Genomic DNA, 220,090 nt, shown 5'->3' with positions numbered 1-220,090 from the left:
AAACCGTCGACCCGCTGCCCGTGGTCAAGCTCTACACCCTGGACGCCGGTGCGGCGTGGCTGCTCACTGAGCTTGACGCCGAGGGGGACAAGGCGTTCGGCCTGTGCGACGCCGGCACGGGCAGCCCAGAGCTGGGGCAAGTCAGCCTCTCGGCCCTCGAAGGCGTCCGCGGCCCGCGCGGCATGCGCATCGTGGCCGATCCGCACTTCAAGCCGCGTCAGCCGCTTTCGGGCTACCTGGCAGACGCCCAGCGAGACGGATCAATCAACGACTGACGCGATCGCCGGCCGGGTCGCCGTTTGCGCGATCCAGCGTCGCCTCGAAAGCGACCTCGCGCCTCATTCCCTGTGGCAGCGTTCCTCTTCCAAAGGAGGACTCTGTGACCAACCCTAATCTCGAAGATCTGCCCGGCGCGCCATGGGGCATCTCTGCCGCCTACCTCTACGTGCTCGACCTCGACAACCCAGCCCTCGCCTGGGAATACTTGCGCCGCAATCCAGGCTACCGCACGGATTGGACATGCCGCGAGCGCCTAGTGTCTTTCGCACGCTGGGGGTTGCGACAGCGCCGAAGATCCGGACATGGATGGTCGCAACGCACAGCCACTCTGGCTGTCGTCCTCTGACGGCTTGCTGCATGTGCGTGCTGCGCACGCCAACAATGCAGTAGCTCGCCGATTCGACCTGTGGCGCATCCCCGGCCGCAAGCGCCTAGCGCTTGATGGCCCCGACTTGGCGCTGACTGCCGACCTCAACGCCCAGCGCATGCGCTTGTCGCTGTCAGGGGCCCTCGCAGACGGCGCGGTGTACACGGGTGCCGCGCCGCTGACGCCGCGCCTGCGCGGCCAGCTCGATGCCTTCCATGCGCAGGCACAGGCCCTGGAAGGTCATGCACCCCGGGTCGATCCTGCGCGGGCGGTCACCCGCGCCGCGCTGCTGCATCTGCGCGCTCTGCAGGCGCTCGATGCCGCGCAGGCGGGCGCATCGCACCGGGACATCGCCCAAGCCTTGTTCGGCCTCGAAGCCGTCGTCCTGCGCTGGCACGAGGATGGCGAACTGCGCGCGCAGGTGCGCCACCTGCTGCGGCGTGCGCAGGGATACGTGACCGGCGGCTATTTAGCTCTCGCCGGCGTGCCGCACACCACAGCAGACCACCCCGGAGACGAGCCGGTGCGCTGAATCTCTCCCTGCCTTGTTCGGGCCTGATTCCCGAGACTGCCTCCATCGGGCCGCGAATGGTTTGCGGCCCATCGACAGCGATGGAGTCCGTCATGGCAGTTGGCAGTTCGTTTCCTCACCGCACGACCGCAGCGGCTGCGCCGCAGCCTGCTGCGGTTCCGGCTGCGCCGGCCAATCCCGAGTTCCTGACCACCGACGAAGCCGGCGCCTTCCTGCGGCTGTCGCCGCGGACGCTGGAGAAGCAGCGGGTGCTCGGCGGGGGTCCGCGCTTTCGCAAATTCGGGGCGCGCGTGGTCTACGCCGCCGCCGATCTGCGCGCTTGGGCTGACAGCCACACCTACGGCATGACCTCGGATCCGGGCTACGTGCAGCGCGACTCCGTCCGCTGACCTACCTTGGGCAACGCCGCATGTCCAAGCGCATGAGCGAACGCGAACAGCTCTCGCTGTTCCGCGCGCTGCCGCACGACGGCATGGCGCTGCGTGATGCGCAGGACCTGATGGCCTACCCCTTCTTCTCGCTGGCCAAGACGCCGCGCATCGTGCCGATCCGCTTCGAGGCCGGTGGCATCTCGCTCACCGTAGAGGGTGTGCCCGAGCACGGCATCGCCACCATCTGGGACGCCGACGTGCTGATCTGGGCTGCCAGCCAGATCATCCAGGCCAAGAAAGAAGGCATCCCGCCTTCGCGGCTGATGGTGGCTACGCCCTACGAGATCCTGCGCTTTGCGCAGCGGGGCACCGGGCGCAGCGACTACCTCGCGCTGCGCGCCGCGCTGGACCGCCTGCAGTCCACCACCGTCGCGACCACGCTGCGTCAGCGCGAGCGCCCGAACGGTGGCAAGCGGGTGCACCGCTTCTCATGGATCAACGAGTGGAAGGAGTACATCCGCCCGGATGGGCGCTCGGAGGGCATCGAGCTGATCCTGGCCGACTGGTTCTTCACCGGCGTGATGGAAGAAGCGCTCGTGCTCACGCTTGATCCCACGTATTTCCGGCTCTCAGGCGGCATCGAACGCTGGCTGTACCGGCTCGTGCGGAAGCACGGCGGGCGGCAGCCGAATGGCTGGCGCTTCGAGATGCGGCATCTGTACTTGAAGTCCGGCGCGCTCCAGCGCTCGCGCGACTTCGCCGCGCACGTGCGCGGTCTCGCACTGCGCCAGGCGCTTCCGGGCTACCGCTTGTCCGTCGAACGTACCGGCGGAATCGAGTGGTTCGCCTTTCACCCTTGCATCGACAACTGCCCGAAGACCGACTTATCCACTGCTCGTGTCGACCGGGACTTATCCACAGCTTCTGTTGAAGAACCTGTGGATTTCATGGGGGCGGGCTCGGTGGATCACCGGCGCGCGACTCGGGTGATCGCCGGCGCAAACATCGGTGGATCACCGGCGCAAAACCGCCCGCAACCCGCGCCCAGCAACGGTTTCGGGCCTCCCTAAACATCTAAAGGGATACATAAATGGAAGTCACGCGCGCGCGAACCGAAGCTGCCCAAAAAGAGGGCAGCGCCTCGTGGAAGGCAGTCCGAACATCCGAAGACCGCTTGCCAGGAAGACAAACCCGGCCCGGCAAGGTGATCGCATTGCTCAACCAAAAAGGCGGTGCGGGCAAGACGACGCTCGCCACGCACCTGGCCGGCGAACTGGCGATGTCAGGGAGCCGCGTGACGCTACTCGATGCCGATCCGCAGGGCTCGGCCCTTGACTGGGCGCAGCGGCGCCTTCAGAACGGCCAGGGAAGGCTCTACGGCGTGTTCGGGCTGGCGCGGGACTCCTTGCACCAGGAGGCGCCGCAGATCGCCCGGGAGGCGGATTACGTGGTGATCGATGGGCCGCCCCGCGTTGCGGCCCTTGCGCGCTCCGCGCTGCTGGCCGCCGACCTGGTGCTGATCCCGGTCCAGCCCAGCGCATACGACGTGTGGGCCAGCCACGAGATGGTGACGCTCATCGCCGAAGCCCGGGTGTTCAGGCCGCAGCTTCGCGCGGCCTTCGTGATCAACCGGCGTGTGGTCGGCACGGTGATCGGCCGCGAAGCGCGCGCCGCCCTGGCCGACCAACCGTTTGCCGCGCTGCAGACCGAAGTCTCGCAGCGCATCGTGTTCGCCGATAGCGTGGCCGCCGGCCGGCTCGCATGCGAGGCCGCGCCGAAGTGCGCCGCCGCGCGCGAGATCGCGGCACTGGCGCAGGCAGTGCAGGAGATGCTGCGATGACGGGTCCATCGTCATCCTCAACGCCGAAGCGGGCATCCATCGGCCGCAAACCTGCCGCTGACCCGGCATCGACCTGGGTGCGCCAGGCCGATGCACCGGAGAACGTCGCGAAGGCGTCGATCTTCACCGCGCGCCTCACCATCGACGTGACGCCGGCGCTGCGGGGCCGCATCAAGGTGATCGCCTTCGAACGAGGCGTCACTGCGGCCGAGATGCTGCGCGAGCTGCTGGAGTGCGAATACGGTGGAGGCCAGTCATGACGCAGCCGTCGCCCATTGGCGCGCAGACCTGGCCTCACGCAGCGCTGCCGCCACAGCCTACCCCTATGCGCGTCTCGCTCGCCTTCGTCGAGCATCGCGTGAACGTCTGGCTGCGCTTCGGCCAGCCGGTGCGCGAGACGGTGCTCGACCGATGGCGGCGCGTGGCAATCTTCGAGCCCAATGCGGTGTGCTGTCGCGTCAAATGGATCGGCAACGACTACGGCACGGCGCTCTGGCAGCTCACGGTCCTGCAAGCACCGATGCCGTTCGATGGTGCACAGCGCATCGCCGGCGTGGTGCCGGGCGCGCGCATCCTGCTGCGCGCCGATGGCGAACAGCAGGTCAAGTCAGTGCTCGAAAGGATCGACGCCGTCGAAGCGCTGGGCATCGAACCGGCTATGGTTGCCTCCACATACTGGCAGACCGTCGGCAACCGGCTGGCTGCGCGCCAGTCGTTGCCGGAGTACACCAGCGAGCGCCATGCGGCGCATGTTGCGCGCGGGGCGCTGCGATGAGCCGGCGGGTACTTCTTGCCGGCATGGGCATCGGCCTGGCTGCGCTGTGCGCGCCGGCCTTCATGCCGATGTCGGTGCAGGAACGTGTATTCCTGGTCTACAACCCGACGGACAGTGTGCCGCGCGGCTGGTACCAGGTCGGCAGCATCGACAGCGCAGCTGCGCTGCACGTCGGCAGCATCGTGCTCGCCCGGCTTCCTATCGACGTGGCGGCCTTCGCAGCACAACGCCGCTACCTGCCGAGCGGTGTTCCGATCCTCAAGCGTATCGGCGCCATTGCACCGCAGTCGGTGTGCGTTCGAGAACAGGTCGTGCTGATTGATGGCGCAGTGGCGACGACCGCACTCACCCATGACGGCGCGCGCCGGCCACTGCACTCTTGGCAGCATTGCCGCCCCCTCGCCAGCGGCGAACTGTTCCTGCTCAGCGACACTAACCCGGCGTCGTTCGACAGCCGCTACTTTGGCCCCATCTCCGTCTTCGCCGTGCTCGGCATCGCGCGGCCGCTGTGGACCTGGAACGCGCCATGAAGTCTGCCTTATCGCATCACGCAACATGCCACTGGAATGCAGCCGAGCATGCGCCCGCGCTTCATTCCATCGTGCAGGGAGCCCGCCGCCAGCGTGCAGCTCGCGCTGCATCGCTGCTGCCCCTCGAGCAGCGCTGCGCACCCGGTGCGCGGCTGGCGGCAGGTCGGAGCCGGGAGCGGATGCGGAAGGCGGAGACGGAGGGCCAGATAAAAGGGGTGGCACGTCGCGCCCCTCCAGGCCAGTCTGCACGTGGGTTTGCGGCGGCACCGCAAGGGGTCTTGCGCGTGCCGCGCAGAGACTGGAATCCGCATGGCAGTGGCGTCTGCCGCGTGCCGTTTCCGATGCGCTGCGCCACTGTGCGCTGAAGTCTTCATGGCTGGCAATGACGAGGATCGCTTTCGGGTCAAGCCCGCGGCACCGAAGTCGCGGGGCGGGCCGCGCTCGCAGCGCTTCGTTTCACAGGTTCTCAAGCAGATGTCGAAGACCGGCGCAAAGCCCTCCGGCAAGGGCCTTGGCAGATCCGCCAACACGTTCGGCCGAGGCCGCGTCGCGGCCTCCCTGGCCGGCCAGCGTCTGGGGCCGAATGCGCGGCGTGTGGTCATTAAGTCCCGCTTCGTCGTGCTGCGGCGTGCCAGCCCGAACTCTGTGGCCGTACACCTGCGCTACATCGAGCGCGACGGCGTTACACGCAATGGACAGAAGGGCCAGGCCTACGGCGCCGACGCCGATGCGGCCGACCTCAAGGCCTTTCAGGAACGCGGGCAGAGCGACCGCCACCAGTTCCGCTTCATCGTCTCGGCCGAGGACGGCCTAGAGCTGGAAGACCTGAAGGGCTTCACTCGTCAGCTCATGCGCCGCATGGAGATCGACCTCGAGACCCGACTTGACTGGGTGGCCGTGGACCATTGGGACACAGACAACCCGCACACGCACATCGTGCTGAACGGCCACACGGGCGGGCCTGCCAGCGGCCGGGAAGATCTTGTGATCGCCCCTGACTACATGGCGCACGGCATGCGCTTGCGCGCCAGCGAGATCGCGACCGAACGGCTGGGGCCGCGCACCGAGGCGGAAATCCGTCAGAGCCTGCTGCGGGAGGTCAACCAGCAGCGACTCACCAGCTTGGATCGGGCGCTGATCCGGCAAGCTGGCGTCGATGGCATCGACCTGACGGCTACCCCGCAAGACCAGCAGCGCCAGAGCGTACTCCGGGCACGGCTGCAGCGTCTCGAAGGCATGGGCCTGGTCGAGAGGATTGACGCGAACCACTGGAAGCTCCAGCCCGAGATGGCGGCCACACTTAACGCCATGGGCCAGCGCGAGGATGCGCTGGAGACGGTACGCCGTGCGCTCAAGGGCCAGCGGCGGGAATGTGTGATCGATGATCGTCCAACCTCCTCTGTCATCGGTCGGATCGCGGGCAAGGGGCTGGCCGACGAACTGCACGACCGCAGCTACTTGGTGGTCGATGGCATTGACGGACGGGCGCACTACCTGAAGCTGCCACCCGGTGCCGACCTCGCAGAACTGCCTATGAATGGCATCGTGGAGGCTAGAGTCCCCGATCAGGAGAAGCCGGTGGACCGCCACATCGCAACCATCGCCAGAGACGGCCTCTACAAGGCAGCCGACCACGTGGTGAAACTGAAGCAAGCTCGCGATTCCGACCCGCAGGCCACTGTCGATGCACACGTGCGCCGGCTCGAAGCGCTGCGCCGCGCCGGCATTGTTGAGCGCATCGCTGATGGCGTCTGGAAAGTGCCGCCGGACCTTCTGGAGAAAGCTCGAACGCATGACATACAGAAAAATAATGGGCTGGTGATCGAGCTGCGGTCGCATCTCTCCATTGAACAGCAAGTGCGCACCATGGGCGCCACCTGGCTGGATAGGCAGTTGTTGGGCGGCGACTCGGCCGTGGGCGGACAAGGCTTTGGGGTTAAAGCACGCGATGCAATGCGCGACCGTGTCGATTTCCTTGCGGAACGGGGCTTGGCCGAACGGCATGACCAGCGAGTAGTTTTCGCGCGAAACCTGCTGGCCACCTTGAAACATCGTGAGCTGGCTGCAGTTGGCAAGGCGCTCCACCAGCAAACCGGACTAGCTTACCGGCCGCTACGTGATGGCCATTCCGTGAGCGGCGTTTACAGTCGTTCGATTCAGTTGGCTAGCGGCCGCTTTGCCATATTGAATGAGGGGCTGGGCTTTAGCTTGGTGCCGTGGCGGCCGGTGGTCGAACAGCGGCTAGGTCAGACCGCGTCCGCTGTGATTCGAGGATCATCCGTCACCTGGCAGTTCAGTACACAGAGAGGCATCTCTATCTAATCCGCCGCCCGAACTTTCCAGCGCAACTTGCCTTTGACGAAACCGGCAGCTTACCTACCGCATGAGCTGCCGAGCAAATTCGACAGATGCGATTTGGCACACATTCGTGGGAAGAAGCACATCATCGCCCGCCGTCAAAATCCAAGATTGACCACGGTGATTGCCGCCTGGCCACTGGGTCCTCGCAGGCAATGACGGCCACCTTCAAGCGTGCACAGACGTTGCTCGAGGGTATCTGTCGTGGGTGTACCGTAAAGGCCATAGCTGTAGCCGTCGCGGTGGCCAAATGCACGGAGACGCTGGCGGACGTCCGCCACGCTTGGGGATAGCACGGTCGACCCCTTGGAAACCCCCGGGGGAACGGCCTCGTATCCACTGGGGACCTGGTAATCGTGATGAATTAATTTGGTGCTGATGTCTTTGGACATAGCGTCCCATGTTGGTCCGCCGGGTATGGCCGCTTTGATTTGGGCACTTCGACTTCTACCGTACGGAAGGTGTCCGCGAAAAGGGGGCAACTTCACGGATGAGCGCTAGGCGTTCGATGGAGTGAAGTCAGGCGGAGCCAGTACCTGCACGCTTCCGTGCGGAGATCACATTCAAAGCCGTTTCCCCAAGATCCCACCAGAGGCCCGCCATCAGCGCCAGCGATTCGCGGGCAACGGAGCCCAGGAAATGCTCATTGGGCGCGTGCTGCGAACACGCCGGGTAGGAATGTGGAACCCAAACCGTGGGAAGGCCGAGCGTGTTCGCGAAGATTTCGTTGGGCACGGTGCCGCCGAGGTTCGGCAGCAGTGCAGGCTTCTTGCCCGTGGTCTTACGAATCGAATCGAGCGTCCACTTGACCCAAGGGTCGTCAAGGTCCAAGCGGGTCGCCGTGACCGCAGGCTTGACAATGACATTCACATGCTTGATGCCGTTCCTGGCGAGGTGCTCATCGAGATAGTTCTGGGCGTTCTCCCAGTCGGTTCCCACCACAAAGCGCAACTGGCAATGCGCACGCGCTGTCGGAGGAATCGCGTTGACGGGCGCGTCAGGATTGCCCGATTTGAATGCCAGCACTTCCAGCGCGTTCCAGCCCAGCACTCTTTCAGCAGGTGTCAGGCCGGGCTCACCCCAGTCGATGTCCACTTCGGGAGCGCTACTGTCCCGGCCGAGTTCGATGTCCGACAACGCTTCACGGACAGCTGCAGAAATTGGAGGCGGCATGAGCCCCTTGACGAGGATGCGGCCGTTGACGTCCACCATGCTGGCAATCGCGTGCGATAGGACAACTGCGGGGTTGCGCAGCGCGCCGCCCCAGTTCCCGGAGTGGTGCCCACCACTTCGCAGATCAAGCTCCAGATCGAAATTCAGCTCGCCGCGCGACCCAAGAAAAACTGTGGGTCGCTCAGCCGACACTCGAGGTCCGTCCGAGGCCAGGAAGACGTCGCCACTTAGAAAGTCGCGTTCTGCTCCGCAGATTTGGTTTAGTCCGGGGGAGTCCACTTCTTCGCCGGTCTCCATGATGATCTTGAGGTTGAATCCGAGCTTGCCACCTCGCGCGTTCATAACAGCCTCGAGCGCGGCCAAATTCACGGAGTGCTGCCCCTTGTTGTCAGCAATGCCGCGGCCGTACCAGCGATCGCCATCGACCACGATCTTCCACGGCTCCAGGCCTTTGTGCCACTGGTCGTCGTAACCGCGGACCACATCGCCGTGCCCGTAGGTGACGACCGTCGGGAGGTTTATGTCCTCAATGCGACTGGCAAGGAGAACCGGCGCGTCGATGTCGCTCGGGTTGGGCACAAGCTTCGTCTCGAATCCCAGCCGATGGAGCAGTGGCGAAATTTCCTTTTCGAGATAAGCGTGAAGGTGTTTCGCCTGGGACGGTTCCTGGCTCTCGGTCCGATAGGCGACACGGCGGTCAAGGTCCGTCAGGAATCGGCCTGAGTCGTAGGTTTCGACGGCGCTGGCGATTGCGGCTTCACGTGTGGCGGTGCTGGTGTTCATGTTTACTTTTATGTTGAAACCGGTTACGCGTAATGGCTCGCTCTGCGATCGAGAAACTCTTTTTGCCGCGCCAGCACGCCCAAGCCGGATTCGCCCACCAGTTGCTCATAAACCGCCGGTGCGGTTGCACCTTCTGTGCTAATCAGCAGCACCGTGGACGAGTGGTCCAGTCCAGCTTGCCGTGCGAGCTTGGGATCGCGCATCAGCTGGATCAGGCCGGCCAGACCAGCGGCGCCAGATTCCCCGGAAACGATGGGGAGGTCACTTTCATTGCCCTTGGCCAGCACCTGCATGGCTTGAACCGCATCCTCATCCTTCACGGTCATGAAGTAGTCAACACTTGATACCAGGAAGCGCCAGGCCAGTGGCGAGGTTTCACCGCAAGCCAGGCCCGCCATCACGGAGTCCACGGAACCGGTGGCCTTTGCTGCAACACCGCTGAGGGCGCTCTGGAAAAGACAGTCCGCCTGCTCGGGTTCAACGATGATTGCCGTCGGACGGCGGGTGCCGTAGGTTTCCCAGAAATAGCTGACGATGCCGGCGGCGAGTCCGCCCACACCACCTTGCAGAAAGACATGGGTCACGGGCGATTTCGACCGTGCCGACCCTTCAACGATTTCGGCTGCGATGGTGCCGTATCCCTGCATCACATCACGCGGGATCTCTTCATAGCCGTCATATGACGTATCCGAGACGACATGCCAGGCATTCTCACGAGCCAGGCGCGCGGCCTCCTCCACCGACTCGTCGTAATTGCCCTGGATGCGAACGATATCTGCGCCATAGGCCGCGATAGCCGCTTCCCGCTCGGCGCTGACGTTGGCATGCAGCACGATCACGCAGCGGCAACCTGCACTCTGCGCTGCCGCAGCCAAGCCTTTGCCGTGATTCCCATCCGTCGCACTGATCACCGTGAAGTCGCTGAATTTTGTCTTGTAGGCGCCGGAAAGTAGCGCCTGCGGATCCAGGCCGTCGTTTGGCCACAGGCGGAGAATTAACCTAACCAATGCGATCGGCGCACCGAGTGCCTTGAAGCTGCCAAGTTCGGAACGAACCGATTCATCCTTCACGAGAATCTGTCCCACGCCCAGTGCAGTGGCAAGTCCGTCCAGCGCGTAGAGCGGTGTTGACCCTGGATAGATGCCACCCCATGTCGAGAGCCACTTCCTGCTTTGCTCAGCATTGTCGACAGACATGATTGAACGCAGATCATTGGGGTACGTTTCGCGCGTAGCACGCGTGTTGGTAATGAGCATTTGGTTGTTCCGTGTGTGATGCTGCAATCCTAAGATTTGAAGCTGTGTTGCTTGGCGCAATTTGAGGCTGGAAAACACAACATCTGCGCGATGTGCAGGACCACTGTGGCTGCACGTTGTGTTCGCACGATCGCAACGCTCAGGCCCCACGTGCAGCACGCTTTTATCCTTGAGGTAGCTAGGCGCCGGGTCGATCGACCAGTGCAAGCCTGACCCCAAAGACGATGAACATCGAGCCAGCAAGCTTGTCGAGCCAGTGCATTCCGCGTTGAACGACAGGTCTTCTGGCCATCCACGCAGCCGCGATCGCCCAGCCCGCGTTGACCGGGATGCTGTTCACATTGAAAAGTACACCAAGAGCAAGGAACGCACGGGTCTTTCCTGTCGTTTCCGGGCTGATGAACTGGGGCAGGAAAGCCAGGAAGAACAGCACGACCTTCGGATTGAGGACGTTGGTCCAGAAGCCGCCGAGAAAAATCTCTTTTGAACTGGGAAGAGGCCGCGAAAGAGCAACCGCTTGAAGGTCTGTTGTCGCCGGTGCTGCACGCGCAAGCAAGATCTTCCCGCCGATCCACAACAGGTACGCAGCGCCGATCCATTTCAAGACATTGAAGGCAGTCTCAGAGGCCGCCAGAAGTGCGCCCATTCCCAACGCAGCAGCAAAGATGTGCACAAAGCAGCCAGCTGTGATGCCAAGACCAGCGACAACGCCAGACTTCCAGCCGCCTCGTAGCGAGTTCGTGACGATGTACAGGACGTCAGGCCCTGGGGTGACGTTCAGCAGCCAGCCGGACAGCACGAATAGGAGGAGGTGATAAGCGTCTGGCATCGCAGCGTGATCGATTATTGATTGCGCAGGACTTGACCGAGGAAAGTCCGCAGGCGGTCCGACTTCGGGGTGCTGAACATTTCGTCAGGACTTCCGGACTCGACGATCTCGCCGCGGTCCATGAAGACTACGCGATCTGCGACTTCGCGAGCGAAGCCCATTTCGTGCGTTACGCAGATCATCGTCATGCCGTCCTTCGCGAGGGAAACCATCGTGTCGAGTACTTCCTTAACCATCTCGGGATCGAGCGCGGAGGTCGGCTCGTCGAAAAGCATGATCTTCGGTTTCATGCACAAGGCTCGTGCGATCGCAACACGCTGCTGTTGGCCACCGGAGAGCTGCCCCGGATATTTGCTGGCCTGGTCTGGAATCCGCACGCGCTCCAGGTATGACCTTGCCAGCGATTCAGCTTCCCGGCGGGGCACATGCCGGACCAGCATGGGCGCCAAAGTACAGTTCTCCAGCACCGTCAAGTGCGGGAAGAGGTTGAAGCTCTGGAAGACCATCCCTACTTCGCAGCGAACGGCATCAAGGTTCTTTGCGTCGCTGTCGAGGCTGATGCCGTCCACGACGATCTGGCCTTCGTGATGCTCTTCAAGCTGGTTGATGCACCGGATAAGGGTCGATTTCCCCGAACCGGACGGACCGCAAATTACGACGCGTTCGCCAGTCGCCACTTCAAGGTTGACGTCGCGCAGCACGTGCATCGCGCCGTACCATTTGTTGATCTTCTGCATCGAGACTGCGACGCCTTGCTGGCGAGCGGCCGGTGCTACTGTCGTTGCGATAGTCATAGGTTTAGCGCTTTCTATGCTGATTGAGGTGGACTTCAAGCTTCTGGCTGTACTTGGACATGGCAAAGCAGAACGCGAAGTAGATGAAGCCTACGAATATGTACGTTTCGACCGCAAAGCCCTGCCAAGCGGGCTCGCCGATCGCAGCGCGCGAGGCCGCGAGCAGGTCATAGAGACCGATGACGAGCACCAGCGACGTGTCCTTGAAGAAGCCAATGAAGTTGTTGACGAGCGGCGGAATGACGAGCTGCAACGCTTGTGGGAGGATGATCTTGCGGTTCGTCGACCAGTAGGAGAGACCCAACGCATGCGCCGCTTCGTACTGTCCCTTCGGCAGCGCCTGCAAGCCGCCGCGGATGACCTCGGCGAGATAGGCGCCAAAAAAGAGAATGATGGCAACCTGAGCGCGCAAGAGCTTGTCCAGGTTGACGCCTTCTGGCATCAGCAGCGGGAACATCACACTCGCCATGAACAGCAGCGTGATCAGTGGAACGCCGCGAATCATCTCGACATATGCGACGCAGATCCATCGGATAAACGGCAGCTTCGAACGGCGTCCCAGAGCCACCAGAATCGCCAGCGGGAAAGCCACTGCAACGCCAACCGTCGCCAGAATCAGAGTCAATGCCAAGCCGCCCCATTGCGTCTGCGGCACGAACTGCAGGCCGAAAACTCCGCCCCACATGAGTAAGCCAATGGCCACAAGCGCCAGTGTCCACACACCGGCCAAGGCGGGTCGCCAAAAGCGCTTCATTCCGGACACGACGTAGAGACCAATGAACAGCAAGACGACGATCAAGGCTCTCCACTGTTCCTCGAAGGGGTACATGCCGAAGAGCATGAAGCGATACTTGTCCGTGATGACGGCCCAGCATGCGCCGCTGCCTTGAACGGCCTTGCAGGCGTCGCTGTTAGGCCCCTGCGGACCTGTTGGGACACTCCAGATCGCGTTGACGACTCCCCACTGGAAAACGGATGCAGAGAACTTCGCCAACACAACCAGAAGGACGATCGTCGTCAGCGTCGATATCCACGAATAGAAGAGGTTTTGGCGCAGCCACGCAATCGGGCCGCTGCGTTCCTGCACCGGGGGTGTACGCATGACGGTGGTGCTGGAATGGACAGAGTGTTTCACGGATAGGATGGTCACGTTAGCGCTCCACTAGTGCAATACGGGCGTTGTAGTGGTTCATCAGCGCGCTGATCGAGAGACTGATCGTGAGGTAGACGCCCATGATGATTGCCACAAGTTCCACCGCTTGACCGTTCTGGTTCATCGCCGTGGTGGCAATGGAGACGATGTCCTGATAGCCAATGGCAACGGCCAGGGAGGATTGCTTGGCCAGGTTGAGGTACTGGCTCGTTAGCGGCGGAACGATCACTCGGAGTGCCTGCGGGAACACGATCCATTTCAACGTGTTTGATGATTTCAAGCCAAGGGCGCGGGATGCTTCTATCTGTCCATGACTAACCGACTGGATGCCGGAACGAACAATTTCGGCAATGAATGCCGCGTTGTAGATCACCAGACCAAACAACAGCGCAAAGAATTCTGGCGAGACGGTGACGCCGCCACGGATGTTGAAACTCTGTGGGCTAGGCATGTCCAAGGCGAACGGAGCGCCCAGCGTAATCACGACCGTGGCGGGCATAACCGCCATGAGCAGGACCGCGGTCGGCCAAGTGGCGCGTTGGCGCCCATCGTCCAGTGACTTGCGAGTGGCTCGCTTTGCGGAGATCACAGTGGCAATCAAACCAAGGATGAAAGCGAGGAGCGTCCAGCTGTGGGCCGTTTGCCAGTCGAGAACCGGGAAGCTCAAGCCGCGGTTGGACAGGTAGACGCCCGCGATGGGGTGGATCGCTTGGCGAACCGGCGGCAGACCCTGAAGAAGGGCGTACCAGAGGAACAGTTGCAACAGCAGGGGCAGATCGCGGAAGAACTCGACGTAAGCCGACATCAGCTTTGCGAGCAGCCAGTTCTTCGATAGGCGGGCAACTCCGATTACGGTGCCCAGGATTGTGGCGAGCACGATGCCCCAAAACGCAACCCAGAGCGTGTTGAGCATGCCCACGACCAGCGCACGCAAATAGCTATCTGCTGGGGTGTAAGGGATCAGGTGCTCCGCAATGGGAAGCCCTGCTTCGCGTTGCAGAAAGCCGAATCCCGAGGCAACATTACGTGCGCCGAGATTCGCCTGTGCATTACCGATCAGCCAGCTGAAAACGCCGATCACGATCAGCGCAGCGAGCACTTGCCATACGACCCGACGCATGGGGACCTTGGAGCGGGACAATCTGTTTGAGGACATTGGAGTTTCGCCATCCCGACCAGATGGCGGGCTTAAACATTGACTAGGGGAAAGGGATTCGCCGGCTCGATTTGAGCCGGCGACATCAGCGTGACTAGCGCATCGGAGCGGCGTACTGGATGCCGCCGTCCTTCAGTAGACGATTCAGGCCGCGCGGCAGGCCCAGGGGCGCGATGCTGCGCTCGTAGATCTCAGCATAGTTGCCAACGCCTTTCACGACGTTCACTGCCCATTGCGCGTCGAGGCCGAGCGCGGCGCCGAGGTCGCCGGTCTCACCCATGAAGCGCTGGATAGCCGGATTCGAGTTGTTTCTGAACTTGTCAATGTTGGCGGCTGTCATGCCGAATTCTTCGGCGTTCAGCATGGCCGCGTGGGTCCAGCGAACGATGTCAAAGAAGCGCTGGTCACCCTTGCGGATGAAAGCTCCCAGCGGCTCCTTGGAGATGATTTCGGGCAGGACCTGGTAGTCGTTACCAGCGCTACCGATGGATGCCTTGAAAGAAGCAAGTTGCGCGGTGTCGTTTGTATAGGCGTCGCAACGGCCGCTCACGATGGCGTCGCGCATTTGCTCCATCTTCTCGATGACGACCGGCTTCATCTCGAGCTTGTTTGCGCGGAAAAAGTCGGCGGCATTCACTTCGCCGGTGGAGCCGGGCTGGAAACACACTGAGGCGCCGCCGAGATCATGCGCGCTCTTGATGCCGTCCTTTTTCTTTACAAGAAAGCCCTGACCGTCATAGAAGTGGATTGCCGGCACTTCCAAGCCAAGCTGCGCTTCGCGGGTCAGCGTCCAGGTGGTGAAGCGAGCCACGATGTCGACTTCGCCGGACTGAAGCGACGGGAAGCGCGTCAGGCTGGTCAAAGAGACGAAGCGAACCTTGTCCGGATTGCCGAAGATCGCCGCCGCGATGGATCGACACACGTCTGCATCGAAGCCGCGCATCACGCCGCGTGCGTCGGGGAAGCCGAAGCCGGGGCGATCACCGCCGACGCCGCAAATGAGCTGGCCACGTGCCTTGATGGCGTTGAGCGTAGGCGAAGCCACCGATGGCGCCGCTACGGCCACAGGCGCCGAGGCCGGCCGCGGTTGTGCGATGGCAACACTGGCCACAAGCGTTGCCGCGCAGGCAACTGCGTTGAAGATGTTGCGGGGGCGATGACCGTTCGTGGACATGGAGTTTGTTCCTTCAGGTAGGTGGAGTGGTATAGGAAATCGTAAAAGTGACCCCTCGCACGAATGGTTGAATCTGGATAGCGAAAGCGCGCCGTTATTGCGTTCGTGAAACATTCAGCCGAGGGTTTCCCCTGATAGGGCGCGTGGCACGCACAAAATTGGGCGCTTTTCCTCGTTTTGAGCCCCTGGTGCAACAATGTTTCGGTTGCCAGCGCACATACGCGTCAAAAAACCGCTCCTTGCGGCCCAGAATTTAGCAAGCGCTGACGCATAACAACCATGCTTTTAGACAACTACGACATCAAGCTCCTCAGCCTCCTGCAGGCGGACAGCAAGATTTCCCAACGCCAGCTCTCGGAAGAGGTGAACCTGTCGCCGTCGGCAGTGAACCGGCGAATTGCTGCGCTTGAAGCGGCCGGCGTCATCATGACGACGGTAGCCGTCGTCGATCCAACGGCGGTGGGTCGCCCCATCACCATCCTGGTCGAGGTGAAGCTGGAGAGCGAGCGGCTGGATCTGCTCGATCAAGTCAAGAAGAGTTTCGCGAACTGTGTGCAGGTGCAGCAGGTCTACTACGTGACTGGTGATTTCGACTTCATGCTCGTGATCAACGTCAAGGACATGTCCGAATACGAAAAGCTCACGCGCGAGCTGTTTTTCTCGGCAGGAAACATCAAGACGTTCAAGACTTACGTTGCCATGCAGCGGATCAAGGTATCCCTCAACGTGCCGTTAACGATTTAGGAATTTCGATGCGAGATTTTGAAGCCCCAAGCCGGTCTGTCGCGGTCGGCAGCAGGGGAATGGTGGCGACCTCCAACCCGCAGGCAGCATTGGCTGGACTGGACGTCCTGCGGTCCGGTGGGAATGCCATCGATGCAGCAGTCGCTGCTGCGGCAATGCTGGCAGTCGTCGAACCGACCCAGACCGGAATCGGCGGCGACTGCTTCGTCATGCTTAGAAAACGTGGCCAGGCGCCGGTCGCGCTCAACGGATCGGGTTGGGCTGCCAAGGCGGCGAGCGCGGAAGAATTGCGCGGGCGCGGAATGACCTCCATCCCGGTCGATAGCGTCCATGCCCTGACCGTTCCAGGTGCGGTACGCGCATGGAATCGATTGGTCGAAGACTACGGGACGCGTTCGCTGCAAGAACTGCTCGAGCCCGCGATCGGTGCCGCCGAATTGGGTTATCTGGTCACGGAACGGCTTGCGCACGATTGGGCGCGACAGGCGGCAAAAATGATGGCGACGGCAGAAGCGAAAGCCCTGTTCTTTCCCGCAGGCAGAGCGCCTGCCTTAGGCGAACGCAGAAGCAATCCTCAGTTGGGCAAGACGCTGCGCGCCATCGCCAAGTCCGGCGCTGACTCGTTCTACGAAGGCTGGGTTGCCGAGAACATCGTGACCTCGTTGCGAAAGAAGGGAAGCCTGCTGAGCCTCGACGATTTCGCTGAATTCAAGCCGGAGTATGTGACGCCGATTTCGGCGAGCTACCGTGGCTATCGATTGTGGGAGTGCCCGCCTAACGGGCAAGGGGTCGTGGCGCTGCAGATTGCGGCGATGCTCGAGGCGTTTGATCTCAGTGCAATGGGGCCACTCAGTGCAGAAAGGTTCCATCTTCAGGCAGAGCTATCGCGCATCGCCTATGCACAACGTAACGCTTTCCTATGCGACCCGCGGTTCAACGCAGTAGATGTGAATGAGCTGCTTTCCGACGACACGATTGAACGCTTGACCCGAGGGATCGATCTAGACACGAAGTCCGATGGATGGACGCCTGTTGCGTTGCCCGAACACAAGGACACCGTCTACGTGTCAGTCGCCGACTCGGACGGCACGCTCGTCTCATTCATCAATTCGATATACGACGATTTTGGCAGCGGGATCGTGGCACCTGGCACAGGAGTCCTGATGCACAACCGAGGATCAGGCTTCGTACTTGAGGAAGGTCATCCCAACGAGTTGCAGGGACGCAAGCGGCCCATGCACACCATCATTCCCGCGTTGGTCACCAAGGATGCAGACACCGTCATGAGCTTTGGAGTTACTGGTGGCCACTTCCAGCCGGCGGGCCAGCTCCAAGTACTCTCGAATATCGTCGACTACGGCATGTCTGTGCAGCAAGCTATCGATCATGCGCGGATGTTCGCCAGAGGCGATGTGTTGGAGCTCGAGCGGACGGTTCCTGACGCGGTGTGGTCAGGCCTTCGCAAGCGAGGCCACGAGCCGGTGGCAGCGCCGAGCCCGCTCGGTACCTGCCATGCAATCTGGGTCGATCAGGGATCGGGTGTCTATATGGGTGGCTCTGACGGTCGACGGGACGGGCTCGCGATCGGCTTCTGATGAAGCCGTTGCGGGCATGGCGGTCAGCGCTGAATTCCGCTGCGGTTGGAAGAGAAGTAGTCCATCGCTGCCTGCACGCTGTTGCCAGCGAGCTTGACGCCCGCAATGCGCAGACCCATCTCGGCACCGGCGGAAGGTAGCTGGGCCCTGCCGCCTTAATCCCGTGCTTGACCTGCTGGGTGAGTTCATCGGCCTGCACCTCATCGACGCCCGATTTGATTCCGTCGAGCACGCGCCTGAAGATTTCCTCGGGACTGGACTTCGGGACATCGAACCCGCGCGTGAAGTCGGTGTCGACGTACGCCATGTGCAGCCCCAGCACTTGCGCCTTCTGCGCCGCCAGTTCATTGCGCAGGGCATTGGTGAGCGACCAGGCTGCGAACTCGCTTGCCGAATAGGCCGCCAGCTCGCCGTCGTTCACCCACGAGGCGACCGACAGGACGTTGAGCAGCGCGCCGCCACCGTTGGTCTTGAGAATTGGCGCGAAGGCATTGCTCATGCGCACGGCGAAGTAATTGGTCTCGAAGATGCTCCGTGCGAAGTCTTCGCTATCGGCTGCGAGAAAGCTCCCCGGCTGCGCAATGCCGGCGTTGTTGATCACCAGCGTCACATCGGACGCACGCAAGCGCTGCGGCGGCCGCCATGTCTTCCGGCTTGTTGACGTCCAGGTGCAGGGCCTCCACACCGGATTGGGTAATGGTCGCAGGGTCGCGTGCGCCGGCGTAGACCTTTGGGGCACCGCGGGCGAGCAGCTCGCGCGCGAAGGCCAGGCCGACACCGCGGTTGACCCGTGCGAGGGCAATAGCGTTTGCAATCTTGATGGGAGTTCCCAAAAGCTGGGGTGGAGAACTAGGCTCACTTGATCTTGATAACGACCTTGCCTTTTGCGCGACCTGCTTCGACATAGGCCAGGGCCTCGTTGGTCGACTCGAACGGGAAGACCCGATCCATCACGGGGCGGATGACGCCAGCATCGAAGAGACGGGTGATCTCGCGCAGCTGGCTCCCGTTCGGCTTCATGAAGAGGAACGAGAAGCCAACGCCACGGCTCTTTGCCCTCCGCCTGATTCCCGAGCTCAGTAGCCGCATGACCAGCTTCACGAAGCCGGGTGCCCCGATGTCCTTGCCGAATTCGGGATCGGGCGGTCCGGAGATGGAGATGAGCTTTCCGCCGCGCTTGAGCACGCGAAGGGATTTTTCGAGCGTCTTGTTGTCCTGGCTGTTCAGGACCACGTCGTAGTCCCGCAAGACATCCTCGAAGTCCTGCGTCTTGTAGTCGATGACGACGTCTGCGCCCAGACTCTTCACGAGCGCGACATTGGTCGTGCTCGTCGTCGTGGCCACGGTGGCGCCCAGATGCTTGGCCAGCTGAATGGCAAAGGTGCCCACGCCGCCGGAGCCAGCCTGGATGAAGACCTTCTGCCCCTTCTTCAGGCGCGCCCTCTCGATCAGTGCCTGCCAAGCCGTCAAAGCCACCAGAGGAATGGAGGCGGCTTCTTCCATCGTGAGGCCCTTGGGCTTGAGCGCCAGCGAGGCTTCCTTGACGGGGACGAATTCGGCGAACGTACCGATGCGGAAGTCGTCCGCCCGCGCATAGACCTCATCACCCAGCTTAAACTGGCGCACGCGTGGGCCGACTTTGACCACCACTCCGGCCACATCGTGACCGAGGATCAGAGGCAGACGGTAGGGCAGTATGAGCTTGAACTCTCCGTCCCTGATTTTGGAGTCCAGCAGGTTTACGCCAGCGGCGTGGACCTGCACCAGGACTTCGTCGTCGCGCAGTTCCGGTGTCGGCACGTCTGCCAAGGGCCATGCGAGCTTTTTCCCATATCGACCGAGAACAAAAGCTTGCATGTCTTTCCTTGGTATTTTTGCGCCGAGGTTTGCGGAGGGTCCAAGACGGTCACGCGGATAGCCGCCTAAGCTTCGAGTCGAAGGTCTTTTCGAACCCCTGCATCTAACACCCTGGCGGGCGCAAATCTACGCAGCAGCCGCATGCGGCTAGCAAGGCCCGGGGTGTAGTGGATCTTTGGATGCGCCACCGTTGCCGCCTTCAACACGATTTCGGCGACCACATCGGGCCTGTCCGCGCCCACTAGCGCTTCCTTGACGCGTTTCGCCACTCCCTCGCGAATCTCTCGATACACGTCGAGGGGCGCATCGGGTTGAATTAGGTTCGCGTCGAAAGGCGTATTGATGTAGGCAGGCTCGACCACCGAGACGCGAATGCCCTGCTTGCGCAGTTCATGGTCGAGCGATTCCGAATAGCCCGCGACCGCATGCTTGGTGGCGGAGTACAGCGCCATGTAAGGCATGGGCAGGAAACCCAGCACGGAGCCGATATTGATGATGCGCCCACCCTTTTGGCTGCGCATATGCGGCACAACGGCCCGGGTCATCCGCACCAGCCCGAAAAAGTTGGTATCAAAGATCGACTGAGCCTGCTCGATCGAACTTTCTTCAGCGCCGGCTGCTGCGACCCCGAAGCCTGCGTTGTTGACGAGAAGGTCGATGCGGCCTTCCAACTGCATCACCTTCTGGACCGCAGCTTCGACCGACTCGTCCTTGGTCACATCAAGGGGCAGCATTTCGAACGATCGTCGACCCGCCTGATCTCCACGTCTGCTGGTGCCGTAAACCTTGTAGCCAGCCTTCGCAAGCCGCTGCGCAGTCGCTTCACCGATGCCTGAAGAGGCCCCTGTAATGAGCGCAACCTTGTTTGCCATGTTCATCATGTTTCTCCTTGAACCGCGTATTGTGCTATTGAAATGATGTTCATCATATGTTCTGGCGAGCAGCTAGGCTGCATGTTTCAGTTGGCTCAGGTGGGGGGTAGATGCTTCAATGCGGCCGCGCACAGACTGTCCGACAGTGCAGGCTCGTCGACCGCACGGGCCAGCAGCAATGTGCCCACCATAGTGGCGACGGTCACGAGTGCCCGTTCGTGGGCACCGGGCTGCCCCCAGTCAGGCGACTGACGGGCGACAAGATCGATCATTTCCTTGACGTGCCGGGTGGTCACCCGGCGTACTTCGGGTGCCTGGCGAGGCGTCTCCGAGCCCAGTGCGGCCAGGGGACACCCCATTTCAACTTGTTCCAGGTGCTCGCGCGAGAGATAGACGCGAAGCATGGATGGCAAAGCCTGCTCGGAAGGCACGCTGGCGACAACCTCCGCCGCTACGGCAGCTGACTCAGCGCACGCCCGACTCGCTGCTTCGGTGAGCATAGCTTCGCGCGACGTGAAATGAGCATAGAAGGCGCCATGGGTCAGGCCGGCCTCCTTCATGATGTCGGCGACTCCGGTGCCGTCGTAGCCGCTACGACGGATCGCCCGCGCAGCTGCGGAAACGATGCGCTCGTGCGAGGCTTCCTTAGCCGCAGTTCTGACGTTGTGATTCGTATTTCGCATGACGATGATCATACATGATTCGCGAAACATGCGCTGTGACGTTCTTGGCGATGCCGTTAGGCGGCAACGCATCGCAATGAGACGAGCGAATACGGAAGCCGAATTAACGTCAAGACATGATCGAATACCAAAGGCTCACCCGAGAGTTGTGCTTCATTTCCGGAAACATCAATGCGATGTCGACTGGCGATGTCGACTGGCGATGTCGATGTCGATGTCGATGTCGATCATGGTGGCGACGGGACGTGGCGCGACGCAGGGTGCGTCGTTCCGCGACGCCGCCGCCATCGACAACCTGCGCCGCGTCGACATGCTCATCGTGAGCAAGACGGGCACGCTGACGAGCGCCGGCTGGCTGTCTGATCCGGTCAAGGCCGGCACGCCCGCAGCGTTGGCTGTGCTGCATGCGGCGGGCCTGCGAATCGTGACGGCGACAGGCGACCACGCCCTGGACCGTCGCCGCGCGGCTGGGCATTCGGTGGAAGTCTCGTTGTGCAGGACACAGACAGCTTTGCTTTTCTGAACTCCATCGCTCCATCTGCCCGCAAGCGTTCTTCGAACATGCCCGCTTCCACGCACCGCTGCGAATCGGGGTGGCCAACGGAAACGCGCAACCCAAACTTTCGGGGTGCTTGGTACGCTATCTGAGAAAGTCTGTACCGAGCAGATAGTCTACTGTTCGATTGAGGTGAGTGCCTAGTAGCTCGCACGCGAGCTGCGGCCTCCGTTCAACAACCGCTTTCGCTAACTCTTCATGCTCACTGTTGAGATCACGCTCACGGTTCGCATGCAGCAACGATAGCCATCGATATCTCTCACTGTGTGTGAAAAGAAGGTCGCGGGCCCGAAGTAGCCAGTCGCTGCCGCAAGCATCGATAAGCGCGCGATGAAATTCAGAATGCGCGTCAGTGACCGCCAGTACATCTTCTGCCTCGGCTGGCCCGAGAATCGACAAACGCTTAAGGCGGTGAAGCGCAGACATGATTCTGCTCTCCCACTCTACATTGCCCAATTCGATCGCCTTTCGCAGACAAATCCCTTCCAGTTCGACTCGCGCACCTGCGAGATCAATGAACTCGCTAGCAGATACGGGCGCGACGCGGAAGCCCCGCTGCGGCTCCGCGACAACTAGCCCCTCCGCGGATAGCCGCGACAAGGCCTCTCGGATGACCCCAGAGCTCACGGAGAGCGCATCACCAAGATCGGCGATCTTCAACTTAACGTCGGGTGCGTACCGACCTTTAAGCAAATCGGCGCGCAAGACCTGATAAATCGAATGAGTGATGCTGCTGTTGCTTGGTGAGATACCCATATCTTTGTCTGCGCTGAATTAGAAATTGTGCTGCCGTACCGATGCTGACCCACAGGAGAAAGCTCACGTCATTCTGGACGACTGGTCGTCTCGCGAGGCGCCCTCGCGAGAGGGCCTCAGATGGTGCTCAGGAAGGGGCTGTGGCCGTCATCGATGTCGTTCCTTATGGCATCCGCACTCCAAGCCAGCTTCAGGATGATCATGTGCGGCCAGCCGACATAGGCGCCCGGCTGCCAAAGTCAGATCCCGGGAGCGGGTGAGCGCGCAAAAGGCTCACCACCAAGACCCTGCATATCCTCACTCTTTTCAAGGAATATAGGATATTCTATGCGTTTGTCGACATTATATCACAATGTCGTACAAATGGCAGAGAAGTGCGGCAAGGTGGAACTTTTCGAGCTTCGGAGTGGCGCGCAGTATGGACCAGGCGCCTCAATGAGAGCCGAAGATTCGCGTTTCTCACAGGAGGACAGTTCAGGCTTTCCGAGCCGCCTCGGACCCAGTCGCCTCCACGGCTTGGGTAGCTCGGCACGCGAACTGTTTGCCTCGGGTCATGTGCGCTCCGAGTTCAAACGGCTGTTGCCGTCACCTTTCAGAAGGTGTGGCGAATTTGCATCGGGCTGAACTATCGTTTCTACCCGGGCGAGAGCGGGGGGCGAGAGCGGGTTTAGGGTTTTCGAGTGCCCATCGGCTTACTCACGCCTTGGTTTCCAAAGCGCCGGAGACGGCGTGGCCATCATTTGGTGCCGCTAATCCCGAGCAATTCGACGGAAAGGGCGACTTGGTTGCCATTTTGGGCGAAAGCCTGCGCCACTTCTCGGGTGACCCGCCTAGCGTTGGGCAATCAGCGGGAGCAGCTGCGGGTTGGCCGCGGTGGTTGCCGCCAGGCCCCGCGCAGTCCACTGCTCCCACAGTTGCCCCCTGTGCTTGAGGCTCAGGCTTCGCGACTCCTGCCCGTGTCAAGATAGTTGTCGCCTGAGTCATGCAGCCAAGCGCTGTTTACGTAAGCGGTCCACGTCGGCCGCGGCCACGCTGTCACGCTCCGGATTCAGTGTCACCGCGCCCGCTGGTGTTCAGTTGCGCGTGCTGCGCGCCCAGTGCGCCGGATGGCGCTCGCGCGCCTGGGTGTAGAGCGCGTGCGATCACCGCATCAAGGCCAGCATGGCGCTGTGCAGGCGTGACGTAGCGAATGCCGCTTTGAGATGCAGGCCTCACGTTAGCAGCCAGGTCACGCATCACTTGGCCAGGAAGGCCAGTGCCTTGGGCACGAAGTCCTCGTGGTACTGGAAGATGCCTCCGTGACCTGCATCGGGGTAGACGATCAGCTCGCTGTTGGGCAGGCGTTTGGCTAGGTCGTAGGTATTGCTGGTCGGCACCATCCGGTCGTCGTCGCCATTGGCCACGAGGGCCGGCTGCTTGATCACCGAAAGGTCAGCAGGCCGCTTCTGCCCCCATGCGCTGAGCGCCTGCAACTGCGCCAGATACGCCCCCGCGGCGATGTCCTTGTCGCGGTTCACGGTGCGCTCCTGCAGGCGCTTCAGGAAAGTCTTGCCGGCCTCGATCCCATTCGGCGTGCGGGTGAAGAAGAGGTACTGCTTCGGGTCTTGGCCGGTGAAGGTCGCGCGCAGCAGGTCGTAGTTCGCCACGCCCGCCACGGTGCTGATGCCTGGACCGCCCGCGGGGCCGGTGCCCGTCAGGATCAGCTTGCGCACGAGCTGCGGCTCTTTCAGCACGATCTCCTGGGCGATCATTCCGCCCATCGAGAAGCCGAAGAGGTCCACCTGCTTGAAGCCTTTGGCCTTGATGAAGGTGATGGCGTCGTCCGCCATTTGTTCGATGGTGTTAGCCGGCGAGCCGGTGGAGGCGCCGATGCCGCGGTTGTCGAACGCGACCACGTAGTGCTTAGCGGCGATGCCATCCACCACACGGGGGTCCCAGTTGTCCAGAACGGCGGCCAGATGGGTGAGCAAGATCACCGGCGTGCCGGCGTTCTTCTGGCCCAGCTCGCGGTACGCGAAGTCAACGCCGCCCGCAGAGAGGGCCTGCGTTGGCACGCTGTTCCATGTGAGGCCCTGCGTCGTGGCGACCTTGGCAGATGTGGCTGCGGCCACAGGCGGCTTGTCGGCCGTGGCGCAGGCCGACAGCAGCGTGGCAGAGAGAGCGAGCAGGCACAGGCCGACTCGGGACAGGTAAAGCATGGTGTCTCCGGTGGAAAGAGTGATGGGGTGATGAAGAACTGAGGGGGCAATCAGGCTTGCTGTCGATAGCGGTCGGCAGCGTGCGCCTGCCGGATGTCCGCCAAAAGTCCCTGACGCGCGCCGTCCAACGCAGTCCAGCGCTCGGCCACGTGCAGCGGCGGGATCGTGATCAGTTCGCGGCGGTCGAAACCGACCAGTGCCGCATCGACCAGTTCGTCGACGTCCATTACCTCGGTCAGCGTGTTGACGTCGATCCCGGCGCGCTCCCAGATTTCGGTGCGGGTGGCCGCTGGCAACACGGCTTGCACGTAGACCCCCTTGGGAGCCAGTTCCAAGCTCAGCCCCTGCGACAGGAACAGCACGAACGCCTTGGTGGCACCGTAGATCGACATGCCGAATTCGGGCGCGAAGCCGACCACGGAGCCGAGGTTGACGATCGAGCCAGCGCCTGCCTGCGCAAAGCGCGGCGCGGCTGCTGCCGCGAGCCGCGTGAGCGACGTGATGTTGAGCGCGATCAGACGGTCGATGCTCTCTGCCGTCTGCTGCTCGAAGCCGCCCGACTGGGCCATGCCGGCGTTGTTGATCAGGATGTCGATACGGGCGTCGTCACGCAGGCGGGCTTCGACGGTAGCCAGGTCGGCCTGATTCGTCAGGTCGGCCTGCAGCACGTCCACGGCAACCTGGCGTTCGTCGCGCAGGCGCTGCGCAAGCGCGTCCAGGCGTGCCTTGTCGCGCGCGACCAGCACGAGGTCGTGCCCTCGCTGCGCGAAGCGCTCGGCGTAGGTGGCGCCGATGCCGGTCGAAGCGCCGGTAATGAGGGCGGTGGATTGGGTGGTCATATGGACGTTCTCCGCAGATCAGAGGGCACCGGGCCGCAGCGTTGGGCCCGGCGCCTGTTTGCTTACCCGGCCTCGGCCAGCGTGGGGTAGTCGGTGTAGCCCGCGGCGCCTCCGCCGTAGAGCGTGGACGGGTTGAGCTGTGCCAGCGGCGCGCCGCTCTTCAATCGTTCGACAAGATCGGGGTTGCTGATGAACGGCCGACCGAAGGCAAACAGGTCCGCCTTGCCCGATTCGAGCTGAGCGGCAGCGAATTCCAGGTCGTAGCCGTTGTTGGCGAGGTAGGTCTGCTTGAAGCTGCTACGCAGCGCGGCGAAGTTAAATGGGGCCACGTCGCGCGGGCCGCCCGTCGCACCTTCGACCACGTGCAGGTAGACGATGCCCAGCGTGCCGAGCTGTTCGACGATGTAGCCGTACTGCGGCTGCGGGTCGCTGCTGGAGATGCCGTTGGCCGGCGATACGGGGGAGATGCGCACGCCGGTGCAATCGGCACCGATCTCCTTCGCCACCGCGGCGACGACCTCCAGCAGCAGGCGGGCGCGGTTCTCGACCGAGCCGCCGTAGGCGTCGGTGCGATGGTTGGCCCCGTCCTTGATGAACTGCTCCAGCAGGTAGCCATTGGCGCCGTGGACCTCCACGCCGTCGAAGCCGGCGGCGATGGCGTTGGCAGCGGCCTGGCGGAAGTCGTTCACGATGCCCGACAGCTCGCTCAATTCGAGGGCGCGGGGTTCGGACACGTCAGCAAAGCCGTTGTTGACGAAGGTCTTGGTCGCCGCGCGGATGGCCGAGGGCGCGACCGGCGCGGCACCGCCCGGCTGCACATCGACGTGCGACACGCGGCCCACATGCCAGAGCTGCACGAAGATGCGCCCGCCCTGGGCGTGCACCGCGTCCGTGACCTGGCGCCAGCCGGCGATCTGCTCGGGCGTGTACAGGCCGGGGGTGTCCTGATAGCCCTGGGCCTGGGCCGACACCTGGGTGGCCTCGGTGATGATCAGGCCGGCCGAAGCGCGCTGTGCGTAGTAGATCGCGGCCAGCTCGCTGGGCACCAGGCCGGCGCCGGCGCGGTTGCGGGTCAGCGGCGCCATGACGATGCGATTGGCGAGGGTCAGAGGTCCCAGCTTGTACGGCTCGAAGAGCGCTATCTTGCTCATGTTGGTAATCGTTCTCTTGAATGGATGGACACGCGGCCGATGCGCGGCATGCGGCCGCCGAGTGAAGTCAATGGCTGGTGGCGCAGTTACTCGTGCGCACCGTCACTCCGCCAGGAACTGGATGGCGTGCTTGAGGAAGCGTTCGGGGTACTGGAACTGCGCGCCGTGGCCGGCGTCCGGGTAGACCAGCAGCTGGGCGTTGGGGATGTTCTGCGCCAGGTGCCAGGAGTTGATCGTGGGGATCATCACGTCCTTGACCCCGTTGAGCACCAGCGTGGGCTGCTGGATGCCATTCAGGTAGGCGTAGGGGTTCTCGCCAGCCAGCGGCGGCAGGTAGGCGCCATGTGCTTCGGCCTGCGCCTGGGCCACCGCTGCGGAGCTGGGCGGGTCCTGGTCGACACGCTGGTGGCGGCGATCCCAGAAGGCCTGCCCAGCCTGCTTGGCGGCTTCGGAGCGTCCGAAGAACAGGTAGAGGAAGTCCTCCACCGTGGGCACCGGTCGGGGCGCGACTTCGAGCACCTTGGGCTCCATGTTCGGATCGCCGCCGCGCAGCCCGGTGCCCAGCAGCAGCAACTTGCGCACGAGCTGCGGATGGCGCAGCGTCACCTCCTGCACCTGGAAGCCACCGAGCGAGAAGCCCAGCAGGTCCACCTGCGACAGACCCAGCGCCTGGATTACCAGCGCAATATCGTCGGCCATGTCCTCGATGCGGTTGCGCGGAGTGCCGCTCGACGAGGCAATGCCACGGCCGTTGAAGAGGATGACCTCGCGGCCAGTGGCGAGACCATCGGTCAGCAGCGGGTCCCAGTGATCCATGCCACCGCGGAAGTGCTGCACGAAGAACAGCGGCGACTGCGAACTCGAGGCGTTGCCCCAGCGGCGGTAGGCGAACTTGTCGCCATCGACCTCGACGAACTGGGTGGGTGCGGTCAGGTGCGTGTTGCTCATGATCAGGGTCCTTTCAAGTGAGAGCCACCAATGATGATGATCATAATCTAACTTGTCAAGAGGTTTGATGATGAACGACATCAATGTATAGTGAGGCCTCCTCGCACAGCGAAAAATCAACTCAACTCCGATATGAAGGTCACCAAGGCACAAGCGCAGGCGAACCGGGCGCACATCGTCGAAACAGCGTCGGCGCTCTTCCGCGAGCGTGGCTACGACGGCGTGGGCGTTGCCGACCTGATGGCCGCTGCGGGCTTCACCCACGGCGGCTTCTACAAGCACTTCGGCTCCAAGGCCGATCTGATGGCGGAATCCGCAGCGTGCGGCATCGCGCAGACAGCGGCGCTGACCGCGGGAGTGGACACCCCGGATTTCGTGCGCGCCTACGTCTCGCGCGAGCATCGCGACGCCCGCGCCAGCGGTTGCACGATGGCTGCGCTGGGCGGGGACGCCGCCCGTCAGCCCGAAGCGGTCCGGTCGACGTTCGTGGCTGGCATCGAGAGCCTGCTGGCTGAGCTGAGCCGCGCGGGCACTGCATTGGATGGTGCAGATCCGGAACAGGCGCGAGCCCGGTCGCTCGGCATCCTGACCCACGTGGTGGGCGCTATCGTCCTGTCGCGCGCCTGCCCGGACGATTCGCCGCTGGCCGACGAGATCCTGACGGTGTGCCGCGATTCGATCCTCGCGTCGGTGGACCTGCCTGGGAGCCCGTCTGCGAAAACCCGCGCATCAGCGCGAGAGCGCAGCGCGAGTTGATTTTCGGGCCTTGAGCGGAGGGGCGGTCGCCGGCATGCGAGCGCCCATCCGCAGTGTTCAGTGATTGTTTCTCGGGACGAATGCGCCTCGTGGACCAACGAGGAAGTCCAGGTCGCAGCCTTCATCTGCTTGCGAGACGTGGTCGACATGCAGGCGCCAGTAGCCGCTCTCCAGCGGCGCTGTGGGCGCCTTACACTTGGCGAGACGTGCGGCCAGCTCTTCGGCGCTGACATGCAGGCGCAGCAGGCGCTGCGGCACGTTCAGCTCGATGAGGTCCCCATCACGAACGGCCGCGAGAGGGCCGCCGGCAGCGGCCTCGGGGGGCGAATGCAGTACCACGGTGCCGTAGGCCGTTCCGCTCATGCGTTCGCACACGGCGTCGAAGACCTCCAGAGGGGTGTTGCCCGCGCCCAGGCCGGCAACCGATCCGTCGATGCGCGTCGCGCCCGCGCGCACGGCGGCGACGGAGTTCGCGATGCCCATCCCCAGGTTGTGCTGCCCATGGAAGCCGATCTCAGTCGCGGGATCGAGCACGTCGCGCAGCGCCGACACGGCCGCGCCGACGTCCTCGGGAAGCAGATAGCCTGCGGAGTCCGTGATGTAGACCGTCTGCGCTCCATAGCTCTCCATTAGCTTTCCTTGCGCGGCCAGATTCTCCGGACTGTTGAGGTGCGCCATCATGAGGAACCCCGTCGTGTCCATTCCCAGCTTGCGAGCAAACGCAATGTGCTGCGACGAGGTATCCGCCTCCGTGCAATGGGTGGCGACTTGCACGCTGCGCGCGCCGCAGTCGTAAGCCGACCGAAGCTCGGCCATGGTTCCCTCCCGGGACAAAGCAGCACCGAAACCTTGGCCTGCTTCACCTGCGCGCACACGGCACTGATGTACTCGTCGTTGCTATGGGGGGCAAAGCCATGCTGCAGGGAGTTGCCACCCAGTCCGGCACCATGGGTGAACTGGATGTACGGCACGCCCGCATCATCGAGCGCCGTTGCCACCTTGACCATCTGCTCCAGGCTGATCTGCTCGCGCTTGGCGTGCATGCCATCGCGCAGGCACATGTCATGCAGGACGATTTTCTTGCCGCTCACGTCGGAGGCATTCATGCTGCAATCTCCTTTAGCGTGCGCTGCATGGTTCCCGCGAGCATCTCGCCCGCGAAGACTTCGGCCGTTCGGCTCGCCGCCGCAGTCATGATGTCCAGATTGCCGGCGTACTTGGGCAGGTAGTCACCCAAGCCTTCCACTTGCATGTACACCGCGACGCGGTGGCCCCTGGGTGTGTCGTCAAAGACCGGGCCATTCACGAGGCGATAGCCCAGCACATACTTCTCGACCTTGTCGATCATGGCGTGCGCCGTCTCACGACATCGTCGTACTGCGGAGCGCGCAGTTGCTCCATATCCCCCCGCGATTTATTCGAGCGCCTCATGAACGATGCGCGCTTTGCCCGCGCAATGGCAGTGCTGCAATCGGCGCGCACCCGCACGCTGTACAGTTTCGTCGAAGACGCGGCGCTACATACAACCCGCGTGCGCATCGCCCGGCGCCTGCTCAAGCTCACGCACGGCGACGCACCGATGGCGCCTCGCACGCGGCGAGTGGTTCCTGTGACCCAGGAGATGCATCTCCATGATGCTGGGCCTGACGCGCCAGACCCTCGCTCTCGAACTGAAGGCTCTCGCCGCCACAGGGGCGATATCTCTGCCCTATGGCCGTGTCGTCATCGAGTCGGAGCCGGCGTTGCTGGCCATGAGCCGCAGCTCCACAAAATCGTGACGTTGACATTCGCGAGGATGCCTCCGCGATGTCTGCTACCGCGAGCTGGGGTGGTCGCTTCCCTTACTGGGTTGTGATCGAACTCAGCGCTCGTAGATCGGTCAGATCAATGCGGCCATAGCTGATTTCGATGACGTGTTTCTCGCGCAGCTGCTGGAGAACCCGATTCACCGATTGTCGCGAAGCGCCAACCATCGCCGCCAGGTCTGACTGCGACATCTGTATTTGCGACTCATCCGAATCGTCTTGCTCTGCGGTGCGCAGTTGCATGGTTCTGGAAAGCAAGAGCTGCCTCGCCACCCGTACCGGAAGGCTGTCCAAACTGGCGCCTTCGTAGTTTTGCGCCATCGCCCGCAACTGTGCAGCCATCAGGCGCGAAATAGCCCGGTCGAATACCCGATAGCGGTCGCAGAGCCATCGGAAATCCATCTTCGACAGCACGTCCACCTCGACAGCATTACTGGCTTCTGTCGACTGCGGTCGAGGTTCACCATCCACCAGGCTCGTCTGCCCAAAGCAATCGCCGGATTCAAAGAGGCGATAAGTAATGTGCCGGCCATCTCCCCTCAGAACCGATATTTTCACGGTCCCTGAAATGAGACGGAACATCTCGTTGCCGGGGGCATCCTGCACATACACCGGTTGGCCAGCGGCATAGTGGCGACGGTACATGCGTGCAAGAAACTCCTCTTGCACGTCAGGCGTCAACCACTGCAGCAAATCGAATTTCGCAAGACGCATAGCTACCCAGCCTCCGAAGGACTCCCGGGGCCAGAACTCAGCTCGGCACCTCTGGGGGCATCGGAGAAACTGAGAACGATATGCATACTATCCACCATCGTGAATTCTCGCGGCGGCACGTTCGAATTGGTCGGCCAAATCGATTAGGCTCTCCGCCTGCCAATCCCATGCTTGCTGGGAAGACGCATCGGGAGCGGGCGCGCCGCCGTACTCCAGCGGACGATCTACATACGCCGTCTGCAAACCACAAGCCCTTGCCGCCGCCAGGTCGCTATGGTGGCAGGCCACCAGGCACAGCTCCTGGGGCGGGAGTCCGAGTGCAGCGGCGGTGGCGAGGTATGCCGTCGGCTCGGGCTTATAAGCCTTGGCGAGTTCTGCGCCGAGGATGGCATCCCACTGCAACCCATTAAAGCGGTTCATCGCCACCATGAGTGACACATTGGCATTCGACAGTGTGACCACGGGAAGGTGAGTTCGCAGTCGGCTCAAGCCAAGTGGAACGTCGGGCCACGGATCAAGCCGACGCCATGCGCTGGAAAGACCATGGAGCGTTGACGGCTCAAATCGGCTCGCGGGCAAGTTGTATTGCTCAAGCAGCTCCAGCAACATTTCATGGTGAAGCTCATCCAGTGGCACGAACGGCCTATCGCCACTGCGGCAGCGCTGCATCGCCGGTTGGTAGAGCATCCGCCACTCCAATGCAAACCGTTCAGCGCTGACGCCTGGTAAGTGGTTCGCAACGAACGAGCGGGCTTCGCGAGCAATGCTCTGATGCCAATCGACCACTGTGCCGAAGACATCGAACGCCAATGCTTTTGGCAGCTTCATGTCGTTTCTCCTTGATCCGTGTTATTGATAGGCCAGCGCCACACCATGCCGGAGATAGAAATGGGTTTGGCCCACCGTCGGTTGTCGATGCCAGGTCTTGCGACGTAGCTCGACTGATCATGCAGCCTGACCAGCCATTTGTCTTCGATGTGTGGCTCGCGTTCCGACTAGAAGAGCCATGGCGCCGATGAGAACAACCGCGGCCAAGAAATAGATGCCGTAGGTCATGCTCCCTGTTTCAGCCCGCAGTTTGCCGATGATGAATGGGCTGACGAAGCCTGCCAGATTGCCCAGGCTAGCGATCATCGCGATGCCCGCCGCTGCTTCTGCGCGCGACAGTGAGATGGTCGCAAATGTCCAAAACGGGGATAGCGAGGAGTACAGGCCAGCCGTGGCGACGGCCAGCAGTGCCAATGACATGCCGAGGCTATGGGATGCCTGAGGAAGCGCCATCAGTGCGAGGCCGCCCAACGCTGCAGGAGTTGCCACATGCCAACGACGTTCCGAGAAGAAGTCCGAACTTCTTGACAAAGCGATCATGGCGACACCTGCAGCGACATAGGGAATGGCTGAATATAGGCCAATCTGCACGAAGTTGCTCACGCCCAGTTCACGTATCGTCGTAGGCAGCCAGAATGCGATGATGTAGCCACCTGCCAGGATGGAGAAGTACACGAAGGAGAACAGGTACACCATCGGTTGTGTGAACGCGCTGCGCAGGCTGGGACGCGTGCCTTGCTCGCTTCGCACGTCCGGGCGTTCGGCTTCCAGTGCTTTGAGCACTACACGCTTTTCTGCGGGAGTCAGCCACTTGGCGTCTTCCGGCTTGTCGTCGAGATGGAGGTAGACCATCAGCCCCAAGATGCAGCTCGGCAGCCCTTCGATGACGAACATCCATTGCCAGCCGCGCAGTCCCCAGAACCCGTCCAGGTTCTGAAGGATCAGTCCGCAGACCGGCCCGGCGATCATGCCCGTGACCACGAGCGCGGACATGAAGAGCGCTATGACTCTCGCGCGGTAGGCGGCCGGAGCCCAGAACGTGAGGTACAGAATGATGCCCGGAAAGAATCCGGCCTCGAACAGTCCCAGAAGGAAGCGCACCACGTAGAAGTGGGTGGGCGTCTTCACGAACATCGTCGCGGCGGAAGCCAGTCCCCACAGCATCATGATGCGCAAGATCGTCTTTCTTGCACCGATCTTCTCCAACAGCATGTTGCTGGGCACTTCAAAGAAGAAGTAGCCAATGAAGAACAGTCCTGCGCCCAGCCCGTAGATCGCGTCCGAGAATGCGAGATCCTGCTTCATCTGCAGCTGCGCAAACCCGACATTGATCCGGTCGAGGAAGTTCAGTATGTAGCAGGCAAAGAGTACGGGGACGATGCGCCACATGATCTTGCGCATCGGGGCGGCAAGTTTGTCAGCGGCAATGCTTCCGGGGCTGGGCGTGGATGTCGTCATGGAAAGTCTCCGCGTGTTTTGGCTTTTTCACTTTGATTTGCTGTCTCTGGATCAAGAGATGGAAGATGGCCCATAGGCCTATGCACTGCGCCGCGCGACCCTTGCCGCGGCCGAGCAGGCTCGCTGACTCGTTCTTTGACTCACGCCTCGACGTCTCAAGGCCGGGAGAGCACTTCAACCAGAACGCGTGGATCGCACGTTTCGATGCTCACGCGGCTCCTCCCGAATGGGTCACTGCGCCTCGATGCGCAGATCCCACCAGGCGCACATACTTCTCGTCGATACCACTCAGGCGAGAACATCGCTGCGCGGGGCGCCATGAGGCGCGGCGGTGTTCGACCTCTGTCGGGTCGACCAGCCATTCAAGCGTCCCCGCCGTGGCATCGACACGGATGCGGTCCCCATTGCGAACCAGGCCGATAGGCCCGCCCTGAGACGCCTCGGGCGATACGTGACCGACGCACAGGCCGCGCGTTCCTCCCGAGAATCGGCCATCGGTTACCAGAGCCACGGTCTGTCCATGCCCTTGTCCCACGATGGCGGAAGTCACCGCGAGCATTTCACGCATGCCAGGCCCGCCGTGCGGACCTTCGTTGCGAATGACGATGACGTCGCCTTGTTGGTAGGCTTGTGCGCGGATGGCTACCACCGCGCTGGCCTCGCTCTCGAACACGCGAGCCGGCCCCTCCAGCACCAACGTATTCAAGCCTGCGATCTTGATCACCGCGCCATCGGGTGCCAGGCTGCCGCGCAGCACCACCAGTCCACCGGTGGCGCGGAACGGTTCGTTGTGAGGCCGCACGATGCTCCCATCGGGCGCGGCAGCCTCATGAAGTGCCTCGCTCAGTTGGCGCCCATCGAAGGTGGGCACGTCGCCATGAAGATAGCCGCCATCCAACAGTGCCTTCATCACCACCGGCACCCCACCAATGCGATGCAGTTCATAGGGCACGTAGGGGCCTCCCGGCATCAGACTGGCCAGCGTGGGTGTGCGCCGCAGAATCTCCTGCATGTCCGTCAGCGTGAAGGCGATTCCCGCCTCGTTGGCCAAGGCCGGCAGGTGCAAAGTGGCGTTGGTGGAGCCACCGGTCGCCGCAACGATCGCCACGGCGTTCTCCAGGCCCTTGCGGGTCAGTAGATCTCGCGGCAGAGGGCCGTCGCCTTCCAGCACGTTGCGCATCAGCTGCTGCCCGGCCTGACGCGCTACTGCTTGGCGCTGCGCGAACGCGGCCGGGATGCCACTCGAACCCAGTGGACTGAATCCCAGCACTTCGGCAATGCTGCCCGCGGTGCCCGATGAAAACTGCCCTGGGCACGCGCCCGCCGTGGTGACCAGATCCTTCCCCATCTGCTCCAGTTGTTGTTCACTCATTGCGCCGGAGTGCACTTTTCCGACGCCCTCGAACAAGTGCAGAGGATTGACCTGCTCACCCTTGTGCCATCCCACCAGCATCTGACCGCCATGCAGGAACAGGCTGGGAACGTTCAGCCGGACCATCGCCATGAGAAGACCCGGAATCGTCTTGTCGCAGGCGCCTATGCCGACGAGCGCGTCGTAACACTGCGCCCGCATCACCAACTCCACAGAGTCGGCAATCACCTCGCGCGACATGAGGCTGTACCGCATACCGTCATGCTGCTGCGACAGCACGTCGGAAACGGAGATGGTCGAGAACTCGCGTGCGGTACCGCCCCCTACCTCCACCCCGAGCTTGGCCGCTTGAATCTGAGGCAGCAGGGACTGGGAGCAAGGACTGACCTCGCCATAGGTGTGCGCCACGCCGATGAACGGCTGCTCGATGCTGACGTCATCGAGGCCGGTTGCACGCAACTGCCAGCGATGCGCGACTCGATCCACGCCTTGCGTGATTTCCTTGGACCGCCAAGCTTTGTTGTCGTGGGTCTGCCTGGACGTCGCGGACGCCCGTGTTTCATCGTGAGCCATGTCGATCCTGTTCTCAGTTGCTGCAGAGGCGTTGCCACAAGGGCAGCGGTCCCTATCTCCCTGCACGGCAGCGGGTCAACTCTGCTGAACTTGACTCTAGGATCGAGGTAGCGCTCAAGAATGTCAGGACTGAGACAATGTTCGGGGCCAAACCCCCCTCGTTTTCCCGAGTCCTTGGAGCCCGCTTTCGCTTAATTGCCTGACCTTACGTTGCCGAGGCAAGCTTTCGCTGCACTCCGGGCGTCAAGCGCTGCGCAGCGTGCTGACGTACCAGGTCCATCAGGATGCGCATTGCCGTGGTCGGCGTGCGATCGGCCATCCAGACCATGCCGAGGTCCACCTGCACTGGGTTCTGGTTCGGTGCATCCCAATGCTCGACCGTCAGTTGCGTCAGCAGCCCCGCCTGGATCTCGTGCTCGAACAAGGAGGCCGGCGCAATGATCGCGGCATCGGAGCGCATGACGAACTCCTTGAGCACGGCAATGCTCTCGCACTCGAAGACCACGGGGAGCAGCTCAACGTGGGAGAAACCGAGCGCCTCGGACAGCCGGCGCCGGATGGGATGCGGGATGTGAACACTGGCGAGTTCCAACCGAAGCAGCTGTTCAACGCTGATGGTCGGGTGACGCGCGATCGGGTGATCCGCACGGCATATCACCATGCTGCCGTAGCTGCCCAGTGGCTCGATTTCCCAAGGTCCGCTCGCAGGCAGTTCCTGCACGTCGGATAGGAACAGATGGATGTCGCCCGCCTCTAGTCGCTGCAGTAGCGCCGCGCTGTGATCGACCTCCAATCGGAACCGGACCTTGTGGAATGCTTGTCGGGCCTGCGTGATGACGGGCACCGTGAACAAGACAGCGGTGTAAGGCCCGGACCCTAGCGCGAGCGTTCCGACTTCCCCGCCGCGAAGCAGCCCGGCCTCTCGGCTCAAGTCTGCGGCCGACGCCAGCAGCCGGCGTGCCAACTGAAGGATGCGCTCCCCGTCTGCGGTGATGTAGACGTGGCGCGAATCTCTGTCAAACAGCCGAAGCCCCAACTGCGCCTCCAGCGCACCGACGCTGCGACTGAACGCGGACTGCGACAGGCACGCGCGTTGCGCCGCGCGCGCGAAGTGCCGCTCTTCCGCAAGAAAGACCAGGTGCTGTAGCTCACGGACGTTGGGGAGCATCTGAAGACGCCATTCAGGTTCAACAAAGGTTTCATTGCGTTTTTCGCAATGAACTCTGCTAATTATCTCATTGGACACATTGAAACCCGGTTCACAGAATCAGGGGGCACAGCAAAGTGCCAGGAGACAAAGATGGGAACGCTTCAACCGCGTCCGCAGACCACGCTGCAAGACAAATACGCTGCCCAGGACCAATGGGTCTACATGACGGGCATGCAGGCGTTGGTGCGCCTACCGTTGCAGCAGCGTGCCCGCGACCAGGCTCAAGGGTGGAATACCGCCGGCTACATTTCCGGGTACCGTGGCTCGCCCATGGGGCGCTACGACATGGATCTGTGGGCCGCCCAGCGAGAGCTTGACGAGGCCAACGTGGTGTTCCGTCCCGGCCTCAACGAAGACCTGGCGGCCACCGCCATCTGGGGTAGCCAACAGGTCGGGAACTTCGCTGGTGCAAAGGTCGACGGCGTGTTTGGCATCTGGTACGGCAAAGGCCCCGGAGTCGATCGATCCGGCGATGTGCTTCGCCACGCCAATCAGGCGGGCACCTCGCCCCGGGGCGGCGTCATCTGCTTGGCCGGGGACGACCATGGCGCGAAGAGTTCGACGGTCGCCAACTTCTCCGATCCGATCTTCATGGCGGTGGGCATCCCCGTGCTGTACCCGTCGAACACGCAGGAGCTGCTGAACTACGGCCTGCATGGCATCGCCATGAGCCGGTACAGCGGATGCTGGGTCGCGATCAAGGTGGTCACCGACGTGGTGGAAGGTGGGGGATCGGTGCGGGTCGGAGTGCACACCCCCGAAATCCGACTCCCTGAGGCGCCCGCCATGCCTGCCGATGCTCAAGGAAAAGGCGTGCACATTCGCGCCATTGACATGCCGCTTCCGCAAGAGGCCCGGCTCTACAACGTTAAGATCCGCGCCGCGCTGGACTATGCGCGCCTCAATGGCCTGAACCACATCAGCGTCGCTCCAGCGGTTGCTCATGCACTGATCGTGTCCTCGGGCAAGGCGTGGCAAGACCTTCAGCAGGCCCTGGCCCACCTCGGCTGGAACGAGCCGCGGCTGGAGCGTGCGGGCATTCGACTGCTGAAGATCGGCATGACCTGGCCTCTCGATCCAGACGTTGTGCGCACCGCTGCATCGGGCGTCGAGACCGTCATCGTGGTGGAGGAAAAGCGCCCGATTCTGGAGGACCAGATTCGCAGCATCCTGTACGGCCAAGCCAGTCCGCCGGAGGTGGTGGGGAAGCACATGCATGGCAGCGTGTTCGACCCTGAGCGGGGACCGGTGGCCTTTCCCGATCATGGGGAGATTTCTCCGCCGATGGTTGCCCAGGTACTCCAGAAAGTGCTGGGTCACCTTGTCATCGATGCTCTGGTCTCGCCTTCCACGGGTGTACCAAAACCTCACGCCACAACGCAAAGCACCCTGGAGACTAGCCCATGAGCAAGCCCAACCGCACCCCCAGCTTCTGTTCCGGCTGCCCGCACAATCGCTCGACGCGCGTGCCAACGGGCAGTCGCGCGCTTGCCGGCATCGGCTGTCACACCATGGCGATGTTGGCCGATCCGCTGACCACCACGACGGTATCCCACATGGGCGCGGAAGGCGTGATGTGGCTGGGGCAGCAGCCATTCACCGACGAGAAGCACGTCTTCGCGAACCTTGGCGATGGCACGTTTTCGCATTCGGGATTTCTGGCTGTACGCCAAGCCATCGCGGCCGGCGTGCCGATGACGTACAAAATCCTCTACAACGGATTTGTCTCGATGACCGGCGGCCAGGCCGTGGAGACCGGCCTGAGCCCCCAGCAGATCGTCGGCGCACTGGCGGCAGAAGGCGTGCGCAAGATGGCCATCGTGACGGACGAGCCGCAGAAATATGAAGGCATCGCATTGCCGGACGGCGTGGCGGTGCATCATCGGAGCGAACTCGACGCTGTTCAAAAAGAGTTTCGGGAATACGGGAACGTCTCTGTCATTCTCTATGACCAGCCCTGCGCTACCGAGCGGCGACGGTTGCGCAAGCGCGGCAAGTGGCACGACCCCGACAAACGCAGCTTCATCAACCCTGCCGTTTGTGAAGGCTGCGGTGACTGCGGCAAGGCCTCCAACTGCATGTCCATCGAGCCTCTGGAAACGGCACTCGGTCGCAAGCGCCGCATCAATCAAGGCACCTGCAACAAGGACTTCTCCTGCGTCGAGGGGTTTTGTCCCAGCTTCGTCACGGTCTCGGGCGGCCAGATCAAGAAGAACCTCCAGCCTGCATCGTCGCCACGTCGTCAATGGCAAGGAGAGTTGCCAACGCCGGCCATCGCGCCGATCGAGCAGCTCCACAGTGTGCTCATTGCCGGCATCGGAGGCACCGGTGTCGTCACCATCGGTCAGACCTTGGCCATGGCCGCCCACATCGAGGGGTACTTCAGTTCCAACCTGGATGTCACCGGCCTCGCGCAGAAATACGGTGCAGTTCATTCGCATGTGCGGTGGGCACCGCAGCCGGACTTCCTGCATGCGACCCGAATCGCCCAGGGTGAGGCGCAGGGATTGATTGGGTGCGACCTCATCGTGGCGGCGTCCGACGATTCGATGGCAAAGCTGCATGCCGTGGAGGGGGCGGCCGTCGTCTGCACCGACATCATTCCGACCGCCGAGTTCGCGCGAAATCCAGACTGGAGCGTGGACACCGACGCCCTGATCGGCCAGTTCCGCGAGCGACTGGGCCAGCGCGTGCTGTTGCTCGAAGGACAGCGGCTCGCAACGACGCTGATGGGCGACCCCATCGCCGCCAACATGTTCATGTTGGGTGCGGCCTGGCAGCTAGGTCACATCCCTTTGTCTCTGGAGTCGATTGACCGGGCGATCGAACTCAACGGCGTTGCAGTCCCCATGAACAAGGAATCCTTCACATGGGGCCGGCGTGCCGCCGTCGATCTGCCGCAGGTGGAAGCCATTGCCCAAGCCCGCACGCCATCGAATGTGATGCGGTTCGTCCCGCGCAAGAAGCCGGTTGTCGATGAGATCCTGGCGCATCGCAGCCAACATCTGAAGGAATACGGTGTCAATGCGCTGCTGTCGCGATACACAGCGCTGATCGACCGCGTGCGTCAAGCCGAGACTCGTCTCGGCAGCACCAGCGGGCTGACCGCGGCAGTTGCGCACAGCTACCACCGCCTCCTGGCGGTCAAGGACGAATGGGAGGTGGCCCGCCTGTATACCCACCCGGATTTTCAAGCGGCGCTGGCGGAGCAGTTCGAGGGGGACTACACCATCCGCTTTCATCTTGGCTCGGGGCCTTTCGCTCGCCGCAACAAGGCCACCGGCGCTTTGGAAAAAACAGAAGTCGGCCCATGGATGTTGCGCGTGTTTGGTGTGATGGCGAAGTTGCGCGGCTTGCGCGGTACTTGGTTCGATCCATTCCGCTGGAGTTCGGAACGAACTCTGGAACGCGAGCTGGTCCAGCAATACGAGCAGGACATAGAACGCCTGCTCACCGGGCTCCGGCCAGATTTGCTTTCTCTCGCCCAACAGATCGCACAGTGGCCCGACGGTGTGCGGGGCTATGGCCACGTCAAGGCAGGCAACGCCGAACAGGCCCAGCGCAAGCGCCGTGACCTATGGCAGCAATGGGATGACGCTCATGGCTTGAGGCCGATAGCTCGGAGCGCCTGAGACCGGTTTGTGGGGGTGTTCGTCAACCGACTGCTCACCGAAGGCGTGCACCTGGACAGAGGGACTGGGGGATGGCTACGGCTATCTGGCGCGAGGCTGCCCCCCGAACGCCAACAGCGACAACGCCAAGCTCGTCACCAGGACGATGCAAAAAGCCAGGTAGGCAGGAATCGGCAGCGCTGAGGCAATTCCGATGGCGAGGGCCGCACAGCCCATCTGCAGGAAGCCGAGCAAGGCCGACGCAGCCCCGGCCTGATGTCCGAAGGGCTGCAGCGTGATGGCAGTTCCCAGCGGGTTGATCATGCCCATGCCCAGCAGGAACACTGTCAGTGCCGTCGAGAAGTAGTAGACGTCATGCGGGCCGGCCAGCAAGGCGACGCTGCCCGCAAACGCGACGATGATCCCGGTCCGCGCCGCGTGCGTCGGTCCCCATCGGTGCGCCAGCCGCGGGGCCAGCATGCCGGCGCCGAAAACCACGAAGACAGTGGAAGCGAAGAACAGTGCCAGTCCAAGCGGCGAGAAGCCGAAACCCTCCATCAGAATGGCCGGCGCCATCGCGAAGAACATGTACAGGGAACCGATGACCAGACTCACTGACAGCGCGGGGGCGATGAAGCGGCGGTCGAACAGAAGTTGTCCATACGTCTTCGCCACGGCAGAAAGCGAAAGAGCCACGCGTCTATCGGCACGGTGCGTTTCTCCAAGGCGGAAGAGGTAATGAGTGCCCAGCAGAACGGCCAACACACCCACCATAACGAATGTCGCCCGCCAGCCCAACAAACTGTTCAATGCGCCTCCCAGCAGCGGAGAGAAACCTGGCGCGGCCGCCATGGCCACCATGATCAATGAGAGTGCGCGCGCGAGCACTTCGCCCTCGAACAGGTCACGCGCAATGGCGCGGGAAAGCACGGACGTTGCGCACACGCCAAGCGCCTGCACGATGCGACCGGCTATAAGCTGAGGAAGGTTGACCGCCAGTGCGCAAACGGCGCTGCCGACAACAAACGCTGCCAGTCCACACAGCACCAACTGCTTGCGGCCGAATCTGTCTGAGAGAGGCCCAACGAAGAGCTGGCCCACGGCGAAGGCCACGAAGAACGTGCCGAGCGTTGCACTCAGATCCTTCACTGAGGTTCCAAGCTCGGCGCCCATGCTCGGGAATGCGGGCAGGATGATGTTGGTGGCCAACGAGCCTAGGGCCCCCAGGCCGGCGAGCATCAGTAGCAATTCACCGGTCAGCGGCACCTGCGGTCTCAGGCTGCCGTCGCCTGTCGCTACGTGGGTTTGCTTGTGCATCACTCGGTCGTCTGTTGAACGGTCGGAGGCGGCGTGGATCGCGTCGTCCACTGGCGGGACGGTCACGACGACGCCTCATCCAGGTCGAGAATTTCACAGTCAGGGACTGATCGGGCGATGTTCGAACGAATATCGGCCGCATCGAGTCCCCAGCGTTCCTGCTCATCGAGCAGGCTGACTTGATGGTTGACCAGCACAACGCGGAACAGCGTCAGCCGCGCGAGGTTCCTCGTCGGCACTGCGCACAGTGTGGTGTGTGCCTCCGGGGCTGGTAGCACCAGGCAACTATCCCCGGCATTGATCACTCTCACGCGTGCGCCTTGCGGGAAGAGTCGGCCCTCCACTTGGGTGTCCTTGAGGAACTGCATCATCGACTCCAAGGCTATCTCCGGGATTGCCTGCTGCGATCACCGCTGTCAACTGATTCAGCGTTGTCTTCGGCGGAACTTTGGGGATCGTCATCGAGGCATTCGATGCAGGCGTCCAGCAGCTCGTGCAGCGCGGCGACGCGCGCGATTCCCAGACGCTCGTTGAGCGCCAGTTGCGCCGCCTTCCAGGCCCGCTGCCCTTCGGCCTGCTTGGCTCGACCCGCTTCTGTGGCCTCCACCAAGCGGCTGCGCGCATCGCTACCCGCACCGATCTGCAGCCACCCATGCGCCACCAGCGGCCGCATGTTGCGCGTCAACGTCGAAGCATCCATGTGCATGCGTTTGGCCAGTTCGCCCGGACGAATAGGCCCAAGTCTGACGACGTGTAACAGCAGCGCGTACTGCGTATTCTTCAGTCCCGTCTCGCTGACGTGGTAGTCGTAGTGACGCGTCACCATGCGAGTGAGCTGGCGGAGCTTCAGGTTCGTACACCCTTGCGGCTTGGCGGCGTTCTTCATGTGCTACATTGTATATGCAACCTTTGTATATGCAATCGCGTCGAGCGAAAGGAGTGACGGATGGAAGTCGACGACGTAGTAGCCCGCTGGGAAGCGGACGAAGCGCGCGTGCGCGCGCGCCAGAGTGCTCCGGGCGCAGAGCCCAAGGGAAAGGTCTTTGGCCGCTCGGGCATGGAGATGTTCGAGGCAATCTTCTCGGGCGAGCTGCCCCCTCCGCCGATCAACGACACGGTCAACATCCTGGCGATCCACATCGAACCCGGAGTCGCCGTCTTCCAGGGGCGACCGCAAAGGCGCCTCTACAACCCGCTCGGTACCGTGCATGGCGGCTGGTTCGCCACGCTGCTGGACTCTGCCGTGGGGTGTGCCGTGCATTCGACGCTACCCGCCGGCAAAGGCTTCACCACCCTGGAACTCAAGGTGAACATGCTTCGCGCGCTCAACGATCAAGTGCCGCTGGTGCGTGCGGAAGGCAAGTTGATCCACGCCGGACGGCAAGTTGCCGTGGCCGAAGGTCGGATCGTCGGCCCCGACGGAAAGATCTATGCGCATGCAACCACGACCTGCCTCATCTTCGACCAACCCGCTCTCACGACAAGGAGTTCCGATGAGCAAGCCTGAAATCGTTCTTTGTGCGCCGGTGCGCACGCCGATCGGCACCTTTGGTGGTGCGTTGAAAGACAGGCGACGAGTTGCACGTGGAAAGCGAGGTGCTGGAAGTTCGCCAGTCCAAGTCCAGGCCCGAGCAAGGGCTGGTCAAGGTGGGGACGAACAGCCTGAATCAGGACGGGGGCGTCGTGCAGATTTCCGTCGGCAATGTGGTGGTTCCGCGCCGGTCGGCATCGTCGGTTGAGCCGCAGCACGATATTTCTCAAAGGAGCGAAGCATGAAATACACCGTCTTTGGAAAAACCGGCCTGCGTGTGTCGCAAGTCGCATTGGGCACTGGCAACTTCGGCACGGGCTGGGGTTATGGTGCCGACCCCGATGCCGCAGAGGCCGTCTTCAACGCCTATGCCGAGGCCGGCGGCAACTTCATCGACACGGCAGACGTTTACCAGTTCGGTCAATCGGAAGAACTGCTCGGCACTCTGCTGCAGGGGCGGCGCGAGGACTTTGTGCTGGCCACCAAGTTCACCAACGGCGCCGTGCCGAACGCGAACCGGTTGGTCACCGGCAACAGCCGCAAAGCACTGGTGGCTTCCGTGGAGGCGAGCCTCAAGCGCCTCAAGACCGACAGGATCGACATCTACTGGGCGCACCATCCCGACGGCGTCACGCCCATCGAGGAGATCGTCCGCGGCTTCGAGGATCTGGCGCGTGCGGGCAAGATCCTCTATGCAGGCTTGTCGAACTTCCCCGCCTGGCGCCTGGCCCGTGCAGTCACCCTGGCTGAACTGACCCACGCGGTACCCATTGCGGCGGCCCAGTTCGAGCACAGCCTGGTGCGCCGTGAGCCCGAGGCCGACCTGTTCCCGGCCGCGCGCGCCCTGGACCTGGGCGTGGTGACCTGGTCACCGTTGGGAGGGGGCATGTTGACCGGCAAGTATCGGCAAGGAGAAAAGGGCCGGGCTGAAGGCTTTGGCGGCCGGGTCTTCCAGTCGGAGAACTCGGCGCAGCGCACGCAGGTTCTGGACACCGTGCTGGCTGTTGCAAGCGAGTTGGGCGTCAGCGCAGGCCAGGTTGCCATTGCCTGGGCCGGCACGCATGGGGCCGCGCCGATCATCGGACCGCGCTCGGTTGCCCAACTGATCGACAACCTCGGTGCGCTGACGGTCGACCTCTCGGCCGAACAACTCCATCGCCTTGATACCGCAAGCAGCCTCGTGCCATCGGCGCCGTCACGGTCGCCGGTTCCCTGGGCCGGAGAACTTACCGAAGTCGTCGCCTGAGCTGAGCCTGCCGCTGTAGATAGCAGCAATAGTCGGCGATCCATCCTGGAGGTCGCTGCCAACGAACGGCCACGTGCAATCGCGTGGCCGTTGGCTTTTGCAGAACTTGGTGCTCGCCTGGTATCGCCCAACCATCCGTCCGTCGAGCCGCTAGAGCCTCCTCGTTCGTGGCTTTGCTGCTGGGCGTGCTCGACGCAGACCTCTTGCACCGCTCCGACCAGCGTCGTCCAGAGCCTCTTGGCCCGTTGGTCCGTCATGAGTCTGGACCCGCCCAATCGACCATAGCAGTTGCGGCGGATGCGTGTGCTGGATCCCGACCCCGATCGGCGCCTAGCCCGACAATCAGATTGATGCACATGGGCAACTGCGCAGGGCTTCAACGGCGTGAAGCCGCTCTCTCGAAGCAGTTCACTGCGTCCCAGGAGGCGCACCGACCTTTGCTCGGGAAAACCCGCTCTTTGCGCGTCCAGTCAAGCACGACTTCCCTTTGAACGCAGTCCATCCCGGTCGCGCTGCGTATCGTTCTTCGGTTCATAAGTTCACGGCCCTGAGCCGAAAGGAGACAACGATGCCCCTGCATATTCAATCATCACCGCGGCGCGCATTCCATCAAGGCGCGCTGGTGCTTGCCGCAGCCCCGCTGGCTATCCTGTCCGGCGAGGCTGCCGCAGCCTATGCCTCTACCGAAACTGTGCTGAAACATCACCTTGGTGCGTTTGCCAAAGGCTTGGACGAAATCATGCAAGACTATTCCGACTCTTCGATCCTCCTCACGCATGACAAAAAGTATCACGGCAAGGAGGAGATCCGGGGCTTCTTCGACGGTTTCCTGAAGTCGGTCAAGCCAGGCTTCTGGGAAGCCTTCAAGATCAATGCGCAGGCGATCGACGGCGACGTGGCCTATCTTGTTTGGGACGCGAAGCCCTTCGTGAATATCGCGACTGACACCCTGGTGGTGCGCAAGGGCAAGATCGCGGCTCAGACGTTCACTGACGGCTAGGTCTTGCTCGAACTTTTGAAGGACTGAATCGATAGCGGTCTTTCCAGTGAAACAGCGTTGCATGCGCGCCGGGCGAGATTTCCATCTGCTGCTGCGGCGCCCATGTTGGACCTACTTGCGCCGGACGCGCGCACTCTGATGAGAGCGGGTTGTCGCTCAGCCTAGTAGAGAGCGAGGAGCTAGGTAGCCGTTAGTAGCGGTGGAACCGCGAGTTGCGTGCCAGCCGTGTCTTGAAAGGGGCCCGCACGAGCTATTGCGGAGCCGTCTCGCGAAACTCCCGAGGCCCGACGCCATACTGCAGCTTGAAGATCCTCGTGAAATGCGAAGGGTCCGCGAATCCCCAGGTATAAGCAATCTCCGCGACGCTGCAGTCCCGATAGGTCCGGCTGCGAAGGTCGTCCCTGCATCGCTCTAGTCGTTGCGTTCTGATCCACACTGAAGCGCTCACGCCGATCTGAGCAAAGAGCATGTGTACGTATCGCGGCGACATGTTGTTGGCTGCCGCGATACTGGTCGGCGACAGGTGGTCGTCCTGCAGGTGGGCGAGAATGTAGTCCTGCAGTTGCTTCAGGTAGCGCGATGACAGTCCGCGCTGTGGCGCCTCGACGCGATGGCACATCGCCGCGGTCAGCAACTCCAGCGTGGCACGCCGTACGCCGGCATTGTCGCCTTCGGTGAAGAGTTCCAGTTGATGTGCGAGGCTGTCGATGTGCGAATAGAGAACCGCACCGATTCCGACGCGGCTGTCGATCACCGTACCGGTGAATCCCGTGCCACGGGGAAGTCGCTCCTTGACCTCCGCCCAAGGCAGTACTAGCGACACCTTGTGCAGACGTTCCATCACCGTGAATTCGGCTGGCTGCGCGCTCGTCCAGATCACCAGGTCTCCCGCACCCAGGCTGATATCCTCTCCCGCGAAATGGAATCTCTCGCGCCCAGCCTTGGTAATCTGCACGCCGATGTAGGGGACGGGCTCACGGCCGACAAATTGCGGCAGCCGGCTTCCCGAGCAGGGGTCGCACACGCACTCGACCGCGCGCAGGCCGTTGATGTCGCGGCTCCGAATGCTCGCCGAGAAACCGTCGGCGACCGATTCGGTGACCTGCCAATGGCCGTAGTTCTGCGTGAGGGCGGCTTGCCACGCGTCAGTGGCCTCGGACCTGCGGATGCCGGCGGTCGACCAGTGCTGTACCGTCAAGGGGCTCTTCATGCTGGCGTTTGCTTGCATGTTGTCTCCGTTGTGCACGTGACCCCGATGGGTCGCGATGCAGAATATCCGGGAGCGGCGCGGGTGCCGAGGGGGTTTGCACTCAGTGGTAGTGACCGCGGCGCTCTAGCACTTCGATTTTGTACCCGTCCGGGTCCTGGATGAAGAAGAAGCGCGCAAGCAGTTCTTCCCCGCGCCTGAATTCCTTCACATCTCCGGGCTGATAACCCATGCCCAATAGGCGCGCCCTCTCGGCGTTCGCATCGTCGACCACGGCGGCGATGTGCCCGTAGCCGCTGCCGTGGGTGTAGGGCTCCTCCCTGCCCTTGTTCAGCGTCAACTCCAGTTCGAATTCGCACTCGCCGCTGCGCAAGTAAACCAGCGCGAAATCCGGAAAGTCCAGCCGATGGGACTCGGATAGATCCAACAGGTCGGCGTAGAAGCGTATTGAACGATCCAGGTCGGCTACCCGGATCATGGTGTGGATGATCTTGGACATGAGGGAAATCGGAGCCCGAGTTCAAGGCACTCGATCGTCTACCTATGCGCGTCGACGTGCGCCTGCCAGGCGCCCTGCGCCTCTTCCCAGCCGATGTTGGCAATCACGCTTGCATCGGGGTTGATGAACGCGAGCGGCCCGGAAAACGTCATGTAGAACGCGCTCGGGACGGGGAAGTAGGTCTTGTCGTGGCGCGCGCCGGAAGACTCGAAGCCGTAGCCCGGCGCCAGCGCCGTATCGCCTCCTTCGGCCTTGCCCCCGCGCACGTCCATGCGGCCCTTGTAGAGGAAATATTCGCCCGGCCCGGTGTGGAAGTGCGCATTGAAGGACGAGCCCTCCGGACACTCGAACACGGCCGTCCAACTGCTAGCCTCCGGCGAGACGTAAAGCAGCCTCCAGGTGATGCCCCCCTTTGAAAAGGCGTCGGGAAAAGGCGCCCACGGCATGTCGTCTATTTGGACGTACTCTTCCTCGGCTTTCATTTTGGCCATTTGTTCTGTCTCCTTGCTCGCAAGAGCTTCAAGTGATTGCACGGACATCGGCACCCCGCAACGACGAGCCGACGGAACGCGCGCCCTGGGACTGCGCGAAGGCATGTCTTGGAACACGCTCACACAAACGATAGGCGGTGCGGGCGCGAACGACTGGGGCTTGCAGGAAGTACTGCTTGACTGCGCGCGAACTCCACGGATTGAAGGTCTCCGGGTTAACGCGAATACCGGGGGGTACCCGGCAGTGAGTATTTGCGGCCGTCGTGGAAGACGTCGGCGCATGCGGCATTTGTGAGGCCAGGGCGACCGCGGTGTTCGGGAAGTGCTCTGTGCCGGAATTCGGGCCTAGCCGGGCGCGCGCAATCCGGGGCTTCGAGGGCTATGCGATGGTGCTCGTGTCTGCGGCCACGAGGTAAGCGCGCGGTGATCCCGTCTTGAGTTGCGGGCTTGTGTCCATGACGATGGTGTCCACCAAGAAATAAGTGGAGTAGTGAACACGATGCTCCTAGCCCTGGTAGCGGGGATCAAGATGGGTTGGCCGGACGTAGATGAACGCCCCCTATGCCAGTCTCTCAATTCATGGCGACGCGAAGGTGAAGATTGCTCCCGTACATTCGGACTGTGAGTGCAGCTTTTGGCCGCGGTCCCTGATGGGATCTGCTGGTTGACGCCTCGATCGCTTACACGCACTCTAGGTGCCTCGTCCGGCGCGGGCTTGGTCAACCACGGTCTTACCGTCTTGCCATCACTTCATGATCACCTGAGCAATCGGTGGTATTTCTCCCCGAAGTTGTTTTGCGACTTTCGCGACTGGCCTTCGATCACGCGACCTCGGCCGCCTTGCTATAACCCGTCTCGTAGAGCCGGTCATGAGCCAGCAGCGCCCAGACGATTCGAGCTTTCTTATTGGCCAACGCGACCGCCGCGACATTCTTGTTGCGTCGCTGCACCACTGCGTTAACCCAACTGCACGGATCCGCCTTCTGCCCCGCGCGATTGATGACCGACCGCGCACCATGTATCAGCAAGGTGCGAAGGTAGCCGTCGCCGCGGTTGCTCATGCCCAGTAGGTTGGACTTTCCTCCAGAGGAATGTTGCCTGGGCACCAGGCCCAACCACGCCGCCAGTTGCCGGCCGCCGTCGAAGTTCTTCGCATCCCCGATGGAGGCTACCAACGCGCTCGCTGTGATCGGACCGATGCCGGGCACCTGGGCGAGCTTGGTGTTGAGATCGCTACTTCGATGCCATGCTTTGGTCTGCGCCTCCAGCTCTTCGACCTGCCGCCCAAGTTCCTTGAGGTGGTCGAGCAGCCGCTGGATGAAGACGCGAAAGGAGCCAGGCAATTCGTTGTTGGCATCTTCGATCAGCTCCGGGACTCGAGAGGCGATGTAGCCGATGCCTTGGGGGACGATGAGACCGAACTCGCCGAGGAGGCCACGGATCTGATTGGCCTGCGTCGTGCGCGCCTTTGCGAATCCCTGGCGCCCGGTGCAACGCCAACACTATCTGAGAAAGTCTGTACCGAGCAGATAGTCTACTGTTCGATTGAGGTGAGTGCCTAGTAGCTCGCACGCGAGCTGCGGCCTCCGTTCAACAACCGCTTTCGCTAACTCTTCATGCTCACTGTTGAGATCACGCTGCACGGTTCGCGTGCAGCAACGATAGCCATCGATATCTCTCACTGTGACCCGCCTAGCGTTGGGCAATCAGCGGGAGCAGCTGCGGGTTGGCCGCGGTGGTTGCCGCCAGGCCCCGCGCAGTCCACTGCTCCCACAGTTGCCCCCTGTGCTTGAGGCTCAGGCTTCGCGACTCCTGCCCGTGTCAAGATAGTTGTCGCCTGAGTCATGCAGCCAAGCGCTGTTTACGTAAGCGGTCCACGTCGGCCGCGGCCACGCTGTCACGCTCCGGATTCAGTGTCACCGCGCCCGCTGGTGTTCAGTTGCGCGTGCTGCGCGCCCAGTGCGCCGGATGGCGCTCGCGCGCCTGGGTGTAGAGCGCGTGCGATCACCGCATCAAGGCCAGCATGGCGCTGTGCAGGCGTGACGTAGCGAATGCCGCTATGGCGATGTTCGACGCTGTACCAACGCACGAATGCACTGGCCCAGGCGGCGAGCAGCGTGCAGGTCGCCAAAGCCCTTGGCAGGAACTCAGGGCGGTACTTGGCGGTGCGAAACCGCGACTCGGCATAGGCGTTGTCATCGCTCACCCGCGGCCTGGAGTACGACGGCTTCACAACCAGCAGATCGGGCAGCGGGTGTTTGTCGTGCACGTTGGCTGCGCACACCCTCACACGTTTGACATGGCGAGCCGGCGACCTCGCAAAACAGAAGTTCACGGCCGCACCCACAAACCTGTTGAAAAAATAGATTTTTCTGTGTAATATCAACAAACGGCTGACGCAACCGAGCATTGTCCGACGCTGGATGAGTGGGAGGTAACCGTCAGTCGAGGCCCGGCAGCTTGGCCCTTTGGGTCAAGCCTCGCAATCCAATACGCCCAGGAGACAAAAGTGTTAATCCATCATCCCCTCACCTCGGTCAAGAAAATTTCTGCATGTTGGAAGGCGGTCATATTCAGTCTGATCGCAATGGCTTTCTCTCTGCCGCAATACAGCGCTAGTAGCGAGCAATATCCGTCAAAGCCAATAGTGATCAAGGTGGCGTTTCCGGCTGGAGGTGGAGTAGACGGAGTTGTCAGGCAAATTCTCGCATCGCTTCAAAGTTCGCTTGGTCAACCCGTCGTAGTTGAAAACCTTCCGGGCGTAGGTGGTGCTATTGGCGTCATGAACGTCGCGAGAGCGTCGTCGGACGGATATACGCTGCTCGCCCACGCGAACGATCTGATTCTCGCGCCACTTGTGTTGTCGTCCGCTCAATACAAGGCGACCGACTTTAGGCTGATCACCCCATTATCTCGCAGCGACTTCATTCTTGTAGCTCGGCCAGGGCTTGCAGGAAAAAAGCTCAAAGATTTAGTTGAGATGAGTAAAACAACGCAGGGAGGGCTATCCATCGCGCACCAGGGTCTTGGATCGCTATCGCATTTGGCCAGTGAAGACTTTGCCTCGTTCGCCGGAATGCAAATCACAGGAGTGCCCTATAAGGGAGGGGCGCCAATCATTCAGGATCTTCTCGGGAACCATGTCGACTTGGCCTTTTTGCCTATTGCAGCCAACAGCATTTCTATGATCAAAGAAGGCCGGATCATTCCAGTCGGCCTAGCTGCATCGCAGCGCAACGCTGAGATCCCCGACGTAGCAACTCTCGCGGAGGGGCGTGATCGCACGTTTGAATACGCCTCCTGGAGTGTGATTATGGTGAAGCGGGATGTGCCTGAGAGCGTTGCCGAAAGGCTAAACATCGCTATTCGCAAGGCGATTGAAACGCCGGAATTCCAGAGATTTGCCAAAGATAGTGCCGCCAAGCCATTCGGTATGTCGCTGAAAGAAGCTGATGTCTTTTACGCATCGGCTATCAAGCAGTACGCAGATATGGCGGTCAAGTTCAAATTGCAGCCGCAGTGATCTCTTGAAGCGCGGTCTTTGCCGAAAGAAATTTTTGCAACTCGGAGTGCACCACGGCGGGCTCCAAATGTTATGTGGCCCAAAGTATCTAACGTATGACAGAAAGAGGCGGAATTGTGAATGATTTGATTAAGCATAGTGTTGACGGCCCAGTTTCCATTTTGTCGATGGAAGCACGCCCGCACAATTTTATGAGTATTGCATTTTTGGACGCGGTACTGGATGGTCTGTCCGCAGCTGAGTCCGCAGGGTCACGAGCGGTAATTCTGCGCAGCGGTCTCAAGAATTTCTCTGCAGGCGCGGACGTCGACTATTTGAATGAAGTGCGAAACGCCGCTATCGCGGGTCGTGCACATCCGTATGACCTTCCCGGATTTCTCAGTCGATTCGAATCATGTCGATTGCCAGTAATCGCTAGCGTGCACGGCATCTGCGTGGGGGGGGGATTGGAATTGGCAATCGCTTGCGACTACATCATTGCATCCGAGTCGGCGAAGCTGGGATGTGTTGAAGTGGTTGTCGGCTTGCATCCTTTGATGGGTGCAGTCCAGCGGATTACCCAACGCGCCGGTGCATTGCGCGCAAGTGAGATGGCGATTCTTGGACGCAGATACGACGCCTCTACTCTGGAGCGATGGAACTTGCTTAACTTGGTGGTCCCAGACGACCGATTGCAGTCGGCCACGTTGAGCATTGCTAACGAAATCGCTGCCGGCCCCACTGTCGCTCACACCGCATCAAAGCAACTAATTCGCATTTCTGTGAGTCAGGGAGTGGCCGCCGCAGACGCGGCGATGACGCAGCTTCAGGCCTCGATCTGGGCTTCCAAGGACCTCGTGCTCGGGCTTGCTGCGTACAAAGCAGGCGATTTGGGCTCGACCAAATACGAGGGGGTTTAGCCATGAGCGGCCCACTAAGTGGAATCAGAGTCGTTGACTTTTCACGTGTGCTCGCCGGCCCATTGTGTGCCCGAACCTTGATGGATCTGGGTGCCGATGTGATCAAGGTCGAACCGCCACGGCAAGACCTTTCCCGGTTCGCCTACCCAAGGTCTTCGGGCATGTCGGGATACTACGCGCAGCAGAACGCTGGAAAGCGCAACGTCTGCATTGATCTCAACGTGCCGGGAGCACTCGACGTCATCCTCAAGCTATGTGACGAAGCAGATGTTGTCGTTGAGAATTTCCGCGCCGGAACGATGAAGTTTCTGGGATTGGATTATGAGACCTTGGCAGCGCGCAATTCGCGCTTGATCTATGTATCCATCTCCGGGTATGGCCAACTCGGACCTTGGGCCAGCAGGATGGCATACGCACCTGTAATTCAGGCAGAGTCCGGATTTACGCGTAATAGTCTGGACCATTACGGCGCAGCGTTAGAGCGGTCAATGACCGACAGTCTCTCGCACGCTGATGTGTATACCGGCTTGCAAGGCGCAATCGCCGCATTGGCGGCGTTGAACCGGCGGTCCTTGACCGGTGTTGGTCAGCACGTCGATGTTCCGATGGCCGCCACGATGCTCGCAACGAGTGAGCGTGCACATTTCGATCTGAATCCGGAGGAACTTAACGACGAACCACCCATTCTCGGAGCGGCGGATTGTCCTTTCTTTGAAGGACCGAACGGTGAGCAGATCGTGTTGAGTGCGAGCTTGGTTGGCTCTCTTACGTTTCCATTCTTTCTTAAAGCGATGCGTCGACCTGACCTAGCGTCTGACGTGCGCTTTGCAACGGCGACCGCTCGAAAACAGAATGTGGCCGACTTGCATCGGATAGTGCAGACATGGTTCTACACATTTCAAAGCCTTGCAGCTCTCGATTGCCAATTGGACGAAGCGAAAATCGCGATGGGTGTGATCCGTACGGCGCATGCCTTGACTACCTCAGTGTGGGCTGAACATTGGCGCGCAGTAGAGCGTGTGCCGAACCGCCGCGGCGGAGAGTACATATTGCCCGGTCGTCCGTGGCGGTTTTCCAAGGATGAACTAACGCCTCCTGGATCGCCTGCATTCCGAGGCGAGCACAACCGAGAGGTACTTTCGAGTATCGGAGTGTCAGAGGAGCATGTTAATTCGCTCTTTGATGCTGGCGCGCTACTCATCGACTCAGAAAACCTCTCACAAATAAATTGAGAATTTTTGAATTTCGCGGCCCAGCCGAGAGTGCTGACTACAAGCATCGACATCGTACATACCGCGTCACATAACCAGATAGCACTGTTAGATTTTTTACAGGATCCAGCATCATGACTGAAAAGCACGAAGTACTTGAATCTTTCTGGAGATCCGCTTGGGAACGAACGCCTACGCCTATGCAATGGGCTGGCCAACTTTCTGTTGATGAAGGCAGTCTTATTCAGATTCAAGTGGGAGATCGCTACGAAGCCCACGGGATTCGCCGATTTGGTTGGAAGGTTGCGGCAACCAACAAGGCTGTTCAGCAACAACTCGGAGTTTCCGAGCCTGGATTCGGATCGATTTATGAAAATAAAGTGCTTTGGTCTGGGGCTGCCTTAGCCTCGAGCCAGCTTATTCAACCGCACATTGAATGCGAACTGGCATTTCAGCTCAACAAAAATATCAAATCCGCCCGTACGCTTGACGACATGGCTGAGTCTGTTGATTTTGTATACCCAGCATTCGAATACATCGAGAAGCGTGTAACAGTTCTCGATATGGGCGTGGCTTTTGCTGACAATGCGGAACACACTGGAATCGTTCTAGGCCAGCCCGTCAGGCATCAAATCGATAGAGATTACAGGCAAGTCGTTTGTACGTTGTTCAAAAACACATCGCTGATTGACTCCGCTCCCGGTGAGGTTGTGTTGGGAAATCCGCTGAATTCGATTTTGTGGCTAAAGCAGCGGCTGGAGAAATACCAGCGACAGCTTACTGAAGGCATGGTCGTCATGACTGGTTCATTTCTGCGTCAGCTTCCTGTTTCATCGGGAGATCACATTCGAGCCGAGTTCTCCGGGCTCGGTGTTGTGGACGTTAATGTGGTTAATTAGATTGAATTTTTCCACGGGTGAATTGTTTTAAATACTTACGACACTGGAATTAATATGAAGATTGCACGCTTCTCAGAGCACGGCCGCGATGGCTTGGCTGTAGCCCTTGATGGAATGGACTTTAAAGGACTTTTCTTAGATAAATTGGGCATCGCTGGCGATCTGCAGACCGCGCTGGAAGGTGGCCCGAACGCCATCCGAAAACTGACGCGCGCTCTTTCGCTTGGCGAAGATGTGGATTTGGCGCAGGTTTCGCTTAGGCCGCCGCTGCTCTCGCCAGAAAAAATCATTTGTATTGGTCTGAATTATGTAGATCATTCGGCTGAAAGTGGATTTGTGCCGCCAGCTTATCCGACCGTGTTCTCTCGTTTCAATTCAAGTTTGATCGGCCATGGAGATGCGATTGAAAGGCCTCAGACGTCTGAGCAGCTTGACTACGAGGGTGAAATTGCATTTGTGATTGGAATTGGCGGGCGAAACATTTCAAAATCGGCAGCGCTCAAACATGTTTTTGGTTATTCATTGTTCAATGATGCGTCATTGCGCGACTATCAAACCCGGACGCCACAATGGACTATCGGTAAGAATTTCGACAAGACAGGTGCTTTTGGCCCATATCTCGTGACAGCCGACGAGCTGCCCGAAGGTGCAAAGGGACTGTCGCTGCAAACTCGCCTAAATGGCAATCTGGTGCAAGACGGAAACACGGACGATCTGATTTTCGATATTCCTACGCTGATCGCCGAATTGAGTGCGGTTATGACTTTGCGCCCAGGTGATGTTGTCGTCACAGGAACGCCAGCTGGCGTGGGCGCAGCACGCAAGCCGCCGCTGTGGATGGTCCCTGGCGATGTTTGCGAGATCAGTGCAAGCGGGCTAGGAACTCTTCGAAATCCGATTGTCGCTGCGGGTTGATCGAATGACGCTGACCGATAGGAGGCCGCTCCATCTAACGAGGGAAATACTCCTGCGAAGAGATCTACGCATCGCCCGGTAATCTCTACTTCCTTTTTGAAAATCAGACTTGAGGTTAACGCAATGATCAACAGATCTTTGAAAATCCGAAGCATTTCCGCCAGGCCAATCGTCATCAAGCTCAAACGACCCATTGTTACCCGAATGGGTTCGTTTGCTGATTGGCCCATTGTCTTGGTTGATTTGATGACGGAAGATGGCGTGATTGGTCGCAGCTATCTGCAGCCTTACATCATTAAATCTATGCGTTATTTGGTAGCTGCTCTTGAAGATGTTGGGGCGATGCTTAAAGGTCAAACTGTGTCGCCAGTTGACTTGTTCAATGCAGTCCGGAAATCGCTTCATTTAATTGGGTATGAAGGTTTCTCAATGATTGCTGCTTCAGGTGTCGACATGGCGGCATGGGATGCTCTTTCAAAGAGCGCGCAACTCCCGTTGTGTGCAATGCTTGGTGGCTCTGTCGGCCCAGTCAGATGCTACAACACAAACGGTCTTTGGCTTCAGGAACCGAGGGCCGCGGCCGAAGAAGCTAAGGAACTTATGAATGAAGGTGGATTCACCAGCTTGAAGATGAGATTGGGTCGAGAAAAGATAGCTGATGACCTTGCCACTCTCGATGCAGTTCGAGAGGCGGTTGGTGATGAAGTAGATTTAATGGTTGATTTTAATCAGGGTCTTAACCTCGCCGAGGCTCTACAGCGATGTCATTTGATTGACGATCATGGACTGATCTGGATCGAAGAACCGCTGCTTTATGACAACTTTGATGGATATGCGCGCCTAGCGGCAGATCTTAAAACTCCTCTGCAAATGGGCGAGAACATTTACGGATCGCGGGAGCTGTACAAATCAATCCAAAAGAAGGCATCTGATTTAGTCATGCTGGATCTAATGCGCATCGGCGGCGTAACTGGATGGACGCGAGCGGCTGCTATTGCGGGTGCCGCAGGGTTGCCCTTGTCGTCCCACGTTTATCCCGAGGTCTCAGCACATATGATGCGAGTGTCGGAAACCGCCCATTGGCTAGAGTGGAATGATTGGCACAACGTAGTATTGCAGACTCCGTATGAGGTCAAGGGCGGAAATCTCATAATTCCCGATGTCCCCGGCGTAGGATTGGAATGGGATGAAAAAGCTGTTCAGCATTATCTAATCTAGCAGCCCACCCGGAGCATTGCATGCCCATCATTTCACATCTTCCCCACTCGGGTTGCGGCTGCAACTTAAAGCGCTAATTGGACCTAATCCCGTGACGATTAGAGCCTGCAGCATATTATCCACGTTTCGTATTTAATTAATCATGACAAATAGCATAGATACTCCTTCGCGTTACAGAATGCCGACGGTGTTTGGACCCAGTCCCGGACCGCGCCAAGGACCGAATGGAGAAAGATTTGACCTTAGTGATACGCCGCGCACTATCGCTTCAATCAGCTTTTTAACGGATGAAGCTGAGCTTCGTAAATTGCTGCCGCCGAATTGCGAACTCGACGGTGAGCCCATCGTCACTGTGGAACATGTGACGTTGACAGAACTTGAGTGGCTCGCCGGGCGCGGTTATTCACTGCTTTCGGTTTCATATCCAGTTCGCTACCGCGGCGCTAGCGAATCAGTTCGCGGGTCATTCATGCCTGTCCTGTGGGAAAACCGATGTGAACCAATCCTGACTGGTCGTGAGGAACTAGGATTTTCGAAGCTGTACTGTGAGTTGCCAGAGCCCCGAATCCTACAAGGGACTCGACTCCACACGGCCGTTTGGGAAGGGCACGAATTTATCCGGATGGCATTCAGCGACTTGGTGGTCGGGGCGCCGCCGAATTCACCGGAAAGTGATGGAATTCTGCATCATCGGTACATCCCTAGCCTGCGCCAAGTAGGCGAATCCGCTGTTGACGAAATGGTGTTGTCTCCACAAGTCAGTTCAGCCAAGCCTCGATATACCTCTTTTGTTTCAGGCATTGGAGAAGTCAAATTTATCCGCTCTACTTGGGAGGAGCTTCCAACTATGTTTCACATAGTGAATGCACTTGAAAGTCTGCCGGTGCTTTCACCGCGTTTTAGCTATATCGCCGAAGTGCGAGGCGCTACCGATCTTTCTGAGCAGCGAGTACTGGGATGATCGATTTGGCATGTGCATTCTGAGTCCCATGCGATGTATCCAACGCGGCTTGAACTATTGGACAGGTTTGTTAGTCGGCCCGCTTCAAAGATCGCAATGCAGGTGCACACGCGGTTGCGTTGAACAACCTTTGGATTGCGCAGTGCAGTTTTATGGGAATGCAGGCAGATTGAACTCGCCAGGCGAACTGATACCAGGCGCCTGAGCATACGAATCGATGCGAATCAGGACATCGATACACCTTGAAGCAGCTTACGCAGACCATCTTTAATCGAACTCTCAATAGAACGGCATATCAGGGGATCCTGCTTGTTCTGGCATTCATAAAGTCAAAAATAGAGTTCACCTTCTAGAACGTCCACATCGGAAACGCTATGACACTCGCGCATGCTTATGCGGCCCAGTCCGCCACCACCCCACTCGCACCGTTCACTTTCCAGCGTAGATTTCTGACGGCGCGGGATGTTGCCATTGACATTTTGTACTGCGGCGTCTGCCACTCCGACCTGCACACCGCAAGGAGCGAATGGGGCCCGTCGGTATATCCCTGTGTGCCTGGCCATGAGATCGTCGGACGTGTGAGTGAAGTGGGAACGGACGTTTCAAAATTCAAAGTGGGTGACTTCGTCGGCGTGGGCTGCATGGTGGATAGTTGCCAGCACTGTCAACCTTGCGCTCAAGGTCTCGAACAGTACTGCGACAACGGCATGACCGGGACCTACAACAGCCAGGAACAAGTGTCGCGCGCCAATACGTTGGGCGGATACTCGGACCACATCGTGGTATCTGAAAAATTTGTGCTAAGAATCTCACACCACGAAAAGGCCCTAGCTGCTGTAGCGCCATTGTTGTGTGCGGGCATCACAACTTATTCGCCTCTGCGCTACTGGAAGGTTGGTCCGGGCCAGAAGGTGGGTATTGTTGGGCTGGGCGGGCTTGGGCACATGGGGATAAAGATCGCGACAGCGCTGGGTGCGCACGTCGTCCTATTTACCACTTCGCCTAGCAAGACCGAGGACGCGCTGCGGTTGGGAGCCAAGGAAGTCGTTGTTTCGGAGAATGCCGACGCATTGGCGATCCATCGCAACAGCTTTGACTTCATTCTCGATACGGTCGCGGTCGCTCACAACTTGGATCCGCTAGTGACACTGCTTAAGATGAACGGCACTTTGGTCTTGGTTGGGATACCGAGTTCGCCGAATCCTTCGCCCGGCGCATTTGGCCTCATCAGCAAACGACGCAGTATCTCCGGGTCGATGATCGGCGGCATTGCTGAGACTCAGGAGATGTTGGACTTTTGCGCGAAACACAACATCGTCTCTGACGTCGAGATCATCAAGATGCCGCAAATCAACGAGGCCTATGAGCGGATGCTCAAAAGTGATGTCAAGTACCGCTTCGTCATCGACATGGCAACGGTGCGTTAACTCGCGCTAGTCAATCTGGCTGTGTTAATTGAAGTGGAATCGGCGGGTGGACCAACCGTGTCAGAGCTTGCGAGCATATTGGCCGGTTCGATCGAACTTACCTGCGCCATGGGCTGCTGCCGATTCCGTGGACACCGACCCAAGCTTCTTGAACTCTATCGGACTGACCAGCCGAGCTTCAATTGACGACGAGTAGGGTTGTAGAACCGCTCGATGTAGTTGAACACGTCCGCGCGTGCCTGCTCTCGTGACCGGTACACCTTCTTGGCCGTGCGCTCGGCGCTCGGTCTTCAATGAACTGAAGAAGCTCTCCATCGCCGAGTTGTCCTTGTCTCCGCGGCTCATGCTGCCGGTGATACGTAAGCGCTCAATAAGCCACGCCCTACCGCATTGATCGAGAAGGCGATAAATGTTCGAGCTTCCCCCTGTGCCAAGATGACCTGCTGCACCTACCCCTGACAAATCAGTGAGCAACGAGGTAGGTATGTCCAAGACCCAACAACCCAAGGTATCCATGCAGGCAGTGTCCGCATCGCCTCTTGCCGGCGCCGACCCGCCCGATCAGTGCTGCTGGTAGCCGATACCGAAGCGGTGCCGCGTGCCCGGCGCCGGCGTTTCTCCAACGCCGACAAGCGCCGCATCCTGGCGGCGGCCGACCGTTGCACCCAGCCTGGCGAGATCGGCGCGCTGATGCGCTGATGCGCTGAGAGGGTGTGTATTCATCCTCCTCGAGCAACTGGAGGCGCCAGCGCGTGCAGGCCGAACTGACTGCACTGGCACCGCAAAAGCGTGGCCCCAAGGTCAACCCCGCGCGGCTCGATGCCGTGCAGATCGCCCAGCTCACGCGCGAGCGCGACAAGCTGCAGATCCCGCTGGACAAGGCCAGCCTGGTCATCGCAGTCCAAAAAAAGTTGCCGCCTTGCTGGCCCTGCTCGAACACGACGGCAAGCCCGAGAGCAACTGATGGCTGGCGTGCTGGAACTCACCCCCGCTCTGGGCACCAGAGCGGCGTGCCGCGCGCTGGGCCTGTGGCGGGGCGCACCGCAGCGCCAGCAGGCCAGTGTGCGCCGCAAGGCGTTCGTAGGCCCGCGGGTCCACCATCGCGCACGAGCGTGCGCGCCGTTGGCCCTGCTCGACTGGGTTCAAGCATCACGGCCGACACCGCGTCGCGCAATCCCGGCTGATAGGCAAGTGCGAAGTGGACGCCATTGTTGCCTATGATCGATTTGCACGACCATAGTGCTATTGGTGGCCTCCGTCCATCGTCCTCAGCGCAGGCATGCATCCTTCCACAGTGATCCGCCCCGCATCCGGATTTGAAGACCTAACAGCCAACAGCCTGCCCATCCCGCCGATGGTCGGAACCCGCGACATAGGCGATGTCATCGCCCGGCAGACGCTGCACCAACTGCGCGCTGCCGAACTCGAGCGAGTCGACGGGCATCACCTTCACGTCATGGCCCATCGCGCGCATCCCCTGCACGCATTCGGTTGGCATCAAGGCCTCAACGATAAGCTTTCCCTGGTCATCGATCCGCCAACGGGGAGCGTCTGAGCTTGCCTGTGGATTGAGTTCTTCCACGACAGAATGGATTACCATCTGCACGTGGCCTTGTGACTGCATGTTGGCACCCATGACCCCGAACGCCATGACAGGTTCATCATTCTTGAACAAGAAGCCCGGCAGGATTGTGTGCGATGGAAGCTTGCTGCCGGCGACTTCGTTCGCGTGTCCTGGCTGCAAACTGAAGCCGGCCCCGCGGTTCTGCAAAGCAATGCCTGTGCCTGGCACGACCAAGCCGGATCCGAATCCGCGATAGTTGGATTGGATGTAAGAAACCATCCGCCCGTCTTTGTCGGCGGTGCACAGATAGACAGTCCCCGAACTGCGAGGTGCGACTCTGGATTTGACCGAGGCTTGCGTCGCATTGATGGCGTTCGCAAGAGAGCGGAGGCGCTTCGTGTCGAGTAGGTCAGCCACCGGCACGCGCATCGTTGCGGGATCCGAATTGTGCGTGTAGAGGTCGGCGAACGCTAGGCGCATGGCTTCGATCTCCAAATGCATGCGCTGCGCCGAACCTGCGGCGTGTGCTTCGTAGTCGAGATGATCCAGGATACCGAGTGCCAGCAGGGCGGCAATGCCTTGGTTGTTGGGCGGCATTTCGCAGATGTGGTGCTCGCGGAATTCGTGGCGGACGGGATCCACCCATTGCGGCGCATGAGCATCCAGGTCGGAAGTACTCAACGCGCCACCGTGCTCCTGAACGAAGCCGGCGATTTGGGTGGCCAGTTCGCCGCGATAGAATGCCTCTCCCCTGGATTTCGCGATGAGTTCCAGGCTCGCCGCCTGCGCCGGATTTCGCCAGATTTCGCCAGGCTTCGGGGGCCGTCCCTGCACGAGGAACTCGGTGAATCCGGGAAACACCTTCAGGTTCGGAGTCTGATCCGTCCACTGGCGTGCGATGATCGGGCTGACAGGATAGCCATCGCAGGCGTGGCGAATCGCATCGTCGAACAGGTCTTCAAAGGGCAAAGCACCGAACCGCTCTGACAGTGCAACCCAACCTGAGACGAGTCCTGGAACGGTCACGCTATCAGGACCTCTTAACGGCATGGCGCTCTTACCTGCGAAACGGTCCTTCGTCCACACTTTCGGGGACCGACCGGAGGCATTCAACCCGTGCAGTTGCCCACCATCCCAGATCTGGGCGAAGGCGTCGCCGCCGATGCCGTTTTGGGTGGGTTCGACAACCGTCAAGGTAATGGCGGCAGCCAAAGCTGCATCGATCGCGTTGCCTCCCCGCCTGAACACCGCCAAACCCGCTTGGGCGGCCAAGGGTTGAGAGGTCGAGACGATGTTGCGCGCCATGATCGGTTGGCGGGCGGAGCGAAAGGGCAATGCGGTGTTGATCATCTGTTGATAGCTCGCGGGCCGGAGACGCGTCCGGCCGTGGGGTTGGTGCAATGGGCCGTTCAGTCGATCTTGACCTGAATCTGCTTGACGAGTTGAGCGTTCTGCAGCGCCTCATTGCGCATAAAACTATGGAAATCGGCTGTGTTCAGGGTGCTTGCTTCCAGTCCCGCGTTGGCGACGAAGGTCTTCACATTGGCCGTGCTCATCGCATTGGCTGCGGCCTCCCGGAGTTTGCCCAGGACAGGGTCAGGCGTGCCCTTGGGCGCGACCAGACCGGTCCATACGTAGGCGTTCTGTTCGGGATAGCCTAATTCCGCGAGCGTGGGAACGTCGGGCAGCGCGGACGAACGGGATCCGCTGGTGACGGCCAGCACCCTGAGCTTTCCGCTCTTGATGAGTGGGATCATGGCTGCCTGCCCAGGCATCATCATTGACACTTGGCCACCCATCAGGTCGGCGACAGCAGGAGCAGCCCCTTTGTAAGGCACGTGCACCATGTCGAGACGGGTAGACTGCAGCAGGCGTGCGGCGAAGAGATGCTGATTCGACCCGTTGCCGGAAGAACCGAAGTTCAGCATGCCGGGCCGGGCCTTGACGTATTCGACGAACTCCTTGAAGGTCTTGACTGGCAATTCGGGATTGACGACCACCACGCAAGGTTCCCGTGTGATGAGGGCCACGGGAACGAAAGCTTCCACGGGGTCGAAGCTGAGCTTGTAGAGTGATCCGCTGATGGTTTGAGGGTTTGACACCGCGAGCAAGGTGTAGCCATCTGGTGCGGCCTTGGCAGCGGCTTCCGCGCCGATCATCGCGCCCATGCCGGGTCGGTTGTCGATGACCATGCCTTGACCAAGCGCTTTGCCGATCTCGGCTGCGACGGTACGCACAGGCACATCGGTGGAGCCACCTGCCGAGTAAGGAACGATTACTCGAATGGGACGTGTTGGATAGTTATCTGCCATGACGGCGGCGGATGCCACGGCTGCGAAGAGTGCACAGACCGCGGCCCGGAGCAAGGAGAGGGTTGGCATGGCTCAGTCCTCCATGTAGCCGGAGGCGACGACGATAGGACGTAGCACATCGCGTTCGGCGGCTGTGGCGCGGCCGAAGTCCTGGCCGACCAGAAGGCTGGGAACAACGCCCAGTTCCAGCAAGCGCCGACCGATGTCCGGATCGCCGATCATCTTGCTCGCCGCCACCTCTAGTGGCTTGATCGCATTCGCAGGGGTGCCAGCCGGCGCCCAGATGCCGTACCAGAAGGACCTGAACGATTGCAGGCCCAACTCTTCGAACGTCGGTACATCTGGGGTTAACGGGAAACGTTGGGTCGTCGACACCGCCAGCATGCGAACTTTGCCGGCCTTGTGCATGGCTACCAGGCTCGCGTCCGAGGCGGCCGGGATGTGGCCGCCCAGCAAGTCCGACGTCATGGGCGCGCCGCCTTGGTAGGGGACGGCCTCGAAGCGAACGCCCAACTCCTTACTCAGACCGGCCAAAGCGATATGGGAGGCGCCACCGAGCGCCGCGACTCCCACCATGGGGCTGATCTTGGCCGCCTTGATAGCGGCCACGTACTCGCCGAGTGACTTGTAAGGTGAGTCGCTACGTACAGCAATCGCGTTGGGTACCACGGCAAGGCGTGCCACCGGAGCGAAATCCTTCTCGGGGTCGTAGGGCAGCTTGCGTTTGGTCAGGGCGAGCAGCGTCAGCGAGGTCGAGGGCGCGAACAGCAGGGTGGTGCCGTCCTGGCTCGCCCGCTTGACGTAAGCGGCGGCTAGGCTTGTCGAAGCGCCAGGCTTGTTCTCGACGATGAAGCTCGTGCCGAGGCTAGGCCCGAATCGTTCGGCGGTGAGGCGAGCGACCGCATCGGCGACGCCGCCGGGTGGAAAGCCTACGACGAGCCGAGAGACATTGCCTTGGGCCATAGCCCGCAGCGAGGCCATGCCGAGTCCCGTGCTTGCGGCGGCGGACAGAAAGAATCGACGCTTCATGAACACTCCTGTACTGGTACTACTTCATAGGCACACCGTGCCCAAGCCCCTCCTTAATGTCGATTGTCAACAATAGTATCGGGGAAAATAAAGCAAGCAGTCGAACCCCTGTGTAGAGCCAAACCTACTTGCCTCGATGAAGTAGCACAACGTGTGCCAGAAAACCTAAGGTGTGCGGCGCCGAAAATGCCCTCTATTGATTCAATACCCTAGCTTGGGATCGATGATGCCTGTGATTGGTGCACCTGTGGCGTGCGCTTTGATCTTGGACGCAATCTGCTGGGTTGCAATCGAGTCGATGGGTGTGGCCGACACGTGCGGCGTGATGCGCACTCTCGGGTGAGTCCAGAATGGGTGATCGGCACTGGCGGGCTCGGTGTTCAGTACGTCCACTGTTGCCCCGGCCAGTTGGCCGCAGTCGAGCGCAGGAATGAGTGCCTCTTCGTCAAGGTGACCACCGCGTGCGATATTGATCACGTAGGAGTTCCGCGGCATTTGGCTGAACAGTCGCGCATTCAGAATGTGCTGAGTTTCCTCCGTCAGCGGAACGAGACAAATCAGCACTCGGGTGGCTGCCGCAAATTCCCTGAGGCCTTCAGCGCCGACGAAGACCTGCACATTGCCACCGCGGGCACTTCGAGCCCAGGCGTGCACCGGAAACCCGAGCATCCTCACGCGCTCAGCGACGACCGATCCGAGGGTGCCGAAGCCTAGAATGCCAACGGGAAAATCGGACTTCTCGCGGGGTGGGAAAGGCAGCCACTTGCGCGCATTTTGCAAATCCTCGCAGTGATCGAATTCCCGGAAGTAGTGGAGCAACTCGTGCGTCACATAGTCAGCCATTTGCTCGCTCATGCCCGCATCCTCTAAGCGGACGATTGGTAGGGCGGCAGGGATGCGCAGCGCACGAATGCGGTCGACACCGGAACCGCCGTTGAAGATGGCGCGCAGATCAGGTTGGGAGTCGATGATCCGTTGATCTGGATTCCAGAGGACAAGGTAGTCACCCGCAGGAGCGTCGGGCTGCCAGTCGATGACCTCGAAATCCGGCAGCAGTGCTTCGAGCCGCTCTCGCCATACTTTGGCACGTGGGTCATGCGGCGCGAATGCGCAGATCACTCGCATGATGGACTCTCCAGTCGACGTTGCACCACGCGCAGCAGCACGCGAAGCCCGTGAATGAGGTCTTGGTCGTCGGTGTGTTCCCGCGGGTTGTGGCTGACGCCTCCGGCACTGGGCACGAAGATCATTGCGGCCGGCGCGATGCGGGCGATCATCTGCGCGTCATGACCAGCACCCGAGACCATACGCATGGCGGGCAAGCCAAGTTCTTGTGCGGTCTGCGCGACCAGGCTGACGATGGACTCGTCGAATTTGACCGGCTCGAAGCGGGCGAGCGACTCGGTGCTGAAATCGATGCCGTCCGTTTCGCGTAGCTGCTCGAGGAACGCCAGAAGCTTGTGTTCGGCCTCCTGAAGTTTCGTCTCGTCGGGGTCGCGGATATCCGCCGTGAAGACGGCCTTGCGCGGGATCACATTCACCAGATTGGGTTCGAAGGCGATGCTGCCGGTAGCTGCGATGGTGGTGCCGCCCGAGCCGTTGGCTACTTCCTCGCGCATGAAGGCAATGACCTTGGCCGCCGCCAGGCCTGCATCGCGTCGCAGCCGTGTCGGCGTCGTACCGGCATGATTCGCCGTTCCGTTGATGGTGATGCGTTGCCAGGAGATGCCCTGCACGCCGAAGACCGCTCCGATGGTCAGGCCCTCGGCTTCGAGCACCGGGCCTTGTTCGATGTGCAGCTCGATATACTCGGCCGGGACGATGGCGCCCACGGGCGCGGTGCCGTTGTAACCAATGCGCCGGAGTTCATCGCCGAGGACGGTACCATCGATGCCACGGCTCGCGAGTCCTTCCTCCAGCGACATCCCGCCAGCATATACCAGCGATCCCAGCATGTCGGGGTGGTACCGGACCCCTTCTTCCCCGGTGAAGGCGATCACGGTGAGGGGGCGCTCAGGCAATACGCCCGCGTCCCGGTAGGCTCGGCACACGGCCAAGCCGCCGAGAACGCCGTAGCAACCGTCGAGTGCGCCCGCATTGCGCACGGTGTCGATGTGCGAACCCATCATCAAGTGTGGTTTCGAATCGTTCTGGGAGGGGAGGGTGCCGATGAGATTGCCGATCCGGTCAACCTGCACGCGCAGGCCCAGGTCGATCATCAGACCCTTCACGAAATCGCGCCCTTGTTTTTCCGTATCCGTCAGGGCCAGCCGGGTTCGGCCACCCTTCTCGGTGTCGGCGCCGATGGCGCCCAGCGAGCGGAGGTCGGTGAGGAAGCGGTCTGCATTGAAGTGGAGCGCGGAACGCACGGTTGTCGACATGGAATGCCCCTGATTAAATATGATTGACGATTGCTGACAATAATAGGATGGGTAGCCATAGTTGCTCGCGCGGTCAGGCAGGTTTGCCACGAGCCCCTCGGCTAAGTTTCTTCGAACAATTTCAGGTGTATTGAACTATGAGCGTTGCGCAAGTCCGTCCGATCTTCAAGCTGTCTGCAGAGGCGCAAGTCGAGGCTAACCTGCGAGACTTCATCCTGTCCGGCGCGGTGAAACCGGGCTCGCGTGTGACGGAGATCGCGCTCTCGGAGCAGTTGGGTGTTGCGCGCGCGACGCTTCGCACGGGCCTGCACAAGCTGGCCAGTGAAGGCATCCTGGTGCAAATTCCTTACACCGGTTGGCAGATCGCCGAATTGTCGGCGCAGGACGTCTGGGAAGTCTGGACCTTGCGTGGAAGCCTGGAAGGGCTCGCTGCGCGCCTCGCAGCCCAATGCCGAAACGAAAAGCTGCGCACGAAAATCACCCAGGCGTACCTGCGACTGGACGCCGCTTGCAAGGCAGGCAGGATGGATGCGATCTCCAAATGCGATTTCGCGTTCCACCGCGCGATCATCGAAGCGGCACAGCATTCCCGCCTGGACCACCAGTACCGTTTGGTCGAGCAGCAGGTTCGCCTCTGCATCGATACAAGCAACAGGATCGAGGAGATTACGCCCGAAGCGATTCGCCTGCAGCACAAGCCGATCTACGAAGCCATCCAGGCGGGCAAGCCGGCACTGGCTGCGGAAGAGGCGATGGCGCACAACGAAAGTGAAGGTAAGCGACTCGAGGAATGGCTGAAGGCTGCGGCGGGGACCCGGTAGAGCGGGGCGCTGCGCCCGGCGGGGTTCGGCCGGCCAGCCGCAGCTGCCCATCATTTTGGCAAACGTCTGAAGACGTATTCCAGTTCGGTCAGAAAGCGGTCAACGTGCTGTTCACCGAACACCAGTGGCGGCCGAATCTTCAAGATGTTGGCGTGGTTGCCAGTGGCTGAGATCAACACGCGGCGCTGGCGCAGGCCGTTGACGACCGCGGTCGCCGCGGCGGCATTCGGGGTCTTCAGCGCGCGATCGCTGACCAGCTCGACGCCCGTGTAAAGGCCCGAACCGCGCACGTCGCCAATGATTTCGAATTGGGACGACAACTGCGCGATGCCCTCGCGCAGCAGGCGACCAATGCGGCCGGATTTCCTCACGAGATCCTCTTCCTGGATGACGTCGAGAGTGGCCTGGGCGGCGGCGATGGCGACGTTGTTGCCACCGAAGGTGTTGAAGTAGCGCATCGAACTGCCAAAGCCGGCGACCACCTCGGACCTGACGGCAATGGCCGCGACCGGGAAACCATTGCCCATGGGTTTGCCCATCGTCACAATGTCCGGATCGATGCCGTGGCGTTGAAAGCCCCAGAGTTTTTCGCCGGTGCGGCCGAAGCCGGACTGCACTTCGTCGGCGATGAACAGGCCTCCGGCCTTGCGCACGACTTCTGCAACCGGGGCCAGCAGCGATGTCGGATGACCGTAAACGCCATCGGAGGAGAACATGGAGTCGACGATGAAGGCCGCCAGCCCATCGCCATGACGTTGCAGGTCGTCGATTTGCACCTGTACGTCGGCCGCCATCTTGCGGCCCAGTTCTTCGGGTGAAAAGCGGTAAGAGTCCGGCGCCGGCACCTGCCGCACCCAGGTGCCCAGCGGTGAACTGATGCCCAGAGAGGGCGAGAACCCGGCCGTTAGATGGGAATTGCCGTGATACGCCTCCTCGGTCACGATGATGCCGCGCTTGCCGGTGTGGTGCAGGGCAATGCGCAAGGCCAGGTCGTTGGCTTCGCTGCCGGTACAGGTGAACATGACATGGCCGGCCACGCCCACGGCGCCGCCGAACGTCGCCAGCAGCTGCTCCGCATACTTGAGGATACCGGGTTGTAGGTAACGCGTGTGGGTGCATAAGGTCTGCATCTGCTCGTGAACCGCTGCCGCGACCCGAGGATGTGCATGACCGATGGAGACGACGTTGTTGTAGGCGTCCAGATACTCGTTGCCTTCGGCGTCCCACAGAAGCACGCCACTGCCCTTTACCACTTGCACGGGTGTTTGATAGAAGAGGCGATACGCGGGGCCGAGCAGGCGCATGCGCTTGTCGATCATCTGTCGTGTCTCATGGGCTAGGCCTTCGGCCGTAGCCGGGTTGAAGGCGTTGACCATCTTGCCGCCAGGGGCGGTGCGGGCGAGATCCTTGCTCATGTTCTTTCTTGGTTCAGTGGAGCGAAATTCGAGATCAGGCGGGATCGGCCACCAAGATGGCCACGGAAATCTCTTCGTGGCTGCGATTGAGAAACCACTGCAATTGGGCCCACCCCTGCAGCGTGTTGCGCAACAGATAGGCGGAGTTCTCGGGGAACTGCTTGGCCAGGCTGATACTTAGCAACGCGCGTGCGATGACACGCGCCATGACCAAGTGTGGAATCAGTTCGAGTTCTTCGGCATGGAGTTCCGCATTCGCAAGGTAGCCGTGCAGGACATCGCGCCCCGCGGCGAACATATCCTGGCTGGGCAGCGTTCCGCTATTGCGAGGAAGCTGGTTGAGCAGCGCGGTGGAGACGTCGATCGCGATGGCGGTGTGGACAGCGTCGCCGAAGTCGATGATGCCAGTGACGAACGCCGCCGTAGAAGGGTCGACGACGATGTTGGATTTGCTGAAGTCGTTGTGCAGTACCTGCTTGCGTAGCGCATGGATGCGCGGTAGCAGCGGGGCCAGTTTCTGCAAGCCCTTGACCAGCATCCCACGTTGGAAGCCGTCATCGATGTTGGCCACGAGGAACTCAAGACTCTCGATGTTCTTGACATCCCACGGGATGAAGCGGTGGCTCGCGGCATGAACAAACCCCTCAGTGGCCAGACGCAGGCGGGCGAGCATCGCACCGATGAGGCGGCGCTGATGGCCATTGGCGGACGACGCGTCCAGCGGCGTACCGTCCACGAAAGACATGAGCCGAACAAGCCGTGTCTGGCCGGCATGGTCCAAGATGCTGGCATGTGTTTTGCCGGTCAACGTCCGTACGATGCGCGGAATGGGCAAATCGGGTGAGACCTTGGCAATATGCTCCAGCAGTCGGACTTGAAAGTCCAGTTCATCCTGCGCGTCGGCAGGGTTGGCCAGCTTCAAAACATACGCGCCGCAGGGGCTGTCCAGTCGATACGTGTCGTCTTTCTCTGTGGCAAACCTTGTCAACCGGCCTTGCAGGCCGTAAATCCGACTCGCAATGCTCTGTGCTTCGCTCTCTGCGACTGGCACGAACGGAGTTGCCATGCGACTTAAGTCGAATTCGGGAATCTTTGGCATGCGAATTGGTGGCTGATAGAACTCGGATGAACTGAGTTGAAAACTCAATTTTTGATCGGCGCATGACTATAGCATTCAATTTGACGATTGTCGACAATGTGAGCAAAGGTCGTTGACGAGGGCTTTGAGTCGCCTTGCCTGGTCACGAAGTCTCGAGAGATTGCTCATCCGCCCCGGACCTGCAAGCAGCGGTTACCACGCCATCGCACCTTAGGACACGAAGACGGATGAACAGTCATTGGCATGCGTCGATTGACACGCGCAGGTCGAGCCCTGAACTTTGACTGTTCAGCTCCTGGAGGGCAGTTCAGACCGAGGTGGTTCATGCTGCGAGCGTAAGTGCGTAGTGAGCAGCAATGCTGATCAGAAAACTCCCATCCTTTACTGTCTCAGCGTCTCAACCTCCGCCGAATATATCCCCGGACTCGTTTCCACGTCGAACCCAGCCCGTAGTCCGGCTCTCAATCACATCAGCCAGCCAGTACATGCAGATGCCCAGCACGGCGACGACCAGCAGGGCGGCGAATACCAGTGGAACTCGGAAAGACGAGCTCGCGTTGAGCAGTAGGTAGCCGACGCCCGCATTGCTGGCCACCATCTCAGACACCACGGAGCCCACGAAGGCTAGCGTTATGGCAATCTTCAGAGAAGCGAACAGGTAAGGCAGGGCACGTGGGAGCGCCACCTTACGTAGGATGGACGCGCAGGAACGCCATGTGCTGCTAAACACGCTGAACAGCGAGCGCTTTGCCGACACCGCTCCAGCGGCCGTACATGCCACGCTGCTCGACGAAGGCGTCTATCTCGGCTCGGTGCGCACGATGTACCGGTTGCTGGCCGTCAACGGTGGCGTGCGCGAGCGGCGCCGCCAACTTGCGCACCCGATCTACATGAAGCCTGAGCTGCTGGCCATGGCACCCAACCAGGTCTGGTCGTGGGACATCACCAAGCTCAAGGGGCCAGCCAAGTGGACGTGCTTTCATCTGTATGTGATCCTGGATATCTTCAGCCGCCACGTCGTGGGCTGGCTGATCGCCGCGCGCGAAAGCGCAGAGTTGGCCGAGCAACTGATCGCTGACACCGTGGCGCGCCACGACATGCAGCCCGGCATGTTGACTCTGCACGCCGACCGTGGCGCCAGCATGCGCTCCAAGCCCGTGGCCGCACTCCTGCTCGACCTGGACATCGCCAAGAGCCACAGAAGGCCACACGTCTCTGACGACAACCCATTCTCCGAGTCGCAGTTCAAGACGATGAAGTACCGCGCGGACTTGCCCTCACGCTTCGGCTGCATCGAGGACGCACGCGCCCACTGCCAGACTTTCTTCGCTTGGTACAACACCGTGCATCGCCATTCGGGCACCGCACACATGACGCCGCACGGCGTTCATTGCGGGCATGCCGACACGGTATGCGCGATCCGTCAAGTCGCTCTTGATGCCGCGTTTGTGGATCACCCAGAACGCTTCAAAGGCAAACCGCCATCCACCCATGCCGTGCCTGCTGCGGTGTGGATCAACCCACCACCTAAGGATGGCGATCAACTCTGTTCAAACACCGCTGCTTTGCGTAGTAAATTTATGACGCCAGGTGCTGCAAAGTCATTGACACGTTCCGCTTCATCAACCATGAAGGAGTACGTATTGACCAGCATCCCCAAGATCGACCCGAAGCGTTGGCAGCCGCACCTGCAGCGGGCCAGACGCGAGGGCAAGAGCGTGGCTCGCATACGCGAGCGAGCAAAAATACCATTTGGTGACCTTCAACATCTCGCGAAGTGAAGCGACGCTGACGTGGATGCTTGTCAGGCGCTCATTTTCTTAGCGGATCCCCTGAACTCAGCGCGGTTGAAGAAGGATCTCTGTCTTCTCGTTCGAGCGCGCGCGAAACGAAGTCGTGGGGTCCGAGCGTGCGACCGTCCTGTGATTTCAACTCAAGTGGGCGGAGTTTTTCGTGCGCTTGTCGGTCCACCAGATCGTAGGAGAGTTGCCCGGGAGGGAAACAGAATTCTTCTCCCCATTGCCAAAGCGCGGCGACCACTAGGTAGAGCCGCTCACCTTTCTCGGTCAAGACATACTCTCTATAGGAGGACCCATCGGAGGCGGGTGCTGTGGTGAGAACGCCGCAGGCAACCAGCTTCCGCAGACGCGTGGTCAAGATGTTCTTCGCTAGTCCTAAGCTCCGCTGAAACTCCCCAAAACGCCGCGTTCCCGCCAAAGCGTCACGAACAATCAGCAGCGACCACCAGTCACCAATTGACTCGAGGGATCGCGCGATCGCGCAAGTGCTGGTTTCCAGCGTTGTGCGCTTGCCCTTCATCTCACTCCTTCATGCCAATGTGTGCATGCCAGTGGCTTGTTGCTATAGACGATCCACGTTCCGACAGCGCCGAAGTCACTGTGGTGTCGTGGCTTGCATCGATTCGTACTCAAGCCGTAAGTTGCAAAAATAAACCAGGCAGAGTACCATCTGGACGATGGTTGTAAAGTTAAACCGATCTGTTGAGGCATTTCGCGGTGGGCGCCCCGATGACGCCTGCGAGGAATGCTTGCCAGCTCGGGCAAATTGGAGCGAAGAGCACATGCGATTAGCGAGAGGGAGCCTGCCATGAACCCGGCGGCGGAGTTCGACATTATTGTCTATGGGGCGAGCGGCTACATCGGCCGACTCGTCGCGGAGCATTACGCGCGGCGCTATGGCGTGGGCGGTAAGGTGAAGTGGGCCATCGCCGGTCGCAGCCAAGCAAAATTGGCAGAGGTGCGCGATCAGCTCGGGGCGCCGAAGGACATGCCGCTGGTGGAGGCCAACGCGAACGACCCGGCCCAACTCGCCTCGATGATCGCGCGGACCAAGGCGATTGTCTCGACCGTTGGACCCTATCAGTTCTACGGCTCAAACTTGGTGGCCGCCTGCGCGGCTGCTGGGGTTGATTATTTGGACTTGTGTGGCGAACCCGCCTGGATTCGTCAGATGATCGATACGCACGAGGCGACGGCGAAGGCGTCTGGCGCACGGATCTTGTTCTCATGCGGGTTCGATTCGCTGGTGTTCGAGCTTGGAGTCTATTACGCCCAAGAGACGGCTAAGGCGACGCTGGGCGCCCCCGCGCCACACGTGAAAGCTCGGCTGCGGGCCATGCAAGGCGGCCCTTCGGGGGGCTCTGTCGCGAGTGTGATGGCCACAATGGCGGCGGTTCAAAACGATGCTGTGCAGCGCGCGGTCTTTATGAGCCCGTTTGGCTTAACGCCTGGCTTCGAGGGGCCAACCCAACCTCAAGGCGACGCGGTCAGAGATGACCCCGACGTGGGACCCGTTGGGCCGTTCATCATGGCGGCGCTCGATACCAAGAACGTCCACCGCTCGAACCTCTTGATGGGTCATCCTTATGGCAGGGATTTCCTTTACGACGAGATGGTGGTTGGCGGTGGCGAAATACCGAGCGTAGGGGATATGAGCCTCCTGCCCAAGCCCGGCGAGGGGCCGACCAAGGATGAGCGTGAGGCCGGCTTTTACGACATCCTGTTCATCGGAATCGGAGCGGACGGGCGGAAGGTGCGCACGTCAGTGAAGGGCGATATCGATCCCGGTTATGGCGCGTCATCAAAAATGCTCGCTGAAACGGCGATCGCTCTGATGGGTGCGCCGGATGTGCCAGGTGGCATCTGGACCCCTGGTGCTGCGCTGCGCGGCAGCCTGGTCGAGCGATTGAGGCGGCACGCCGGCGTGAGCTTTAGCGTTGAGGACTAGCTGTTCAAACCATCGTGGCCAGATAGGCGTGCCACTCTGATGTTCGTTTTTCGCCAATTCATCCCCAAACCACAGAAAAGGAAAAAACCATGCCACTCGTTCGCGTAACTATGCTGAAGGGTAAGCCTTCAGAATACATCAAGCAGCTATCACAGAGCATTTATGAAGCCCTCGTTGAGGCTTATCTCATGCCTGAGAACGACATGTTCCAGATCATCGAACAGTTGGAGCCCGGGACGCTTATATACGATCGACGATTTGGGATCGACGGCGAGCGAAGTGACGATTTCATCCTCATCAACATCGAGTCCGACGCAAGGCGGCGTGATGAGAAGAAGGCGTTTGTGGCCCGTCTCGTGGAGAAGCTTTCGGTATTACCAGGCCTGTCGCCGGACGATGTTTTCGTCCGCCTCTCGGCGAACACCGTAATGGAAGATTGGTCGTTCGGGGGCGGCAAGGTTGCCTCCGACATCGAATATCCGGCGGGATGAGATGCGCGGGCGGTTGGCGGCTCCTCAAGATGATCGAAAGATCGACCGCCAAGTTGCTCGAGAAGCGGCGAACCTTTCTCGATGTTCTTCCTGTGAATGTCGGGTCATTTCCCAGTGGAGCCTTTCAAAGTGTCCTCGACCCCAAATGACGTTCTGTTTCGCGCCTACCGCGTGGAGTCATTTGAACTTGGCTTGGCGAAAACGGCCTCAACCATCACCGGATGGGCGAAAAAGCCCTTGGGGGCGCCGACCATCAGCGTCGATGCTATTGGACATAACAACGAGTTCCTCAGCACACACAGGCGGAGAGCGCTCAGAAGCCGCAAGCCTCGACCAATTGGTCGATCGGACGGAGTGCGAGGAGTTCGATCTGATCGCTGTCGGACGAGTCCCAATGTGCGATATCCACTGGATAGAAAAGGTAGGCGCCAACCCTGGCTACGCTATGAAAGAGTTCGATCCCGCCGCAATTGGCGTACTCGTATAAGAGTGGCTTCGTGCGACACACCAATCGCTCAAGTCTCTGAACGACCAGCAATGTAACTACAAACAACTGAAAGGGCTAACTTCATGACAACAGCATCAACATCAACGGCCGACGCCAATAAGCGGCTCGTCCTCAAGGCGGCGCAAGAACTCTTCGGGAATCTGGATCTGACCGCAATTGATCGCTACTGGGGGGATTCATACATACAGCACAACCCGCTCTACCCGGACGGGAAGGAACAAATTCGCGCACTTATCCAAGGCGCAATTGACAGCGGCGTTCCGACCAAGGCAGAAGTGAAGCGAGTGGTCGCAGAGGGCGACCTCGTCTGGATTCACGCGAAGAGCTTCTTCTTCGGCAAGGAACTTGCGACGGTCGAAATATTCCGTGTCGAGAACGGAAAGATCGTCGAGCACTGGGATGTCATCCAGGAAGTGCCCGCGGAATCGGCCAACAGCAATACGATGTTCTAGTCCTTGCCCCGCAGGAGCCCCGGTTTTGCAGGGGAAGCAGTACGAGTTTTGCATATGCGTAGGTATAGAGCACGTATGTCCATCGAAGGAACTTCGAATCGTTATCCGCCAAGCAAACGGGATGGACGAGTCAATCCTCAAAGCGCTCAAGCTCGTTCCCGAAGCACAACCCGAGTTACCCAGATCGCCGATGGGTCGGTCGAGATGCGGTGCATGTCGCGCGACTGCTGGGCGATTTGCTCTTCGACCACCAATAAGTCTCCATGGAAGGGAAGTGGATGCTCAACTCTCGCGTCTCCCGCCCGCTTCGCCTTGTTGTGCTTGGTGTGTAGGCCCCACTCGCGCATGCAGACAAGTTGACTAGGTCCGACTGCGAAGACAACTGGATTGTGGGCTAGGCATCGACAGTGCCGAGTCTTCGGGGCCCCGCGGAAAGGGGGAGCAAGAGATACCAATCGAGCCATTTTTCAGCGCGGCGTGAACTGCATCGATGTCGACCTGGCGTGTTCGAGTCAGGGCACCTTGCCGAAAGGCAAGATCAAGGAGTGAAAAAAATGAATCACACTGATGTCACTAGCCTGACGCTTTCTCTCTATCGTCTTGCCACCTTCATCACCGTGCGTTTTCTAGCAGACACGGTGAGGTGGCAATGATCGAGCTGCGGCACCTACGCTACTTCATCGCAGTCGCTGAGGAACTTAGCTTTCGCCGTGCTGCAGAACGCGTGCACATCGATCAGACCCCGCTATCGCGGACCATCCGCGATCTCGAAGATCAGCTGGGCGTGCAGTTATTTGTCCGCACCCCGCGCAAGTTGCATTTGACGCCTGCCGGTCTGCGTTTGCTCAAGGAGGTACGGAAGCTTTTCATCCGCGTCGAACGCACTTATCGCGCCGTACGCGATACGGACGTCCGCTTCCGCGCACCGTTGCGAATCGGGGTGGCCGACGGAATCGCGCAACCCAAACTTTCCCAGTGCTTGGTACGCTGGCGCGAAGTGGCCCCGGAGGTGCCCCTGGAGCTGACCGAGATGCGTGCTTCGGAGTTGGCGGCAGCATTGCAGCGCGAACAGCTCGATGCAGGCTTTTCGTTCGGTCTACCGAATGACGACACCATCTCGCAGCAGCCCGCGTGGAGTTACCGCGCCATGGCACTGCTGCCGTTTGGGCATGAACTCGCATTGCAGCCTACGCTACCTATCACCGAGGTGCTGGCCTTTCCGCTCCTGTCCTGCCATGCCGATCGGCTGCCGGGCCTTCTGCATCAGATTCGGGCTATCGCGCAACGCCACTCGACGATTCCTACATTCGCAGGGGAAGCCTCCACGCTGAGCGGCTACTTCACGCGCATCGCTGCAGGCCTGGGAGTGGGCTTGGCAGACGCGGGTCACGTTGCCACGCTGTGCCGCTCGGATGTTGTGGCCGTACCACTGCACGAGGACGAGCGTATCACCACGTTCGTGCTGCACAAACACCAGCGCTTCGGTCTACCGCATTCGCTGCAACGATTTGTTGCGCACACCAAAACTTTGCATTAGTCGTTACAGCTATCGCTCCTACGACGCGCCGCATGGCGTGATCGGTCTTGGACAGTTCGCGCAGTTGCCTCGATGCTGCTACTCGCTGACGAGTTAAACGCATTAAAAGCGCAACTCTGTCGTACGGCCCCAGCTTCTTCCGCCAGCTTACGCCACAACCCGCCCCATCGCTCTTCCATGGGTGTGCGGTTTGGGGCCTCGATTCCAAACTCGGGCAAGCGGTGCCGCTGGAGCATGCACGCGCTGGAATCCAGACGCAAAGGAGGAGTAGCCCATGCCGACTCGGGGTGCGACCGGTATTTTGTTCGGACAGATTGTTGTGGTGCTGGGTATCGCCCTCGCCGGCCTATGGACTGGCACGCAGTGGACGGCGCATGCGCTTGGCAATCAGGCCAGGCTTGGACCACCTTGGTTCCGCGTTTCGCATTCGCCGGTTTACCAGCCGTGGAAGCTTTTCGAGTGGTGGTATTTCTATGGTGCCTATGCACCCGAGGTATTTGAGCGCGGCGGGGTCATCGCCGCGTCGAGCGGATTGCTGGCCACGGGCGCGGCCATTGGTATGGCGATCTGGCGCTCACGGGTGGCCAAGCACGTCACAACCTACGGTTCCGCTCGATGGGCCGAGAACGAGGAGATTGCCGAAACCGGCTTGACTCGGCCTGCCGGTGTGTTCCTTGGCAAGACCGCGCACAGGGACGCCGAATACCTGCGCCATGAGGGGCCAGAGCACGTGATGGCCTTTGCTCCGACGCGTTCCGGCAAGGGTGTGGGCCTGGTCGTACCGACTCTGCTGTCCTGGCCAGGCTCGGCAGTGATCCACGACATCAAGGGCGAAAACTGGAACCTCACTGCCGGCTGGCGCGCGCGGTCTTCGCATTGCCTGCTATTCAACCCGACTGACGCCAAGTCTGCAGCGTACAACCCGCTGCTCGAAGTACGGCGAGGCATGTACGAAGTCCGAGATGTGCAGAACATTGCCGACATTCTGGTCGATCCTGAAGGCGCGTTGGAGCGGCGCAACCACTGGGAGAAGACCAGCCATGCCCTGCTGGTCGGTGCCATCTTGCACGTGCTCTACGCCGGCGAGGACAAGACGCTGCGCGGTGTGGCCAACTTCCTGTCCGATCCGGCATGCCCATTCGAGATGACGCTGCACCGGATGATGACCACCGGGCATCTGGGTGAAGAGGTCCATCCCGTTGTCGCCTCGGCTGCACGTGAAGTGCTGAACAAGAGCGACAACGAGCGCTCGGGGGTGCTATCCACCGCGATGAGTTTTCTGGGCCTGTACCGTGACCCCACGGTCGCCGAAGTCACCTCGCGCTGCGACTGGCGGATCGCCGACCTCATCTCGGCTGCCCATCCGGTCTCGCTCTACCTGGTCGTGCCGCCCTCGGACATCAGCCGCACCAAGCCGCTGATTCGCTTGATCCTCAACCAGGTCGGCCGGCGATTGACGGAGTCGCTGGACGGCTCAGACGGCATTGCACGCAAGCACAAGCTGCTGCTGATGCTGGACGAGTTCCCTGCGCTTGGGCGGCTGGACTTCTTCGAATCCGCACTGGCTTTCATGGCGGGCTACGGCCTGCGTGCCTTCCTGATCGCGCAGTCGCTCAACCAGATCGACAAGGCCTACGGCCAGAACCACTCCATCCTGGACAACTGCCACGTGCGCATCGCGTTCGCGACGAACGATGAGCGCACGGCCAAGCGTATCTCCGAGGCGCTTGGCACAGCGACCGAGCTGCGCGCCCAGCGCAACTACGCCGGGCACCGGCTCGCGCCATGGCTCGGCCACCTCATGGTGTCGCGCCAGGAGACGGCCCGTCCTCTGCTCACGCCTGGCGAGGTGATGCAGTTGCCGCAGGACGACGCGGTCGTGATGGTCTCCGGCCATCCGCCGATCAAAGCGAAGAAGCTGCGGTACTACCAGGACCGGAACTTCACCACGCGCGTCCTGCCCGCGCCCGTGCTGGTTGCCGGCGCTTACGCGGACCGTCCCGCGACGCGCCCTGACGACTGGAGCGGATTGCCACCGCTGGCTGCACTGTCGACTTCTTCTGGCGGCGATGCGGGCGGTCTTGCCGACGAGGGTGGCCACCAGCTCAAACCCGAACTGGATCTCACCGCCGATGCGCCCTTGGTGCCTGACGGCGAGGGCCTGCTGGTGCTTGATGACGAAGACGACGTGCCGCTGCGGCCGCAAGACGTGGACCGGCAGTTGATGCGTACCGCGCGTTTGGTCGCACTGGACCCTGATGACGGGATCGCGCTATGACCCGCGCCCGGCTGAACATCTTCATCGAGCCGGAGCACGCGAAGCGTCTGGACCAGATCGCGGCGCACAAGGGCGTGTCGAAGTCCGCCGTGATCGCTGCGGCGCTGGCTTCGTTCCTCTCGCCCGATGGGGAGGACCAGCGTGAGGCCGCCATCGCCAAACGCCTGGACCGGCTTTCACGCCAGTTCGACCGCCTGGAGCGCGACCAGAACGTGCTGATCGAGACGGTGGCGCTCTACGTCCGCTACTTCTTGACGGTCTCGATCCCTGTTCCCGAGGGACAGCAGGAGGCCGCTCGCGCGCAGGGGCGCGCCCGCTACGTGCAGTTCATCGAACAGCTCGCGCGCCAGATCCAGCGCGGGCGCAGCCTGGTGCGCGAAGTCCATGAGGACATTGGACCCGCTGAAGCTGACCCGACGCAGGCGGATGCCCAGTCGGGGACCGATGCCGACGCCATGGAGGTTCCTCGTGAACCTGCCTGATCCGAACGGCATGGACGCCTCGTTGGAGCGGCGCATCCGCATGCTGCGCACAGCCATGGGGCCGGAGATTGCGGCCGCGTTGGAGGACCCCGAAGTCGTTGAAGTGCTGCTGAACCCGGACGGCTCGCTTTGGGTGGACCGGCTGGGCTCGGGCCGGGAGGCCACCGGCGCAGCAATTCCGCCTGCAGTGGCCGAACGGATCATCCGGCTGGTGGCCGCGCACGTGCGGACCGAGGTGCATCCGGGCGCACCGATCCTGTCGGCCGAGCTGCCTGAGACTGGTGAACGCTTCCTTGGGGTGCTGCCGCCCGTCGTGCGCGCGCCGTCGTTTGCGATCCGCAAGCGGGCGCTGCACATCATGACGCTGGCCCATTACGTGGCCGATGGCGTGATGACCGAGGAGCAGGCGGCGTTCCTGCGCCGCGCGGTGCGCGAGCGCCTGAACGTCGTCATCGCGGGCGGCACCAGCACCGGCAAGACCACGCTGGCCAATGCCTTGCTCGACGAGATCGCAGAGACGCGCGACCGTGTGCTGATCCTCGAAGACACGGTGGAGCTCCAGTGCCGCAGCGACGACCATGTGTGCATGCGCACCGAGCCGGGCGTGAGCACCATGGCCGACCTGGTGCGTGCCACCTTGCGGCTGCGACCGGACCGCATTGTCGTCGGCGAGGTGCGCGGCTCCGAAGCACTGGACCTACTCAAGGCCTGGGGCACTGGACACCCCGGCGGCATTGCCACCGTGCATGCCGGCTCGGCGCACGGCGCGCTCACGCGGCTGGAGCAACTGGTGCAAGAGGTCAGCGTGACCATCCCGCGCGCCCTGATTGCCGAGGCGGTCAACGTCATCGTCTTCATTGCCGGCCGTGGCCGCTCGCGCCGCGTGCGAGAGATCGCGCGCGTCGTCGGCCATGACAGCCACGGCTACCAGCTCGATACCGAGCTTTCTTTCTTCCCGTCGCTTCCTCCTTCCAACCCTTCTTCCACAGGAGATCCTTCATGACGACTTCACGCGTTTCCGCAAAACCGCTTCTCTACGTTACCGCCGCAGCGGCGCTGCTGCTCGCCGTGGCGCTGCCCGCGCATGCGGCCGGCTCGAACATGCCTTGGGAGGCACCGCTGCAATCGGTGCTCGAATCCATTCAGGGACCGGTGGCACGGATCATTGCAGTGATCGTCATCATTTCGACTGGCCTGGCCCTAGCCTTCGGCGACACCAGCGGCGGCTTCCGGAAATTGATCCAGATCGTGTTTGGTCTGTCGATCGCTTTCGCCGCGTCCAGTTTCTTCCTGACCTTCTTCAGCTTCACGGGCGGGGCGGTGCTGGCATGAACTCCACCATCGGAAGTCTGGCCGGCTTCGAGGTGCCGCTGCACCGGTCTTTGACCGAGCCGATCCTGCTGGGTGGGGCACCGCGCACCGTGGCGATCGCCAACGGCACGCTGGCCGCCGCAGTCGGCTTGGGCCTGCAGCTCTGGCTTCCCGGCTTCGGGCTATGGGTCATCGGACATTCGCTCGCCGTCTGGGGAGCTCGCCTGGACCCGCAATTCATGCAGGTCTTCGCGCGACACATCAAGCACCGGCAGTTGCTGGACGTGTGAGGTCACGATGTTGAATCTCACCGAATACCGCAAGCGCCCCGCGTTGCTGGCTGACTGGTTACCGTGGGCCGGAATGGTGGCGCCCGGCGTCGTGCTCAACAAGGATGGCTCGTTCCAGCGCACGGCACGGTTCCGGGGGCCGGACCTGGACAGCGCGACACAAGGAGAGTTGGTCGCCACGTCGGCGCGGCTCAACAACGCGCTACGGCGTCTCGGCTCCGGTTGGGCCTTGTTCGTCGACGCCGTGCGACGCGAAGCGGCTGACTATCCCGGTTCGAGCTTTCCCGAGCCGCTCTCGTGGCTGGTTGACGAAGAACGCCGTGCCGCTTTCGAGGAGGACGCCAGCCACTTCGAAAGCAGCTACCACGTGACGCTGCTGTACCTGCCGCCTGAGGAGTCGACGGCCCGCGCGGCCCGGATGCTCTATGAGAACCACCGGTCTGAAGGCGTGGATTGGCGTGAGCGGCTCGAAGCCTTCGTGTCCGAGACCGAACGCCTCTTCGGTCTGCTCGACGGCGTGATGCCGGAGATCTCATGGCTCGACGACGCGCAGACCTTGACCTACCTGCATGGCTGCGTGTCCACGCGCCGGCATGCGGTGGCCGTGCCCGAGGTAGCCATGCATCTGGACGCGCTGCTGGCCGACGAACCGTTAGTGGGCGGTCTGGCGCCGATGCTCGGAAATCAGCACCTGCGGGCGCTGTCGATCCGCGGGTTTCCGACCTCCACTTGGCCGGGCCTGCTCGACGATCTGAACCGCTTAGGCTTCGCCTACCGCTGGAGCACGCGATTTCTGTGCCTGGACAAGGCTGAGTCGGAGAAGGAACTGAGCCGCCTGCGCCGCCAGTGGTTCGCCAAGCGCAAGAATATCGTTGCGCTGCTGCGCGAAACCATCTTCCAGCAGGAGAGTCCGCTGGTGGATTCCGATGCCTCGAACAAGGCAACGGACGCCGACGCGGCACTGCAGGAGCTGGGCGGCGACCAGGTGGCCTTCGGCTACGTCACGGCCACGGTGACCGTACTCGACGCCGACGCCACTGCGGCCGACGAAAAGCTGCGTGCCGTCGAACGGGCCATCCAGAGTCGCGGCTTCGTCACCATACCCGAGACATTGAACGCGGTCGATGCTTGGCTGTCATCGGTGCCGGGCCACGCCTACGCGAACGTGCGCCAACCCATTGTTTCGACGTTGAACTTGGCGCACATGATGCCGGTGTCGGCCGTGTGGGCCGGGCCGGAGCGCAATGCGCACCTTGATGGCCCGCCGCTGATCGTCACCCGCACCGATGGAGCGACGCCGTTCCGTCTGGTCACGCACATCGGCGACGTTGGTCATACACTGATCGTGGGACCGACCGGCATGGGCAAGTCGGTTCTGCTCGCGACGCTGGCGATGCAGTTCCGTCGCTACCCTGGCTCGCGCATCTTCGCCTTCGACATGGGCCGCTCCATGCGAGCCACCATTCTCGGGCTCGGCGGCGAACACTACGACCTCGGCACCGAGGGCGCCATTGCGTTCCAGCCACTCGCCCGCATCGACCAGCACGGCTACCGCACCTGGGCGGCCGAGTGGATCGAGGGGCGCTTGATTCAAGAAGGCATCACCGTCGGCCCGCCCGAGAAGGATGCCGTCTGGTCGGCGCTCAAAAGTCTGGCCAGCGCTCCATTCGAGCAGCGAACCATGACCGGGCTGTCGGTGCTGCTGCAGTCCAACGCCCTGCGTCAGGCCCTGCAGCCCTACGTTCTGGGAGGCGCGCACGGCAAGCTGCTCGATGCCGAAAGGGACCGGCTCGGTACTGCATCTGTGCAGGGCTTCGAGATGGAAGAGCTGATGCACAGCAAGGCGGCAGTGCTGGCGGTGCTCGGCTACCTGTTTGCCCGCTTCGACGAGCGCTTCGATGGCGCGCCTACGTTGCTGATTCTGGATGAGGCCTGGCTGTTCCTCGATGACACGGTGTTCGCCTCGCGCATCCGTCAGTGGCTCAAGACGCTACGCAAGAAGAACGTCTCGGTGATCTTCGCCACGCAGTCGCTGGCGGACATCAAGGATTCGACGATTGCGCCGGCCATCGTGGAGAGCTGCGCAAGCCGCATTTTCCTGCCGAACCCGCAGGCGACCGAGCCGCAGATTCGGGTGATCTACGAGGGTTTCGGACTCAACGGGCGGCAGATCGAAATCGTCGCGACTGCGCAACCCAAACGCGACTACTACTACCAGTCGCGGCTGGGCAACCGGGTTTTCGACCTCGGGCTGGGGTCGGTGGCGCTGGCGTTTGCCGGAGCGTCCACACCCGAAGACCAACGGGCCATCGACGCCGTGTCCGCAGCCGCCACTTCCTCGGGCTTCGCAGCAGCTTGGCTGCGCCACCGCGACCTCGATTGGGCCGCTGACCTCATCCCATCGTTTCCATTCATTCCTTCGTCACCTCAGGAGAACTCACCATGAAGAAGCAGCTTCTCGCCGCCGCTGCGGCGTCGCTGATCGCCATTGCTCCCGCCGCGCATGCGCAGTGGGTCGTGATCGATCCCACCAATCTGGCGCAGAACATCATGACGGCCGCCAACACGCTTGAGCAGATCAACAACCAGATCAAACAGTTGCAGAACCAGGCGCAATCGCTGATGAATCAGGCACGCAATCTGACCAGCCTGGATTTCAGCGCGCTCAATGAGCTGCGCGCAGCCCTATCGGCGACGAACCAGTTGATCCAGCAGGGCCAGGGCCTGGCCTTCAACGTTGCGCAGATGGAGACGGATTTCCGTCGGCTGTACCCCGAGTCTTATTCGGCGGCGATCTCGGGCGCGCAGATGGCGACCGACGCGCGCACGCGCTGGACCAACTCCCTCGAAGCGCTGCGCACCGCGGCCAAGGTGCAGTCCCAGGCAGTGCAGAATTTCACGTCCGACGAGCGGACCCTGACCGACCTGGTGAACCGCAGCCAGTCGGCCGCCGGAGCCCTGCAGGCAATGCAAGCGACGAACCAGTTGCTGGCCCTGCAATCGCGCCAGGCGATGCAGGCGCAGCAGCTTCAGATCACGCAGGATCGTGCGACGGCGCTGGAGCAGGCGCGGCAGGTCGCAGTGCAGGAGCGCGCACGCGAGGTGCGCCGGCGCTTCCAGGGCGACGGCACGGCGTACACGCCCTTCACGGTAAATTTCTACGGCAACTGAGGGGCAGCCATGAGACAGCTTCCCATCATGATCCTGGCCGCTTTTGCAGCGGTGTTGGTTGCCGCCTGCAGCAAGCCCGTGCCCATCGAGTCCGTCGAGTTGCTGGTGGCCCATCCCGAGCGCCTGAAGGAGCTGCGCGCGCAATGCAAGGCCGACCACGCCAAGGTTGGCGATGCGCAGTGCAACGCGGTCGCAGAGGCGACCCGCCAGCGCTTCTTCAGCACCGACGGGCCGAAGTACACGCCGTCCCCTTCGCCCCCATCCTCGCCACCGACAGCGCTCTCACCGCCTGCGGCATCGGCGCCCGCAGCGACGTCTCCTGCGCCTCCATCGGCGCCCAAGGACTGACCGATGAATGACCTGTCGGTCATCGACCGCTTCCTGGACGTCTTCTCGCGCTACATCGACTCGGGCTTCGGCCTGCTGGGCGGCGAGGTGGGGTTCCTGACAGCCACGCTGGTCGCGATAGACATGACGCTGGCGGGCCTCTTCTGGGCGATGAGCAACGCCAGCGGCGGCAGTGGCGACGACGTGATCGGCAAGCTGATCAAGAAGGTGCTGTACGTCGGCGCCTTCGCCTTCATCCTGAATAACTTCAACAGCTTGTCGGGGATCGTGTTCCGGTCGTTCGCCGGACTGGGGCTGGTGGCGTCGGGCTCGTCGATGACCCAGGGCCAGTTGCTGCAGCCAGGCCGGCTGGCGCGCGTGGGCGTGGAGGCCGGCGCGCCGATCATGAAGCAGATCAGCGACCTGACGGGCTTTCCGGAGGTGTTCGCGAACCTCGATGTCATCACCGTGCTGTTCCTGGCCTGGCTGGTGCTGATCGTGAGCTTCTTCGTGCTCGCGGTGCAGCTGTTCGTGACGCTGATCGAGTTCAAGCTGACCACGCTCGCAGGCTTCGTGCTCGTGCCGTTCGCGCTCTGGAACAAGACGGCGTTCCTGGCCGAACGGGTGCTGGGCAACGTGGTGTCTTCGGGCATCAAGGTGCTGGTGCTGGCCGTGGTCGTGGGCATCGGCACAGGCCTGTTCGCCGAGTTCACAGTGCCGCCGAGCGCCGAGCCCTCCATCGACCATGCGCTGGTCATCATGCTGGCCGCGCTGGCGATGCTGGGTCTGGGGATCTTCGGGCCGGGCATTGCGACGGGTCTGGTGTCTGGCGCACCCCAGCTCGGAGCGGGTGCGGCGGCGGGGACGGCGCTGGGTGTCGCCGGCTTGGCCGTGGCCGGCGGTGCTGCTGTGGCAGGTGCGGGTTCTGCGGTGGCCGCTGGCGCTCGCATGGCGCCGGGTGCCGCGCGATCAGCCATCGGCGGCGGCGCAAGCGCCGCGCGCTCTGCAACGGCCGTGGCCAGCGGGGCGAAATCCGCCTACCAAGCCGGCGCTGCAGCATCGGGCGCCAGCGGCATACGCGCGGCCGGTGCAGGCCTTGCCAACGTCGCGCGCAGTGGTACCAGCGCCGTGGGCCAGCGCGTCGCGTCCGGCGCCAGAGCCGTCAAAGACGGGGTGGCGAGCTTCGTTGCCGATGCGGCTGCGCCTGCCGCTGCCAAGCCCGCGGCCGATGGGTCCGAAGCCCATGCGCCAACTGCTGAGCCCGCGTGGGCCAAGCAGATGCGCCGCAAACAGCAGATGACGCATGCGGCGACGACGGCTGCGCACACGTTGCGTTCGGGCGATGCCGGAGGAAGTGGCGCCAGCCCGAGCCTGCATGACAGCTCGAATACCTGACTCAAATTCATAGGAGATCCAGATGCGGTTCAAACGACCCCAGGTGCGGTACTCGGCGACGCCCGAACCCGTCACCCCCTACCAGGCCGCCGCGCAGGTCTGGGACCAGCGCATCGGCAGCGCGCGCGTTCAGGCGAAGAACTGGAGGCTGATGGCTTTCGGTTGCCTGTCCCTCGCGCTGCTGATGGCCGGCGGCCTCGTGTGGCGTTCGGCCCAGTCCATCGTGACGCCATTCGTCGTCGAGGTGGACAACGCCGGTCAGGTGCGTGCTGTGGGCGAGGCGGCCACGCCCTACAAGCCCAACGACGCGCAGATCGCGCACCACTTGGCGCGCTTCGTCACCGACGTGCGTTCGCTGTCTATCGACCCGATCGTGGTGCGGCAGAACTGGCTCGAGGCCTACGAGTACACGACGGACCGTGGAGCGGCCACCTTGAACGACTACGCGCGAGCGAACGATCCGTTCTCGCGCATTGGGCAAAGCTCGGTGGCCGTGGAGGTGACGAGCGTTGTGCGGGCCAGCGACACGTCTTTCCAGGTGCGCTGGATCGAGCGCAGCTTCGCGAACGGCTCACCCTCTGGCATGGAGCGCTGGACGGCCGTGCTGGCCGTCGTGCTGCAGCCGCCGCGCACCGAGCAGCGGCTGCGCAAGAACCCACTGGGCATCTATGTCAACGGGCTGTCCTGGAGCCGTGAACTCGAATCCACCGATGCAATGAAAGGAACAAAGCCGTGAACACGCATCTCCGTAAATCCGTACTGCCATTGATCTTGCTGGTCCTCGCTGGCTGCGCCACGCAGGGCAAGGCCCCGCCCACGATCTCGCTGGACGAGCCCGTTGCCGTTGCCGCGCAGCCGCTACCGGATCCACCGAAGCCCATCGATGTGGTTGAGATACCGAAGCCCTTGCCGCTGCCCGAGCAGATGAAAGCGCTGCCAAGCGAGTTCGACGCGAAGCTGACACCGGAACCCGCGGACGAAAAGCTCCGCGTTTCCCGTGCCAACCTGGAGGCCCGCATCGCACCGACGCGCGAGGGCTACGTCAATGCGATCCAGGTCTGGCCCTACGCTGATGGCGCGCTGTATCAGGTCTACACCAGTCCGGGACGCGTCACCGTCATTGCCCTGCAGCAGGGCGAGGAGCTGGTGACGGTTTCGGCCGGCGACACGGTGCGCTGGATCGTGGGGGATACAGCCAGCGGGTCAGGTGTGACGCTGCGCGTGAACATCCTGGTCAAGCCCACGCGCATTGGCTTGAAGACCAACCTGGTGGTGACGACGAACCGTCGCACCTACCTGCTCGAACTCTCCTCGACGCCGCAGGCCTGGATGGCCTCTGTGTCCTGGGACTACCCGAAGGACCGGATGCAGGCCCTGCAGAAGCAGGCGCAGCAAGCCCAGGCCAGCGCGCCGGTGGAAACCGGCATGACGCTCGAGCAGATCAGATTTCGCTACGCCGTCAGTGGCGACAGTCCGCCGTGGAAGCCGCTGCGCGCCTTCGACGATGGCGAGCGCGTCTACATCCAGTTCCCAGGCGGCATCACCCAAGGTGAGTTGCCGCCGCTATTCGTGATCGGGCCGCAAGGCGATGGGCAACTGGTGAACTACCGCTTCCGTTCGCCGTACTACGTGGTGGACCGCCTGTTCGGCGCGGCCGAACTGCGGCTGGGCGGCGACAAGGCGCAGGTGGTGCGCATCCAGCGCACCGATGGTGTCAGTGCGGACGCTGGAACAGGCGCAAACCGGAGGAACTGAGCATGGCGACGTCCGACATGCCCGATACGGCGCCGGCCGCAGCCCCGAAGGTCGAACCCGAATCCGTGGCCTTGCGCGCTTCGCCGCGCCCCGTCACGCGCCTGAACCGCCGCATGCTGGCCGTCGGTGCCGGCGTCCTGGCCGCTGCCGTGCTCGGCGGCACCCTGTGGTCGCTGCAGTCGAACAAGCGCGAGCGCAATCTGGCCACCGAGCTGTTCAACGTCGATCGCGTCTCTCGCGCCGAGAACCTGGACCGGCTGCCCAGGGACTATGCGGGAATACCGCCGGCATTGAAGCCGGCCCCCCCCGTGTTGGGCGAGCCGCTGCCGGGGGATCTAGGGCCTGCCATCGTCAAGGCGCAGCAGCCGATGGCAACTCGACCGCCGGGTGGTGGCGTGGATCCGGCGCAGGCCGAGCGTCTGGCGGCCGAAGAGGCGGCGCGGTCCTCGGTTTTTTTCCGTAGCGGTGGCAGCAACACTGGGCCGAGGCCGGGTGCCCTACAGGCCGTCGCTGACCCTTCGGCGCTCGCTTCAGGCAATCAGCCGTTCAACCCAATGGGGGCCACCGCCACCGCAGCGCAGCCCTCGGATCCGACGACTGCGCAGAACCGGCAGGATCAGAAGGAGGCGTTCGTCGCGAAGGCGGGCGACACATCCACGCGCAATCCCGGAAGCTTGCAGTTGCCGGCGTCGCCCTACCAGGTGATGGCAGGCACGATCATCCCGGCGGCGCTGGTGACCGGGATCAACTCCGACCTGCCGGGCCAGGTCATCGCCAACGTGTCCGAGGCGGTCTACGACACCGCCACGGGTCGCCATCTACTGATTCCGCAGGGCTCACGCCTGATCGGCCGCTACGACAGCCAGGTAGCCTTCGGCCAGCGGCGCGTGCTGCTGGTATGGACGCGGCTGATCCTGCCGGATACATCGTCGGTTGCGCTCGACCGTCTGCCTGGCATCGACCCTGCCGGCTACTCTGGGCTCGAGGATGGCGTCGATTGGCATTGGGACCGCATCCTGGCCGGCGCTGCGTTGTCCACCCTGCTAGGGATCGGCGCGGAGCTGGCGGCGCCGGAGAACCGCACCGATGGCAACCGAATCGTCGTTGCGGGACGTGAGAGCGCGCAGGACACGGTGAACCAAGTCGGGCAGGAGATCACGAAGCGCAACATGAGCATCCAGCCGACGCTGACGATCCGGCCGGGCTTCCCGATGCGGGTGATGGTGAGCAAGGACTTGGTGCTGCGGCCGTATCAGCCGCTGTTCTTCCAGCGGGGAGCGTCGCAATGAGCGGAGCAAAGCTCCGTCTAGGCCCATTGCCAAAGTCAACGACCGTGAAGGTCGTGGTGACATTGCCTGCCGATTTGAAGGACATGTTGGACCGGTATGCCGCCCAACATTCCCAGGCATATGGCGAGTCGGTAGATGCGGTCTCACTTATCCCGCACATGTTGATGCACTTTATGGCTCGCGATCGCGCTTTCAAGGGCCGCGTCCAGTTGGCACGGCCGTCTAGCCGCTCGTAGCGTTGGATTGAACCTCCGCATAGGCACGTCGCCGGTTCGCCCTCCTTTTTCAGGGAAAATTGCTGACTGAAGGTATGACACGCCATCGTGGCGTCCGCATGGGGTCGACGATGACAAAAAAGAATGTTGCTGTGATAGGTGGAGGTGCGAAGGCTGCCGCCTTGGCCGCAAAGGCATATGCACTCCGAAAGCAGGGCGTAGCCGATATCGGCGTGACGATCTTTGAGCAGGATGTGATCGGTGCCAACTGGAATGGCCGCGCGGGCTACACAGATGGTGCTCAGCGACTTTGTACGCCGGCAGAGCGGGACCTAGGCTTCCCCTACACAACGATCCTCGGTGAGCCGGTTGCTTCCTTCACGCTGAAGGAGTTCTCCTGGGCTACCTTTCTTGGCTCAAAGCGGCCTTCGTATCGGGACTGGGTGGATGGGGGCAGACGCCCGCCCACGCACGAGGACTTTGCCGCCTATCTTGACTGGAGTGTCAAGAAGTCTGACGCGAGCGTCGTAAAAGCGAGTGTTGGGCGGCTTTCGGAGAAGGGCGAACAATGGAGGATCTTGTCGAGAACTCCAGGCGGCGGTTGGTCCGCTGCTTCAGACACCCTGTTTGATGGTGTTGTCGTGACGGGGCCAGGTCCGGCGCGGGGGATCAGCAAATCCGGATCCAGTGGTCGAATCTTCAACGGCATCGACTTTTGGCAGCGGACCGGCGAGATACGAAAGCTTCTTCCCGCGTCTCGCAAAGATGGCCAGATAGCAATCATCGGAGCTGGCGGCACGGCGGCCGCAGTCCTCGCGTGGCTCTGCAAGAACGGGCATCGAGACCGGGAGATTTTCATCATCGCCGATCAAGGGGCGTTGTACACACGGGGCGACAGCGTATTCGAAAACAGGCTGTTCAGCGACGATGAAGCTTGGAATTCTCTTTCTCCGTCAAGCAAGAGAGAATTCTTTGATCGACTCAATCGGGGCGTGGTTTGGGGCACAGTGATGAACGAGGTTGCCACTGCTTCGCGCGTCCGCTTTCAAAACGGGCGTGCTACCCGGGTCACGCCGCAATCTACGCACGTTGAGGTCGCCGTACGTCGGGGGGACACGATTCCAGTCCTTCTGAGACCGGAACTGTTGATTGATGCGGCCGGTTTCGATTCTTGGTGGTTCCTGAACCTGCTCACGGGCGTCCCGCCTGCGATGAAGCGGTCCGACGTCTACAGGGATGCACTGCGCGATGGACTCAATGAGTCGCTGGAGTTCCAAGGAGCACCTTGGACATTTCCGCGGCTGCATGCCCCGATGCTCTCGAGCACCCAGGGACCAGGCTATGGGAACCTGATGGCTCTTGGCGCGATGTCCGACCTTATTCTCAGATCGTACCTGTGACTTGACTTTTTCGTGCCTATCGTGTACATATGTACATATGTACGCTTGGAGGTTGTAAATGGGTATTTCTAACATGGTGCTGCGCACCGTTTACATCAGTCCCACCATAGATGATGAGCTTCGCGATCAGGCATTCAAGCTGCACACTAGTAAAAATGATCTGATCCGCAAGTACATCGAACTGGGGATGGCTGCCAACAAGCAAAAAAAACCTTCAGTAGTAGGTGCGGCTGTCGGCCATAAGCCTGTAGCGGCCAAGAAGGCGAAGCTAAAGGCCGCGCCAAAGTAGATCCCAAAGGGTCGATGAGATTTGCGGAGAAAGTTCTATGCGTGTTGTCACTGAAATCGTTGCAGACGCTCTGAACACTCGATATGGCAGCCCAAGCGGGGCGGTCTTCGACATCGTTCAACAGCTTTCCGTGGACGGAAGGTTTGATGAGGTGGCGATGGTGCTCTCCAATTGGTTTGAGGGTGCCCCTCACGCCCGTCACTTCGTGCTTGCGAAGCTTCCGGCCATCATCGTCGAGCGGTACCTCCGAATACATGCGGGAATCTCATCTGATAGGTTTGTCCGGTGGCAGCTGCAGTCCTCGGCCGCGTCTGAGGCGATCAAGAATGCGGCTTGCTCCCGCGAGAGACTTCCGCTGGTTGTCTCCCAGGTGCTGGCGCAAATTCGCGCGTTTGAAGTCCATTGAATCGCCGACTCCGCTTCTAGTGCCTGGTCGGTCGGCAGCGGGCTATGGCGGGAATAGAATCGGGGTTCGAGGTCTGGTGTACCCCAAGGGGTGCCCCAAGAATCGAGGTAGTTCTGAAAGTGAGTGCTGGCGCGGGCTGCAGGTGTTTTTTCGATCCAGACCCAGGCCACCAAAATTCAAACGCCCGACTGATTTCAGTCGGGCGTTTTCGTTTGTGCTCGCTGCTTGCGTGCCGTGTCCGGGCCCGCGGCTTCAGGTCGCGCGTTCACGCCGGTCGGCGTGGCGTGCGCCGGCCAGACGGAGAAGCCCGCCACGCCTTGCAGCGTGCGGGCTTCGAACTTGTCGTGCGTGCGAAAGAAACTGGGCCGGGATGTTCCGATCTCGGCTGGACCTCCTGTCCTCCCCTCAGACCAGGCTCTCCTCCGCCGCCAGCACCCCCGCGGCGCGCAGCGCGGCCGGCAGCCACTTGGCGGCGGTGTCGCCGCGCTGGATCGCCGCTATGCGCGCGGCTTCGTCGGCCACCTTGCGCACCGCCAGTTCCATCATCGCGGGGGCCTTGGCGCGCTCGAGCACCACCACGCCGTCGGCATCGGCCACCACCAGGTCGCCCGGGTTCACCGTGACGCCGCCGGCCGAGATCGGGTGGTTGATGCGGCCGGGCACGTACTTGGTCGGGCCGGCCGGGTTGAAGCCGGCGCTGAACACCGGGAAGTCCAGTTCCAGCAGCTCGAGCCGGTCGCGGATCGCGCCGTCGACCACCACGCCGCCGAGCCGGCGCTGCTTGCAGGCGCTGAGCATCAGCGTGCCCATCAAGGCCGCGGTCTGGTCGCCCTTGCCGTCGACCACGAGAATGTCGCCCGGCTGCGCGAGCGCAATGGCCGCGTGGATCATCAGGTTGTCGCCGGGGCGCACCTCGACGGTGAAGGCCGGGCCGGCGAGCTTCATGCGTTCGTGCACCGGCGCGACGCGGCTGTGCATGCTGCCGCGGCGGCCCGCCACGTCGGCCAGGATGGCGGCCTGGAAGGTGGCGGCCCGGGCCACGACATCGGCGCCGACGCGCTCGATCTGGCGGATGACTTCGGGAAGGGGGTTCATGGTGTGTGCCTTGGAAGAAGGGAAAGGGACGCTCGACTCAGTCCGCCTTGACGCCGGCATCCTTGATGACCGTGCCCCATTTGGTCTTGTCGGCCGCCAGGAAGGCGCGGAACTGCTCGGGCGTGCTGCCGACCGGCTCCAGCCCCGCGGCGATGAACTTCTGCGAGATCTCGGGCGTGGCCAGCACCTTGGCCACTTCCTGCTGGACGCGCTGGATGGCGGCCGCCGGCGTGCCCTTGGACGCGCACAGCCCGGTCCAGGTGACCGGATCGAAATGGGGCACGCCCGACTCCGAGACCGTCGGGACATCCGGCAGACCCTTGAGCCGCTGCAGGCTCGCCACGCCCAGGATCCGCAGCTTGCCGGACTTGGCATACGGCATGGAGCTCACGGCCTGGTCGAAGATGATCGAGACCTGGCCGGCGAGCAGGTCGGTCATCGCCTGCCCGGTGCCCTTGTAGGGCACGTGGACGATGTCCACGCCGGCCTTGGACTTGAACATCTCGCCCGCCAGATGCCCGCCGGTGGCATTGCCCGAGGAGGCGAAGTTGAGCTGGCCCGGATGTCCCTTCGCATACGCGATCAGTTCCTTGACGTTGGTCGCGGGCACCGAGGCGTTCACCAGCAGCAGGTAGGGCGCATTGGCGATCAGCGTCACCGGCAGCAGGTCGGTCTCGGGGTTGAACGGTGCCTTGGTCAGGTGCGGCTGGATCGACACCGTGCCGGTCGTGCACATCATCAGCGTGTGGCCGTCGGGCGGGGCGCTGAGCAGCGTCTGCGCGGCGATGTTGCCGCCCGCGCCGGGCTTGTTCTCCACCAGCACCTGCTGGCCCAGGCCTTCGGCCAGCTTCGGCGCCAGCAGGCGCGCCACGATGTCGTTCGAGCCGCCGGGCGAGAAGCCGACCACGATGCGCACCGGCTTGGAGGGGAAGGGGTCGTTGGCCAGCGCCGCGGAGGCGGCGGCGAGCGTGGCGGCCACGGGAATCAGCGTGCGGAGCAGGGTGCGAATTTGCATGGTGGTTCTCTGAGGGTGGGAGGTGCAGGACACGAGGCGGATCAGTGGCTGAGTTCGGCGCGCGCCGCGGCGATGCGGCGGCAGGCCTCTTCCAGGTAGTCGGTGCCGGCCGCGAACGAGATGCGGAAGTGCGTGTCGATTCCATAGGCGCTGCCCTGCAGGGCCGCCAGGTTCTGCGCCTCGAGCAGATGCAGGATCCAGTCGTTGCTGTTGCGGATCGTCTGGCCCGCCGGCGTGCGGGCGCCGAACAGGGCTTCGCAGGACGCAAAGACGTAGAACGCGCCATCGGGCCGGTGGCAGCGGATGCCGGGGATGTCGTTCAGGGCGGCGACCACCACGTCGCGGCGCTGCTGGAAGACCTGCCGGCTGGTGGTGACGAAATCCTGCGGACCGGTCAGCGCCGCAAGCGCCGCCGCCTGGCTGATGGAGCAGGTGCCGGAGGTGCTCTGCGACTGCAGCTTGACCATGGCCTTGATCAGTTCCGCGGGGCCCGCGCCGAAGCCCACGCGCCAGCCGGTCATCGCATAGGCCTTGGAGACGCCGTTGATGGTGAGGGTCCGCTCCTTGAGTGCGGGCACCACCTGGGCCAGGGTGGCAAAGGCCTTGCCGTCGTAGAGCAGGTGTTCGTAGATGTCGTCGGTGAGCACCCAGACGTGCGGATGCCGCACCAGCACCTCGCCCAGCGCGGCCAGTTCTTCGCGGGTGTAGGCCGCGCCGCTCGGGTTGTTGGGCGAGTTCAGCACCAGCCAGCGGGTGCGCGGCGAGATCGCCTGCTCGAGCTTCCCGGGCGTCAGCTTGAAGCCCTCGGCGGCCGCGCATTCGGCGAACACCGGCGTGCCGCCGGCGAGCCGCACGATGTCGGGATAGGAGACCCAGTAGGGCGCGGGCACGATGACCTCGTCGCCCGCTTCCACCGTGCACAGCACCGCGTTGAAGATGACCTGCTTGGCGCCGGTGCCGACGATGATCTCGTTCGGCGCATAGGCCAGCCCGTTCTCGGTCTTGAACTTGTGCGCGACCGCCTCCTTCAAGGCCGGCGTGCCGCCCACGTCGGTGTAGCGGGTCTGGCCTTCGGCCATCGCGCGCCGGGCCGCTTCCTTGATGTGTTCGGGGGTGTCGAAGTCCGGCTCTCCGGCCGTCAGTCCCACGATGTCGCGTCCCTGGGCGCGCAGTTCGCGGGCGCGTTGCCCGGCCATGGAGCTGGGGGAGGGCTGGATGCGGTGGAGTCGGGTGGCGATTCGGAGCATGGTTTGGAGGGGCTGCAATGACGGTTTCTGTAGTATCCGGAGGCCCTCCCCAAGCGCAAAACGAATAATGGGATTGGTTGTTCATTCCTTTTTTTCCTGCGCAGCCTGTCGCCATGAACCTCACCTTCAAGCAACTGGAAGCCTTTCTGTCGAGCGTGAAGCTGCACAGCTTCAGCGCCGCGGCGGAGAAGCTGCACACCACGCAATCGGCGATCTCCAAACGGGTGGCCGAGCTCGAGAGCGTGGTGGGCACGCCGCTGTTGCACCGGACCGCGAAGGGCCTGGAGATGACGCAGGGCGGTCGACGGCTGCTCCCGCTGGCCGAGGAGGCGCAAAGGCTCACCGGGCGCATCGCGGCGGAAATGAGCGCGGACCACACCCTCAAGGGCAATTTCCGCCTGGGCGCCACCGAGCTGATCGCCATGACCTGGCTCACCGACTTCGTCCGCAAGATCCAGGTCCAGCATCCGGCTCTGGTGATCGAGCCGGTGGTCGACGCGGGGCTCAGCCTGTTCCAGGGGCTGGAGACCAACAGGATCGACTTGGTGGTCATTCCGGGCACCTACTGGGGCCAGGACTATGCGACGGTCAAGGTGGGGCAGGTCGACGACTACTGGATGGCGAGCCCGTCCATCCCGCTGCCCGACCGGCCCTTGCAGCCGGCGGAATTCGCGAACTACCCGATCCTCGAGCAGTCCACGGGCGCCGCCAAGAACCGCTACTACGAAGGCTGGCTGGCCGAACACGGCTTCAAGTTCAACAAGGTGCTGGCGACCAACAGCACCACGGTGCTGCGCCAGTTGGCCATCGGCGGCTTCGGCATCGCGCAGATGGCGCTGGACTATGTGCGGCCCGACATCGAGGCCGGGCGGCTGCGCATCGTCCGCTGCGACCCCATGCCGCCACCGATGGTGTACAGCGCCGTCTACCGCAAGGACGACGCCAGCGCGGCGCTGGACGGCATCATCGACATGGCGGTGGAGTGCTGCAACTTCGGGTTGAGGCCTTGAGGGGCTGTGCGGATGCCTCGCGTTCCGCGCTCGGCGGCGCGCCACGAAAAAGGCCGGGCACCTTGGAAAGTGTCCGGCCTTGAAAGATGGTCCCGCCGCCAGGAATCGAACCTGGATCTCAGCCTTCGGAGGGCCGAATTCTATCCGTTGAAATACAGCGAGAGAGCCTGCGGCGATGCACCGCAAGCCCGCCATTATCGCCCATCAGGCGACCATCGAAAGCTTCTCGGGCAGGATTTCGATCGCATCGGGCCGATGACCGAAGCCCAGGCCGTTCACATACACCTCGAAAGTGCGTTTGCCGACCTGGACCAGGTCGAAGGCCGAAGGGTCGAGCAGCCAGTTCTGGATCAGGCCGCTGACCAGCGCATGCAGTCCCTGCGCCGCGGCCGCCGCGGGGATGGCGAGGCGCACGTGCTGGCGCCGCGATGCGTGGCGCAGGGCCTGTTCGAAATCGGTGACGCAGGCGTCGCGCGCGCTCAGGTGGCGCTGCTGCACCGACTGCATGTCGTGGGTGTACTCGACCTTGTGCGTCGCCACCTCGAACACGCGCCGCACCTGCGGGTCGGTGGTCATGAGCTTGAGCGCCACCAGCAGTCCGCGCTCGATCTCTTCCAGCGGATCGTCGCGCACCGGCCCGGTGCTCCGCGCCGCGGCCTCCAGCGGCAGCGTGACGCGCTCCATCATCGCGTTGAAGAGGTCGGCCTTGTCCTTGAAGTGCCAGTAGATCGCGCCACGCGTCGCCCCCGCTTGCTGCGCGATCTGCTGCAGCGAGGTCTGCGATACGCCCTGCGCCTGGAACAGCAGCTCCGCTGCATCGAGCAGGCGGTTGCGTGTGGCGAGGGCCTCTTCCTTCGTGTGGCGGGCCAATTTGTCTCCTGATGAGGATTTGAATGTCTCGCCGAACTATACATCCATGAATGTATGTAAACTAGCCGCCTCCCGATGACCCACCAGGCCGCCAGGCCTTGACGGCGATCAAGGTCGCCTCGCGTCGTCTCCTCTTTGCTTCAAAGGAATCACATGCCGCAATCGCATGTCTCTTCGCGTCGTTCGTTCTCCCCTCGGCGCATGGCCCTGTCCGGCGTCGCCGTGCTGGTCTTCGGCCTGCTTGCGGCATGCGGCAAGGGCAAGGATCCCGCCGCGGCGGCAGCGCCGGCCGGTGCCGCGCCACCGCCGCCCGAAGTCGGCGTGGTGGTCGCGACGCCGTCCGACGTCGGTCTGGTGACCGAGCTGCCGGGCCGCCTGGAAGCCTCGCGCGTGGCGCAGGTGCGGGCGCGCGCCGCCGGCATCCTGCAGGAGCGGCTGTTCCGTGAAGGCAGCGACGTGAAGGCCGGCCAGCCGCTGTTCCGCATCGATGCGGCCCCCTACACCGCCGCGGCGCAGAGCGCGCAGGCGAGCCTGGCGCGTGCCGAGGCCAATGCGGTGCAGGCCAAGGCGCTGGCCGAGCGCTACAAGCCGCTGGTGGAAGCCAATGCGGTGAGCAAGCAGGAGTACGCGAGCGCGGTGGCGTCGCAGAAGACCGCCGAGGCCGACGTGGCCGTGGGCCGCGCCTCGGTGGCCACGGCCAAGATCAACCTGGGTTACGCCGCCGTGACCGCGCCCATCTCGGGCCGCATCGGCCGCGCGCTGGTGACCGAAGGCGCGCTGGTGGGCCAGGGCGATGCCACGCAGCTGGCCGTGATCCAGCAGATCAACCCGCTCTACGTCAACTTCACGCAGTCGGCCAACGACGTGCTCAAGCTGCGCCGCGCCATGGCCGACGGCAAGTTCAAGCGCGCCGACGGGGCCGATGCGGCCAGCGTGCGCGTGGTGCTCGAGGGCGGTGGCGAATACCCGCTGGCGGGCAAGCTGCTGTTCTCCGACCTCACGGTCGACCCGACCACCGGCCAGGTCACGCTGCGCGCCGAGCTGCCCAATCCCAAGGGCGAGCTGCTGCCCGGCCTGTACGTGCGCGTGAAGATCGAGCAGGCCCAGGTCAGCAACGCGATCGCGCTGCCGCAGCAGGCCGTGACCCGCACCGAACAGGGCGACACGGTCACCGTGGTGGCCGCCGACGGCAAGCTCAGCAAGCGTCCGGTGAAGATCAGCGCCGCGCAGGACAACCAGTGGCTGGTGCTCGACGGCCTCAAGGCCGGCGAGCAGGTGATGGTCGACGGCTTCCAGAAGCTGCAGATGATGCCGCCCGGCACGCCGGTGAAGGCCGTGCCGTGGGTCAAGCCTGGCACGGCACCCGCAGCGGGCGCAGCGCCTGCTGCCGCACCGGCGGCCTCGGCCCCGGCCGCCGCGGCTTCGGCCGCCAAGTAAGGAGCCCGCCCGCATGGCTAAATTCTTCATCGATCGGCCCATCTTCGCGTGGGTGATCGCGCTGTTCATCATCGTGATGGGCAGCGTGGCGATCACGCAGCTGCCGATCTCGCAGTACCCGCCGGTGGCGCCGCCCGCCATCGTCATCAGCACCGCCTATCCGGGGGCTTCGGCCCAGACGCTCGAGGACAGCGTGCTGTCCGTGATCGAGCGCGAGATGAACGGTTCGCCCGGCCTGATCTACATGGAATCGGTGGCCCAGGCCGACGGCACCGGCACCATCACGGTCACCTTCGAGACCGGCACCAATGCCGACCTGGCCCAGGTGGACGTGCAGAACCGGCTGTCGCGCGCGACGCCGCGCCTGCCGGCCGCGGTGACGCAGCAGGGCGTGCGCGTGGACAAGTCGCGCAACAACTTCCTGCTGTTCACGATGCTGTCCTCGGACAACCCGGCGATCGACCCGATCGCGCTGGGCGACTACGCCTCGCGCAACGTCGTGCCCGAACTGCAGCGCGTGGCCGGCATCGGCCAGGCGCAGCTGTTCGGCACCGAACGCGCGATGCGCATCTGGATCGATCCGACCAAGCTGCAGGGCTTCAACCTGTCGTCGGCCGACGTCAACGCGGCGATCCGCGCGCAGAACGCGCAGGTCTCCTCGGGCTCGATCGGCGACCTGCCGAACATCACCGGCCAGAGCATCGCCGCCACCGTCGTGGTGACCGGCCAGCTCAGCACCATCGAGCAGTTCGGCAACATCGTGCTGCGCGCCAACACCGACGGTTCGTCGGTGCGGCTCAAGGACGTCGCGCGCATCGAGCTCGGCGGCCAGGCCTACTCGACCTCGGCCCGCCTCAACGGCTCGCCGGCCGTGGGCATCGGCGTCCAGCTGGCGCCCAGCGGCAACGCGCTGCAGTCGGCCAAGGCCATCCGCGCGCGCATGACCGAGCTGGCCAAGTTCTTCCCCGAAGGCGTGAAGTGGAGCATTCCCTACGACAGCTCGCGCTTCGTGAGCATCTCCATCACCGAGGTGGTGAAGACGCTGTTCGAGGCCGTGGCGCTGGTGTTCATCGTGATGTTCCTGTTCCTGCAGAACTGGCGCTACACGATCATCCCGACCATCGTGGTGCCGATCGCGCTGCTGGGCACCTTCGCCGTGCTGGCCGCGCTGGGCTTCTCGATCAACGTGCTGACCATGTTCGGCATGGTGCTGGTGATCGGTATCGTGGTGGACGATGCGATCGTGGTGGTGGAGAACGTCGAGCGCATCATGACCGAGGAGGGCCTGGGCCCGCTCGATGCCACGCGCAAGGCGATGCGGCAGATCTCGGGCGCCATCATCGGCGTGACCGTGGTGCTGATCTCGGTGTTCGTGCCGCTGGCCTTCTTCGCCGGTTCGACCGGCAACATCTACCGCCAGTTCTCGGCGGTGATGGTGGCCTCGATCGGCTTCTCGGCCTTCATGGCGCTGTCGCTCACGCCGGCGCTGTGCGCCACGCTGCTCAAGCCCGTGGAACAAGGCAGCCATCACGAGAAGAAGGGCTTCTTCGGCTGGTTCAACCGCGGCTTCTCGCGCACCGCCAAGGGCTACGAGAGCGTGGTGTCGCGGCTGCTCAAGCGCGCCGCGCGCTACCTGATCATCTATGTGGCGATCGTCGGCGCGGTGGTGCTGCTGTTCCGTGGCCTGCCGACCTCCTTCCTGCCGCAGGAAGACCAGGGCAACATCATCGTGAACGTGCAGCTGCCGCCGGGTGCGACGCAGGAGCGCACGCTGTCGGTCATGGAGCAGGTCGAGGGCTACATCCTCAAGCAGCCTGAAGTGCAGAGCATGGTCAGCGTGCTGGGCTTCAGCTTCTCGGGCCAGGGCCAGAACGCCGGCCTCGCCTTCGTGACGCTCAAGGACTGGGAAGAACGCGGCGGCGCCGCGCACTCGGCCGATGCGCTCGCGGGCCGTGCCTTCGGTGCGCTCTCGGGTGTGCGCGATGCCTTCATCTACCCGCTGAACCCGCCGCCGATTCCCGAACTGGGCAACGCCAGCGGCTTCACCTTCCGGCTGCAGGACCGCTCGGGCGCGGGCCACAAGGCGCTGATCAACGCGCGCAACCAGCTGCTGGGCATGGCCTCGCAGAGCAAGCTGCTCACGCAGGTCCGGCCGGACGGCCTGGAAGACGCGCCGCAGCTGCAGATCGACATCGACCGCGACAAGGCCAACGCACTGGGCGTGACCTTCGACGCGATCAACACGACGCTGTCGACGGCGCTGGGCTCGAGCTACATCAACGACTTCCCGAACCAGGGCCGCCTCCAGCGCGTGGTGGTGCAGGCCGACGCGCCGGCGCGGATGCAGCCCGACGACCTGCTCAAGCTCAACGCCAGCAACACCCAGGGCAACCCGGTGCCGCTGTCGACCTTCGCGAGCACGCGCTGGGTCAACGGTGCGCAGCAGACGGTGCGCTACAACGGCTACCCGGCCGTGCGCATCTCGGGCTCGGCCGCGCCGGGTTCGAGCTCGGGCGCGGCGATGGCCGAGATGGAAGCGCTGGCGGCCAAGCTGCCGCCGGGCTTCGGCTTCGAATGGACCGGCCAGTCGCGTGAAGAAAAGCTCGCGGGTTCGCAGGCCATGATCCTCTACGGCTTCGCGATCCTGGCGGTGTTCCTGTGCCTGGCCGCGCTCTACGAGAGCTGGACCATCCCGCTGTCGGTGATCCTGGTGGTGCCGCTGGGCGTGCTGGGCGTGCTGGCCGCGACCATGCTGCGCTCCTACTCCAACGACGTGTACTTCCAGGTCGGGCTGATCACCATCATCGGCCTGTCCGCGAAGAACGCGATTCTGATCATCGAGTTCGCGAAGGACCTGCAGGCGCAGGGCAAGGGCGTCGTGCAAGCGGCGCTGGAAGCCGCCCACCTGCGCTTCCGCCCGATCGTGATGACCTCGCTGGCCTTCGGCCTGGGCGTGCTGCCGCTGGTGCTGGCCTCCGGCGCCGGCTCGGCCAGCCAACGCGCCATCGGCACCGGCGTGCTGGGCGGCATGGTCACGGGCACCGCACTCGCGGTGTTCTTCGTGCCGGTGTTTTTCGTGGTCGTGCGCACCCTGTTCAAGGGCAGCGCGCGCCAGCATGAAGTCGATCGGCGCCACGCCGAAGCGGCAGGGATCGAGCAAAGCCATGACTAAGCAGCGAAGAATGATTTCACGCCACACGCTCGGCGCGCTGGCGGCCAGCGCCTTCCTGGCCGGCTGCTCGCTGATCCCGACCTACGAGCGCCCCGCGGCGCCGGTGCCCACCACCTTCCCCGGCGACCCGGCGCAGCCCGCCGGCGCGGCCGCGGCGACGGTGGCGTGGCAGGACTACTTCACCGATCCGCGGCTGCAGGCGCTGATCCGCACCGCGCTCGCCAACAACCGCGACCTGCGGGTGTCGGTGCTCAACATCGAGCAGGCGCGCGCGCAGTTCCAGATCAGCCGCGCCGCGCAGTACCCGGCGCTCAACGGCATCTTCTCGGCCACGCGGCAGCCCTCGGTGATCGACGGTCGCCTGGGCAACAGCTTCCAGGTGGGCCTGGGCATCTCCTCGTGGGAGATCGACTTCTTCGACCGCCTCGGCAGCCTGAAGGAAGCCGCGCTCGCGCAGTACCTGGCCACGGAAGAAGCCCGCAAGGCCGCGCAGATCAGCCTGATCGGCGCCGTGGCGACCGGCTGGTACACGCTGCTGGCCGACGACGAACTGCTCGAGCTCACGCGCCAGACCCTGGTCACGCGCGACGAGTCGGTGCGGCTCACCAAGCTGCGCTTCGACAACGGCGTCTCCTCGGAGCTCGATTTTCAGGCCGCCAATTCGGCCGCCGAGACCGCCCGCGCGGCCTACGCCCAGCAGCAGCGCCAGCGGCTGCAGGACGAGAACGCGCTCGCGCTGCTGCTCGGCGCGCCGGTGCAGCCCGGGGCCCTTCCCACGGTCAACGGGCTGGGCCGGCTCGAGGCCATCCAGGCCATGCCCGAACTGCCGGTGGGCCTGCCCTCCGATCTGCTGATCGAGCGTCCGGACATCCGCCAGGCCGAGCAGCTGCTGCGCTCGGCCAACGCCAACATCGGCGCGGCGCGCGCGGCCTTCTTCCCGCGCATCTCGCTGACGGCCACGGCCGGCACCGCGAGCAACGAGCTGTCGGGGCTGTTCAAGAGCGGCTCGAGCGCCTTCTCGATCGCGCCGCAGCTGGTGCTGCCGATCTTCGATGCCGGCCGCAACCAGGCCGGCCTCGACTCGGCGCGTGCCGGCCGCGACATCGCGGTGGCGCAGTACGAGAAGTCGATCCAGTCGGCCTTCCGCGAAGTGGCCGATGCGCTCGCGGGCCGTGCCACCTTGGGCGAGCAGGTGCGCGCCCTGCGCGCGCAGGCCGCGGCCGAGGACCAGCGCTTCAAGCTGTCGGACCTGCGCTACCGCAACGGCATCGCGAGTTCGCTCGACCTGCTCGATGCGCAGCGCTCGCTGTTCAGCGCCCAGCAGGCCGCGGTGCAGACCCGCATGCTGCAGCTGCAGAACCAGGTCACGCTGTACAAGGTGCTGGGCGGCGGCTGGAAGGAATGAGGTCCGGCGCGGCGCCTTCAGCGGCGCCGCGCCTTGCCATGCCTGCACCACGATGGGCAACACAGTCCGTCGATCTCTGGGGCCTTCCCTATAATCGCGGGTTGATTTCGCCCGACCCCCCGAGAAGCCCCCGATTTTGAGGACGCCATGAGCGCAGACCCGCAATACCAGGCCACAGAAGAAGCCCACACCGGCCCCATCAAGAACCCGAAGCAACTGCTGCTGGCGGTCTTTTTCTCGTTCATCGCCCCCATCGCGATCATCGTGGGCCTCGTGTCCTACGTGGTCTCCGGTGACCGGCCCTCGGGTGCGGCACAGGGCGACAGCATGTCGCTCTACGGCGTCTCGCAGGACACGCGCGACCGCGAGGTGGCCGACCGCCTGAAGAAGGTGGGCTCGATCGAGATCCGCGATGCCAACCGTGCACTCGCCGCCGGCGAAGTGGTGTTCAAGGCGCAGTGCGTGGCCTGCCACGGCGCGCCCGGCATCCCCGGCGCACCGCACCTGAACGACGCCGCGGCCTGGGGCCCGCGCATCGGCCAGGGCTACGCCACGCTGCTCGAGCACGCGCTCAAGGGCAAGGGCGCGATGCCGCCGCAAGGTGGCGGCGATTTCGAAGACCTCGAAATCGGCCGTGCCGTGGTCTACATGGCCAACGCAGGCGGCGGGAAATTCCCGGTGCCAGACCGTCCGGCCGCCGGCGCTGCGCCCGCGGACGGTGCGGCACCCGCCGCCGATGGCGCGGCCTCCGCGCCGGTCGCCGCCGCGAGCAAGTAAGAAACACCCCAGCGTCGTCGACGCTGTCCCGAACCAAGCCGGCCCCGTGCCGGCTTTTTCTTTGGGGCGCGGTTCAGGTGGTCGTGGCGTGCCGTGCCGCCGGGCTCAGCACATGGCCGAAGCGCGCGGGCAGGGCGGCTGCCTGCACCGGCTCGGGCTGCGGCCACAGGCCCTGCTCGAGGGCGTCGGCCGCCAGGCCCATGTCCTGCGTGTGCACCAGGCCCAGCCCCAGCGGCGTCGCCAGGTAGAGCTTGCCGTGCTCGTCGAGCAATGGCTGACCGTGCGTGGTGGGCGTGCCGGCGTGGCTGCGCACCGAGAAGTCGTCGCCGATGCGCCAGACCCAGGGCGCGGCCTCGAGCTCGACGTAGACGCGCTGCGGGCCGTTCTGGAAGAACCACTGGCCGGCCTCGTCGGCCTCGTAGTTGCGCTGGATGAAGTCGATCAGCTTGTCGTGCCGCAGCAGCGAGCCCTTGGCAACGGGGAAGGGGCCTTCGGCCTGCGTGCGGTCGTCCCGCATGTACCAGTTGCCGCGCGCGTCGAGGCCGAGCCAGCCGTGGCAGTGCGGGACGTTGGGCCACTTCGCGAGGGCCTGTTTGACGATCTCATCCATAAAGGTATTTTGCTCGCCCCCAGGCTCCGCGCCACTTCGTGTCGCTTCTCCCTCCCCCTGCCGGGGGCGCCATCTGCGGCCCGGCGAAGCCGGTTCCGCGATGGCCCTGGCAATACCCCGTGGATTCAGCGGGGCAGGTGCTGCGCCAGCCAGCCGCCCACGCGTTCGGGCATGCCGCGCACGTGGCCGGGGGGCAGGCCCAGCGGGAAGCCGACGTGGCCGCCGTGCGCGGGTTGCCACAGCGTGACGTGGGGGCCGACCTCGGACGGGCGCGGCAGGCTGTCGGCGGGCACGAAGGGGTCGTTGAGGGCGTTCACCACCAGGGTCGGCACCCGGACCGCCTGCAGGTGCGGCTTGGCCGATCCGCGGCCCCAGTAGTCGTCGGTGTCCCTGAAGCCGTGCAGCGGGGCGGTGAACACGTTGTCGAAGGCGTGCAGGTCGCCGGCCGCCATCAGCGCGTCGCGGTCGAACAGGCCCGGGTGCTGGGCCAGCTTGGCCAGCGCCTTGGGCTTCATGGTCGACAGGAACATGCGCGTGTAGACCAGCCGGTTGAAGCCGCGGCCGATCGCGGCGCCGCCGGCCGCCAGGTCCACCGGTGCCGAGACCGCGGCCACGGCGCGCACGGTGTGCCGGGCCGTGGCGCCGGCTTCCTCGGCCCAGCGCAGCAGCGCGTTGCCGCCCAGCGAGACGCCGGCGGCCAGCACCGGGGCGCCGGGGGGCCGTCCCGCGGCGCAGCGCTCGAGCATCCAGCCGATCTCCTCGAAATCGCCCGAGTGGTAGGCGCGCGGCGCCAGGTTGATCTCGCCGCTGCAGCCGCGGAAGTGCGGGACCGCGAAGGCCCAGCCGCGCGTGGCGGCGAAATCCGCGAAAGCCTCGGCGTAGTGGCTGCGGGAGGAGCCCTCGAGGCCATGGAACAGCACCAGCAGCGGCGCGGCCGGGTCGGCGGCGTCGATGCGGTCGACGTCGACGAAGTCGCCGTCCGGCGTGGTCCAGCGCTCGCGCCGGTAGACCGGCGGCGCACCGTCCACGCGGCGCGCCCAGAGCGCCGGCCAGATGGTCTGCAGGTTGCCACCGGGCAACCAGTGCGGCGCGCGGTAGGAGGACATGGCTTGCACGGCCGGCCTCAATGCAGGGTCTGGCGCGCGGTGTCGTCCTCGTCGGGCTCGCGCGCGCTGCCCGGGCTGGCATGGTGGGCCACCAGGCGCCAGCCCTGGGCGGTCTTGTGATAGACGTTGGTGGCCAGCACGAAGGCATGCTGCGGCCCTTCGGCCGTGAGCACCTCGATGCGTTCGAGCACGTTGTGCACCGCGCTGGCCAGCGATTCGACCTTGCGCACGCGTGCCGGCCGCACGTGGATCGCGCCGTGGCCGAACATCTGCTCGAAGGCCGCGCGGATCGCGACCGGGCCCACCAGCCGGGGGCCACCCGGGTGCACGCAGAACACCTCGTCGTCGTCCGACCAGCAGCCCATCAGCGCATCGATGTCGCCGCGCTGCAGCGCTTCGTAGAAGGCGGCTTCGACGTCGTCGGCGGTGCCGCCGATGGCCGCGGCGGCGCGGAGTGGGGTCTTGGGCATGGCGTGATTCTGCCGCGCCGTCCGTGACCGCGGCACTGCACCGCTTTGGGCCGACCCGCACCGCGCTGCCGCAATCCTCGTGGATCGGCTGCTCCACTTTGGACCAAATGGACAAAACGTCGTGGTCTTGATCTTGTAAGTCATTGATCGATAAGGACTTATCGGGCTGGCACGGCGCATGCAAGCAGCTCCGCCATCTCGCAACAGGAGTCCTTCCATGAACGTCGGCATCTTCATCCCCATCGGCAACAACGGCTGGCTGCTGTCCGAAAACGCGCCCCAGTACAAGCCCAGCTTCGCGCTCAACAAGGAGATCACGCTGAAGGCCGAGCGCTACGGCGTGGACTTCGCGCTGTCCATGATCAAGCTGCGCGGCTTCGGCGGCAAGACCGAGTTCTGGGACCACAACCTCGAGTCCTTCACGCTCATGGCCGGCCTCGCGGCCGTCACCAGCAAGATCAAGCTCTACGCCACCGCCGCCTCGCTGGTGATGCCGCCGGCCATCGTGGCGCGCATGTCGGCCACCATCGACTCCATCTCCAACGGCCGCTTCGGCCTGAACCTCGTCACAGGCTGGCAGCGGCCCGAGTACTCGCAGATGGGCATGTGGCCCGGCGACCAGTTCTTCGGCACGCGCTACGCGTACCTCTCCGAATACATCCAGGTGCTGCGCGACCTCTGGGGCACCGGCCAGTCCGACTTCAAGGGCGAGCACTTCCAGATGGACGATTGCCGCATGAGCCCGCAGCCGCAGGCCGACATGAAGGTGATCTGCGCGGGCCAGAGCGACGCGGGCATGGACTTCTCCGCCACCCACGCCGACTACAACTTCTGCTTCGGCAAGGGCGTGAACACGCCCAAGGCCTTCGCACCGGCAGCCCAGAAGCTCATCGAGGCGACGGCCAAGACCGGCCGCCACGTCACCACCTACGTGCTGATGATGGTGATCGCCGACGAAAGCGACGAGGCCGCGCGCGCCAAGTGGGAGCACTACAAGGCCGGCGCCGACCACGAGGCCATCGCCTGGCTGGGCCAGCAGGGGGCGGTCGACACCAAGTCCGGCGCGGACACCAACGTGCGCCAGATGGCCGACCCGACCTCGGCCGTGAACATCAACATGGGCACGCTGGTGGGCTCCTACGCCAGCGTGGCGCGCATGCTCGACGAAGTGGCCGAGGTGCCCGGCACCGAAGGCGTGCTGCTGACCTTCGACGATTTCCTGCTGGGCGTGGAGGCCTTCGGCGAGCGCATCCAGCCGCTGATGAAGAGCCGCGCGCACGTGCAGAGCCCGGTGCCTTCGCAGGTCGAACCCGAGCGCCTGGCCGCCTGAACGAGGAGCGCCACATGAACGCACCCGCACGCAACGCCACCCTCACCTCGACCACGCCCGTCGGCGCCCCGCGCCTGCCCGGTGCGCCCGCGCCCGTGGTGCTGCCCGCGCGCCCCGAGCCGCTCGCGCTGCATGCCAGCGACACCGCCCTCGTCGTCGTCGACATGCAGAACGCCTATGCCTCGATCGGCGGCTACGTCGACTCGGCCGGCTTCGACATCTCCGGCGCGCAGGGCACGATCGCCCACATCCTGCGTGCCATCGCGGCGGCGCGCGCGGCCGGCATGCTGGTCGTGTTCCTGCAGAACGGCTGGGACGCCGCCTACGTGGAAGCCGGCGGCCCCGGTTCGCCCAACTGGCACAAGTCGAACGCGCTCAAGACCATGCGCGCCCAGCCCGCGCTGCAGGGCAAGTTCCTCGCCAAGGGCGGCTGGGACTACGAGCTCATCGACCAGATGAAGCCGCAGCCCGGCGACATCGTGGTGCCCAAGACGCGCTACAGCGGCTTCTTCAACAGCACGCTCGACAGCACGCTGCGCGCGCGCGGCATCCGCCACCTGGTGTTCACCGGCATCGCCACCAACGTCTGTGTGGAGTCGACGCTGCGCGACGCCTTCCATCTCGAGTACTTCGCCGTGATGCTGGAAGACGCCACGCACGAACTGGGCGGCCCGGCCATCCAGAAGGCCTCCATCTACAACGTCGAGACCTTCTTCGGCTGGGTGTCCACGGCGGACCAGTTCTGCGCCACCTTCGCGCCGCAAGCCCTTGCCCAACCCGCAGCGGCCGAAGCGGCCATCGCCTGATTCACTTCATCAAGGAATTCCCCAATGCCCAAGCAAGCCATCATCCCGCCCGGCACCGGCGTGCCGCTCGCCCCCTATGTGCCCGGCACGCTCGCCGACGGCGTGCTCTACGTCTCGGGCACGCTGCCCTTCGACAAGGACAACAACGTGGTGCACGTGGGCGACGCGGCCGCGCAGACGCGCCATGTGCTCAGCACGATCCAGGGCGTGGTCGAAGCGGCCGGCGGCACCATGGACGACGTGACCTTCAACCAGATCATGCTCAGGGACTGGGCCGACTACGCGAAGATCAACACGGTGTACGCCGAGTTCTTTCCCGGCACCAAGCCCGCGCGCTACTGCATCCAGTGCGGGCTGGTGAAGCCCGACGCGCTGGTCGAGATCGCCTCGACCGCGCACATCGGAAAGAAGGGCTGACGCGCATGTCGCCGCTGCATTTCGAAGTGCATGGCCCCGTCGATGCGGCATCGACGGTGCTGCTGTCCTCGGGCCTCGGTGGCTCGGCCGGCTTCTGGCAGCCGCAGCTGGGCGCGCTGATCGCGGCCGGCCACCGCGTGATCGCCTACGACCAGCGCGGCACGGGCCGCAGCCCCGCCGCCCTGCCCGCGGCCTATGCGATCGAGGACATGGCGCGGGACGTGCTGGAGATCCTCGACGCCACCCGCACCGCGCAGTGCCACTTCGCGGGCCATGCGCTGGGCGGCCTGGTCGGGCTGCGGCTGGCGCTCGATGCACCGTCGCGTGTGGCCAGCCTGGTGCTCGTCAATGCCTGGTCCAGGCCCAACCCGCATTCGGCGCGCTGCTTCGAGGCACGGCTCGCGTTGCTGGGCGCCGTCGGCCCGCGTGCCTACGTGGAAGCGCAGCCGATCTTCCTCTACCCCGCCGCGTGGGCCGCCGCGCATGCGAAGCGCGTGCAGGACGAGGTCGACCACGCCTTCGCCCATTTCCCGGGCGAGGCCAACATGCGCGCGCGCATCGCCGCGCTGCGCGCCTTCGACATCGATGCGCGCCTGGCCGGCATCGCCGCGCCCACGCTGGTGGCGGCCGCCAAGGACGACGTGCTCGTGCCCTGGACCTGCTCGCAGCGCCTGGCCGACGGACTGCCGAACGCCACGCTCAACCTCATGGCGCATGGCGGCCACGCGCACAGCGTGACCGAGGCCAACGCCTTCAACAGCACCCTGCTGGCCTTCCTCTCGCGGGTCAGCGCATCCGCCGTTCCCGCATGACCACCCCTTCCACACTCGACGACGCCGCGCTCGCGCTGCTCTTCACCGCCGCCCGCAGCCACAACGGCTGGACCGACGAACCCGTCACCGACGCACAGCTGCGGCAGGTCTATGCGCTCGCCAGCCTGGGACCGACCTCGGCCAACTGCTCGCCCGCGCGCTTCGTGTTCGTGCGCACGCCCGAGGGCAAGCAGCGCCTGGCGCCCGCGCTGTCGAAGGGCAACCTCGACAAGACGATGAGCGCGCCGGTCACGGTCATCGCCGCCTGGGACCGCAGGTTCTACGACCAGCTGCCCACCTTGTTCCCGCACGCCGATGCGCGCAGCTGGTTCACCGGCAGCCCCGAGTCCGCGCACGAAACGGCTTTCCGCAACGCGAGCCTGCAGGCCGGCTACCTGCTGCTGGCCGCGCGCGCGGTGGGCCTCGATGCCGGCCCGATGTCGGGCTTCGACAAGGCCAAGGTCGATGCCGCCTTCTTCGAGGGCAGCGACTGGACCGTCAACTTCCTCATCAACCTCGGCCACGGCGACGCGTCGAAGGTGTTCGGACGCCTGCCGCGCCTGCCCTTCGACGAAGCCTGCATGCTGGCCTGAACGAGTCCTTCCCATGCTCAACGCCATGGCCTCCCATGCTTCCTCGTCGAACCCCGCCGGCCTGCCGCCCGGCCTGCCCAAGGCCGACTACCGCAACGCGATGGCGCGCCTGGGCGCGGCGGTGAACATCATCACCACCGACGGCCCGGCGGGCCGCGCCGGCTTCACCGCCTCGGCCGTGTGCAGCGTGACCGACGAGCCGCCGACGCTGCTGGTGTGCCTCAACCGATCGGCCTCGGTGTATCCGGCGTTCAAGGCCAACGGCGTGCTGTGCGTGAACGTGCTGGCGGCGGGGCACCAGGCGCTCTCTGCATTGTTCGGCGGCAAGACGCCGATGGACGAACGCTTCGCCGCCGGCCGCTGGTGCCACAAGACCACCGGCTCGCCGATGCTCGAGGACGCGGCCGTGTCCTTCGACTGCCGCGTGGTGCATGCCACCAGCGCGGGCACGCACGATGTGTTGTTCTGCGAGGCGGTGGCGATCGCGATCGGGGGTGCGGCGCAGGGCTTGATCTACTTCGACCGGCGGTACCACGAGATTGCGGCCGCGCCGCACTGACGCTTCATGCTCCTTCTCCCTCTGGGGGAAGGCTGGGATGGGGGCAGGCAGAGCGCTCGATGGATACGCTGCCTGCCCCCAACCCGACCCTCCCCCGGAAGGGGAGGGAGCAAGGCAATGCTCAACGCGGCGCGATGCCCTGCAACACGATGCGCTGCACGTTCTCCACCGTCTGCTCGAAGAAGGCCGCATCGTCCAGCGTGTGCCCCGTCAGCGCCTGCACCTGCACGCCGAAATCCGCGTAGTGCTGCGTCACCGCCCACAGCGCGAAGATCAGATGGTGCGCATCGACGGGCGCCAGCTTGCCGGCCTCGATCCAGGCGCGGATGACTTCCGACTTCTTCTCCACCAGCGCGCGCAGCTCGCGGTCGAGTTCGTCGCGCAGCAGCGGTGCGCCCTGGATCATCTCGAGGCAGAACAACCGCGACGCGTCGGGCCGGTCGCGCGACACCACCAGCTTGCGCCGGATGTAGCTGCCGATGGCCTCGGCCGGGTCCTGCTCCGCGCTGAAGCCGCGCAGCGGTTCGAGCCACAGCGCGAGCAGGTCGCGCAGCACGTTGACGTAGAGCTCCTCCTTGTTGGCGAAGTAGTAGAGCAGGTTGCTCTTCGACACATCGGCGCGCGCCGCCACCTGGTCGATCGAGGTGCCGTGCAGGCCGAAGCGCGAGAACAGCCCCAGCGCCGCGCCGAGGATCGCACTGCGCTTGTCCTCGATCTGGCGCAGGCGCCGGCTCACGGACGACGGGCTGCGCACCGCCGGCTTGGCGCGCTTGCGCGCCGCGGGTGGCTCGGTGTTGCTGCTGGCTGCGGCCAGCGCCTTGGTCTTCGGCATCTTTCCTCTCTGTTCTCTTTTCTTCGTCGTCATCCGCGTCGATGCGCGAAGGACGCACCACTGTAAGGCCGCGATGCATCGACTTGCGTCATGCGGGGCCGGCGAAGGCCCCCGCGGTGCACCAGCCTGACGCGGAAAAAGCGATTTGTCCATTTGGTCCAACTGGCACAGACGTTGCAAGGCGAGAGGCGTGCCAGTTCCCGAATGAATGCGTCCATGAGGAAGTCGCCATGACCCTGTTGTCCGTTCCCATCATCGATCTCGCGCCCTACTTCGACGGCAGCGCCGAAGGCAAGTCGGCAGTCGCGAGGCAAGTCGACGAGGCCTGCCGAAGCATCGGCTTTCTCGTCATCACCCACCACGGCATCGCGCCCGGGCTGATCGAGCGCGTGTCCTCGCTCTCGCGCCGGTTCTTCGACCTGCCGCTGGTCGAGAAGCGCAAGGTCGACCGCCCGCGCGAAGACGCGGTGCGCGGCTACAGCGCGGTGGGCGAGGAGGGGCTCTCGTACAGCCTCGAGGAGGTGGCGCCGGGCGACCTCAAGGAGTCGTTCTCCATCGGCCCGTCGAACGTGCCTGACGACGACTACCACCGCGGCCCCGCCGCCGGCCCGCACTTCGAGCCCAACAGCTGGCCGCCCATCGAAGGCTTCCGCGAAGCCTACGAGGCGTACTTCGAGGCCATGAGCGATCTCTCGCGCTCGCTGATGCGCATCTTCGCGCTCGGCCTCTCGCTGCCCGAGACCTTCTTCGACGACAAGATCGACGCGCACATCAGCATGTTCCGCGTGCTGAGCTACCCGCCGCAGCGCGAGCAGCCGCTGCCGGGCCAGCTGCGCGCGGGCGCGCACAGCGACTACGGCAGCCTCACCATCGTGCTGCCCGACGACAAGGGCCTGCAGGTGTTCAACAAGGCCGGCCAGTGGGTCGACGTGCCGCAGGTCGAGGGCGGGCTGGTGGTCAATATTGCCGACCTGATGATGCAGTGGACCAACGACCAGTGGGTTTCCACGCTGCACCGCGTGATCAATCCGCCCTTCGAGGTGGCGAGCACCAACCGCCGCCAGTCGCTGGTGTTCTTCCACCAGCCCAACTACGACGCGATGGTCGAGTGCCTGCCCAGCTGCCTCGCGCCGGGCGAACAGCCCAAGTACGCGCCGATCAGCTCGGGCGACCACCTGACCTCCAAGTTCGTCAAGCAGACGACTTTCGGCGGCACCAAGGTGGCGGCCTGACGCCATGGCGCATCTTTCCTACGTCAACGTCTTCGCCAGGGACGTGGTCGCGCTCAGCGGCTTCTACCAGCGCGTGTTCGGCTTTCCCGAGATCGAGGCGATCCGCTCGCCGATCTTCCGCGGGCTGGACACCGGCAAGTCCAGCCTGGGCTTCAACGCGCTCGATGCCTACGAACTGCTGCACCTGGCCGAGTTCTCCGACACGCGCGGCGTCAAGTTCCTGCTGAACATCGACGTCGACAGCCAGGCCGAGGTCGACCGGATGGTGCCCGTCGCGCTCGAGGCCGGCGCCACGCTGGTCAAGGCGCCCTACGTCACCTACTACCACTGGTACCAGTCGGTGCTGCTCGACCCCGAAGGCAATGTGTTCCGCATCAACTTCATGATGTGACGCGCGCTGCACCGGTCTTTTCCTTCCCTTCCATTTCCAAGCTTCTTTCCAAAGGTCGTTCCATGCAGTTGCGCACCCTCACTCCCGGCCTGGGCCTCGCGATGGGCCTCGTGGCCGGCGGCGCCGTCTTCACCACGCTGCCCGCCGCGGCCGCCGACGGCTTCACGCTCAAGGACAAGCCGAAGATCGCGATGCTCTACTTCGGCCCCAAGAACGACGGCGGCTGGACCCAGGCCTTCGACGAGGCACGGCTGAAGATCGAGAAGGAGCTCGGCCAGAAGATCCAGTTCGTCGAGAACGTGCCCGAAGACGCCTCGGCCATCAAGCCCGCCGCGGAGAAGTTCATCCAGCGCGGCGCCAACATCGTGATCGGCACCGCCTTCGGCTACTCCGACAGCTTCAAGGACCTGGCGGCCAAGTACCCCGACGTGGCCTTCCTCAACGGCTCGGGCACCACCAACGGCGCCAACCTCGAGTCCTTCTACGGCCGCACCTACGAGAGCCAGTACCTGTGCGGCATGGCGGCCGGCTCGGCCTCGAAGACCGGCAAGCTGGGCTTCGTCGCGGCCAACCCCTTCGGCGTGGTGAACTGGACCGTCAACGCCTTCGCGCTGGGCGCGCAGAAGGTGAACCCGAACGCGACCGTCAATGTGATCTACACCGGCGCCTGGAACGACCCCGTCAAGGAACGCGCCGCCGCTGCCGCGCTGATCGACCAGGGCGCCGACGTGATCGGCCAGCACGTCGACAGCCCGACGCCGCAGATCGTCGCGCAGGAGCGCGGCGTGTACGGCACCGGCCACCACCGCGACCTGCGCCAGTTCGCGCCCAAGGCCACGCTGTGCTCGTCGGTGTGGGTGTGGGACCGCTTCCTCGTGCCCGAGCTCAAGAAGGTCATCGCCGGCGGCTGGAAGCCCGCGCAATACGGCGCCTTCATCGAGATGAAGGACGGCGGCACCGACATCGCGGGCTTCGGCCCGGCCGTGCCCAAGGACAAGGCCGCGCTGATCAGCGCCGAGCGCGAGGCGATCCTCAAGGGCAAGCAGGTCTACGCCGGCCCGCTGGCCGACCGCGACGGCAAGGAGCGCGTGGCCAAGGGCGCGGTGCTCTCGGATGCCGAGCTGTGGAAGATGGACTGGTTCGTCAAGGGCGTGGTCACGCAGAAGTAAGCCATGCCCAACGCGCTCGAACTCACCGGCATCCGCAAGTCCTTCGACGGCTTCGCGGCGCTGACCGACGCCCATTTCGCCGCGCGCTGGGGCGAGGTGCATGCCCTGCTGGGCGAGAACGGCGCGGGCAAGTCCTCGCTGATGAACATCGCGGCCGGACTCTATGCGCCCGAGGCCGGCCAGCTGCTGGTCGATGACAACGCGGTGCGCTTCGCCGGCCCGCGCGACGCGGCGAAGCACCGCATCGGCATGGTCCACCAGCACTTCAAGCTGGTGCGGCCGTTCACGGTGGCGCAGAACATTTTGCTCACCGCGCCGCCGCCGGCCGCCTACCAGCGCCATGGCGAGCGGCTGCGCGCGATCGAGCGCGCCATCCGCGACAAGGCCGCGGAGCTGGGCTTCGACATCGATCCGTCCCAGCGCGTCGATGCGCTGTCGATCGCCGAGCAGCAGCGCGTCGAGATCCTCAAGGTGCTGCTCGCGGGTGCGCGCATCCTGATCCTCGACGAGCCCACGGCCGTGCTGACCGACCAGGAGGCCGCGCGCCTGCTGCAGACGGTGCGGGGCCTGGCACGCCAGGGCGCGGCGGTGGTGCTGGTCACGCACAAGATGGCCGACGTGAAGACCTATGCCGACCGCGTGACCGTGATGCGCGGCGGCCGCACGGTCGCCACCTTGCAGCCCGACCAGGCCTCGGTCGCCGAACTGGTGAAGCTCACGGTGGGCGAGTCGGTCGCGGCCGCGGGCTTCCAGCCGGCGAAGACGGCGCGCGGTGCGGTGCGCCTGTCGGTGCGCGGGCTGCGCACGCCCGCTTCGCCCGAAGGCCGGCGGGTGCTCGACGGCGTCGAGCTCGAACTGCACGCGGGCGAGATCTACGGCCTGGCCGGCGTCGGCGGCAACGGGCAGGGCGAGCTCGCGGGCGCGATCATGGGCCTGCCGGGCGAAGCCACCGAAGGCGAGATCCGGCTCGAAGGCCATGGCGATCTCAAGACCCTGGCCGCCTCCGCGCGCCGCGGCATCGGCATCGCCGCGATCCCGGCCGACCGCTACGGGCTCGCACTCGCGGGCGGCCTGTCGGTGGCCGAGAACTACGCCATCGGCCGCGTCCACACCGGCCGCTACGGCCCGGTGTGGCGGCTGCGCCGCCAGCTGATCCAGCGCGACACGCAGGACGCCGTGCGTGCCTTCGACGTGCAGGGCGTGCGTTCGGTGGCGCAGAAGGCGGCGCTGCTGTCGGGCGGCAATGCGCAGAAGCTGGTGCTGGCGCGCGAGTTCGGCAAGGTGCCGACGCTGGTGCTGGCCCACAGCCCCAGCCGCGGCCTCGACGTGCGCGCCAGCGCCGAGGTGCATGCGCGCCTTCGCGCCGCCCGCGACGGCGGTGCGGCCGTGCTGCTGATCAGCGAGGACCTCGACGAGGTGCTGCAGCTGGCCGACCGCGTGGGCGTGATGACGCGCGGGCGCATCGCCGGCGAATTCGCGCAGCCCGCCGACCGGCAGGCGATCGGACAGGCAATGGTGGACCATGGCTGAAGCATCCCTCTCCGCCGACCTGGCGCACGCGCCCAAGGCCGCGCCCGCACCGGCGCCGCAGCCGCTCGCGGGCCGCCGCTACGCGCTGGAGATCCGCCAGCACATGGCCTGGCGCTGGCAGGCGCTGATCCTCGCGGCCGCGCTGCTGGTGGGCTTCGGCCTCTCCGCCGCGATCCTGGTGGCGGCCGGCGTGCCCGCCGGCGAACTGGCCAACGAGTTCATCACCCAGACCTTCCTCGACGGCCAGAACTTCCGCGCCGTGCTGTTCCAGGCCGCGCCGATGATCCTGGTCGGGCTGGCCGGCGCCATCGCCTTCCGCGCGCGCTTCTGGAACCTCGGGCTCGAAGGCCAGATGGTCTGGGGCGCGATCGGCGCGACCGCGATCTCGATGTGGCAGGTCGGCCCCGAGAACCTGCGCCTGCCGTTGATGTTCATCGCGGCCATCGGCTGCGGCCTGCTGTGGGTGTGGGGGCCTGCGTGGCTCAAGCTGAAGCTGGGCGTGAACGAGATCATCTCGACGCTGATGCTCAACTACATGGCGGCCAACTTCCTGCTGCACCTGGTCTACGGCAGCTGGAAGGACCCGAAGGACAACTTCCCCTATTCGCCGCAGTTCCGCGTGTTCGAACGGCTGCCCGAACTGGGCGGCGGCGTGGGCAGTTCGATCCTGCTCGCGGGCGTGGTGGCGCTGCTGGCATGGTGGCTGGTGAGCGTGAGCCGCGCGGGCCTGTACCTGCGCTTCGTCGATGCGAACCCGCGCGTGGCGCATGCCAACGGCGTGCCGGTGCGGCGCACCATCTACGGCGCGGTGCTGCTGTCGGGCGCGATGGCCGGGCTCGCGGGCTTCGCGGTGGTGGCGGGGCAGGAGGGCCGGCTCACGCAGGCCTTCTACCAGGGCTACGGCTTCTCCGGCATCCTCATCGCCTTCCTGGCGCGCAACAACCCGCTGGCGGCCACGGTGGTGGCGCTGCTGGTGGCGGCGCTGTTCGTCACCGGCCGCAGCCTGCAGGTCTTCTACCAGGTGCCGTTCTCGATGGTGCAGCTGATCCAGGCCCTCATCGTGGTGTGCGTGGCCTCGAGCGACTTCTTCATCCGCCACCGGCTGCGGCGCGTGGGCGGGGAGGGCGCGTGATGAGCGGCGGCGTGATCCTCAACTGGCTCGCCAGCACGCCCGATTTCGCCGTGCCCTATGCGCTCGCGGCGCTGGGCCTGATCATCTGCGAGCGCGCGGGCGTGCTCGCGCTGGGTGCCGAAGGGCTGATGCTGGTCGGCGCGCTGGCGGGCATCGGCGCGCAGATCGCCATCGGCCAGCCCGCGGTGTCGCTGGTGCTGGCCATGCTCGCGGCCAGCGTCGTGTCGGTGCTGTTCGCGGTGATGGTGATCTGGCTGCGCGTGAACCAGGTGATCGCCGGATTGGCGCTGGTGTTCTTCTGCCAGGGGCTCACGGCGCTGGTCGGCTCGATGGCCGACTGGACCAACCACGCGACCGCCGGCATCGGTGCGATGGCCCTGTGGCCGCTGTCGATGCTGCCGGGCGTGGGCAAGCTGTTCGAGCAGAACGCGATGGTGTGGCTCACGCTGCCGGTCTTCGGCGCGGTGGCCTGGTTCTTCGCGCGCACTTCCACCGGCCTGCGGTTGCGCGCCGTGGGCGAGAACCCGCAGGCGGCCGACGCGGCCGGCATCCGTGTCACGGCCTGGCGCTTCGCCGCGGTGCTCGCGGGCTCGGCACTGGTGGGACTGGCGGGCGCCTACATCTCGGTGGTCAGCACCAAGCTGTGGATCGCGGGCATGACCGGCGGGCGCGGCTGGATCGCGGTGGGCCTGGTGATCTTTGCGCGCTGGTCGCCCTGGAAGGCGCTGGTGGGCGCATTGCTGTTCGGCTGCATCGAGGCGCTGATCCCGCAGCTGGCCGCGGCCGGCGTGCAGCTGCCGCAGTACTTCGTGATGATGACGCCCTATGCGGTGACGCTGGGCGTGATGGTGTGGGTCGCGCTCTCGCGGCGCGGCGCCGATGAAGAGCCCGGCGCGCTGGGCCAACCCTATGTGCGGGAGGAGCGGCGATGAAGGCCTGGGTCTACAACGAGGCGCGCGAGCTCGATGCCGCGCAGTTCGCCGACTACCTGGACCCGGCCACGACGGCCGTGGTCTCGATCGACATGCACCGCGGCCACCTCGACGACGACCCCGACTGCCCCTGCCCGGCGCCGCGCGCCCGCGACGTGGTGGCGCCCATCGACGGCTTCCATGACGAAGTGCGCGCGCTGGGCGTGCGCATCGTGCACATCAGGTCGGTGCTGCGGCCCGGCGGCGAGGACGACGTCTACGGCATCCCGGCCGCCTGGCGCCGCACCTTCCCGCTGCACGTGGGCCCGATCCCCAACGCCGGCGCGCACGCGCTCGAAGGCTCGAAGTGGACCGAGTGGGTCACGCGCGTGGAACCCGGCGACATGCGCGTGGACAGCAAGCGCCGGTTGTCGGCCTTCTACCCGACCGACCTCGACTTCCTGCTGCGCAACCAGCGCATCGAGACGGTGGTGCTCAACGGCGGCTTCACCGACTGCTGCGTGCTCAACACCGCCTTCGACGCCAACAACCGCAACTACCGCGTGATCGTGCTGCGCGACCTGGTGCGCGGCACCGACCCGCACCTGGAGGGCGCGGCGCTGGCCATGGTGTCGCTGCACCTGGGGCTGGTGATGGATTCGGCGGACTTGCTGCGCCAGTGGCGCGCATAGCCCTCGGCCACGGCTATGCTACCTTCCGCTTCTTCTGCGGAGGTAATGCACATGATGATGAAGCGCTGGTTCCTGATCCTTGCGGCGGTGGTGTCGCTGAGCGGCTGCGGCTACAACGAGTTCCAGGAACTCGACGAAGCCAGCAAGTCGGCCTGGAGCGAGGTGCTCAACCAGTACCAGCGCCGTGCCGACCTGGTGCCCAACATCGTGGCGACGGTCAAGGGCGAGGCCGCCTTCGAGCAGGACACGCTGACCAAGGTGATCGAGGCGCGCGCCAAGGCCACCTCGATCCAGGTCACGCCCGAGACGCTCAACAACCCCGCGGCCTTCGCCAAGTTCCAGCAGGCGCAGGGCGAGCTGTCGTCGGCGCTGTCGCGGCTGATGGTGGTGGCCGAGCGCTATCCCGATCTCAAGGCCAACCAGGCCTTCCGCGACCTGCGCGTGACGTTGGAAGGCGCCGAGAACCGCATCACCGTCGCGCGCAACCGCTACATCGAGAGCGTGCAGGACTACAACGTGCTCGCGCGCCGCTTCCCCACCAACATCACGGCCATGGTCTTCGGCTACGACCCCAAGCCCAACTTCAGCGTGCAGAACGAAGCGCAGATCTCGGTGCCGCCGACGGTGGACTTCAGTGCACCCAAGAAGCCGTAACGCGGGCCGGCGCGCCGCATGAACAGGCTCCTGGCGCACGGCGGGCGCTGGCTGCTGCTGGCCCTGGCCTTCATCGCGTGGCCGGTCCTCGCGCAGATGCCCACGGTGGCGTCGGCGCCCAAGCTGCAGCCCGTGCCCGCGCTGAGCGCGCGCGTGATCGACCAGACCGGCACCCTCGACGCGGCCCAGCGCGCCGGCCTCGAGACCCGGCTGGCCGACTTCGAACGGCGCAAGGGCTCGCAGATCGTGCTGCTGATGGTGCCCACCACCGCGCCCGAGGACATCGCGAGCTACGCCAACCGCGTGGCCAACGACTGGAAGATCGGCCGCAAGGAGGTGGGTGACGGCCTGCTGGTGGTGGTGGCCAAGGACGACCGCCGCATGCGCATCGAGGTCGCGAAGACGCTCGAGGGCCCGGTGCCCGACCTCGCGGCCAGCCGCATCATCGACGAGGAAATGATGCCGCGCTTTCGCCAGAACGATTTCGCGGGCGGGCTGAACGCGGCCGTCGACCGGCTCGTCGGCCTGGTCGATGGCGAGCCCCTGCCCGAACCCACGCGCCGCAGCGGCGGCGGCGGCGAGCGCGCTTCCGGCGGCGGCATCGACTGGGAGAACCTCGGCATCTTCCTGTTCTTCGGCTTCTTCATCGTGGCGCCGATCGTGCGCCGCATCTTCGGCAAGGTGCTGGGCACGCTGGTGCTAGGCGGCGGCATCGGCACGGTGGCCTTCCTGATCACCGCCAGCCTGTTCACCGCGGTGGTGGCGGGCCTGGTGGCGATGGTCGCCGGGTCCTTCTCCCGTTCGCTGCCCATCGGTGGCGGCGGCCTGCCGGGCGGTTTCGGCGGCGGCGGCTGGGGCGGGGGCTCCTCGGGCGGCAGCCGCGGGGGCGGGGGTGGCGGCGGCTTCAGTTCGGGCGGTGGTGGCAATTTTGGCGGCGGTGGCGCCTCGGGAGGCTGGTGACGATGGGCTTGTTTGCCAAATTGGGGCGCTTCTGGCGCCATCGCTGGACCGACGAGGCGGCCGTGCGCCGCGTGCTGCCGCCGGACGTGCTGGCGCAACTGCGCCGCCGCGTCGCGGCCAGCGAGCAGCGCCACACCGGCGAGGTCCGGCTGTGCATCGAGGCCGGGCTGCCGGCCAGCTACCTCTGGCGCGATGCGCCGGCCCGCGAGCGCGCGCTGATGCTGTTCGGCAAGCTGCGCGTCTGGGACACCGAGCACAACAACGGCGTGCTGATCTACCTGCTGCTGGCCGACCATTCGATCGAGATCGTGGCCGACCGCGGCATCGACCGCCATGTGGACGCCGCGGACTGGCGCGCCATGACCCAGTCCATGGGCGCCGCCTTCCAGGCCGGCCGCTTCGAGGACGGGCTCACGCAGGCGCTGGAGGAGGTGTCGGCGCTGCTGGTCGCGCACTTCCCGCGCGCCGAGGGCGAGCCGGCGCGCAACGAGCTGCCGGACGCGCCGGTGGTGCTGTAGGCCTCCGGGCCGCGCCGCGTGTGAGCACCCGAGGGCTCAGCGCAGGGGCACGCTGAGCCAGGCCGGATCTGCCGCCGGAGCGGAAAAGCTCACGGTGCCGCCCGGCGTCGTCACGCCGCCGTAGCGCGGGTCCAGCGTGCCGATCACCACGGCCAGTCGGTTGCCGGCGGGTATTTCCGTGGCCGCGGCCTCGAGCCGGATGTCGAGCGTGCGAGGCTGGCCGGGTGTGGCCTGATGGAGGCTGTAGGGCTTGTGGGTGATGAGGGTTCCGCTACCCGTGACATCGACGCTGTAGAGGTAGGTGTACAGCGACACATCGGGCTGGTTCGGCGTCACGGTCAGGTGCAGGGTGGCGATGCCCGCGAGCATCTTCCGGGCCGGGTACACCGGGCCCTGCCACACACTGGCGCCGAAGCGGGGGATCAGCGGGATCGAGGCACCGGGACTGGTACCGAAGAGGCTCTGGAACAGGCCGGTCAGTTCGATCGCGCCGGAGTTCGCTTCGGTCGGAATGGCGGTGACGATGGAAGTGCTCCAAGCCGTGGTGGCGCCACCGGTCGACAGCGTGCCGGTGGGAATCCAGCCGGCGGGCTTGCCCAGCGTGTAGGTCGTGGGGCGGGCCTGCACACTGTCCCAGTCCGGATAGGTCAGCCAGGACTTGCCCACCGTCTGCAGGCGCACCGGAGGCTCGGTGTTCACGCCGTTGTCGATGCCTTTCAGGTAGTGATCGAACCAGCGGGTGGCCGCATCGTAGACCTCGCTGGGCAGGCCCAGGGCACCCGGCAGGTCGGCGGTGGCGTGGTCGCCCTGGATCAGGATCAACTGCTTGGGGCCGCCCAGATTCCGGAAGAGGTCCACGAGCTGGTTGGGCGGCACCAGGCCATCGTTGATGCCGTTGGCCAGCAGCACCGCGGTCTTGTTCAATCGACCTGCCTTTGCGTCCTGCGTGGGGCTGCGGGAGGCCGACAGGTTCACCATCGCCTTCCCGGCGGCATCGAACTGGCCCGTGAAGACCTTCTGCCAGACGGCGCTCAGCTCCGGGGTCGAGCGACCCGTCAGGACGCCGGTGCTCGCCAGCAGGCTCAGGACTTGCTGGCTGGCGGTCTGGTTCGAATAGAAGGCCTCGCCGAAGTCACCGCCGGTGCTCAGCGCCGCCACCGCCTTGATGCGCGGGTCGCGAGCGGCTGCCAGCGTGCTGGTGCCCGAGCCATAGGAAATGCCGGAGGCGCCGATGCGATCGGGATCCGAAGGCGTATGGGCCAAGGCCCAATCGATCACCTTGCTGGTGTCTGCGACGGTCTTCGGACCGAAGAAGTCGACCAGGCCCTGCGAGTCGTAGAAGCCACGCGCGGTGAAGCTGATCACCACATAGCCCTGCGCCGCCAGGATCTTTCCGCGGCCGACGTATTCCAGGTTGGGCGTGGCCCAGCTCGTGCCCATGACGATCAGCGGAAAGGGGCCGGGGCCCTGTCCCTGCGGCACGATCACGGTCGCGGCCAAGGTCTGTCCATCGACGGCCGGAATCCGCTGGTAGGAAAGGCTGAAGTTTCCGGCCAGCGCCGGCAGCGCCGACAGCAGGCCCCAACCCAGCACCCACGCCGCTGCGAAACGCGAAAAAAGAATGCGCATGATGTTGTCTCCCTGTGGTGATGATCAATTTGCAAGGTGGCCTCGAGGCCTGCCGTTGGCCGCGATCCGAGACGTCGGTGTCGGGCGGCGTGCCATGCCAATTTGTTGACGAAAAGCTTTCTGTCTTGAGGCGCCGGCCCAGGCCATGGTTTCCACGCAGTCGCTTGCGCCGCTGCATGGGTTAAAAACCCATCGATGGGTTTCTGGGAGGCCTCGCCATTTCTTCGGGTGCGGCGCATGAGAGGACACATGGCGATCAAGACGGCGGGACGCCTGAACGGGGCGACGGACGAGGCTCCTTCACGTGCCCATGACTTTTCTCCGAGGGCACGCCATGCTGCTGCCATCGCTTAGCCCAACCCGACCGAACCCGCCCACGGAGGCTGCAAAACACGTGATGTGGCTCAGCCCGGATCGCGCCGTCTACAGCGGGCTCCTGGGCCAGCCTGTGGGCCGTACCTTCGGCGGCTATGCCTGCTATTTCTCCTTGCTCGGGCCGCACCGGATTCAGATAGGGGAATGCCCATGGCAGGAGTGCCAACTCTCCTTTGTGCCGCCTTATCTGCGGCACAACATCGCTGCCGATGGCAACACCATCTGCGGCCTTCTTGTCGAGGCGGAAACCGTGGATGAGGCAAGGCTGCCGGCCTTTCTGCAGCGCGGCGCAGGCCCGGTCGTCGATGCGCACAGTCATCGGCGCATGAGACATGGCATGGAGCGGCTGCTCCGGCAGATGGACGAAGGAGGCGTCACCGACGCCGATGTCGACCATGCTTTCTTCGGCGAGCGACTGGAAACACCGGTGCTCGACACGCGCGTGCGGAACACCATCGACAGGATCAAGGCAGCGCCCCGCGACCGGGTTTCCGCGCTCGCGTGTGCGGAAGACATCTGCCTGTCGGAGTCGCGATTCCTTCACCTCTTCCGTCGCGAAGTGGGCGTGCCCTTCAGGCAATTCAAGGCGTGGAAGCGGGCCCGCATCTTCCTGACCTATGTGACCCAGGACCTGCGCCTGACCGACGTCGCCCTGGATGCGGGCTATCCGGATGCCACCCATTTCAGCCACTCGATCCGGGACGTCTATGGCCTGACCCCGCGCTCGATCGTGTCGGGCAGCCGGCGCCTGTCCCTGTTCAGCGAGGGCGATGCAGCCACGCACGAAGGAAGGCCGGCGCATCGCTCACGCTCCTAGGGGGTGGGGCTGCCGCGGCGTGCCCGCGGCGCCGGTGTCGAGGCCCGCGGGGTGCAGCCTGGCCCAGAGCGACTGCGGGACCTTCACCGGCAGGCTCAGCAGTATTTGCGCATTCCCCTTGCCCAGTGGGTCGAAACGCGGCGAAGCGGGCCCGCCGCCTGCCAGGGCCCCGTGGATCACGAAGTTCATGGACGCCGTGCCCGGCAGATGGAAGCGCTCGACCGGCCCCGTCGCGCTGTGCGCGAACCAGGCCTGCACGGCCTCCGGTGTCAGCGCGTGCCACAGCAGGGGCAGCCACTCGGCCCGACGCGCAATCACGCCGATGTTCGAAATGTCGCCCTTGTCGCCGCTGCGGGCCCAGGCGAGCTCGATCAGGGGCACGTCGACGCAAGGCTCGGCCGTGGCCGTCCATGCAGGCGGTTCCACGCCGTCTGCTGGCGCAGCGGCGGCCGAGCTGGTGGGATGAGCCGGCATCACGGTGACCTCCCCGTCGACGGTGACGCGCACCGTCACCCGGCGCTTGTCGAGCAGAAAGGAGAAGGGCTTGACCAGAGGCGACGGCGACGGCCGCCCCAGGGCCGGCCCCGTGGTGCCCGGCGACCAGGAGGTTCCGGCGGGTGCGATCTCGCGCGCGAAGAGCTCCAGCGCCTTCTTGCTCGTGTGGTCGGCCACGATGCGGACCATGACCTCGCGGCTGGCGCCGCCCCGCGCCTGCGCACCGTACAGGGATTCGGCACCCATCAATTCGATGCCTGTGCGTGTGAAAGGCGGCAGGCCCGAGCGCTTCAGCATCGCCTGCGTCCGTTCGATGACCGCCGCCCCGGTGCGCCGCGCCTTGGCCGCGGCGTCGAAGCCGACGATCACCAACAGGCCGGCGCAGCGGTAGCCGTCGAGCTGCGTGGCCGACACCTTGTAGCTCGGCGTCGGAGCCAGGCCGCGTGCGCCGCTGACCCGCACGCGCGTGCCATCGACCTGCTCGACCTCGACCTGGCGGAAGTCGCAGCACACGTCGGGCAACTGGTAGGCCGCCGGGTCCCCGATCTCGTAGAGCATCTGCTCCACCACGCAGGCCCGGTCCACGAGCCCGCCCGTGCCCGGCGCCTTGGTCAGTTCGAAGCTGCCGTCGGCCGCGCAGTTCACGATGGGATAGCCCATGTTGGCCCAATCGGGCACCCGCTCCCAATCGGTGAACAGCCCGCCCGTCGCCTGGCAGCCGCATTCGATGATGTGGCCGGCGAGGCTGCCGCCGGCCAACGCATCGTGGTCGTCGGCCGACCAGCCGAATTCGTGCATCAGCACGCCCAGCGTGACGGCGCTGTCGACCCCGCGCCCGGTGATGACGATGTCCGCCCCCATGGCCAGTGCACGGGCCACCGGCGCCGCGCCCAGGTAGGCGTTCGCGCTCAGCACCTGCTCCGGCAACGCTTCGCCGGAGAACATGTCGACCACGCCTTCGCGGCGCAGCGCCGGCATCAGCGGCGTGACGTCGTCGCCCTCGACCACCGCGATCCGGGGGCTCAGGTTCATGGATGCCGCCAGCGAGCGCAGGGCCTCGGCACAGCCCGACGGGTTGATGCCGCCCGCATTCGCCACCACCTTGATGCCCCGGCGCATCACCTCGGGGAGCACCTGGGCCATCGCGCCGTCGACGAAGTCGGTGGCGTAGCCCATGTCCGGCTTCTTCGCGCGCGCGGCCGCGAGCAGCGCCATCGTCGTCTCCGCGAGGTAGTCGAAGACGAGGTAGTCCACCAGGCCCGAAGCGACGAGCTGCGGGGCGCCCAGCATGCTGTCGCCCCAGAAGCCCGAGGCCCCACCGATCCTCACGATGGCGCGTTCATTCATCTGTGCCTCCCATGCGACGCTCGGCTCAGGCGCTCTGGGGCAGGGTGCCCATGAACTTGCAGAGCACCTGCAGCATCACTTCGTCCGCACCACCGCCGATCGAAGCCAGGCGCCCGTCGCGGTAGATGCGGGCGATGGCGCTCTCCTTCGCATAGCCCATGCCGCCCCAGAACTGCAGGCATCCGTCGGCCACCTCGCGGACCAGGCGGCCCCCCTTGAGCTTGGCCATCGTCGCGGTGCGGGTGGCGTCCTCGCCGCGCACCATCTGCTCGACGCCTTCCCATGCCAGCGCCCGCACCGCGGCCACCTCCGCCTGCAGCTCGGCCAGCTTGAAGTGCACCCACTGGTTGTCGCGCAGGGGCCTGCCGAACACCGTGCGCTCGCCGGTATAGGCCACGGTCTGGTCGATGGCGCGCTGGGCCATCGCGGCCGCGTTGAGGGCGCCCCAGAGCCGTTCGGACTGGAACTGCTCCATCTGGTAGACGAAACCCATGCCTTCCTCGCCGATGCGGTAGCGCTGCGGCACGCGCACGTTGTCGAAGTACAGCTGCGCCGTGTCGGACGCGTCCATGCCGATCTTCCGGATCTTCTTTGCCACACTGACGCCGGCCGTCTTCATCGGCACCACGATCAGCGACTTGTTCCGGTGCACCGGCCCGTCCGAAGTATTGGCCAGCAGGCAGCAGAAGTCCGCCTGCGTCCCGTTGGTGATCCACATCTTGCCGCCGTCGATGACGTAGTCGCCGCCGTCCTTGCGCGCGCGGGTCTTGATGGAAGCGACGTCGGAGCCGCTGCCCACTTCCGAGACGCCGAGGCAGCCGACCCGCTCGCCGCGAATGGCCGGCGCGAGGAACTCGGCGCGCAGCGCCGGGCTGCCCCGGTGCGCCAGCGCCGGCGTGCACATGTCGGTCTGCACGCCGATCGCCATCGGGATGCCGCCGCAGTTGATCTCCGCGAGGGCCTCGGCGAGCACCGCCGCGTAGGAGTAGTCCAGGTCCAGCCCGCCGTCTTCCATGGGCTTGTTCAGGCCCAGGAGGCCCAGCTTCCCCATCTGCCCGAAGAGCTGGTGGGCGGGAAACAGCTCCGCGGCTTCCCATTCGTCGACATGGGGGTTCACCTCCTGCGCGACCCAGCGCTTGACGGTGTCGCGGATCTGTTCGTGTTCGTGTGTGAATTGCATGTTCTGTCTCCTGTTTTGATGCTCACCCTGGGCCCGACGCGAGTGCAGGCCCGGTTCATCGGCCGGTGAATTTCGGCGCACGCTTCTCGGCGAAGGCGGCCAGTCCTTCCTTGGCGTCCTCGCTCATCGCCAGCAGCGCGATCTGGCTCTCGGTGAACGCAATCGCCTCGTCGAAGGACATGGACGCGATCGCGCGCAGCGCGTACTTGCCCCTTCGGATGGCGGTCGGGGACTTGTCGACGAGGCGTTCGATCAGCCATTGCGTCTTCGCGTCCAGCTCGGCCGTGGGCACGACGTGGTTGACCAGACCATGCCGCAGCGCCTCGGCGGCGCTGAAGGGCTCGCCGCACAACGCCCACTCCCGCACGATCCGGCGTGGAACGAGGTCCTGCAGCAGACTGAGCACCTGCATGGGAAAGACACCGACCCGGACTTCCGGCAGGCCAAACTGCGCGTGATCGGCGGCGACCGCCAGGTCGGCAAGACAGGCCAGCCCCATGCCGCCCGCCATGCATGCGCCGTTGATCCGCGCAACGATCGGAAGCAGGGTGTTCTGCGCCTCGCGCAGCAGGTCCGCGTAGTCGAGGGAAGGGGTCGAGAAGTCGAAGGCGAAGCCCTGGCCCGGCTGCAGGTCGGCACCCGCGCAGAAGGCCTTGTCGCCGCTGCCCGTCAGCACGATCACCCGGACCTCCGGATCGGCCTGGGCCTGACGCAGGCCCGCGCGGAGTCCTGCCACCACCGAACGATTCAGCGCATTGCGCTTGTCCGGCCGGTGGATCTGGATCCAGAAGGCATGGTCGCGTTTCTCGTACAGGACGTCGGCCGGCGCGCTCATGACACGTCTCCTGCGGTCCGCGGCATGCCCTCGTGGGGTGGCTGGATCTCGACCATCACGCGCCCTGCGTTCATCTGGTCGCCTGCACTGACGTGCACCGCCGCGACGACGCCCGACAGGGGCGCGGCATGGACGTGCTCCATCTTCATGGCCTCGAGCACTGCCACGGGCTGGCCGGCCTCGACGCCGTCGCCGACGCCGACATGCACTGCGATCACGCGCCCGTTCATCGATGCGCGCACCCGCCCGTCGCCGCCGCGATCCCGGTCCCGGGCGTCCGGCGCGTGGCTGCGGTTCTCGATGCGATGGACCGATCCGCCGATCAGCAGCCACAGCACATGGCCCTCACAGGCGTAGCCGACCGTCTCGGTGATCCCATCGAGCGTGAAGCGTGCCCGCCCCTCGCTCGGCCGCGCTTCGCCGTGCAACAGATGCCGCACATCGTCGTCCGTGATCTCATGGCTGTCGATGGCGCAGCGCCGGACACGGAGGGTCCTTTGCGAGCCGTCGAAGTCCAGCTTCATGGGCACCGTGTGTCGATGCGCCAGCCGACCGGCAACGCTGTCCGGGGCATCGCCCGTCATCGCCAGCAGAAGCCACGCGGCGACCGCGCATGCGCGCGATGCGCTGTTTTCATCGGTGTGCAGCAACTCCGATTCGTTCGCGCCGATGAAGGCTGTTGTCGCACCGCCTGCCAGGAACACGGGGTGCGAGAGGCTGCGAAGGAGGAAGGCCTGGTTCGTCGTGACGCCGAAGGCCACCAGCTCCGACAGCGCATGGCGGAGCTTGCGTGCCGCTTCCTCGCGCGTCGCGCCGTGCGCGATCACCTTGGCCACCATCGAGTCGTAGTAGGGCGAGATCACGGTGCCCGATTCGAGCGCGTGCTCCACCCGCACGCTCGCCGGCGCGCGCCAGCGCAGCAACGTGCCGCTCTGCGGCATGAAGCCATGGCGCGCATCCTCCGCGCACAGCCGCACCTCCATCGCATGGCCCGAGAAGGTGATGGCCTCCTGCGCCAGCGGCAGGGCCTCGCCTGCGGCGACACGCAACTGCCACGCCACCAGGTCCAGGCCGGTGATGGCCTCGGTCACCGGATGCTCGACCTGCAGCCGTGTGTTCATCTCCATGAAGAAGAAGTCGCCCTTGGCGTCCACCAGGAACTCCAGCGTGCCCGCGCCTTCGTAGGCGATGGCCTTGACGGCCGCCACCGCGGTGGCCCCCATGCGCGCCCGCAGGGTCGCATCGACCGCGGGGGAGGGCGCCTCCTCGATGAGCTTCTGGTGGCGGCGCTGGACCGAGCAATCCCGCTCGCCCAGGTGCACCGCATTGCCGTGTCGATCGGCGAAGACCTGGATCTCCACGTGGCGCGGCTGCGCGATGGCGCGCTCGAGGATCACTGTCGCGTCGCCGAAGGCGTTCCGGGCTTCGGACTGCGCACTGCGCAGCAGGTCGAGGAACCGGCCCTCGCTCTCCACCAGCCGCATGCCACGGCCGCCGCCGCCCGCCGTCGCCTTGATCATCACCGGATAGCCCAGTTGCGCCGCCTCGCGGGCGAGGCGTTCCTCCGACTGGTCGTCGCCCTGGTAGCCGGGAATGCAGGGCACGCCGGCGGCCCGCATCAGCGCCTTGGCACCCGCCTTGTCGCCCATGGCCCGGATCGCCGCGGGCGACGGCCCGATGAACACCAGGCCCGCATCGCGGCAGGCTTGCGCGAAGTCTTCGTTCTCGGCCAGAAAGCCGTAGCCGGGGTGCACCGCATCGGCCCCCGTGGCCTTCGCCGCATCGATGATGGCCGGAATCCGGAGGTAGGACTGCGACGGCAATGCGTCGCCGATGCACACGGCCTGGTCCGCGGCCCGCACGTGCGCGCTGCCTGCGTCCGCGCTCGAGTAGACGGCGACCGTGCCGTAGCCCAGGGCCTTGGCGCTGCGCATGACCCGCAACGCAATCTCGCCACGGTTGGCGACCAGGACTTTCTGGAAGGGCGTCATGTTCGGTAGGGAAGTGAGGCTCATGGGCGTGCGACGGAGAACTGCATCGCCTGCGGATCGCGGCCTTGCGCCTCGCGGCAGATGGCCAGCACATTGGCCACGACGGCGCGGGTGTCACGCGGATCGATCACCCCGTCGTCCAGCAGCCGTGCGCTGGTGGCGAACACGCTCATCTGGCTGTCGAAGCGCTCGATGATCTGGCGCTCGAGCGCGTCCAGCTTCGCCGTGTCGACCGCTCCTTTGCGCCGCATGCCCGCTTCGGTGACGATGCGCATGGTGCGCGCGGCCTGCTCGCCGCCCATCACCGCCGTGCGGGCGTTGGGCCAGCTGAAGCAGAAGCGCGGGTGGAAGCCGCGGCCGCACATCCCGTAGTTGCCGGCACCGAAGGAGGCGCCGCAATAGAGCGTGATCTGCGGCACCGTCGCATTCGAGACCGCCTGGATCATCTTGGACCCGTGCTTGATGATCCCGCTCTCTTCATAGGCGCGACCGACCATGAATCCCGTGGTGTTGTTCAGGTAGAGCAGCGGCGTGCGCGCCTGGCAGCAGGCCTGGATGAAGTGCGTCGCCTTCGTGGCGCCCGCAGGATCGATCGGGCCGTTGTTGGTGATGACCCCGACGGGCCATCCCTCGATCTTGAAGGTCCCGCACACGGTGTGGCCACCGTAGTTCTGCCCGAACTCGAGGAACTCGGAGTCGTCGGCGATGCGCGCGATCACCTGCTTCATGTCGACCGGACGCTTGTGGTCGGCGGGCATGACGCCCAGCAGTTCCTCCGCGTCGTAGCGCGGCGGTTTGAAGGTCCTTTGAGGCGCCGCCCGGGCATCCCGATGCCATTCGATCTGCCCCATGATCTGCCGCGCGATGCGCAGCGCGTCACGGTCGTCTTCGGCCAGGAAGTCGCCGAGGCCGGAGATGGACGTGTGCATCTCGGCGCCCCCCAGTTCTTCCTCCGTGGCCACCTCGCCGGTGGCCGCGAGCAGCAGGGGCGGACCGGCGAGGAAGGCCCGGGAGCGGCCCCGGACCATGATGATGTAGTCGGACAGGCCCGTCTGGTAGGCGCCGCCGGCCGTGGAGGAGCCGTGCGTCACGGTCACGACCGGCAGGCCGGCGGCGGACAGGCGCGCGAGGTTCCGGAACGTGCCACCACCGTGGATGAAATCCTCGACCCGATAGGCCATGAGGTTCGCACCGGCGCTCTCGACCAGCTGGACATAGGGCAGCCTGTTCTCGAGCGCCAGTTCCTGCACGCGCAGCACCTTGTCGAGCCCCATGGGCTGCAGTGCGCCCGCGTCGATGCCGCTGTCCGACGCGATGACCATGCAGCGGATGCCGCTCACATGGCCGATGCCCGCGATGATGCCGGCGCCGGGCACGCTGCGATCCGGATCGGGGTTGTCCAGGCCGTAGCCGGCGAGCGAGCTCAGTTCCATGAAGGGCATGCCCGGGTCCAGCAGCAAGGCCAGCCGATCGCGTGGCAGCAACTGGCCGCGTTTCTCGAAGCGTTCGCGCGCCGCTTCGGACTTGGCGGCGGTGCGCTGCTCCAGCGATCGCACCCGCTCGAGTTGGGCGAGCTGCGCGGCGCGGTTGCTCCGGTAGCTCTCGCTGCCCGTGGAGATGTTCGATTCAATCAGTGGCATGAAGGGACCCTTGCTCAGGACTTCGCTTCGAAATGCGCCAGGTGCGCCTGGCGAAGCGCGAACTTCTGGATCTTTCCGGTGGAGGTGGTCGGCATCTGCGCGAGGCGGACGATGGCCTTCGGGCGTTCGAAGGTTGCAAGGTGGGCCTGGCAGTGCGCCAGGATCTCGTCGTCCAAGACCTCCGGCGCCTCGGCGAGCACCACGAAGGCCGCAACGGCTTCTCCCCACCGCGCGTGGGGCAGGCCGACGACCGCCGCGGCGCGGACCTGCGGGTGCCGCAGCAGCACTTCCTCGACCTTGATGGACGGCACGTTCTCGCCGCCCGTCTTGATCATGTCCTTGATGCGGTCCATGAACAGCAGTTGCCCGTCCGGGTCCCAGCGGCCCAGGTCGCCCGAGTGATGCCACCCGTGCCGCCAGGCCTGCTGCGTGGCCTCCGGGTCACGGAAGTAGCCCAGCATGAGATTGGGGCCGCGATAGACGATCTCGCCCACCATGCCGGGCCCCAGCAGCTGGCCCGCCTCGTCCATCACGGCGACCTCGTTGGCGATGGAAGCCTCTCCCCAGTAGGCGCCGAAGCGTTGCAGCTGTTGTTCCGGCCGGAAGATCGTCGCGGCGGTGAAGATCTCGGTCTGGCCCGAGCAGAGCGCGAAGCGGCTGCAGAAGCGCTCCATCAGGTCGATCAGCAGCGTCTTCGGCATCGGTGCCATGGCGTAGAGGCAGAGCTTCAGGCTCGAGAGATCGGTGCCGGCCCGGCCCGGGTGCTCGAGCAGCACCCGGAACATGATGGGCAGGCCGAACAGCAGGCTGATGCGGTGCGTCTGGATGGCCGACAACAGCAGCGTCGGATCGAAGCCGCGCATGATCACGGAGGCCCCGCCGGCCTGGAGGCTCGTGAACAGCATCGACTGCTGCGCGACATGGAAGAGCGGGAGATGGCAGCTGAAGACCTCGCCCTCGACGCCCAGGCCCAGCTCGACCAGGTTCGCCATGAGCGCGGCCTGGATCGACGCGTGCGAATGCATCACCCCTTTGGGTTGCCCGGTCGTGCCCGAGGTGTACATGATCTGGACCAGCGTGTCGCCGTCGACATCCATCTCGAGCGGATCGGCCGACTCCGGCACCAGCCGCTCGGCGAGCGTGCGCCATCCCGCCAGGCCCGGACCGTCGCCACGGCATGTCGTTCCGGCCAGGCTGCGGGCCTCGGGCTCGGATGGCGGCGCCACGCGGCCGATCAGCGCGCTGTCGGCGATCAGGTGCTTCACCTGGGCGTGCCGAAGGATGTACGTGATCGCCGCGGCGTCCAGCATCGTGTTCACGGGGACGCAGACCAGGCCTGCCTTGTAGATGCCGAACATGGCGACGACCATCTCCCAGGAGTTGTCGCACACCAGCGCCACGCGGTCGCCCGCGTCGAGTCCGGTGCCGCGCAGTGCCCTTGCGAACCGGTTGGATGCTTCGTCCAGTTCGCGGTAGCTCAGGCGTTGCGAGGCATCGATCAGCGCGGTGCGGTGGGGGAAGCGGCGGGCCGATCGGGTCAGCAGGCCGCCCAGAGAGGCCTGGACCAGGCGCGATCGCTGCCGGCGCAGCAGCCCGGCGTGTTCCTGGGCATCGCCGGCGTGCAGGTTCGGGTGTTCGTTCATGCGTTGTCTCCGTTGCGTTCTTTGAGCAGGCTCCCCCCGAGCCCTCTTGCATGACGCCACGGCGAGGCGCGAACTTCGAGTGCTCGCAAGCTTCGGCGACGGTGCGGGAAGGGGCTCGGTGTGGAAGGGAGCTTAGGCATCGGCATCGCGGCGGTCTTGCGGAAACCCGCTGAAATCACGCCGTGGAGGCGAGCGGTTGCCGCGCCCTCACGCGCCGAATGTCAACGCTTCATGGCGGTCGAGAGAAGCGCGTGGAACTTCGTCGCGCCAACCCGGCCTGCGTGCGGGAACGCCAAGGAACGTCCCGCTTCGACCGGATCTAAGCGGCCGCCGGCAGCGCCCACACCGCCGCGCCCGCCACGCCATAGAAGCGCCGGCCCGGCGCCGGCGGCACCTGCCAGCCGCCGGTGAACTCACCGAAGGCCGGCAGGATGGCCTGGTCCGCCTCCTGCACGAAGCAGGGCATGCGCAGCCGGTCGCGCCCGGGTCCGTACAGGCTGCAGGCCGGGTGCAGGTGCCCGGCCAGCACGAAATGCGTGGGATGCGGCTGCGGATGGTGGCAGCAGGCGAAGGGGCCGAGCAGGTAGGGCTCGTTCACCACCGCGATGCCGAGCGCGGGCGGCGGGTCGCCGGCGCGCTGGTCGTGGTTGCCGCGCACCAGGGTCAGGCGCAGTGCCGGGTCGTGCGTGGCGCGCCAGGCCTGCAGCGCGGCCAGCCGCGCGGGCGTGCGGGCCTGGGCCGCGTGAAGGAAGTCGCCCAGGAACACGATCTCCGCGGGCGCCAGGCGCGCGATCAGCCGGTCGAGCCGGTCCAGGTTCTCCTGCGTGGTGCCGCCGGGCACGGGCTGGCCCAGCGCGCGGTAGGTCGCGGCCTTGCCCAGGTGGAGGTCGGCCACGAAGAGCACGCCGCGCGCGGGCCACCACAGTGCGCGTTCGGGCAGCAGTTCGAGGGATTGGCCGGCCCATTCGACGCGGCAGGCGGTGGTGGCGGAAGACACGGTCCCGAGTGTCGCCCAGGACGCAAGCACCCTGCGCGGGTGCGGACGTTCAGACGATCGCGAAGTGCTCGGTGCCGGCCGACAGGTCGGTCGAGCGCGCGCGCCGGCTGTTGAGCTTGATCTGCAGCCGCAGGTCGTTGGCCGAGTCGGCGTTGCGGATCGCGTCCTCGAAGCCGATCGCATGGTTCTCGAACAGGTCGAACAGCGCCTGGTCGAAGGTCTGCATGCCGAGGTTGCGGCTCTTCTTCATGATCTCCTTGATCTCGCCGACCTCGCCCTTGAAGATCAGGTCGGAGATCAGCGGCGTGTTGAGCAGCACCTCGACCGCGGCGACCCGGCCCAGGCCGTCTTCCGTCGGCACCAGCCGCTGCGAGATCAGCGAGCGCAGGTTCAGCGACAGGTCCATCAGCAGCTGGGCGCGCCGTTCCTCGGGGAAGAAGTTGATGATGCGGTCGAGCGCCTGGTTGGCGCTGTTGGCGTGCAGCGTGGCCATGCACAGGTGGCCGGTCTCGGCGAAGGACACCGCATGCTCCATGGTCTCGCGGTCGCGGATCTCGCCCATCAGGATCACGTCGGGCGCCTGGCGCAGCGTGTTCTTGAGCGCGGCGTCCCAGCTGTCGGTGTCGATGCCCACTTCACGCTGCGTCACCACGCAGTTCTTGTGCGGATGCACGAACTCGATCGGGTCCTCGACCGTCACGATGTGGCCGTAGGAGTTCTCGTTGCGCCAGTCGACCATCGCGGCCAGCGTGGTCGACTTGCCCGAGCCCGTGGCGCCCACCAGGATCATCAGGCCGCGCTTGGTCATCGCCACTTCCTTGAGCACCTGCGGCATGCCCAGCCCGTCGATGGTCGGCAGCGTCGAGGGGATGGTCCGCAGCACCATGCCGACCTTGCCCTGCTGCACGAAGGCGTTGACCCGGAAGCGGCCGATGCCGGTCGGCGAGATCGCGAAGTTGCACTCCTTGGTGCGCTCGAAGTCCGCCAGCTGGCGGTCGTTCATGATCGAGCGCGTGAGCGCCACCGTGTGCTGCATGCCCAGCGCCTGGCCCGACACCTTGGTGATCTTGCCGTCGACCTTGATCGCCGGCGGAAACTCCGCCGTGATGAACAGGTCGCTGCCGTTGCGGCTCACCATGAGCTTGAGCAGGTCGTTGATGAACTGGCTGGCTTGATCGCGTTCCATGAGGCGCTCCGTTGTCGGTTTGCTGCTGTCGTTTCAGGCCCATCCCACGGCCATATCTCTCTGTTCGGGAGACACCGCGGAACCGGCTCCGCCGGGCCGCCGGTGTCTCCCCCTCGAGGGGGAATCGAGCGACACGAAGTGCGCGAGAAACGGGGGTAGGCCCTTACCCAGGAAAGTTCTCGGGCGTCTTCGCCTTGCCGCGCGCTTCCGCTGGCGAGATGATCCCACGCCGCACCATGTCTGTCAGGTTCTGGTCGAGCGTCTGCATGCCCTGGCCGCTGCCGGTCTGGATCGTGGAGTACATCTGCGCCACCTTGCCCTCGCGGATCAGGTTGCGGATGGCCGAGGTGCCCAGCATGATCTCGTGCGCCGCCACGCGGCCCTGGCCGTCCTTGGTCTTGCACAGGGTCTGCGAGATCACCGCCTGCAGCGACTCCGACAGCATCGCGCGGATCATGTCTTTCTCCTCGCCCGGGAACACGTCGATGATCCGGTCGATGGTCTTGGCGGCCGACGAGGTGTGCAGCGTGCCGAACACCAGGTGGCCGGTCTCGGCCGCGGTCATGGCCAGGCGGATGGTTTCGAGGTCGCGCATTTCGCCCACCAGGATCGCGTCCGGGTCCTCGCGCAGCGCCGAGCGCAGCGCATTGGCGAAGCTCAGCGTCATCGGGCCGACCTCGCGCTGGTTGATCAGGCACTTCTTCGACTCGTGCACGAACTCGATCGGGTCCTCGACCGTGAGGATGTGGCCGTACTCGGTCTCGTTGAGGTAGTTGACCATCGCCGCCAGCGTGGTCGACTTGCCCGAGCCCGTGGGGCCCGTCACCAGCACCAGCCCGCGCGGCCGCAGCGCCAGGTCGGCGAAGATCTTGGGTGCGTTGAGCTGCTCGAGCGTGAGGATCTTCGAGGGAATGGTCCGGAACACCGCGGCCGCCCCGCGCGCCTGGTTGAAGGCGTTGACCCGGAAGCGCGCCAGGCCGTCGATCTCGAACGAGAAGTCGACCTCCAGGAACTCTTCGTAGTGCTTGCGGTGCGTGTCGCTCATGATGTCGTACACCATCGCGTGCACGGCCTTGTGGTCGAGCGCATCGACGTTGATGCGCCGCACGTCGCCGTGCACGCGGATCATCGGCGGCAGGCCCGACGACAGGTGCAGGTCGGAGGCCTTGTTCTTGACACTGAATGCCAGCAGTTGGGTGATGTCCACGGGATTCCTCGGGCGGTGTCGGAACGTTTTGATACGATTTTGGAAGATTATGACGATGATTGGCGACGACCTCCAGCAAGTAAGACAGCGCATCGCCGCGGCCTGCGCGGCCGCCGGCCGCGACCCGGCCGGGGTGCGCCTGCTGGCGGTCTCGAAGACCTTCGGGCCGGAGGCCGTGCGCGCCGCGCATGCGGCCGGCCAGGTGGCCTTCGGCGAGAACTATGTGCAGGAAGGCGTGGAGAAGATCGCGGCGCTGGCCGACCTGCGCGCGCAGCTCGAATGGCACTGCATCGGCCCGCTGCAGAGCAACAAGACCCGCGTGGTGGCGGAGCAGTTCGACTGGGTGCACAGCATCGACCGGCTCAAGATCGCCGAGCGCCTGTCGGCCCAGCGGCCGGCCCACCTGCCGCCGCTGCAGGTCTGCCTGCAGGTCAACGTCGACGGCGGCGCCAACAAGTCGGGCGTGCCGCCCGAAGCCGCGCTCGAACTCGCGCGCGCCGTCGCCGCCTTGCCGCAACTCCGGCTGCGCGGGCTCATGGCGATCCCCGAGCCGAGCGCAGATGTTGCGGTGCAGCGCGAACTGTTCCTGCGCGCGGTCGCGGTCCACGACGCCCTGCGCGCGGCCGGCCTCGACCTCGACACGCTGTCGCTGGGCATGAGCGCCGACCTCGAGGCTGCGATCAGCGCCGGCAGCACGATGGTGCGCGTCGGCACGGCGATCTTCGGCCGCCGCTGAGCCGGCGCGCGGCGTCTTCTTCTTACGGCTCTTGCATAACCGTCGGCATGGCGCGCATAGGCCATGGCGCGGAAGGCCCCGCAGGTCTATCGTGACGGCCATCGTCACAACCGAGGTCACCCATGAGTGAAAAGCTCTCCTTCGTCCATCCGACCGCCAACAGCCCCTGGGGCACCTATTTGCAGCAGGTCGACCGTGTGATCCCCTACCTCGGCGACCTCGCGCGCTGGGCCGAGACGCTCAAGCGTCCGAAGCGGGCGCTGATCGTCGACGTGCCGATCGAAATGGACGACGGACGCATCGCTCACTTCGAGGGCTACCGCGTGCAGCACAACATGAGCCGCGGCCCGGGCAAGGGCGGTGTGCGCTTCCACCCCGACGTCACGCTGGAAGAAGTGATGGCGCTGTCCGCCTGGATGACGGTCAAGACCGCGGCGGTGAACCTGCCCTACGGCGGCGCCAAGGGCGGCATCCGGGTCGACCCGAAGAAGCTGTCGCTGAAGGAACTCGAGAAGATCACCCGCCGCTACACCAGCGAGATCGGCATCATCATCGGCCCGCACACCGACATCCCCGCGCCCGACGTCAACACCAACGGCCAGATCATGGCCTGGATGATGGACACCTACTCGATGAACGTCGGCGGCACCGCCACCGGCGTCGTCACCGGCAAGCCGCTGCACCTGGGCGGTTCGCTGGGCCGCGTCAAGGCCACCGGCCGCGGCGTGTTCGTCACCGGCCGTGAAGCCGCCCGCCGCCTGGGCCTGGACCTGCGCGGCGCGCGCATCGCGGTGCAGGGCTTCGGCAACGTGGGTTCTGTCGCGGCCGAGCTCTTCGTCGAGGCCGGCGCCAAGGTGGTGGCGGTGCAGGACCACACGGGCACCATCGTCAATGCCGACGGCCTCGACCTGAGCAAGCTGATCCCGATCTCGCGCACGCCGGCCGGCGCCGTCGGCTACGAGGGCGGCGACAAGATCCCGAACGAGCAGTTCTGGGACGTGCCCTGCGACATCCTGATCCCGGCCGCGCTCGAAGGCCAGATCACGGCCGAGCGCGCCCGCCGGACCTCGGCCCGGCTGGTGCTCGAAGGCGCCAACGGCCCGACCGTGCCCGAAGCCGACGACATCCTGGCCGAGCGCGGCGTGCTGGTGGTGCCCGACGTGATCTGCAACGCCGGCGGCGTGACGGTCAGCTACTTCGAGTGGGTGCAGGACTTCTCCTCCTTCTTCTGGGACGAGGACGAGATCAACGTGCGGCTCGACCGCATCATGATGAACGCGCTGCATCAGATCTGGGACACGGCCGACCGGCACAAGATCACGCTGCGCACCGCCACCTACGCGGTGGCCTGCGAGCGCATCCTGATGGCGCGCCAGGAGCGCGGCCTCTACCCCTGAGGCCGGGCGGGCGCGCGCGGCGGCCGGGAACTGAAGGGCGGCTGAACGGCTCCGAACAGGCGCCGGCCGCCGCCGGGTAGCATTCCACGCCGATGTCGCTCCTATCCCTGCCCCTTCCCTCCCGCTGCGCCGCCGCGGCGCTGCTCATCCTGGTCCTCGCCGGCTGTGCCGGCGGGGCGAACCGCCGCGTGGTCTACGACCCCGAGGAGTTCGACTCGACCACCACCCATTCGCGCAGCTATGCGGCCACCGAGGCCCAGACCTGCGAGGCGGCGCGGCGCGCGCTGCTGAGCCAGGGCTACCTGGTGACGGCGGCCAACGCCGACCTGGTGACCGGACGCAAGAGCTTCCAGCCGGCCAACGAAGTGCATGTCGAGGTCGAATTCCGCGTGGTGTGCGCGCGCGACGAGGCGGCCAAGGGCGGGCCGCGCAAGAGCATCGCCTTCGCCACCGCGCTGCAGGATCGCTACGGCATGAAGAAGACCAACAATGCCGCCAGTGTGGGCGTGGGCGTGATCGGCTCGCTGTCGCTGCCCTTCTCGTCGGGCGACGACGCGATGATCAAGGTGGCCAGCGAGACGCTGACCGACGAGCGCTTCTACGACCGCTTCTACGCGCTGCTCGACCGCTACCTGGTGGCCGACACGCCCGAAGAGAAGGCGCCGCAGGCGGTCGGCTCGGCGGTCAGCATGCCGGTGGCGCCGCAGGAGGTGCCGTCGGCCACGCCCCTGAGCCCGCCGCCGGTGACCACGCCGGTCGCGCCCTCGGGCGATCGCGGCTAGCCGGCCGCGCGCTCCACGCCCTGCAGCGCCGCCTGCAGCGCTTCCACGCTGAAGGGCTTCTGCAGCCACACCGTGTCCGGCACCGGGCGCTCGGGCCGCCGCTGGCCGGTGGCGAAGATCACGCGCAGCTTGCGCTGCACCTGCAGGATCTCCACCAGGTCCAGGCCCGACAGGGCGGGCAGGCCGACGTCGGTCATGAGCACGTCGAAAGCGCCTTCGATGAAACGGTCGCGCGCCACCTCGGCGCTTTTCACGCCGGTCGCCCAATGGCCCAGGAGCTGGAGCATCTCGACCGTGGCCGTGAGGGTGGCGGGATCGTCCTCGACGACCAGGATGCGCAGCGGCTTCGCCATCGTCGGGCCGTCGCCGCCGGAGGAAGGCGTCGCGTGAATGGGCATGGTGAGGGTGGAAGGGGAAAAGCCTAATGTACGCACCTGCGCCCGATCACGCTTCCCGTCTTGCCGACTCTGCGCGTAGGAGGGCTGCCTGTCCGCGGGCTCAACGGGCCAGCGTCGACTGGCCCAGCAGGCTGGCGATCAGCTCCACCGCCACCTCGGCCGTGCGGTTGCGCACATCGAGCGCGGGGTTGAGCTCGACCACGTCCAGCGAGCCCAGCCGGCCGGTGTCGGCGAGCATCTCCATGCACAGCTGCATCTCGCGGTAGGTGGGGCCGCCGCGCACGCCGGTGCCGACGCCGGGCGCATCGGCCGGGTCCAGGCAGTCGAGGTCGAAGCTCACGTGCAGGTGGGTGTTCTCGTCGACGTCCTGCAGCGCCTCGGTCAGCGTGTTGCGCATGCCGTGCTCGTCGATGTGGCGCATGTCGAAGACCGTCAGCCCCTGGGCCTGGATCGCGCGCTTCTCGTCGGCGTCGACGCTGCGGATGCCCAGGAAGCGGATCGCGTCGGGCGTGAGCGCGGCCGGCTGGCCGCTCCAGCCGGTCAGCGCCGCGGGCCCGTGGCCCAGCAGGCACGCCACCGGCATGCCATGGATGTTGCCGCTGGGGCTGGTGCCGTCGGTGTTGACGTCGGTGTGGGCGTCGAGCCAGAGCACCCGCAGCGTCTTCTTGCGCTGGCGCACATGCCAGGCGACCGCGCTGATCGAGCCGATCGCCAGGCTGTGGTCGCCGCCCATCATCAGCGGCAGGCGGCCGGCGCCCAGCGCCGTGTCGACCGCGTCGTACACCGCGCGGTTCCAGGCCACGGCCTCGTCGAGGTGGCGCAGCCCGCCCGTGGGGGCGGCCCAGGGCGTGGCGGGGCCGGCGAGGTTGCCGCGGTCGAGCACCTCGAAGCCCAGCCGGGCCAGCGTGCCCGCGATGTCGGCCACCCGCAGGGCATCGGGGCCCATGCCGGCGCCGCGCACGCTGGCGCCGATGTCGGTCGGCGCGCCGATCAGTTCGATGATGTGCTTCGTCATGGGCGCACTATGGCCCGGAACGCCCCGTCGCGGGTGTGGGACAAGAAGCGCTTTCCGCGAGTCCCAGCACGCGCCAGGCGAGGCGCGACAGCTCGGCCACCGTGTCCTCCTGCGACAGCCGGCCGCCCGGCCGGTACCAGGTGTAGAGGAAGCCGGGCAGGCTGCAGGCGGCCAGGGCCGTGACCATGGTGTCGCCGAAATCGAAGTCGCCGTCGCGCCGGCCTTCCTCGAGCAGCGCGCACAGCCGGCTGTAGAAATGGCGCGCCAGCTTCTTCTGCGCGGCCAGGTACTCGGGCCGATAGACCTGCGGCTCGCGGTAGGGAAACACCGCGCAGGGGTGGTGGTCGAGCGTGGCCCGGATCAGCCGCTCGATGCCCTCGGTCACCTTCGCGCGGGCCGGCCGCGTGTCGTCGGGCGCGAAGTCCATCGAGGTGAAGCAGGCCACCGTGGGTCGCCACGACAGGGTCTCGAAGATCTCCTGCTTGTCGCGGAAGTAGTAGTAGACGAAGGGCTTGGTCGCGTCCAGCGCGCGCGCGATCTGGGCCAGGGTGGTGGCGGCGTAGCCCTGGGTGGCGAACAGCGTGGCCGCGGCTTCGAGGATGCGTTCACGCTGGATGTCGGTGGCGTCCGTCGCGGTACGCTGCCGGCCGGTGCCCTCGGGAAACAGGGGCTGGCGCGGTGTCGTCTTGTTTTTCATACCCATGGGTAGGATTGTTGAGGCGGCGCGCGGCGCCACCGGCTATCGCAAACCCTGAGCGGGCGGCGCGCCGGTTCCGCACAGCGGGCCGATCCGGCGACACAGTGCGACACAAGATTTCGCGTCCGGCTTACACAGGCTTCACACCGGCCCTTCAGCATCGAGGCATCCACTCAGAAGAAGGAGCACTGCCATGAAAAAACTCGCGCTTTCGCTGGCCACGGCCGCCGCGGTCCTGTTGCCGATCGGCGCCCTCACGCTGCCGACCGCGGCGCAGGCCCAGTCGGTGGGCGTCTTCATCAACACCCCGCCGCCACCGCCGCGCTACGAGCGCGTGCCGCCGCCGCGCCGCGGCTATGTCTGGGCGCCGGGACATTACGAAGCGCGCGGCCACCGCCATGTGTGGGTGCCGGGTGGCTACATGCGGGCCCGCCCGGGCTATGCCTACCGGGCACCCGAGTGGCGCGAGCGCGGCGGACGCTGGGAATACAACCGAGGCCGCTGGGACCGCGACGGCGACGGCGTGCCCAACCGCTACGACCGCCGGCCGGACAACCCCTATCGCCGTTGATCGGAGGCGATCGGCTCAGAAGAGCCGGAACACCAGTGGCATGAGCAAGGCGGCGAGCACCACCTGCAGGCCCAGCGCCAGGCCTGCATAGGCGCCCGCATCGGCGTTCACGTGCAGCGCCCGCGCGGCGCCGATGCCGTGCGCCGCGGTGCCCAGCGCGAAGCCGCGCGCGGCCCAGCCGCCGGGCGTGGTCGCGATGCGCAGCAGGTCGAACAGGTACTTGCCCGAGAGCGCGCCCACCAGGCCGGTCAGCACCGCGAACACCGCCGACAGCGCGGGGATGCCGCCGATCTTCTCGGCGATGCCCATCGCCACCGGCGCCGTGACCGACTTCGGCGCCAGCGACATCAGCACGTCGTGGGGCAGGCCCACGGCCCAGCCCAGCGCCACCGCCGAAGCGGAGGCCGCCACGCCGCCCAGCAGCGCCGCCAGCAGCACCCGGCCGAAGCGCGCGCGCAGTTCGGCGCGCCGCAGCCACAGCGGCCAGGCCAAGGCGACCACCGCGGGCCCCAGCAGGAAATGGATGAACTGCGCGCCCGCGAAATAGCGCGGGTAGTCGACGCCGGTCGCGAGCAGGCCGCCCGCCAGCACGATCACCGACCACAACACCGGGTTGGCCCAGGGCGCGCTGTCGAGCCGCATGTAGACGGCCTGCGCGAGCAGGTACACCACCAGCGTGGCGGTCAGGCCGAACAGCGGCGAAGCGGAGAGATAGACCCAGAGTTCGACGAAGCGCATGGCGTTTCAGCGGGCCCGGCCCTTGCCGCCGTGGAGCACCAGCACCGTCACGCCCATGCCGATCCAGGTCGACAGCACGATCACGAACAGCATGCGCCCACCGTACTGCGACAGCAGCGCCAGGTGCGTCATCACGCCCACGCCGACCGGGATGAACAGCAGCGACAGGTGCGAGAGCAGGAAGTCCGCGCATTCGCCCACCGGTTCGCGCACCAGCGGAAAACGCAGCGCGACCAGCAGCAGCATCAGGCCCAGCACCGGGCCGGGCAGGGGCAGGGCGAAGCCGCGCGCGAGCACCTCGCCGATCGACTGGAACACCAGCAGCCAGGCGAGTCCGCGCAAGCCTTTCATCGTGTCGTGCCTAGAAGCGCGGCAGGTCCGGGTGCGGCAGCGCCTGGCCACCGCGCACCACCTGCTTGCCGTACTCGGCGCAGCGCTGCAGCGTCGGGATCACCTTGCCCGGATTGAGCAGGCCGGCGGGATCGAAGGCGCGCTTCACGCCGAACATGAGTTCGTTCTCGGCGGCGGTGAACTGCACGCACATGCTGTTGAGCTTCTCGACGCCCACGCCGTGCTCGCCCGAGACCGTGCCGCCCATCGCGACGCTGGTCTCGAGGATGTCGGCGCCGAAGAGCTCGCAGCGGTGCAGCTCGTCGGGGTCGTTGGCATCGAAGAGCACCAGCGGGTGCAGGTTGCCGTCGCCCGCATGGAACACGTTGCAGCAGCGCAGGTTGTACTTGATCTCCATCTGCTGGATCGCCAGCAGGATGTCGGCCAGCCGCTTGCGCGGAATGGTCGAGTCCAGGCACATGTAGTCGGGGCTGATGCGGCCCGAGGCGGGGAAGGCGTTCTTGCGCCCGCTCCAGAACTTCAGGCGTTCGTCCTCGCTGGCGCTGACCGAGATGGCGGTGGCGCCGCAGCCGCGCAGCACGGCGGTCATGCGGCCGATCTCTTCCTCGACCTCCTCGGGCGTGCCGTCGGATTCGCACAGCAGGATCGCGGCGGCGTCGAGGTCGTAGCCGGCCTTGACGAAGTCCTCGACCGCGGCGGTCATGGGCTTGTCCATCATCTCGAGGCCGGCCGGGATGATGCCCGCGGCGATCACGGCCGCCACCGCGTCGCCGGCCTTTCGCACGTCGTCGAAGCTGGCCATGATGCAGCGCGCGAGCTGCGGCTTGGGCACCAGCTTGACCGTGACCTCGGTGGTCACGGCCAGCATGCCTTCGCTGCCGACCACCAGGGCCAGCAGGTCGAGGCCGGCGCAGTCCAGCGCCTCGCCGCCGAACTCGATCGGCTCGCCCTCGGCCGTGAAGCCGCGCACGCGCAGCACGTTGTGCAGCGTGAGGCCGTACTTGAGGCAGTGCACGCCGCCCGAGTTCTCGGCCACGTTGCCGCCGATGGTGCAGGCGATCTGGCTCGAGGGATCGGGCGCGTAGTAGAGGTTGAAGGGCGCGGCGGCCTCGCTGATCGCGAGGTTGCGCACGCCGCACTGCACGACCGCGGTGCGGCTCACCGGGTCGATCTTGAGAATCCGGTTGAACTTGGCCAGCGACAGGGTCACGCCCAGCGCGTGCGGCATCGCGCCGCCCGACAGGCCGGTGCCCGCGCCACGCGCCACCACCGGCACGCCCAGCGCATGGCAGGTGCGCAGCACCGCCGCCACCTGCGCCTCGGTCTCGGGCAGCGCCACCACCAGCGGGCGCTGGCGGTAGGCGGTCAGGCCGTCGCACTCGTAGGGCGTGGTGTCCTCGTCGTGCCAGATCAGCGCATGGGCCGGCAGGTGGGCCTGCAGCGCGCGCACGGTCTGCGACTGGCGGTCGGCGCGCGCGTGCTGCGCGTGCTCGGTGGGCGTGTCGGGAGCGTTCATGGCCTCACTCTACGACGCAAGCGCGCCCGGGGGTTACTTGAAGACGACGGTCTTGTGGCCGTTCATCACCACGCGGTGCTCGCTGTGCCACTTGACGGCACGGGCCAGCACCTGGCTCTCGGTGTCGCGGCCGCGGGCGGTGAGGTCTTCCACCGTGTCGGTGTGGTCGGCGCGTGCCACGTCCTGTTCGATGATCGGGCCCTCGTCGAGGTCGGCCGTCACGTAGTGGGCGGTGGCGCCGATCAGCTTCACGCCGCGGTCGTGCGCCTGGTAGTAGGGCTTGGCGCCCTTGAAGCTGGGCAGGAAGGAGTGGTGGATGTTGATCGCGCGGCCGTTGAGCTTGACGCACAGGTCGTTGCTCAGGATCTGCATGTAGCGCGCGAGCACCACCAGTTCGGCGCCTTCGGCCTCGATGATCTCCATCTGCTTGGCCTCGCCCTGCGCCTTGGTGGCGGCGGTCACGGGGATGTGATGGAAGGGCACGTTGTAGCTGGCCGCGAGCTGGTAGAAGTCGCGGTGGTTCGAGATGATGGCGCGCACGTCGATGGCCAGCAGGCCGCTCTTCCAGCGGAACAGCAGGTCGTTGAGGCAGTGGCCTTCCTTGCTCACGAGGATCACGGTCTTCATCGGCTGGGCGGCGGCGTGCAGCTGCAGCGACATGCCGAAGCCCTCGGCGAAGCCGGCCAGCTGTTCGCGCAGGGCGGCCTCGCTGTGGTCGCTGCAGGCGAAGCGCACGCGCATGAAGAACAGGCCGGTGCCGGCGTCGTAGTACTGCGCCGCTTCCTCGATGTTGCCGTTGCGTTCCAGCAGGAAGCCCGAGACGGCATGGACGATGCCGGTGCGGTCGGGACAGGACAGGGTCAGGATGTAGGCGGAGGTCATAAGGGCCGCCATTGTCGCAGTCCTGCCCGCGCCTCGCAGCGGTGCCAGAATGTGCTTTTCCTTCTCACGCACGCCTCAGCAGGAGTGACCATGGCTCAGAACGACTTCAACATGGACAACCAGTGGTTGCCCTTCACCCCCAACCGCGCCTTCCAGAAGGACCCGCGGGTCTTCGTGGCCGCCGACGGCATGGAATTCACCACCCACGACGGCCGCAAGGTGATCGACGGCATCTCCTCGCTGTGGTGCGTGGGCGCGGGCCACAACCGTAAGCCGATCAACGAGGCGATCAAGAAGCAGCTCGACACCCTCGACTACGCGACTGCCTTCCAGATCAGCAACGACCGTGCCTTCAAGGCCGCCGAAATGATCGCGGCGCTGGCCCCGGGCGACCTCAACAAGGTGCTGTTCTGCAATTCGGGCTCCGAAGCCGCCGACACCTCGATGAAGGTGGCGCTGGCCTATCACCGCGCCCGTGGCGAAGGCCACCGCAACGTGTTCATCGGGCGCGAGAAGGGCTACCACGGTGTGGGCTTCGGCGGGATGTCGGTGGGCGGCATCCCGGGCAACCGCAAGGTCTTCGGCTCGGCCTTCCTGCCGCGCGTGGACCACATGCGCTTCATCCACGACCCGGTGAACCATGCCTACATCCACAACCAGGAGCCGGTCTGGGCCGAGGACCCGCTGCTCGAACTCGAACAGCGCATCCTGCCGCTGCACGACCCGAGCAACGTGGCCGCGATCATCGTCGAGCCGGTGGCCGGTTCGGCCGGCTGGTACCTGCCGCCGCAGGGCTACCTCAAGCGCCTGCGCGAGATCTGCGACAAGCACGGCATCCTGCTGATCTTCGACGAGGTCATCACCGGCTTCGGCCGCATGGGCACCAACTTCGGCGCCGACTACTACGGCGTGGTGCCGGACATGCTGAACTTCGCCAAGTGCGTGACCAACGGCGTGATCCCGATGGGCGGCGTGATCTGCCGCGACAAGCTGTACGACGCGATGATGAAGACCGACGCGCCCGAGCACGTGGTCGAGTTCTTCCACGGCTACACCTACTCGGGCCATCCGGTGGCGGCCGCCGCGGCCATCGCCACGCTCGAGCTGTTCCAGCAGGAGAACCTGTTCGCGCGGGCCGGCGAGATGAGCCAGGTGCTGGGCGATGCCTTCCACAGCGCCTTCAAGGGCCTGCCCAACGTGATCGGCATCCGCAGCCTGGGCCTGGCCGCGGCGGTGGAGCTGGCGCCCATCGCCGGCGCCCCGGGCAAGCGCGCCTACGACATCTTCGTCGACTGCTTCCACAAGGGCGCGCTGGTGCGCCCGGCCGGCGACGTGGTGGTGATCGCGCCGCCCTACATCGTCGAGAAGTCGCACATCGACACGCTGGTCAACACCTTGGCCGACGCGATCCGCAAGGCGGCCTGAGTCTTTTCCTTCAGGGGCGCGCGGGCGCCTTGACGCCCGCGCAGTAGTCCTTCTCGGGCAGCGGCGGGGTGCGCCAGGTGGCGTCGTAGCCGCGGGCGCCGTCCGCATCGACGGCCGCCGAGGCCAGCAGCCGCACGCTCGTCACCTTGAAGTCGCTCGGCAGGTGCTGCGGCACGCCCAGCGGCCGCAGCACGTGGCCGGCGCCGGCGACCAGCAGCACGGTCTTGCCGGGCTGGCGCGCCTTGAGCACGGCCTGCGCCATCGCGCGGTCGCGCGCGATCTGGATGCGCGTCATGGGCCCGATCTGCGTTTCGGGCAGCAGGCCGCAATGGCCGCTGCGCACCGCTTCGCGCTGGGCCTCGCGGGCCGCCTCGTTCAACTGCGCATCGAGCGACACGTCGGCCATCGCATCCTTCATGCGCGCGCGCGGCAGGTTGGCGCCGACCACCGGCACGCCGGCCCGCACCGCGGCCATCACCACGGGGCCGTAGTCGGCCCAGGGCCAGGCCTTGTCGTTCCAGCGCAGGGCCGTCTGCACCTGGGCCTCGGTGGCATTGGCGGGCAGGTGGGTGGTGTCGTTGCCTTCCTCCGCCATCTCCAGCGCCAGCGCGGCGAGCCGGCCGCGCGCGGCCAGCGCCTCGACGGTCTCGCGTTCGATCGCATGGTGCGCGGGCGCGTCGTGCTGTTCGCCCAGCAGCAGCGCATCGGCCGGCGGCAGGGCCGCGAGCTTGCGCGCGACCGGCGCGTCGTCGGCGACCGGGAACAGGGTGCAGGCGGACAGCGCGATCACGGCGCTCAGGAGGGCGGCGAAATGCCGGACGGAGGAGAAGCGGACGGGCATCGGGCGATACTACGCGTCGCTTGCGGTGTCCGGCCGCCATCCTCCGCCGCATGCCGTCTTTGCCCGCTTCCTTCCGTCCTTTTCCGCTGCGCGTCGTCGCCACGCTGCTGCTCGCGCTGGCCGCCGCCGGACTCTGCCTGGCGCTGCGCACGCCGCTGCCCTGGATGATCGGCCCGCTGCTGGCGGTATCGATCGCGTCCATCGCCAACGCGCCGACTGCCAGCGCCACGGTGCTGCGCAACGCCGGCCAGTGGGTGATCGGCGGCGCGCTGGGCCTCTATTTCACGCCGCACGTGGTCGCGCTGGTGGCCAGCATCTGGTGGGCGATCGTGCTGGCCATCGTCTGGGCGCTGCTGGCCGGCGGGCTGTTCGGCCTCTGGCTCGAACGCGGGCACGGGCCCCGGATGCCCCATGTTCCCGAGCGTTCCATGAGAGCCACTGCTTACTTTGCCGGCGCGATCGGCGGGGCTTCGGAGATGACGTTGATGGCCGAGCGGGTGGGCGCGCGCACCGACCTGGTGGCCGCGGCGCACAGCCTGCGGCTGGTGATCGTGACCATCGCCATCCCTTTCGCGATGCAGTGGAGCGGGCTGCACGGCCTGGAGATCAACCCGCCCTCGGTGCGCAACGTGCAGTGGGGCGGCCTGGCGCTGCTGGCGCTGGGAACCGGCGCGGGCGCCTTGCTGATGCGCGCCACCGGCCGCAACAACCCCTGGTTCATCGGGCCGCTGCTGGTGGCGATCGGTTTCACGGTGAGCGGCGTGCAGCTGTCGGCGGTGCCGCAGTGGCTGTCGAACGCGGCGCAATTGGTGATCGCGGTGAGCCTGGGCGTGCGCTTCAGCCGCGAGTTCCTGCACACCGCGCCGCGCTGGCTGCTGAGCGTGGCCTGCGGCACGCTGGTGCTGATCGCGGTCTGCGCGGGTTTCGCCTTCCTGCTGGCCTGGGGCACGGGCCTGCATCCGGCCACCATGATCCTGGGCACCTCGCCGGGCGGCATCGCCGAGATGTCGATCACGGCCAAGGTGCTGCAGCTGGGCGTGCCGGTGGTGACGGCCTTCCAGGTCTGCCGGCTGGTGGCGGTGCTGCTGCTGGTCGGGCCGATGTACGGCTGGCTCTACGGGCGGCGCTGAGGCCTCGTCCGCAGGCTCAGTGCACCAGCACCGGGTTCTGCGCGAGTTCGGCGTAGCCCTCGAGCGTGTCCTCGACCTCTTCCTGGGTCGGCGTGTTGAGCTGCCAGGCGGTGATCTGCTGCTGGAACAGCTCGGCCCAGGAGCCGTCGAGGTAGACCTCCTTGCCCGAGCGTTTGTCGACGATCTCGAAGCCGTGGCGCGCCAGCACCGGCAGATGCGGCGCGACCGGTGCTTCGCCCTCGGTGGGCTGCACGTGCACGACGACGAAGGACTCCGAGTCGTAAAGCATGTTCATGGCGGATCCCGTGAGGATGTCGATGGCGTTCATGACGGTTAGATAGCATTTAACGCGCCAGTTTCAAGACGGGCTGACGTTGAAGGTGGTCAAAGCCCATCTTCGGCCTCAATTCGGCCCCGGTCCGGCGATCCTTTCGCGCAAACGCATGTCGGCGAAGTCGCCGTTGGGCTGGGTCAGCAGGATGCGCACCGGCAGGTAGCCCAGCGCGGGCGCGAGCCAGAGCTCGACCTTGTCGTCGTAGGGGTAGCGCGGATTGCGCGTGAGCTTGCGGGCCGCGAAATCGCCGCCGGGCAGCCGCAGGTTCTCCTCTTCGCCGATCTTGAAGATCCAGATGTCGGCATCGCGCGGTCCCGCGGTCTGGATCGCGATCGCGCCATCGGTCGGATAGCGCGCCGGGTCGCCCGCGAGCAGCGCGCCGAGCTGCAGGATCACGCTCAGCCGGTCCTGCGCGCCCGGCAGCAGCGGCACGCTGGGCGCGTTGTTGCTGAACACGATCTGGCCCTGGTCGCGCACGAAATGCGAGGCCACCTCGGTCTTGCGGGTGTCGGAGAAACGGTCGGGCGTGATGCCCGCGGGGCCGATGTGGCCGGTGCTCTGCTGGGTGCGCAGGGTCTTGAACAGGAAGCTCAGCGACAGCCGCGCCTCGTAGGCCTGGCCGTCCTGCTGCCAGGTGAGCTCGCCGAAGACGCCGCTCATCGGTGCCACGCCCTGCTGGCCGGTGACGGCGAACTTGAGCCGGACCGCGCCGGGAACGGCCAGCGGCGGCGGGGCCTCGGCGGGCGGTGGAGGGGGCGGCGGGGGTGGGGGCTCCGGTGCGGCACTGGCCGTGGACGAGGGGGTGTTGTCGACCGCGGGGGCTCCATCGCCGGGCGCGGCGGGCGCCTCGGCCTGGGGTTCGACCGCTGACGTGATCGCCTGCGGCACGGGCGCCGGCGCGGGTGTGGGGCGCGGCTTCGCCGGCTTGGGGCGGGGGGCGGCGCGCGGTAACGCCGGGGTGGGCGCGGGCTTCGGCACCTCCGCAACAGGCAGCGGCAGCGGCGGCGGCGTGATCACGATCGTGCGGGTGATGAAGCGCTCGGCCGGCGTCTGCGCATCGGGCGTGTGGCCGATCGGGATCGCGCCCAGCAGCGCCAGGTGCGCGGCCACCACCACCGCGCTCACCACCAGCGGCGTGCGCCATGCGGTGCGCTCGGCCGGACGATGGCCGGCGGCGGGGGAGAGGGCGTGCAGCGTCATCAGGTATGGACCGGTCGGCGCGCCGGAGGTTCACCTCGGTACACTGCCGCCGTTCCACCAGTTTAGTAGCGAGGCCGCATCCGGGCCCGCCGCCACCATGAAACTCGCCACCCTCAAGGACGGCTCGCGCGACGGCCAGCTCGTCGTCGTCTCGCGCGATCTCTCGCTCGCCCACTACGCCACCGGCATCGCCAGCCGCCTGCAGCAGGTGCTCGACGACTGGGGCTTCCTGAGCCCGCAGTTGCAGGACCTCTACGACGAGCTCAACAACGGCCGCGCGCGCCATGCCTTCCCCTTCGACCCGGCCCAGTGCATGGCGCCGCTGCCGCGCGCCTACCAGTGGGCCGACGGCTCGGCCTACCTCAACCACGTCGAGCTGGTGCGCAAAGCGCGCAACGCCGAGGTGCCCGAGAGCTTCTACACCGACCCGCTGATGTACCAGGGCGGCAGCGACGACTTCATCGGCGCCATGGACGACATCGTGGTGCCCAGCGAAGCCATGGGCATCGACTTCGAGGCCGAGCTCGCGGTCGTGACCGGCGACGTGCGCATGGGCGCCTCGCCCGAGCAGGCGCTCGACGGCATCCGCCTGGTGATGCTGGTCAACGACGTGAGCCTGCGCAACCTGATCCCGGCCGAACTCGGCAAGGGCTTCGGCTTCTTCCAGAGCAAGCCCGCCACCGCCTTCAGCCCGGTCGCCGTGACCCTCGACGAGATCGGCGAGGCCTGGCGCGACGGCCGCGTGCACCTGCCGCTGCAGAGCAGCTGGAACGGCCGCAAGGTCGGCCTGTGCGATGCGGGCGAGGAGATGACCTTCCACTTCGGCCAGCTGATCGCCCACATCGCCAAGACCCGCAACGTGCGCGCCGGCAGCATCGTCGGCAGCGGCACCGTGAGCAACAAGGGCGTGGAGCGCAAGGGCGGCGGCATGGACTGGCCCAAGGGCTATTCCTGCATCGCCGAGAAGCGCTGCATCGAGACCATTCAAGACGGCCAGCCCAGCACCGAGTTCATGCGCTACGGCGACACCATCCGCATCGAGATGAAGGGCCCGGACGGCCGCACGCTGTTCGGCGCGATCGACCAGGAAGTCGTGGCGCCGGGGGCGCGTGAGCGGGCCGCGGCGGAGGCGCTCAAGGCGCAGGCCTTGGCGCGCAGCCAGGCGGCGGCGGAGGGCTGAGCAGTTTCAGGCGGCGGCGCCACCGCCGCGCAACAACTCCCTCACCGACCCGATCCCCAACCGCCGGAACGCCCGGTACTGATGCGTGCGCACCGTCGTGAGTGCGATGCCCATCTCGCGTGCCGTTTCCTTGGCCGTGCGGCCGGCCCGCAGATGCCCGATCACCTCGCGTTCGCGCTGGCTCAGCGCGAGCAGGCGCGGCGCGAGCGCGGGGCCGGCGGTTTCGCGGGCGACCACGGCGCTGCGGCCGTGGGCGGCGGTCGCGTCGGCCAGCAGCGCGGCGTGCGCTTCGAGTTGCGCGAAGTCGCCGGCATCGAATGCCGGCTGGGCGAGGCTGCGGTAGAAGCTCACGGCCGCGCGCTGGCCCGTGGGCAGCAGCAACAGCACCGACGCACGCTCGCGGATGCCCACGTCGCTGTAGCAGGCGGTGCGGTAGGCCAGGTCTTCGATCTCGTCGCCGAGGTGGTGGCCGATCCAGCGCTGCGCCTGCTTCGGCCGCGTGCGGGCCGCGAGCCAGACCATGTGCGGATCGAGCCGGTCGAAGCGCTCGGCGATGTAGCGCGCGGCTGTGCGCTCGGCGGTGTTGCCATAGCTGCTGGCCGCGGACACGGCCTCCAGCGCGCCCGAGGCGCCGACCGCGAACACGGTGCAGAAGGTGGCGGGCAGCACGCGCTGCATGGCGGCCAGGCAGTGGGTCGCGAGCTGCGGCGTGCCGATGCCCGCCAGCACGTCGCCGATCACGGCGGGCGCGATCGGCAGGTCGGACGGGGGGATGCGCCAGCGTTTCATTGCGAGTCGGGAGAGGGGTGATCAGGGTAATCCCCTCGTACGAGCTTATGACACCGCGCCGGTCTCGCCATCGGGAGAATCCCGTCGCATGAACACCGCAGCCCCTGTCGCCCCTTCCGCGCGTCCCGGCGATGCCGCCAGTGGGCCCGTGCCGCCGCGCGCGGACGAAAGCACGCTGCCGCCTTCGGTCGGCAGCTTCCACTACACGCGCTACGCGCCGCGCACGCCGGCGCTCGAAGACGACCGCGAACCCGGCGTGCATCCGGTGCTGATCGCGGGCGGCGGGCCGGTCGGCATGGCGCTGGCGCTCGGGCTGGCCAACCATGGCGTGCGCAGCGTGCTGATCGAGGCCGACGACACGGTGTGCGTGGGCAGCCGCGCGATCTGCGTGTCGCGCCGCAGCCTGCAGATCGTGGAACGGCTGGGCGCGCTGCCGGGCTTCCTGGCCAAGGGCCTGCCGTGGTCGGTGGGGCGCAGCTTCTACAAGACCGACGAGGTGTTCCGCTTCGAGATGCCACACGACCCGCGGCAGCCGCTGCCCCCGATGGTCAACCTCGCGCAGTACGACATCGAGCAGAGCCTGCTCGACGCGATCCATCGGCGCAATGCGCGGCAGCCCGGACTCATCGACATCCGCTGGGCCACCGAGGTGACGGCGCTCGCGCAGGATGCCCAGGGCGTGACGCTCGCGGTGCGCAACCGCGACGCGGCCTACACCCTCCAGGGCCGCTGGCTCGCGGCCTGCGACGGCGGCCAGAGCTTCGTGCGCAAGACGCTCGGCCTGCCGCTCGAAGGCGCGGCCTACGAGGGTCGCTACGTGATCATCGACATCGAATTGCCGAGCAGCTACCCGACCGAGCGTCGCGCCTGGTTCGACCCGCCGTGGCATCGCGGCGCGACCGTGCTGATGCACCGCCAGCCCGACGACATCTGGCGCATCGACTACCAGCTGCGCGCCGGCCAGCGCACCGAGGAGGCGATGACGCCCGAGGCGATCCGCGCGTTCGTGCAGCGCCACCTCGACGCCATCGGCGAAGGCCATCTGCCGTGGAAGACCGTGTGGTCCTCGGTCTACCGCGCGGGCGCGATGACGCTGGCCGGCTACCGCCATGGCCGTACCCTCTTCGCGGGCAACGCGGCCCATGCGATGCCGATCTTCGGTGTGCGCGGGCTCAACTCGGGCTTCGACGATGCCGACAACCTGGCCTGGAAACTGGCGGCAGTGGCGGAGGGCGTCGCGGGCGAGGCGCTGCTCGACAGCTACTCGCAGGAGCGCATCGAGGCCTTCCGCATCAACGCCGAGAACGCGATGCGCAGCACCGAATTCATGTCGCCACCCTCGCGCGGCTTCGACCTGATGCGCGAGGCCGCGCTGTCGCTGGCCGGCGCGCACCGCGACATCGCGCAGCTCGTGAACCCGCGCCAGACCGAGGCGGTGCGCTACGCGGCGTCGGCGCTGTCGAGCGATGGCGATGCCTTGCCCGCGGGGCCGTTGCCAGGCCAGGTGATGCCGGGCTTCGTGGACGTGAACGCGGCGGCCTTCATGCTGCTGGTGCTGACGCCCGAGGGCATGGCCGAACCCGTCGACGAGGCCGAGCTCGGGGATGCGCAGCAGGAGGTGCGCAGCCTGCAGGTCCGCCGCATCGCGAACGACGGCGCATTGTTCGCCGAGCTGGGCGCGCAGCATGGCGCGGCCTACCTGCTGCGTCCCGACGGCCATGTCGCCGCGCGCTGGCGCCGCGTGCCCCGCGGTGCGCTCGTGGCCGCCTTGCGCCGCGCCCTCTGCGCCATCCCAACCGAAAGCCAGCCATGAACACCGCCCTGCCTCCCGAAGCCCGCGACCGCCTCTACGCCGCCTGCGCGCGCGCCATCACCGAAGCCGGGCCCGAGCGCGAGTCGCTGTTCCTCGCGCGGCTCGCGCTGCTGCTGTTCGAGCAGGTCGGCGACGAGGCGCGCTGCAGCGAAGCGCTGGTGCACGCGCTGCAGGACCTGCCCGTACCATCCCTGTCTGCCCTCACAACCACAAACGGAGATTGAATCCATGGACCGTCGTACCCTCCTGGCCACGCTCGCATCGGGCGCCGCCGTCGCGGCCGCGCCTTTTGCCCGCGCGCAGTCGGCCTACCCCGAACAGCTCATCAAGTGGGTCGTGCCCTATCCGGCGGGCGGCGGCACCGACGTCATCGCGCGCACGCTGGCCGAAGCCATGCGCCAGACGCTGGGCCAGCAGATCGTGATCGACAACCGCCCCGGCGCCGCCACCAACATCGGCGCCGACCTGGTGGCCAAGAGCAAGCCCGACGGCTACACCATCCTGTCGGCCGACAACGCGGTGCTGGCCTTCAACGAGCACCTGTTCGGCAAGCTGCCCTTCAATCCGCAGAAGGACTTCAGCTACATCGGCGCGATCGGCAAGTTCCCGCTGGCGCTGGTGGTGCATCCCGATTTCCCGGCCAAGGACTTCAAGGAGTTCCTGGCCTATGTGAAGGCCAACCCCGGCAAGGTGAACTACGCGTCGCCGGGCAACGGCTCGCCGCACCACCTGGCGATGGAGCTGTTCAAGAACCGCACCGGCACCTTCATCACGCACATCCCCTACCGCGGCGCGGCGCCGGCCATGGCCGACGTCATGGGCGGCCAGGTGCCGTGCATGTTCCTCGACCTGGCCTCGGGCCTGACCATCATGCAGAGCCGCAAGGTGCGCGTGCTGGCCATCGGCTCGGGCGTGCGCAGCAAGCTGCTGCCCGAGGTGCCGACGCTGGCCGAGGTGGGTGTGCGCGACAGCGAGGTGTTCGCCTTTCAGGGCCTGCTGGGCCCGGCCGGCCTGCCGGCCAACGTGGTGAGCAAGCTCAACGGCGACCTCAACAAGGCTTTCACCACGGCCGCGGTGCAGAAGCGCTTCGCCGACATCGGCATGGAAGCCATGCCCGGCACGCCCGAACAGTTCTTCGGCCTGGCGCGCGCGGAAGCCAGGCGCTGGGGCCCGGTGATCCAGGCCGCGGGCGTCAAGCTGGATTGAGTCGACCCCAGGGCCGGCGCTACTTCGCGTTGGCCTTGCGCGACCCGTCCTCGAAGACCTCGTCGTCGCGGTCGGGCAGGCCGTTGGCGTCCCAGGTGCGCTCTCGCGTGACCCGCCCCTTGTCGTCGTAGTTGGACTCGCTGATCAGCCGGCCCTGCAGGTCGAAGCGCCGGTGCAGGCCGATCGCGAGCAGCCGCCCCCGCGGTGCCGGCGCGCTGAAGCGGCCCTGCGCGGCGCGCTGCCCGTTGTCGTGGAACTCGCTGATGTCGGCCACGCGCGCCAGGCCGTCGCCGCTGTAGGCGGTCTTGCTGCGCGGCTGGCCATTGAGGTAGTAGCTGTCGTCGCTCGCGGGCAGGCCGGCCGCTGTCCAGCGCTGCTCGCGCACCAGCGTGCCCCGCTCGGAGTACTCGCTCTCGCGCTGCTTCTGCACGCTGCGCTCGGCGATCAGCGACACCAGTTCGTAGCGTTTCACGCCCTCCGACGAGAAGCGCTGTTCGGTGCGCTGGTTGCCCGAGAGCTCGTCCAGCGATTCGGGCTTGCCGTTGTCGTAGAGGCGCTCGCTGCGCACCCGCTTGCCGGTCGTGAAGGACAGCCGCGCGCGCAGGCCGCCCTTGCCGTCGAACAGCTCGACCTGCGAGGGCTGGGGCCCGACGAAGCCGCACAGGCGCGCGTCGTCGAAAGCCGGCGCCAGCACCGGCCGGTCGGCGCAGCGCAGCGCCGAGAGCTGGCCGCCGGGCGTGAACTCGGCCGCCGCGCGCTCGCCGCCGGGGTCGGCGTAGAAGGCCAAGCGGCGCAGCTGGCCGTTGGGGTGGAAGCTGCGCACCAGGCCGAGCTCGTGGCCGTCGTCGTAGGTCGCTTCGCGCAGCACCTGGCCGTCGGGGTAGAGCTCGCGCGCGCGTCCGTGCAGGTTGCCCTTGGCGTTGACGCTCTGCTCCTTGGCCAGCTTGCCCTTGTCGTAGTAGCGCACGATGCCCATGAAGACGCCGTTGCGCAGTTCCTGTTCGCGCTGCAGCTCGCCGCTGTCGCGGTCCTTGCAGCGCATCAGGCCGGTCTTGCCCTGCGTGGTGTAGCCGTTCGCGGGATTGACCGCGGCACCGTTGAGCTCGCAGTCCTGCACCGCATGCGCGGCGCCCGCCAGTCCCATCAGGGCCGACATCCAGACCATGTGCGTGCGTGGGTTCATGCCTTCAATTCTCCAGCCCCTGCGGCTCGAATGCGCGAATGATGGGGTCGGGTGCCACGGCTATTTGTCGTAGAGCGCGGCGAAGGAGCGGAAACCCTTGACCTCGATCGGGTTGCCGAAGGGGTCGCAGAAGAACATGGTCCACTGTTCGCCGGGCTGGCCTTCGAAGCGCACCTGCGGCGCGAGCACGAAGTCGGTGCCGGCGGCCTCGAGGCGCTGGGCCAGCGCGCGCCAGTCGGGCAGCTCGAGCACGATGCCGAAGTGCGGCATCGGCACCATCGCATCGCCCACGCGCCCGGTGCGCGTGGTGGCGAAGGGCTCGCCCAGGTGCAGCGAGAGCTGGTGGCCGAAGAAGTCGAAGTCGACCCAGGTCTCGGTGCTGCGGCCTTCGGCACAGCCGAGCACGTCGCCGTAGAAGCGGCGCGCGCCGTCGAGGTCGCGAACGTGGAAGGCGAGGTGAAATATGCTCTGCATGCGGTCAGCATAGCCGCCTTGTAACCAAATCCATACTTCGGCCCCCGGGGAAGACCATGCGCCTGCAGCGCCATTTCCAATCGTTTCGATGCGCAGGCGCGGCGCGCCTGTTTAGGCGCATCGCGGCGGCCTGGCTGGCCCTGGGCATGGCGGGCGCGGCGCTGGCGGCGGAGGCGCCGGCCGTCTGCGTGCCCGTGCCCACGCCCGCAGGCGACGCGGTGCAGGACGCCTCGAAGCCGCCCCAGGACCGGGGCTTCCTGTGGCGCCTCGAGAAGGACGGCCACAGCTCGTGGCTCTACGGCACCATGCATGTGGGCAAGCCGAGCTGGATCCCACCCGGTGCGAAGGTGGGCGCGGCGCTGCGCCGGAGCGAGGTGATCGCGCTGGAACTGGACCTGTCGGACCCGGCCACGCTGGCGGTGTTCACCGCGCCGCTCGACGCCGCCGCCGTGGCCCGCATCCTCACGCCCGATCGCCGGCGCCGGCTCGAGCGCCAGATCGCGATCGCCTGCCTGCCGGCCGATGCGCTGGCGCGCCTGCGGCCGATCCTGCAGGCCACCACGCTGGCCGGGCTGGCGGTGCGCCACGACGGGATGTTCTCGGAATGGGGCAGCGAGCACTTCCTCGGCGTCTATGCCCGCCGCCACGCCAGGCCGGTCGTCGCGCTCGAGGATGCGCAGATGCAATTGAAGGCCCTGGCCGGCGACAGCGAGGCCGAGGAGGGCGCGCAGGTCGACGAGACCCTCGACGAGCTCGAGTCCGGCCAGGCGCGCACGCTCGGCGCCGAACTGGCCACCGTCTGGGCTTCCAGCGACTGGCAGAAGCTGTCCGACTACCGCCGATGGTGCGATTGCGTGAAGACGGCGACCGACGAGCGCGCGCTGCAGCGCCTGCTGGACGATCGCAACCCCGGCCTGGCCGAGGGCATCGCGCGCCTGCATGGCCAGGGGCGCGGCGTTTTCGCCGCGGTCGGCGCGCTGCACATGGTCGGGCCCAAGGGCCTGCCGGCCCTGCTGGCGGCCCGGGGCTTCCGGGTGACGCGGCAGGTGCCGGCGCCATAATCGCCGCTCCCATGCCCGCCCTCCTGCGCCACCTCCTCTGCTTCCGCCGTCTCGGCGCGCTGGGCGGCCTCGTGCTCTGGAGTTTCGTGCTGTCGCTGGGTGCGGCCGCGGCATCGCCGCTGCTGCAGTCGCAGGCGCTGGAACTGGTGTGCGCCAGCAGCGGTGCCGTGAAGATGGTGGTGCACACGGCCGACGGCGTGCAGGAGCTCGGCGCGGGCCACCTCGACTGCCCGCTGTGTCTGCCGGGCGGGGCGCCGCCGCACGCTGCTTCCGAGGCGCTGGCTACGGCGCCGCTGCCGCGCGGGCGCCTGCCGCGATCGGTCGAAGCCGCGCGCGTGGCGCTCGCCGCCGCGCCGCTGCCGGCCCGCGGGCCGCCGCTTCGCGCCTGATCCCTGTGCCTGTCTCGCCTCGCCGCGCGAGACGCCGCAGGCCTGCCCCGCAGGCCTGCCCCGCAGGCCGCCGCCGCCCTTCGACCCCCCGCCTTTTCCTGTCTCCAAGGAGTTCCCGCATGACTTTCAACACCACCTTCCGCCGCGCCGCCGCCTGCATGGCGCTCGTCGCCTGTGCGTCGGTCGGGGCCCAGACGGCCGCGCCGGTCGACGTCCAGGACGCCTGGGTCCGCGCGGCCGTGCCCGGCCAGAGCGGCACCGGCGCCTTCATGAAGCTCACGGCGCACGAAGGCCTCAAGCTGGTCGGCGCGAGCACGCCGGCCGCCGGGGTGGCCGAGGTCCATGAAATGAAGATGGAAGGCGACACCATGCGCATGCGCGGCGTGTCCGGCGTCGAGCTGCCCGCGCACCGCACGGTCGAACTCAAGCCGGGTGGCTACCACCTGATGCTGATGGACCTGAAGCAGCCCATCGTCAAGGACGCGACCCTGCCGATCACGCTGCAGTTCGAGGACGCCAAGGGCGCCAGGAGCTCGCTGGCGCTGAACGTGCCGGTGCGCAGCGTTGCCCCGGGCGCCGCCGCCGGGGCCGCGGCACCGGCCCACCGCCACTGAGTGGGCGCGCCGCGCGCCAGCGGCCTGGGGTAAGCTGGTGCCCACCACTGCCGGAGACAGCCATGAGCGACGCGAATTCCCCTTTTGCCTTCAGCCAGTTCGTTCCCGGCTTCGATTTTCTCAAGGGGCTGGCCGGCAACACGGCCACCGGCGGTGCTGCCGCCAGCGGCATGCCCAGCCTGTCGAACTGGGTGGCGCCCACGCTCAGCGTCGAGGAACTCGAAAAGCGCATCCAGGAACTCAAGACGGTGCAGTACTGGCTCGAGCAGAACGGCCATGCGCTGAAGGCCACCATCCAGGCGCTCGAGGTGCAGAAGATGACTTTGTCGACGCTGCGGGGCATGAACGTGCAGATGGAAGACCTGGCCAAGGTCTTCACCCGGCCGGCGGCGGCACCGGCCGAGGCGCCCGTCGCGTCGCCGTCCCCCGCGCCCGCGCCCGCGCCTGAACCGGCGCCCGCACCCGCCGCCGAGGCCGCTGGCGAGAAGGCGGCCGCGGCACCGGGCGTGGTCGATCCGCTGCAGTGGTGGAACGCGCTGACCCAGCAGTTCCAGCAGATCGCCAGCACCGCGATGCAGGAGGCGGCCCACGCCAAGATGCCGGGCGCGACACCGGCACAGCCCTCCAAGGCCAAGCCGGCCGCCAGCAAGAAGCCCGCTCGCAAGACCGCCCCGCGCAAGGCGGCGGCCGCCAAGCCTCCCGCCGCGGCCGCGCCCCGGCGCGCGCGCGGCTGAGCCCTTTTCTTTTTTCTCCCACCAGGACCCCGGACCGCGCGCATGAAGCTTTTCCCCACCGGCCACGCCACCCATCCGCAATGGCGGATGGCGGCGGGCCTCGCGCTCGCGCAGCTGCGCGCGCAGATGGCGCTGCCCGACTACGCCGCCGCCCCCACGCTGGGCCTGCTCTACATCACCGACCACTACGCGGCCGAGGCGCAGGACATCCTCGACCACCTCGGGGCCGAACTGCCCGAGATCACCGACTGGTCGGGCACCGTGGGCTTCGGCGTCGCGGCCAACAACGCCGAGTACTTCGACGAGCCGGCGCTGAGCGTGATGCTGTGCGCGCTGCCCAGCGACCAGTACCGCGTGTTCTCCGGCGTGGCGCCGCTGGGCAGCTCCGAGATGAGCGGCTTCGAGGCGCACACGGCGCTGGTGCATGCCGACCCGGGCACGCCGGAACTGGCCGAGCTGGTCGGCGAGATGGCCGGGCGCACCGACACCGGCTACCTGTTCGGCGGCCTGTCGTCCGGGCGCCGCGGCGCGCTGCAGTTCGCGCTGGGCGGCAACGGCAACATCCGCGGCCACGGCGCCGCGCGCGGCGTGTTCTCGGGCGGCATGTCCGGCGTGGTGTTCGGCGAGGGCGTGCGGCTGGTGTCGCGCGTCACGCAGGGCTGCGAGCCGGTGTCCCGCGAGCGCGAGATCACCGAGGCCGACGGCAACCTGCTGCTGCAGTTGGACGGCGAGCCCGCGCTCGACGTGCTGCTGGCCGACCTGCAGATCTCGCTCGATGCGCCGCAGGAGGCGATCGAGGTGGTGCGCGCCACGCTGGTCGGCCTGGTCGACGCCGGCAGCGACGGCATCCGCCGCACCGGCGACCTGGGGGCCGACGTGCTGGTGCGCCACATCATCGGCCTCGACCCGACGCGCCGCGGCATCGCGATCGCCGACACGGCCGAGGCCGGCATGCGCATGAGCTTCTGCCGGCGCAGCCCCCAGGCCGCGCGCGCCGACCTGATGCGCATCTGCGCCGAGATCCGCGAGGAGCTCGAGCCCGAGGAGCAGACGCTGGCCACGGCCCGCGCCGTCGCGGCCGGCGAGGCCGAGGCCGCGCCGCATCCGGCGCGCCGCATCGCGGGCGCGGTGTACGTGAGCTGTTCGGGGCGCGGCGGCGCGCATTTCGGCGCGCCGGGCGCCGAGATGCAGATCGTGCGCCATGCGCTGGGCGACGTGCCGCTGACCGGCTTCTTCGCGGCCGGCGAGATCGCCCGCCACCATGTGTACGGCTACACCGGCGTGCTGACGGTGTTCGTCACCGACTGAGCCCGCCGCCCGGGCTTCTTCAGCCCTTGGCGAAGGCGAATTCCACCTCGGGCGAGAGCCCGCTCACGATGCGTGCGATCGACTTGCCCGCGCCGCAGGTGTTGACCCAGCCCTGCGCACCGGGCGCCGCGTTGAGGAACAGGTTGCGCAGCGGCGTGCGGCCGATCAGCGGCATGCCGCTGGCGCTGCGCGCGTGCAGCGTGCTGGAGAACTCGGCGCGCGACGGGTCGACCACGCCCGGCAGCAGCGTCTCGACCCGCGCCAGCATGCGCGCGAAATGCGTGGAGTCGGGCAGGTCCTGTGCGTCGGTGGCCAGGCGCACCGTGCAGCACACACGCAGGCGCTCGCCCTCGGGCGTCTCGATGCGCCGGATGCGCAGGCGCTCGTGGCGGTCGTTGAGCATCACCTGCGGCGCGCCCGCCATGTCCTGGATCGGCAGCACGATGCTGTACTCGCGCATGCGGCGCATCGGCATCGCGATGCCCAGCGCCTGCGCGTGCGGCACGCTGCCGGTGCCCAGCGCCAGCACATAGGCGTCGGCGCGCAGCATGCTGCGCTCGCCGTCGAGGTTGGCGAGCTCCACATGGTCGATGCGGCCGTCGCGCGCATGCAGCTTGACCACCGAGTGGTTCATCAGGAAGCGCACGCCGGCGGCGCGGCACATGAAGGCCAGGCTGGCCGCGAAGGCCGCGGGGTCGCGCGAGGTGTCCTCGGGCGTGAAGGCGGCGCCGGCGAGCTGGCCGTGCAGGTGCTGCAGCGAGGGTTCGATGCCGATGGCCTGTTCGGGCGACAGCAGCTGCAGCGAGCAGCCCAGCGCCTGCAGCCGGCGCACGCTGTGCGTGAAGGCCTCGAAGGCCTTGGCATCGGTGTAGACGCGCATCCATCCGGCGCTGCGCAGGTCCTGCGAGACGCCGGCTTCCTTGCGCAGTTCGTGCACCGTCTCCCGGCTGTAGGTGGCCAGGCGCACCATGTGTTCCAGGCGCGTGGCCGGCCGCTGGCGCACGCCCGTCAGGTAGCCGGACACGCGGTGCAGCCGGCGGCGCAGTCCGTCGATCGCGGTGCGGCACAGGCTGCGCGCGGGCGGGGGCGCCAGCGGCGGGCGCGAGGGCGCGCTCGCCATGCCCCGAGCCTTGGCGGCGGGCGCCGCATGGCGGTCGATCACCGTGACCTCGTGGCCCAGCTGCTGGAGGTAGTAAGCCGAGGCGACGCCGAGAAGACCGCCGCCCAGAACGATCACGCGCATGGTCCGGTTCCTTGTGGGAAGGCACAAACGGCGGACCGGCGCACGCTGTCGTGCACGCCCGGCCCGGGGTTCAGGTTGCCGCTCCCTCTGTCCTGGGTACCTGAGAGATTCGCCCGTTGCGCCCTGCAACGGGTTTGCTCCTTCGGTGCATCGCGCGGGGGCGATGGCTCTTCAGACGGCGAATCGAAACGAGGCAGTCGTCGAACCGGCAGGGCGGTTCACCTCGGCGTTCATGGGAGTTTGCGCGTGCGGTGGGGCCCGTGGGCCCTCTTTTCTGCAGAAATAGGAGTTTACCCGTCTTGACAAATTCAATAAATATGTAATCGATACTCATCAAGATATGCGGGTGAATATGCGGCATCGGCGCCACAGACCCGTTTTTCAGTTCCGGCGCAGGCGGGTGAAGGCCTCGAATTCCCAGTTGCGCATGCCCAGCAGCAGCGTATAGCCCTCCCGGTCGTCGGGCGACAGCTTCTGGTCGGTCTGGTGCTGCTGCGCGAAATCCTGCGCCACGCGCTGCAGCCGTTCGAGGAAGGAGGGCGCCAGCGCCCGGCTGATCGAGCCGTGCACCAGCAGCAGCCCCTCGGCCGGCCCGTCGAAGCCGCCGCTGTAATAGTCGAGCACCACGTTGTCGCGGAAGAAGTTCATCACCGGTCCGTGCGGGCGCCAGCGGAAGGTCTTGGCCAGCTTGAGCCGGTAGCGGTTGAGCGGCCGCAGCTCGATGATGCCGATGCGGTCGAGCTGGGCGAAGCAGGCGATGCACTCGGCCTCGCTCAGGCGGTAGGCGCCGACGATCTGCTCCAGCGTCCACTGGCTCAGCACGCTGATCGCGACCAGGATCAGCTTCTTGTCGCGCACCACGGCCTTTTCCTGCTCGAGCGTGAGTTCGCGCAGCAGCGGCTGGGCGTCGGCCACGCGGCGCGCGAGCTCGGCGAAATCCATCTTGAGCGCGCGGCAGATCGCGTCGACCCGGCTCAGCGGCATGTCGGACTTGGCCAGCATGCGCTTGACGCTGGACTCCGCCATGCCCAGCGACCGGGCCAGGTCGGCATAGGTCATGCGGGCGTTCTTGAGTTCGTTCTTCAGGGCCTGAACCAGATCGACGGTGGTGCTCATGGGCAGTAGGGTATTGCAAGACGATACCGATCGGATGCGATCGGCGGACCGTATCGATTTTCGATGCCAATGCACGGGTGCGGGCGCCTAGATTCGCGCCATGAACCGAACGCCTCCCCGTTTCCCGGCCACGCTCGACCCCCGCGAGCGCGTACTTCTGGCCGCCCTGCTGCTCGGCGTGCTCGCCGCCTGCCTGGGCCCCGCGCTGCCCGATCCGATGGCCGGCACCGGCTTTGCCGACGGCCGCGGTTGGCGGGGCCTGCCCCATGCGATGGACGTGCTGAGCAACCTGCCGTTCGCGGTGCTGGGCGTCTGGGGGCTGCTCCGGCTGCGCCGCCTCGACGGGGCGTCGGCCGGCACGGCCGCGGTGCGGCGCTGTGCCAGGCTTTTCTTTGTTGGCCTGGTCTTGACCGCGTTCGGCTCGGCCTTCTACCACCTGCATCCCGATGCGCTGCGGCTGACGGCCGACCGCCTGGGCATGGCCGTCGCCTTCGCCGGCATGGTCGGGCTGGCGGTCAGCGAGCGCATCGGCCGCCGGGTCGCCTGGCCGGTGGCCTGCGGCATGCTGGTGGCAGGGCTGCTGGCGCTGGCGGCCTGCCACCTGCGCGGCAACGTGCTGCCCTGGGCCGTGCTGCAGTTCGGCGGGATGGCGCTGGTGCTCGGCCTGGCGCTGCTGCGGCCGGTGCCGGGCGCGCTCGGCCTGAAGCTCGGCGCGGTCATCTGCTGCTACGGCGTGGCCAAGCTGCTGGAGCTGGGCGATGACGCGATCTACCAGGCGACCGGGCAGCTGGTGTCGGGCCACAGCCTCAAGCATCTGGCCGCGGCCTGCGCAGGCTGGCCCGCATTGCAGATGCTGCGGGCCCTTCGGCCGCCGGCCCCTGCGGCACAATCCACGCGCAGCCGCCTCGCCGGCCTAAGGGGCCCCAACGGGACATTCGAATGACAACATCCGCCATGGCATCCGATGCCCACGCCAACCAGTTCGCCCTGCTGAAGCAGCGGCGTTTCGCGCCCTTCTTCTGGACGCAGTTCGCGGGCGCGGCCAACGACAACCTGTTCAAGTTCGCCTTCACCGTGATGGTGACCTACCAGCTGCAGGTCAGCTGGATGCCGCCCGCCATGGCGGGCCTGGTGATCGGGGCGCTGTTCATCCTGCCCTTCCTGCTGTTCTCGGCCACGGCCGGCCAGCTCACCGACAAGTACGACAAGACCACGATCATCCGTTTCGTGAAGAACCTCGAGATCGCGATCATGGTGCTCGCGGCCTGGGGCTTCTTCCGCGCCGATCCGGTGGTGCTGCTGGCCTGCGTGTTCCTCATGGGCCTGCACTCCACGCTGTTCGGGCCGGTCAAGTTCGCCTACCTGCCGCAGGTGCTGGCGGCGCGCGAACTCACCGGCGGCAACGGCATGGTCGAGATGGGCACCTTCGTCGCCATCCTGCTGGGCCAGGTGGCGGGCGGCCTGCTGGTGGCGCTGCCCCAGATCGGCCACACGAGCGTGGCCGTGGCCTGCGTGCTGCTGGCGCTGGTCGGCCGTGGCGTCGCGCAGGCCATTCCGAGGGCGCCGGCCACCGACCCGCAGCTGGTCGTCAACTGGAACCCCATCAGCGAGACCTGGCGCAACCTCAAGCTCGCGCGCGGCAACATCGTGGTGTTCCGCTCGCTGCTGGGCATCTCGTGGATGTGGTTCTTCGGCGCGGTCTTCCTGAGCCAGTTCCCCAGCTTCGCCAAGGAGGTGCTGCACGGCAACGAGCAGGTCGCCTCGCTGCTGCTGGTGGTGTTCTCGGTCGGCATCGGCATCGGCTCGCTGCTGTGCGAGACGCTGAGCCGGCGCCAGGTCGAGATCGGCCTGGTGCCGCTGGGCGCGATCGGCATGAGCGTCTTCGCGATCGACCTGTACTTCGCCTCGCGCGGCCTGCCGGCCGGGCCCGAGATGGGGCTGGGCGCCTTCCTCGCGCAGTCGGCGCACTGGCGCGTGATGGCCGACCTCGGCCTGCTGTCGCTGTTCGCCGGGCTCTACAGCGTGCCGATGTATGCGCTGATCCAGCTGCGCAGCCAGCCCACGCACCGCGCGCGCATCATCGCGGCCAACAACATCCTCAATGCGCTGTTCATGATCGCGAGCTCGGTCATCGCCGGTGCCTTGCTCGGGGCCGGCTTCACCATCCCGCAGATCTTCCTGTTCACCGGCATCGCCAACGCGCTGGTGGCCTTCTACATCTTCCTGTTGGTGCCCGAGTACCTGCTGCGCTTCGTGGCCTGGGTGCTGTCGCGCTTCGTCTACCGCTTCAAGATCGAAGGCGACGAGCACATCCCGACCGAGGGCCCGGCCGTGCTGGTGTGCAACCACGTGAGCTTCATCGACGCGGTGCTGCTGATGGCGGCCAGCCCGCGGCCGATCCGTTTCATCATGGACCACCGGATCTTCCGCGTGCCGGTGCTGGGCTGGCTGTTCCGGCTGGCCAAGGCGATCCCGATCGCGTCGCAGAAGGACGACCCCGCGGCCTACGAGCGCGCGTTCGCGCAGGCCGTCGAGGTGCTGCGCGAAGGCGACCTGCTGGCCATCTTCCCCGAGGGCGCGATCACCAGCGACGGCGCCCTGCAGCCCTTCAAGGGCGGCGTCATGAAGATCCTCGCCGGCGCGCGCGCCGCAGGCGTCGAGCCGCCGGTGATCCCGATGGCGCTGACCAACCTCTGGGGTTCCTTCTTCAGCCGCGTCGAGGTGCGCGAGGGCAAGAACGTGGCGATGGTGCAGCCCTTCCGCCGCGGTCTGTTCAGCCGGGTCGGTCTGCACGTGGGCGCGGTGGTGGCGGCGGCGGAAGCGACGCCCGAACTGCTCCAGTCGCGCGTGAGCGGGCTGCTTTCGGCCTGATGGCGGGGCTGCTCGACACCGTTCCCGCGGACGCCTGGCACGCCTTCACCTGGCTGGGCGACAGCGCGCTGATGCTGCCGCTGTCGCTGCTGATCGCGCTGGGCCTGCTGTTGTCGCGCGACGGGCGCCGCGCCGCGTTCGCCTGGTGCCTGGCCTTCGGCGCGGGCAGCGGATTGATCCTGCTGAGCAAGCTGGCCTTCCTGGGCTGGGGCATCGGCAGCGCGCGCTGGGACTTCACCGGCTTCAGCGGCCATACGGCGATCGGCACCAGCGTGTGGTCGGCGCTGCTGTGGCTGGCCTGCGCGCGCGGCTCGGCGCGCGCCCGTGCGCTCGCGCTGGGCGCCGGCTGGTGCCTGGGCGCGGCCATCGGCGTGTCGCGGCTGGCCCTGCATGCGCACTCGGTGTCCGAGGTGGCGGCGGGCCTGCTGCTGGGCATGGCGGTCAGCCTCGGCTTCGTGGGGCTGGCGCGCCGCCACGCGCCGCCGCGGCTGCCCTGGGTCGCCTGGCTGGGCGGGCTGCTGCTGCCCCTGCTGTTCCTGTCGCCGGGCCGGCCGGCGCCGACACAGGGCCTGCTCGAAACCATGGCCGTCCGGCTTGCGGGCATCGAGCGGCCCTTCACGCGCAGCGATCTCCAGGCGCTCTGAGCCGGCGGTATTTCACGAAAAGTATCGAATATCGGTACTCCCGGCCTCCTGGCGGGGAACCGGTGCATCGATTCGCCCCTCCATGGGCGGTGCCCGGCCATCATTCGGGCTCCTTTTCCTTCCTCTTCGTTTTCGAAAGTCACTCATGAACAAACAACGGGTCCTGAGCTGGATGAGCGCCGGCGCGATCGTCGTGTCGCTGCTCGCTCCCCTGTCGGTGCATGCGCAGAGCGAAACCTCGGCAGCACTGTCCCTGATGCCCGTGGCCTCGGTGGTGGGCGCCGCCTCGGCCGCCGGCGGCGCGGTCGGCGCATCGGTCGCGTTGCCGGCCGCGCTGTCGGTCGGCGGCTCGGTGCTCACGGTGGTCGCGGTCGAGGCCTCGGTCGACGGCATCACCTACGTGCTGGCGCGGGCTTCCGACGGTGCGCGCGCCAGCGTCCGGGTGGCGGGCCACGCGGTGGGGGGCGCTTCGATGGTGGTCGGCACGGCGGTGACGGTCAGCGTGATCGCTTCGGGTGTGGTGCTCTCGGCCGCTGGCGAGGTGCTGGCCTTCGTGCCCAACGCCATCGGCCGCGCGCTGCTGCACAACGAGAGGCTGGTGTGAATTCGCGGATGAGCGATCTCTACAGCCTTGACGAGGAGGCCCGCGCGCCGCGCTGGCGGCGCAACCTGAAGACGGCGCTGCGCATCCTGGCGCTGGCATCGGTGGTGTGCCTGGCCGGGGCCTTTCTCTTCCCCATGCAGGCGCATGCGGGACGGTCCTGCGAACAGGCCCGTCCGAGCCCGGACAACGTGATCAAGGGCATGCAGCTGGCCGAGCGCACCTCGCAGGCGCTGGACGCGAGCGGCGCACGCGTCGTGCTGCTGGCCCGTGCCGGCCAGGACCTCACGCGCTACGGCCTGCAGTGGTCGCACCTGGGCCTGGCCTACAAGACCGAGGACGGCCCCTGGCGCGTGGCGCACAAGCTCAACCAGTGCGGCACCGCCGTCGCCGGCGTGTACCGCCAGGGCCTGGGCGAGTTCTTCCTCGACGACCCGTGGCGCTACCGGGCCGCCTGGGCGGTGCCCATGCCGGCCGTGCAGGCGCAACTGTTGGCGCTGCTGGAAGCGCCGAGCGACAGCCTGGTGCGGCTGCACACCCCGGCCTACAGCATCGTGAGCTATGCCTGGGCACAGAAGTACCAGCAGTCCAACCAGTGGGCGCTGGAGACGCTGGCCGCCGCGATGGAGCCCGGCACCATCCGCACGCGCGCGCAGGCCCAGGCCTGGCTGCAGTTCAAGGGCTACGAGCCGGGCGTGCTGGCGCTGGGCCCGCTCACGCGGCTGGGCGGGCGGGTCAGCAAGGCCAACGTGGCTTTCGACGACCATCCCAACGACAAGCGTTTCTCGGACCGCATCGAGACCATCACGGCCGATTCGGTGTTCGTCTGGCTGCAGCGCAGCGGGCTCGGTGCGGCACCGGTCACACTGGCCCTCTGAGCCCTGTTCACATCGCCTGAAGGAAAAAGAATGAGCAAATCCCTGCGTCTCTCGGAGAAGTGGTTCCGTCGCGGCCTGTGGGTCGTGGCGCTGGTGTTCGCCGGCTTCCTGATCGGGCTCGGCGGCACGCTGGTGAACGACCTGCCGCGGGTCGAGCGCACGCTGCAGACCGACGACTTCATCGACCGCGCCGCGGCCGATCCGCTGCGGGCCGGCGTGCGCGAGGCCGAGCGCATCGAGCAGCAGGCGGCCAGCGCGCTCGAACAGGCCGAACTCCAGCGCAGCGCCGCCGCGCAGAGCAGCCGCAGCGCGCGCGAGACCTTCGGCAACTGGATCGCCACGCGCCGCGCCACCGCGCAGCCCGACCAGGACACCGAGCTCATCGCCCGCACCCGCGCGCTGGATGCGCTCAAGGCCCGGGAGGACGCGGCGCAGCAGAAGGTCGAGGCACAGCAGCAGGTGGCGCTCGACGCGCGCCAGGCCCAGGAGGCCGCGCAGCGCAAGCTGGCAGTGCTCGAGTACGACGCCGAGCAGCGGCTGCTGGCCGAGTACCGTCGCGTCGAACTGCGCGTGTTCGGCTACCGGCTCGCGCTGACGCTGCCGCTGCTGCTGATCGCGGGCTGGCTGTTCGTGAAGAAGCGCAAGAGCACCTACTGGCCCTTCGTCTGGGGTTTCATCTTCTTCGCGCTGTTCGCCTTCTTCGTCGAGCTCGTGCCCTACCTGCCCAGCTACGGCGGCTATGTGCGCTACATCGTGGGCATCGTGATCACCGTGCTGGTGGGGCGCTACGCGATCGTCGGGCTCAACCGCTACCTCGCGCGCCAGAAGCTGGCCGAGGCCCAGCCCGACATCGTGCGCCGCGAGGAACTCAGCTACGACACCGCGCTGACCCGGCTGGCCAAGAGCGTGTGCCCGGGCTGCGAGCGGCCGGTCGACCTGAAGAACGCCGAGATCGACTTCTGCCCGCACTGCGGCATCGGCCTGTTCGACCACTGCGGCACCTGCGATGCGCGCAAGAGCGCGTTCTCGAAGTTCTGCCATGCCTGCGGGACTTCCGCACATCCCACCGCGCGATCGCAAGGGGAACCGTTGGCCGGGGCCGCGCCCGCGTGATAGAAGCGGGAGCGGCGCCTCGCGCGCCCACTTTCAGTGGTCCGTTCAACTCCCAAGGAATCCCATGAGCATCTTCGGCAGCATCCTCTCCAAGATCTTCCCGTCGGCCCAGGCCGCGCCGGCCCCGGCCCCCGCGCCCGCACCGGCCGCTGCCGGCGCACCCGCGGTCGCGGCGCCGCCGCCGGCCATTCCGCTGGGCGACGTGGCCGCCGTGCTCGACGCGATGCCCGGCGCCGCCAGCCTCAACTGGCGCACCTCCATCGTCGACCTCATGAAGCTGCTCGGCCTCGACAGCAGCCTGGCCGCGCGCAAGGAGCTGGCGGCCGAACTGAGCTACGGCCAGGACACCAGCGACAGCGCCAAGATGAACATCTGGCTGCATCGCCAGGTCATGACCAAGCTGGCCGCCAACGGCGGCACCGTGCCGGTCGAACTGCGCGACTGATCGGCCGCATCCGCGTCCTCTGCGAAGCCCGGCATGGCCGGGCTTTTTTCATGCGCGCCGGAATGGAAGGTCTGGTCCGACATCGCTGGCGCGCGATGGCGTCTAAGGTGAAGCCACGGTGTCGCCCGGCATCGCACGCAATCAGACAGAAGGAGATCGATCGATGGCCTACACCTTGACCCAAGCCCGCGGCCTGCTCACCGCAGCCGAGCTGAGTCTGTTCGACCAGAGCCGCGCCGCCCCGATCAAGGACCTGACCCTGGCGCGCCTGCGCGGGAAGGTGACACGCGCACGTGCACTGCGCGACAAGTACCGGGACCTCTACCGACGCCAGACCGTGGCCACGCGCGGCACGCCCGCGAGCAAGCGCTCGGCCGTCGGGGGCGACAACGAGCGCACCGGCCGCAAGGCCGAGGTCTTCGCCGAGGTGCTCGGGCGTTTCGAGGATCGGCTGACGCTGCTCGAAGGGCGTGCCGAACGTGAGGCCGGCAAGGCCGCGCCGGCGAAGAAGACTGCGCGATCGACGGCCGTGACGGCGCCCAAGGCCCCGGCCAAGAAGGCGGTCGCGAAGAAGGTCGTCGCCAAGAAGGCCAAGCCCGTGCGCCTCAAGACCGCGGTCAAGAAGGCGCTGAAGCTCAAGCAGGCGGCCGTGGGCCATGGGTCGTCGGACACGCGTTCGGCCAAGGCGCCCGCAGCGCAATCGCCGCTGGGCGCGGCCGCCGCCGGTGCGCCGCAGCAGACCGCGCCGCTCGACATCCCCGCGCGGGCCGCACGCCGCAATCCCCTGAAGGAAAGCGCGGCCGGCATCGCGCTGCATGCACATGCCGGCTCGCAGACCCGGCGCGCGCAGGGCAAGCGCGACAGCCGCTGAGGCCTGCCGTGCAGCGGCTCAGACGCCGCGCGCCCGCTCGGCCTTGAACCGCGCGCGGAATTCGGTGAAGCGCCCGGCGTCGAGCGCTTCGCGGATCTCGCGCATCAGGTTCAGGTAGTAGTGCAGGTTGTGGATGGTGCACAGCATCGGGCCGAGCATTTCGCCGCAGCGGTCGAGGTGGTGCAGGTAGGCGCGGCTGAAACCTTCGCGGCCGCCGTCGTTCCACGACACGCCCGAGGTGCCCGCGCAGGCGTGGCAGGTGCAACTCGGGTCGACCGGCTGCGGGTCGCTCTTGTGGCGCGCGTTGCGCATCTTGAGGTCGCCGAAGCGGGTGAACATCGTGCCGTTGCGCGCATTGCGCGTGGGCATCACGCAGTCGAACATGTCGACGCCGTCGGCCACGCCCTGCACCAGGTCCTCGGGCGTGCCCACGCCCATCAGGTAGCGCGGCTTGTGGGCCGGCAGCCGGTGCGGCGTGTGGCCCATGATGTGCAGCATTTCGGCCTTGGGCTCGCCCACGCTCACGCCGCCGATGGCATAGCCTGGGAAATCCATCTCGACCAGCGCGGCCAGCGACTCCTCGCGCAGGTTCTCGAACATGCCGCCCTGCACGATGCCGAACAGCGCGTTCGGGTTCTCCAGCTTCTCGAACTCGGCCTGGCAGCGCTTGGCCCAGCGCAGGCTCAGCTCCATCGAGGTGCGGGCCTCGGCCTCGGTCGTGATGTGGCCGTTGGTGTCGTAGGGCGTGCACTCGTCGAACTGCATGACGATGTCGCTGTTGAGGATGGTCTGGATCTGCATCGAGACCTCGGGCGTGAGGAACAGCTTGTCGCCGTTGACCGGCGAGGCGAACTTCACGCCTTCCTCGCTGATCTTGCGCATCGCGCCCAGCGACCAGACCTGGAAGCCGCCCGAGTCGGTGAGGATGGGCTTGTCCCATTTCTCGAAGCCGTGCAGCCCGCCGAAGCTGGCCATCACGTCGAGGCCGGGCCGCATCCAGAGGTGGAAGGTGTTGCCCAGGATGATCTGCGCGCCCATCTCCTCGAGGCTGCGCGGCATCACGCCCTTCACGGTGCCGTAGGTGCCCACGGGCATGAAGATCGGCGTCTGCACCTTGCCGTGGTTGAGCGTGAGCGTGCCGCGGCGTGCGTGGCTGTCGGGGTCGGTCTGGAGAAGTTCGAAGTTCAGCATCAGGATTTGGAAAAGTATTTGACGCCGGGCAGTCCGTCGAAGTGCGCGTCCTGGGTCCAGAGCGTGGCGCTGCGCATCTGCGCAGTGGCATAGATCAGGCTGTCGGCAAAAGGCAGGCCGTTGTCTGCAGCCCCCAGACACAGGGCGGCGTCAAGCGCCACCACGTCGCCCTGCTGCATGTAGGCTGCAGCGCGCGATGCGATGGATGCATCGCGAATGCGACGCAGGGTTTTGTAGACCTCGTACAGGGTCACGACCGGAACGATCAGCAGGCTGGGGTCGGCTGCTGCGGCTTGATAGAGCTTTGCGCGATCCGTGGCGCCGAAGACTTCGAGCCAGCAAGACGAATCCAGAACCAGAGGCCCGACCGGCGCCTTGACGGAAGTGCGCGCCATCAGAAGCGTTCGGGATCGTCGACGATGTCCGTCGGAATGCCGCGCAACTCGGCTTGCAGCTCCTCCAACGTCGGGACGGGGATCAACTCGATGGCCTTGCCATGGCGCACGACGCTGAATCGCGCGCCCGGTTCGATGGCCATCTGCTCGCGGATGGCTTGCGGAATGACCACCTGGAATTTGGATGAAACTGTGACGGTTGGCATATCGATCCCTGCTTGGTAAGCGGAATTATATCGATCGTCACTTTGGGGTGTTTGCACGCGCCAGCAGCATGGCATCGCCATAGCTGAAGAAGCGGTAGCGGTGCTCGATCGCGTGCGCATAGAGCGCCATCACGCGCTCGTAGCCGGCCAGCGCGCTCACCAGCATCATCAGCGTGCTCTTGGGCAGGTGGAAGTTGGTCAGCAGCAGGTCGACGTGCGCGAAGGCGAAGCCCGGCGTGATGAAGATGCGGGTGTCGCCCGAGGCTTCGCCGCTTTTGGCCCACGATTCGAGCGTGCGCACGGTGGTGGTGCCGACCGCGACCACACGGCCGCCGCGGGCCTTGCATTCGGCGATCGCGCGTTGCGTGGCTTCGGGCACGTCGTAGCGCTCGGCATGCATGGTGTGCTCGGCGATGTTCTCGGTCTTCACGGGCTGGAAGGTGCCGGCGCCCACATGCAGCGTCACGTTGGCGCGCTGCACGCCGCGCGCTTCGAGCTGGGCCAGCAGGCCTTCGTCGAAGTGCAGCGCGGCGGTCGGCGCGGCCACCGCGCCGGGCACGCGCGCGAACACGGTCTGGTAGCGGCTCTCGTCCTCGGCCGAATCGCTGTGTTCGATGTAGGGCGGCAGCGGCACGTGGCCGCAGCGCGCCATCAGCGCATAGGGGTCTTCGCCGGCCGCGCTCTCGAAGGCGAAGCGGAACAGCGCGCCGTCGTCCTCGGGCCAGCGGCCGAGCAGGGTGGCGGTGAAGCCGCCGACCATCTGCAGCACGGTGCCCACGGGCGGCTTCTTGCTGACCTTCATGTGGGCCACGACTTCCTGGCCGGTCAGCACACGCTCGACCAGCAGCTCGAGCTTGCCGCCGGTCGGCTTCTCGCCGAACAGCCGGGCCTTGACCACGCGGGTGTCGTTGAAGACCAGCAGGTCGCCGCTGCGCAGCAGGCCGGGCAGGTCGCGGAAGATGCGGTCGACCGGTGCCGCGCCCGTGCCGTCGAGCAGGCGGGACGAGGTGCGTTCGGTGGCCGGGTGTTGTGCCACCAGGTCGGGCGGCAGGTCGAAATCGAAATCGGAGAGCGTGAAGGCGCGCATGGTGCTTGAGGGCCGGACGGGCCCGTGCCAAGGAGGCATGGGGAGAGGAAAGGGGAAGGCGGCTGGAATTGTCCCATGCCAGGAAACAGGGCATCGAAACGGGGGCATGGCGCCCGGTGGCCGAGGCAGAATCGACGCATGCCTGATTCCCTTGCCGCGCGTCTCTCACACCAGCCCGGCCCCTCCGAAGGTGAACTCTTCAAGAAGATCCTCGGGCGCAGATGGCAGGGCCTGCATCCCGACATCCGGCGGCGCTTCGACAAGAACCCGTCGCCGGGCCAGGCGCTGCATTACCGGGGCGCACTCAGCGAACTGCGCTGCTCGCGTTTCGGCAGGCTGCTTGGCCACCTGACGCAGCCGCTGATCCAGGGCGCGCTGATTCCCTACAGCGACGCCGACTTTCCGGTCGAGATCCAAGTCTACGCCAGGCCGAACGACCCGGCCATCTACAAGCAGCGCATCTACCGGCTGCATGGCCGCAAGCCGATCCAGTTCACCAGCTTCATGCGCGAGAGCGCGCGCGGCGAGGTGCTGGAGTACGTGGGCATGGGCTTGGGCATGAAGCTGGTGCTGAGCGTGGAGGACAACGGCAGCCTGCATTTCCAGAGCGACGGCTACTTCTGGGACGTGTTCGGCTGGCGCATCCCGCTGCCCGGCCTGCTCACGCCCGGCAAGACCTTCCTCTGGCACCACAACGAGACGCCGGAGCGCTTCAACATCCGCATCGAGATCCGGCACTGGCTGATGGGGACCACCTTCACCCAGGTCGGCGTGTTCGAGGAAGTGGCCGCGCCGCAGGCGGTGGCCGCATGACCCTTGACACCCACCTGCTGGCGCTGCAGCTCATGGCCGCCCAGGGTGTGATGGGCGCGTTCGACACGCTCTATCACCACGAAGGCACAGAAGCGCTGGCGCAGCGCAACAGCGCGCGGCGCGAGCTGTCCATCCACGCGCTGCGCTCCACTGTCTACTGCGCGATGTTCATCGGGCTGTCGTCGTGGGCCTGGCATGGCGCGTGGGCCGGGGTGCTGCTGGCGGTGTTCGGCGTCGAGATCGTGCTCACGCTGTGGGACTTCGTGGTGGAAGACGGCAGCCGCCTGCTGCCACCCACCGAGCGCGTCACGCACACGGTGCTGGCCATCAATGCCGGCGCGTTCATCGCGCTGCTGGCTATGAACGCGGCGGACTGGGCGGCACAACCCACGGCCTTGGTGTGGCAGCCGCAAGGCTGGCTCGGCGCCTTCCTTGCGCTGTGCGGCGTGGGTGTCGGTCTCTCGGGGCTGCGCGACGGGTTGGCGGCACGCGCGCTGTTCCGCCGCACCGCGCAGGAGGAACAGCGCGCGGTCGACGCACCGGTGCGCTTCGGCACCCAAGCGCAGCGCGTGCTGGTGACCGGCGGCACCGGCTTCATCGGCCAGATCCTGGTGCGCCACCTGCTGGCCGACGGCCATGCGGTGACGGTCTGGACGCGCGATGCGCGCGCGGCCGCCTGGGGCTTCGGCGGCGCGGTGCGCTGCGTGCAGGCGCTCGAGCAGATCCCGGCGACGGACGATGTCGACGTGGTCATCAACCTGGCCGGCGCGCGCATCCTCGGCCCGCGCTGGAGCGAGCGGCGCCAGCGCCAGCTGATACAAAGCCGCGCCGGCCTGACGAACACGCTGGTCGCGTGGATCGCCACGCGCCCGCGCAAGCCCTGGTTGCTGCTGTCGGGCTCGGCCATCGGCTACTACGGCGTGCAGCCGCAGGGCGACGCCACCGAACTGGCCGAAGAGGCACCGCCGCAGGCCGTCTTCATGTCGACGCTGTGCCAGGGCTGGGAGCAGGCGGCGCGGGGTGCCGTGGCGCATGGTGTGCACGTGGCCTGCATGCGCTTCGGCTTCGTGCTGGGCCACCAGGGCTCGCTGCCGCAATTGCTGCTGCCGGTGGCGCTCGGCATGGGCGGGCGCCTGGGCAGCGGACGGCAGTGGCTGTCGTGGGTGCATGTGCACGACCTGATCCGCGCCATGGCCCATGTGTGGACGCTGACCGAACAACAGGAGGCCGCCGACGGTGCGGCCGCGCAGGCCTTCAACGTCACCGCGCCCGGCGCGATCACGCAGGAAGAGTTCACCCGCACGGCGGCCAGCGTGATGCACCGTCCCTGCTGGATGCCGACGCCCGCCGCGCCGGTCAGGCTGCTTCTGGGCGAGCAGGCCGACCTGCTGCTCGAGGGCCAGCGCGTGGTGCCCGCGCGCCTGCTGCAGACCGGCTTCCGCTTCACCTTTCCCGATGCGCGCAGTGCCTTGACGGACCTTTGCCGCCCGCGCTAGAAGCCCCTCCGTGCCCGCCAAGAAAGTTCCATCCCCCGCCACCGCCGCAAGCGCGCCTGCGCCCGCGCCCGCAGGTCCGCCCGGTACCGGCCTGAGCCTGGTGCAGCGTGCCTTGCGCAAGCTGGGCCTGGTGCGCGACATCGACTTCGCGCTCTACCTGCCGATGCGCTACGAGGACGAGACGCGCATCGTGCGCATCGCCGACCTGCGCGAGGGCGACCTGGGCCAGTTCGAGGCCGTGGTGACCGAGAGCGAGGTGAGCTACCGCCCGCGCCGCCAGCTGGTGGTGACGGTCGACGACGGCAGCGACACCTGCCAGCTGCGCTTCTTCAACTTCTATCCCTCGCAGCAGAAGCAGCTCGCGGTCGGCGCCAGGGTGCGCGTGCGCGGCGAGATGCGCGGCGGCTTCATCGGGCGGCAGATGCTGCATCCCACGATCAAGGCCGCGGGCACCGCACTGCCCAGCGCGCTCACGCCCATCTACCCGACCGTGGCCGGCCTCGCGCAGCCGGTGCTGCGGCGCGAGGTGCGCTCGGGCCTGGCGCGCGCGGTGCTCGACGAGACCATCCCGGTGCAGATCGGCCTGCGCGGCGCCTGGGACCTGCGCGCCTCGCTGAGCTTCCTGCACTACCCGACGCCCGACGTGTCGATGGCCGCGCTCGAAGACCACAGCCACCCGGCCTGGCAGCGCATCAAGGCCGAGGAGCTGCTCGCGCAGCAGCTCTCGCAGCTGCAGGCCCGATTGGAGCGCGCAGCCCAGCGCGCGCCGAGGCTGCCTTCGTCGGCCGAGCCGCTGGCCAGCTCGCTGCATGCGCAGCTGCTCGCGGTGCTTCCCTTCGGCCTGACCGGTGCGCAGCGGCGCGTGGGCGAAGAAATCACGCACGACCTCGGCCGCGAGATCCCGATGCACCGGCTGCTACAGGGCGACGTGGGCTCGGGCAAGACCGTGGTGGCCGCGCTCGCGGCGGCGCGCGCCATCGACGCGGGCTTCCAGTGCGCGCTGATGGCGCCGACCGAGATCCTCGCGGCCCAGCACTTCGGCAAGCTGGTGGGCTGGCTCGACCCGCTGCTGGCCGCGCGCGGCCTGCGGGTGGCCTGGCTCACCGGCAGCCAGAAGAAGAAGGAGCGCGACCAGATGTCGGCCGCGGTCGAGAGCGGCGAGGCCGCGCTGGTCATCGGCACCCATGCCGTGATCTCGGAGAAGGTGCGCTTCAAGAAGCTCGCGCTGGCGCTGATCGACGAGCAGCACCGATTCGGCGTCGCGCAGCGGCTTGCGCTGAGAGGCAAGGCCGGCGGTGACCTCGAGCCCCACCTGCTGATGATGAGCGCGACGCCCATCCCGCGCACCCTGGCGATGAGCTATTACGCCGACCTCGACGTCTCCACGCTCGACGAGCTGCCGCCGGGCCGCACGCCCATCGTGACCAAGCTGGTGGCCGAGCACCGGCGCGACGAGGTCATCGACCGCATCCAGTCGCAGATCGCGCAGGGCCGGCAGGTCTACTGGGTCTGCCCGCTGATCGAGGAGAGCGAGGCGGTCGACCTGCGCAACGCCACCGAAACCCGCGACGAGCTGGCCGGCACGCTGGGCGATGCGGTCCATGTCGGCCTGCTGCATTCGCGCATGCCCACGGCCGAGAAGGCGGCGGTGATGGCGGCCTTCACGGCCAACGAAATCCAGGTGCTGGTCAGCACCACGGTGATCGAGGTAGGGGTCGACGTGCCCAACGCTTCGCTGATGGTGATCGAGCATGCCGAGCGCTTCGGCCTGTCGCAGCTGCACCAGCTGCGCGGCCGCGTGGGGCGCGGCGCCGCGGCCTCGGCCTGCGTGCTGCTCTACGCGCCAGGCGACAGCGGCCGCGTGGGCGAGACGGCGCGCGCACGGCTCAAGGCCATGGCCGAAACCAGCGACGGCTTCGAGATCGCGCGGCGCGACCTCGAGATCCGCGGGCCCGGCGAATTCCTCGGCGCACGGCAGTCGGGCGCGCCGCTGCTGCGCTTCGCCGACCTCACGACCGATGTGCTGCTGCTCGACTGGGCGCGCGAGCTCGCACCGGTGATGCTCGAGAAGCACCCCGAACTGGCGCAGCGCCACATCGACCGCTGGCTGGGCACCAAGGCCGAATATCTGAAGGCCTGACTCAGCCCACGTCTTCGAACAGATCGAGCAGCCGGTCCAGCCCGCCTTCGTCGATGCGCACCATGGCCTGGGCGCGCACCGCGGGCTTGCCGTGGTAGGCCACCGACAGCCCGGCCGCGCCCAGCATCGGCAGGTCGTTGGCGCCGTCGCCCACCGCGATGGCCCGGGCCGGCGTGATGCCCAGCGCGCGGCAGCATTCGAGCAGCTTGTCCTTCTTGGCCTCGCCGTCGCAGACCTCGCCCCAGGGCTGGGCCAGCATGCGGCCGGTGAGTTTTCCGTCCTCGATCTCGAGCACGTTGGAGCGGGTGTCGTCGAGCTGCAGGCGCTCGCGCAGGCGGTCGGTGAAGAAGGTGAAGCCGCCGCTCAGCAGGATCACCCGCAGGCCGGCGCGCTGGCAGGTGGCGATCAGGTTCTCGGCGCCGGGGTTCAGGCGCAGGCGGTCGTACACGGTCTGCAGGGCCGACAGCGGCAGGCCGCGCAGCAGGGCCACGCGCTCGCGCAGGCTCGTCTTGTAGTCGGCGATCTCGCCGCGCATCGCGGCCTCGGTGAGGGCCGCGACCTCGGCGCCGCAGCCCGCGATCTCGGCCAGCGCGTCGACCGTCTCGAGGTCGATCAGCGTCGAGTCCATGTCGAAGGCGATCAGCCGGAAGTCCGACAGGCGCAGCGGGGCGGGGAGGGGGATGCGGAGCTTCATGGCGCGGTCCAGTGTTGCGTGCTCAGCCAGTCGACGAACTGCCGCGCCAGTGTGGCCGTCGGCCCCTCGCTGCGGTACAGCGCATAGACGCCGGAGGCCGGCAGGCGCGGTTCGGGGAACACCAGGCGCAGCCGGTCGGCCTGGATGTCTTCCTGCAGCAGGCACCAGGGCGCGAGCGCCAGGCCCAGGTCGTTCATGGCCGCCTGCATGCAGAGGAAGTGGTGATCGAACACCGGGCCCGGCAACTGGGCCGGCACGCGCACGCCGGCCAGCTCGAACCAGCGCGGCCAGCTCTCCTGGCTGCCGGCCGCCTGCAGCAGCGGATGACCCAGGCAGTCGGCCACGCCCGCGATGCGGTGGCGCTCGATGAAGCGCGGCGAGGCCACGGGCACCAGGTGGTCGTCGAGGCAGCGCACGCAGCTGTGCTCGGGGCGCTGCATGGGCATGCGGCGCACCAGCACGTCGCTGCCGGACTCGGCCTGGTCGAAGAACTGGCGGCCCAGCGTCGACAGCTGCACGTCGGCCTGCGGCGCCAGCGCCTGGAAACCGGCCAGGCGCGGGATCAGCCACTTCATCGCCAGCGAGGGCGTGGTGCACACGCGCAGCGTGCTGCGCTGGTGGGGCGACTTCAGCGCGGCGGTGGCGCTGGCGATGCGGTCCAGGCTGGCCTGCACCTCGGTGAAATAGTCGCGCGCATGCGGCAGCAGGCTCGCGCCGCGGGCTTCGCGCGCGAACAGCGGCTGACCCAGGTAGTCCTCCAGCAGGCGGATCTGCTGGCTGACGGCGCTGTGGGTGATGCTGAGTTCGTCGGCGGCCGTGGTGAAGTTGGCATGGCGCGCCGCCGCCTCGAAGGCGCGCAGCGCCTTCAACGGCGGCAGGCGTCGGGTCACCACCGGCGTGCCTTGGCGGACGGGCTGCTCTTCCTCATGCGTGCGATGCGCTTTCTTGTGTTCTGGGTTGCTTGCCGCCTTCGGCGGGGGGCTCGGCGCGCATCGTAGACCGGGAAGCCTGCAGAAAAACTAACCGCCGGCCCCAAAAAATACGGCTGGTGGCGGGGCAAGGGCGCCCCTAGCATCGCGCCTTCTTTCACTCTGATCCAGAGACATGGCTTCCATCACCATCGACAACGTCGTGAAGCAGTTCGCCCATCAGACGGTGCTGCAGAAGCTGTCGCTGCATGTGCCGGATGGCGCCTTCTACACCCTGCTGGGCCCGAGCGGCTGCGGCAAGACCACCTTGCTGCGCTGCATCGCGGGCTTCAACGAACCCGACGGCGGCCGCATCCTGTTCGACCAGGACGACGTGACCCGCGTGTCGACCCACCATCGCGACATCGGCATGGTGTTCCAGGACTACGCGCTGTTCCCCGACAAGACCGCCTTCGACAACCTGGCCTACGGGCTGCGCGCGCGCAAGGTGCCCAAGGCCGAGATCACGCGCCGCGTCAACGAGGCGCTGGACAAGGTGAGCCTGCTGGCGCTGGCCGACCGCTACCCGGCGCAGATGAGCGGCGGCCAGCGGCAGCGCGTCGCGCTGGCGCGCGCGCTGGTGATCCGCCCGCGCGTGCTGCTGATGGACGAGCCGCTGTCGAACCTCGACGCCAAGATGCGGCTGCAGATGCGCGACGTGATCCTCGACCTGGTGCGCGAGGCCGGCATCACCACCGTCTTCGTCACCCACGACCAGGAAGAGGCGCTGGCGATGTCGGACCGCATCGCCATCATGGACCGCGGCAGCATCGCGCAGCTGGGCACGCCCGAGGAGCTCTACGGCACGCCGGTCAATGCCTACGTGGCGGACTTCATCGGCTCGGCCAACGTGATCCCCGTGCCGGCCGAGCGCGGCGGCGAGGCGCCCGCGGGCGATGCGCCGGCGCATGTGCGCTACCGGCTGTGCGGCCAGCAGCTCGACGGCGTCCAGGGCAGCCCCACGCTGGGCGCGCAAGGCACGCTGATCGCGCGCCCCGAGGCGCTGTCGCTGATGGCGCCCGCGCCCCATGTGCCCAACGCGATCGCGGGCGTGGTGCTGCGGCGCCAGTACCTGGGCTTCAAGACCGCCTACCGCATCCGGCTGCACGACGACTCGGAGATCCGGGTCGAGCTGCACGCGGGCAACATGGTGGCCGACTTCCAGGCCGGCGACGCGGTGCAGGTGCTGGTGCCGGCCGACAGCCGCGTCGTCAGCGCCTGAGGGGGAACGCACGCCATGAAAATCAAATGGTGGCCCTGGGGCTTCCTGACCCTGCTGAGCCTGGTCCTGCTGCTGTTCTTCGTCTTCTATCCGCTGGGCACGCTGTTCGTGAACAGCGTGCGCGACGAGTCGGGCGCGTTCTCGCTGGCCGGCTTCGTCACGCTGCTCGAGGACAGCGAGTACCTGCAGGCCTTCCGCAACACGCTGGTGCTGGGCGTGTCGGTCACGGCCTGCACGGTGGCGGTGGGCGTGCCCTTCGCCTACATGGTGGCGCGCTACGACTTCCCGCTGAAGAACCTGGTGGCGGTGCTGCCGATCATGACCATCGTGATCCCCGAGATCATCGTGGGCCAGTCGTGGCTGCTGCTGCTGGGCAACAACGGGCTGGTGACCAACCTGTTCGCGGGCATGGGCATCGAGCTGCCGACCTTCTACGGCTGGACCGGCATGGTCTTCTCCATGACCCTGGTCTACTACACCTACATCTACCTGGGCGTGCTGGCCGCGTTGCGCGGCTTCGACGGCCAGCTGGAGGAAGCCGGCCTGAGCCTGGGCACCTCGCCCTTCGTGACCAAGCTGCGCGTGCTGGTGCCGGTGATCCTGCCGGCGGTGCTGGTCAACGCGCTGGTGGTGTTCACGCTGGTGGTGGGCAACTTCGCGCTCTCGGTGGTGCTGGGCAGCCGCGTGCCGCTGCTCTCGGTCATGACCTACAACGCCTTCGTCGGCGAGATGGGCGGCAGCCCGGCGCTGCAGAGCGCGATGTCGGTGATCTCCATCGGCATCGTGGCCGTGGTGCTGTTCTTCCAGAAGCGGGTGGTGGAGCGCAAGGTCTACACCATGACCCAGGGCCGCGCACCGGCCGTGCTGCGTGTGCGCTCGGGCGCGGCGCTCTTCTACACGCTCAGCGTGGGCGTGATCATCGTGCTGTCGATGCTGCCGCTGCTGATCGTCTTCGTGGGCGCGTTCACCGAGACCAGCGGGCCGGTGATGCGCTGGGGCCAGTGGTCGCTGTCGAGCCTGGAGCGCGCGCTGCGCGGCGCCCCCGAGCCGATCTTCAACTCGCTCAAGTTCGCCTCGATGGCGACGGTGACGGGCGTGGCCTTCGCGGTGCTGGTGAGCTACCTGACGATCAAGAAGCGCAACCCCTTCACCCAGCTGCTGGACTACATCGTGGTGCTGCCGCTGACCATCTCGGGCACGGTGCTGGGCATCGCGCTGGTCCAGACCTTCAACACCGGCTGGCTGGTGCTCGCGGGCTCGTCGGGGATCATGGTGCTGTGCTACACGGTGCGCCGGCTGCCCTTCGCGGTGCGCAACGCCTCGTCGACGCTGTTCAACATCTCCGACTCGATCGAGGAGGCCTCGATCAGCCTGGGCGTGTCGCCCCTCAAGACCTTCTTCAAGGTGCTGCTGCCGGCGATGAAGGCCTCGATCATCTCGGCCGCCATCCTGATGTGGGTGACGACGATCTCGGAGCTGTCCGCTTCCATCGTGGTCTACACGGGCGGCCTCGAGACCATGCCCATCGCGATCTTCCGCCAGGTCGACGGCGGCCGTCTGGGCCTGGCCTCGGCCTATGGCGCGGCGCTGGTCAGCGTGATCCTGCTGCCGATCATCGTGTCGATCAAGGTCTTCCGCATCAATCTCTTTTCCAGCAAATAACCCAACCCGGAGAGCCTCTCATGTCCTTCAAGTCCCTGGCGAAATACGCGATCGCGGCCCTGGCCCTCACGGTGGGTGCCGCCCACGCGCAGACCGTGGTGCTCTACTCGTCCAACAACACCGAGACCGTCGAGACCGCGCTGGCCGTGGTCAAGAAGAAGACGCCCGCGCTGACGGTGCAGCAGGTCACGGGCGGCACCGGCACGCTGATGAAGCGCATCCAGGCCGAGGCCAAGAGCCCGCGCGGCGACGTGCTCTGGAGCGGCGGCTTCGGCACGCTGGGCGCCTACAAGGACCAGATGGCACCCTACAATTCGCCCGACCTGGCGGCCGTGCCCGCGATCTTCCGCGGCCCGAACGACCTGTGGGTCGGCACCAACGTGCACGTGATGGTGATGATGGTCAACGAACGCCAGCTCAAGGGCCTGCCCGCGCCCAAGACCTGGTCGGACCTGATGCGCCCCGAATGGAAGGGCAAGTTCGCCATCACCGATCCGAGCAAGAGCGCCACCGCCTACATGCTGGTCTACGGCCTGCTCAAGCAGTTCGGCCGCGACGGCCTCGACAAGCTGGCGGCCAATGCGGTCGTCACCGCCTCCTCGGGCAGCACCTACAAGGGTGTGGCCGCGGGCGAGTACCCGGTGGGCCTGACCATCGAGTACGCGGCGCAGGAGTACGTGGCCGGCGGCCAGAAGGAGATCAAGCTGGTCTACCCGACCGAGGGCAGCTACCTCGCGCCCGAGGGCATGTTCATCGTCAAGGGCGCGAAGAACATGGACGCGGCCGTCGCGCTCTACAACGGCCTCTTGAGCAAGGAAACGCAGCAGGAACTGCTGGTCAAGAACTTCCGCCGCCCGGTGCGCACCGACATCCCGGTGTCCAAGCTGACCTCGCTGCCCGACCTGGGCGCGATCAAGATCTTCCCGCTCGACCAGGAAGCGGCCTCGGCCGAGTACGAACAGCTGGTGGCGCTGTGGAACCTGGCGGTGAAGGGGCGCTGAGCGATGGGGGCATGATCGGCCTTCCACCGATGCCACACGTCCCCATGACCGCCCTCCAGATCCGCCCGGCCGTGCAGGCCGACCTCCCCGCCATCGCCGCGCTGCTGGCCGACGACGTGCTCGGCGCCCAGCGCGAGCGCCCGGCCGATGCCTCGCTCTACGACACCGCCTGGCGCCAGATCGCAGCGCAGCCGGGCAACGAGATCTGGGTGGCGGTGCTGCCCGAAGGCGTGGTCGGCTGCCTGCAGCTGATCGTGATCCCGGGGCTGGCCCGCCAGGGCGCGCTGCGCGCGCAGATCGAGGGCGTGCGCGTGGCCTCCACCCACCGCGGGCAGGAGATCGGCGAGCGGCTGTTCGCCCACGCCATCGAGACCGCGCGCGCGGCCGGCTGCCGGCTGGTGCAGCTCACCACCGACAAGCGCCGCACCGACGCGCACCGCTTCTACGCGCGCCTGGGCTTCGAGGCCACGCACGAAGGCATGAAGCTGGAGCTGGAACCCGGTGCGCGCACCGCCTCTTCCCCTTCGTGACACACCGGGGAACCGGCTTTGCCGGGCCGCAGGTGCTGCCCCGGTAGGGGGGTGGAGAAGCGACACGAAGTGCGCGCAGCCTGGGGGCGCGCCTAGCGCTAGCCGTCGATGCCGCCCTGGGGCATCTGCCGCGCGTACACCGCGAGCACGATGCGCTCGGAGTGGATCAGGTAATCGTTGAGCGCCGCCGCACCCTCGGCGAACTTGCCGGCCTCGATGAGTTCCAGCAGCTTGGTGTTCATGTCCACGTAGGGGGCGTGCAGGAACTCCGGGTCTTTCAAGAGGCCGAAGGCCAGCCGCAGCTCGACCAGGATGTGCGCGAACAGCACGTTGAGCCGTTCGCTGTCGGCCAGTTCCACGATGCCCTGGTGGAACTCCATGTTGGCCGTGCCCACGCCCAGCCAGTCGCCGGCGTCGCGGCAGCGCAGCGCCATCTCGACCGCCTCGCGCATGTGCTTCTTGGCCGGGTGCCGCGGGTAGGCCTGGGCCAGCGCCTGGCATTCGATGAGCCGGCGCACGCGGTAGATGTCGATGATCGACGCGATGCTGGGCACCGCCACGAACACGCCGCGGTTGGGTGCGTGCTTGAGCAGCCCCTCCTTGGTCAGCGTGCGGAACACCTCGCGCAGCGTGTTGCGCGAAATCTCGAAGCTGTCGGCCAGCGCGGCCTCCGACAAGCGCTGCCCGGGCGAAAACTCGCCTTTCACGATCTTCTGCCGAATCAGTTCCGCGACCCGGTCGTTGAGCGTCTGCGTGCCGGCGGCGGGCGCGGCAGGGGAGGTCGGGGAAGCCAGTGAAGTCATGCCGGAGTGAAGAGGGAGAGTAAAGGCGCTGGGGACCCGCGAGTTTGCAGCAGTTTCAGCCCGCCGCGCGGCGGCCCACGGTGGCGCGGGGTCGATGCACCAAAGCGCAGCCGATATGACCCATCTCAGGGTTTTCCTGGGGCAATCAGGGCACTGTTGTTGGGCACACTCGCTGCAATTGTTCAACAATCTACGATAAATGAGTGAATCAGATAATTTCAATTGCTCATTCATTGGCACGAGGTTTGCATCAACCGCGTGGCCGGCGCTCCCGCGCAAGGTGTCGCTGAATCCCAAAACGAAAGACCAACATGACTCCTGACGTCCCTCACCTGTGGCCGCTGATCGGCGTGGCCGTGATCATTGCGGGCTTCATCCTGCGCTTCAACCCGATGCTGGTGGTGATCGTCACGGCCATCGTGACGGCGGCCGCCGCGGGCTTCGGCCCGATGGCCATCCTCACGGCCATCGGCACCGGCTTCATCAAGACCCGCAACCTGCCGCTGATCATTCTTCTGCCGCTGGCGGTGATCGGCCTGCTCGAGCGCCACGGCCTGCGCCAGCATGCGCAGAACTGGATCAGCCGCATCAAGTCCGCCACCGCCGGCCGCCTGCTGATCGTCTACCTGGCGGCGCGCGAACTCACGGCCGCCATCGGCCTGACCAGCCTGGGCGGCCATCCGCAGATGGTGCGGCCGCTGCTCGCGCCGATGGCCGAGGGCGCCACCGAGACCCGCTACGGCAAGCTGCCCGAGCGCCTGCGCCACAAGCTGCGCGCCTATGCCGCGGCCACCGACAACGTGGGCCTGTTCTTCGGCGAGGACATCTTCGTGGCCTTCGGCGCCATCGTGCTGATGAGCACCTTCCTGCACGAGGCCGGCATCGACGTCGAGCCGCTGCACATCGCGCTGTGGGGCATCCCGACCGCGATCGCCGCCTTCGTGATCCATTCGTGGCGCCTGCGCCGGCTCGACCAGTCGATCGCCCGCGAGATGGCGGGCGAGCCGCAGCCGGTGGTGCCCGCCGTCGCCACGCCAGAGGGCCGCTGATCATGGTCCTCTCGATCCAGCACCTCTACATCCTGGTCGGCCTGATCCTCGCGGTCACGGCCGTCATGACGCTGACCGACCGGCAGCATCCCAAGCGCTACACCAGCGGCCTGTTCTGGGCGCTCTACGCGCTGGTGTTCCTGATCGGCGACAAGCTGCCGCCCGCCGTGGTCGGCGCCGGCGCCATCACGATGGCCGTGATCGCCGGCCTGCGCGGCGTCGGCGCGGGCAAGCACCGCGAGCCCACGCCCGCCCAGTACCAGGCCAGCGCCGCGCGCCTGGGCAACAAGCTGTTCATGCCCGCGCTGGCGATCCCGCTGGTCACGGTGATCGGCACCGTGCTGATGAGCAAGGTGAAGATCGGCGACGCCTTCCTGCTCGACCCCAAGAACACCACGCTGGTGAGCCTGGGCGTGGGCTGCGTCATCGCGTTGGCGCTGGCCTGCTGGCTGACGCGCGAGACGCCGGTGCAGGGCCTGCGCGAGTCGAGGCGCCTGACCGACGCGCTCGGCTGGGCCGTGGTGCTGCCGCAGATGCTGGGCATGCTGGGCCTGGTGTTCTCCGACGCGGGCGTGGGCAAGGCGGTGGCGCACATCACCACCAGCTACATCAACATGGACATCCGCTTCGTGGCGGTGGTGGTCTACGTGCTGGGCATGGCGCTGTTCACCATCATCATGGGCAACGGCTTCGCGGCCTTCCCGGTGATGACCGGCGGCGTGGGCGTGCCGGTGCTGGTGGGCGTGTACCACGGCGACCCGGCCGTGATGGCGGCCATCGGCATGTTCTCGGGCTACTGCGGCACGCTGATGACGCCGATGGCGGCCAACTTCAACATCGTGCCGGCCGCGCTGCTGGAACTGCCCGACAAGAACGCGGTGATCAAGGTGCAGGTGCCGACCGCCGCCGCGCTGCTGGTGGTCAACATCTTCCTGCTGTACTTCCTGATGTTCCGCTGAGGTGCCGCCCATGACCCCGGTTGCCACACCACCCCGCGTGCTCGTCGCGGGCTTCGAGCCCTTCGAGAACGATCCCGTCAACCCAGCCTGGGAGATCGCCCGCGCGCTCGAGGGCTGGGCCTGCGAGGGCGCGGTGGTGCAGGCGCTGCAGCTGCCCTGCGTGTTCGGCCGCGCGATCGAGACGCTCGACACGGCGCTGGCCGGCCCGGTGCCGGCGCTGGTGCTGTGCCTCGGCGCGGCCGGCGGGCGTACCGAGGTCTCGCTCGAGCGCGCGGCGCTGAACGTCGACGATGCGCGCATCCCCGACAACGCGGGTTACCAGCCGATCGACGTCGAGGTGGTCGCCGGCGGCCCGGCCGCGTACTTCTCGACGCTGCCGATCAAGGCCATGGTGCGCGACATGCGCGCCGCGGGCCTGCCGGCGGCGGTGTCCAACACCGCCGGCACCTTCGTCTGCAATCACATCTTCTATGCGCTGATGCACCGGCTGGCGACGCAGCCCGCGCTCGCGTCCACGCGCGGCGGCTTCCTGCACGTGCCCTACCTGCCCGAGCAGGCCGCGTCCAAGCCGGGCGTGGCGAGCATGGCGCTGGCGACCCAGGTCGAGGCCCTGCGGGTGGCGATCCGCACCGCGCTGACGGTGCGCCACGACGTGCGCGAGACCGCCGGCCGCCTGCATTGATGACCCCTGAGGCGCGCGCAGCCCGCGCGCCGGAGCGAGAGAACACGATGAACATCGACTTGAACAGTGACCTGGGCGAGAGCCTGGGCGTGTGGCGCATGGGCGACGACGCCGCCATGCTGTCGCTGGTGAGCAGCGCCAACGTGGCCTGCGGCTTCCATGCGGGCGACCCGGCCGGCATCCTGCGCACGCTGCGCGAGGCCCAGGCGCGTGGCGTCGCGGTGGGCGCCCACGTGGCCTACCGCGACCTCGTGGGCTTCGGCCGCCGCAACATGGACGTGGACAGCGCCGACCTGCGCGCCGACGTGATCTACCAGATCGGCGCCCTGAAAGGCCTGGCCGCCGCGGCCGGCACCACGGTGCGCTACGTGAAGCCGCACGGCGCGCTCTACAACACCATCGCCCACGACGAGCGCCAGGCGCGCGACGTGATCGCCGCGATCCGCGAAACCGACCCCACGCTGTGCCTGGTGGCGCTCGCGGGTTCGCCGCTGCTGGGCTGGGCGCGCGCCGAAGGCCTGCGCGCGGTGGCCGAAGCCTTCGCCGACCGGGCCTACACGCCCCAGGGCACGCTGGTGTCGCGGCGCGAGGCCGGCGCGGTGCTGCACGACGCCGACCTTGTGGCCGAGCGCATGCTGCGCCTGGCCACCGAGGGCGTGGTCACGGCCATCGACGGCAGCACGGTGCGCATCGAGGCCGAGTCGGTCTGCGTGCACGGCGACAGCCCGGGCGCGGTCGAGATGGCGCGCCAGGTGCGCGCGCGGCTCGGGCAGGCGGGCGTGCGCATCCGCTCCTTCGTGGACGTCGCATGACGATGCGCTTCCTGCCGGTCAACCTGAACGCGCTGCTGGTCGAGCTCGACGACCTGCCGCAGACGCTGGCGCTGCTGGCCTCGCTGCGCGCCGAACCCATCGCGGGCATCGAGGAGCTGGTGCCCGCCGCGCGCACGCTGCTGGTCAGCTTCCGGCCGGCGGCGATCGCGGCCGACGAACTCCGGCGGCGCATCGGCCAGCGCCGCCTCGACGCCCGCGAGACGCGCGTCGACAAGCGCATCGAGATCCCGGTGCGCTACGACGGCGAGGACCTCGCCGAAGTCGCCGCGCTGCTGGGCACCACGCCCGAGGACGTGGTGCGCCGCCACACGGGCAGCGACTACACCGTGGCCTTCACCGGCTTCGCGCCCGGCTTCGCCTACCTCTCGGGCGGCGACCCGCGCCTGGACGTGCCGCGCCGCCAGGTGCCGCGCACGCGCATCCCGGCCGGCGCGGTGGGCCTGGCGGGCCGCTTCAGCGGCGTCTATCCGCAGGCCAGCCCCGGCGGCTGGCAGATCCTCGGCATCACCGATGCGCCGATGTGGGACCTGTCGCGCGCGCAGCCCGCCCTGCTGCAGCCCGGCGACACGGTGCGCTTCGTGGATGTCACGGCGCAGCCGCGCGCGGCGACCGTGGCCGTGGCCGCCGCCGCCGCGGCCGCCCGCCCTGTGGCGTCGAAGGGCAGCGCCCTCGAGATCCGCGCCCCCGGCCTGCAGGCGCTGCTGCAGGATCGCGGCCGCCATGGCCAGGCCGGGCAGGGCGTGTCCGCGTCGGGCGCGATGGACCAGCGCTCGCTGCAGGCCGCCAACCGGCTGGTGGGCAACGCCACGGACACGGCCTGCCTGGAGATCGCCTACGGCGGCTTCCAGCTGGTGTGCCGCGGCGATGCGGTGGTCGCCATCACCGGCGCCGACGGCCCCGTCACCTTGACGCGTGCCGACGGCGCCGGCGGCCCGCTGCCGCGCTGGCAGCCGATCGCGCTGGCCGAGGGCGACGTGCTCGCGCTGGGCGAGCCACGCGCCGGCATCCGCAGCTACCTGGCGGTGCGCGGCGGCTTCGACCTGGCGCCGGTGCTCGGCAGCCTCTCGAGCGACACGCTGGCGCGCATCGGACCGCCGGCCCTGGCCGCGGGCGATGTGCTGCCGGTGCGCGCGGTGGCCGCGGGCGCGCTGGTCGGCATGCCCGAAACGCCGCCTGCCGACCTGCCGACGGTGCAGGAGGAGGTCGTGCTCGACATCGTGCTGGGCCCGCGCACCGACTGGTTCACGCCCGACGCGCTCGCGCTGCTGTGCAGCCAGTCGTGGGCCGTCACGCCGCAATCGAACCGTGTCGGCATCCGGCTCGCGGGCGAGGTGCCGCTGGCGCGCGCCCACCACGCCGAGCTGCCCAGCGAGGGCACGGCCTACGGCGCGCTCCAGGTGCCGCCCAGCGGCCAGCCGGTGCTGTTCCTGGCCGACCACCCGCTGACCGGCGGCTATCCGGTGATCGCCTGCGTCGCCACCCACCACCTCGATCGCGCGGGCCAGATCCCGGTGGGCGCGCGCATCCGCTTCCACCCGATCGCCTCCTGAGAGTCCTCCAGATGAAAAAACTCCTGATCGCCAACCGCGGCGAAATCGCGGTGCGCATCGTGCGCGCCTGTGCCGACCACGGCGTGACATCGGTCGCGGTCTATGCCGACGCCGACCTGAACGCGATGCATGTGCGCATGGCCGACGAGGCCTACGGGCTCGAGGGCGACAGGCCCGCCGACACCTACCTGAACATCGCCAAGCTGCTGGCGGTCGCGAAGCGCAGCGGCGCCGACGCGGTGCACCCGGGCTATGGCTTCCTCTCGGAAAGCGCGGCTTTCGCGCAGGCCGTGATCGACGCCGGCCTGACCTGGGTCGGTCCCTCGCCGGCCGCGATCGCGATGCTGGGCGACAAGGTGCAGGCGCGCAAGCTCGCGCTGCAGGTCGGCGCGCCGCTGGTGGCGGGCACGGCCGACCCGGTGACGAGCGCCGCCGAGGTGCTGGCCTTCGCCGAGCAGCACGGCCTGCCGGTCGCGATCAAGGCGGCCTTCGGCGGCGGCGGGCGCGGCATCAAGGTGGCTTGGCGGCTCGACGAGATCGAGGGCCTCTACGAATCGGCGGTGCGCGAGGCCGTGACCGCCTTCGGCCGCGGCGAGTGCTACGTCGAGCAGTTCCTCGACCGCCCGCGCCACGTCGAGGCCCAGGTGCTGGCCGACACGCACGGCCACGTGGTGGTGGTCGGCACGCGCGACTGCTCGCTGCAGCGGCGCAACCAGAAGCTGGTGGAGGAGGCGCCCGCGCCCTTCCTGAGCGACGAACAGCGCGCACGCATCCACGCGTCGGCGCGCGACATCTGCGCCGCGGCCGGCTACACCGGCGCGGGCACGGTCGAGTTCATGCTGAGCGCGAGCGGTGCGATCTCCTTCCTCGAGGTCAACACGCGGTTGCAGGTCGAGCACCCGGTGACCGAGGAAACCACCGGCCTCGACCTGGTGATCGAGCAGCTGCGCATCGCCGACGGCCTGCCGCTGTCGATCACCGAGACACCGGTGCCGCGCGGCCATGCCTTCGAGTTCCGCATCAACGCCGAGGACGTGGGCCGCGGCTTCCTGCCTTCGCCGGGCCCGGTCAAGGTCTTCGACGCACCCTCGGGCCCGGGCGTGCGCGTGGACACGGGCGTCGATGCGGGTTCGCAGGTGCCGGGCAGCTTCGACTCGCTGATGGCCAAGCTGATCGTCAGCGGCGCCACGCGCGAACAGGCCATCGCACGGGCGCGCCGTGCGCTCAAGGAATTCCGCATCGAGGGCCTGCCCACGGTGCTGCCCTTCCACCGCGCGGCGATGGCGCATCCGGACTTCGTCTCGGCCGATGCCTTCAAGGTGCACACGCGCTGGATCGAGACCGACTTCGCCAACGGCGAGGCCGCGGCCCTGCGCCCCGACCCGCTGCCCGACACCGCGCTGCTGCGCACCGCGATCGAGGTGGACGGCCGGCGCCTGGCGCTGGGCCTGCCGGCGGTGCTGCTGAGCGGCCTGGCGTCGGTGGCGGGCGGGCCGGGCATCGCGCCGGCCGAGGCGCGCGTGGCCGATGCCGCGGCACTGGCCGCGCCGGTGTCGGGCACGCTGCAGGGCTGGAAGGTGGCCGACGGCGACACGGTGGCGCAGGGCACGGTCGTGGCCGTGATGGAGGCGATGAAGATGGAGATGCAGGTGGTCGCGCACCGCGCCGGCCGCATCGCCTTCGCGGCCGCGGCGGGCGAGGCGGTGGCGGCGGGCGCGGTGCTTGCGGCCATCGGCTGAGCGGCCCGGCCGCGGGTTCGCGTAGACCCCCGGCCCGGGCGGGTCGGGTCCCCTTGCGCATAATTGACGCAAGCTATGACTCTCACCGAACTCAAATACATCGTCGCAGTGGCGCGCGAGCGGCACTTCGGCAAGGCGGCGGAGGCCTGCTACGTTTCCCAGCCGACGCTGTCGGTGGCCATCAAGAAGCTCGAGGACGAACTCGAGGTGAAGCTGTTCGAGCGCAGCGCGGGCGAGGTCACGGTCACGCCGCTGGGCGAGCAGATCGTGCAGCAGGCGCAGAGCGTGCTCGACCAGGCGGCCAGCATCAAGGAGATCGCCAAGCGCGGCAAGGACCCGCTGGCGGGCGCGCTGAACCTCGGCATCATCTACACCATCGGCCCCTACCTGCTGCCCGACCTGGTGCGCCAGAACATCGCGCGCACGCCGCAGATGCCGCTGATGCTGCAGGAGAACTTCACCGTCAAGCTGCTGGAGATGCTGCGCGCGGGCGAGATCGACTGCGCCATCATGGCCGAGCCCTTTCCCGACACCGGCCTGGCCATCGCCGCGCTCTACGACGAGCCCTTCGTCGCGGTGCTGCCGGTGAACCATCCGCTGGCGGCCAACGAATCCATCAGTTCGGACGAGCTCAAGAACGAGACCATGCTGCTGCTGGGCGCGGGCCATTGCTTCCGCGACCACGTGCTCGAGGTGTGCCCCGAGTTCGCGCGCTTCTCGAGCAACGCCGAGGGCATCCGCAAGAGCTTCGAGGGCTCCTCGCTCGAGACCATCAAGCACATGGTGGCCTCGGGCATGGGCGTGACGCTGGTGCCGCGGCTGTCGGTGCCGGCCGAGGCGCTCAAGCCCAAGGCCAAGGGCCGCAAGGAGCCCGAGCAGATCGTGCGCTACCTGCCGGTGCGCGACGGCGAAGGGCGCGAGCCGCCGACGCGCCGCGTGGTGCTGGCCTGGCGCCGCAGCTTCACCCGCTACGAGGCGATCGCGGCGCTGCGCAACGCGATCTATGCGTGCGAGCTGCCGGGCGTGAAGCGGCTCTCCTGAGGCCGCGGCCAATGGCTGCGATAGAGTCTCGCTGTTGCGACAGGGCCGGCCGGCCTCTACAGTCGTCCCGTCGTCCGTACACCATCCACCGTCAACGAGGAATCGCCATGGCCAAAGCACCGAGCAACAACAAATCCCCCAAGAAGGCCAAGCCGCTGGTCGCGAGCTCGCCCGCGGCCGGCGCCGGCAAGGTGCCGACCAAGGGCGACGCCCAGGTCGCGCAGGAATCGGGCAGCCGCAACGCGCCCATCATCAACATCGGCATCGAACGCCAGGACCGCGCGGCCATCGCCGAGGGCCTGAGCCGCGTGCTGGCCGACACCTACACGCTCTACCTCACGACCCACAACTTCCACTGGAACGTGACCGGCCCGCACTTCAACTCGCTGCACGCGATGTTCATGGGCCAGTACACCGAGCTCTGGAACTCGACCGACGTGATCGCCGAGCGCATCCGCGCGCTGGGCCACTACGCGCCGGGTTCGTACGCCGAGTTCAGCAAGATCGCCACCGTGCCCGACGTGCCGCAGACGCCGCCCAAGGCGATGGAGATGGTGCGCATCCTGGTCAAGGGCCACGAGACCGTGTCGCGCATCGCGCGCGAGTTCATTCCCGTGGCCGAGGAAGCCGGCGACGATCCGACGGCCGACATGCTGACCGCGCGCTGCACCGTGCACGACCAGACCGCGTGGATGCTGCGCTCGCTGCTGGAAGAATAAATAAGCAGGCGGCACCGGCCCTGCGGGGCCTGAGCGGAGAGCGGCACAATGGCCGCTCTTTTTTTGTCCGCCGCATGCCTGCTGCCAGCCGCCTCTCCCTGTACCTTGACCTGATCCGCTGGAACCGGCCCGCCGGCTGGCTGCTGCTGCTGTGGCCCACGCTGGGCGCGCTGTGGTTCGCGGCCGGCGGCTGGCCGGGCTGGCACCTGCTGGCGGTGTTCGTGCTCGGCACCATCCTCATGCGCAGCGCCGGCTGCTGTGTCAACGACGTGGCCGACCGCGACTTCGACCGCCACGTCAAGCGCACCGCCCAGCGGCCGGTCACCAGCGGCGCGATCTCGGTCCAGCAGGCGCTGGGGCTGGGCGCCGTGCTGGCGCTGGTGGCCTTCGGCCTGGCGCTCACCACCAATGCGGCGGTGATCGTCTGGTCCTTCATCGGCCTGGGCGTGACCCTGCTCTATCCCTTCGCCAAGCGCTTCGTCTCGCTGCCGCAGGCGGTGCTGGGCATTGCCTTCTCGATCGGCATCCCGATGGCCTTCTGCGCCGCGGGCGGCCCCGACGTGCCGGCCACCGAGGCGTTCTCGCGCGTGCCGGGCTACGGCTGGGCGCTGCTGGTCGGCAACCTGGGCTGGGTGCTGGCCTACGACACCGAATACGCGATGGTCGACCGCGACGACGACCTCAAGATCGGCATGAAGACCTCGGCCATCACCTTCGGCCGCTTCGACGTGGCGGCGGTGATGCTCTGCTACGCGGTGTTCCTGGTGGTCTGGGGCGTGGTGGGCCTGCGGGCGGGGCTGGGCCTGCCCTTCTTCGTCGGCCTGGCCGCCGCGGCGGCGCAGGCGCTGTGGCACGGCGCGCTGATCCGCGAGCGCACGCGCGACGGCTGCTTCAAGGCCTTCCGCCTGAACCACTGGCTGGGCTTTGCGGTCTTCGCCGGTATCGTGGCCGACTTCGCGCTGCGCGGCCTCTAGGCGGCGCCGAATTCCCTGGCCAGCTCGCCGGCCCGCCGTTCGGCCGCGCGGATCGCGGCCTTGAACTGCGCCTTGACGCCGGCGGCCTCGAGCGCGCTGAGCGCCGCGTAGGTGGTGCCGCCCTTGGATGTGACGCGCTCGCGCAGCACCGCGGGCGGATCTTCCGAGGCGCGGGCCAGCGCCGAGGCGCCGGTGAAGGTGCCCACCGCCAGGCGCTGCGCCTGGTCCGGCGGCAATCCCATCTCGATGCCGGCCTCGGTCATGGCCTCGATGAAATAGAAGACATAGGCCGGGCCCGAGCCCGAGACGGCCGTCACCGCGTCGAGCGCGGCCTCGCCGTCCACCCACAGCAGGTCGCCGGTCGGGGCCAGCAGCTGTTCGACCTGCGCGCGTTCCTCGGCGCTCACGGCCGGGCGGGCGAACAGGCCGGTCATGCCCTGGCCGACCAGCGCGGGCGTGTTGGGCATGGCGCGCACGATGCGCTCGCTGCCCAGCCAGCGGGCGATGCTGTCGGAGGGGATGCCGGCGGCCACGCTCAGGTGCAGCGCGTCGGGCGTCCAGGGCTGCACCGCCCGGGCCGCCTCGGCGAAGGTCTGGGGCTTGACGGCCCAGACCACGATCCTGCATCGGGCCAGCGCGGCGCCGGCCTCGGCCTGGGCGACGAGGCCGAACTGCGCGGCCAGGCGCTCGCGGGCGGCTTCGAAAGGTTCGACCACCTCAAAGGTTTCGGGCGGCAGGCCCTGGCGGATCAGCCCGCCCAGGATGGCGCTGGCCATGTTGCCGCCTCCGATGAAGGCGATGGGCGGGAGGGCGGCGTGGTCGGGCTGGGTCATGGGCGGTCGGCGTGGGCGCTTGGAGGGGAGGGCGGGGGCCGATTGTCGCCCGGACGCCACGGCCCGCGGCGGACTTGGCAAAACAGGTCGTTGACATGCCGGATGCGTCGTGTGACAATCGCGGGCTTCGCTTCAAAAAGGCGAAGCTTTCCGCCCATACGAAGGCGCTCCAAGTGGTTTGGGGCGTTGACGACGGGCCCAAGACTGACTGCGGTGCTGCCATGAGGCGGTTTCTCGGTACAAGTTGGGAACCAATCGAAATGATCCAAACTGAATCCCGGCTCGAAGTGGCCGACAACACGGGCGCGAAATCCGTCCTGTGCATCAAGGTGCTCGGTGGCTCCAAGCGGCGTTATGCCAGCGTGGGCGACGTCATCAAGGTCAGCATCAAGGAATGCGCCCCCCGCGGTCGCGTCAAGAAGGGCGAAATCTACAGCGCCGTCGTGGTGCGTACCGCCAAGGGCATCCGTCGTGCAGACGGTTCGCTCGTCAAGTTCGACGGCAATGCCGCCGTTTTGCTCAACGCCAAGCTGGAGCCGATCGGCACCCGCATCTTCGGACCGGTCACGCGCGAACTGCGCACCGAGAAGTTCATGAAGATCGTCTCGCTGGCTCCCGAAGTTCTGTAAGGACACAACGCCATGAACAAGATTCGCAAAGGCGACCAGGTCATCGTGTTGGCCGGTCGTGACAAGGGCAAGCGCGGCACCGTCTCGCTGCGCAAGGACGACTCGCATCTGATCGTCGACGGCATCAACATCGTCAAGAAGCACACCAAGCCGAACCCCCTCAAGGGTACGACCGGTGGCATCACCGAAAAGACCATGCCGATCCACCAATCCAACGTGGCCATCTTCAATGCAGCGACCGGCAAGGCCGATCGCGTGGGCATCAAGATCGCCGACGGCAAGCGCGTGCGGATCTTCAAGTCCAGCGGCGACGAAATCAAGACCGCCTAAGGAGCATTCAGATGGCACGTCTCCAACAAATCTACCGCGACAAGATCGCGAAAGAGCTGACTGAAAAGTTCGGCTACAAGTCGCCGATGCAGGTTCCCCGCATCACCAAGATCACCCTGAACATGGGTGTGGGTGAAGCGGTCGCCGACAAGAAGGTGCTCGACAACGCCGTGGGCGACCTGACGAAGATCGCCGGCCAGAAGCCCGTCGTCACCAAGTCGAAGAAGGCCATCGCCGGCTTCAAGATCCGCGAAATGCAACCGATCGGCTGCATGGTCACGCTGCGTGGCGTGCAGATGTATGAGTTCCTGGACCGTTTCGTGACCATCGCGCTGCCGCGTGTTCGCGACTTCCGCGGCATCTCCGGCCGTGCGTTCGACGGCCGTGGCAACTACAACATCGGCGTCAAGGAACAGATCATTTTCCCCGAGATCGAATACGACAAGGTCGATGCCCTGCGCGGTCTCAACATCAGCATCACGACGACGGCCAAGAACGACGAGGAAGCCAAGGCGCTTCTCGCCGGCTTCCGTTTCCCGTTCAAGAACTGAGGCGAACCGTGGCTAAACAATCCCTGATCCAGCGCGAAATCAAGCGCGACAAGCTGGTCGCCAAGTACGCAGCGAAGCACGCCGAACTGAAGGCGATCTCCAACGACACGAAGAAGAGCGACGAAGAGCGCGCTGCTGCCCGCCTGGGCCTGCAGAAGCTCCCGCGCAACGCCAACCCGACGCGCCAGCGCAACCGTTGCGAAATCACCGGCCGTCCGCGTGGCACCTTCCGTCAATTCGGTCTGGCCCGCGCCAAGATCCGCGAACTGGCTTTCAACGGCGACATCCCCGGTGTCACCAAGGCCAGCTGGTAAGCCAGGCAGGAGCAAAAAACATGAGCATGAGTGATCCCATTGCCGACCTGTTGACGCGTATCCGTAACGCGCAAATGGTGGCGAAGCCGACCGTGTCGATCCCGTCTTCCAAGGTGAAGGCCGCGATCGCACAAGTCCTCAAGGACGAAGGCTACATCGACAGCTTCGAAGTGAAGACCGAAGACGGCAAGTCCGAACTCGTCATCACGCTGAAGTACTACGCTGGCCGCCCGGTCATCGAGCGCATCGAGCGCGTGAGCCGTCCCGGCCTGCGTGTCTACAAGGCCAGCGCAGCCATCCCGCAAGTCCAGAACGGCCTCGGCGTCGCCATCGTCACGACCCCCCAGGGCGTGATGACCGACCGCAAGGCTCGCGCTACCGGCGTCGGTGGCGAAGTCTTGTGCTACGTCGCCTAACCGAGACATCAAGGAGTCACTGAAATGTCCCGAGTAGGAAAAATGCCCGTCACCATCCCCGCTGGCGTGGATGTGTCGATCAAGGAAGACCAGATCAGCGTCAAGGGTTCGGGCGGTTCGCTCAACCTGGCCCGCAACGCGCTGGTCAATGTCGTGAACAACGACGGCAAGCTGAGCTTCGAACCCGCCAACGAATCGCGTGAAGCGAATGCGATGAGCGGCACGCTGCGCCAGCTGGTCAACAACATGGTGGTCGGCGTGACGAAGGGCTTCGAGAAGAAGCTCAACCTCGTCGGCGTCGGCTACAAGGCTGCAGCTTCGAACAACAAGCTGAACCTGCAAGTCGGTTACTCGCACCCGGTCAACTTCGACATGCCGCAAGGCATCACCGTGGCCACCGCGACCCCGACCGAAATCGTGATCAAGGGTGCTGACCGTCAGCGCGTTGGTCAAATCGCCGCTGAGATCCGCGCTGTTCGTCCGCCCGAGCCCTACAAGGGCAAGGGCATCCGGTATTCGGACGAGAAGATCGTGATCAAAGAGACCAAGAAGAAGTAAGGGGCAGCAAAATGATGTTGACCAAAAAAGCACAGCGTCTGCGCCGTTCGCGTCAGACCCGCATCCGGATCGCGACGCAAGGCGTGGCCCGTCTGACGGTGAACCGCACCAACCTGCACATCTATGCCACCGTCATCTCCGGCGACGGCACCAAGGTGATCGCGACCGCGTCGACGGCCGAAGCCGAAGTTCGCAGCACGCTCGGCGGTTCCGGCAAGGGCGGCAACGCCGCTGCCGCCACCGCGATCGGCAAGCGCATCGCTGAAAAGGCGAAGGCTGCCGGCGTCGAGAAGGTTGCTTTCGACCGCGCAGGTTTCGCGTACCACGGCCGCGTCAAGGCGCTGGCCGACGCAGCCCGCGAAGCCGGCTTGCAGTTCTAACCGGACACGAGATTCAAAATGGCAAAGATTCAAGCAAGAACGCAGAACGAAGGACCCGAGGACGGCCTGCGCGAGAAGATGATCGCGATCAACCGCGTCACCAAGGTGGTGAAGGGTGGTCGTATCCTCGGTTTCGCAGCGCTGACCGTGGTCGGTGACGGCGACGGCAAGGTCGGCATGGGCAAGGGCAAGTCGAAGGAAGTGCCTGCTGCCGTGCAGAAGGCCATGGAAGAAGCCCGCCGCAACCTGTTCCAGATCTCGATCAAGAACGGCACGCTGCACCACCGCGTGACGGGTCACCATGGCGCCGCTTCTGTCGTCATGATCCCGGCTCCCAAGGGTACCGGCATCATCGCCGGCGGCCCGATGCGCGCCGTGTTCGAAGTGCTGGGCATCACCGACATCGTGGCCAAGAGCCATGGTTCGTCGAACCCCTACAACATGGTCCGCGCCACGCTGGACGGCCTGAAGAACTCGACGACCGCGTCGGCTGTCGCTGCCAAGCGCGGCCTGACGGTCGAAGAGCTGTTCGCTTGAACGGGAGCATCGACATGACGACCCAACAACAAACCGTCAAGGTGCAGCTGGTGAAGAGCCCGATCGGCACCAAGGAATCGCATCGCGCGACCGTGCGTGGCCTCGGCCTGCGCAAGGTCAACAGCGTGAGCGAGCTGCAAGACACGCCCGCGGTGCGCGGCATGATCAACAAGATCAGTTATCTGGTCAAGGTTCTGTAAGAGAGACTGATATGGAACTCAATGGCATCAAGCCCGCCGCCGGCGCCAAGCACGCAAAGCGTCGCGTCGGCCGCGGTATCGGCTCCGGCATCGGCAAGACCGCAGGTCGCGGTCACAAGGGCCAGAAGTCGCGTGCAGGCGGCTTCCACAAGGTGGGCTTCGAAGGCGGTCAAATGCCTCTGCAGCGTCGCCTGCCGAAGCGCGGCTTCAAGTCGCAGACGCTCAAGTACAACGACGAAGTCACGCTGACCTCGCTGGAAGCCCTCGGCCTGGCCGAAGTCGACCTGCTGGCGCTCAAGCAAGCCGGCCTCGTCGGCCACATGATCAAGGTCGTCAAGGTCATCAAGACCGGCGAACTGACCAAGGCCGTCAAGCTGACGGGCATCGGCGCAACCGCCGGCGCCAAGGCAGCGATCGAAGCTGCCGGCGGCAGCGTCGCCTGAAGACACCGGACTGAGAGAGATCCTTCGTGGCTACTAACGCGGCAACGCTCGCAAAAACAGGCAAGTTCGGCGACCTGCGTCGTCGGCTGGTCTTTTTGCTGCTCGCACTCGTGGTGTACCGGATCGGCGCGCACATCCCTGTTCCGGGCATCAACCCGGACCAGCTGGCGCAGTTGTTCCAGGGGCAGCAGGGCGGGATCCTGAGCCTGTTCAACATGTTCTCGGGCGGTGCGCTGTCGCGCTTCACCGTGTTCGCGTTGGGCATCATGCCGTACATCTCCGCGTCGATCATCATGCAACTGATGACCTACGTGGTGCCGACCTTCGAGCAATTGAAGAAGGAAGGCGAGGCAGGGCGGCGCAAGATCACGCAGTACACGCGTTACGGCACTTTGGGCCTCGCGCTGTTCCAGTCCTTCAGCATCGCAGTGGCACTCGAATCGTCGGCCGGCCTGGTGATCGCACCCGGCTTCGGCTTCCGGCTCACCGCCATGATCAGCCTCACGGCCGGTTCGATGTTCCTGATGTGGCTCGGCGAGCAGATCACCGAGCGTGGTCTGGGCAACGGCATCTCGATCCTGATCTTCTCGGGTATCGCGGCCGGCCTGCCCAGCGCCATCGGCGGCCTGGCTTCGCTGGTGACGACCGGCGCGATGAACCCCATCGTGGCCATCTTCATCATCGCGGTCGTGGTCCTGGTGACCTACTTCGTGGTGTTCGTCGAACGCGGCCAGCGCAAGATCCTCGTGAACTATGCGCGCCGCCAGGTCGGCAACAAGGTCTACGGTGGCCAGTCGTCGCACCTGCCGCTGAAGCTGAACATGGCTGGCGTGATCCCGCCGATCTTCGCGTCGTCGATCATCCTGCTGCCGGCCACCGTCGTGGGCTGGTTCAGCACCGGTGACAGCATGCGCTGGATCAAGGACATTGCCGGGGCACTCACACCGGGTCAGCCGATCTATGTGATGCTCTACGCTGCTGCGATCGTCTTCTTCTGCTTCTTCTACACGGCTCTCGTGTTCAACAGCAAGGAAACGGCCGACAACCTCAAGAAGAGCGGTGCGTTCATCCCGGGCATCCGTCCGGGTGACCAGACGGCCCGCTACATCGACAAGATCCTGGTTCGCCTGACGTTGGCCGGCGCGGTGTACATCACCTTCGTCTGCCTGCTGCCGGAGTTCCTGATCCTCAAGTACAACGTGCCGTTCTATTTTGGCGGCACCTCCTTGCTGATCATCGTGGTCGTGACGATGGACTTCATGGCCCAGGTACAGAACTACATGATGTCGCAGCAGTACGAATCGCTGCTCAAGAAGGCCAACTTCAAGACATCGTAGGACTGGCGTTTCAAGTATTGAGTCCGGGCGGCTGACGCCACGTTAAACAGTTTTAGGAGAATGAAATGAGAGTTTCGGCTTCGGTCAAACCCATCTGCCGTAATTGCAAGGTCATCCGCCGCAAGGGTGTGGTTCGTGTGATCTGTTCTGACCCGCGCCACAAGCAGCGCCAGGGTTAAGTCAAAGAAGTATTAGAGGACGCACATGGCACGTATTGCAGGCATCAACATCCCGCCGCACAAGCACGCTGAAATCGGCCTGACCGCCATTTTCGGTATCGGTCGCACCCGCGCCCGTCAAATCTGCGAAGCGAGCGGCATCGAATATTCGAAGAAGATCAAGGATCTGACCGACGCTGATCTCGAGAAGATCCGCGACCAGATCGCTCTCTTCACCATTGAAGGCGATCTGCGCCGCGAAACGACGATGAACATCAAGCGCTTGATGGACATCGGTTGCTACCGCGGCTTCCGTCATCGCCGTGGCCTGCCGATGCGCGGCCAGCGCACGCGCACCAATGCCCGTACCCGCAAGGGTCCGCGCAAGGCCGCGCAGTCCCTGAAGAAATAAGGATTGAAACAGCATGGCTAAAGCTCCTGCCAATAACGCCGCACAGCGCGTCCGCAAGAAGGTTCGCAAGAACGTTGCCGACGGTATCGCTCACGTGCACGCCTCGTTCAACAACACGATCATCACGATCACGGACCGCCAGGGCAACGCCCTGTCGTGGGCCTCGTCGGGTGGCCAGGGCTTCAAGGGTTCGCGCAAGTCGACGCCTTTCGCAGCCCAGGTGGCGTCGGAAGTGGCCGGTCGTGCTGCTGTCGAACAAGGCATCAAGAACCTCGACGTCGAGATCAAGGGCCCCGGCCCCGGTCGCGAATCGTCGGTGCGCGCCCTGGCTGCGCTCGGCATCCGGATCAATTCCATTGCCGACGTGACCCCGGTTCCGCACAACGGTTGCCGCCCCCAGAAGCGTCGCCGCATCTAAGCGTCGAAGCTCCAGCGCAGCCTGCTTCACAGCGGCTGCGCGTTTTGTTTTCAACAAGCCCACCGCCATCGGCACGCCGCTGATGGCTCCTGCAGGCCAACCCTGCAGCAGATGACACAAAGGAAGATCACGTGGCACGCTACCTCGGCCCCAAGGCCAAACTTTCCCGCCGTGAAGGCACCGACCTGTTCCTGAAGAGCGCTCGCCGTTCGATCCAGGACAAGTCGAAGTTCGACTCCAAGCCCGGCCAGCACGGCCGCACCTCGGGTCAGCGCACCTCTGACTTCGGCCTGCAACTGCGTGAAAAGCAGAAGGTCAAGCGCATGTACGGCGTGCTGGAAAAGCAATTCCGCCGCTACTTCGAAGAAGCCGATCGCCGCCGTGGCAACACCGGCGCGAACCTGCTGTTCATCCTCGAATCGCGCCTGGACAACGTCGTCTACCGCATGGGCTTCGGCTCGACCCGCGCTGAAGCACGTCAGCTGGTGTCGCATCGCGCGATCACCGTGAACGGCCAGTCGGTCAACATCGCGTCGTACCTGGTCAAGACCGGTGACGTGATCGCCGTGCGCGACAAGTCGAAGAAGCAGACCCGTATCGCCGAAGCGCTGCAGCTGGCTGCACAGGTCGGCATCCCGGCCTGGGTGGACGTGAACGCCGACAAGGCGGAAGGCGTGTTCAAGAAGGTTCCGGATCGCGACGAATTCGCTGCCGACATCAACGAATCGCTGATCGTGGAACTGTATTCGCGCTAAGCGGACCCAACGAGCCGCGCCATGCGGCTCGTTTTTGTTTTTTTGTTCCCGCCGGGATCGACCCGCCGGGCGCTTCACCAGCCTTACCGGTGTAACGAACCGGGGGTATTGAGAGGAAGTCTGCATGCAAACCACCCTGCTGAAACCCAAGACCATCCAGGTCGAGCAAATGGCCGCCAACAAGGCAAAGGTCACGCTCGAGCCTTTCGAGCGCGGCTACGGCCACACGCTCGGCAACGCGCTGCGTCGCGTGCTGCTGTCGTCGATGGTCGGTTATTCGGCCACCGAAGTCACGATCGCCGGCGTGCTCCACGAGTACTCGTCGATCGATGGCGTCCAGGAAGATGTTGTCAACATCCTGCTGAACCTCAAGGGCGTGGTGTTCAAGCTCCACAACCGCGATGAAGTGACCCTGAGCCTGCGCAAGGACGGCGACGGCCCGGTGCTGGCATCGGACATCCAGACGCCGCACGACGTCGAGATCATCAACCCGGATCACGTGATCGCGCACCTGTCGCAAGGCGGCAAGCTCGACATGCAGATCAAGGTGGAAAAGGGCCGCGGCTACGTGCCCGGCACGATGCGCCGCTATGCGGACGAACCGACGAAGTCGATCGGCCGCATCGTCCTCGACGCCTCGTTCTCGCCCGTCAAGCGCGTGAGCTACACGGTCGAAAGCGCCCGTGTGGAACAGCGTACCGACCTCGACAAGCTGCTGATCGAAATCGAAACCAACGGCGCCATCACCGCTGAAGATGCGGTGCGTGCCTCGGCCAAGATCCTGGTGGAACAGCTGGCCGTGTTCGCGCAGCTCGAAGGCGGCGAACTCGCTGCATTCGACGCACCCGCGCCGCGCAGCGCCCAGCAGTTCGATCCGATCCTGCTGCGCCCGGTCGACGAGCTCGAACTCACCGTGCGTTCGGCCAACTGCCTCAAGGCAGAGAACATCTACTACATCGGCGACCTGATCCAGCGCACCGAGAACGAGCTGCTCAAGACCCCCAACCTGGGTCGCAAGTCGCTCAACGAAATCAAGGAAGTGCTCGCTTCGCGCGGCCTGACCTTGGGCATGAAGCTCGAAAGCTGGCCGCCGGCCGGCCTCGATAAGCGATAATCCGCGATTCGGCCAAAAAGTAATCGGCCCCCGCTTCGCGAGAAGCAGGCCAGTGCAATGGGCAGTACCTGATACGGCTGCCTGTTTTTATAAAGTAAAGGAAAAGCACCATGCGTCACGGACACGGACTCCGCAAACTCAACCGCACCAGCTCGCACCGCCTTGCGATGCTGCAGAACATGATGAACTCGCTCATCGAGCACGAAGTCATCAAGACCACGGTCCCCAAGGCCAAGGAACTGCGCCGCGTCATCGAACCGATGATCACGCTGGCCAAGAACCCCACGCTCGCCAACAAGCGCCTGGCCTTCGACCGCCTGCGCGACCGCGACAGCGTTGTCAAGCTCTTCGCCGATCTGGGCCCGCGTTTCGCGACGCGTCCGGGCGGCTACACGCGCATCCTGAAGATGGGTTTCCGCGTGGGCGACAACGCGCCGATGGCATTGGTCGAACTGGTCGACCGTCCCGAAATTAAAGAAGCTTCTGACGAGCAAAGCGCCGCAGAATAAGGTATACTTCTAGCTTGCCGCGCGATGGAGCAGCCTGGTAGCTCGTTGGGCTCATAACCCAAAGGTCGCAAGTTCAAATCTTGCTCGCGCAACCAACATATCAGCCTACCAGCTGATACCCAAAACACCCACTTTTCAGTGGGTGTTTTGCTTTGTGCGTTCGATGTTGGCAAGGCATCGGATGCGGCCTCGACAGGCGAAAAAAAGCCAGGTCCGCGCCTGGCCCTGGGTGCTTCGTGCGGCGCTTCAGCGTGGCAAGGCCGCCAGCGTGCGCAGCAGCGCGCGGTTGATCTCCTCCGTGCCCATCTCGTAGGCCTGCCGCAGCGCGCGCAGCGGCTGCGGATCCTCCGATTCGAGCGCGAACGCGACCTGCAGAGAAGGCGCATAGGGGCCGGTGCCCGAGATGGCGGCGGTCACGATGCGGTCAGCCAGCGGGATGCGCGCGAAGCTCGCGCGCAAGGGTTCGTCGAGCACCAGGTCGAGCTGCGCGAACAGCCCGCACAGATAGACCTCGCGCCGGAGGTCGTCCTCGATGCCCGCGTCCATCAGGTGCTCCATCAGGTGGCCGCGCATCACCATGGTCGCGTTCACGGGACGCAGGTTGGGGTCTTCGCTGGCGTGCGGCAGCTGCTCGGCCAGCCAGGTGTTGAGCGCGCGGAAGCCCAGCATCATGAAGCCGTGGCGCAGCGAGGACACGCCGTTGCGCAGCCCCAGCCCGGCCGAGTTGAGGTACAGGAACAGCCGGTAGGCCAGGCTGGGTTCCTGCCCGAAGGCCTGTTCGATGCGGTCGAGCGACTGTTCGCTGTCCAGCGCATTCATCGCCTGCACGATGGTGCGGCGCGTCGGCGGCAGCGGCTGGCCGGCGTAGCGGTGCAGCACGTCCTCGGTGGGCCAGCCGGCCACCGCCCAGGCGCCCTGCTGGTCCAGCGCATGCTCGGCCAGCGCGCGGCTCGCCACGCCCTCGACCAGCGCGTTGGCCTGGACCGGGCTGTCGGCCGCGCGGCCCAGCATGCGGCCGGCGGCACCGGCCTGGCGTGATTTCAGGGCGGCCTGCAGCGCGCCGGCGGCATCGGCGGGGGCCAGGCGCAGGGCGCGCTGCTTGGCCCAGCGCTCGGCGCCGGCATCGGCCAGCGCGGCCGGTGCACCGCTGGCGAGCAGGTGCACGCCGCGTTGATGGGCCAGCCGCAGTGCATCGCGCACGCCGCCGCGGTCGAGCCAGGCCTGGGGCACCACGATCGCCGGGCCGCCGGCCGTGGCATGGGCCAGCAGGCCGGCGAGCAGGTCGGGGGCGCTGGGCGACAGCAGCAGCAGCGGCGATTCGGCCGACCATTGCTCGGCCAGCGTGCGCAGCAGGTGCTGGCCGTCGATGCCCTGGTCGTCGGCATGCACGAAGAGTTGCACGCCGGCGAGCGCGCGGGCCTTGTTCCAGAGAGGGCGATAGCCGAGGGTGAGACTGCCGAGAACCGATTGCGCCATGGAAGAGGGAAGGATGCGGCCGTCAGCCGAGGAAGTTGAACAGGGACAGTTTCTGGATCTGCGCGTACGAGCCCAGCGCGGCCGAGTACGCGGTTTCCTTGGCCTTGAATTCCGACAGCGCCTTGACCACGTCCAGGTCTTCCGCGCGCGAGCGGTCGGCTTCGAGCAGCAGGCTGCGCGTGGCCTGCCGGTCGGTGATGTTGTCGACCCGGTTGAGCAGGTCGCCCGCGCGGCCACGCGTGGCCGACAGCCGCGCGCTGGCCGCATCGATCTGCGACAGCGCCTGGGACACGGTCTGCGCCACCGCGCTGCTGCCGGTGGCGTCGCGCAGGCCGGCGATCGCCTGGTCGAGCACGCCGAACAGGCTGGTGCGGGTGCTGGGTGCGATCTCGAGCGAATCGCCCGCGGCCGGCGTGCCGCTGGCCACCAGCGACAGGCCGTCGAAGCCGATCGCCTGGCCGCTCTTGTAGGGCTGGGCGGACTGCACGGCCGTGTTGGTCGTGGTGTCGATCACCTCGTACTGGGTCACGCCCGCGTTGACACTGAATTCGATGCGGTAGCCGTGGCCGGTGAGCGCCGTGGGGTCGGTGACCTTGCCGGCATCGCTCGACACCTTCGAGGTGCCCGCGCCCAGCGCGACCGTGAACACGCCGTTGCCGGTCGGCACGTCCATCCAGGTCGCGTGGCCATCAAGTGAGGCCGGCACCGCCAGCTCGCCCGTGGCGGCCTGGCCCGCGATGCCCTGGTAGCTCACGCCCGCGCCGCCGCCATCGACGAAGGGCGCGTCGGTGCTGCCCAGGCCGCCGAACAGGGGCAGGCCGTTGCTGTCCTTGGTGTTCGCATAGCCCAGCAACTGGTCGCGCAAGGTGCTCAGTTGCTGCGCGATGCTGGCGCGGTCGGTGGCCGAGAGCCCGGGGTTGCCGGCCTGCACGACCAGCGTGCGGAAGCTCTGCATCGCCGTGACCGCATCGCCCAGCGTCGACTCGGCCGTGGCCACCGCGTTGCGCTGCACCTCGAGCGCGCGCTGGTCGGTGGCCACGCGCGCCATACGGGTCTGGGCGCGTTCGGCCTGCGCCGCGCCGGTCGGGTCGTCGCTCGGTCGCAGCACCCGCTTGCTCGCGGTCATCTGCTCCTGCAGGCGCGAGAGCTGCGATTGCCGCGTCATCAGCTGGTTGAGCGCGTTGTCGTAGGTGTTGCCGGTCGCGAGGCGTGTGCTCATGGCGTTCTTTTCCTGGGTGCGGGAGGTGGAGCGCGGCCTCAGGCCATGCCATGCAGCAGCGAGTCGAAGACGGTCTGCGCGATCTGGATCATCTTGGCCGAGGCCTGGTAGGCCTGCTGGTACTGCAGCAGCTTGGCGGCCTCTTCGTCGAGGTTCACGCCGGCGCCGTTGGCGCGCTCGGTCTCGAGGTTGGCCGCGATGCTGCCCGACACGTCGGCCGCGTACTGCGCGCTCTGCGAGCGCACGCCGATCTGCGCCATCAGCCCGGCGTAGCCGTCGACCATCGAGGCGCCGTCGAACATCGCCTTGTCGCGCAGCCCCGCCAGCGCACCCGCGTTGCCCGCGCCGAGCTTGCTGTAGCCCGGCGTCGCGGCCTGCACGGTGATCACGTCGCCGGCCTTGGGTGTGCCGCTCAGGGTCAGCGACCAGCCGTTGAAGGCGATCGGCTGGCCGGCCACGTAGGGCTGGCCCGTCGGGTTGCCCGTGCCCGTGCCCGACACGCTGTAGCTGCCGTCGGCCGCGAAGGTCAGGGTCACGGTGGCGCCCTGGTTGGCGTTGTTCGATGTCGCGGCCAGCGAGGCCACGCTCACGCTGCCGGTGTTGGCCGCGGCGGGCCGTGCCTCGACCGGGCTGGCGGCCGCGATCTCGCGCGGCGAAGTCATCGCCATCGCCACGCCGCCCGCGGCGTTGGCATAGGGCTTGATCACGAAGCTGTCGCCGGCCGCGGGCGTGCCCGCGTTGAGCTCGAAGGTCAGGCCGTCGATCTGCAGCGGCAGCGGGCCGCTGAAGCTGCTGCGCTTGCCGTCGGACAGGCGCGTCACCTCGATCGCGCCGGCGCTGCCGAAGCTCACCTGGTAGGACGAGGGCACCAGCGCGCTGGCGTTGTTCACGCTCGCGACGAGCGTCGCGTTGCCGGTGTTGGCGGTGCTGGCCGATGCATCGGGGATGGCGATGGCGCGGAAGATGGCCGCGCCGGCATGGCCGTCGAGGTCCAGCCCGAGCTGGTTCTGTGCGTTGAGCTCGCTGCTGATCGCCAGCGCCATGCGCCCGAGGCTGTCGCGCGCGGCCACCAGGTCCGAATTCTGGAAGCGCAGCAGGCCCGCCACTTCGCCGCCGCCCAGCGTGGCCTCGTCCAGCGGCGTGGTGAGCGTGCCGCGCGTCATCGCCAGCTGGCGGGTGCCGTTGTCGCCGATGGTGAGCGACATGGTGGCGGCCGTGGTGCCCAGCACCAGCGCCTGGCTGCCGACGAACACGCTGAGCGTGCCGTCGCCGGCATCGACGGTCGTCACCTGCACCTGCTGGCCGAGCTGGCGCATCAGCTGGTCGCGCTGGTCGAGCAGGTCGTTGGGGCTCTGGCCGCCGCCGGTGGTGCGCGCGATCTGCAGGTTCAGCGCGGCCACGCGCTGGGCCATGCTGTTGATCGAGGTCACGGCGTCGCCCAGTTGGGCGTTCACGCCGCGCTGCAGGTCGTCGAGCTGCGACTGGGCGTTGCGGAAGCGCGAGGCCATCTCGTCGGCGCGCGTCAGCACCACGTTGCGCGCGCTGATGTCGTTGGGCGCGCTCGCCACGTCGGTGAAGGCGTTGAGCATGTCGCTCACCGAGGCGCCGAGGCCGCTGGCACCGCCCTTGAAGATGTCTTCCAGCGAAGCCAGGCGATCGGCGCGCGTGCTGTCCATGGCCGCCACCGACTGGGCAAGTCCGGCCTGGCGCGTGAGGAATTCGTTGTGGGCGCGCTCGATGGTGCTCACCGTCACGCCGCTGCCGATGTAGCCGCCCCCGGTGTACTGGCCCGGGACCTGCTGCAGCACCGCGCTCTGGCGCGAGTAGCCTACCGTGTTGGCGTTGGCCACGTTGTGGCCGGTGGTGGACAGCGCGACCTGGTTGGCGAGCAGCGCCCGCGTGCCGATGTTGAGCAGGGAACTCATGGGAGGGGATGGGCCTCAGGCCTGTTGGGAGCGCTGGATCAGCAGCGTCGAATTGATGGCGCGGCTCAACTTGGCCGCATAGGCCGGGTCGGTCGCATAGCCCGCGCGCTGCAGCTCGGTCGCGTAGGCCGCGGCCGAGCCGGTGCTGGCGCGCGCCTGCGCGTAGCGCGGGCTCTCGCCGATCAGCCGTGCGTAGTCGCGGAACGACGCCTCGTAGGAGTCGTAGGCGCGGAACTTCGCCGACACCTTGCGCGGCTCGCCGTCGATGTACTCGGTGGTGGTGATGGTCGCCACCTTGCCGGCCCAGCCCGGGCCGGCCTTGATGCCGAAGAGGTTGAAGGAGTTGCTGCCGTCGGCGTTGCGGATCTCGCTGCGGCCCCAGCCGGTCTCGTGCCCGGCCTGGCCGATCATGAAGCTCGACGGGATGCCCGTGGCCTGCGCCACGCGCTCGGCCGCGGCCGTGTGCTGCGTCACGAAGCCGTTCTGCGAGGCCGTCGGATTGATGCGGGTCGCGGCGGAAGGCAGCGACACGGTCGGCACGCTGCCGCGCGCGTTGCCCGTCATCTGCTGCGTGAGCTGGCGCGCGATCGCGTCGGTCAGCCCGCCGGGCATGCCCGAGAGCTGCACCGCGAACTGCTGGTCGAGCAGGTCGGTGCCCAGCTTCTCGCCGTCGCTGTCCATCAGGCCCGACTTCATTGTCGCCTCGCGCATGCTCTTGAGCAGCTCGCGCATGAACAGCGACTCGAACTGCTTGGCCGCTTCCTTGATCGCCTTGGGGTCGTTGGCGCCCGCGGCGAGCTTGAGCGAGTCCAGCGAACGTGCGTCGGCCGCGAGGCTGTTGCTGTTCATCGCCGGGATCGAGTTCGAGATCGCCATGGCTTCAGATGACTTCCAACTCCGCGTTCATCGCGCCGGAAGCCTTGATGGCCTGAAGGATCGCCAGCAGGTCCTGTGGCGTCGCGCCCAGTGCGTTCAAGGCGCGCACCACGTCCGACAGCTGCGGCGAGTTCGGCACCTGGATCAGGATGCCCGGCTCCTGCTTGATCTGGATGCTGGCCTGCTCGGCCACCACCGTGCGGCCGCCCGACAGCGGTGCGGGCTGGCTGATCACCGGCGTCGAACTGATCGTGACCGACAGGTTGCCGTGCGCGATCGCGCAGGGGCCCAGGGTCACGGCCTGGTTCAGCACGATCGAGCCGGTGCGGGCGTTGATCACCACCTTGGCGGCCGGCGCGGCCTGCTCCAGCGTGATCTCCTCGAGTTCGGCGATGAAGTTCACGCGGGCGTTGGCGTCGGTGGGCGCGCGCACCTCGACCGAGCGGCCGTCCAGGGCGCGCGCGGTGCCCAGGCCCATCCTGCGGTCGATGGCCTGCGCCACGCGGCGCGCGGTCTGGAAGTCGGCCGCGTTGAGGCCCAGCGTCACGCTGTCGCCCTCGTGCAGCGGCGAGGGCACGCTGCGCTCGACCTGCGCGCCGTTGGGCACGCGCCCCGCGCTCAGGTGGTTGATCTGCACCTTGCTGCCGCCGGCCGACGCGCCCGCGCCGCCGACCACCAGGTTGCCTTGGGCCAATGCGTAGATCTCGCCGTCGGCACCGCGCAGTGGCGTCGCCACCAGCATGCCGCCCTTGAGCGACTTGGCATTGCCCATCGAGGAGACGTTGATGTCCAGGGTCTGGCCGGGCTGCGCGAAGGCCGGCAGTTGCGCGGTGACGATCACCGCCGCCACGTTCTTCAATTGCAGCTGGGCCGCGCGGTTGTCGGGCAGCGTGATGCCCAGCTGCTGCAGGTAGTTGGCGACGCTCTGCGTGGTGTAGGGCATCTGCGTGGTCTGGTCGCCGGTGCCGTCCAACCCCACCACCAGGCCGTAGCCGGTCAGCTGGTTGCTTCGCACGCCCTGCACGGCGGCCAGTTCCTTGATGCGCACCGCGTGGGCTGGCCCGAACAGCGCCACGCCGAGCGCGAGCGCAGCGAGAGCCCTTCCAGGAACACCGCGGAACCGGCTCCGCCGGGCCGCAGGTGTTGCCCCCGGCGAGGGGGTTGGCGTAGCGACACGAAGTGCGCGAAGACTGGGGGTGGACATATCAGAACGGCAGCACGTTCATGAAGAAGCGGCCGAGCCAGGGCATGACCTGCGACTCCTGCTGCGCGCCGCGCCCGCGCGACTCGATGCGCACGTTGGCCACCTGCAGCGAGTTCACCACGCTGCCGGCCTGGATCGAGCGCGGGTCGACCGTGCCCGAGAAGCGCAGCACGTCCACGTTCTGGTTCACGCCGATCTGCTTCTCGCCCGTCACCACCAGGTGGCCGTTGGGCTGCACGTCGACCACCGTGGCGGTGATCGAACCCTGGAAGGTGTTGGCGCTCTCGGTGCCGCCCTTGCCGGCGAAGTTGTTGGCCGAGTCGGCGTTCACGCTGGCGCGCTTGAAGGAGTTGGCCGAGAGCAGCGGGAAGGCGCTGATGCCCGCGTCGATGCCGCTCTTCTTGTCGATGGTCGAGGTCGACTTCTGGCTCGCGCTGACATTCTCGACGATCAGGATCGTCACCGTGTCGCCCTGCATGCGTGCGCGGCGGTCCTCGAACAGCGGGCGGTAGCGCACCGACTGGAACAGGCTGCCGGTGGGCGCGCGGCTCACGGCCGCGGCCGGCGCCTGCGGCGCGAGTGCGGGCGCGACGGTCGGCGGCATGTCGACCTGCGGCGTCTGGGCCAGCGTGGAGCAGCCGGCGACGAAGGCGCAGGCCAGCGCGGCCGATGCGAGGCGGAGAAGGGCCGACATCAGAGCTGCCCTAATTTCTGCAGCATCTGGTCGCTGGTCTGGATCGCCTTCGAGTTCATCTCGTAGGCGCGCTGCGTCTGGATCATCGACACCAGTTCCTGCACCACGTTCACGTTCGAAGTCTCGAGGAAGCCCTGCATGATCGTGCCCAGGCCGTTGGTGCCGGCCGTGCCGCCGTTGGGCTGGCCCGAGGCCGCGGTCTCGGCGTAGAGGTTCTCGCCGCGCGGCTCCAGCCCGGCCGGGTTCACGAAGTTGGCCAGCGCCAGCGTGCCGATGTTCTGCGGCGCCGCGTTGCCCGAGAGCGTGGCCGAGACCGTGCCGTCGTTGGCGATGCTCACGCTGACCGCGTTGGGCGGCACCGTGATGCCGTTGGCCACCGGCAGGCCGGAGGAGGTGACCAGCCGGCCCTGCGCATCGACCTGGAACGAGCCGTCGCGCGTGTAGCCGATGGTGCCGTCGGGCTGCGTGACCTGGAAGAAGCCGTTGCCCTTGACCGCCACGTCGAGCTGGTTGTTGGTCTGCTGCATGCTGCCCTGCGTGAACGAGCGGCTGGTGGCCACCGTGCGCACGCCCAGGCCCAGCTGCAGGCCGGTGGGCAGCTGCGACTGCTCGGTGCTGTTGGCGCCGACCTGGCGCAGGTTCTGGTACATCAGGTCCTCGAACACCGCGTTGGCGCGCTTGAAGCCGGTGGTCGAGACGTTGGCCAGGTTGTGCGAGATGACGTCCAGCTGGGTCTGCTGGGCTTCCATGCCGGTCTTGGAGATCCAGAGCGAATTGATCATGGCGTAGGGTTCCTGGGTGCGCGGGCGGTCAGCCCACGTTGAGCAATTGGGCGGCCGACTTGTCCGAGGTCTCGGCGGTCTGCAAGAGACGCATCTGCTGCTCGAACTGGCGGGCGGCGGCGATCATCCCGACCATGGTCTCGATCGGGTTCACGTTCGAGCCCTCGAGCGCGCCGGTCTCCAGGCGCGCGGTGGCGTCGGTGGCCAGCGGGTTGAGCGAGGCGGTGCGGAACAGGCCGTCCTCGCTGCGCACGAGCCGGTCTTCGGCGGTGGCGCTGGCGAGCTTGATGCGGCCGATGGTGGAGGAGGGCGTGCCCGGCGTCTGCGCGCTCACCGTGCCGTCGCTGCCCACCGAGATGTCGGCGCCCGGCGGCACGTCGATCGGCGACCCGCCGTCGGACAGCACCATCAGGCCGCCGGTGGTGGTCAGCGTGCCCTCGGGCGAGATCTGGAAGGCGCCGGCGCGGGTGTAGGCCTCGGTGCCGTCGAGGCCCTGCACCGCGAACCAGGCGCTGCCCTGCGCCGCCATGTCGAGCGTGCGGCCGGTGCGCTGGATGGCGCCGGGCTTCTCGTCGTGGCCCGAGGTGGCTTCCAGCGCGAACACGCGCGTGGTCGCGCCGTCGCCGCGCAGCGGCACCGCGCGGAAGGTCGACAGCTCCGCGCGGAAACCCTGGGTCGATGCGTTCGCCAGGTTGTTGGCGAGCACGCTCTGCCGCTGGGCGGCCGCGCTGGCGCCGCTCATGGCGGTGTAGATCAGGTGGTCCATCGGGCGGCGTCCGTCGTCGTCTCGGCCGTGCTCAGCGCAGGTTCACCAGGGTCGACATCACCTGGTCCTGGGTCTTGATGGTCTGCGCGTTGGCCTGGTAGGCGCGCTGCGTGGTCATCATGTTGACCAGCTCGGCCGTCAGGTCGACGTTCGACTCTTCCAGCGCGCCGGAGCGCAGGTGGCCGAAGGTGCCTTCGCCCGGCGCGCCGCGCACCGGCTGGCCCGAGGCGAAGGTCTCGCTCCAGTAGCCCGAGCCCGTGGGCGCCAGGCCCTGGTCGTTGCGGAAGTTCACCAGCGCGAGCTGGCCGGCGGCCTGCGTCTGGCCGTTGGAGTAGGTGGCGGTGACGACGCCGTTGTCCTCGATCTTCATGCCCACCAGCTGGCCCGCGGTGTAGCCGTTCTGCTGCAGGTCGGCCACCGAGAAGCGCGCGTTCACCTGTGTCATCTTGCTCAGGTCGAGGGAGGCGGTGAAGGTCTGCGACGGGTCGTTGGGCGAGACCAGCGTGAGGTTCGGGATGGTCGAGTTCGCGAGGTCCAGGCTGCCGTCGGTCTTGAACTTGAGCTGGAAGGGCGTCGATGCCGAAGGCGCGCTGCCGTTGATGCTGGTGTAGACGTTCCACTCGTTGTTGGCCGTCTTCTGGAAGTACAGGCCCACCGGCACTTCCAGGCCTTGCGAATCGAAGGCCGTGAGCGAGGTGCCGTAGGTGGTGAGCGGTGTCGGCGGCGTGGCGGTGGAGGCGACCACGGCCGCGGCGTCGAGCGTGATCTCGGCCATCATCGAACTCGTCTGCTTGGCCGGGATCGGCGTGCCGGTGGGCAGGCGCAGCGGCTGCACGTCGAAGCTCTGGCGCACGCCGTTGGCGTTGGTCGGGTAGCCCATCAGCGCGGCGCCGCTGTTGGTGATGATGTTGCCTTCCTTGTCCAGCTTGAAGTTGCCGGCGCGGGTATAGGCGGTGGTGCCGTCGTTGTTGCGCACCTGGAAGAAGCCGCCGCCGTTGATGGCCACGTCGAGGTCGTTGCCCGTGATGCTCAGCGTGCCCTGCGAGAACTGCTGCGTCACCGCGCCCACCGACACGCCGAGGCCGACGTTGGTGCCGCCCAGGCTGCCGGCCGAGCTCGCGTAGATCTCGGAGAACTCGGCGCGCGAGGACTTCATGCCGGTGGTGCCGGCGTTGGCGATGTTGTGCCCGATCACGTCGAGGCTGCGGCTGGCCGCGTTCAGACCGGAAAGCGCTTGCTGAAAGCTCATGGGGAATGCTCCTGGAAATGAAGGGGCGCGTTCAGAGGACCGAACGCACGCTGGCGTACGGCTTGACGCCAGCCGCGAGCAGGGTGAGGGTGAGGCCGTCGGTGCCGCTGCCGACCGCGACCACCTTGTCGTGCATCAGCGCGGTGGCCTCGACGGTGGCCGAGCCGTTGGTGGCCACGACCTTGAAGTTGAGCTCGGTGTCTTCGGGGTACTTGCTGGCGTCGACGCTGAAGCCGTGCTGGCCGGCCTCGAGCGCGCCCAGCGACAGCGTGTCGATCACCTTGCCGCCCGGCGTGAGCACCTGCACCTCGACCTTGCTGGCCTTGCCCGCGAGCTCGATGGCGCCGATGCCGGTCTTGCCTTCGCTGTCGAAGGCCAGCTTGTTGCCTTCGATGAGCACGCCGTGGCCGACCAGGTTGCCGGCCTGCAGCACCTGCATCGCGCCCATCTGCGTCGACATGCTCTTCATCGTGTCGTTGAGCTGCTGGATGCCGGTGACCGTGTTGATCTGCGCGATCTGCGAGGTCATCTGCGCGTTGTCCATCGGGTTCATCGGGTCCTGGTTGCTCAGCTGCGCGACCAGCAGCTTGAGGAAGCGGTCCTGCGCCTCGGTCGAGCCGGTGGTGGTCAGCGACGAACCGTCGGCGCTGCTCGTGGGCTTGTAGGTGGCGGTGCCGGCGAGGCCGGAGGTGGCGGTGGTGGCGGTCATGGGGTGTTCACTGGCCGATCTGCAGCGTCTTGAGCAGCAGCGTCTTCGCCGTGTTCATGACTTCGACGTTGTTCTGGTACGAGCGCGAGGCGGAGATCATGTTGACCATCTCCTCCACCGCGTTCACGTTGGAGTGCGTCACGTAGCCCTGGGCATCGGCCATCGGATTGACCGGGTCGTGCACCTTGCGGCCGGGCGCCTGGTTCTCGGTGATCGCGTCGACGCGCACGCCGGGGGCGTTGTCCGCGCCCATGGCCACGGTCTGGAACACCACCTGGCGCGCCTTGTAGGGCTGGCCGTCGGGGCCGGCCACCGCATCGGCGTTGGCCAGGTTGCTGGCCACCACGTTGAGGCGCTGCGATTGCGCGCTCACCGCGCTGCCCGAAATCCCGAAGATGGAGAACATCGACATGGTCATTGACCCTGGATGGCCGCCAGCATGGTCTTGCCGTGGCCGTTGATGAAGCGCAGCGTGGCTTCGTAGCGCACCGCGTTGTCGGCGAAGGCGGCGCGTTCGCGGTCGAGGTCCACGCTGTTGCCGTCCATCGTGGGCTGGGTCTGCACCGCGTAGTCGCGCGGCAGGCTGCTGCCGCCGAGCGAGGCGCTGCTGCCCGGGTTGGCGCCCAGCGGGATGTGGCGCGCGTCGCTGCGGCCGCTGGCCAGGGCCGGGCCGGCCACGCCGGCCGAAGGGCCGGTGGCGTCCTTGAGCGCATCCGCGAAGGCGAAGTCGCGCGCCGCGTAGCCGGGCGTGTCGGCGTTGGCGATGTTGCCGGCGATGGCGCGCTGGCGTTCGGCGCGCAGCACCAGGGCCTTCGAATGGAAGTCCAGCGTGTTCGTCAGTTTGTCCAGCATGTAGTGGTCCTCGCCATCGCAAAGGGCCCGATCCGGGCCGTGCGGAAATTGTGAAAGCCCGGGCGGTGCGGGAAGGGCCGAGAAAAGGGGGGATTCGCGGCCTGTTCCCGGCTTAGTCCGGGGCCGCTCTGCCTACAGTTGCCTGCACTTCGATCCGTGGTCGCCTGTCCGTCGCCTTCCACATCAACGGCTGTGCCGGGAGCCCTTCCATGCCTTTGTCCTCGCCTTCCATTTCCTCGCTGCGCGCGCGCGTGCAGTGCGGCCTGCTGGCGGCTACGCTGTGCATCGCGCTGCCCGCCGCGGCCCAGCAGGCGCCCTCGGACGGCGCCGTCGTCGGCCCCGAGTTCGTGGCCAGCACCCAGCACTGGCTGGACGAGGCGGTTGCCAAGGCGCAGGCCGGCAACCCCGCGCCGCTGCGCATGGAAGTGAGCATTGGCTCGCTCGATTCGCGCTTGCGGCTCGCGCCCTGCTCGCGCGTCGAGCCCTATGTGCCGGTGGGCGTGCGGCTCTGGGGCCGCGGCCGGTTGGGCCTGCGCTGCGTCGAGGGCGGCGGCCGCTGGAACGTGTTCCTGCCGCTGACCGTCAAGGCCTTCGGTCCGGCCTGGGTGCTGCGCGACAACGTGCTGGCCGGCGCCGTGCTGACCGAGGCCGATGCGGTCGAGGAGGAGGTCGACTGGGCCGCCGAGCTCTCGCCCGTGGTGGCCGATCCGGCCCAGTGGGTCGGCACGGTCGCCAGCCGCGCGCTGGTCGCGGGCCAGCCGATCCGCCAGTCGATGGTCAAGGCCGCGCAGGCCTTCCAGGCCGGCTCCCAGGTGCGGGTGGTGGCGCAGGGGCCGGGCTTCGAGATCAGTTCCGACGCCCAGGCGCTGGCCGCGGGCGTGGTCGGGCAGCCGGTGCGCGTTCGCATGGAGAATGGCCGGATCACGCAGGGCGTGGTGCTGGACACGCGCACCGTGCGGCTGGCCATGTAGGGGCCATCTTTACAAAAGACCGCCGCAAAAAGAATTCAAGTTTCCATCCGCCCCGCCGAAACCCATGGAACGACCCCGCCGAATGGGGTCACTGGAGTCAGCGATGAAGATCAATCCACTGAACGATGCCGCGCTGGCGGCAGCCGCCCTCGGCGCCGCCCGGCCCGAGCGCTCGGCCGCAGGCGTGGGCACCCAGGGCGCCACCGGCGCGGGCGTGCCCGTCACCGTGTCGGCCGCCGCGCGTTCGCTGGAAGTGACCTCCGCCGGCAGCGGGATCGACGAAGCCAAGGTGGCGGCCGTCAAGGCGGCCATCGCCAACGGCAGCTTCACCGTGAACCCCGGTGCCATCGCCGACAAGCTCCTGGCCAATGCCCAGGAAGTCCTGAGCCGCACCCGGAGCTGAGCATGCCCGACACCCGTGAATCCGTGGAACTGCTGCTGAGCGACGTCGAACAGCAGCTCGACGCCGTCGATGCCGCGCTGCTCGACAGCGATCCTTCGCGCATGGGCGAGCTCTGCGCCGGCGTGCGCCGCGCGGCGATCGCCTTCTCGGGCGCGCTGCAGGCCGCGCTCTCGGCCGAGGCCTTCGACGCCGGCTTCCGCGGCCGCATCGAGGCCGTGGCCCGCCGCCTGGCGCTGCAGCGCGAGGGCCTGGCGCGCCGCAGCGCGTCGGTCGACCGTTTGCTGGCTTCGCTGGTGCGTCCGGCGCCGAGCCCCACCTATTCGATGCCCAACGCGCGAGGCATGGCACTGGGCCACTGAACGCAGCGACGATCTTCCGATCGTCGTCCGAGGGCCTCGCCCCCATGTTTTCAGTGGGATCGCATCTTGGCGCGCAGCCGTGCGATGGACTGGCTGTGCAGCTGGCACACGCGCGATTCGGTCACGCCCAGCACCGCCGCGATCTCCTTGAGGTTCATGTCCTGCTCGTAGTACATGCCCATGATGAAGCGCTCGCGCTCGGGCAAGGCCTCGATGGCCGCCACCAGCGCGGCGCGCAGGCGCTGGTCCTTGAGCAGGCTCAGCGGATCGGCCTCGGCGTCGGCCACGTTGGCGTGGCGCTCGAGAAAGCCTTCGTCGTCGCCGTCGGTGCCGCCGCCCATGTCCTCCAGGTACACCAGCTGCGTGCCGCGCACCCGCCCCAGCAGCGACTGGTAATCGGCCAGCGGCATCTTGAGTTCGGCCGCGATCTCGGACTCGGCCGGCGCGCGGCCCAGCCGGTGCTCGAGCCGGTGCACCGCCTTCTCGATGTCCTTCTGGCTCTTGCGCGAGCCGCGTGAGAGCCAGTCGCCCTCGCGCAGCTCGTCGAGCATCGCGCCGCGGATGCGCTGGGTGGCGAAGGTCTCGAACTGCACGCCCTGGCTGGCCTCGTAGCGCGACAGCGCATCGGCCAGGCCGATCATGCCGACCTGGATCAGATCGTCGACCTCCACGTTGGGCGGCAGCTTGGCGATCATGTGATGCGCCAGCCGCTGCACCAGCGGCACGTATTGCTTGATCAGCGCATCCCGGTCGAGATGGCCGCGTGGTGTGTACATCTGTGCAGAAAAAGTGGCTGCATGCATGGTCGTTTCAGCTCCGGGCCGCGGGCCTCAGACGGCGCATGCGGCAGGCGAGAAGAAGAAGTCCATGTCGGCGGTGCGCGGGTCGAAGGGCGAGCGCTGCGCCGCGCGCATCGAGCTGCGCACCAGCGCCTCGGCGTCGGGCGCCTGCCAGTCCTCGGGAATGCGCTGGCCGTCGCCCACGCCGCGCAGCTGGAACTGGTGGCGGATCAGCACGTCGAGCGCCGGGCCCAGCTTGGAGGCTTCGTCGATCTTGGTCAGCACCGCCTGCTGCGTGCCGCCCGGCTTGAAGGCGGTCGCGATGTCGTCCAGCGTGTCGCCGTGCGCGCCGGCGTTGAGCACCAGCACGCGCTGGATCGCGGGCAGGTCCAGCAGGTCCAGCAGCTCGCGGCGGCGCAGGTCGCGCGGCGAGATGCCGGCGGTGTCGATCAGCACCAGGCGCTTGCCCGACAGCAGGTCCAGCATCTCCTGCAGCGCGGGGCGGTCGTGCGCGAGGTGCGCCACCACGCCCAGGCCGCGGCCGTAGGCGCGCAGCTGCTCGTGCGCGCCGGCGCGGTGCGTGTCGAGCGTGATCAGGCCGACGCTGGCCGTGCCGTGCTGGCGCGCGCACTGCGCGGCCAGCTTGGCGATGGTGGTGGTCTTGCCGACGCCGGTGGCGCCGATCAGCGCGAACACGCCGCCTTCCTCGGGAATCGTCGGTGCATCGGCCACGATGGGCAGCATGCGCTGCAGCGCGTCCATCACCGCGCGCACCGTGTCGCCGACGTCGATGCCGCAAGGGATGGGCTCGAGCACCGTGCGCGCCAGGGTGGGCGAGTAGCCCGCGCGCACCAGCTTGAGCATCAGGTTCGAATGGATCGGGTCCTGCCGCGCCTGGCCCAGCCAGGCCAGCGTGTTGAAGCGCTCTTCCATCAGCCGCTTGAGGCCGTCGAGTTCGTCGAGCACGGCGCGCGAGGTGTCGGGGGCCGCCTGAGCCGCGACCGGCGCGGCGGGCACCTCGATCGGCGCCGGCGCGGCCACGGCCACCGGTGCGGCGATGGCGGCACGCGGCGCGGGCAAGGGCTTGTCTTCGCGCGGCACGGCGGCCGGCGCCGGCTGGCCGTGCTGGCGGCGCAGCATGCGCTCGCGCACATAGTCCTGGAAGGACAGCGTGCTCATCGCCAGCTGTTCGACATCGGCCTGCACGCCGTCTTCCACGACCGGCGCGGGCGCGGCCTCGGGCGGGGCCGCGGCTTCGGCCACCGGCGCCTCGGGCGCCGTCTCCAGCGGTGCCAGCGCCTCTTCGGTCGCGGCCATCACCTCGACGCCGGTCGGCACCTGGCGGTTCGACAGGATCAGCGTCGCGTCGCCGAAGGCGGCGCGCGCCAGGGCCAGGGCCTCGCGGGCGGTCGGGGCGTGGAAACGCTGGATGTTCATGCGGCTCATGGAAAGGTCCTCCGTGCGGCGCTCTGCGGCGCCAGCGGTCTGCAAAGCTTGCGTGTCGGTGCGCTCGGGCGCGGTGTTCATGGCGCTCATGCGCCGGCGCCGCGCAGGATCGGGCCGATGCGGATCGTGTGGGTTTCAGGGATCTCGCTGTGCGCCAGCACCTGCAGCCGCGGCGCCGCGCGCTTGACCAGGCGCGCGATGGTGCTGCGGATCGCGTCGGGCACCAGCAGGCAGGCGGGCACGCCTTTCTCTTCCTGCTTGAGCGCCACCTCGGCCGCGGTGCGCGTGAAGACTTCGGCCACGCCCGGATCGAGCGAGGGCGCCTGCGCATTGCCCAGGGCCTGCATCAGGAGCCGCTCGAAGCCGGGCTCGATCGCGATCACGTCGAGCTCCTTCACCGGGCCGTAGATCTGCTGCACGATGGCCGGTGCCAGCGCGGTGCGCACGCGGCGCGCGAGCTCCTGCGGGTCGGTGGTGCTGCCCGCATGCTCGGCCAGCGTCTCGACGATGGTGCGGATGTCGCGGATGTTCACGGATTCGTCCAGCAGCAGCTGCAGCACCTTCTGGAAGGTGGCGATCGGCACCAGCTTGGGCACGACTTCCTCGATCAGTTTGGGCGCCAGCTTGCTCACGTGTTCCACCAGTTGTTGGGTCTCGGTGCGGCTCAGCAAGCGCGCGGCCTGCACCTGCATCAAATGTGACAGGTGGGTCGCCATCACGGTCTCCGAATCAACGACCGTGAAACCGCCCATTTGTGCGGCTTCCTTCTGGCGTTCCTCGATCCAGTGCGCCGGCAGGCCGAAGGCCGGGTCGGTGGTGGGCGTGCCGATCAGCGGCGTGGTCAGGCCGCCCGGATTGATCGCCAGGTACATGCCCGGAAAGGCCTCGCCCTCGGCCACCACCACGCCGCGCAATGTCACGCGGTAGCCGCTGGGCTTGAGCTCGAGGTTGTCGCGCACGTGCACCGCCGGCGGCAGGAAGCCCACCTCCTGCGCGAACTTGCGGCGCACGCCCTTGATGCGCGTGAGCAGGTCGCCCTGGCGGTTCTTGTCGACCAGCGCGATCAGGCGGTAGCCCAGCTCCAGGCCCAGCAGGTCGACCGGCTGCAGGTCGTCCCAGGTGGCTTCGGCATCGGGCGCGGGCGCCGCGTGGACCGTCGCGGCCTCGACCGGCGCGGGCCGGCGGTGGATGCTCCAGGCACCGTAGCCCAGCAGTGCGGCCATGCCCAGGAACACCACGTGCGGCATGCCCGGCACGATGCCCAGCAGGCCGAGGATGCCGGCCGTCAGGCCCAGCACGCGCGGCGAGGTCAGCAGCTGCTGCACGATCTGCTTGCCCACGTCTTCCTCGCGGCCCACGCGCGAGATCACCATCGCCGCGGCCACCGAGATCAGCAGGCCGGGGATCTGCGCCACCAGCGCGTCGCCCACCGCCAGCAGCACGTAGGTGTCGGCCGCCTTGCCCGGCGACAGGCCGTGCTGCAGCACGCCGATGGCGAAGCCGCCCACGATGCTGATGACCAGGATCAGGATGCCGGCGATGGCGTCGCCGCGCACGAACTTCGAGGCGCCGTCCATCGAGCCGAAGAAGTTGGCTTCCTCCGCCACTTCGGCGCGCCGGCGGCGGGCTTCCTTCTCGTCGATGTTGCCCGAGTTGAGGTCGGCATCGACCGCCATCTGCTTGCCGGGCATCGCATCGAGCGTGAAGCGGGCCGACACCTCGGCGATGCGCTCCGAGCCCTTGGTCACGACCACGAAGTTGATCACCACCAGGATCGCGAACACGATCAGGCCGACCGCGAAGTTGCCGCCGATCAGGAAGTGGCCGAAGGCCTCGATCACCGCGCCGGCCGCGCCCGGGCCGGTGTGGCCCTCGAGCAGCACCACGC

The 220,090-nt window shown here is 66.1% G+C and carries 222 protein-coding genes, 2 tRNA genes, 10 pseudogenes and 1 riboswitch (2 of these 235 running past the window's edge); of the genes and pseudogenes, 133 read left to right on the top strand and 101 right to left on the bottom strand.

Annotated features, from left to right (window positions below; genetic code table 11):
- The 10 genes and pseudogenes from QTI20_RS25445 to QTI20_RS25405 all read left to right on the top strand — a co-directional run.
- On the top strand, positions 1-275 hold the 3' portion of the coding sequence (locus tag QTI20_RS25445; protein ID WP_076196765.1) for a DUF2958 domain-containing protein. Its footprint begins 67 nt before the window's first position; the window shows 275 of its 342 coding nt (coding positions 68-342); its start codon lies off the left edge, out of view; its stop codon occupies positions 273-275.
- Between the two features lie 104 nt (positions 276-379).
- Positions 380-625, top strand: coding sequence for a transcriptional regulator domain-containing protein (locus QTI20_RS30760; RefSeq protein ID WP_353507303.1), 246 nt, complete (start codon positions 380-382; stop codon positions 623-625).
- Positions 582-1,178: a DNA -binding domain-containing protein gene (locus tag QTI20_RS25440; RefSeq protein WP_286539782.1), complete on the top strand. Its 597-nt coding sequence runs from the start codon at positions 582-584 to the stop codon at positions 1,176-1,178. Before QTI20_RS30760 ends, QTI20_RS25440 begins: the two co-directional genes overlap by 44 nt.
- Positions 1,179-1,270: 92 nt before the next feature.
- Positions 1,271-1,567: a helix-turn-helix transcriptional regulator gene (locus QTI20_RS25435; protein WP_286556182.1), complete on the top strand. Its 297-nt coding sequence runs from the start codon at positions 1,271-1,273 to the stop codon at positions 1,565-1,567.
- 20 nt (positions 1,568-1,587) lie between these two features.
- Positions 1,588-2,406: pseudogene (locus QTI20_RS25430) on the top strand (replication initiator protein A); the annotation flags it as partial.
- 233 nt (positions 2,407-2,639) lie between these two features.
- Positions 2,640-3,389: a ParA family partition ATPase gene (parA, locus tag QTI20_RS25425; protein WP_286556181.1), complete on the top strand. Its 750-nt coding sequence runs from the start codon at positions 2,640-2,642 to the stop codon at positions 3,387-3,389.
- Positions 3,386-3,649: a ribbon-helix-helix protein gene (locus QTI20_RS25420; RefSeq protein ID WP_286539777.1), complete on the top strand. Its 264-nt coding sequence runs from the start codon at positions 3,386-3,388 to the stop codon at positions 3,647-3,649. Before parA ends, QTI20_RS25420 begins: the two co-directional genes overlap by 4 nt.
- Positions 3,646-4,164 carry a DUF2840 domain-containing protein gene (locus QTI20_RS25415; protein ID WP_444812963.1) on the top strand — a complete coding sequence of 173 codons (519 nt, stop codon included), beginning with the start codon at positions 3,646-3,648 and terminating at the stop codon, positions 4,162-4,164. The genes QTI20_RS25420 and QTI20_RS25415 overlap by 4 nt, the downstream gene beginning before the upstream one ends.
- Before the next feature lie 23 nt (positions 4,165-4,187).
- On the top strand, positions 4,188-4,694 hold the full coding sequence (locus tag QTI20_RS25410) for a S26 family signal peptidase (protein WP_286556179.1): 507 nt from the start codon (positions 4,188-4,190) through the stop codon (positions 4,692-4,694).
- A gap of 372 nt (positions 4,695-5,066) precedes the next feature.
- Positions 5,067-7,016, top strand: a complete 1,950-nt coding sequence (locus QTI20_RS25405) for a DUF3363 domain-containing protein (protein WP_286556178.1) — start codon at positions 5,067-5,069, stop codon at positions 7,014-7,016.
- 134 nt (positions 7,017-7,150) lie between these two features.
- Here the strand turns inward: QTI20_RS25405 and QTI20_RS25400 are convergent, their stop codons facing one another.
- The 8 genes from QTI20_RS25400 to QTI20_RS25365 form a co-directional block, all read right to left on the bottom strand.
- Positions 7,151-7,444: a PLP-dependent transferase gene (locus tag QTI20_RS25400; RefSeq protein ID WP_286539772.1), complete on the bottom strand. Its 294-nt coding sequence runs from the start codon at positions 7,442-7,444 to the stop codon at positions 7,151-7,153.
- Between the two features lie 127 nt (positions 7,445-7,571).
- Complete coding sequence (locus QTI20_RS25395; protein WP_076196749.1) at positions 7,572-9,008, bottom strand: M20 family metallopeptidase; 1,437 nt, start codon at positions 9,006-9,008, stop codon at positions 7,572-7,574.
- A 23-nt stretch (positions 9,009-9,031) separates the two neighbouring features.
- Entirely contained in the window at positions 9,032-10,264 is a 1,233-nt protein-coding gene (locus tag QTI20_RS25390; protein WP_286539769.1) for a diaminopropionate ammonia-lyase, read from the bottom strand.
- Positions 10,265-10,442: 178 nt separating this feature from the next.
- Positions 10,443-11,093, bottom strand: a complete 651-nt coding sequence (locus QTI20_RS25385; RefSeq protein WP_286556175.1) for a LysE family translocator — start codon at positions 11,091-11,093, stop codon at positions 10,443-10,445.
- Positions 11,094-11,107: 14 nt separating this feature from the next.
- Positions 11,108-11,830, bottom strand: a complete 723-nt coding sequence (locus QTI20_RS25380) for an amino acid ABC transporter ATP-binding protein (RefSeq protein WP_286556174.1) — start codon at positions 11,828-11,830, stop codon at positions 11,108-11,110.
- Positions 11,831-11,891: 61 nt separating this feature from the next.
- Entirely contained in the window at positions 11,892-12,989 is a 1,098-nt protein-coding gene (locus QTI20_RS25375) for an amino acid ABC transporter permease (protein WP_286556212.1), read from the bottom strand.
- 49 nt (positions 12,990-13,038) lie between these two features.
- Entirely contained in the window at positions 13,039-14,160 is a 1,122-nt protein-coding gene (locus QTI20_RS25370) for an amino acid ABC transporter permease (protein ID WP_083686622.1), read from the bottom strand.
- Between the two features lie 130 nt (positions 14,161-14,290).
- Complete coding sequence (locus tag QTI20_RS25365) at positions 14,291-15,370, bottom strand: amino acid ABC transporter substrate-binding protein (protein ID WP_076196738.1); 1,080 nt, start codon at positions 15,368-15,370, stop codon at positions 14,291-14,293.
- A 279-nt stretch (positions 15,371-15,649) separates the two neighbouring features.
- On the opposite strand from QTI20_RS25365, the gene QTI20_RS25360 reads away from it, so the two are divergent.
- Together QTI20_RS25360 and ggt are read left to right on the top strand one after the other, a co-directional pair.
- Positions 15,650-16,114 carry an Lrp/AsnC family transcriptional regulator gene (locus QTI20_RS25360; protein ID WP_076196736.1) on the top strand — a complete coding sequence of 155 codons (465 nt, stop codon included), beginning with the start codon at positions 15,650-15,652 and terminating at the stop codon, positions 16,112-16,114.
- Positions 16,115-16,173: 59 nt separating this feature from the next.
- Positions 16,174-17,709, top strand: a complete 1,536-nt coding sequence (gene ggt / locus QTI20_RS25355; protein ID WP_286556172.1) for a gamma-glutamyltransferase — start codon at positions 16,174-16,176, stop codon at positions 17,707-17,709.
- 130 nt (positions 17,710-17,839) lie between these two features.
- Here ggt and QTI20_RS25350 read toward each other — a convergent pair.
- The 4 genes and pseudogenes from QTI20_RS25350 to QTI20_RS25335 all read right to left on the bottom strand — a co-directional run.
- Positions 17,840-18,530: pseudogene (locus tag QTI20_RS25350) on the bottom strand (SDR family oxidoreductase); the annotation flags it as partial.
- Positions 18,531-18,564: 34 nt separating this feature from the next.
- Entirely contained in the window at positions 18,565-19,566 is a 1,002-nt protein-coding gene (locus QTI20_RS25345; RefSeq protein ID WP_286556170.1) for an NADP-dependent oxidoreductase, read from the bottom strand.
- Positions 19,567-19,631: 65 nt separating this feature from the next.
- Positions 19,632-20,444 (bottom strand): oxidoreductase, encoded by an 813-nt coding sequence (locus tag QTI20_RS25340; protein WP_286556211.1) that lies wholly within the window; start codon positions 20,442-20,444, stop codon positions 19,632-19,634.
- An 89-nt stretch (positions 20,445-20,533) separates the two neighbouring features.
- On the bottom strand, positions 20,534-21,133 hold the full coding sequence (locus QTI20_RS25335) for a TetR/AcrR family transcriptional regulator (protein WP_286556168.1): 600 nt from the start codon (positions 21,131-21,133) through the stop codon (positions 20,534-20,536).
- Positions 21,134-21,329: 196 nt separating this feature from the next.
- Between QTI20_RS25335 and QTI20_RS25330 the strand changes: the two genes are divergently transcribed.
- Positions 21,330-21,644, top strand: a complete 315-nt coding sequence (locus QTI20_RS25330) for a hypothetical protein (RefSeq protein WP_286574297.1) — start codon at positions 21,330-21,332, stop codon at positions 21,642-21,644.
- A 117-nt stretch (positions 21,645-21,761) separates the two neighbouring features.
- On the opposite strand, the gene QTI20_RS25325 is transcribed toward QTI20_RS25330, so the two are convergent.
- The 6 genes and pseudogenes from QTI20_RS25325 to QTI20_RS25305 all read right to left on the bottom strand — a co-directional run bounded on the left by QTI20_RS25325 (position 21,762) and on the right by QTI20_RS25305 (position 27,569).
- Entirely contained in the window at positions 21,762-22,433 is a 672-nt protein-coding gene (locus tag QTI20_RS25325; protein WP_076196726.1) for a GntR family transcriptional regulator, read from the bottom strand.
- Between the two features lie 980 nt (positions 22,434-23,413).
- Positions 23,414-23,630, bottom strand: a pseudogene (locus tag QTI20_RS30805) (IS3-like element ISAzo10 family transposase); the annotation flags it as partial.
- 38 nt (positions 23,631-23,668) lie between these two features.
- Positions 23,669-24,631 (bottom strand): alpha/beta fold hydrolase, encoded by a 963-nt coding sequence (locus QTI20_RS25320; protein ID WP_076196724.1) that lies wholly within the window; start codon positions 24,629-24,631, stop codon positions 23,669-23,671.
- 50 nt (positions 24,632-24,681) lie between these two features.
- The gene (locus tag QTI20_RS25315) at positions 24,682-25,470 is read right to left on the bottom strand and encodes an SDR family NAD(P)-dependent oxidoreductase (RefSeq protein ID WP_286556166.1); all 789 of its coding nucleotides are present in this window, start codon (positions 25,468-25,470) and stop codon (positions 24,682-24,684) included.
- A 62-nt stretch (positions 25,471-25,532) separates the two neighbouring features.
- The gene (locus tag QTI20_RS25310) at positions 25,533-26,621 is read right to left on the bottom strand and encodes an alkene reductase (RefSeq protein WP_286556164.1); all 1,089 of its coding nucleotides are present in this window, start codon (positions 26,619-26,621) and stop codon (positions 25,533-25,535) included.
- Between the two features lie 102 nt (positions 26,622-26,723).
- The gene (locus QTI20_RS25305; RefSeq protein ID WP_076196718.1) at positions 26,724-27,569 is read right to left on the bottom strand and encodes an alpha/beta fold hydrolase; all 846 of its coding nucleotides are present in this window, start codon (positions 27,567-27,569) and stop codon (positions 26,724-26,726) included.
- A 132-nt stretch (positions 27,570-27,701) separates the two neighbouring features.
- Here QTI20_RS25305 and QTI20_RS25300 point away from each other — a divergent pair, with 132 nt between their 5' ends.
- Positions 27,702-28,325: a TetR/AcrR family transcriptional regulator gene (locus QTI20_RS25300; protein ID WP_076196716.1), complete on the top strand. Its 624-nt coding sequence runs from the start codon at positions 27,702-27,704 to the stop codon at positions 28,323-28,325.
- 57 nt (positions 28,326-28,382) lie between these two features.
- On the opposite strand, the gene QTI20_RS25295 is transcribed toward QTI20_RS25300, so the two are convergent.
- The 3 genes and pseudogenes from QTI20_RS25295 to QTI20_RS25285 all read right to left on the bottom strand — a co-directional run.
- On the bottom strand, positions 28,383-28,688 hold the full coding sequence (locus QTI20_RS25295; RefSeq protein WP_286556209.1) for a dihydroxy-acid dehydratase domain-containing protein: 306 nt from the start codon (positions 28,686-28,688) through the stop codon (positions 28,383-28,385).
- A pseudogene (gene dmpG / locus QTI20_RS25290) lies at positions 28,686-29,431 on the bottom strand (4-hydroxy-2-oxovalerate aldolase); the annotation flags it as partial. The gene QTI20_RS25295 and the pseudogene dmpG, both read right to left, overlap by 3 nt.
- Positions 29,428-29,688, bottom strand: a pseudogene (locus QTI20_RS25285) (acetaldehyde dehydrogenase (acetylating)); the annotation flags it as partial. The pseudogenes dmpG and QTI20_RS25285, both read right to left, overlap by 4 nt.
- A 268-nt stretch (positions 29,689-29,956) precedes the next feature.
- On the opposite strand from QTI20_RS25285, the gene QTI20_RS25280 reads away from it, so the two are divergent.
- A complete protein-coding gene (locus QTI20_RS25280) occupies positions 29,957-30,103 on the top strand; it encodes a hypothetical protein (protein ID WP_239467159.1) in 147 nt (48 codons plus the stop codon).
- 63 nt (positions 30,104-30,166) lie between these two features.
- On the opposite strand, the gene QTI20_RS25275 is transcribed toward QTI20_RS25280, so the two are convergent.
- From QTI20_RS25275 to QTI20_RS25255, 5 genes are all read right to left on the bottom strand, one after another.
- Entirely contained in the window at positions 30,167-30,844 is a 678-nt protein-coding gene (locus QTI20_RS25275) for a Crp/Fnr family transcriptional regulator (protein ID WP_076196714.1), read from the bottom strand.
- Positions 30,845-30,931: 87 nt separating this feature from the next.
- Positions 30,932-31,672 (bottom strand): haloacid dehalogenase type II, encoded by a 741-nt coding sequence (locus tag QTI20_RS25270; protein WP_286556157.1) that lies wholly within the window; start codon positions 31,670-31,672, stop codon positions 30,932-30,934.
- Between the two features lie 117 nt (positions 31,673-31,789).
- Complete coding sequence (locus QTI20_RS25265) at positions 31,790-33,130, bottom strand: MFS transporter (RefSeq protein ID WP_286556156.1); 1,341 nt, start codon at positions 33,128-33,130, stop codon at positions 31,790-31,792.
- 208 nt (positions 33,131-33,338) lie between these two features.
- On the bottom strand, positions 33,339-35,075 hold the full coding sequence (locus tag QTI20_RS25260; protein ID WP_286556154.1) for a dihydroxy-acid dehydratase: 1,737 nt from the start codon (positions 35,073-35,075) through the stop codon (positions 33,339-33,341).
- Between the two features lie 205 nt (positions 35,076-35,280).
- A complete protein-coding gene (locus QTI20_RS25255; RefSeq protein WP_286556153.1) occupies positions 35,281-36,243 on the bottom strand; it encodes a LysR family transcriptional regulator in 963 nt (320 codons plus the stop codon).
- A gap of 132 nt (positions 36,244-36,375) precedes the next feature.
- Here QTI20_RS25255 and QTI20_RS30800 point away from each other — a divergent pair.
- A pseudogene (locus tag QTI20_RS30800) lies at positions 36,376-39,917 on the top strand (indolepyruvate ferredoxin oxidoreductase family protein).
- An 81-nt stretch (positions 39,918-39,998) separates the two neighbouring features.
- Here the strand turns inward: QTI20_RS30800 and QTI20_RS25240 are convergent.
- The 3 genes from QTI20_RS25240 to QTI20_RS25230 all read right to left on the bottom strand — a co-directional run bounded on the left by QTI20_RS25240 (position 39,999) and on the right by QTI20_RS25230 (position 42,099).
- Entirely contained in the window at positions 39,999-41,213 is a 1,215-nt protein-coding gene (locus tag QTI20_RS25240) for a multidrug effflux MFS transporter (protein ID WP_286556147.1), read from the bottom strand.
- A 62-nt stretch (positions 41,214-41,275) separates the two neighbouring features.
- On the bottom strand, positions 41,276-41,581 hold the full coding sequence (locus QTI20_RS25235) for a hypothetical protein (RefSeq protein ID WP_239467157.1): 306 nt from the start codon (positions 41,579-41,581) through the stop codon (positions 41,276-41,278).
- A 14-nt stretch (positions 41,582-41,595) separates the two neighbouring features.
- The gene (locus tag QTI20_RS25230) at positions 41,596-42,099 is read right to left on the bottom strand and encodes a MarR family winged helix-turn-helix transcriptional regulator (protein WP_076196692.1); all 504 of its coding nucleotides are present in this window, start codon (positions 42,097-42,099) and stop codon (positions 41,596-41,598) included.
- A gap of 60 nt (positions 42,100-42,159) precedes the next feature.
- Here QTI20_RS25230 and QTI20_RS25225 point away from each other — a divergent pair, with 60 nt between their 5' ends.
- The 4 genes from QTI20_RS25225 to QTI20_RS25210 all read left to right on the top strand — a co-directional run bounded on the left by QTI20_RS25225 (position 42,160) and on the right by QTI20_RS25210 (position 44,990).
- Positions 42,160-42,720, top strand: coding sequence for a PaaI family thioesterase (locus QTI20_RS25225; protein ID WP_076196690.1), 561 nt, complete (start codon positions 42,160-42,162; stop codon positions 42,718-42,720).
- 77 nt (positions 42,721-42,797) lie between these two features.
- Complete coding sequence (locus tag QTI20_RS25220; RefSeq protein WP_286556143.1) at positions 42,798-42,989, top strand: hotdog family protein; 192 nt, start codon at positions 42,798-42,800, stop codon at positions 42,987-42,989.
- Positions 42,986-43,990 (top strand): aldo/keto reductase, encoded by a 1,005-nt coding sequence (locus QTI20_RS25215; protein WP_286556141.1) that lies wholly within the window; start codon positions 42,986-42,988, stop codon positions 43,988-43,990. Before QTI20_RS25220 ends, QTI20_RS25215 begins: the two co-directional genes overlap by 4 nt.
- Before the next feature lie 568 nt (positions 43,991-44,558).
- Positions 44,559-44,990 (top strand): nuclear transport factor 2-like protein, encoded by a 432-nt coding sequence (locus QTI20_RS25210; protein ID WP_239467156.1) that lies wholly within the window; start codon positions 44,559-44,561, stop codon positions 44,988-44,990.
- A gap of 250 nt (positions 44,991-45,240) precedes the next feature.
- Here QTI20_RS25210 and QTI20_RS25205 read toward each other — a convergent pair whose 3' ends face one another.
- The 5 genes and pseudogenes from QTI20_RS25205 to QTI20_RS25185 all read right to left on the bottom strand — a co-directional run.
- On the bottom strand, positions 45,241-46,218 hold the full coding sequence (locus QTI20_RS25205; protein WP_083686084.1) for a helix-turn-helix domain-containing protein: 978 nt from the start codon (positions 46,216-46,218) through the stop codon (positions 45,241-45,243).
- Between the two features lie 82 nt (positions 46,219-46,300).
- Complete coding sequence (locus tag QTI20_RS25200; RefSeq protein ID WP_286556137.1) at positions 46,301-46,696, bottom strand: VOC family protein; 396 nt, start codon at positions 46,694-46,696, stop codon at positions 46,301-46,303.
- 38 nt (positions 46,697-46,734) lie between these two features.
- Positions 46,735-47,187, bottom strand: coding sequence for a cupin domain-containing protein (locus QTI20_RS25195; RefSeq protein WP_286556135.1), 453 nt, complete (start codon positions 47,185-47,187; stop codon positions 46,735-46,737).
- Positions 47,188-48,008: 821 nt separating this feature from the next.
- A pseudogene (locus QTI20_RS25190) lies at positions 48,009-48,690 on the bottom strand (IS110 family RNA-guided transposase); the annotation flags it as partial.
- Positions 48,691-49,029: 339 nt separating this feature from the next.
- Positions 49,030-49,426, bottom strand: a pseudogene (locus QTI20_RS25185) (integrase core domain-containing protein); the annotation flags it as partial.
- Positions 49,427-49,696: 270 nt separating this feature from the next.
- Here QTI20_RS25185 and QTI20_RS25180 point away from each other — a divergent pair.
- The 8 genes from QTI20_RS25180 to QTI20_RS25145 all read left to right on the top strand — a co-directional run bounded on the left by QTI20_RS25180 (position 49,697) and on the right by QTI20_RS25145 (position 58,240).
- Positions 49,697-50,710, top strand: coding sequence for a tripartite tricarboxylate transporter substrate binding protein (locus QTI20_RS25180; RefSeq protein ID WP_157900048.1), 1,014 nt, complete (start codon positions 49,697-49,699; stop codon positions 50,708-50,710).
- Between the two features lie 116 nt (positions 50,711-50,826).
- A complete protein-coding gene (locus tag QTI20_RS25175) occupies positions 50,827-51,609 on the top strand; it encodes an enoyl-CoA hydratase/isomerase family protein (protein WP_239467155.1) in 783 nt (260 codons plus the stop codon).
- A 2-nt stretch (positions 51,610-51,611) separates the two neighbouring features.
- Positions 51,612-52,841, top strand: a complete 1,230-nt coding sequence (locus QTI20_RS25170) for a CaiB/BaiF CoA transferase family protein (protein ID WP_076196679.1) — start codon at positions 51,612-51,614, stop codon at positions 52,839-52,841.
- A 113-nt stretch (positions 52,842-52,954) separates the two neighbouring features.
- Positions 52,955-53,719 carry a 2-keto-4-pentenoate hydratase gene (locus QTI20_RS25165; RefSeq protein WP_286556132.1) on the top strand — a complete coding sequence of 255 codons (765 nt, stop codon included), beginning with the start codon at positions 52,955-52,957 and terminating at the stop codon, positions 53,717-53,719.
- A gap of 54 nt (positions 53,720-53,773) precedes the next feature.
- Complete coding sequence (locus QTI20_RS25160) at positions 53,774-54,634, top strand: fumarylacetoacetate hydrolase family protein (protein WP_286556130.1); 861 nt, start codon at positions 53,774-53,776, stop codon at positions 54,632-54,634.
- 123 nt (positions 54,635-54,757) lie between these two features.
- Entirely contained in the window at positions 54,758-55,852 is a 1,095-nt protein-coding gene (locus tag QTI20_RS25155) for an enolase C-terminal domain-like protein (protein WP_076196673.1), read from the top strand.
- A gap of 142 nt (positions 55,853-55,994) precedes the next feature.
- The gene (locus tag QTI20_RS25150) at positions 55,995-56,813 is read left to right on the top strand and encodes an acetoacetate decarboxylase family protein (protein ID WP_076196671.1); all 819 of its coding nucleotides are present in this window, start codon (positions 55,995-55,997) and stop codon (positions 56,811-56,813) included.
- 374 nt (positions 56,814-57,187) lie between these two features.
- Positions 57,188-58,240 (top strand): NAD(P)-dependent alcohol dehydrogenase, encoded by a 1,053-nt coding sequence (locus tag QTI20_RS25145; protein WP_076196669.1) that lies wholly within the window; start codon positions 57,188-57,190, stop codon positions 58,238-58,240.
- Between the two features lie 144 nt (positions 58,241-58,384).
- Here QTI20_RS25145 and QTI20_RS25140 read toward each other — a convergent pair.
- Positions 58,385-58,597: pseudogene (locus tag QTI20_RS25140) on the bottom strand (IS3 family transposase); the annotation flags it as partial.
- Positions 58,598-58,804: 207 nt separating this feature from the next.
- Between QTI20_RS25140 and QTI20_RS25135 the strand changes: the two are divergent.
- Positions 58,805-58,939, top strand: coding sequence for a hypothetical protein (locus tag QTI20_RS25135; RefSeq protein WP_286556127.1), 135 nt, complete (start codon positions 58,805-58,807; stop codon positions 58,937-58,939).
- A 625-nt stretch (positions 58,940-59,564) separates the two neighbouring features.
- Here QTI20_RS25135 and QTI20_RS25130 read toward each other — a convergent pair.
- From QTI20_RS25130 to QTI20_RS25110, 5 genes are all read right to left on the bottom strand, one after another.
- Complete coding sequence (locus tag QTI20_RS25130) at positions 59,565-61,154, bottom strand: gamma-glutamyltransferase family protein (protein ID WP_286556126.1); 1,590 nt, start codon at positions 61,152-61,154, stop codon at positions 59,565-59,567.
- A gap of 59 nt (positions 61,155-61,213) precedes the next feature.
- The gene (locus QTI20_RS25125; protein ID WP_286556125.1) at positions 61,214-62,185 is read right to left on the bottom strand and encodes a tripartite tricarboxylate transporter substrate binding protein; all 972 of its coding nucleotides are present in this window, start codon (positions 62,183-62,185) and stop codon (positions 61,214-61,216) included.
- 3 nt (positions 62,186-62,188) lie between these two features.
- Positions 62,189-63,145 carry a Bug family tripartite tricarboxylate transporter substrate binding protein gene (locus QTI20_RS25120; protein WP_076196663.1) on the bottom strand — a complete coding sequence of 319 codons (957 nt, stop codon included), beginning with the start codon at positions 63,143-63,145 and terminating at the stop codon, positions 62,189-62,191.
- A gap of 201 nt (positions 63,146-63,346) precedes the next feature.
- Positions 63,347-64,270, bottom strand: a complete 924-nt coding sequence (locus QTI20_RS25115) for a 2-hydroxyacid dehydrogenase (protein ID WP_286556123.1) — start codon at positions 64,268-64,270, stop codon at positions 63,347-63,349.
- Entirely contained in the window at positions 64,261-65,526 is a 1,266-nt protein-coding gene (locus QTI20_RS25110; RefSeq protein ID WP_286556119.1) for a Zn-dependent hydrolase, read from the bottom strand. Before QTI20_RS25110 ends, QTI20_RS25115 begins: the two co-directional genes overlap by 10 nt.
- A gap of 137 nt (positions 65,527-65,663) precedes the next feature.
- On the opposite strand from QTI20_RS25110, the gene QTI20_RS25105 reads away from it, so the two are divergent.
- Complete coding sequence (locus QTI20_RS25105) at positions 65,664-66,347, top strand: GntR family transcriptional regulator (RefSeq protein WP_076196657.1); 684 nt, start codon at positions 65,664-65,666, stop codon at positions 66,345-66,347.
- Between the two features lie 50 nt (positions 66,348-66,397).
- On the opposite strand, the gene QTI20_RS25100 is transcribed toward QTI20_RS25105, so the two are convergent.
- The 3 genes from QTI20_RS25100 to QTI20_RS25090 form a co-directional block, all read right to left on the bottom strand.
- Positions 66,398-67,762 (bottom strand): aspartate aminotransferase family protein, encoded by a 1,365-nt coding sequence (locus QTI20_RS25100; RefSeq protein ID WP_286556117.1) that lies wholly within the window; start codon positions 67,760-67,762, stop codon positions 66,398-66,400.
- A gap of 34 nt (positions 67,763-67,796) precedes the next feature.
- Positions 67,797-68,861, bottom strand: a complete 1,065-nt coding sequence (locus QTI20_RS25095; RefSeq protein ID WP_286556115.1) for a phosphotransferase — start codon at positions 68,859-68,861, stop codon at positions 67,797-67,799.
- Positions 68,862-69,258: 397 nt separating this feature from the next.
- Complete coding sequence (locus QTI20_RS25090) at positions 69,259-69,546, bottom strand: ABC transporter permease (protein WP_503011829.1); 288 nt, start codon at positions 69,544-69,546, stop codon at positions 69,259-69,261.
- Positions 69,547-69,550: 4 nt separating this feature from the next.
- Here QTI20_RS25090 and QTI20_RS25085 point away from each other — a divergent pair.
- Positions 69,551-70,387 (top strand): annotated as a pseudogene (locus tag QTI20_RS25085) (transposase); the annotation flags it as partial.
- A 286-nt stretch (positions 70,388-70,673) separates the two neighbouring features.
- Here QTI20_RS25085 and QTI20_RS25080 read toward each other — a convergent pair.
- Positions 70,674-71,180 carry a winged helix-turn-helix transcriptional regulator gene (locus QTI20_RS25080; protein WP_286553488.1) on the bottom strand — a complete coding sequence of 169 codons (507 nt, stop codon included), beginning with the start codon at positions 71,178-71,180 and terminating at the stop codon, positions 70,674-70,676.
- Between the two features lie 288 nt (positions 71,181-71,468).
- Here QTI20_RS25080 and QTI20_RS25075 point away from each other — a divergent pair, with 288 nt between their 5' ends.
- The 20 genes from QTI20_RS25075 (at position 71,469) to QTI20_RS24980 (ending at position 90,204) form a co-directional block, all read left to right on the top strand.
- Positions 71,469-72,608: a saccharopine dehydrogenase family protein gene (locus QTI20_RS25075; protein WP_286553489.1), complete on the top strand. Its 1,140-nt coding sequence runs from the start codon at positions 71,469-71,471 to the stop codon at positions 72,606-72,608.
- An 89-nt stretch (positions 72,609-72,697) separates the two neighbouring features.
- Positions 72,698-73,099, top strand: coding sequence for a tautomerase family protein (locus QTI20_RS25070; protein ID WP_076196653.1), 402 nt, complete (start codon positions 72,698-72,700; stop codon positions 73,097-73,099).
- Positions 73,100-73,669: 570 nt separating this feature from the next.
- Complete coding sequence (locus QTI20_RS25065; RefSeq protein WP_286539706.1) at positions 73,670-74,059, top strand: nuclear transport factor 2 family protein; 390 nt, start codon at positions 73,670-73,672, stop codon at positions 74,057-74,059.
- Positions 74,060-74,708: 649 nt separating this feature from the next.
- On the top strand, positions 74,709-75,596 hold the full coding sequence (locus QTI20_RS25060) for a LysR family transcriptional regulator (RefSeq protein WP_286553490.1): 888 nt from the start codon (positions 74,709-74,711) through the stop codon (positions 75,594-75,596).
- A 274-nt stretch (positions 75,597-75,870) separates the two neighbouring features.
- Positions 75,871-77,874, top strand: coding sequence for a conjugal transfer protein TraG (locus tag QTI20_RS25055; protein WP_286553491.1), 2,004 nt, complete (start codon positions 75,871-75,873; stop codon positions 77,872-77,874).
- Positions 77,871-78,356 (top strand): CopG family transcriptional regulator, encoded by a 486-nt coding sequence (locus QTI20_RS25050; RefSeq protein WP_076196641.1) that lies wholly within the window; start codon positions 77,871-77,873, stop codon positions 78,354-78,356. Before QTI20_RS25055 ends, QTI20_RS25050 begins: the two co-directional genes overlap by 4 nt.
- Before the next feature lie 10 nt (positions 78,357-78,366).
- Positions 78,367-79,359 (top strand): P-type conjugative transfer ATPase TrbB, encoded by a 993-nt coding sequence (gene trbB, locus QTI20_RS25045; RefSeq protein WP_239467245.1) that lies wholly within the window; start codon positions 78,367-78,369, stop codon positions 79,357-79,359.
- On the top strand, positions 79,356-79,688 hold the full coding sequence (locus QTI20_RS25040) for a TrbC/VirB2 family type IV secretion system protein (protein ID WP_286553492.1): 333 nt from the start codon (positions 79,356-79,358) through the stop codon (positions 79,686-79,688). Before trbB ends, QTI20_RS25040 begins: the two co-directional genes overlap by 4 nt.
- Positions 79,685-79,957, top strand: coding sequence for a VirB3 family type IV secretion system protein (locus QTI20_RS25035; protein ID WP_076196635.1), 273 nt, complete (start codon positions 79,685-79,687; stop codon positions 79,955-79,957). The genes QTI20_RS25040 and QTI20_RS25035 overlap by 4 nt, the downstream gene beginning before the upstream one ends.
- 7 nt (positions 79,958-79,964) lie before the next feature.
- Positions 79,965-82,403, top strand: a complete 2,439-nt coding sequence (trbE, locus tag QTI20_RS25030) for a conjugal transfer protein TrbE (RefSeq protein ID WP_286553493.1) — start codon at positions 79,965-79,967, stop codon at positions 82,401-82,403.
- Positions 82,400-83,128: a P-type conjugative transfer protein TrbJ gene (gene trbJ / locus QTI20_RS25025; protein ID WP_286553494.1), complete on the top strand. Its 729-nt coding sequence runs from the start codon at positions 82,400-82,402 to the stop codon at positions 83,126-83,128. Before trbE ends, trbJ begins: the two co-directional genes overlap by 4 nt.
- Positions 83,129-83,155: 27 nt before the next feature.
- Positions 83,156-83,476, top strand: a complete 321-nt coding sequence (locus QTI20_RS30795; protein WP_503011828.1) for an EexN family lipoprotein — start codon at positions 83,156-83,158, stop codon at positions 83,474-83,476.
- A 3-nt stretch (positions 83,477-83,479) separates the two neighbouring features.
- Positions 83,480-84,850: a P-type conjugative transfer protein TrbL gene (trbL, locus tag QTI20_RS25015; RefSeq protein ID WP_286553497.1), complete on the top strand. Its 1,371-nt coding sequence runs from the start codon at positions 83,480-83,482 to the stop codon at positions 84,848-84,850.
- Between the two features lie 22 nt (positions 84,851-84,872).
- Positions 84,873-85,586, top strand: a complete 714-nt coding sequence (gene trbF, locus QTI20_RS25010) for a conjugal transfer protein TrbF (protein ID WP_076196625.1) — start codon at positions 84,873-84,875, stop codon at positions 85,584-85,586.
- Positions 85,583-86,605, top strand: coding sequence for a P-type conjugative transfer protein TrbG (trbG, locus tag QTI20_RS25005; protein WP_286553500.1), 1,023 nt, complete (start codon positions 85,583-85,585; stop codon positions 86,603-86,605). The genes trbF and trbG overlap by 4 nt, the downstream gene beginning before the upstream one ends.
- Before the next feature lie 2 nt (positions 86,606-86,607).
- Entirely contained in the window at positions 86,608-87,894 is a 1,287-nt protein-coding gene (locus QTI20_RS25000; RefSeq protein WP_286553501.1) for a TraB/TrbI/VirB10 family type IV secretion system protein, read from the top strand.
- The gene (locus QTI20_RS24995; protein ID WP_286539695.1) at positions 87,891-88,130 is read left to right on the top strand and encodes a DUF2274 domain-containing protein; all 240 of its coding nucleotides are present in this window, start codon (positions 87,891-87,893) and stop codon (positions 88,128-88,130) included. Before QTI20_RS25000 ends, QTI20_RS24995 begins: the two co-directional genes overlap by 4 nt.
- A gap of 110 nt (positions 88,131-88,240) precedes the next feature.
- Entirely contained in the window at positions 88,241-89,509 is a 1,269-nt protein-coding gene (locus QTI20_RS24990) for a SidA/IucD/PvdA family monooxygenase (protein WP_286553503.1), read from the top strand.
- A 58-nt stretch (positions 89,510-89,567) separates the two neighbouring features.
- Positions 89,568-89,798 (top strand): hypothetical protein, encoded by a 231-nt coding sequence (locus QTI20_RS24985; RefSeq protein ID WP_157900045.1) that lies wholly within the window; start codon positions 89,568-89,570, stop codon positions 89,796-89,798.
- Between the two features lie 37 nt (positions 89,799-89,835).
- Positions 89,836-90,204: a hypothetical protein gene (locus tag QTI20_RS24980; RefSeq protein ID WP_076196615.1), complete on the top strand. Its 369-nt coding sequence runs from the start codon at positions 89,836-89,838 to the stop codon at positions 90,202-90,204.
- Between the two features lie 405 nt (positions 90,205-90,609).
- On the opposite strand, the gene QTI20_RS24975 is transcribed toward QTI20_RS24980, so the two are convergent.
- From QTI20_RS24975 to QTI20_RS24965, 3 genes are read right to left on the bottom strand one after another with little or no spacing between them, the layout of a single operon-like run.
- The gene (locus tag QTI20_RS24975) at positions 90,610-91,299 is read right to left on the bottom strand and encodes an RraA family protein (protein WP_286553505.1); all 690 of its coding nucleotides are present in this window, start codon (positions 91,297-91,299) and stop codon (positions 90,610-90,612) included.
- A gap of 37 nt (positions 91,300-91,336) precedes the next feature.
- Entirely contained in the window at positions 91,337-92,314 is a 978-nt protein-coding gene (locus QTI20_RS24970; RefSeq protein ID WP_286553507.1) for a Bug family tripartite tricarboxylate transporter substrate binding protein, read from the bottom strand.
- A gap of 41 nt (positions 92,315-92,355) precedes the next feature.
- The gene (locus QTI20_RS24965) at positions 92,356-93,561 is read right to left on the bottom strand and encodes a pyridoxal phosphate-dependent aminotransferase (protein WP_286553508.1); all 1,206 of its coding nucleotides are present in this window, start codon (positions 93,559-93,561) and stop codon (positions 92,356-92,358) included.
- A 113-nt stretch (positions 93,562-93,674) separates the two neighbouring features.
- On the opposite strand from QTI20_RS24965, the gene QTI20_RS24960 reads away from it, so the two are divergent.
- Positions 93,675-94,571, top strand: coding sequence for a LysR family transcriptional regulator (locus QTI20_RS24960; RefSeq protein ID WP_183024407.1), 897 nt, complete (start codon positions 93,675-93,677; stop codon positions 94,569-94,571).
- Positions 94,572-94,658: 87 nt separating this feature from the next.
- Here QTI20_RS24960 and QTI20_RS24955 read toward each other — a convergent pair.
- Both QTI20_RS24955 and QTI20_RS24950 read right to left on the bottom strand, forming a co-directional pair.
- Positions 94,659-94,733 (bottom strand) — tRNA-Arg (locus QTI20_RS24955).
- Positions 94,734-94,775: 42 nt separating this feature from the next.
- Positions 94,776-95,441, bottom strand: coding sequence for a TetR family transcriptional regulator (locus QTI20_RS24950; RefSeq protein WP_286553510.1), 666 nt, complete (start codon positions 95,439-95,441; stop codon positions 94,776-94,778).
- A 153-nt stretch (positions 95,442-95,594) separates the two neighbouring features.
- Here QTI20_RS24950 and QTI20_RS24945 point away from each other — a divergent pair, with 153 nt between their 5' ends.
- The 4 genes from QTI20_RS24945 (at position 95,595) to QTI20_RS24930 (ending at position 102,232) form a co-directional block, all read left to right on the top strand.
- Positions 95,595-96,878, top strand: coding sequence for an efflux RND transporter periplasmic adaptor subunit (locus QTI20_RS24945; protein WP_286553511.1), 1,284 nt, complete (start codon positions 95,595-95,597; stop codon positions 96,876-96,878).
- A gap of 13 nt (positions 96,879-96,891) precedes the next feature.
- A complete protein-coding gene (locus tag QTI20_RS24940; RefSeq protein ID WP_286553513.1) occupies positions 96,892-100,050 on the top strand; it encodes an efflux RND transporter permease subunit in 3,159 nt (1,052 codons plus the stop codon).
- A gap of 10 nt (positions 100,051-100,060) precedes the next feature.
- Positions 100,061-101,455 (top strand): efflux transporter outer membrane subunit, encoded by a 1,395-nt coding sequence (locus QTI20_RS24935; protein ID WP_286553514.1) that lies wholly within the window; start codon positions 100,061-100,063, stop codon positions 101,453-101,455.
- Positions 101,456-101,602: 147 nt separating this feature from the next.
- A complete protein-coding gene (locus QTI20_RS24930; protein WP_286553516.1) occupies positions 101,603-102,232 on the top strand; it encodes a c-type cytochrome in 630 nt (209 codons plus the stop codon).
- Between the two features lie 73 nt (positions 102,233-102,305).
- On the opposite strand, the gene QTI20_RS24925 is transcribed toward QTI20_RS24930, so the two are convergent.
- The 3 genes from QTI20_RS24925 to QTI20_RS24915 form a co-directional block, all read right to left on the bottom strand.
- Positions 102,306-102,842 (bottom strand): DUF2946 family protein, encoded by a 537-nt coding sequence (locus QTI20_RS24925; protein WP_286553517.1) that lies wholly within the window; start codon positions 102,840-102,842, stop codon positions 102,306-102,308.
- 125 nt (positions 102,843-102,967) lie between these two features.
- The gene (locus QTI20_RS24920) at positions 102,968-103,948 is read right to left on the bottom strand and encodes a YheT family hydrolase (RefSeq protein ID WP_286553519.1); all 981 of its coding nucleotides are present in this window, start codon (positions 103,946-103,948) and stop codon (positions 102,968-102,970) included.
- Between the two features lie 17 nt (positions 103,949-103,965).
- Positions 103,966-104,418 (bottom strand): YybH family protein, encoded by a 453-nt coding sequence (locus QTI20_RS24915; protein ID WP_286553520.1) that lies wholly within the window; start codon positions 104,416-104,418, stop codon positions 103,966-103,968.
- Positions 104,419-104,635: 217 nt separating this feature from the next.
- Between QTI20_RS24915 and rutA the strand changes: the two genes are divergently transcribed.
- Genes rutA through rutF form a run of 6 tightly spaced genes read left to right on the top strand, consistent with a single transcriptional unit; the run spans position 104,636 to position 108,935 of the window.
- A complete protein-coding gene (gene rutA, locus QTI20_RS24910) occupies positions 104,636-105,748 on the top strand; it encodes a pyrimidine utilization protein A (RefSeq protein WP_286553521.1) in 1,113 nt (370 codons plus the stop codon).
- Between the two features lie 14 nt (positions 105,749-105,762).
- Positions 105,763-106,554, top strand: a complete 792-nt coding sequence (rutB, locus tag QTI20_RS24905; protein WP_286553523.1) for a pyrimidine utilization protein B — start codon at positions 105,763-105,765, stop codon at positions 106,552-106,554.
- A gap of 24 nt (positions 106,555-106,578) precedes the next feature.
- Entirely contained in the window at positions 106,579-106,971 is a 393-nt protein-coding gene (rutC, locus tag QTI20_RS24900) for a pyrimidine utilization protein C (protein ID WP_286553525.1), read from the top strand.
- A gap of 5 nt (positions 106,972-106,976) precedes the next feature.
- Positions 106,977-107,783 (top strand): pyrimidine utilization protein D, encoded by an 807-nt coding sequence (gene rutD, locus QTI20_RS24895; RefSeq protein ID WP_286553526.1) that lies wholly within the window; start codon positions 106,977-106,979, stop codon positions 107,781-107,783.
- Entirely contained in the window at positions 107,780-108,376 is a 597-nt protein-coding gene (locus tag QTI20_RS24890) for a malonic semialdehyde reductase (RefSeq protein ID WP_286553527.1), read from the top strand. The genes rutD and QTI20_RS24890 overlap by 4 nt, the downstream gene beginning before the upstream one ends.
- A 13-nt stretch (positions 108,377-108,389) precedes the next feature.
- Positions 108,390-108,935, top strand: coding sequence for an NADH-dependent FMN reductase RutF (gene rutF, locus QTI20_RS24885; protein ID WP_286553529.1), 546 nt, complete (start codon positions 108,390-108,392; stop codon positions 108,933-108,935).
- Positions 108,936-109,056: 121 nt separating this feature from the next.
- Here rutF and rutR read toward each other — a convergent pair whose 3' ends face one another.
- Positions 109,057-109,767 carry an HTH-type transcriptional regulator RutR gene (gene rutR / locus QTI20_RS24880; RefSeq protein WP_286553531.1) on the bottom strand — a complete coding sequence of 237 codons (711 nt, stop codon included), beginning with the start codon at positions 109,765-109,767 and terminating at the stop codon, positions 109,057-109,059.
- Positions 109,768-109,997: 230 nt separating this feature from the next.
- Here rutR and QTI20_RS24875 point away from each other — a divergent pair, with 230 nt between their 5' ends.
- The 10 genes from QTI20_RS24875 (at position 109,998) to QTI20_RS24830 (ending at position 118,956) form a co-directional block, all read left to right on the top strand.
- Positions 109,998-110,999 (top strand): isopenicillin N synthase family dioxygenase, encoded by a 1,002-nt coding sequence (locus QTI20_RS24875; RefSeq protein WP_286553532.1) that lies wholly within the window; start codon positions 109,998-110,000, stop codon positions 110,997-110,999.
- A 4-nt stretch (positions 111,000-111,003) separates the two neighbouring features.
- On the top strand, positions 111,004-111,390 hold the full coding sequence (locus tag QTI20_RS24870; protein ID WP_286553533.1) for a VOC family protein: 387 nt from the start codon (positions 111,004-111,006) through the stop codon (positions 111,388-111,390).
- A 62-nt stretch (positions 111,391-111,452) separates the two neighbouring features.
- Positions 111,453-112,559, top strand: coding sequence for a BMP family ABC transporter substrate-binding protein (locus QTI20_RS24865; RefSeq protein WP_286553535.1), 1,107 nt, complete (start codon positions 111,453-111,455; stop codon positions 112,557-112,559).
- A gap of 3 nt (positions 112,560-112,562) precedes the next feature.
- Complete coding sequence (locus QTI20_RS24860) at positions 112,563-114,089, top strand: ABC transporter ATP-binding protein (protein WP_286553537.1); 1,527 nt, start codon at positions 112,563-112,565, stop codon at positions 114,087-114,089.
- Entirely contained in the window at positions 114,082-115,221 is a 1,140-nt protein-coding gene (locus tag QTI20_RS24855) for an ABC transporter permease (RefSeq protein WP_286553538.1), read from the top strand. The genes QTI20_RS24860 and QTI20_RS24855 overlap by 8 nt, the downstream gene beginning before the upstream one ends.
- Positions 115,221-116,153 (top strand): ABC transporter permease, encoded by a 933-nt coding sequence (locus tag QTI20_RS24850; RefSeq protein WP_286553540.1) that lies wholly within the window; start codon positions 115,221-115,223, stop codon positions 116,151-116,153. The genes QTI20_RS24855 and QTI20_RS24850 overlap by 1 nt, the downstream gene beginning before the upstream one ends.
- Positions 116,150-116,824, top strand: a complete 675-nt coding sequence (locus QTI20_RS24845) for a cysteine hydrolase family protein (RefSeq protein WP_286553542.1) — start codon at positions 116,150-116,152, stop codon at positions 116,822-116,824. Before QTI20_RS24850 ends, QTI20_RS24845 begins: the two co-directional genes overlap by 4 nt.
- Before the next feature lie 51 nt (positions 116,825-116,875).
- On the top strand, positions 116,876-117,478 hold the full coding sequence (locus QTI20_RS24840) for a LemA family protein (RefSeq protein WP_259651863.1): 603 nt from the start codon (positions 116,876-116,878) through the stop codon (positions 117,476-117,478).
- Between the two features lie 18 nt (positions 117,479-117,496).
- Entirely contained in the window at positions 117,497-118,438 is a 942-nt protein-coding gene (locus QTI20_RS24835) for a TPM domain-containing protein (protein ID WP_286553544.1), read from the top strand.
- Positions 118,439-118,440: 2 nt separating this feature from the next.
- Positions 118,441-118,956 carry a TPM domain-containing protein gene (locus QTI20_RS24830; RefSeq protein WP_286553545.1) on the top strand — a complete coding sequence of 172 codons (516 nt, stop codon included), beginning with the start codon at positions 118,441-118,443 and terminating at the stop codon, positions 118,954-118,956.
- A 36-nt stretch (positions 118,957-118,992) separates the two neighbouring features.
- Here QTI20_RS24830 and QTI20_RS24825 read toward each other — a convergent pair whose 3' ends face one another.
- Positions 118,993-120,585 carry a CocE/NonD family hydrolase gene (locus tag QTI20_RS24825; RefSeq protein ID WP_286553547.1) on the bottom strand — a complete coding sequence of 531 codons (1,593 nt, stop codon included), beginning with the start codon at positions 120,583-120,585 and terminating at the stop codon, positions 118,993-118,995.
- Between the two features lie 334 nt (positions 120,586-120,919).
- Here QTI20_RS24825 and QTI20_RS24820 point away from each other — a divergent pair, with 334 nt between their 5' ends.
- Complete coding sequence (locus QTI20_RS24820; protein WP_286553548.1) at positions 120,920-121,777, top strand: AraC family transcriptional regulator; 858 nt, start codon at positions 120,920-120,922, stop codon at positions 121,775-121,777.
- On the opposite strand, the gene QTI20_RS24815 is transcribed toward QTI20_RS24820, so the two are convergent.
- From QTI20_RS24815 to QTI20_RS24775, 9 genes are all read right to left on the bottom strand, one after another.
- A complete protein-coding gene (locus QTI20_RS24815; RefSeq protein ID WP_286553549.1) occupies positions 121,766-123,619 on the bottom strand; it encodes an acyclic terpene utilization AtuA family protein in 1,854 nt (617 codons plus the stop codon). The two genes, QTI20_RS24820 and QTI20_RS24815, sit on opposite strands and share 12 nt — an antisense overlap.
- A 25-nt stretch (positions 123,620-123,644) precedes the next feature.
- The gene (locus tag QTI20_RS24810) at positions 123,645-124,799 is read right to left on the bottom strand and encodes an acyl-CoA dehydrogenase family protein (RefSeq protein WP_286553550.1); all 1,155 of its coding nucleotides are present in this window, start codon (positions 124,797-124,799) and stop codon (positions 123,645-123,647) included.
- Between the two features lie 55 nt (positions 124,800-124,854).
- Complete coding sequence (locus QTI20_RS24805; RefSeq protein WP_286553551.1) at positions 124,855-125,634, bottom strand: enoyl-CoA hydratase/isomerase family protein; 780 nt, start codon at positions 125,632-125,634, stop codon at positions 124,855-124,857.
- The gene (locus QTI20_RS24800) at positions 125,631-127,625 is read right to left on the bottom strand and encodes an acetyl/propionyl/methylcrotonyl-CoA carboxylase subunit alpha (protein ID WP_286553553.1); all 1,995 of its coding nucleotides are present in this window, start codon (positions 127,623-127,625) and stop codon (positions 125,631-125,633) included. Before QTI20_RS24800 ends, QTI20_RS24805 begins: the two co-directional genes overlap by 4 nt.
- A 20-nt stretch (positions 127,626-127,645) precedes the next feature.
- Positions 127,646-129,265, bottom strand: a complete 1,620-nt coding sequence (locus QTI20_RS24795) for an acyl-CoA carboxylase subunit beta (protein ID WP_286553554.1) — start codon at positions 129,263-129,265, stop codon at positions 127,646-127,648.
- Positions 129,266-129,279: 14 nt separating this feature from the next.
- The gene (locus QTI20_RS24790; RefSeq protein ID WP_286553556.1) at positions 129,280-130,908 is read right to left on the bottom strand and encodes a class I adenylate-forming enzyme family protein; all 1,629 of its coding nucleotides are present in this window, start codon (positions 130,906-130,908) and stop codon (positions 129,280-129,282) included.
- Positions 130,909-131,227: 319 nt separating this feature from the next.
- The gene (gene pdeM / locus QTI20_RS24785; protein ID WP_286553557.1) at positions 131,228-131,905 is read right to left on the bottom strand and encodes a ligase-associated DNA damage response endonuclease PdeM; all 678 of its coding nucleotides are present in this window, start codon (positions 131,903-131,905) and stop codon (positions 131,228-131,230) included.
- Positions 131,906-131,954: 49 nt separating this feature from the next.
- On the bottom strand, positions 131,955-133,091 hold the full coding sequence (locus tag QTI20_RS24780; protein ID WP_286553558.1) for a PilT/PilU family type 4a pilus ATPase: 1,137 nt from the start codon (positions 133,089-133,091) through the stop codon (positions 131,955-131,957).
- Between the two features lie 163 nt (positions 133,092-133,254).
- On the bottom strand, positions 133,255-134,298 hold the full coding sequence (locus tag QTI20_RS24775) for a type IV pilus twitching motility protein PilT (protein WP_183024432.1): 1,044 nt from the start codon (positions 134,296-134,298) through the stop codon (positions 133,255-133,257).
- Between the two features lie 49 nt (positions 134,299-134,347).
- On the opposite strand from QTI20_RS24775, the gene QTI20_RS24770 reads away from it, so the two are divergent.
- The 3 genes from QTI20_RS24770 (at position 134,348) to QTI20_RS24760 (ending at position 137,213) form a co-directional block, all read left to right on the top strand.
- The gene (locus tag QTI20_RS24770; RefSeq protein WP_286553560.1) at positions 134,348-135,034 is read left to right on the top strand and encodes a YggS family pyridoxal phosphate-dependent enzyme; all 687 of its coding nucleotides are present in this window, start codon (positions 134,348-134,350) and stop codon (positions 135,032-135,034) included.
- A 122-nt stretch (positions 135,035-135,156) separates the two neighbouring features.
- Complete coding sequence (locus QTI20_RS24765) at positions 135,157-136,431, top strand: Glu/Leu/Phe/Val family dehydrogenase (protein ID WP_286553562.1); 1,275 nt, start codon at positions 135,157-135,159, stop codon at positions 136,429-136,431.
- A gap of 92 nt (positions 136,432-136,523) precedes the next feature.
- Positions 136,524-137,213, top strand: a complete 690-nt coding sequence (locus QTI20_RS24760) for a DUF2242 domain-containing protein (RefSeq protein WP_286553564.1) — start codon at positions 136,524-136,526, stop codon at positions 137,211-137,213.
- Here QTI20_RS24760 and QTI20_RS24755 read toward each other — a convergent pair.
- From QTI20_RS24755 to QTI20_RS24745, 3 genes are all read right to left on the bottom strand, one after another.
- The gene (locus tag QTI20_RS24755; protein WP_286553566.1) at positions 137,210-137,611 is read right to left on the bottom strand and encodes a response regulator; all 402 of its coding nucleotides are present in this window, start codon (positions 137,609-137,611) and stop codon (positions 137,210-137,212) included. The genes QTI20_RS24760 and QTI20_RS24755 overlap by 4 nt on opposite strands.
- A gap of 100 nt (positions 137,612-137,711) precedes the next feature.
- On the bottom strand, positions 137,712-138,626 hold the full coding sequence (gene rocF / locus QTI20_RS24750) for an arginase (RefSeq protein ID WP_286574288.1): 915 nt from the start codon (positions 138,624-138,626) through the stop codon (positions 137,712-137,714).
- A 7-nt stretch (positions 138,627-138,633) separates the two neighbouring features.
- Positions 138,634-139,323 (bottom strand): TetR/AcrR family transcriptional regulator, encoded by a 690-nt coding sequence (locus QTI20_RS24745; RefSeq protein WP_286574287.1) that lies wholly within the window; start codon positions 139,321-139,323, stop codon positions 138,634-138,636.
- Positions 139,324-139,516: 193 nt separating this feature from the next.
- On the opposite strand from QTI20_RS24745, the gene QTI20_RS24740 reads away from it, so the two are divergent.
- On the top strand, positions 139,517-139,894 hold the full coding sequence (locus QTI20_RS24740) for a hypothetical protein (RefSeq protein ID WP_286553570.1): 378 nt from the start codon (positions 139,517-139,519) through the stop codon (positions 139,892-139,894).
- A gap of 15 nt (positions 139,895-139,909) precedes the next feature.
- Here QTI20_RS24740 and QTI20_RS24735 read toward each other — a convergent pair whose 3' ends face one another.
- From QTI20_RS24735 to purU, 4 genes are read right to left on the bottom strand one after another with little or no spacing between them, the layout of a single operon-like run.
- Complete coding sequence (locus tag QTI20_RS24735; protein WP_183024440.1) at positions 139,910-140,632, bottom strand: LrgB family protein; 723 nt, start codon at positions 140,630-140,632, stop codon at positions 139,910-139,912.
- Between the two features lie 6 nt (positions 140,633-140,638).
- On the bottom strand, positions 140,639-140,983 hold the full coding sequence (locus QTI20_RS24730; RefSeq protein ID WP_183024441.1) for a CidA/LrgA family protein: 345 nt from the start codon (positions 140,981-140,983) through the stop codon (positions 140,639-140,641).
- Positions 140,984-140,993: 10 nt separating this feature from the next.
- Positions 140,994-142,499, bottom strand: a complete 1,506-nt coding sequence (locus QTI20_RS24725) for an FAD-linked oxidase C-terminal domain-containing protein (protein ID WP_286553573.1) — start codon at positions 142,497-142,499, stop codon at positions 140,994-140,996.
- Positions 142,500-142,532: 33 nt separating this feature from the next.
- On the bottom strand, positions 142,533-143,381 hold the full coding sequence (gene purU / locus QTI20_RS24720; RefSeq protein ID WP_183024443.1) for a formyltetrahydrofolate deformylase: 849 nt from the start codon (positions 143,379-143,381) through the stop codon (positions 142,533-142,535).
- A gap of 90 nt (positions 143,382-143,471) precedes the next feature.
- Between purU and aptA the strand changes: the two genes are divergently transcribed.
- Positions 143,472-144,806 carry an omega-aminotransferase AptA gene (aptA, locus tag QTI20_RS24715; protein WP_183024444.1) on the top strand — a complete coding sequence of 445 codons (1,335 nt, stop codon included), beginning with the start codon at positions 143,472-143,474 and terminating at the stop codon, positions 144,804-144,806.
- 10 nt (positions 144,807-144,816) lie between these two features.
- On the opposite strand, the gene QTI20_RS24710 is transcribed toward aptA, so the two are convergent.
- Complete coding sequence (locus tag QTI20_RS24710; RefSeq protein ID WP_286553576.1) at positions 144,817-145,647, bottom strand: ChaN family lipoprotein; 831 nt, start codon at positions 145,645-145,647, stop codon at positions 144,817-144,819.
- 50 nt (positions 145,648-145,697) lie between these two features.
- Between QTI20_RS24710 and QTI20_RS24705 the strand changes: the two genes are divergently transcribed.
- On the top strand, positions 145,698-146,777 hold the full coding sequence (locus QTI20_RS24705) for an AbrB family transcriptional regulator (protein ID WP_286553577.1): 1,080 nt from the start codon (positions 145,698-145,700) through the stop codon (positions 146,775-146,777).
- Positions 146,778-146,793: 16 nt separating this feature from the next.
- Here QTI20_RS24705 and QTI20_RS24700 read toward each other — a convergent pair whose 3' ends face one another.
- Positions 146,794-147,072 carry a BTH_I0359 family protein gene (locus QTI20_RS24700; RefSeq protein ID WP_183024447.1) on the bottom strand — a complete coding sequence of 93 codons (279 nt, stop codon included), beginning with the start codon at positions 147,070-147,072 and terminating at the stop codon, positions 146,794-146,796.
- A 108-nt stretch (positions 147,073-147,180) separates the two neighbouring features.
- On the bottom strand, positions 147,181-148,311 hold the full coding sequence (locus QTI20_RS24695; RefSeq protein WP_286553579.1) for a DUF3108 domain-containing protein: 1,131 nt from the start codon (positions 148,309-148,311) through the stop codon (positions 147,181-147,183).
- Between the two features lie 97 nt (positions 148,312-148,408).
- On the opposite strand from QTI20_RS24695, the gene QTI20_RS24690 reads away from it, so the two are divergent.
- Positions 148,409-149,491, top strand: a complete 1,083-nt coding sequence (locus QTI20_RS24690) for a fumarylacetoacetate hydrolase family protein (protein WP_286553580.1) — start codon at positions 148,409-148,411, stop codon at positions 149,489-149,491.
- A gap of 6 nt (positions 149,492-149,497) precedes the next feature.
- On the opposite strand, the gene QTI20_RS24685 is transcribed toward QTI20_RS24690, so the two are convergent.
- Positions 149,498-150,280: a helix-turn-helix transcriptional regulator gene (locus QTI20_RS24685; RefSeq protein WP_286553581.1), complete on the bottom strand. Its 783-nt coding sequence runs from the start codon at positions 150,278-150,280 to the stop codon at positions 149,498-149,500.
- A gap of 88 nt (positions 150,281-150,368) precedes the next feature.
- Between QTI20_RS24685 and QTI20_RS24680 the strand changes: the two genes are divergently transcribed.
- From QTI20_RS24680 to QTI20_RS24670, 3 genes are read left to right on the top strand one after another with little or no spacing between them, the layout of a single operon-like run.
- Positions 150,369-152,093, top strand: a complete 1,725-nt coding sequence (locus QTI20_RS24680) for an FAD-dependent monooxygenase (RefSeq protein ID WP_286553583.1) — start codon at positions 150,369-150,371, stop codon at positions 152,091-152,093.
- Entirely contained in the window at positions 152,090-152,317 is a 228-nt protein-coding gene (locus QTI20_RS24675) for a hypothetical protein (RefSeq protein WP_286553584.1), read from the top strand. Before QTI20_RS24680 ends, QTI20_RS24675 begins: the two co-directional genes overlap by 4 nt.
- A 4-nt stretch (positions 152,318-152,321) precedes the next feature.
- A complete protein-coding gene (locus QTI20_RS24670; protein ID WP_286553585.1) occupies positions 152,322-153,299 on the top strand; it encodes a Bug family tripartite tricarboxylate transporter substrate binding protein in 978 nt (325 codons plus the stop codon).
- Positions 153,300-153,318: 19 nt separating this feature from the next.
- Here the strand turns inward: QTI20_RS24670 and QTI20_RS24665 are convergent, their stop codons facing one another.
- Together QTI20_RS24665 and QTI20_RS24660 are read right to left on the bottom strand one after the other, a co-directional pair.
- The gene (locus QTI20_RS24665) at positions 153,319-154,482 is read right to left on the bottom strand and encodes a toxin-antitoxin system YwqK family antitoxin (RefSeq protein ID WP_286553587.1); all 1,164 of its coding nucleotides are present in this window, start codon (positions 154,480-154,482) and stop codon (positions 153,319-153,321) included.
- A gap of 60 nt (positions 154,483-154,542) precedes the next feature.
- The gene (locus QTI20_RS24660) at positions 154,543-154,956 is read right to left on the bottom strand and encodes a VOC family protein (protein WP_286553589.1); all 414 of its coding nucleotides are present in this window, start codon (positions 154,954-154,956) and stop codon (positions 154,543-154,545) included.
- A gap of 56 nt (positions 154,957-155,012) precedes the next feature.
- On the opposite strand from QTI20_RS24660, the gene QTI20_RS24655 reads away from it, so the two are divergent.
- The 5 genes from QTI20_RS24655 to QTI20_RS24635 all read left to right on the top strand — a co-directional run bounded on the left by QTI20_RS24655 (position 155,013) and on the right by QTI20_RS24635 (position 159,062).
- Entirely contained in the window at positions 155,013-156,017 is a 1,005-nt protein-coding gene (locus QTI20_RS24655) for a TraB/GumN family protein (RefSeq protein ID WP_286553590.1), read from the top strand.
- 11 nt (positions 156,018-156,028) lie between these two features.
- A complete protein-coding gene (locus tag QTI20_RS24650) occupies positions 156,029-156,406 on the top strand; it encodes a hypothetical protein (RefSeq protein WP_286553591.1) in 378 nt (125 codons plus the stop codon).
- 119 nt (positions 156,407-156,525) lie between these two features.
- Positions 156,526-157,020 (top strand): copper chaperone PCu(A)C, encoded by a 495-nt coding sequence (locus tag QTI20_RS24645; protein WP_286553592.1) that lies wholly within the window; start codon positions 156,526-156,528, stop codon positions 157,018-157,020.
- Positions 157,021-157,082: 62 nt separating this feature from the next.
- A complete protein-coding gene (locus tag QTI20_RS24640) occupies positions 157,083-157,754 on the top strand; it encodes a PhaM family polyhydroxyalkanoate granule multifunctional regulatory protein (RefSeq protein ID WP_286553594.1) in 672 nt (223 codons plus the stop codon).
- Positions 157,755-157,796: 42 nt separating this feature from the next.
- The gene (locus tag QTI20_RS24635; RefSeq protein ID WP_286553595.1) at positions 157,797-159,062 is read left to right on the top strand and encodes an FIST signal transduction protein; all 1,266 of its coding nucleotides are present in this window, start codon (positions 157,797-157,799) and stop codon (positions 159,060-159,062) included.
- A 19-nt stretch (positions 159,063-159,081) separates the two neighbouring features.
- On the opposite strand, the gene QTI20_RS24630 is transcribed toward QTI20_RS24635, so the two are convergent.
- Positions 159,082-160,305 carry an FAD-dependent oxidoreductase gene (locus QTI20_RS24630; RefSeq protein WP_286553596.1) on the bottom strand — a complete coding sequence of 408 codons (1,224 nt, stop codon included), beginning with the start codon at positions 160,303-160,305 and terminating at the stop codon, positions 159,082-159,084.
- A 77-nt stretch (positions 160,306-160,382) separates the two neighbouring features.
- Positions 160,383-160,490, bottom strand: a riboswitch (glycine riboswitch).
- Positions 160,491-160,686: 196 nt separating this feature from the next.
- Complete coding sequence (locus QTI20_RS24625) at positions 160,687-161,421, bottom strand: helix-turn-helix domain-containing protein (RefSeq protein ID WP_286553598.1); 735 nt, start codon at positions 161,419-161,421, stop codon at positions 160,687-160,689.
- Between the two features lie 100 nt (positions 161,422-161,521).
- Between QTI20_RS24625 and QTI20_RS24620 the strand changes: the two genes are divergently transcribed.
- The 8 genes from QTI20_RS24620 to QTI20_RS24585 all read left to right on the top strand — a co-directional run bounded on the left by QTI20_RS24620 (position 161,522) and on the right by QTI20_RS24585 (position 168,844).
- Complete coding sequence (locus tag QTI20_RS24620; protein WP_286553600.1) at positions 161,522-162,364, top strand: hypothetical protein; 843 nt, start codon at positions 161,522-161,524, stop codon at positions 162,362-162,364.
- Complete coding sequence (locus QTI20_RS24615; RefSeq protein WP_286574286.1) at positions 162,361-164,292, top strand: MFS transporter; 1,932 nt, start codon at positions 162,361-162,363, stop codon at positions 164,290-164,292. Before QTI20_RS24620 ends, QTI20_RS24615 begins: the two co-directional genes overlap by 4 nt.
- A complete protein-coding gene (locus tag QTI20_RS24610; RefSeq protein WP_286553604.1) occupies positions 164,292-164,936 on the top strand; it encodes a phosphatase PAP2 family protein in 645 nt (214 codons plus the stop codon). Before QTI20_RS24615 ends, QTI20_RS24610 begins: the two co-directional genes overlap by 1 nt.
- A gap of 145 nt (positions 164,937-165,081) precedes the next feature.
- Complete coding sequence (locus QTI20_RS24605; RefSeq protein WP_286553605.1) at positions 165,082-165,540, top strand: hypothetical protein; 459 nt, start codon at positions 165,082-165,084, stop codon at positions 165,538-165,540.
- Between the two features lie 134 nt (positions 165,541-165,674).
- Positions 165,675-166,415: a DUF2145 domain-containing protein gene (locus tag QTI20_RS24600; RefSeq protein ID WP_286554802.1), complete on the top strand. Its 741-nt coding sequence runs from the start codon at positions 165,675-165,677 to the stop codon at positions 166,413-166,415.
- A 30-nt stretch (positions 166,416-166,445) separates the two neighbouring features.
- Positions 166,446-167,528 carry a serine endopeptidase gene (locus QTI20_RS24595; protein WP_286553607.1) on the top strand — a complete coding sequence of 361 codons (1,083 nt, stop codon included), beginning with the start codon at positions 166,446-166,448 and terminating at the stop codon, positions 167,526-167,528.
- 64 nt (positions 167,529-167,592) lie between these two features.
- Entirely contained in the window at positions 167,593-167,973 is a 381-nt protein-coding gene (locus QTI20_RS24590; protein WP_286553609.1) for a DUF3597 domain-containing protein, read from the top strand.
- 163 nt (positions 167,974-168,136) lie between these two features.
- A complete protein-coding gene (locus QTI20_RS24585) occupies positions 168,137-168,844 on the top strand; it encodes a hypothetical protein (protein ID WP_286553611.1) in 708 nt (235 codons plus the stop codon).
- A gap of 18 nt (positions 168,845-168,862) precedes the next feature.
- On the opposite strand, the gene tgt is transcribed toward QTI20_RS24585, so the two are convergent.
- Genes tgt through queA form a run of 4 tightly spaced genes read right to left on the bottom strand, consistent with a single transcriptional unit; the run spans position 168,863 to position 171,723 of the window.
- On the bottom strand, positions 168,863-170,035 hold the full coding sequence (gene tgt, locus QTI20_RS24580) for a tRNA guanosine(34) transglycosylase Tgt (RefSeq protein WP_286553612.1): 1,173 nt from the start codon (positions 170,033-170,035) through the stop codon (positions 168,863-168,865).
- The gene (locus QTI20_RS24575; protein WP_286553613.1) at positions 170,035-170,430 is read right to left on the bottom strand and encodes a type II toxin-antitoxin system VapC family toxin; all 396 of its coding nucleotides are present in this window, start codon (positions 170,428-170,430) and stop codon (positions 170,035-170,037) included. The genes tgt and QTI20_RS24575 overlap by 1 nt, the downstream gene beginning before the upstream one ends.
- The gene (locus tag QTI20_RS24570) at positions 170,430-170,636 is read right to left on the bottom strand and encodes an AbrB/MazE/SpoVT family DNA-binding domain-containing protein (protein WP_286553614.1); all 207 of its coding nucleotides are present in this window, start codon (positions 170,634-170,636) and stop codon (positions 170,430-170,432) included. Before QTI20_RS24570 ends, QTI20_RS24575 begins: the two co-directional genes overlap by 1 nt.
- Positions 170,637-170,673: 37 nt before the next feature.
- Positions 170,674-171,723, bottom strand: a complete 1,050-nt coding sequence (queA, locus tag QTI20_RS24565; RefSeq protein WP_286553615.1) for a tRNA preQ1(34) S-adenosylmethionine ribosyltransferase-isomerase QueA — start codon at positions 171,721-171,723, stop codon at positions 170,674-170,676.
- A gap of 138 nt (positions 171,724-171,861) precedes the next feature.
- Here queA and QTI20_RS24560 point away from each other — a divergent pair, with 138 nt between their 5' ends.
- Genes QTI20_RS24560 through recG form a run of 3 tightly spaced genes read left to right on the top strand, consistent with a single transcriptional unit; the run spans position 171,862 to position 176,172 of the window.
- Entirely contained in the window at positions 171,862-172,536 is a 675-nt protein-coding gene (locus tag QTI20_RS24560; RefSeq protein ID WP_286553617.1) for a DUF4166 domain-containing protein, read from the top strand.
- A complete protein-coding gene (locus QTI20_RS24555; RefSeq protein ID WP_286553619.1) occupies positions 172,533-174,032 on the top strand; it encodes a TIGR01777 family oxidoreductase in 1,500 nt (499 codons plus the stop codon). Before QTI20_RS24560 ends, QTI20_RS24555 begins: the two co-directional genes overlap by 4 nt.
- Positions 174,033-174,042: 10 nt before the next feature.
- Positions 174,043-176,172: an ATP-dependent DNA helicase RecG gene (gene recG / locus QTI20_RS24550; RefSeq protein ID WP_286553620.1), complete on the top strand. Its 2,130-nt coding sequence runs from the start codon at positions 174,043-174,045 to the stop codon at positions 176,170-176,172.
- 1 nt (position 176,173) lies between these two features.
- On the opposite strand, the gene serB is transcribed toward recG, so the two are convergent.
- Positions 176,174-176,866, bottom strand: coding sequence for a phosphoserine phosphatase SerB (gene serB / locus QTI20_RS24545; RefSeq protein WP_286553622.1), 693 nt, complete (start codon positions 176,864-176,866; stop codon positions 176,174-176,176).
- Positions 176,863-177,759: a LysR substrate-binding domain-containing protein gene (locus QTI20_RS24540; protein WP_286553623.1), complete on the bottom strand. Its 897-nt coding sequence runs from the start codon at positions 177,757-177,759 to the stop codon at positions 176,863-176,865. The genes serB and QTI20_RS24540 overlap by 4 nt, the downstream gene beginning before the upstream one ends.
- A gap of 211 nt (positions 177,760-177,970) precedes the next feature.
- On the opposite strand from QTI20_RS24540, the gene QTI20_RS24535 reads away from it, so the two are divergent.
- Genes QTI20_RS24535 through QTI20_RS24520 form a run of 4 tightly spaced genes read left to right on the top strand, consistent with a single transcriptional unit; the run spans position 177,971 to position 182,249 of the window.
- Positions 177,971-179,056, top strand: a complete 1,086-nt coding sequence (locus QTI20_RS24535) for an ABC transporter ATP-binding protein (RefSeq protein WP_183028298.1) — start codon at positions 177,971-177,973, stop codon at positions 179,054-179,056.
- A gap of 15 nt (positions 179,057-179,071) precedes the next feature.
- Positions 179,072-180,718: an ABC transporter permease gene (locus tag QTI20_RS24530; RefSeq protein WP_286553626.1), complete on the top strand. Its 1,647-nt coding sequence runs from the start codon at positions 179,072-179,074 to the stop codon at positions 180,716-180,718.
- Between the two features lie 20 nt (positions 180,719-180,738).
- Entirely contained in the window at positions 180,739-181,719 is a 981-nt protein-coding gene (locus QTI20_RS24525) for an ABC transporter substrate-binding protein (protein ID WP_286553629.1), read from the top strand.
- A 44-nt stretch (positions 181,720-181,763) separates the two neighbouring features.
- Complete coding sequence (locus QTI20_RS24520) at positions 181,764-182,249, top strand: GNAT family N-acetyltransferase (protein WP_286553631.1); 486 nt, start codon at positions 181,764-181,766, stop codon at positions 182,247-182,249.
- Positions 182,250-182,347: 98 nt separating this feature from the next.
- Here the strand turns inward: QTI20_RS24520 and QTI20_RS24515 are convergent, their stop codons facing one another.
- Positions 182,348-183,052, bottom strand: a complete 705-nt coding sequence (locus tag QTI20_RS24515; RefSeq protein ID WP_286553632.1) for a GntR family transcriptional regulator — start codon at positions 183,050-183,052, stop codon at positions 182,348-182,350.
- Between the two features lie 311 nt (positions 183,053-183,363).
- Here QTI20_RS24515 and QTI20_RS24510 point away from each other — a divergent pair, with 311 nt between their 5' ends.
- From QTI20_RS24510 to ubiA, 9 genes are all read left to right on the top strand, one after another.
- A complete protein-coding gene (locus tag QTI20_RS24510) occupies positions 183,364-184,101 on the top strand; it encodes a DUF969 domain-containing protein (RefSeq protein WP_286553634.1) in 738 nt (245 codons plus the stop codon).
- Positions 184,102-184,103: 2 nt separating this feature from the next.
- Positions 184,104-185,060 (top strand): DUF979 domain-containing protein, encoded by a 957-nt coding sequence (locus tag QTI20_RS24505; protein WP_183028304.1) that lies wholly within the window; start codon positions 184,104-184,106, stop codon positions 185,058-185,060.
- Positions 185,061-185,070: 10 nt separating this feature from the next.
- Positions 185,071-185,742, top strand: coding sequence for a pyroglutamyl-peptidase I (gene pcp / locus QTI20_RS24500; protein ID WP_286553637.1), 672 nt, complete (start codon positions 185,071-185,073; stop codon positions 185,740-185,742).
- A 47-nt stretch (positions 185,743-185,789) separates the two neighbouring features.
- Positions 185,790-186,554, top strand: coding sequence for a LamB/YcsF family protein (locus QTI20_RS24495; protein WP_286553640.1), 765 nt, complete (start codon positions 185,790-185,792; stop codon positions 186,552-186,554).
- A gap of 2 nt (positions 186,555-186,556) precedes the next feature.
- Positions 186,557-188,125, top strand: a complete 1,569-nt coding sequence (gene pxpB, locus QTI20_RS24490) for a 5-oxoprolinase subunit PxpB (RefSeq protein ID WP_286554803.1) — start codon at positions 186,557-186,559, stop codon at positions 188,123-188,125.
- 11 nt (positions 188,126-188,136) lie between these two features.
- Positions 188,137-189,864, top strand: a complete 1,728-nt coding sequence (locus tag QTI20_RS24485) for an acetyl/propionyl/methylcrotonyl-CoA carboxylase subunit alpha (protein WP_286553643.1) — start codon at positions 188,137-188,139, stop codon at positions 189,862-189,864.
- 75 nt (positions 189,865-189,939) lie between these two features.
- On the top strand, positions 189,940-190,905 hold the full coding sequence (locus tag QTI20_RS24480) for a LysR substrate-binding domain-containing protein (protein WP_183028308.1): 966 nt from the start codon (positions 189,940-189,942) through the stop codon (positions 190,903-190,905).
- Positions 190,906-191,012: 107 nt separating this feature from the next.
- A complete protein-coding gene (locus QTI20_RS24475) occupies positions 191,013-191,624 on the top strand; it encodes a Dps family protein (protein WP_286553645.1) in 612 nt (203 codons plus the stop codon).
- A 74-nt stretch (positions 191,625-191,698) separates the two neighbouring features.
- On the top strand, positions 191,699-192,598 hold the full coding sequence (gene ubiA / locus QTI20_RS24470) for a 4-hydroxybenzoate octaprenyltransferase (protein WP_286553646.1): 900 nt from the start codon (positions 191,699-191,701) through the stop codon (positions 192,596-192,598).
- On the opposite strand, the gene proC is transcribed toward ubiA, so the two are convergent.
- Positions 192,595-193,431: a pyrroline-5-carboxylate reductase gene (gene proC / locus QTI20_RS24465; protein ID WP_286553648.1), complete on the bottom strand. Its 837-nt coding sequence runs from the start codon at positions 193,429-193,431 to the stop codon at positions 192,595-192,597. The two genes, ubiA and proC, sit on opposite strands and share 4 nt — an antisense overlap.
- Before the next feature lie 260 nt (positions 193,432-193,691).
- On the opposite strand from proC, the gene rplN reads away from it, so the two are divergent.
- The 18 genes from rplN to QTI20_RS24375 all read left to right on the top strand — a co-directional run bounded on the left by rplN (position 193,692) and on the right by QTI20_RS24375 (position 202,587).
- Entirely contained in the window at positions 193,692-194,060 is a 369-nt protein-coding gene (gene rplN, locus QTI20_RS24460; RefSeq protein ID WP_068630284.1) for a 50S ribosomal protein L14, read from the top strand.
- Positions 194,061-194,072: 12 nt separating this feature from the next.
- Positions 194,073-194,390: a 50S ribosomal protein L24 gene (rplX, locus tag QTI20_RS24455; protein ID WP_183028311.1), complete on the top strand. Its 318-nt coding sequence runs from the start codon at positions 194,073-194,075 to the stop codon at positions 194,388-194,390.
- A gap of 11 nt (positions 194,391-194,401) precedes the next feature.
- On the top strand, positions 194,402-194,941 hold the full coding sequence (rplE, locus tag QTI20_RS24450; RefSeq protein ID WP_286553651.1) for a 50S ribosomal protein L5: 540 nt from the start codon (positions 194,402-194,404) through the stop codon (positions 194,939-194,941).
- An 8-nt stretch (positions 194,942-194,949) separates the two neighbouring features.
- Positions 194,950-195,255 carry a 30S ribosomal protein S14 gene (gene rpsN, locus QTI20_RS24445; protein ID WP_286553653.1) on the top strand — a complete coding sequence of 102 codons (306 nt, stop codon included), beginning with the start codon at positions 194,950-194,952 and terminating at the stop codon, positions 195,253-195,255.
- A gap of 20 nt (positions 195,256-195,275) precedes the next feature.
- Positions 195,276-195,671, top strand: a complete 396-nt coding sequence (rpsH, locus tag QTI20_RS24440; protein WP_183028314.1) for a 30S ribosomal protein S8 — start codon at positions 195,276-195,278, stop codon at positions 195,669-195,671.
- Positions 195,672-195,695: 24 nt separating this feature from the next.
- Complete coding sequence (gene rplF / locus QTI20_RS24435) at positions 195,696-196,229, top strand: 50S ribosomal protein L6 (RefSeq protein ID WP_286553655.1); 534 nt, start codon at positions 195,696-195,698, stop codon at positions 196,227-196,229.
- 14 nt (positions 196,230-196,243) lie between these two features.
- On the top strand, positions 196,244-196,609 hold the full coding sequence (gene rplR / locus QTI20_RS24430) for a 50S ribosomal protein L18 (RefSeq protein ID WP_183028380.1): 366 nt from the start codon (positions 196,244-196,246) through the stop codon (positions 196,607-196,609).
- A gap of 18 nt (positions 196,610-196,627) precedes the next feature.
- The gene (gene rpsE / locus QTI20_RS24425) at positions 196,628-197,146 is read left to right on the top strand and encodes a 30S ribosomal protein S5 (RefSeq protein WP_183028316.1); all 519 of its coding nucleotides are present in this window, start codon (positions 196,628-196,630) and stop codon (positions 197,144-197,146) included.
- A 14-nt stretch (positions 197,147-197,160) separates the two neighbouring features.
- Entirely contained in the window at positions 197,161-197,346 is a 186-nt protein-coding gene (gene rpmD / locus QTI20_RS24420) for a 50S ribosomal protein L30 (protein WP_183028317.1), read from the top strand.
- An 11-nt stretch (positions 197,347-197,357) separates the two neighbouring features.
- The gene (gene rplO, locus QTI20_RS24415; protein ID WP_183028318.1) at positions 197,358-197,789 is read left to right on the top strand and encodes a 50S ribosomal protein L15; all 432 of its coding nucleotides are present in this window, start codon (positions 197,358-197,360) and stop codon (positions 197,787-197,789) included.
- Between the two features lie 26 nt (positions 197,790-197,815).
- A complete protein-coding gene (gene secY / locus QTI20_RS24410) occupies positions 197,816-199,126 on the top strand; it encodes a preprotein translocase subunit SecY (protein WP_183028319.1) in 1,311 nt (436 codons plus the stop codon).
- 65 nt (positions 199,127-199,191) lie between these two features.
- The gene (rpmJ, locus tag QTI20_RS24405; RefSeq protein ID WP_140840881.1) at positions 199,192-199,305 is read left to right on the top strand and encodes a 50S ribosomal protein L36; all 114 of its coding nucleotides are present in this window, start codon (positions 199,192-199,194) and stop codon (positions 199,303-199,305) included.
- Positions 199,306-199,330: 25 nt separating this feature from the next.
- The gene (rpsM, locus tag QTI20_RS24400) at positions 199,331-199,696 is read left to right on the top strand and encodes a 30S ribosomal protein S13 (protein ID WP_013544105.1); all 366 of its coding nucleotides are present in this window, start codon (positions 199,331-199,333) and stop codon (positions 199,694-199,696) included.
- A gap of 13 nt (positions 199,697-199,709) precedes the next feature.
- Positions 199,710-200,114, top strand: a complete 405-nt coding sequence (gene rpsK, locus QTI20_RS24395; protein ID WP_009124825.1) for a 30S ribosomal protein S11 — start codon at positions 199,710-199,712, stop codon at positions 200,112-200,114.
- A 131-nt stretch (positions 200,115-200,245) separates the two neighbouring features.
- A complete protein-coding gene (gene rpsD / locus QTI20_RS24390; protein ID WP_183028320.1) occupies positions 200,246-200,869 on the top strand; it encodes a 30S ribosomal protein S4 in 624 nt (207 codons plus the stop codon).
- Positions 200,870-200,993: 124 nt separating this feature from the next.
- Positions 200,994-201,983 carry a DNA-directed RNA polymerase subunit alpha gene (locus tag QTI20_RS24385; RefSeq protein ID WP_183028321.1) on the top strand — a complete coding sequence of 330 codons (990 nt, stop codon included), beginning with the start codon at positions 200,994-200,996 and terminating at the stop codon, positions 201,981-201,983.
- A 110-nt stretch (positions 201,984-202,093) separates the two neighbouring features.
- The gene (gene rplQ, locus QTI20_RS24380; protein WP_286553664.1) at positions 202,094-202,492 is read left to right on the top strand and encodes a 50S ribosomal protein L17; all 399 of its coding nucleotides are present in this window, start codon (positions 202,094-202,096) and stop codon (positions 202,490-202,492) included.
- Between the two features lie 18 nt (positions 202,493-202,510).
- Positions 202,511-202,587 (top strand) — tRNA-Met (locus QTI20_RS24375).
- Between the two features lie 151 nt (positions 202,588-202,738).
- Here the strand turns inward: QTI20_RS24375 and QTI20_RS24370 are convergent.
- Genes QTI20_RS24370 through flgB form a run of 12 tightly spaced genes read right to left on the bottom strand, consistent with a single transcriptional unit; the run spans position 202,739 to position 214,244 of the window.
- Positions 202,739-203,968 (bottom strand): HDOD domain-containing protein, encoded by a 1,230-nt coding sequence (locus QTI20_RS24370; RefSeq protein ID WP_183028323.1) that lies wholly within the window; start codon positions 203,966-203,968, stop codon positions 202,739-202,741.
- A gap of 22 nt (positions 203,969-203,990) precedes the next feature.
- Positions 203,991-205,187: a flagellar hook-associated protein FlgL gene (gene flgL, locus QTI20_RS24365; RefSeq protein WP_286553667.1), complete on the bottom strand. Its 1,197-nt coding sequence runs from the start codon at positions 205,185-205,187 to the stop codon at positions 203,991-203,993.
- A 38-nt stretch (positions 205,188-205,225) separates the two neighbouring features.
- A complete protein-coding gene (gene flgK, locus QTI20_RS24360) occupies positions 205,226-207,112 on the bottom strand; it encodes a flagellar hook-associated protein FlgK (protein ID WP_286553668.1) in 1,887 nt (628 codons plus the stop codon).
- A gap of 15 nt (positions 207,113-207,127) precedes the next feature.
- On the bottom strand, positions 207,128-207,988 hold the full coding sequence (gene flgJ, locus QTI20_RS24355; protein WP_286553669.1) for a flagellar assembly peptidoglycan hydrolase FlgJ: 861 nt from the start codon (positions 207,986-207,988) through the stop codon (positions 207,128-207,130).
- A gap of 4 nt (positions 207,989-207,992) precedes the next feature.
- Positions 207,993-209,192 carry a flagellar basal body P-ring protein FlgI gene (locus QTI20_RS24350; protein WP_286553671.1) on the bottom strand — a complete coding sequence of 400 codons (1,200 nt, stop codon included), beginning with the start codon at positions 209,190-209,192 and terminating at the stop codon, positions 207,993-207,995.
- 1 nt (position 209,193) lies between these two features.
- Positions 209,194-209,886: a flagellar basal body L-ring protein FlgH gene (locus tag QTI20_RS24345; RefSeq protein ID WP_219211246.1), complete on the bottom strand. Its 693-nt coding sequence runs from the start codon at positions 209,884-209,886 to the stop codon at positions 209,194-209,196.
- On the bottom strand, positions 209,886-210,668 hold the full coding sequence (gene flgG, locus QTI20_RS24340; protein WP_286553674.1) for a flagellar basal-body rod protein FlgG: 783 nt from the start codon (positions 210,666-210,668) through the stop codon (positions 209,886-209,888). The genes QTI20_RS24345 and flgG overlap by 1 nt, the downstream gene beginning before the upstream one ends.
- A gap of 28 nt (positions 210,669-210,696) precedes the next feature.
- Positions 210,697-211,434 carry a flagellar basal-body rod protein FlgF gene (gene flgF, locus QTI20_RS24335; RefSeq protein WP_286553676.1) on the bottom strand — a complete coding sequence of 246 codons (738 nt, stop codon included), beginning with the start codon at positions 211,432-211,434 and terminating at the stop codon, positions 210,697-210,699.
- A 31-nt stretch (positions 211,435-211,465) separates the two neighbouring features.
- Positions 211,466-212,683: a flagellar hook protein FlgE gene (gene flgE, locus QTI20_RS24330; RefSeq protein ID WP_183028330.1), complete on the bottom strand. Its 1,218-nt coding sequence runs from the start codon at positions 212,681-212,683 to the stop codon at positions 211,466-211,468.
- A 31-nt stretch (positions 212,684-212,714) separates the two neighbouring features.
- Complete coding sequence (locus tag QTI20_RS24325; RefSeq protein ID WP_286553677.1) at positions 212,715-213,392, bottom strand: flagellar hook assembly protein FlgD; 678 nt, start codon at positions 213,390-213,392, stop codon at positions 212,715-212,717.
- A gap of 7 nt (positions 213,393-213,399) precedes the next feature.
- Complete coding sequence (gene flgC, locus QTI20_RS24320; protein ID WP_219211236.1) at positions 213,400-213,804, bottom strand: flagellar basal body rod protein FlgC; 405 nt, start codon at positions 213,802-213,804, stop codon at positions 213,400-213,402.
- Between the two features lie 2 nt (positions 213,805-213,806).
- Complete coding sequence (flgB, locus tag QTI20_RS24315; protein WP_286553681.1) at positions 213,807-214,244, bottom strand: flagellar basal body rod protein FlgB; 438 nt, start codon at positions 214,242-214,244, stop codon at positions 213,807-213,809.
- A gap of 209 nt (positions 214,245-214,453) precedes the next feature.
- Here flgB and flgA point away from each other — a divergent pair, with 209 nt between their 5' ends.
- The 3 genes from flgA (at position 214,454) to QTI20_RS24300 (ending at position 215,977) form a co-directional block, all read left to right on the top strand.
- The gene (flgA, locus tag QTI20_RS24310; protein ID WP_286553682.1) at positions 214,454-215,215 is read left to right on the top strand and encodes a flagellar basal body P-ring formation chaperone FlgA; all 762 of its coding nucleotides are present in this window, start codon (positions 214,454-214,456) and stop codon (positions 215,213-215,215) included.
- Positions 215,216-215,318: 103 nt separating this feature from the next.
- Positions 215,319-215,618 carry a flagellar biosynthesis anti-sigma factor FlgM gene (flgM, locus tag QTI20_RS24305; protein ID WP_286553684.1) on the top strand — a complete coding sequence of 100 codons (300 nt, stop codon included), beginning with the start codon at positions 215,319-215,321 and terminating at the stop codon, positions 215,616-215,618.
- Positions 215,619-215,620: 2 nt separating this feature from the next.
- A complete protein-coding gene (locus QTI20_RS24300) occupies positions 215,621-215,977 on the top strand; it encodes a hypothetical protein (RefSeq protein ID WP_286553686.1) in 357 nt (118 codons plus the stop codon).
- Between the two features lie 50 nt (positions 215,978-216,027).
- Here the strand turns inward: QTI20_RS24300 and QTI20_RS24295 are convergent, their stop codons facing one another.
- The 3 genes from QTI20_RS24295 to flhA all read right to left on the bottom strand — a co-directional run.
- Complete coding sequence (locus tag QTI20_RS24295) at positions 216,028-216,753, bottom strand: RNA polymerase sigma factor FliA (RefSeq protein ID WP_286553688.1); 726 nt, start codon at positions 216,751-216,753, stop codon at positions 216,028-216,030.
- A 54-nt stretch (positions 216,754-216,807) separates the two neighbouring features.
- Positions 216,808-218,193, bottom strand: coding sequence for a flagellar biosynthesis GTPase FlhF (gene flhF, locus QTI20_RS24290; protein WP_286554806.1), 1,386 nt, complete (start codon positions 218,191-218,193; stop codon positions 216,808-216,810).
- Positions 218,194-218,288: 95 nt separating this feature from the next.
- A protein-coding gene (flhA, locus tag QTI20_RS24285; RefSeq protein ID WP_286553690.1) for a flagellar biosynthesis protein FlhA crosses the window boundary here: on the bottom strand, positions 218,289-220,090 show its 3' portion. It continues 280 nt past the right edge of the window; the window shows 1,802 of its 2,082 coding nt (coding positions 281-2,082); the start codon falls outside the window, past its right edge; it ends in the stop codon at positions 218,289-218,291.

It is taken from the genome of Variovorax sp. J2P1-31, assembly GCF_030317215.1.
Taxonomy (GTDB): domain Bacteria; phylum Pseudomonadota; class Gammaproteobacteria; order Burkholderiales; family Burkholderiaceae_C; genus Variovorax.
This window is presented reverse-complemented; position numbering and strand designations above follow the sequence as displayed.

Excerpts from the sequence above, each read along its gene's own strand:
- QTI20_RS25440 (WP_286539782.1), top strand. The coding sequence starts at position 582 with ATGGATGGTCGCAACGCACAGCCACTCTGGCTGTCGTCCTCTGACGGC.
- QTI20_RS25435 (WP_286556182.1), top strand. The coding sequence starts at position 1,271 with ATGGCAGTTGGCAGTTCGTTTCCTCACCGCACGACCGCAGCGGCTGCG.
- parA (WP_286556181.1), top strand. The coding sequence starts at position 2,640 with ATGGAAGTCACGCGCGCGCGAACCGAAGCTGCCCAAAAAGAGGGCAGC.
- QTI20_RS25420 (WP_286539777.1), top strand. The coding sequence starts at position 3,386 with ATGACGGGTCCATCGTCATCCTCAACGCCGAAGCGGGCATCCATCGGC.
- QTI20_RS25415 (WP_444812963.1), top strand. The coding sequence starts at position 3,646 with ATGACGCAGCCGTCGCCCATTGGCGCGCAGACCTGGCCTCACGCAGCG.
- QTI20_RS25410 (WP_286556179.1), top strand. The coding sequence starts at position 4,188 with ATGGGCATCGGCCTGGCTGCGCTGTGCGCGCCGGCCTTCATGCCGATG.
- QTI20_RS25405 (WP_286556178.1), top strand. The coding sequence starts at position 5,067 with ATGGCTGGCAATGACGAGGATCGCTTTCGGGTCAAGCCCGCGGCACCG.
- QTI20_RS25400 (WP_286539772.1), bottom strand. The coding sequence starts at position 7,444 with ATGTCCAAAGACATCAGCACCAAATTAATTCATCACGATTACCAGGTC.
- QTI20_RS25395 (WP_076196749.1), bottom strand. The coding sequence starts at position 9,008 with ATGAACACCAGCACCGCCACACGTGAAGCCGCAATCGCCAGCGCCGTC.
- QTI20_RS25390 (WP_286539769.1), bottom strand. The coding sequence starts at position 10,264 with ATGCTCATTACCAACACGCGTGCTACGCGCGAAACGTACCCCAATGAT.
- QTI20_RS25385 (WP_286556175.1), bottom strand. The coding sequence starts at position 11,093 with ATGCCAGACGCTTATCACCTCCTCCTATTCGTGCTGTCCGGCTGGCTG.
- QTI20_RS25380 (WP_286556174.1), bottom strand. The coding sequence starts at position 11,830 with ATGCAGAAGATCAACAAATGGTACGGCGCGATGCACGTGCTGCGCGAC.
- QTI20_RS25375 (WP_286556212.1), bottom strand. The coding sequence starts at position 12,989 with ATGCGTACACCCCCGGTGCAGGAACGCAGCGGCCCGATTGCGTGGCTG.
- QTI20_RS25370 (WP_083686622.1), bottom strand. The coding sequence starts at position 14,160 with ATGCGTCGGGTCGTATGGCAAGTGCTCGCTGCGCTGATCGTGATCGGC.
- QTI20_RS25365 (WP_076196738.1), bottom strand. The coding sequence starts at position 15,370 with ATGTCCACGAACGGTCATCGCCCCCGCAACATCTTCAACGCAGTTGCC.
- QTI20_RS25360 (WP_076196736.1), top strand. The coding sequence starts at position 15,650 with ATGCTTTTAGACAACTACGACATCAAGCTCCTCAGCCTCCTGCAGGCG.
- ggt (WP_286556172.1), top strand. The coding sequence starts at position 16,174 with ATGGTGGCGACCTCCAACCCGCAGGCAGCATTGGCTGGACTGGACGTC.
- QTI20_RS25345 (WP_286556170.1), bottom strand. The coding sequence starts at position 19,566 with ATGCAAGCTTTTGTTCTCGGTCGATATGGGAAAAAGCTCGCATGGCCC.
- QTI20_RS25340 (WP_286556211.1), bottom strand. The coding sequence starts at position 20,444 with ATGAACATGGCAAACAAGGTTGCGCTCATTACAGGGGCCTCTTCAGGC.
- QTI20_RS25335 (WP_286556168.1), bottom strand. The coding sequence starts at position 21,133 with ATGATCATCGTCATGCGAAATACGAATCACAACGTCAGAACTGCGGCT.
- QTI20_RS25330 (WP_286574297.1), top strand. The coding sequence starts at position 21,330 with ATGTCGATGTCGATGTCGATCATGGTGGCGACGGGACGTGGCGCGACG.
- QTI20_RS25325 (WP_076196726.1), bottom strand. The coding sequence starts at position 22,433 with ATGGGTATCTCACCAAGCAACAGCAGCATCACTCATTCGATTTATCAG.
- QTI20_RS25320 (WP_076196724.1), bottom strand. The coding sequence starts at position 24,631 with ATGCTTTACCTGTCCCGAGTCGGCCTGTGCCTGCTCGCTCTCTCTGCC.
- QTI20_RS25315 (WP_286556166.1), bottom strand. The coding sequence starts at position 25,470 with ATGACCACCCAATCCACCGCCCTCATTACCGGCGCTTCGACCGGCATC.
- QTI20_RS25310 (WP_286556164.1), bottom strand. The coding sequence starts at position 26,621 with ATGAGCAAGATAGCGCTCTTCGAGCCGTACAAGCTGGGACCTCTGACC.
- QTI20_RS25305 (WP_076196718.1), bottom strand. The coding sequence starts at position 27,569 with ATGAGCAACACGCACCTGACCGCACCCACCCAGTTCGTCGAGGTCGAT.
- QTI20_RS25300 (WP_076196716.1), top strand. The coding sequence starts at position 27,702 with ATGAAGGTCACCAAGGCACAAGCGCAGGCGAACCGGGCGCACATCGTC.
- QTI20_RS25295 (WP_286556209.1), bottom strand. The coding sequence starts at position 28,688 with ATGAGCGGAACGGCCTACGGCACCGTGGTACTGCATTCGCCCCCCGAG.
- QTI20_RS25280 (WP_239467159.1), top strand. The coding sequence starts at position 29,957 with ATGATGCTGGGCCTGACGCGCCAGACCCTCGCTCTCGAACTGAAGGCT.
- QTI20_RS25275 (WP_076196714.1), bottom strand. The coding sequence starts at position 30,844 with ATGCGTCTTGCGAAATTCGATTTGCTGCAGTGGTTGACGCCTGACGTG.
- QTI20_RS25270 (WP_286556157.1), bottom strand. The coding sequence starts at position 31,672 with ATGAAGCTGCCAAAAGCATTGGCGTTCGATGTCTTCGGCACAGTGGTC.
- QTI20_RS25265 (WP_286556156.1), bottom strand. The coding sequence starts at position 33,130 with ATGACGACATCCACGCCCAGCCCCGGAAGCATTGCCGCTGACAAACTT.
- QTI20_RS25260 (WP_286556154.1), bottom strand. The coding sequence starts at position 35,075 with ATGGCTCACGATGAAACACGGGCGTCCGCGACGTCCAGGCAGACCCAC.
- QTI20_RS25255 (WP_286556153.1), bottom strand. The coding sequence starts at position 36,243 with ATGCTCCCCAACGTCCGTGAGCTACAGCACCTGGTCTTTCTTGCGGAA.
- QTI20_RS25240 (WP_286556147.1), bottom strand. The coding sequence starts at position 41,213 with ATGCACAAGCAAACCCACGTAGCGACAGGCGACGGCAGCCTGAGACCG.
- QTI20_RS25235 (WP_239467157.1), bottom strand. The coding sequence starts at position 41,581 with ATGCAGTTCCTCAAGGACACCCAAGTGGAGGGCCGACTCTTCCCGCAA.
- QTI20_RS25230 (WP_076196692.1), bottom strand. The coding sequence starts at position 42,099 with ATGAAGAACGCCGCCAAGCCGCAAGGGTGTACGAACCTGAAGCTCCGC.
- QTI20_RS25225 (WP_076196690.1), top strand. The coding sequence starts at position 42,160 with ATGGAAGTCGACGACGTAGTAGCCCGCTGGGAAGCGGACGAAGCGCGC.
- QTI20_RS25215 (WP_286556141.1), top strand. The coding sequence starts at position 42,986 with ATGAAATACACCGTCTTTGGAAAAACCGGCCTGCGTGTGTCGCAAGTC.
- QTI20_RS25210 (WP_239467156.1), top strand. The coding sequence starts at position 44,559 with ATGCCCCTGCATATTCAATCATCACCGCGGCGCGCATTCCATCAAGGC.
- QTI20_RS25205 (WP_083686084.1), bottom strand. The coding sequence starts at position 46,218 with ATGCAAGCAAACGCCAGCATGAAGAGCCCCTTGACGGTACAGCACTGG.
- QTI20_RS25200 (WP_286556137.1), bottom strand. The coding sequence starts at position 46,696 with ATGTCCAAGATCATCCACACCATGATCCGGGTAGCCGACCTGGATCGT.
- QTI20_RS25195 (WP_286556135.1), bottom strand. The coding sequence starts at position 47,187 with ATGGCCAAAATGAAAGCCGAGGAAGAGTACGTCCAAATAGACGACATG.
- QTI20_RS25170 (WP_076196679.1), top strand. The coding sequence starts at position 51,612 with ATGAGCGGCCCACTAAGTGGAATCAGAGTCGTTGACTTTTCACGTGTG.
- QTI20_RS25165 (WP_286556132.1), top strand. The coding sequence starts at position 52,955 with ATGACTGAAAAGCACGAAGTACTTGAATCTTTCTGGAGATCCGCTTGG.
- QTI20_RS25160 (WP_286556130.1), top strand. The coding sequence starts at position 53,774 with ATGAAGATTGCACGCTTCTCAGAGCACGGCCGCGATGGCTTGGCTGTA.
- QTI20_RS25155 (WP_076196673.1), top strand. The coding sequence starts at position 54,758 with ATGATCAACAGATCTTTGAAAATCCGAAGCATTTCCGCCAGGCCAATC.
- QTI20_RS25150 (WP_076196671.1), top strand. The coding sequence starts at position 55,995 with ATGACAAATAGCATAGATACTCCTTCGCGTTACAGAATGCCGACGGTG.
- QTI20_RS25145 (WP_076196669.1), top strand. The coding sequence starts at position 57,188 with ATGACACTCGCGCATGCTTATGCGGCCCAGTCCGCCACCACCCCACTC.
- QTI20_RS25130 (WP_286556126.1), bottom strand. The coding sequence starts at position 61,154 with ATGATCAACACCGCATTGCCCTTTCGCTCCGCCCGCCAACCGATCATG.
- QTI20_RS25125 (WP_286556125.1), bottom strand. The coding sequence starts at position 62,185 with ATGCCAACCCTCTCCTTGCTCCGGGCCGCGGTCTGTGCACTCTTCGCA.
- QTI20_RS25120 (WP_076196663.1), bottom strand. The coding sequence starts at position 63,145 with ATGAAGCGTCGATTCTTTCTGTCCGCCGCCGCAAGCACGGGACTCGGC.
- QTI20_RS25115 (WP_286556123.1), bottom strand. The coding sequence starts at position 64,270 with ATGCGAGTGATCTGCGCATTCGCGCCGCATGACCCACGTGCCAAAGTA.
- QTI20_RS25110 (WP_286556119.1), bottom strand. The coding sequence starts at position 65,526 with ATGTCGACAACCGTGCGTTCCGCGCTCCACTTCAATGCAGACCGCTTC.
- QTI20_RS25105 (WP_076196657.1), top strand. The coding sequence starts at position 65,664 with ATGAGCGTTGCGCAAGTCCGTCCGATCTTCAAGCTGTCTGCAGAGGCG.
- QTI20_RS25100 (WP_286556117.1), bottom strand. The coding sequence starts at position 67,762 with ATGAGCAAGGATCTCGCCCGCACCGCCCCTGGCGGCAAGATGGTCAAC.
- QTI20_RS25095 (WP_286556115.1), bottom strand. The coding sequence starts at position 68,861 with ATGCCAAAGATTCCCGAATTCGACTTAAGTCGCATGGCAACTCCGTTC.
- QTI20_RS25080 (WP_286553488.1), bottom strand. The coding sequence starts at position 71,180 with ATGAAGGGCAAGCGCACAACGCTGGAAACCAGCACTTGCGCGATCGCG.
- QTI20_RS25075 (WP_286553489.1), top strand. The coding sequence starts at position 71,469 with ATGAACCCGGCGGCGGAGTTCGACATTATTGTCTATGGGGCGAGCGGC.
- QTI20_RS25070 (WP_076196653.1), top strand. The coding sequence starts at position 72,698 with ATGCCACTCGTTCGCGTAACTATGCTGAAGGGTAAGCCTTCAGAATAC.
- QTI20_RS25065 (WP_286539706.1), top strand. The coding sequence starts at position 73,670 with ATGACAACAGCATCAACATCAACGGCCGACGCCAATAAGCGGCTCGTC.
- QTI20_RS25060 (WP_286553490.1), top strand. The coding sequence starts at position 74,709 with ATGATCGAGCTGCGGCACCTACGCTACTTCATCGCAGTCGCTGAGGAA.
- QTI20_RS25055 (WP_286553491.1), top strand. The coding sequence starts at position 75,871 with ATGCCGACTCGGGGTGCGACCGGTATTTTGTTCGGACAGATTGTTGTG.
- QTI20_RS25050 (WP_076196641.1), top strand. The coding sequence starts at position 77,871 with ATGACCCGCGCCCGGCTGAACATCTTCATCGAGCCGGAGCACGCGAAG.
- trbB (WP_239467245.1), top strand. The coding sequence starts at position 78,367 with ATGGACGCCTCGTTGGAGCGGCGCATCCGCATGCTGCGCACAGCCATG.
- QTI20_RS25040 (WP_286553492.1), top strand. The coding sequence starts at position 79,356 with ATGACGACTTCACGCGTTTCCGCAAAACCGCTTCTCTACGTTACCGCC.
- QTI20_RS25035 (WP_076196635.1), top strand. The coding sequence starts at position 79,685 with ATGAACTCCACCATCGGAAGTCTGGCCGGCTTCGAGGTGCCGCTGCAC.
- trbE (WP_286553493.1), top strand. The coding sequence starts at position 79,965 with ATGTTGAATCTCACCGAATACCGCAAGCGCCCCGCGTTGCTGGCTGAC.
- trbJ (WP_286553494.1), top strand. The coding sequence starts at position 82,400 with ATGAAGAAGCAGCTTCTCGCCGCCGCTGCGGCGTCGCTGATCGCCATT.
- QTI20_RS30795 (WP_503011828.1), top strand. The coding sequence starts at position 83,156 with ATGATCCTGGCCGCTTTTGCAGCGGTGTTGGTTGCCGCCTGCAGCAAG.
- trbL (WP_286553497.1), top strand. The coding sequence starts at position 83,480 with ATGAATGACCTGTCGGTCATCGACCGCTTCCTGGACGTCTTCTCGCGC.
- trbF (WP_076196625.1), top strand. The coding sequence starts at position 84,873 with ATGCGGTTCAAACGACCCCAGGTGCGGTACTCGGCGACGCCCGAACCC.
- QTI20_RS25000 (WP_286553501.1), top strand. The coding sequence starts at position 86,608 with ATGGCGACGTCCGACATGCCCGATACGGCGCCGGCCGCAGCCCCGAAG.
- QTI20_RS24995 (WP_286539695.1), top strand. The coding sequence starts at position 87,891 with ATGAGCGGAGCAAAGCTCCGTCTAGGCCCATTGCCAAAGTCAACGACC.
- QTI20_RS24990 (WP_286553503.1), top strand. The coding sequence starts at position 88,241 with ATGACAAAAAAGAATGTTGCTGTGATAGGTGGAGGTGCGAAGGCTGCC.
- QTI20_RS24985 (WP_157900045.1), top strand. The coding sequence starts at position 89,568 with ATGGGTATTTCTAACATGGTGCTGCGCACCGTTTACATCAGTCCCACC.
- QTI20_RS24980 (WP_076196615.1), top strand. The coding sequence starts at position 89,836 with ATGCGTGTTGTCACTGAAATCGTTGCAGACGCTCTGAACACTCGATAT.
- QTI20_RS24975 (WP_286553505.1), bottom strand. The coding sequence starts at position 91,299 with ATGAACCCCCTTCCCGAAGTCATCCGCCAGATCGAGCGCGTCGGCGCC.
- QTI20_RS24970 (WP_286553507.1), bottom strand. The coding sequence starts at position 92,314 with ATGCAAATTCGCACCCTGCTCCGCACGCTGATTCCCGTGGCCGCCACG.
- QTI20_RS24965 (WP_286553508.1), bottom strand. The coding sequence starts at position 93,561 with ATGCTCCGAATCGCCACCCGACTCCACCGCATCCAGCCCTCCCCCAGC.
- QTI20_RS24960 (WP_183024407.1), top strand. The coding sequence starts at position 93,675 with ATGAACCTCACCTTCAAGCAACTGGAAGCCTTTCTGTCGAGCGTGAAG.
- QTI20_RS24945 (WP_286553511.1), top strand. The coding sequence starts at position 95,595 with ATGCCGCAATCGCATGTCTCTTCGCGTCGTTCGTTCTCCCCTCGGCGC.
- QTI20_RS24940 (WP_286553513.1), top strand. The coding sequence starts at position 96,892 with ATGGCTAAATTCTTCATCGATCGGCCCATCTTCGCGTGGGTGATCGCG.
- QTI20_RS24935 (WP_286553514.1), top strand. The coding sequence starts at position 100,061 with ATGATTTCACGCCACACGCTCGGCGCGCTGGCGGCCAGCGCCTTCCTG.
- QTI20_RS24930 (WP_286553516.1), top strand. The coding sequence starts at position 101,603 with ATGAGCGCAGACCCGCAATACCAGGCCACAGAAGAAGCCCACACCGGC.
- QTI20_RS24925 (WP_286553517.1), bottom strand. The coding sequence starts at position 102,842 with ATGGATGAGATCGTCAAACAGGCCCTCGCGAAGTGGCCCAACGTCCCG.
- QTI20_RS24920 (WP_286553519.1), bottom strand. The coding sequence starts at position 103,948 with ATGTCCTCCTACCGCGCGCCGCACTGGTTGCCCGGTGGCAACCTGCAG.
- QTI20_RS24915 (WP_286553520.1), bottom strand. The coding sequence starts at position 104,418 with ATGCCCAAGACCCCACTCCGCGCCGCCGCGGCCATCGGCGGCACCGCC.
- rutA (WP_286553521.1), top strand. The coding sequence starts at position 104,636 with ATGAACGTCGGCATCTTCATCCCCATCGGCAACAACGGCTGGCTGCTG.
- rutB (WP_286553523.1), top strand. The coding sequence starts at position 105,763 with ATGAACGCACCCGCACGCAACGCCACCCTCACCTCGACCACGCCCGTC.
- rutC (WP_286553525.1), top strand. The coding sequence starts at position 106,579 with ATGCCCAAGCAAGCCATCATCCCGCCCGGCACCGGCGTGCCGCTCGCC.
- rutD (WP_286553526.1), top strand. The coding sequence starts at position 106,977 with ATGTCGCCGCTGCATTTCGAAGTGCATGGCCCCGTCGATGCGGCATCG.
- QTI20_RS24890 (WP_286553527.1), top strand. The coding sequence starts at position 107,780 with ATGACCACCCCTTCCACACTCGACGACGCCGCGCTCGCGCTGCTCTTC.
- rutF (WP_286553529.1), top strand. The coding sequence starts at position 108,390 with ATGCTCAACGCCATGGCCTCCCATGCTTCCTCGTCGAACCCCGCCGGC.
- rutR (WP_286553531.1), bottom strand. The coding sequence starts at position 109,767 with ATGCCGAAGACCAAGGCGCTGGCCGCAGCCAGCAGCAACACCGAGCCA.
- QTI20_RS24875 (WP_286553532.1), top strand. The coding sequence starts at position 109,998 with ATGACCCTGTTGTCCGTTCCCATCATCGATCTCGCGCCCTACTTCGAC.
- QTI20_RS24870 (WP_286553533.1), top strand. The coding sequence starts at position 111,004 with ATGGCGCATCTTTCCTACGTCAACGTCTTCGCCAGGGACGTGGTCGCG.
- QTI20_RS24865 (WP_286553535.1), top strand. The coding sequence starts at position 111,453 with ATGCAGTTGCGCACCCTCACTCCCGGCCTGGGCCTCGCGATGGGCCTC.
- QTI20_RS24860 (WP_286553537.1), top strand. The coding sequence starts at position 112,563 with ATGCCCAACGCGCTCGAACTCACCGGCATCCGCAAGTCCTTCGACGGC.
- QTI20_RS24855 (WP_286553538.1), top strand. The coding sequence starts at position 114,082 with ATGGCTGAAGCATCCCTCTCCGCCGACCTGGCGCACGCGCCCAAGGCC.
- QTI20_RS24850 (WP_286553540.1), top strand. The coding sequence starts at position 115,221 with ATGAGCGGCGGCGTGATCCTCAACTGGCTCGCCAGCACGCCCGATTTC.
- QTI20_RS24845 (WP_286553542.1), top strand. The coding sequence starts at position 116,150 with ATGAAGGCCTGGGTCTACAACGAGGCGCGCGAGCTCGATGCCGCGCAG.
- QTI20_RS24840 (WP_259651863.1), top strand. The coding sequence starts at position 116,876 with ATGATGATGAAGCGCTGGTTCCTGATCCTTGCGGCGGTGGTGTCGCTG.
- QTI20_RS24835 (WP_286553544.1), top strand. The coding sequence starts at position 117,497 with ATGAACAGGCTCCTGGCGCACGGCGGGCGCTGGCTGCTGCTGGCCCTG.
- QTI20_RS24830 (WP_286553545.1), top strand. The coding sequence starts at position 118,441 with ATGGGCTTGTTTGCCAAATTGGGGCGCTTCTGGCGCCATCGCTGGACC.
- QTI20_RS24825 (WP_286553547.1), bottom strand. The coding sequence starts at position 120,585 with ATGCGCATTCTTTTTTCGCGTTTCGCAGCGGCGTGGGTGCTGGGTTGG.
- QTI20_RS24820 (WP_286553548.1), top strand. The coding sequence starts at position 120,920 with ATGCTGCTGCCATCGCTTAGCCCAACCCGACCGAACCCGCCCACGGAG.
- QTI20_RS24815 (WP_286553549.1), bottom strand. The coding sequence starts at position 123,619 with ATGAATGAACGCGCCATCGTGAGGATCGGTGGGGCCTCGGGCTTCTGG.
- QTI20_RS24810 (WP_286553550.1), bottom strand. The coding sequence starts at position 124,799 with ATGCAATTCACACACGAACACGAACAGATCCGCGACACCGTCAAGCGC.
- QTI20_RS24805 (WP_286553551.1), bottom strand. The coding sequence starts at position 125,634 with ATGAGCGCGCCGGCCGACGTCCTGTACGAGAAACGCGACCATGCCTTC.
- QTI20_RS24800 (WP_286553553.1), bottom strand. The coding sequence starts at position 127,625 with ATGACGCCCTTCCAGAAAGTCCTGGTCGCCAACCGTGGCGAGATTGCG.
- QTI20_RS24795 (WP_286553554.1), bottom strand. The coding sequence starts at position 129,265 with ATGCCACTGATTGAATCGAACATCTCCACGGGCAGCGAGAGCTACCGG.
- QTI20_RS24790 (WP_286553556.1), bottom strand. The coding sequence starts at position 130,908 with ATGAACGAACACCCGAACCTGCACGCCGGCGATGCCCAGGAACACGCC.
- QTI20_RS24780 (WP_286553558.1), bottom strand. The coding sequence starts at position 133,091 with ATGGAACGCGATCAAGCCAGCCAGTTCATCAACGACCTGCTCAAGCTC.
- QTI20_RS24770 (WP_286553560.1), top strand. The coding sequence starts at position 134,348 with ATGACGATGATTGGCGACGACCTCCAGCAAGTAAGACAGCGCATCGCC.
- QTI20_RS24765 (WP_286553562.1), top strand. The coding sequence starts at position 135,157 with ATGAGTGAAAAGCTCTCCTTCGTCCATCCGACCGCCAACAGCCCCTGG.
- QTI20_RS24760 (WP_286553564.1), top strand. The coding sequence starts at position 136,524 with ATGTCGCTCCTATCCCTGCCCCTTCCCTCCCGCTGCGCCGCCGCGGCG.
- QTI20_RS24755 (WP_286553566.1), bottom strand. The coding sequence starts at position 137,611 with ATGCCCATTCACGCGACGCCTTCCTCCGGCGGCGACGGCCCGACGATG.
- rocF (WP_286574288.1), bottom strand. The coding sequence starts at position 138,626 with ATGACGAAGCACATCATCGAACTGATCGGCGCGCCGACCGACATCGGC.
- QTI20_RS24745 (WP_286574287.1), bottom strand. The coding sequence starts at position 139,323 with ATGAAAAACAAGACGACACCGCGCCAGCCCCTGTTTCCCGAGGGCACC.
- QTI20_RS24740 (WP_286553570.1), top strand. The coding sequence starts at position 139,517 with ATGAAAAAACTCGCGCTTTCGCTGGCCACGGCCGCCGCGGTCCTGTTG.
- QTI20_RS24735 (WP_183024440.1), bottom strand. The coding sequence starts at position 140,632 with ATGCGCTTCGTCGAACTCTGGGTCTATCTCTCCGCTTCGCCGCTGTTC.
- QTI20_RS24730 (WP_183024441.1), bottom strand. The coding sequence starts at position 140,983 with ATGAAAGGCTTGCGCGGACTCGCCTGGCTGCTGGTGTTCCAGTCGATC.
- QTI20_RS24725 (WP_286553573.1), bottom strand. The coding sequence starts at position 142,499 with ATGAACGCTCCCGACACGCCCACCGAGCACGCGCAGCACGCGCGCGCC.
- purU (WP_183024443.1), bottom strand. The coding sequence starts at position 143,381 with ATGACCTCCGCCTACATCCTGACCCTGTCCTGTCCCGACCGCACCGGC.
- aptA (WP_183024444.1), top strand. The coding sequence starts at position 143,472 with ATGGCTCAGAACGACTTCAACATGGACAACCAGTGGTTGCCCTTCACC.
- QTI20_RS24710 (WP_286553576.1), bottom strand. The coding sequence starts at position 145,647 with ATGCCCGTCCGCTTCTCCTCCGTCCGGCATTTCGCCGCCCTCCTGAGC.
- QTI20_RS24705 (WP_286553577.1), top strand. The coding sequence starts at position 145,698 with ATGCCGTCTTTGCCCGCTTCCTTCCGTCCTTTTCCGCTGCGCGTCGTC.
- QTI20_RS24700 (WP_183024447.1), bottom strand. The coding sequence starts at position 147,072 with ATGAACATGCTTTACGACTCGGAGTCCTTCGTCGTCGTGCACGTGCAG.
- QTI20_RS24695 (WP_286553579.1), bottom strand. The coding sequence starts at position 148,311 with ATGACGCTGCACGCCCTCTCCCCCGCCGCCGGCCATCGTCCGGCCGAG.
- QTI20_RS24690 (WP_286553580.1), top strand. The coding sequence starts at position 148,409 with ATGAAACTCGCCACCCTCAAGGACGGCTCGCGCGACGGCCAGCTCGTC.
- QTI20_RS24685 (WP_286553581.1), bottom strand. The coding sequence starts at position 150,280 with ATGAAACGCTGGCGCATCCCCCCGTCCGACCTGCCGATCGCGCCCGCC.
- QTI20_RS24680 (WP_286553583.1), top strand. The coding sequence starts at position 150,369 with ATGAACACCGCAGCCCCTGTCGCCCCTTCCGCGCGTCCCGGCGATGCC.
- QTI20_RS24675 (WP_286553584.1), top strand. The coding sequence starts at position 152,090 with ATGAACACCGCCCTGCCTCCCGAAGCCCGCGACCGCCTCTACGCCGCC.
- QTI20_RS24670 (WP_286553585.1), top strand. The coding sequence starts at position 152,322 with ATGGACCGTCGTACCCTCCTGGCCACGCTCGCATCGGGCGCCGCCGTC.
- QTI20_RS24665 (WP_286553587.1), bottom strand. The coding sequence starts at position 154,482 with ATGAACCCACGCACGCACATGGTCTGGATGTCGGCCCTGATGGGACTG.
- QTI20_RS24660 (WP_286553589.1), bottom strand. The coding sequence starts at position 154,956 with ATGCAGAGCATATTTCACCTCGCCTTCCACGTTCGCGACCTCGACGGC.
- QTI20_RS24655 (WP_286553590.1), top strand. The coding sequence starts at position 155,013 with ATGCGCCTGCAGCGCCATTTCCAATCGTTTCGATGCGCAGGCGCGGCG.
- QTI20_RS24650 (WP_286553591.1), top strand. The coding sequence starts at position 156,029 with ATGCCCGCCCTCCTGCGCCACCTCCTCTGCTTCCGCCGTCTCGGCGCG.
- QTI20_RS24645 (WP_286553592.1), top strand. The coding sequence starts at position 156,526 with ATGACTTTCAACACCACCTTCCGCCGCGCCGCCGCCTGCATGGCGCTC.
- QTI20_RS24640 (WP_286553594.1), top strand. The coding sequence starts at position 157,083 with ATGAGCGACGCGAATTCCCCTTTTGCCTTCAGCCAGTTCGTTCCCGGC.
- QTI20_RS24635 (WP_286553595.1), top strand. The coding sequence starts at position 157,797 with ATGAAGCTTTTCCCCACCGGCCACGCCACCCATCCGCAATGGCGGATG.
- QTI20_RS24630 (WP_286553596.1), bottom strand. The coding sequence starts at position 160,305 with ATGCGCGTGATCGTTCTGGGCGGCGGTCTTCTCGGCGTCGCCTCGGCT.
- QTI20_RS24625 (WP_286553598.1), bottom strand. The coding sequence starts at position 161,421 with ATGAGCACCACCGTCGATCTGGTTCAGGCCCTGAAGAACGAACTCAAG.
- QTI20_RS24620 (WP_286553600.1), top strand. The coding sequence starts at position 161,522 with ATGAACCGAACGCCTCCCCGTTTCCCGGCCACGCTCGACCCCCGCGAG.
- QTI20_RS24615 (WP_286574286.1), top strand. The coding sequence starts at position 162,361 with ATGACAACATCCGCCATGGCATCCGATGCCCACGCCAACCAGTTCGCC.
- QTI20_RS24610 (WP_286553604.1), top strand. The coding sequence starts at position 164,292 with ATGGCGGGGCTGCTCGACACCGTTCCCGCGGACGCCTGGCACGCCTTC.
- QTI20_RS24605 (WP_286553605.1), top strand. The coding sequence starts at position 165,082 with ATGAACAAACAACGGGTCCTGAGCTGGATGAGCGCCGGCGCGATCGTC.
- QTI20_RS24600 (WP_286554802.1), top strand. The coding sequence starts at position 165,675 with ATGCAGGCGCATGCGGGACGGTCCTGCGAACAGGCCCGTCCGAGCCCG.
- QTI20_RS24595 (WP_286553607.1), top strand. The coding sequence starts at position 166,446 with ATGAGCAAATCCCTGCGTCTCTCGGAGAAGTGGTTCCGTCGCGGCCTG.
- QTI20_RS24590 (WP_286553609.1), top strand. The coding sequence starts at position 167,593 with ATGAGCATCTTCGGCAGCATCCTCTCCAAGATCTTCCCGTCGGCCCAG.
- QTI20_RS24585 (WP_286553611.1), top strand. The coding sequence starts at position 168,137 with ATGGCCTACACCTTGACCCAAGCCCGCGGCCTGCTCACCGCAGCCGAG.
- tgt (WP_286553612.1), bottom strand. The coding sequence starts at position 170,035 with ATGCTGAACTTCGAACTTCTCCAGACCGACCCCGACAGCCACGCACGC.
- QTI20_RS24575 (WP_286553613.1), bottom strand. The coding sequence starts at position 170,430 with ATGGCGCGCACTTCCGTCAAGGCGCCGGTCGGGCCTCTGGTTCTGGAT.
- QTI20_RS24570 (WP_286553614.1), bottom strand. The coding sequence starts at position 170,636 with ATGCCAACCGTCACAGTTTCATCCAAATTCCAGGTGGTCATTCCGCAA.
- queA (WP_286553615.1), bottom strand. The coding sequence starts at position 171,723 with ATGCGCGCCTTCACGCTCTCCGATTTCGATTTCGACCTGCCGCCCGAC.
- QTI20_RS24560 (WP_286553617.1), top strand. The coding sequence starts at position 171,862 with ATGCCTGATTCCCTTGCCGCGCGTCTCTCACACCAGCCCGGCCCCTCC.
- QTI20_RS24555 (WP_286553619.1), top strand. The coding sequence starts at position 172,533 with ATGACCCTTGACACCCACCTGCTGGCGCTGCAGCTCATGGCCGCCCAG.
- serB (WP_286553622.1), bottom strand. The coding sequence starts at position 176,866 with ATGAAGCTCCGCATCCCCCTCCCCGCCCCGCTGCGCCTGTCGGACTTC.
- QTI20_RS24535 (WP_183028298.1), top strand. The coding sequence starts at position 177,971 with ATGGCTTCCATCACCATCGACAACGTCGTGAAGCAGTTCGCCCATCAG.
- QTI20_RS24530 (WP_286553626.1), top strand. The coding sequence starts at position 179,072 with ATGAAAATCAAATGGTGGCCCTGGGGCTTCCTGACCCTGCTGAGCCTG.
- QTI20_RS24525 (WP_286553629.1), top strand. The coding sequence starts at position 180,739 with ATGTCCTTCAAGTCCCTGGCGAAATACGCGATCGCGGCCCTGGCCCTC.
- QTI20_RS24520 (WP_286553631.1), top strand. The coding sequence starts at position 181,764 with ATGACCGCCCTCCAGATCCGCCCGGCCGTGCAGGCCGACCTCCCCGCC.
- QTI20_RS24515 (WP_286553632.1), bottom strand. The coding sequence starts at position 183,052 with ATGACTTCACTGGCTTCCCCGACCTCCCCTGCCGCGCCCGCCGCCGGC.
- QTI20_RS24510 (WP_286553634.1), top strand. The coding sequence starts at position 183,364 with ATGACTCCTGACGTCCCTCACCTGTGGCCGCTGATCGGCGTGGCCGTG.
- QTI20_RS24505 (WP_183028304.1), top strand. The coding sequence starts at position 184,104 with ATGGTCCTCTCGATCCAGCACCTCTACATCCTGGTCGGCCTGATCCTC.
- pcp (WP_286553637.1), top strand. The coding sequence starts at position 185,071 with ATGACCCCGGTTGCCACACCACCCCGCGTGCTCGTCGCGGGCTTCGAG.
- QTI20_RS24495 (WP_286553640.1), top strand. The coding sequence starts at position 185,790 with ATGAACATCGACTTGAACAGTGACCTGGGCGAGAGCCTGGGCGTGTGG.
- pxpB (WP_286554803.1), top strand. The coding sequence starts at position 186,557 with ATGCGCTTCCTGCCGGTCAACCTGAACGCGCTGCTGGTCGAGCTCGAC.
- QTI20_RS24485 (WP_286553643.1), top strand. The coding sequence starts at position 188,137 with ATGAAAAAACTCCTGATCGCCAACCGCGGCGAAATCGCGGTGCGCATC.
- QTI20_RS24480 (WP_183028308.1), top strand. The coding sequence starts at position 189,940 with ATGACTCTCACCGAACTCAAATACATCGTCGCAGTGGCGCGCGAGCGG.
- QTI20_RS24475 (WP_286553645.1), top strand. The coding sequence starts at position 191,013 with ATGGCCAAAGCACCGAGCAACAACAAATCCCCCAAGAAGGCCAAGCCG.
- ubiA (WP_286553646.1), top strand. The coding sequence starts at position 191,699 with ATGCCTGCTGCCAGCCGCCTCTCCCTGTACCTTGACCTGATCCGCTGG.
- proC (WP_286553648.1), bottom strand. The coding sequence starts at position 193,431 with ATGACCCAGCCCGACCACGCCGCCCTCCCGCCCATCGCCTTCATCGGA.
- rplN (WP_068630284.1), top strand. The coding sequence starts at position 193,692 with ATGATCCAAACTGAATCCCGGCTCGAAGTGGCCGACAACACGGGCGCG.
- rplX (WP_183028311.1), top strand. The coding sequence starts at position 194,073 with ATGAACAAGATTCGCAAAGGCGACCAGGTCATCGTGTTGGCCGGTCGT.
- rplE (WP_286553651.1), top strand. The coding sequence starts at position 194,402 with ATGGCACGTCTCCAACAAATCTACCGCGACAAGATCGCGAAAGAGCTG.
- rpsH (WP_183028314.1), top strand. The coding sequence starts at position 195,276 with ATGAGCATGAGTGATCCCATTGCCGACCTGTTGACGCGTATCCGTAAC.
- rplF (WP_286553655.1), top strand. The coding sequence starts at position 195,696 with ATGTCCCGAGTAGGAAAAATGCCCGTCACCATCCCCGCTGGCGTGGAT.
- rplR (WP_183028380.1), top strand. The coding sequence starts at position 196,244 with ATGTTGACCAAAAAAGCACAGCGTCTGCGCCGTTCGCGTCAGACCCGC.
- rpsE (WP_183028316.1), top strand. The coding sequence starts at position 196,628 with ATGGCAAAGATTCAAGCAAGAACGCAGAACGAAGGACCCGAGGACGGC.
- rpmD (WP_183028317.1), top strand. The coding sequence starts at position 197,161 with ATGACGACCCAACAACAAACCGTCAAGGTGCAGCTGGTGAAGAGCCCG.
- rplO (WP_183028318.1), top strand. The coding sequence starts at position 197,358 with ATGGAACTCAATGGCATCAAGCCCGCCGCCGGCGCCAAGCACGCAAAG.
- rpmJ (WP_140840881.1), top strand. The coding sequence starts at position 199,192 with ATGAGAGTTTCGGCTTCGGTCAAACCCATCTGCCGTAATTGCAAGGTC.
- rpsM (WP_013544105.1), top strand. The coding sequence starts at position 199,331 with ATGGCACGTATTGCAGGCATCAACATCCCGCCGCACAAGCACGCTGAA.
- rpsK (WP_009124825.1), top strand. The coding sequence starts at position 199,710 with ATGGCTAAAGCTCCTGCCAATAACGCCGCACAGCGCGTCCGCAAGAAG.
- QTI20_RS24385 (WP_183028321.1), top strand. The coding sequence starts at position 200,994 with ATGCAAACCACCCTGCTGAAACCCAAGACCATCCAGGTCGAGCAAATG.
- rplQ (WP_286553664.1), top strand. The coding sequence starts at position 202,094 with ATGCGTCACGGACACGGACTCCGCAAACTCAACCGCACCAGCTCGCAC.
- QTI20_RS24370 (WP_183028323.1), bottom strand. The coding sequence starts at position 203,968 with ATGGCGCAATCGGTTCTCGGCAGTCTCACCCTCGGCTATCGCCCTCTC.
- flgL (WP_286553667.1), bottom strand. The coding sequence starts at position 205,187 with ATGAGCACACGCCTCGCGACCGGCAACACCTACGACAACGCGCTCAAC.
- flgK (WP_286553668.1), bottom strand. The coding sequence starts at position 207,112 with ATGAGTTCCCTGCTCAACATCGGCACGCGGGCGCTGCTCGCCAACCAG.
- flgJ (WP_286553669.1), bottom strand. The coding sequence starts at position 207,988 with ATGGCGATCTCGAACTCGATCCCGGCGATGAACAGCAACAGCCTCGCG.
- QTI20_RS24350 (WP_286553671.1), bottom strand. The coding sequence starts at position 209,192 with ATGTCCACCCCCAGTCTTCGCGCACTTCGTGTCGCTACGCCAACCCCC.
- QTI20_RS24345 (WP_219211246.1), bottom strand. The coding sequence starts at position 209,886 with ATGTCGGCCCTTCTCCGCCTCGCATCGGCCGCGCTGGCCTGCGCCTTC.
- flgG (WP_286553674.1), bottom strand. The coding sequence starts at position 210,668 with ATGATCAATTCGCTCTGGATCTCCAAGACCGGCATGGAAGCCCAGCAG.
- flgF (WP_286553676.1), bottom strand. The coding sequence starts at position 211,434 with ATGGACCACCTGATCTACACCGCCATGAGCGGCGCCAGCGCGGCCGCC.
- flgE (WP_183028330.1), bottom strand. The coding sequence starts at position 212,683 with ATGAGCTTTCAGCAAGCGCTTTCCGGTCTGAACGCGGCCAGCCGCAGC.
- QTI20_RS24325 (WP_286553677.1), bottom strand. The coding sequence starts at position 213,392 with ATGACCGCCACCACCGCCACCTCCGGCCTCGCCGGCACCGCCACCTAC.
- flgC (WP_219211236.1), bottom strand. The coding sequence starts at position 213,804 with ATGTCGATGTTCTCCATCTTCGGGATTTCGGGCAGCGCGGTGAGCGCG.
- flgB (WP_286553681.1), bottom strand. The coding sequence starts at position 214,244 with ATGCTGGACAAACTGACGAACACGCTGGACTTCCATTCGAAGGCCCTG.
- flgA (WP_286553682.1), top strand. The coding sequence starts at position 214,454 with ATGCCTTTGTCCTCGCCTTCCATTTCCTCGCTGCGCGCGCGCGTGCAG.
- flgM (WP_286553684.1), top strand. The coding sequence starts at position 215,319 with ATGAAGATCAATCCACTGAACGATGCCGCGCTGGCGGCAGCCGCCCTC.
- QTI20_RS24300 (WP_286553686.1), top strand. The coding sequence starts at position 215,621 with ATGCCCGACACCCGTGAATCCGTGGAACTGCTGCTGAGCGACGTCGAA.
- QTI20_RS24295 (WP_286553688.1), bottom strand. The coding sequence starts at position 216,753 with ATGTACACACCACGCGGCCATCTCGACCGGGATGCGCTGATCAAGCAA.
- flhF (WP_286554806.1), bottom strand. The coding sequence starts at position 218,193 with ATGAACATCCAGCGTTTCCACGCCCCGACCGCCCGCGAGGCCCTGGCC.